The sequence below is a fragment of the Niveispirillum sp. SYP-B3756 genome (genome assembly GCF_009495745.1).
Classification (GTDB): domain Bacteria; phylum Pseudomonadota; class Alphaproteobacteria; order Azospirillales; family Azospirillaceae; genus Niveispirillum.
This window is the reverse complement of the sequence record NZ_WIDQ01000003.1, coordinates 169,159-396,796: the sequence shown is the minus strand read 5'-3', so window position 1 is coordinate 396,796 and position 227,638 is coordinate 169,159. Positions and strand designations below refer to the sequence as shown.

The following is a 227,638-nucleotide window of genomic DNA, read 5'->3' as shown; positions in this document are numbered from 1 at the left end:
TCTTCTGCTGTGGGCTGTCTGCCGTCGGGGCCATCATTTCTGCACCCATGTTGCATGTCCTGTTCCGACGGGGTTTATGGCACTATGCTGACATACTGTGCGATGCCCGTCGTGGCAAAGAAACAGTTAACCGTTGCTTAGGATTAAGCAGCGGCAAAGGTTAAACATCGGTTATCGGCCCGGCCCCCCTTGTCCCACGCTGATCCCCCTACCGGCCCCGCAGATGGGCTGTGCCGTGATTGCGGGCGACGCCAGACGCCGGCTCGCCGCTGTACCGCCTGCGGGTCGGTGCGGATGCTGGTCCATGCGGAGCTGCACGCGCTGTCCACCGCCCATATCGATTGCGATGCCTTTTATGCCAGTGTGGAAAAGCGCGACCGGCCGGAACTGGCCGATCAGCCGGTAATCGTTGGTGGTGGGCACCGGGGCGTGGTTTCCGCCTGCTGCTATGTTGCACGCCTGTATGGCGTGCGCTCCGCCATGCCGATGTTCAAGGCCCTGTCGCTCTGCCCGACGGCCACGGTGATCAAGCCCGACATGCGCCGATACGCCCAGGTGGGCCGGCAGGTGCGGCAATTGATGGAATCGGTCACCCCGCTGGTGGAGCCGATTTCCATCGATGAGGCCTTTCTGGACCTTTCCGGGACCGAGCTGCTGCATGGTGGCAGCCCGGCCCAAACCCTGGCCCGGCTGGTGCGGCGGATTGAGCAGGAGATTGGCATCACCGCCTCCATCGGCCTCAGTTACAATAAGTTTCTGGCCAAGGTGGCCAGCGATCTGGACAAGCCGCGCGGTTTTGCCGTCATCGGCCGCGCGGAGGCTTTGGATTTCCTGGCCCCCAAGCCGGTGGGCATGATCTGGGGGGTGGGCAAGGCCCTGGCCCAGAAGCTGGACCATGATGGTATCCGCAGCATCGGCCAGTTGCGGGAAATGGATCTGAAATATCTGGTCACCCGCTATGGCAGCATTGGCCAGCGGCTTTACCGGTTTTCCCGTGGGGAGGATGATCGCAGCATCACGCCCCACAGCCCGGCCAAGAGCATTTCCGCCGAAACCACCTTTGATCAGGATATCGCTGCCGGCGATGCGCTGGAAAAGATCATGTGGCCCCTGGCCGAAACCGTCTCCCGCCGGTTGAAGGCGGCCGGGCTGGCGGGCAATACCGTGACGCTGAAGCTGAAAACGCCGGATTTCCGCCTGATCAGCCGTAGCCAGCGCCTGCCCAGCCCGACCCGGATGGCTGACCGCATCTTCCGTACCGGCTGCACGCTGCTGGCGGGGGAGGCCGATGGCCGGCATTTCCGCCTGCTGGGCATCGGCTGTTCTGATCTGGTGGATGGGCGCGATGCCGATCCACCAGATCTGGCTGACCCCGGCCTGCAGCGCCGGGCCCAGGTGGAGCAGGCCATGGATGCGGTGCGGGCCAAACTGGGCAGTGGTGCCATCGTCAAGGGCAGGGGGCTGGGCGGCAAACCACCCCGCGAGCCGGTTTGAATGGGAGCTTAATACCAACCCGCCTAAAGGTTGACCTTTAGGCGGGTTGGAGGCCGGCGACTGCCGGCCCGCGCCCTCATGGGCGCGTAAGCCAAGCTGCCGGAGGCAGCGCCCGGCGCATGAGGGAACGCAAAGTCTCCCTGGATCGGTCACGATCAAGGGAGATTGGTATAAGCCTGCTTCAGCGACCGAAGGTGAAGCGGATACCGGCCAGTGCCGTCCAGCTTTCCGCTAAAGTATGGGGAGCGGCGGCATCGACGCCGGTAAAGGCAAAATCCCCCGGCCTTGTATAGCGCCCATCGGCGAAGAGGGAGAAGCTGCTGCTGACCGGGACGTTCACGCCGACAAATCCCTGATAGCCAAAGCTTTCCCCGCGAGCATCACCGGTGCCCAGACCAAAGGTGAGGCGATCAGCTTCCAGCCGGGTCATGCCGACGCCAATGCCGACATAGGGGGTCATCCAATCCGTCAGCTTCACATCGACCATGGCATTGGCCATCAGGCTGATGGTTCCGGCGGTGTTGGCATCGGGACCACCAGGGGGCAGCGCCAGGGCGTTGCGGCCACGGTAAGAATATTCCAGCTCCACCCGCAGGCTTTCCATGGGCTGCCAACCGGCAGCACTGGACGTGTTGGCGCCGGATACGCTGATGGCCCCGTAACTATCCATCGACAGGGGCACGCCTTGGCCGGAAAGTGTGGAGACCGACCCCGCGTCCGCCCCAGCTGAATCCGCGATCAGGTCCGCCGCATGGGCGGGACCAGCCAGGCAGGTCAGGCACAGGATAAGGGCCGCAAGGCGTTTGGACGTCATCATCCACTCCATATATGTCTAATTTAACGGAGCGGCGGTGAAGAGTCATGCAGGCAAACCGATTTGCCGCATTGTTTCCGTAAGGTAACGGCGTTGTGTGGCGCATTGGGCACGGAAAAAGCTGCCGGGTCAGCGGCGGATAATGCGTGTCCCCCTCATATCGGTTGTCCGGAGATGCAGTTCGCTCTGGCCGAAATCCACGGCGATACTCTCCGCGATGCCCAATACATCCATGCCCAGCACCAGGGCCGGTTCATCGGACAGCCCCAGCCGATCAAAGGCATGGGCCTCCACCAGAATGGCCGCAAGGTTGCGGATCGTCAGACTGCCCAGGCGAACCCGCGGCAGCAGATGCACCGGTCCCTTGATTTCCAGACCTGCCAGATTGACCAGATGTAGATAGCCCAAGGGTTCGGTATTGTTCGACGCCAGGATGCGGGTCAGTAAAGCCTTGTTGAACAATGATCGTTCCGCACCCGTATCAACCAATGCCGGTACGGTGATACCGGCGATCTGAACCGGAACGATCAGCAGATTGTCACCGTGCATACGCCCCTTTATTGTTTCGAAGCCGGAAGGGGGCTGGCGGCGTGAAGGTTCTATGCGGATACGGTCATGTTTGAAGTCCACCATCAGGCGGTGGCCGGCCAGACTGTTGGTGCCGATCACCCCATCGGCACCGGAACGGTCGGCGATCAACATGATGGGGGCAATCACGTTGCGGGTGCTGAAACGCCCCATGTCGAGCTCGCCCAGCCGCATGGCCGGCATCCGCACCGGCCCCAGCACATCATGCACGATCACGTTCAGGCCGCCCCCGGCCGGATCGGGATTAAACCCCATGGCCAGCGCCAGCTTTTCTCCGATCATGGTGCCATTGCAGCCGGTATCCACCAGAAACCGGAAAGGCCCGGCACCATCCACCAGAACCGGTGCCAGCAGGCGCCCCGCCCGATCAGGCCGTGTGGGAATGGCGTGAACCGGCTCAGGCTCCAGCCCGGGAACGGCCGGGGAGGAGGCGAGGGCCGGCGGAAAACCGGCCAGCAACAGGCAGAAAATCCCTGCCCAGCGACGGCATCGCCGCCTAAGAGAGGGCGGTTGCTGATCGGCGCTGCCGGCTGTTTTGTGCCGCATGGTGCCTCCCTCGCGGCACCGTCTTTTGCGGTGCCGTCAATTTCGCGGATTGCCGGCCTTGTTTCTGCCGGGGCGGCTGCCCAGACCTTCCATAATCATACGCCGGTAGGGTTGATTATGCTGTGGTCAAGCCGCATGGCAAAGGGCGCTGGCCCCGCAGCAGAGGCGGGTTTAGGGCCAATTCCCGCCAAACAGAAAGGGCCGGACGTTTCCGCCCGGCCCTTTCATGAAACAAGATCGCTTACCGATTACGGCTTGGCGGCCGGCGCCTGCGGCTGGCCCGGAACCTTCAGCGGCTCCTTGCCCTTTTCGCGGATCACCTTGGCAATCGCCTGCATCGCGCTGTCTGCCTGTGCCTTATCGGCATCGGCAGCTTCATGCGAATAGACGTTCAAAATCCGCAGGGCCTGTTCCTGGCCTGGCTGCTTGGGCAGCTCAATGAACTGCATCAGCACGGCGACATGGATCTTGTTGCCATTGCTGTCACACGACACCGTACCGGTGCGCAGCTTGTAAGCCGTCAGCGTCTCAATCGCGGCGAAGGCGGGCGTATAGGTGCCTTCGCAGCTCTTTTTCAGTTGTTCGGCATAGGTGTCGGAGACCTTAGCGAAGTCGCCGGCCGCTTCTCCCATCGGGAAGCTGCGCACGGAACCCAGCACCTTGTCGCCGATCTGCCAGGCATAGTCACCCGGACGCTGCTGCGGCGGGATCTTGTCCACCGGAATGGCACGGGCTGATTGCAGGCCGGCATCCACCAGCGTCTTGGCCAGGGCCGGATCGATCACCGGTTCACTGGGGGGCGGCAGCTTCAAGGTGCCGGCAACGCCCTGGTCGACGCAGCTGTTGAGGTCGCTGAACGCCTTGGTGGTGCCCTTCAGCTGGAAGCTGGCTGTATCGCCCGGCACCTCAATGGACAGGGTTTTGCCGGAGCTGATCGCCTTGATCAGATCGGCATCGTCGCCCAGACCAATGGCCAGAGCGTTGGGCTGACTGACGATAGCACCCAGTTCGCGCGTCACCTTGCCATCCACCGACAGCTTGACGCCGGTGCGCTGGCCCGGCGGCATCTGTGCGCCGGGAATACCCAGAATCATCTGGGTATGCTTGGTGGGATTGCGCAGGAACAGCAGGTGCAGATTATTGTCGAACTCCGCCCCCACAGCGCACATCTTGAAGGAGCCGTCGGTGAAGACCTGCGGCTGCACCTTCCAGTCGCCCTTCAGATTGCCGGTCTTGGACGGCTTGGGCGGGGTGGCCGGGCCACCCTGCGCCGGGACAGGCGCACCGGGCTTCGGTGCTGCACCCTGTGGCGCGGCCGCCGCGGGGCGCTGCGGCTGTGCCTGCGGTGCGCCAACCGTGCCAGCGGCCGGACCGCCACCGCCGATGGTACCGGCAGCCGGGCTGCCGCCCTGCTGCGGCGTCTGCACCGTACCCGGCAGGATCAGCCCGCCGGCCGGCGGCTGAGCCTGTTCATTGTTGGCGGATTGCGCGGCGGCAACGCCGGCAAAGGAAATGGCCGCGCCGGCAAGCAGCAGGCGGGCGATGGTGGACGACACGGAACGGACCACGGTTTAACAGACCCCTCTCCACAATGGGCGAGCGGACCCTAGGCCAGTGCCGCGGCCAAGGCAAGGGGCGATGAAATGGCCGGCTGCTTTGTCTTGCCGCAGGTCGGCAGCTGGTCAACCGCCGCCTGGTCTTAATAGTGATGGAAAACTGTCAAACAAATATAACCATTTTTGTTTATTTTCGGCTCGCCACTCAGGTGGCCTATATCGTATGAAATAGATAGAGCGGGCCGAGAGGTGCCACCAAGCCTGCGGGCTTTGGCAAATGGGGCAGGGGATGCAGTATGAAGAACCGCGTGTGATTCATCCCGCGCGTTTGCTGCCTGAATGGGCAAGTTCCAATTGCCGCAAGGCCTTGACGGCGCGTTACCTGAATATGCTGTTCAAGGATCATGCCTTCATCCGCATGGTCCATCGCAATTTCTATCCGCTGGGTGACCGGATGTACCGGTCCAGCCAGCCGACGCCGGGACAGGTGGCGGATCTGGCGGCGATGGGGATTCGCACCATCATCAATCTGCGTGGCCGGCGCGAGGGCTGCGGCTCCTATTTCTTTGAGGTGCGGGCCTGTGCCCGCTATGGCATTGATCTGATCGATTTCCGGGTGCGCTCGCGTGACGCACCCTATAAGGAAGATCTGTTTGCCGCGCGGGAGATGTGGAGCCGCATCCGCAGCCCCGCCGTCATGCATTGCAAGGCGGGGGCTGACCGCGTCGGCTTCATGAGCACGCTATATATGTTTGTGGTCGAAGGTCGCCCCCTGGCGGAGGCGCAGCAGCAGTTGAGCTGGCGCTTCGGCCATATCCGCCAAGCCAAGACCGGCATTCTGGATTATTTCTTCGACAGTTTCGCCCGCACCGGCGGGCGAACCGTGGATGAGTTTTATGAGTGGGTCGACAAGGAATATGACCGTGATCAGCTGAAGCGGGACTTCCTTTCCCGCCGCTGGGCCAATCTACTGACCGACGAACTGCTGCACCGGGAATGACCCTGGTGCAGCACTGAATCAGCCGGATGGCTGATGTTGCTGACGCTTGCGCGCGGCCCGGTCCAGCATCACGCAGAGGATGACCACCGGCACGCCGATCATGGCGGTGCCGGCGAAGAAGGCGGCGCTGCCCATGGCCCCGCCGAACTGCGCCTGCAACCCCTCCATCGCCTGACCGGAGAAGCCCTTCAGCACCTTGCCCAGCAGGGCGTAGAAAGAGGTCAGCAGGGCATATTGCGTGGCGGTATAACCGATGCTGGTCAAGCTGGCCATATAGGCGGTGAGCGCCACACCGGCAAAGCCGGTGGCAAAATTATCCACCAGGATGGCGACCCCGAAGACGGTGATATCCGGCCCGGCCAGCGCCATGGCGGAGAAGGCCAGATTGGAGAAGGGGCCCAGAATGGCCCCCAGGATCAAGGTGCGGTTGAACCCCAACCTGACCGAGCAGAGCCCGCCCACCGCGATCCCCAACAGTGAGGCCCAGAGCCCGATGGAGGCGCGCACCGACCCCACCACCTCTTTGGAAAGGCCAAGATCGACATAGAAGGGGTTGATCATCGGGCCGATCAGGAAATCCCCCAGCCGATAGAGCGAGACCACCAGCAGCATCAGCACCGATAATTCCCGGTGCGTACGCAGGAAGGCCAGAAACGGGCCGGCAATGGCATCGAACAGGCCTTTGCCGGTCCAGAGTGGGGCGGCGGCGGCATCGCCGGCCGGCAGGTGGCGTTGGGGTTCCGTGGCCATCAGGGTGGCCACCAGCCCCAACCCCATGGCCAGCCCCGCCACCCCGTAGGAGAGCTGCCAGCCAATCACCGCTGCCAGCAGCAGGATCAGGCTGTCGGTTGCCAGCATGGCGGCGCGATATCCCATCTGGAAGGTGGCGGCCAGCAGCCCCTGTTCATCCCCGTCGGCCGCACTTTCAATGCGCCAGCCATCCACGACAATATCCTGGGTAGCGGACGCAATGGCCGCCAGCAGAGCGAATCCCCCCAGCGCCCAAAGGCCCTGGCCGCCCGAAGGCCCAACGACCGCCATGCCCAGCAGCCCGGCCCCGACCAGCAGTTGCGACAGCACCATCCAGCCCCGCCGCCGGCCCAGCCGCCCCAGCAGCGGCACATCCAGCCGGTCCACCAGCGGGGCCCAGAACATTTTCAGCGAATAGACCACGCCGACCCAGGAGAGAAAGCCGATGACGGCGAGGTTACTGCCCCCCTCCCGCAGCCAGAAGCCCAGCGTATTGCCGGTCAACAGGAAGGGCAGGCCGGAGGAAAAGCCCAGCAGCAGCGCCACCACCACCTTTGGCCGGCGCAGCGACCGCGCCACATCCCGCCATCCTGGTTTGGTCTTTGCCCGCTCCGCCATCGCCATTCGCCTGTTCCGACACTGTTTTCAAGGTGATGGCGCAGTATAGGCGCCGGCCCCGCCGATCGCGCGGCCAATTTGCGCACGAACATTGCGCAGATCGCAGGTGTTTGGGACTGGAAAATACATCGCACTGTCGCTTAAAAAGATTAACCCACCGGTGGAATGCTGGCGATGGGTACCCATATGCGGACCCGCCGGCGAAGAGAGAGGCCAGGCGGTGCTGAATTGACAGGAAGGATGAGGTAGGATCATGCCGACGGATATGCAGAAGGTGGGGACCGCTGGGCGCTGGACGCCTGACAGCTGGCGCGCCAAGCCGATCCGGCAGGTTCCGTTTTATCCCGACGAAGCCAAGCTGAAATCCGTTGAGTCACGCCTGTCCAGTTATCCTCCGTTGGTTTTTGCAGGCGAAGCCCGCAGCCTGAAGGCCCATCTGGGGAAGGTGGCGCGCGGGGAGGCGTTCCTGCTGCAGGGCGGTGATTGCGCGGAAAGCTTCGCCGAATTCCATCCCAACAATATCCGCGACACGTTCCGTGTGCTGTTGCAGATGGCCGTGGTGCTGACCTTCGGTTCCGCCACCCCGGTGGTGAAGGTGGGCCGCTTGGCTGGTCAGTTCGCCAAACCGCGCTCGGCCGATACGGAAGTGATCGACGGGGTGGAGCTGCCCAGCTATCGCGGTGACATCATCAATGGCTTTGATTTCAATTCAGCAGCCCGCGTGCCGGACCCGGAACGCATGGTGCAGGCCTATAACCAGGCGGCGGCCACGCTGAACCTGCTGCGCGCCTTTGCCCAGGGCGGCTATGCCGACCTGCATAAGGTGCATCAGTGGAATCTGGGCTTTGTGGAGAAGAGCCCGCAGGGCGAGCGTTACCAGGATCTGGCCAACCGGCTGGACGAGGCGCTGTCCTTCATGGCCGCCTGCGGCATCACCGGCGCCACCACCCCGCAAATCCGCGAGACGGAGCTGTTCACCAGCCACGAGGCGCTGCTGCTGCCCTATGAACAGGCGCTGACCCGCATCGACAGCACCACGGGTGACTGGTACGACGTGTCCGCCCATATGCTGTGGATCGGCGACCGTACCCGCCAGTATGATGGCGCGCATGTGGAGTTCCTGCGCGGGGTGAAGAACCCGATCGGTCTGAAATGTGGCCCGACCATGGACCCGGATGACCTGATCCGCCTGATCGACATCCTGAATCCGGCTGATGAGGCCGGGCGCCTGACGCTGATCGTGCGCATGGGCTCTGACAAGGTGGATGACAAGCTGGCCCCGCTGGTGCGCCGCGTGCTGCGCGAAGGCCGCCAGGTTGTCTGGTCCAGCGACCCGATGCATGGCAATACGGTGAAATCCTCCAGCGGCTACAAGACCCGCCCGTTTGACCGGGTGCTGGCCGAGGTGCGGGGCTTCATGAATGTCTGCCGGGCCGAAGGTGCTTATCCGGGCGGTGTGCATTTCGAGATGACCGGTCAGGATGTGACGGAATGCACCGGCGGCGCGCAGGCCATTACCGACCATGCCTTGGCGGAGCGCTATCACACCGCCTGCGATCCGCGCCTGAATGCCAGCCAGTCGCTGGAACTGGCCTTCCTGGTGGCCGAAGGGCTGAAAGCGGCCCGCGACGGCCAGCCCAAGGCCCGCGTGGCGGCGGAATAAGGCTGGCTTTCACTCAACTGGTGCGCGCTTGATCTGTGAAAGGCCCCGACCCGGTTGGATCGGGGCCTTTTTCATACGCCCCGCGCCATGTCCAGAAAGGGCAGGAAGGCCTGCGGCTCCTGCGCGCCGGACAGGGCATAACGCCGCTCAAACACAAAACAGGGCACCGCCTGAACGCCCAGTTGCCGCGCCTGCTGATCCCCGGTGCGGATGGCGGCCATATCCGCTTCGCTGTTCAGATAGCTCGCTACTTCTTCTTCCGGCAGACCGGTCGCCATCGCCTGTTGCAGCAGAATCGATGTAGCACCGATATCCAGCCCCTGGGCGAAATAGGCTTCATAGAGGGTGGTTATCATCTCCGTCGACCGGCCGAACCGTTCGGCAAACCGGACCAGCCGATGGGCGTTGGTGGTATTGGGTATGCGGCGCGCCAGGTCCAGGCGCATGGGCAACCCCTCCTTGATGGCGGCCTGTTCCACCATGGCGGAAAGTTGCCGCGCCCGTTCAGCGCTGCCGAACTTGGCCACCAGATATGTCGCCCGGTCCATGCCCCCGGCCGGCAGCTCTGGATTCAACTGAAAGGGCATCCAGCGGATATCGACCGACAGGCCGGGACGCTGCTCCAAGGCCTGTTCCATCCGGCGTTTGCCGATGTAGCACCAGGGGCAGACAAGGTCGGCATAGATCTCGATAAACATGATCTTGGTTCCAGGCGGGTGGATAGAGCGGATCGCCAAAAGGTTAAATCACCTTTTGGCGTGAATCCGCTCGCAGGCAGACTCAGCCAGAGCCATCTGCGCTCGACTAAACACAGGTGGCTCTGGCTGCCAGCCTATGCGAAAGGTGACGTTGCCGCGACTCCCATTGCCGCACCGGGCGCAAGGCTCCATGATGTTACAGCAACATGTCCATAAGATGGATGGACCGGGCTGAGGAAGAGTGGAAGGTAAAGGTCATGGTGGAGGAACGCGCGGAAATACGACATATGGCGGCGGCTTTCGTCTCCCACGTCACCGTGCTGCTGGCCGTCAACCTGACCCACGAGCTGGACCCCGTATTGACCGGCCTGCTGCCGGAGTCGGTGCCGACGGCGGATGAATTGCTGGATGACCATGTGTTGATCGATCAGGTGATCCGCGCCCCATCGGATGAACCAAGACTGGAACGTGCGCTGCAATGGTTCGACCAGCACTGGTTCAGCAGCGATAAAGGTCGGCCGGCAGAATCCATCATCCAGCAGGAACTGAAAAGCTGGCGCGATATGCCGACGATCTTCGATCTGGATGAGGCGATGGATCGTTCGGCTGGATTGCTGGAACAATTGCTGCGCGAATCCACGGATCGGGACAATTCATCCGCCCAGGCCGTGTTAACGGCAGTGCGGGCTTGGCAGGCCGATCCAGCGCGCGATGCCCTGTTACAGGTCAGTACCCTCTGTGAACCTGCCCTGGCACAGGCGGTGGAAGGGCTGCCTTCCACGGAAGCCCTGCGCCAGATCCAGTTTTTTGCCCGCGAGGGTTCCCTGCGGGCGGCCGATTATCTGGCCCTGCATTTCGATACGGCCGCCCTGATGGAATGGCCGGTGGATGAATTGACCATCCTGTTACGCACCCGCTATCCGCTGTTGCGGCAGGAAGACGTCGTTCAATTACTGGCAGAACAGGCAGCGCGCCCCAGGGTCGTGCCGGACATGCAGTTTTCCTGACCGTTGTGGATTTTTGCCAGTGGTCAGGTGGATGCCAGCGGCAATGTCAGCGTTTTAGAGACGATCAGGGCGATATTGTCGCCCTGCACCTTGATGGCCTTGTCCGCCGTGCGGGGCAGCGGGATGCGCAGTTTACGGCAATAGAGGATCAGCATGGCCGCCACCTCGCTCTCCGCCATCTCCACCTCCCGATAGACGCGCGATCCCATGGCCTGGACCTTGACGCCCAGGGAGATCGGGTTGATGCCCCGAATCATCACCGTACCCAGCAGGCCTGGCGGCTGTTTCTGCGGAAACAATTCCCGGTAGGTCTTCACGGCGTCTTTCAACGCCTCAGCGGAAAACAGGATCTGGCGGCTGTCGACGATCATTGGGCTGAATGGAAGACCAAGGTAGGGGATGAAACCGCAGGTTCTATCAGGCTGATTCAGATCATGGCTGCTGCGGTGGCGAGGGCGTTGACTATGCCCAGCCGCGTGCTTTTTAGCGAGGCGAAAAGCGCCTTCGCCGGAAAAGCGACGATAACAAATAGGGGAGGAAAATCATGTCGGCCCAATATCAGGAGATGTATGCCCGGTCACTGGCAGACCCGGTGGGTTTCTGGGCCGATGCCGCCAAGGCCATTGACTGGCTGACCCCGCCCGCCACCATTCTGGATGACAGCGCCGCGCCGCTTTACCGCTGGTACACGGGCGGGATGCTGAATATGTGCTGGAACGCCGTGGACAGGCATGTCGCCGCCGGTCGCGGTGCACAGGCGGCCTTCATCCATGACAGCCCCGTCACCGATACCAAGCGCACCATCACCTATGCCGAGCTGCGCGATCTGGTGGCAGGCTTTGCCGGGGCCCTGGTGGGCGCCGGTGTGGTGAAGGGTGACCGCGTTATCATCTATATGCCGATGATCCCGGAAGCGGCCGTGGCCATGCTGGCCTGTGCCCGTATCGGTGCCATCCATTCGGTGGTCTTTGGCGGCTTTGCCCCGCACGAGCTGGCCACGCGCATCAATGATGCCAAGCCGAAGGTGATCGTTACCGCCAGTTGCGGCATCGAAGGCAGCAAGGTGCTGCCCTATAAGCCGATGCTGGATGCCGCCATTGCAGAGGCCAGCCACAAGCCGGATCATTGCTTCATCGTGCAGCGGCCGCAGGTGCAGGCCCAGCTGCTGCCCGGCCGCGACCTGGACTGGAATGCCGCACTGGCGGCGGCCACGCCCGCCGATTGCGTGCCCATGGAAGCGACCGATACGCTCTACGTGCTCTACACCTCCGGCACCACGGGCCAGCCCAAGGGGGTGGTGCGCGATACCGGCGGCTATGCCGTGGCCCTGCAATGGACCATGGAGCATTTTTACGGAGTCAAGCCGGGGGAAGTGTTCTGGGCCGCCAGCGACGTCGGCTGGGTGGTCGGCCATTCCTATATCGTTTATGGCCCGCTGCTGCAGGGCTGTACCAGCATCTTCTATGAAGGCAAGCCGGTGGGCACGCCGGATGCCGGCGCCTTCTGGCGGGTGATTGCCGATCATAAGGTTGTCGCCTTCTTCACCGCGCCCACCGCGTTTCGCGCCATCAAGCGGGAAGACCCGCAGGCGTTGCTGATCAAGGATTATGATATTTCCAGCCTGCGCACCTTGTTCCTGGCCGGCGAACGCTCCGATCCCGATACGCTGCAATGGGCGGAAGCAAACCTGAAGGTGCCGGTGATTGACCATTGGTGGCAGACGGAAACCGGCTGGCCGATCGCCGGCAATCCGGTGGGGCTGGGCTTGTTCCCGGTGAAATATGGTTCCACCACCAAGCCGCTGCCAGGCTGGGATATCCGCATCCTGGCACCGGACGGGCAGGAGGTGCGGCGGGGCGATATCGGGGCCATCGTCGCCAAGCTACCTCTGCCGCCGGGCACCCTGCCGACGCTGTGGAATGCGGATGACCGATTCCGCAAAAGCTATCTGGCGGATTTTGCCGGCTATTATCAGACTTCTGATGCCGGTTTCATCGACGCGGATGGCTATATCTATGTCATGGCCCGCACTGACGACATCATCAATGTCGCGGGCCATCGCCTGTCCACCGGCGCCATGGAAGAGGTGCTGTCCGGGCACCAGGATGTGGCTGAATGTGCGGTGATCGGGGTGGCCGATGAATTGAAGGGGCAGTTGCCGCTGGGGCTGGTGGTGCTGAAGAAGGGGGTGGATCGCCCTTATGCCGATATCCTGGCGGAACTGGTCAAAAAAGTGCGAGATGAGATCGGGCCGGTCGCCGCGTTCAAACAAGCGGTCATTGTCGATCGCCTGCCCAAAACCCGGTCAGGCAAGATTCTGCGCGGCACGATGCAGAAGATTGCAGACAGCGAGTCTTGGAAGATGCCGGCCACCATCGACGATCCAGCTATCCTGGAAGAGGTGGCGCAAGCCCTGCGCGACGTGGGCTATGCCCGCTAATTGTACGATTATTGCCCATTTGCCCCCTGAAAGTGAGATAAAATGGCAACAAGCATGACGGTTATTTGACAGTGGGCGGTAAAAGATGCGTCAGAATGATTGACCGATTTGCCTGAACTGCATACCTTGCGCATCGTTCGTTCCGGGTTGAACGGGCGGGGCTTCAGGGAAACGGGTATAAAAAAGAGGGCCGCTGCATCGCAGCGGCCCTCATCAATTTCAGGCCTTGGCCATAATACCAATTATACCAGGGGCGCGGTGGTAGTCGCTGCCGTACCGACGGTCAAAATTTTTGACCGTTGGAATTACGCGGCGACAGGGGCGGGAACCGCCTTCTGCGCGACATTGGCAATGATGGGAATAGTGCGGGGCTTCAGGGTTTCCGGCACTTCCCGAACCAAGCTGATATGCAGCAGGCCATTTTCCAGATTGGCCTCCGTCACCCGGATATGGTCCGCCAGCTGGAAACGCCGCTCGAAGGCGCGGCCGGCAATACCGCGATGCAGGAAGGTACCCCCCTCCTGTTCCTTGGCCTTGCCCTGCACGATCAGCAGGTTGGGATGGGCGGTGATGTCGATATCGTCGATGGCGAAGCCGGCCACCGCCATGCTGATGCGATAATTATCGTCACCCAGCTTTTCAATATTATAGGGCGGATAAGCGCTGCCATTATCCTCCCCGTTCATCGCAGCCTCCAGAAGGCGCGTCACGCGGTCAAAGCCGACGGTGGAACGGAACAGGGGCGACAGGTCATAGCTACGCATAGGTATCCTCCATGAGCGATACAGGTGACGGGAACCCCCGATCTCGGCCGGTTCCCAGGCTTTATGGTCCCGGACCCCCGCTTGGGCTGCCCGTCCATGCTATTGAGTTAAGCAGGCCCCGCCCCCGCTTCAAGAGGGGGGCAGGGTGAAAAAAAAACCCCAACCGGGCTGGTGGAAATCGCAAGCGGCCTGCACCATACGCTTTGGGATTGGTTGCCAGCCGGTGCTGTTAGACCTTAGACTGTCTGACAGCGAAACGGCACGGTGAGCGCCGTCAGAGGGGAGACCAGGGTGAGCGGACCGAGCCCCTTCATCGACAAGGCCTATGACGAAACCATGTCCCTGCTGGTGGAGGCGCGCAATTATGTCGCCTTCCAGGAAGGGGTTGATCAGCGCAGTCTGGCACCGAGCCAGCGCCTGCAGGTCTCCTACGAATCAATGCGCGTCACCAGCCGGTTGACCCAGGTCATGGCCTGGATGCTGGCGCAGAAGGCCGTCTATGCCGGGGAGATGACGCAGGCCCGCGCCGTGGGGGAGGAATTCGCCCTTTCCGGCGGGGATATCTGTTCCGACCCTTCCGGGCCGGATAATGCAGATTTGCCGACGGGGCTGCGTTCCCTGTTGGAACGCAGCCACAGCCTCTATATGCGGGTCAGCCGCCTGGAAGACATGGTCCGTCAGGCGGTGGCTTAAATTCCCGCCACCGTCATCCCCTCAATCCGCAGGGTCGGCGCGTCGATGCCATGGCGGCGCTCCAGATCGCTGGCCGGGGTCAGGTTGCGGAACATGTCCTTCAGATTGCCGGCCACGGTGATCTCGCTGACCGGATAGGCGATCTCTCCATTTTCGATCCAGAAGCCGGCGGCCCCGCGCGAATAATCGCCCGTCACCCCGTTGACGCCCTGCCCCATCAGGGAGGTGATGTAGAGGCCCTGGCGGATGTCTGCCATCAGCTCCTTTGGCGTCAGGCTGCCCGGCTGCATATAGACATTGGTGGGGCTGGGGGAGGGCGGGCCACCGGTCCCGCGCGACGCATGACCGGTGGTGCTCAGCCCCAACTGACGGGCTGAGCGCAGGTCCAGCAGCCAGGTGGTCAGCACGCCATCGGCAATCAGCTCCCGCCGCTGGTTGGCAATCCCCTCCGCATCGAACGGTTTGGAGCGCAGGCCGCGCCGCAGATGGGGGTCTTCCACAATGGTGATTCCGGGGGCGAACACCGCCTGTCCCAGCTTATCCTTCAGGAAGCTGGTGCCGCGCGCGATGGCCCCGCCGGAAATCGCCCCGCAGAGCGAGCCGATCATGCCGCCGGACAGGCGCGGATCGATGATCACCGGCACCGATTGGCTTTTCACCTTGCGGGGGTTCAGCTTGGCCACCACCTTTTCCCCAGCCCGGCGACCGATCAGCGCGGGGTCTTCCAGATCGCTGCCGTAAACGGTTGAATGGTAATCATAATCCCGCTCCATACCCGTATCCTGGCCGGCCAGCACAGAGACGGAGAGCGAGCGGCGGGAGACGCTGTAGCCGCCGACAAAGCCATTGCTGGCCGCCAGCACCACATGGCTGCGGCTCCAGCTGGCATCGGCCCCGTCGGAATTGGTGACGCCGGCCACGGCGCGGGCGGCATCCTCCGTCCGCTGTGCCGCCTCAATCAGTTCTTCGGCGGTGGGTTCCACCGGGTCGCACAGATCAAGATCCTGCCAGTCATGGGTGATGGCGTCCGGGGCGGCGATACCGCAATAGGGATCGGGCGGCACGGCGCGCGCCATGGCCACGGCGCGTTCCGCCAGTTCCGCCAGCATCGCCGGCGAACGGTCGGTGGAAGAGACCATGGCCATGCTTTGGCCGACAAAGACCCGCAGGCCCAGATCGCCCCCCTCCGACCGCTCGATTCCCTCCGGCTTACCCAGGCGGGTGGAAAGCGAGAGCGAGGCGCCATCCACCAGCAACGCATCGGCCGCATCGGCCCCGGCGGCACGGGCACGGCGGATCAAATCTTCCAGCAGGTTGGCGGAATCGGCGTCAAAGCGCGGCTTGGTCATCGGCACGGGTCCATCTTGGGCGCCCTCGTCCGGGGCTGTCCCTTTCATCTAGCACCGCCGCCCCAGGGGTAGAAGCCCCCAATCTGTGGCGATCATGTCACAGGGGGAGACTGTTACCAATCCGACAAGTTCGGAATGATCTCCGTCATCTTTTAGAGAGGGGGAAAGGGATATCGTGCGTATCAGACCAGGGGCACGAAATCATGACCGAAGGTCACGCTTTCGTGCCCCTCAATCGCCGGCGCCAGCATCCGCTGGCTTGGCTACGCGGCACAGGCCGCGCGGCGGCAGTCGCCGCCGTACCAACGGTCATGATTCATGACCGTTGGTACCACACCAGAAGGGCTTGCGTACTGCCAGGGAGGCCGATCATGCGGGGGATGAAACGATTAAATCACCGGACCACATTGGCCCTGCAGGCCCTGCTGCTGGCCGGTCTGGTGCTGGTGGTCGCCCTGTCGGCAACCGACAGGGCCGCGCAGAAAGATACTGCCAGCACGGTGGGTGCGTCCGCGGTCATCGCGGGCTGACGGCCTTTTCCGTGACGATACGGGTGGGGGAGTGGTAAGCTGCCACCATCCCGTTTGTTCGTTGCCTTAAAGGATGGACGTTCAGAGCCATGCCGTCTTTCGACATCGTTTCCAAGACCGAGATCGCCGAGGTCAATAATGCCGTTCAGGGTGTGTTGCGTGAGCTGCAGACCCGCTTCGACTTCAAAGGTTCCAAATCCACTATGGAACTGAAGGAGAAGGAAAACGAGATTGTCATCCAGACCGAGGATGACACCAAGCTGGAGCAGCTGCAGGAAATGCTGAAGGGCTATTTCGTGCGGCGTAAGCTTGATCCAGGTTGCCTGGACTGGTCCAAGGAAGAAAATGCCGCCGGTGGCACCAAGCGCCAGGTGGTGAAGGTGAAGCAGGGGATCGAGCAGGCTTTGGCCAAGCAGATCGTCAAGGCCCTGAAGGACAGCAAGATGAAGGTGCAGGCCGCCATCCAGGGCGATGAGCTGCGCATCTCTGGCAAGAAGATTGATGATCTGCAGGCCGCCATCGCGCTGGTGAAGGGGCTGAATATCGAACAGCCGCTGCAATATTTGAATTTCCGCGACTGATTGGTTTTTACCCCGCCGCCGGTGTGTCTTGCCGCTTGGGCGTCTTGCCCCGGCGGCAGGCATCGGAGCAGTATTTCACCAGCTCCCAGTCCCGCGCCCATTTGCGCCGCCAAGTGAAAGGGCGATCGCAATGGGCGCAAATCTTTTGCGGCAGATCGGCTTTGGCGACACCGCGTGGCATCTCAGCCCGCCCGTCTTGCGTTCAGCACAGCCCCCGCCATGGCCCCCAAACCCAGGGCCACCGCCAGCAGCAGGCCAATGGCACCGACATAGGGGATCAGCGACACCAGCGCCAGGGCCAGGGTGACCAGGGCGAAACGGCCCAGCACGCGGGCGGGCGGGCCGTCGCGGCCATTGCGCCCCTGCCGGCTCTCCGCCAGACCCAGGGCCGCCACGGCCAGCCCCAGCGGGAAGGCCAGCAGATAGAGCCCCCCCAGCAACAGCCCCAACGGCAAGCCGATCACGCTGAACATCAGCAAAATGGAAAGGGGTGGTACCGCCAGCAGCAGGCCCAGGCCCACCAGTACCCGGCCCAGCGGGTTGCGGCGGATAGCGCCACTGCTGCCCGCCACCAGCGCCGGGAACAACCACAGCACCGCCAGCCCCAGGATGAACAGGGCCGCCATGGTACCCAGCAGGGTCATCAGGCCGGGGCTATCAGTGTCCAGGGTTTCCTTGGCGCGAAATTCCACCGTGCCACCAACATCCACCCCATCGGGTACGGGAACGGAGCGGGGGCCGGTATGGCGGATGCTGCCCGTGATTCGTGCGCCGGGCAGCAGTTCCAGTTCCACCGCTGCCACGTCCAGATTGCCGGCGATGCTGCCGGCAATCACCACCTTTTCCGCCGCCAGTTGCGCATCACCGGCCACGTCGCCTTCCAGGGTGATTTCCCCGCCACTGGCGCTGAAATCACCGCTGATGGTTGCCCCGTGGCTCAGCCGCACCTCTGCCCCTGTCACCCGGGCATCGCCGCTGATGCTGCCTTTAATATCAAGATCGGCGGCGATCGCCAGCAGGTCGCCCGCTACCGGGGCTGCCACCCGCAGATCAAAGCCGGCCAGGATCGCATCACCACTGACCGGGGATTTCAGGTCCAGATTGAAGCCGGCAGCGATCACGTCCCCATCCACCGGTGCGGCGATGATGAGCTTGCTGCCAGCGGCAAACAGATTGTCGCTCACCGGGCTGGTGACACGCACATCCTCCCCATTGCGGAATTCGGCGGCCTGGCCGACCTGGCCGGTCAGGCACAGGCAGACGAGGGCCAGGAAGGCGATGAGGCGGTGCAGGATGGACAAGGGCGGAACCTTCCCTGGAGTGACGGCGGGTGAAACCATGATCTTCCTATAATGCTTTACCGCCAAGTCCCAGTATGCGGACGCTTTTTGGGGCCAGTGCGATACAAATCCGCAACATCTGCTTTTGTCATCTGGCTGTCGCTGTCCACACCTATTATGCTGCATTGCACCATGATAGTGCCCGAATGATGAAGTGAGGGAATGATATGGCTCTGTTTTCTTTGGCTGGTAAACGCGGTCTGGTGGTGGGTATCGCCAATGAGGGCAGCATCGCCCATGGCTGTGCCCATGCATTCCGCGCCATGGGCGCCGATCTGGCCATCACCTATCTGAACGCCAAGGCGGAACCGCATGTCCGCCCCCTGGCGGAGGCGCTGGGCTCCTCCCTGATCCTGCCTTGCGATGTGCGGGAGCCGGGCCAGCTGGAGGCTGTGTTCGAGCGGATTGAGGCCGAATGGGGCAAGCTGGATTTCCTGCTGCATTCCATCGCCTTCGCCCCGCGTGAAGATTTGCACGCGCGCGTCACCGACTGTTCGCGTGATGGCTTCCTGACCGCCATGGATGTGTCGGTGCATTCCTTCATCCGCATGGCGAAGCTGGCCGAACCGCTGATGAAGGATGGCGGCTGCCTGCAGACCGTCAGCTTCTATGGTTCGGAAAAGGTGGTGGATCATTATAATCTGATGGGACCGGTAAAGGCGGCTCTGGAGTCGGTGACCCGCTATCTGGCGGCCGAACTGGGGCCCAAGGATATCCGGGTGCATTGCCTGTCGCCCGGCCCGCTGAAGACCCGCGCCGCCAGCGGCATCGACCGGTTTGACGAACTGTTGGCCCGTGCGGCGGAAAAGGCCCCGCTGCGCCAGCAGGTCGGCGTGGCCGATGTTGGTGCCTATGCCGCCTTCCTGGCCAGCGACGATGCCCGCGCCATCACCGGATCGGTTCCCTATATCGATGGCGGGTACAACATCCTCGGCTGACGCTGAACGGCTGTTGATCGGCATCATTTGTTCGCCGCACGGTCCCGCCAGCCGCATGGCGGGGCCGTTGCGCGCAACAGGTGCCAAAGCCGGCCAAGATATGGTACATAGCCCCAGAATCAGCCCATATATCTGAACGATATCACTTACAGGCGTCTGGGGTCCCATGGCCGGTCATAGCCAATTCAAGAACATCATGCACCGTAAGGGCGCGCAGGACGCCAAGCGGTCGAAGATCTTCAACAAGCTGGCGCGCGAAATTACCGTGGCTGCCAAGTCGGGCCTGCCCGACCCGGCCATGAATCCGCGCCTGCGTGCCGCCATCCAGGCCGCCCGCGCGCAGAACCTGCCGAAGGACCGCATTGACCGGGCCATCAAGCAGGGCCAGCCCGGCGGCGGCGACGACACGAATTATGATGAAGTGCGGTACGAGGGCTATGGCCCCGGTGGCGTGGCGCTGATCGTGGAAGCGCTGACCGACAACCGCAACCGCACCGCGTCGGAAGTGCGCTCCGCCTTCACCAAGCATGGCGGTACCCTGGGCGAAACCAATTCGGTTTCGTTCATGTTCAACCGCGTCGGCCAGATCACCTATCCGGCCAGTGCGGCCGATGCCGACACCATGCTGGAAGCCGCCATTGAGGCGGGGGCGGAGGATGTGCAGTCGGATGAGGGCGGTCACGCCATCACCACCGGCACGGATTCGCTGGGCGAGGTGCGTGACGCGCTGGAAGCCAAGTTTGGTGCCCCGGAAAGCGCCAAGCTGACCTGGACGCCGATGAATCTGGTGCCGGTCCCGGCGGAAGATACGGCCCAGACGCTGCTGAAGCTGCTGGACGTGCTGGAAGACAATGACGATGTCCAGACCGTGCTGGGCAATTTCGACATTCCGGCCGAGATTCTGGAAAAGTTGAGCTGATTGATATTGTTGCAGGCCGGGGAGGGACGGGGATGGCGGGACAGGTGACGACCCGTATCCTGGGGCTCGACCCCGGCCTGCGGCATTTGGGCTGGGGCGTGATTGACGTCTGCGGCAACCGGTTGAGCCATGTGGCCAACGGTACGATCAATACCGACAGCGGCGATGATCTGGCCATCCGGCTGCTGGAATTGCATGACGGCATCGCCGATGTCATCGCCGCCTGGCAGCCCGACGAGGCGGCGGTGGAAGAAACCCTTTCCAACGTCAACCCATCCTCCACCCTGAAACTGGGCATGGCGCGTGGCGTCGCACTGCTGAGTGCCGCCAAGGCCGGGCTGCCGGTGGAACAATATCTGCCCATGGCGGTGAAGAAATCCGTCGTCGGCACCGGCCATGCCGACAAGGTGCAGGTGCAGCACATGGTCCGCATGTTGCTGCCCGGCATCCAGCGCACCAGCGCCGACAGCGCCGATGCGCTGGCCGTTGCCATCTGCCACGCCCATTACGCCCAGACCCGCCGCAAGGTGGATGATGCCATCCTGGGTGTGCGGCGCTAGAAAACACTGTGCCACGCCGTTGCTGTTTTGTTCATATGGTGTAGAATTCTTCCCCGTAGGGAAGAAAGGATGGCGACGCCATGGCCCTGAATATCAAATCCCCGGAGGCGGAACGCGATGTCCGCCGGTTGGCCGAACTGACGGGTGAGAGCCTGACGGAGGCCATGCATAAGGCCGTGCGGGAGCGGCTTGAGCGTGTTGGCCGACAAACGGAAGCGTTGAATGAAACGCGCTGGGCACGGGTGGAAGCGATTGTCGCCCGCGCCCAGGCCATTCCGCCGCTCAATGATCTCAGCGAAGACGAAATCCTGGGCTATGACCTGATTGAAGGGCTGCGGGCAGATGCCGATGATCGCCATTGATAGCTCAGCCGTCTACGCCATCCTGTGCGGGGAGGCAGACGCGGGCTTTCATCTGAAGGCGATCCGGCGCGCAACTGCGCTGATGATGTCGGCCATGACGGCATTTGAGTGCCGAACGGTGATGCTGCGTCGGTTTGGTATGTCCAAAGTCTGGGAACTGGATGCCTTCCTTGATGAGATATCGACGCAGATCATGCCATTTGATGAAGCCCAAGCTGGCATCGCCTTTACCGCCTATGGGCGTTACGGCCGAGGTTCTGGACATCCTGCCCAGTTGAATTACGGGGATTGTGCGGCCTATGCCCTTTCGCGGTCGGCTGACGCACCCTTGCTGTTCAAGGGCCAGGATTTCATCCATACCGACATTATCGCGGCGCTGCCTTTGCTGGTGCCGGAGGCGGGGATAAGCCAATGATCGCCAAACTTTCCGGCCTGCTCGATTCCACCGGTCTCGATTGGGCCATCATCGACGTGAATGGCGTCGGCTATCTGTTTTCCGCCTCATCGCGCACGCTGCGCCGGCTGGGCAGCCCCGGCGACCGGGCCTCGGTGCTGACCGACATGTGGGTGTCGGCGGATAAGATCGCGCTTTATGGCTTTGCCGATGCGGGGGAACGTGACTGGTTCCGCCTGTTGACCACGGTGCAAGGCGTGGGTGCCCGGGTGGCGCTGAACCTGCTCTCCGCGCTGGCGCCCGACCGGCTGACCAGTGCGATTGCCGCCCAGGACAAAACCAGCCTGTGTGAGGCGGACGGGGTAGGGCCGAAACTGGCTGCCCGAATTTTGAACGAATTGAAGGATAAGGTGGCCACATTGGCCGTTGCCCCGATGGCAGCGGCCACAGCGATAAAAGGCGGGCCGCAGCCAGCGGCCCCCAGCGGTGCGGTTGGAGATGCGGTGTCGGCCTTGGTCAATCTGGGATACAAGCGGATCGATGCCTTCACGGCGGTGAACAAGGCGGCCCAGGCATTGGGGGAGGGGGCTGATGTCTCCGCCCTGATCCGTGCCGGCCTGAAGGAACTGAGCCTGTGAGCCGCGCCCCCAAAGCCAAGCCGGAAGCGCCCAAGCCCGAACGCATGGTTGATCAGGACCGGATCGGTGGCGATGCATCGACGGAGAATTCCATCCGTCCGCTGTCGCTGGCGGAATTCACCGGCCAGCGGCAGGTGCGCGAAAATCTGGCCCTGTTCATCCAGGCCGCCCGTTCGCGCGGGGAGGCGTTGGACCATGTGCTGTTGTTCGGCCCCCCCGGCCTGGGCAAGACGACGCTGGCCCAGATCGTCGCCAAGGAGATGAATGTCGGCTTCCGCGCCACCTCCGGCCCGGTCATCGCCCGGGCCGGCGATCTGGCGGCCCTGCTGACCAATCTGCAGCCGCTTGATGTGCTGTTCATCGATGAAATCCACCGCCTGTCCCCGGCGGTGGAGGAAATCCTTTATCCGGCCATGGAGGATTTCCAGCTCGATCTGATCATCGGGGAGGGGCCGGCGGCGCGCAGCGTGCGCATCGACCTGCCGCCCTTCACCCTGGTGGGGGCGACCACCCGATCCGGCCTGATCACCCGGCCGTTGCGGGAACGGTTCGGCATTCCGCTGCGGATGCAGTTCTATGAACCGGAAGAGCTGCAATTGATCGTCAGCCGTGGGGCCCGCATCCTGGGCATGGAACTGACGGACGAAGGGGCGCTGGAAATTGCCCGCCGGTCGCGCGGCACCCCGCGCGTGGCCGGCCGGCTGCTGCGCCGGGTGCGGGATATCTCCGCCGTCACCGGGCTGCTGGTCACCGATGCGGAAGCCGCCGACCGGGCGCTGACAAGGCTGGAGGTGGACCGGCTGGGCTTTGACGCGATGGATCGGCGTTATCTCTCCTGCATTGCCGACCATTATGGCGGCGGCCCGGTGGGCGTGGAAACGCTGGGGGCAGCATTGGGCGAACAGCGCGACGTGCTGGAGGAAACCATCGAGCCCTATTTGATTCAACAGGGCCTGTTGCAGCGCACACCGCGTGGGCGCATGTTGACGGACACCGGATATCGCTATCTGGGATTGCCCGTGCCGGCAACACCAGCCCGCCAGTTGGATCTGTTGGGCAATGCGGTGCCGCTGGGGGCCGATCTGTTCGCTGGGGATGTCGATGCCTGATATGCATGTTCCGCCGGCCGGCTGGACGGAGGGCAAGAACCACGTCTTTCCTGTGCGTGTCTATTACGAGGACACGGACGCCGGCGGTATTGTCTATCACGCAAATTATTTACGTTTTTGTGAGCGCGCACGCAATGAAATGCTGCGTTTGGCCGGTTTTCCTCATGCGGAAATGGTTAACGCGCTGGGTACCGCCCTGACTGTGCGCCATTGCACGATGGATTTCCGGGGCCCGGCCAGGCTGGATCAGCCGCTGGAAGTGTGGAGCCGGGTGACGGCCATCGGGGCCGCCACCGTGGATATGGAACAGGAGGTCCGTCGCGCCGGCTTGCCGCCGCAGACGGGCTCGGATATTGAGCGGCTGCCGGGAGACATGCTGGTGCGTGTCTGCCTGCGTTTGGCGGCGATCAATCAGAACGGAAGGCCGGTCCGGCTGCCCGCAGCGTTGCGGGATGTGTTGGAACGGGTGCTGTCGTAAAGCTAGGTCAGGACTGAACCGAATGTATCCCACTCTGTTGCAGGCCGCCCCGCTGGGCGGTGCCGTTCCAGCCCATGAACTGACCGCCTGGGGCCTGTTCATGCAGGCCGATCCGGTTGTGAAACTGGTGATGCTGGGCCTGGTTTTCGCCTCGGTCTGGACCTGGGCCATTGTCTACGACAAGGTCAAGAAGCTGCGCCGCATCAAGGCGGCGGCGGCCGATTTCGAAGAGCAATTCTGGTCGGGCGGCTCCCTGGATCAGCTTTATGATCAGGTCTCTGCCACGCCCGCCGACCCGCTGTCGGCTGTGTTCGCCGCCGGGATGCGTGAATGGCGCCATGCCACCGAGCGCGGGTTGACCAGCACCGGTGCCATGCGCGCCAATCTGGCCCAACGGATCGAACGGGTAATGTCCGTTACCGTAAACCGGGAGATGGCGAATACCGAACGCTATCTGACCGTGCTGGCCTCCGTCGGTTCCGCCGGCCCCTTCGTCGGCCTGTTCGGTACGGTCTGGGGTATCATGGGGGCCTTCACCAACATCGCCGCCCAGCAGAATACCTCGCTGGCCGTGGTGGCCCCCGGTATCGCGGAAGCGCTGTTCGCCACCGCCATCGGTCTGGTGGCCGCCATTCCGGCCGTGCTGGCCTATAATTACTTCTCGTCGGAAATCGGCCGTTTTGGCGACCGGCTCGACTCATTTGTGACAGAATTCTCCGCGATCCTTCAGCGTCATCTTGAGGAGCGGGGCTGAAATGGGGGCAAGCCTTCCCGGTAAATCCTCCGGCCGCGGCCGCCGCCGCGGCCGGGGCGCCATGTCGGACATCAATGTCACGCCCCTGGTGGACGTGATGCTGGTGCTGCTCATCGTTTTCATGGTGGCGGCCCCGCTGCTGACCTCGGGTATTCCCGTCAATCTGCCCAAGGGGGCGGCCCAGGCACTGAAATCGGAAGAAGATCCGCTTTGGGTGACGGTGACGGCCGATGGCAAGGTCTCCTTCAAGGACAAGAAGGTCTTCGACAACGATATGTTCGCCATCGCTGAACTGGCACCGCGTCTGGCGGTGGTGGCGCAGGAAAATCCGGAACGCAAGGTACTGGTCCGGGGTGATCGGCAGGCGACCTATGCCAGCATCGTCGACGTGTTGAGCGAGGCGCGCCGCGCCGGGCTGTCGGAGGCCAAGCTCGTCATCGAATCCGACGGTCGCCGGTAAGGGGGAATGGGTCGAACCCGATCATGCGCACGCCCCTCATCCTTTCCGGCCTGCTGCATCTGGCGCTGATTCTGCTGGCATTGATTGGCCTGCCGCATCTGGTGCGCGAGCGGGAGGTGATCCAGCTGCAGGAAGTGCCGGTCGATATTGTGGAAATCGGCCCGGCCACCATTGCCAAGCTGCAGCAGCCGACCCCGCCGCGCCCCCAGCCGCCGCATCCCACCCCGCCCAAGCCGCAGCCGCCCACGCCGCCGGTGCAGGCCAAGGAAGAACCGCCGCCGCCGGACATCAAGACGCCGGAGCCGCCACCCCCGCAGGTGGCGCAGAAGCTGCCTGAACCGGAGCCGCCGAAGCCACAGCCCAAGCCAGAGCCGAAGCCGGAACCGCCCAAGCCACCGCCGCCGGAGCCCAAGCCCGAACCCAAGCCCGAACCCAAACCGGAGCCGAAGAAGGAAGAGCCGAAGCCGGAACCCCCAAAGAAGGAGGAACCGAAGCCCACGCCTGAGCCGAAACCGGAACCGAAAAAAGAAGAGAAGAAGCCTGAGCCCAAGAAAGAGGAGCCGAAGAAGGAAGAGCCGAAAAAGTCCTTCGACAGCGTTCTCAAGAGTGTGGCCAAGCTGAAGCCTGACAGTCCGCCGGCCAAGGAAACGGCAAAGCAGGAGAGTTCTCCCCCGCCGCAGCCGAGCAATGCCAAGACCGGTGATCATCTGACGATCAGCGAAGAGGATGCGCTGCGTCGCCAGATTGCCCAATGTTGGAATGCCCCGATCGGCGCAAAAGGGGTAGAGCAGATGATCGCGGAAATTCGCGTCAGTTACGATACCAATATGCGCGTCACGAATGTTCAGTACGTTGGTGGCAACGGTAACCCGAACAGCGATCCGCACTACCGTGCCTTCGTTGAATCGGCGCTTCGCGCACCGTTGTTGCCAGGGTGTAATACGCTCAACATTCCGCGGGAAAAATATGCGGACAAAGGGTCAATCCTGATGAAGTTCAGCCCGAAGGATATGTTCTGATGCCAGCCAAAGCCGATTTTTCCCTGGGGCGCCGGACCGTCATGCGGTCGCTGGCCATGATGGGTGTCGTGGCCGCCAGCGGTGCGGCCACCCTGCCGGCCCGTGCCGAGCTTGAGATTGACATCACCAAGGCCAACCCGCAGCCGATGCCGATCGCCGTGACGAATTTCGCCGGCGACAATCCACAGGCCCAGCAGACCGGGCAGAATATAGCGGCGGTCATTTCGGCCAATCTGGAACGGTCCGGCCTGTTCCGGCCCATTGATCCGGCCAAGTTCATCCAGACGCCGGAGCAGTTGCGCGCCGGCCCGCGCTATGCGGACTGGCGTCTGATCCAGGCGCAGGGTCTGGTGACCGGCACCGTGACTCAGGCCCCCGACGGGCGCACCCGCATTGAATTCCGTCTATGGGACGTGACAGCGGACCAGCAGCTTACGGGGCTGGCCTATACGGTGCAGTCCGATGGCTGGCGACGAGTCGCCCATATCATCTCCGACGCGATCTATAAGCGCATCACCGGGGAAGAGGGCTATTTCGATACCCGCGTCGTCTATATCGCCGAGTCAGGGCCTGCATTGCAGCGCGTCAAGCAATTGGCCATCATGGATCAGGATGGGCAGAACCATCGGTTCCTGACGGATGGCCGTGTACTGGTACTGACCCCGCGTTTTTCACCCAGCACCCAGGAAATTACATATCTGAGCTACTTCAACAACAAGCCTCGGGTCTATCTGTTCAATATCGATACCGGTCGCCAGGAAGTATTGGGCGATTTTCCGGGCATGACATTTGCGCCGCGTTTCTCGCCGGATGGCAACAAGGTGATCATGTCGCTGGCCCAAAACGGCAACACCGACATCTACGCGCTGGACCTGCGCACCCGCCGTCAAACCCAGCTGACCAATCATCCCGGCATTGATACGTCACCCTGCTATTCCCCGGATGGCAGCAAAATCGTGTTTGAAAGCGACCGGGGCGGTACGCAGCAGCTGTACACGATGAACGCCGATGGCGGCGACGTTAAGCGCATTACTTTCGGGTCCGGCCGTTATGCTACGCCCGTCTGGTCGCCGCGTGGGGATTTGATTGCCTTCACCCGTCTGGCCGACGGTAAGTTCTATATTGGTGTCATCCGGCCCGATGGTACTGGTGAGCGTATCCTGACCGAGGCGTTCCACGTCGAAGGGCCGACCTGGGCACCCAACGGCCGCGTTCTGATGTTCTTTAAGGAGCGTCCGGCCGGGGCGGGTGGCAAGCAGCGTCAGGCCAAGCTATACTCAATTGACCTGACAGGGTTCAATGAGAGGCAGGTCTTAACGCCCACGGACGCGTCTGACCCCGCTTGGTCGCCCTTGATTCCGTGACTGCGTCACACTACGTTCGCATCGCAAGAACAGTGCTCAAATCCTTCCAGTCACTAAGATCGTTAAATGCGGCGACTGGCTGCGATGGCACGGTTCGTGGGGCAAATGCGTTATCTCAACACTGAACTGAGTTCCACCTAGGGGGTCTCAAAATGAACTTCAAGATCGTCAGCCTCGTCGCGGTTGCCCTGCTGGCCACCGCCTGCAGCTCCAAGAAGGAGCCGACCGCTACCGCCACGACCGCTGGCACCGTTGCTCCGGCTGCTCCGGTCGCTGCCAAGCCGACTGGCCCCGTTCCGGGTTCGGCTGAAGACTTCGTCGTCAATGTCGGCGACCGCGTCTTCTTCGGCTTCGACAAGTCCGACCTGACTCCGGAAGCAACCGCTACGCTGGACCGTCAGGCCGCTTGGCTGAAGCAGTACCAGGGCGTCACCGTGACCGTTGAAGGTCATGCCGACGAGCGCGGTACGCGTGAGTACAACCTGGCCCTGGGCGAGCGTCGCGCCACCGCTGTCAAGAACTACCTGACCGCTCTGGGCGTTGACGGCGCCCGCGTTCAGACCATCTCCTACGGCAAGGAGCGTCCGGCTGTTGTTGGTTCCAACGAAGCCGCCTGGACGCAGAACCGTCGTGGCGTGACCGTGATCAACTGATCACTGTCTGACCGACGTTTCGGCCATGGCCGATGAGATCGGGCGCCGCTGGTTTTCCAGCGGCGCCCTTTTTCTTGGCGCTGATGGCCGACGGCGCGGCCACAATCCCGCCCCATCGCTGCTGCACCCTTCCACCCGTCCGCACGACGCGATAGGGTGCGGACCATCCTCCACCCTGTTACAGCCGGTCCCTAGATGATCAGCCCGCTCAGCACCCAACGCCTGTTTCTGTGCCGTCGCCTGGCGGTGGCCGCCATCGCGTTGACCGCCCTGTCCTTTACCGGCCCGGCCTTTGGTCAGAGTGACACGCGGGAGCTGATGAATCGGCTGCAGCGGCTGGAAAATGAGATGCAGACCATCAGCCGCGAGGTTTATCGCGGCAATGGTGGCACCCCGCCCGCCGCGTCGGCCTCGGCACCGACCGGTAATGTCGCTGCTGGATTCGAGGTGCGTTTGCAGCGTCTGGAGTCGGAGATGCAGACGCTGACCGGGCGCTATGAGGAAGCGGCGTTCCAGGTTGGTCAGCTGCGGGAGCAGCTGACCAAGATGCAGACGGACATGGATTTCCGCCTCAGCCGTCTGGAACAGCAGTCGGGTGGCGGTCTTGGGGCCGCGGCCCCGGCCGCTGCTCCCGCACCGGAAAAAGGTACCGCGGGCAAGGCGGACAAGGGAGCGGCGGCGAGCCCCGCCGCAGAGCCGGAGACGGGCGGTTCCCTGCCCAGCGGCTCTTCGCAGGAGCAATATAACGCGGCCTTCAACCTGTTGCGGCAGGGCGATTACGCGAATGCGGAGAAGGGCTTCGCGCAGTTCCTGAAGGTCCATCCCAGCGACACCCTGGCAGCCAATGCGCAATATTGGATGGGCGAATCGCTCTATGTCCGGAACAAGTTCAAGGAAGCGGCCGTCGCCTTTGCCGAGGGGTACCAGAAGTTCCCCAAGAGTGGCAAAGCGCCAGACTCGCTGCTGAAGCTATCCCTCTCGCTGTCCGCCATGAAGGCGAACGACGATGCCTGTGCGGCCCTGGGCGAATTGCTGGGCAAATACAAGGACGCGTCCGCCACCACCCGCCGCCGCGCCGAGCAGGAGAAGAACCGGCTGAAATGCAGCTGATGGAACCGGTTCGACCGGATCAGTTCGCGGCCTGTATGAAGGCTGCCGGTCCCTTCGAGCCTGAGCCCCATCTGGCGGTTGGTGTTTCCGGCGGTGGCGACAGCATGGCCCTGGCCTTGCTGCTGGCCGATTGGTGCCGCCAACGGGGCGGACGGCTGCTGGCGTTGACGGTTGATCACGGCCTGCGGCGGGAAAGCGGGCAGGAGGCGGCCCAGGTCGCCGCCTGGATGCGGAACCGAGGCATCGAGCACCAGACCTTGGCCTGGGAAGGGCGCAAGCCGACCACCGGTATCCAGGCGGGCGCCCGCACCGCTCGGCTGCGCCTTCTGGCAGAGGCCGCCGCCGCGCAGGGCATCCTGCATCTGGCCCTGGCCCACCATGCCGATGATCAGGCGGAAACCACCCTGTTGCGGCAGGCACGCGGTAGCGGCGGGGATGGGCTGGCCGGTATGCCGCTGATTCGGGAATTGGGGTCGGTGCGGCTGATCCGGCCGCTCTTGCCCGTTCCCAAGGCCCGGCTGCTGGCAACCTGCAGGGGGTTGGGCCAGACCTGGGTGGAAGATCCGTCCAACCGCGATTCTCGCTATGCCCGTGTGGCGCTGCGGCAGCAGGGGCCTGACACAGACTCGGCCTTTCAGGATGCGACCGCTGCCGGGCAGGATCGCGCCTCCCTCGATCAGACACTGGCCGGGCTGGCCGCCCGCCATGTCCGATTCCAGCCGGAAGGCTGGGCCATGCTGTCCGTTGGCATTGTGTCTGACGCCGCTGGTATGGGCCCGCGGCTGCTGACCAGCCTGCTGCGCGCCATTGGCGGTGCCGCTTATCCGCCGTCCCCGTCGGCTGTCGCCGCGCTCTGGCAGCGGATGGCGGCGGATGCGCGGACGGGGGCCACCCTGGCCGGCTGTCGTCTGGCCGCCACGGCTGGCGGCTGGCAGCTGATGCGGGAGGAACGCCATCTGGAAGGCCCCGTTGCGGTGCCGCCCGGGGGTGGCATCGTCACATGGGACGGCCGATTCCATCTGTCGATCCAAGGGACTATGGAAGGGCAGGTGCAGGCGCTGGACGATATGCTGTGGCAGCGGGCCACGGCCCTCGAACCGGCACTGAAACGCGCCCCGCTGGCCGCAGCCATCCGCCGCACCTGCCCGGTTTTGACCGAGCGTGACGAAATATGCGCCATTCCCCATTTGGGATTTAACAGGGCGGACCGGGCCACGCTAAGCTGCTATATCCTTCCGGAAGTAGCAGTTCCTGCATTTGGGCCACGCTTCGCTGTTGTCAGCGCCGCGAATGACATTATCTAATGGGATGTTCCCCCATCCGGGGTTACCCGCCTGTCAGCCGCCCTGTCGGCTGTTGGGCAGGGCGCCGGAAGGGATGCGGTGGATGAAAGGCTTGTGACGTGAATAATTTCGGCAAGAATCTGGCGCTTTGGCTGGTTATCGGGGTGCTCCTGATTGCCCTGTTCAACCTGTTCCAAAGCTCTTCCACCCGTTCGCCCCAGTCCGGGCTCGCCTATAGCGAGCTGCTGGCGGAGGTGGATCGCGGCATCGTCACATCCGTGATGATCAAGGGGGACCAGATCACCGGCACCACCAATGACGGCCGGACCTTCTCGACCATCGCGCCTCAGGGCAGCAATGTTGCCGACCGGCTGGTCGACAAGAATGTCCGCGTCTCTGTCGTGCCGGAAGATACCAATCCCTCCCTGCTCAGCATCCTGCTCAGCTGGTTCCCGATGCTGTTGCTGATCGGCGTGTGGATTTTCTTCATGCGCCAGATGCAGTCTGGCGGCGGCAAGGCCATGGGTTTTGGCAAGTCCCGCGCCCGCCTGCTGACGGAGAAAGTTGGCCGCGTCACCTTTGATGATGTGGCCGGCATCGATGAGGCCAAGCAGGAGCTGGAGGAGGTTGTCGACTTCCTGAAAGATCCGCAGAAGTTCCAGCGTCTGGGCGGCAAAATCCCCAAGGGTGTGTTGCTGGTTGGCCCGCCGGGTACGGGTAAGACCCTGACCGCCCGCGCCGTGGCCGGTGAAGCCAATGTGCCTTTCTTCACCATTTCCGGTTCCGACTTTGTGGAAATGTTCGTCGGCGTGGGTGCATCGCGTGTCCGCGACATGTTCGAACAGGGCAAGAAGAACGCGCCCTGCATCATCTTCATCGACGAAATCGACGCGGTCGGCCGCCATCGCGGCGCCGGCCTGGGCGGTGGCAATGATGAACGTGAGCAGACGCTGAACCAGTTGCTGGTGGAGATGGACGGGTTTGAGGCGAATGAGGGCGTGATCCTGATCGCCGCCACCAATCGTCCTGACGTGCTGGACCCCGCGCTGCTGCGCCCCGGCCGCTTCGACCGTCAGGTCGTGGTGCCGAACCCCGATGTGCTGGGGCGTGAGAAGATTGTGAAGGTCCATATGCGCAAGGTGCCGCTGGCGCCGGATGTGGACCCGAAGATCATCGCCCGTGGTACCCCCGGCTTCTCCGGTGCGGATCTGGCCAATCTGGTCAATGAAGCCGCCTTGCTGGCGGCCCGTTCCGGCAAGCGCGTCGTTGGCATGGCCGATTTCGAAGCCGCCAAGGACAAGGTGATGATGGGGGCGGAACGCCGCTCCATGGTAATGAGCGAGAAGGAACGGAAGCTGACCGCCTATCACGAGGCCGGCCATGCGCTCGTCTCCCTGATGGTGCCGGAATATGATCCGCTGCATAAGGTGACGATCATCCCGCGTGGCCGCGCCCTGGGCGTGACCATGAACCTGCCCGAACGCGACCGCACCAACTATACCAAGCGGGAGATGGAGTCGCGTCTGGCCGTGCTGTTTGGTGGTCGTGTGGCCGAAGAAATCATCTTCGGGCCGGAGAATGTGACCACCGGTGCGGCCAGCGATATCCAGCAAGCCACCCGCTGGGCCCGTGCCATGGTGGCGGAATATGGTATGAGCGATAAGCTGGGCCGTGTGCGCTATAACGCCAATGAGCAGGAGGTTTTCCTGGGTCATTCGGTGGCGCAGCAGCAGAATGTCTCTGAAGCGACCTCACAGTTGATCGACGAGGAGATCCGCCGTCTGATCGAGGAGGGCGAGGTGCAGGCGCGTACCATCCTGACGACGCATCTGGACAACCTGCACAAGGTTTCCGAAGCGCTGCTGGAATTCGAAACCCTGTCGGGTGACGAGGTTCGGGCCCTGTTGCGGGGCGAAGAGGTGGTGCGTACCGATCCGCCGGCCCCGCGTCCGCCGGCGGTGGAACCGCCCAAATCCACCGGCGGCCGCCGATCGTCCGTGCCCACCACGGGGAGCGGTGAGCCGGAGCCCCAGCCGGGCGTGTAAACCGGATGAGTTTAAGTTGAGCTGCAAACCCCCGGCATGGAAATGCCGGGGGTTTGTGCTTTGGTTCCCCCGTCAGACGAAGCTTTCCCCATGCATCATCGTCCGCTCGCCCTGCTTTCCGGCAGGTCTGCCCGTGCCGCTGTGGCCGCTGGTGCGGCCCAGCCGCTGGCGGGGGGGCCGTTGGCCTTTTCATTGGTTGAAACGGCCGATGGTATCCAGCCCGCAGTCGTGCTTACCGCCAGCCATCCGCTGATCAAACCCCGCCCGGACTGGGCTGGGTTCGACCTGTCGCGGCCCCTGATCATGGGTATCGTCAATGTCACGCCGGACAGTTTTTCCGATGGCGGCGACCATGCCAGTGTGGCAGCGGCCATCGGCCACGGTCGCCGGCTGCTGGCGGAGGGGGCTGATATCCTGGATATTGGCGGTGAGTCGACGCGGCCCGGTGCGGAACCGGTTCCGGTGGATGTGGAGATCGCCCGGGTGGTGCCCGTCATTGCGGCTCTGGCAGCGGAAGGGGCCGTGATCTCCATCGATACCCGCCATGCCGCCGTGATGCAGGCCGCTGCGGCGGCCGGTGCGCGGATCATCAATGATGTAACGGCCCTGACCGGTGACCCGGACAGCCTGTTAGTGGCGGCGGCCAGCGGCCTGCCCCTGGTGCTGATGCATATCCAGGGGGAGCCGCAGACCATGCAGCTGGCCCCCCGCTATGCGGATGTGACGGCGGAGGTTTTTGATTGGCTGGGCGTGCGGATCGAGGCGGCGATGGGGGCGGGCATCGCGCGGGAGAAGATTGCCATCGACCCCGGTATCGGGTTTGGCAAAGACCTGTCCCATAATGTCGATCTGCTGGCCCGCACCGCCAGCTTGCACGGGCTGGGCTGCCCCCTCCTGATCGGGGTCAGCCGCAAGCGTTTCATCGCCTCCCTGTCGAAAGGGGAAGCGCCGAAGGATCGGGTGGCGGGTTCCATCGCCGCCGCCTTGCACGCGCTGGGGCAGGGGGCGCAAATCCTGCGGGTGCATGATGTGGCGGCGACCGTGCAGGCGGTGGCCGTCTGGCGGGCGCTGCAATCGGCCTGATACAACATTTATCGTCATTGCCGCCGCTGCCGTCGGGCGTGCTATAAAGTGACATACAGCCCGGCGCTCACAGGGATTTTTGATCGATGTCGCGTAAATTATTCGGCACGGATGGCATTCGCGGTACCGCCAATACCGAGCCGATGACGGCGGAAACCGCCCTGAAAGCTGCCATGGCGGCGGCTTTGCAGTTCCGGCGCGGGGACCATCGCCATACGGTGGTGATCGCCAAGGATACGCGCCTGTCGGGCTATATGCTGGAACCGGCGCTGACGGCCGGCTTCATCTCCATGGGTATGGATGTGATCCTGGTCGGCCCGCTGCCCACGCCCGCCGTTGCCATGCTCACCCGCTCCATGCGGGCTGATCTGGGGGTGATGCTGTCGGCCAGCCATAATCCATATCATGATAATGGCATCAAGCTGTTCGGGCCGGATGGGTATAAGCTCTCCGATGAGATCGAACGGGGGATGGAGGAGCGGATGGCCCAGCCATTCGCCGTTGATCTGGTCAATCCGCGCGACCTGGGCCGCGCCCAGCGGATGGAGGATGCCTCCGGCCGCTATATTGAGGTGGTGAAAAGCAGCTTCCCACGGGGGCTGCGGCTGGACGGGATGAAAATCGTCCTCGATTGCGCCCATGGGGCCGCTTACAAGGTGGCGCCGCGTGTGCTGTACGAACTGGGGGCCGAGGTGGTTACCCTGTTCAACCAGCCCAATGGCTTCAATATCAATGATAAATGCGGTGCGACGGCACCGGCCGCCATGCGCGCCGCGGTGCTGGAACATCAGGCCGATATCGGGATCGCCCTGGATGGTGATGCTGACCGGCTGATCCTGGCCGATGAAAATGGCAGCCAGATTGATGGCGACCAGATCATGGCCCTGATCGGCGCCAGCTGGGCGGAAAGCGGCCGGCTGCGCGGTGGTGGCGTGGTGGCCACGGTCATGTCCAACATGGGCATGGAACTTTATCTGAAGGGGCTGGGCCTCAGCCTGGCCCGCACCGCCGTTGGTGACCGCTATGTGGTGGAACATATGCGGGAACACGGCTTCAATGTCGGCGGTGAACAGTCCGGCCATGTGGTGCTGTCGGATTTCGCCACCACCGGCGACGGGTTGTTGGCGGCGCTACAGGTGCTGGCCTGCGTCCGCAAGGCGGGGCGCCCGGCATCCGACGTGCTGCGCGTGTTCCAGCCGCTGCCGCAATTGCTGAAGAATGTCCGGTATGAGGCTGGTGGGGGCGTGCAGCCGCTGGAGGATGTGCAGGTGAAGGCTGCCATCGCCGAGGGGGAGGCAAGGCTGGCCGACCGTGGCCGTGTGCTGATCCGCAAATCTGGCACCGAACCGCTGATCCGTGTGATGGCGGAAGGGGAGGATGAGGGGCTGGTGAAGCACGTGGTGGATGATATCTGTGCCGCCGTACAATCGGCGGCGGCCAAGGTGGCGGCGGAGTAAGGGCAATGCAGGGACGGGTTCTGATCGTCGCCGGGTCGGACAGTGGCGGCGGCGCGGGCATTCAGGCCGATATCAAGGCCGTCACCGCCCTGGATGGCTATGCCATGACCGCCATTACCGCGCTGACGGCGCAGGATACCCATGGCGTCCATGGCATCCACACGGTGCCGGTACCGTTCCTGGTGCAGCAGATGGAACTGGTGCTGGCCGATCTGGGGGCCGATGCGGTGAAAACCGGGATGCTGGCCACGGCGGAGGTGATCCATGCCGTGGCCGACACGCTGGCGGCGCGCGCACCGGGTGTGAAGCTGGTGGCGGACCCGGTGATGGTGGCCAAGGGGGGGCACCGGCTGCTGGATATGGACGCCACGGATGCCGTGCTGACCCGCCTGCTGCCGCTGGCCAGCGTGCTGACCCCCAATGTGCCGGAGGCCGAGGCCCTGACCGGGCTGGACATCCGCACGATTGAGGATATGCGCCGCGCCGGGCGTGACCTGCTGGCGCGCGGGGCCAGGGCCGTGCTGATGAAGGGCGGCCATATGGAAGGCCCGGTGCTGACCGACCTGTTGCTGACGGCGGACGGGGAGCACGCTTTCCAGGGAGAGCGGTTGAATACCCGCCACACCCATGGCACCGGCTGTACCCTGGCCTCTGCCATCGCCACCGGACTGGCCCAGGGGCTGGATGTGGTGGCGGCCGTGGCGCGGGCGCGTCGCTATGTCGATATCGCCATCCGCACTGCGCCGGGTTACGGCCAGGGGCATGGCCCCTTGAATCACAGCCATACCGTGAGGGCCTTCGCATGAGCCGGATTGACGCTAAATTGCTGGATGCCTATCAGGCGACATCCTATGTCGTGCTGGAGGGCAAGCGCAGCGCCAGCGCCCGCGTGATGGCCCTGAATGGGGAGATCGACGCCCTGCTGGAAAAGCGCGGATCGGCGGAAATTGTCTTCGTCACCGCCTGGAACCCGAAATCCAAGCCCGCCAGTGCTGAGGCGAATGAGAAGGCGACCGCCAAGCTGCGGGATATTCTGGAAGACGAAGACCTGGATTATCTGCCGGCGGAGTTCCGACCGGCATCCAAGGACTGGCCGGTGGAAAAGGGCTTTGCCATTTTCGATCTGGCCCCGTTCGATGCGCTGCAACTGGCGGAAATGCTGGGGCAATATGCCATTGTCTGGCAGGGCCAGGGCCAGCCGGCCCATCTGATGTTCACCACGCTGGCAGTTTAAACCAGTGCCGCACTGCTGGCCACCGGGTGTTCAATCAGGGTGGAGAGAATATCCAGCCCCTTTTCCAGGGTGCTTTCCTGCTCCACCCCCAGCAGGCAGATGCGCACCGCATTGGCAATCTCCCCCCGGCCGGCGGCGAAGGCATCGGCCGGGGTGATCTTCACGCCGCGTTCCAAGGCCACCCGCACCAGATCTTCTCGCCGGATATGGTCGGGCAAAGGCAGCCAGAGATGGGTGACATCCGGGTCGGAATAAGCCAGCCGGTCGCCATCCAGGATGGCGCGGGCCAGATGCTGGCGGTCAGCCACCTGCTGGCGGCGGCGGGCGGCGATGCGGCTGGCTTCGCCGCTATCGATCAATTCCGCCGTCACCACCATGCCCAGATGGGCCGGCGTCAGCACGGTCGCCCGCAGCACCGTCGCCAGCCGGTCCAGCAGCGGGCGGGGGGCGACGACATAGCCGGTGCGCAGACCGGGAAACAGGCTTTTGGAGACGCTGGAGACATGCAGCGTCACATCCGGCCCCAGGCTGGCCAGAGTGGGCACTGAGGGGGATTTCAGGAAGCCATAAACATCATCTTCCACCAGCATCAGGCCGATGCGCCGGGCGACATCCACCAGGGCCCGGCGGCGTTCCAGCGGCATGGTAATGGTGGTCGGGTTCTGCAGGGTCGGCATACAATAGAGCACATGCGCCCCATGGTTGCGCGCCGCCTGTTCCACCGCATCGGGCAGCAGCCCGTCCCCATCCATCGCCACCGGGATCAGCCGCAGCCCCAGATGCAGGGCCAGGGAGCGGATGCCGGGATAGGTCAACTGTTCGACCAGCAGCGCGTCACCCGGGTGGGTGACCGCGGCCAGGGCGGCGTGCATCGCCCCCTGGCCGCCGGTGGCCAGCAGGATTTGATTATGGGAGCTTTCCAGCCCGGCACTTTCCGCCAGCCAGCTGGCGATACTGGCGCGCAGCCTTGGATGGCCCATGGGCGTCTGATAGGACATCAGGTCCAGCAGGTCCGGCTGCTGTGCCACCGCCATGGTGGCCGTGGTCAAGGCCACCCCATCATTCCACAGCGCCGACGCATTGACCGACAGATCGATCAGGCCCCCCAGCGCCAGCAACCCGCCCTGCTCTGAAACCGGTTCCAGCAGGCGGCGCGGGTCGCGCACAAAGGTGCCGCGCCCGACCTCCCCCCCGATCAGGCCCAGCCGCTCCGCCTCCTGATAGGCGCGGGTGATGGTGCCCACCGTCACCTTCAACTCCCAGGCCAGATCGCGGTGGGTGGGCAGGCGGGTGCCCGGCGCCAGCCGACCGGCGGCGATATCGTCGGACAGGGCGGTGGCAATGGCGCGGTAAAGCGGACCGGACCGGCCTTCCAAGGCGGGGCGCCAGGCGATTGTCGCGGGCTGGTTCATGATTTTCTGTCCGGTCTGGATAATTGTAACCAATACAATCTGTCGATTGCCTGATGATTGTCCCGATATTATGCCGGTGATCAGATGGCTTCAAGGGGCATGGATCTGCGTTGCAGGAATGTCGCAGCGCAATGCCGGTGGATGATGGAAGGATTGTATGGTGACAATCAGGGGGCTCAGATGAATGATCCTGTCACCGACGGCCTTATTGAACATATCTTGGCGCTGGCCGCCTATTGTATCGCCACATCCATCACGCCCGGACCGAACAATATGATTCTGGCGGCCAGCGGGGCTACCTTCGGCTTCCGTCGGACCTTGCCCAACATGGCGGGCATTGTCGTCGGTTTCATCGGGCTGGTCTTCCTGGCGGGGATCGGTGGCGAAAGTTTGATGCGCGCCGTGCCGCTGCTGGCCGTGGTGCTGAAATGGGCTGGCATGGCCTATCTGCTGTATCTGGCCTGGAAGATTGGCACTGCAGGTCGGGCAGAGGCGGGAACGCGGTCGCGCCCGCTCAGCTTCTGGCAGGCGACGGCCTTCCAGTTCATCAATCCCAAGGGGCTGGCCATGGCGATTTCCTCTCACGCCACCTTCCGCATTCCGGAACTGGGGGAATGGGGCAGCATCCTGACGGTGACGGGCATGTTCCTGTTTGTCGGAATGCCCTGCACCCTGGTCTGGGCCTTGTTCGGGCAAGGGGTGGGGCGCTGGCTGCGCGATGACAGGCGGTTGCGCCTGTTCAACGGTGCCCTGGGACTGGCCACCGCCGCCAGCGCCCTGTTGCTGCTGGTGTCGTGATGGAGGTTCAGAAGATGCAACCCAACATCCTCTATGCCGTTGAAACCCGCCTGCGCACGGCTGAATTCATTGATGTGCTGCGTCGCTCCGGTTTGGCCGAGCGGCGACCGGTGGATGATCCTGCCCGCATCGATGCCATGCTGCGCCATGCCAACCTGATCGTCACCGCCCGTGCCGAGGGGCTGCTGGTGGGGGTGGCGCGTGCCGTCACCGATTTTTCCTTCTGCTGCTATCTCTCTGACCTGGCGGTGGACAAAGCTTGGCAAGGCAGGGGCATCGGTCGGCGCCTGATGCGGGAAACCCGCGATGCCGCCAGCCGCGACATTGCCGATGATGGCGGGCGGCCACTGCGCTGCCTGCTGCTCTCTGCCCCCGCCGCCATGGGCTATTACCCCAAAGCGGGGTTGGCCCGGCTGGAGAATGCCTTCGATTTCACCAATCTCTGATCCTGTGAGGTCTCAAGATGCGCTTGCCCCTTTATCAGGTGGATGCTTTCACCGATCAGCTTTTTGCCGGCAACCCCGCCGCCGTGGTGCCCCTGTCGCAATGGCTGCCGGAAACGGTGATGCAGAAGATCGCGGCGGAGAATAATCTGGCCGAGACCGCCTTCATCCTGCCCGACGGGGATGATTGGGCCATCCGCTGGTTCACCCCGGAGGCGGAAATCGACCTGTGCGGCCATGCCACGCTGGCCAGTGCCTTTGTCATCTCGCATTTTCTGAAACCGGGGGCAGGGCTGATCCGCTTTTCCACCCAGGTGGCGGGGGAACTCCGCGTCACGCGTCAGGGGGAGCGCTTCAGCCTGGATTTCCCCGCCCGGCCGGGTGTAGCGGCAGAGGTGCCGGCGGATGTGCTGGCAGCCTTGGGGGCGGCACCGCCACCGGCCGCCTTTGCCGCCCGCGATCTGATGCTGGTTTATGACCGGGCGGAACAGGTGGCGGCGGTAAAGCCGGACTTTGCCACCCTGGCCCGCACGGGTCGGAAAATCATCATCACCGCCCCCGGCGACGATGTTGATTTCGTTTCCCGCTTCTTTGCCCCCAGCGTTGGTATTGCGGAAGATCCGGTGACCGGCTCGGCCCATTGCACCTTGATCCCCTATTGGGCCGATCGGCTGGGCAAACCTGAGCTGACCGCCCGGCAGATTTCCGCCCGTGGCGGTCAGCTCTGGTGCCGGATGGAGGGGCAGCGGGTGCAGATTGCCGGCCACGCCGTGCTGTATCTGGAAGGCAATATCCATGTTTGAAGGTCGCTTCCCGCCTGCCGATTGGCACTGCCGGCGTGACGATGGCTATGTCATTGCCAGCGACCGCGAAAGGCTGGATTTCGACTTTATCCACCGCTCCCTGGCGGCCAGCTATTGGTCGCCAGGGATCAGCCGACAAGCGGTGGAGATGGCGGCTGCCCACAGCATTCCTTTCGGACTTTATGCGCCCGATGGCCGTCAGGTCGGCTATTGCCGGGTGATCACAGATCAGGTGTCGCTCGCCTATCTGGCCGATGTCTGGATCGAGCCTGGCTTGCGCGGGTTGGGTTTGGGCAAGTTCCTGGTCGGCACCGTCACCGGCATTCCAGCCTGGCGGACGGTGCGGCGCTGGCTGTTATTCACCGCCGATGCCCATGACTTGTACCGGCAATTCGGCTTTTCCGGTCTGGTGGAGCCTGACCGGGTGATGGCACGGCTGCCCAGCTGCCCCTGACAAGAAATTAGCCCAGCCCTGAGCGGCTGGCCGAAATGCGTATTACCCTGTTTACCTCGTCTGAGGAATTGAGCAAAATGCTTTCGGTTTTCCGCTGACACTTCGCGCCCTTCGCGTAAAGCGGTTATGCGGTCCGATGGACGGTCATTTCTGGGCATTGTCTGTGGATAAAGACAAATTAATCGGAACCGTCCGTACGGTCTTCGAGCTGCATAGCTTTCACGGCGACACTTGGCTTGTCGTGCGGGAATCACCTGACCTGCGTCAGCTGGAACCGTCGGCAGCCATGCTGGTGCAGCGGGCGGAGGTGGATGGCATCCGTCTGGTGCGGCGCACTGACTATATCGACCATGAATTCACCACCACCGTTACCATGGTGAAGCGGCTGCGCGCCGGCGTGCAGGAGGCTGATCCGCTGGCGCGGGCCAATCCGGGCCGCGATGCCTCCTGGTGCGACCAGCCTGATGATGTGCTGGGTGATGTGCAGCGACAGGTGATGCGCGTCTTCTTCAGCAAATATCTGGATGAAAAGCGGCTGACCCCGCTGGAAGTGCTGACCTATGAGGTCCATGCCAAGGCGCTGGACGGGGCGGGCACAGTGGTGCAGGGCGCGCTTCAGCGCCTGGCCTCCATCCAGGTGCGCGGCACCAAGCAGACGGCCGTGTCGCGTATGAAGGAATTGATGGCGCTGGCCGATAATGGTTTGGCCCGGCTGCTGCGCAATGCCAAGGCCGGGCCGGCCCTGGCCATTGGGCCTGGTGGCCTGCCGGCCCTGTTCGATGCTTATAAGGGGCCGGCGGATCAGCTGGTGCCGGCCCTGTACCGCGCCTTGGCCGCCTATTTGGCGGATACCAAGAGTTGGGTGGAAAAGCTGGACCGGCTGTTCCAACTGGCCAATCCGGCGCTGAACAGCCACGAAATGCGGCTGCTGGATAGTCTGGCGGCGGAAATTCTGGCTTCCCCCTTCGCCTTGAAGGAGTTGGCGGGACAGGAGACGACGCGCCTGGATCTGGTCTTGAAAGCCATTGATCTTTATGTCGGCAATCTGGCCCGCGAAGGTGGGGTGCAGTTGCCCGGCGTGCGCGCCCTGTCCACCCTGCTGGCGGATGGCGCGCTGCCCCGCACCCTGGCGGAACTGCGGCTGGGCCTGTTGCGTCACCTGCACGCAAGATTGCCCCTGCGCAGTGATCGCGGCATCCGGGATGAGATGCAGGCCACGGTGGAGGTGTTGACCCATCTGCGGCGCAAGGCCCCGGCGCTGGCGCGGGATGAGGAGGTGCTGGAGGCTTTGTCCCAGCGCGCGGATCGCCTGATCCAGCCCGAAGCCATGTCGGAACTGATCGGGCCGATCCGCAGCACCCTGACCCGCGCCGAAACCGTGCTGAGCCTGGCCGAAAGTGCACCGGGTGATGCGCCCAAGGCCAAGATTGCGACATATCTGCGCCCGCTGATCGCCCCGGAGGATATTATCCGGGAAGAGGGCAGCCGGCTGGAGGCGATCAAGACGCTGGCAACCCTGGCCCGCCGGGTTGCCATGTCCGGGATGCCGGTGGGCTTGCGGCGGGAGATGCTGGATATTCTCGACACGGCGATTTTTGAGAATATCCGCACCGAAATCCTCAGCAGCCAGACGATGAACTATACCGACCGCATCCTGGCTATCATCCGCCTGTGTGGCGGTCTGCCGGAGGGGCGGGCGCGTCAACTGGCGGGTGATCAACTGACCCAGGCGCTGAAACGACCGGAATTCATCTTGAATTATCTGGAACGTTTCCCCGGTGCGCAGGAACGGCGCGACGCCTATTTCAAGCTTTGCAGTGCCATGGTGGAGTCTGGGCTGGTGGATAAATCACTGGTGCCGCAGGGCTGAACGCCCCGCGACGCCTTCTATACCAATGTCCCTCACGGCGCCGGGCTGGCGGTCGCCAGCCTCCTATCCGCCACGGATAGGTACTATTTGTCGGAAATGAATTTCCAGCCGGTTTCAGCGGCGGCCCGCGCCACCTCCCCATAGGCGAGCGCCCGCCGATCCGCCGCATTGCCCGCCAGCGCACGGGCATAGACGCCCTGGCAAATGGCGGTGATGCGGAAGAAGGCGAAGGCCATGAAATAGGGCCAGTCGGGAATGCCGGAACGCCCGGTGCGCCGGCAATAGGCGGCAACATAGTCCGCCTCTGTCGGGATACCCCGCGCCGCCAGATCGACGCCGACCAAACCGGGGAACTGTTTGATGCCGGCCGGCAGGTGATAGGCCATGCAATTATAGGCCAGATCGGACAGGGGATGGCCCAGCGTGGACAGTTCCCAATCCAGCACCGCCAGCACGCGCGGTTCGCTGGGGTGTAGCATCAGGTTGCCCAGGCGGAAATCGCCATGGGCGATGCTGGTTTCATCCCCTGCCGGCACATGGGCGGGCAGCCATGCCATCAGCCGGTCCATGGCGGGGATGTCACTATCCCCCCGTGCTGCAACGAACTGCTTGGACCAGCGGTCGACCTGCCGGGCGATATAGTTTTCCGGCTTGCCGAAATCGCCCAGGCCCGCCGCCTGCCAATCGACATTATGCAAGGCGGCCAGGGTGGCGTTCATCGCATCATAGGTGGCGGCGGCCTCAGCCGGGGGCAGCCCGTCCAGCGCCACATCCGACAGGACGCGCCCGTCAATATGATCCATCAGGTAAAAGGGCGTGCCGATCACCCCTTCATCATCACAGATCAACCGGGCATTGGGCACCGGCACGCCGGAGCCGGCGAGCGCCCGCATGATGCGATATTCCCGCTCTATCATGTGGGCGCTGGGCAGCAGCTTGCCGGGCGGCTTCTTGCGCAGCACCAGCTTTGTGCCATCGGTGGCGGTCAGCAGGAAGGTTGGGTTGGATTGCCCGCCCTGGAACTGGCCCACCTGCCAGGGGCCGGGTATTTCCGGCAGATGCCGGTCCAGGAAGGCGGCCAGGGCCGCCTCATCAAACCGGTGCTGGGGTAGAACCTCAATCACGCTGGCGCTGGTCTGGTGGGCATCCGTCATGGTGGTCACTCCCCTTCAGATGACTGTTGGGTCCGCTATTGTCGCCCCACCGTCGGCCACGATCAACTGTCCTGTGACGAAGCCCCCCGCCGGGCCGGCCAGCATCAGCGCCACGCCGGCAATCTCCTGCGGTTTGCCGAAGCGGCCCAGCGGTGCACGCTTGCGCACCGCACGGGCAATATCGGGATTGTCGGTCAGAGCCTTAGCGAAATCCGTCTCCACGATGCCGGGGGCGATGGCGTTGACGCGGATGTTGGACGGGCCGAATTCCACCGCCAGATTGCGCACCAGGGCCGCCTCTGCCGCCTTGGACACGCCATAGGCACCGATTACCGGATTGCCGCGCAGCCCGGCAATGGAGGAGAGCACGATCACCGATCCGTCGCGCCGTTCGGCCATGGCGGGCAGCACCATATTGCACAGCCACCAGGTGCTGCGCAGATTGCTGCCCATGATCTTGTCCCATGCCTCATCGCTGAGGCTGCCCAAGGGGCCATAGGCCGGGTTGATGGCGGCATTGGCGACCAGGATGTCAATGCGGCCCCATTGGGCGATGGTGGTATCCACCAGATTTTGCAGTTCCTCCTTGCGGCCGATATTGCAGGGGACGGCGATGGCCTCCCCCCCGTCAGCGATGATGGCATCGCGCACGGCCACACAGGCATCCAGCTTGCGGGAAGAGATGACGACCTTGGCCCCGGCGCGGGCAAATTCCTCCGCAATCGAACGGCCAATGCCGCGCGACGAACCGGTGATTACCGCTACCTTGCCGGACAGGTCGAACAATGGATGGGTCATGCCTTATGTCCCCTGATGATCAGCCCCCATTTCCGGGGGCTGATACGGCGGCGACTGCCGCCGCGCCGCCCATGCGGCGTAAAGCCAAGCCTGCGGAGGCAGGCGCCGGCGATTGAGGGTCATGGGGGGTGCAGCCCACCATGACGGCGAGAAATCAACGCGCTGTGGTGCCGCCATCGACGGCGAATTCGCCGCCGGTCAGGAAACTGCTTTCATCGGACAACAGGAACAGGATCATGTTGGCCGCATCTTCCGGCTCCCCCATCCGTTCCAGGGCGGCGGTGCGCTCCAGGCGGCGGCGCAGACGTTCCGGGTCGGGCGAGAGGTCCAGCATCTGCTGCACCATCGCCGTCTTCAGGAAACTGGGATGCACGGAATTGCAGCGGATATTGTACTTGTTCTGGGCGCACCACAGCGCCACCGACTTGGACAGCAGCCGCACCGCCCCCTTGGCAGAGCAATAGGCCGGCAGGTCCGGCGCGCCGCGCAGCCCGGCGACGGAGGAAACATTGACGATAGCCCCGCCGCCGGTGTGCTTCATGGCGCGAACGGCGTGCTTGCAGCCCAGGAAGACGGACTCGGTATTCACCGCATGGACCAGCCGCCAGCTTTCCAGCGTTTCTTCCTCAATATTGCGCAGCGAGCCGCAGCCGGCATTATTGACCAGCCCGTCCAGCTTGCCGAACCGTTCCCCGATTTCGGATATTACTTCTACCCAGCGGGCCTCGCTGGTGACATCCTGGGGCAGGAACAGGGCACCTTCGCCCAGTTCGGCGGCGGCAGCCTCCCCACCGGCGACATTACGGTCGGTGATGACCACCCGCGCCCCTTCGCGCAGCAGCACCCGCGCCGTTGCCAGCCCGATTCCCGAGGCACCACCGGTTACCAGGATGATTCGATCCTGCATTCTGCCAGCCATCTTTTCCTCCCCTGCCGCCGGGTGCAACGCCCCGGCGTGTCAAACGCTTGTTTGAGTGTAGACATGAAAAGCGGGGGAGGGCAACAGGGAAGGGGGCGTTACGCCCGATGGTACGGGTGCCCGGCGATGATCTGTTGGGCGCGGTAGAGCTGCTCGGCCAGCATTCCGCGCACCATCATGTGCGGCCATGTCATGGGGCTGAAGGCCAGCACCAGGGCGGCGCGCTGGCGGATGCTGGCATCCAGCCCGTCGGCACCGCCAATGACGAAAGCCAGATCGCTGATGCCGGTGTCGCGCCACTGGCCGACGCGGGCGGCGAAATCCTCCGACCCCATCATCCGGCCGCGTTCATCCAGCGCCACCAGCGTGGCGGACGGGGGCAATGCTGCCAGCAGCAATTCGGCCTCCGCCTTCTTCAACTCCTCCCCCTCCAGCCGCTTTTTCGTCTCCACCTCCCGCAGGGTGAAGGGCCAGGAGAGGCGGGATTTGTATTCTTCAAACAGATCGCGCGCCGGGCCGGGCTTGGCCCGCCCGACGGCGGCAAGCCACAGGCGCATAGGGAGAGTCCTTTAAAGGCACAGGCAGCGGCGGAACAGCAGCAATGCAAGGGGGAGGGCGGACAAGCCAAGGGCGCCCAGGCTGTTGCCCGGCGCCCTGTCGCAAACCAGCCCAGATAAATACTGCCGGTTACTCTGCCGGCAGCATGTCGTAACCGGGGGCCAGGCTGTTCAGCGAAGCCGGCAGTTCCATGCCCCACATCTTTTCGATGCTGTAGAAGGCGCGCACTTCCGGGCGGAACAGATGCACGATCACATCGCCGGCATCCACCAGCACCCAGTCGCACTGCGGATAACCTTCCGCATTGCCGGCATGGACACCGATATCGCGCAGCTTGGAAATAAGCTGTTCGGCCATGGCACCGACCTGTCGGGCCGAGTTACCGGTGGCGACCACCAGATAATCCGCCATCGTGGTCTTGCCGCGCAGGTCGATGGTGATGACGTCTTCTGCCTTGTTCTCATCCAGAACCGTCAGAACCAGATCGCGGGTGCGTTCCGGCATGTCGGCGGCGGCCAGGGGGCCGGTCTGGGTGGGGGTATTGGTCTCTGCGCTCGCTGTCGTATTCACCGAATAATCCGTCCTTGATGATCCACGCCGCCAGCACCACCCTGGCACCGTATCGCCGTGGCCGAAGCGGGATGCAGGGGTGCTTCCAGAAACACCCAGGCCGGGGCCTTTGCACCCGCAAGGTGCTTGGCCGCCGACATCTGCCATCGCGCTTTGGCGAAACGCCGGGCGGCCTTTCCGCCCAACGCGCCGACAGAATAAGGCTGACGCGGAAATATCGCAACGGGGACCATCCCGAATATCCGCGTCCACCCCCGCCAGCGCGGCATCTGGGCCAGATTGTCCGCCCCCATCAGCCAGACGAAATCCGTGCCTGGAAAATGCCGTTTCAGCCCCGCCAGCGTATCCACCGTATAGCGTGTACCCATACGGGTTTCGATATCGCTGACCCGGATGCGCGGGTGGTTGGCCACCCGCGCGGCACCGGCCATCCGCTGGGTCAGCGGTGCCATTCCATCCAATGATTTCAATGGGTTCTGGGGGCTGACCAGCCACCAGACCTCATCCAGCCCCAGCATCCGCAGGGCCATCAGCGACATGTGCCGGTGCCCCCCATGGGCGGGGTTGAACGACCCCCCAAAAAGCCCCACGCGCAGGCCCCGCCACAGCCCCCCCGCCAGGGGACGGGGGGGCGTGGGAAGGGCTGTGCCATGCGTGGCGGTCAGGTCGGTCGCGTGGGGCGTGCGTGCATCAGGGGCGGGTGTGCCCATCGCCCCGCACCACATATTTATAGCTGGTCAACTGTTCGGCCCCCACCGGCCCGCGCGCGTGCAGCTTGCCGGTGGAAATCCCGATCTCCGCCCCGAAGCCGAATTCACCGCCATCGGCAAACTGGGTGGAGGCATTGTGCAGCACAATGCCGCTATCCACCCGCGCCAGGAACCGCTCCGCCGCGTCGGCATTTTCGGTGATGATGCTGTCCGTATGGTGGCTGCTATGGCGGCCGATATGGGCGATGGCCGCATCCACATCCGCCACCAGCTTCACCGACAGGATGGCATCCAGATATTCGGTATCCCAATCCTCATCCGTGGCGGGCACGACGCGGGCATCCAGCGCCTGCACCCCGGCATCGCCCCGCACCTCACACCCAGCCTTGATCAGATCATCCAGGATGGCGGGCAGCAGGTTTGCCGCCACGTCCTGGTGCACCAGCAGGGTTTCCGCCGCCCCGCAGATGCCCGTGCGCCGCATCTTGGCGTTCAGCACCACGCGGCGGGCCTTTTCCGGGTCGGCATCCTTGTCCAGATAGACATGGCAGATGCCATCCAGGTGATAGATCACCGGCACCCGGCTTTCGGCAGCCACGCGCCCGGTCAGCGACTTGCCGCCGCGCGGGATCACCACATCCACCCAGCGCGTCATGGTCAGCAATTCGCCCACGGCGGCGCGGTCGGTGGTGGGGGGCATCTGGATGGCATCGCGCGGCAACCCCGCCGCATCCAGCCCCTGATGCAGACAGGCCAGGATGGCGCGGGCGGAACGGATACTCTCCGACCCGCCGCGCAGGATGGCGGCATTGCCGGATTTCAGGCACAGCGCGCCGGCATCCGCCGTCACATTGGGCCGGCTTTCAAAGATGATGGCGATCACGCCCAGCGGCACCCGCACCTTGGTAAAGCGCAGGCCGTTGGGGCGGGTCCATTCCTCCAACACAGCACCCAGCGGATCGGGCCGATCGGCGATTTCCTCCAGCCCCTTGGCGATGGAGTCCAGCCGTGCGGGGTTCAGTAGCAGCCGGTCCAGCAGGGCAGGTGACAGGCCCTTGGCTTCACCTGCCGCCATATCCTGGGCATTGGCGGCCAGGATGCTGTCGGCATTGGCGCGGATGGCCTGTGCCGCCGCGCGCAACGCCTGATCGCGCACCGGGCCTGGCGCCACGGCGATCTCCCCGGCGGCGGCGCGGGCGCGGCGGCCGAGATCATCCATAAGGCGCGCAATATCCTGGCTGTCGGTGCTGGTCATGGTTCCACCCGGTGAATTGTTACGCGGATGCTAACCGTTCATTCGTCATATTTCACCCCTGCCGCCCGGATGCCCGCCATGCTAGGATGTAAAGATGATCAGTGGCATCCCCAGCAGCAGCCCCGATGTCGCCCGCACCGCCGCCAGCGGTTTTGCGGATGCCCAGGCCGTGGTGCAGGCCGCAACAGAGGCGGTGGCCGGCGGCGACGCTGATCCGGCGGTCATTCTGGACCTGAAAGGGGCAGAGGTGAAGGCCGGGGTCAGCGCCGCCATCCTGAAGGCCGACCAGAAGAATTTTCAACGGTTGCTGGACGTGCTGGCCTGATTTTTCCGCATGTGCGGCAGGGCCGGGCGGGGCCTAATCTCTGCGCCCCTTTGCCCTTTTATCAAGGCCCTGTACCAAATGATTGTCCGCCCAAAGCCCGGTGCGCTTGACGTGCTGCTGGCTGTCCGTGGCTCCATCATGCCGCAGATATCTGTCCGCATCCTTATCATCGCTTTGATCGCTGCCGGGGCGGTGCTGGTGGGGGAATGGCAGCCCCAATCGCTGGCCCAGGTCAGCGCCATTCCGTTCACCCTGCTGGGCTTGTCGCTCTCCATCTTCATGGGGTTTCGCAACAATGCCTGTTACGACCGCTGGTGGGAGGGGCGAAAGCTCTGGGGCCAGATGGTGATCGACGTGCGGTCCTTCATCCGCCAGACCGCCGATCTGCCGCCGGGCCGCACGGAACCGCTGTTGCGTGGTTTGTCCGGCTTCATCCACGCGCTGGCGGCACGGCTGCGCGATGGTGATGAACAGGCGGCGATCGCCTGCTGGTTCAACCATCCGGTGTCGGCCGACAGTATCAATCCCACCGATGCGGCCCTGCGACAGGTGGGGCGGGATTGCCTTGCCCTGATGCGCGACGGGCTGATCAGCGACATCCACCATTCGCTGCTGGAAGCGCGGTTGGCCAGCTTCGCTGCCGTGCAAGGCGGGTGTGAGCGGATCAAGACCACGCCCGTGCCCTTTGCCTATTCGCTGCTGCTGCACCGCACGGCCTATCTGTTTTGCGTGCTGCTGCCGTTTGCGCTGGCCGATAATCTCGGCTGGTGGACCCTGCCGGTGGTGATTGTCGTCTCCTACACCTTCTTTGGGTTGGATGCGCTCGGGGACCAGTTGGAAGACCCGTTCGGTGCCGACAAGAATGACCTGCCGCTGGATGCGCTGACCCGGATGCTGGAGCGCGAACTGTTGGAAGCTGTGGGGGCCAAGGAACTGCCGCCGCCCTTGGTGCCAAAGAATTTCGTGTTGCATTGAGTCGAAATGAAAAAGGCCGGCCCCGCCAGAGACCGGCCTTTTTTACCAATCTCCCTTGATCGTGACCGATCCAGGGAGATTTTGCGTTCCCTCATGCGCCGGGCGGCGGCATCCGCCGCCTTGGCTTACGGCACCACGCGGTGCCGGGCTGGCGGTCGCCAGCCTCCAATCTGCCAAGGGTCAAGCCCTCGGCAGATTGGTATTAGATCATAAACTTACGTCTCTTACTTCAAGCTGCCGCAGAAACGCTGAATGCGCGTGCAGGCTTCCTCCAGCACTTCCGTGCTGGTGGCATAGGAGATGCGGAAGAACGGCGACAGGCCGAAAGCGGCGCCATGCACCACGGCCACGCCTTCGGCTTCCAGCAGTTCAGAGGCGAAATCCTCGTCCGTCTCGATCACCTTGCCGGTGGGGGCCGTCTTGCCGATGGTACCGGCGCAGGACGGATAGACGTAGAAGGCGCCTTCCGGGTTGGGGCAGTGCAGGCCGCTGGCCTGGTTCAGCATGGAAACGACCAGATCGCGGCGTTTCTGGAACACGCCCGCGCGTTCCTTGATAAAGTCCTGCGGGCCGTTCAGCGCTTCCACGGCGGCGGCCTGGGAAATGCTGGTCGGGTTGCTGGTTGACTGGCTCTGGATCACGCCGATGGCCTTGATCAGCGCCTTCGGCCCGGCGGCATAACCAATGCGCCAGCCAGTCATCGAATAGGACTTGGAAACGCCATTGACCGTCAGCGTGCGGTCATAGAGTTCCGGCACCACCTGGGCGATGGTGGTGAACTTGAAATCATCATAGACCAGATGTTCATACATATCGTCGGTCATGATGTGGACATGGGCGTGGCGAAGCAACACCGCGCCCAGGGCCTTCAACTCATCCGCCGTATAGGCCGCCCCCGTCGGGTTGGACGGGCTGTTCAAGATCAGCCATTTGGTCTTCGGGGTGATGGCGGCTTCCAGGTCGGCCGGCTGCAGCTTGAAGCCGTTTTCAGCCGGGCAGGCGACGGAAACCGGCGTGCCCTCGGCCAACTGGACCATATCCGGGTAGGACACCCAATAGGGGGCGGGGATGATTACTTCGTCCCCGGCATTCAGGGTAGCCATCAGGGCATTGTACAGCACCTGCTTGCCGCCCACGCCGACCGTCACCTGATCGGTGCTGTAGGTCAGACCGTTCTCCCGCGCGAACTTGGCGCAGATCGCCTTTTTCAGTTCGGGCGTGCCATCCACATCGGTGTAACGGGTCTGGCCGCCTTCGATGGCGCGGATACCGGCGGCACGGATATTTTCCGGCGTATCGAAATCGGGTTCGCCAGCACCCAGGCCGATCACATCACGCCCGGCGGCTTTCAGCGCGCGGGCCTTGCTGGTCACCGCAATGGTCGGCGACGGCTTGATGCGGGACAGGCGGTCGGCAAGGAACGACATCTATATTCCCCTGGTTGGGACGGTTTATGACCGGGCACGGACCTTAAAGCCCCCTGTCATTGCGCATCAAGCATCCGATTTGGATGGGACGGGCGCGTTTTGGGCAAGGGTGGGGTGACACTTGCCCCTGGCGACAGTTGGGGCGGTGGGTGACAAAACCGCCCGCATCGGCTATCCCCAATCCTATGCTGAGCGAACTTGCCTCCTGGATCGGGATTTCCATTGTGGACCTGATCACCATCGCCGTTATCACGGTGGTGGTGATTGTGCTGGTGGTCACCTTTGCCCTGTCGGTGAAACCGCGCAAATTCAAGCCTGTCAGCACGCGTCAATATAATGCCGAACTGTTCAAGCGCCGGATGGAGCTGGAGGAACTCTCCTATCCTTTGCTGAACGAGGTGAAGATCGGCGGTGGCAAGGCGGGGCCGACAAAGATCGATCAGGTGATGCGGCTACCGGCCAGCATCCTGCTGATTGTGTCTTCCCCGCCGGATGTGGTGGGTACCCCCCGGTGCAGCCAGAATGCCGGGCAATGGAAATATGTGAAGCCTGACCATTCAGTGGGCACCTTTCTCAACCCCGTGGTCCAGCTTCACCCACTGATCAGCGCCATCCGTTCCCGCTTTCCGTTGGTGCGGGTGCGGGTGCTGTGCGTCTTTCCGCGCACGGCGGAATTTGGCAGCCGCCCGCCGCGCGGCTGCTGCACGCCGGATAATATGACCAGCATCATCCGGGAAATGGCGGCAGAAGATGGCGTGCCCAACCAGGCCATGGACGCCGCCTGGGAGAGCATTTCCGCAGCCCTTGGTCAGAAGAGCAGCAGCCAGAGCAATGGCGGCCCCCCGGCGATAGAGAAGAAGCGGGGCAAGCGGGCGCGAACCTGATAGCACCCGTGAACAAAAACAGATCAAGGCCTCTTCCACATTGGATGCCATCGGCATAAATTAGCCGGCATGAGCAAGCCAGCCGCCCCCGCCGCCGCCCCTCCCGACGCTTCCAACCCGCTACCCTGGCGCGTGGCGCTGGAGGAGCGACCATTCCTGGAGCCGTTGACGGTTGTTTCTGAATATACGCCAGCCGGCGATCAGCCGCGCGCGATTGAGGAACTGACCGACGGCTTGAAGAATGGGGAGCGGGATCAGGTTCTGCTGGGCGTCACCGGCTCCGGCAAAACCTTCACCATGGCCCATGTCATCCAGCGGGTGCAGCGGCCCACGCTGATTCTGGCACCGAACAAGACACTGGCGGCCCAGCTTTATGGGGAGATGAAGAGCTTCTTCCCCAATAATGCCGTGGAGTATTTCGTCAGCTATTACGATTATTATCAGCCGGAAGCCTATGTTCCGCGCACCGACACCTATATCGAGAAGGAAAGCTCGATCAACGAGCAGATCGACCGGATGCGCCATGCGGCGACGCGGGCGTTGCTGGAGCGACGGGATGCCATCATCGTTGCTTCCGTCTCCTGTATCTACGGTATCGGCTCGGTCGAGACCTATACGGAAATGACGGTACCCTTGAAGGTGGGGCAGCGGCTGGACCGGCAGCCTTTCCTGCAAAGGCTGGTGGAACTGCAATATCGCCGCACGGATGTGGGTTTCGGGCGCGGATCATTCCGGGTGCGGGGCGATACGGTGGAACTGTTCCCCGCCCACCTGGAAGACCGCGCCTGGCGGCTCTCCCTGTTCGGGGATGAGTTGGAGGCGATTCACGAGATTGACCCGCTGACGGGCGAGAAACTCATCTCCATGAAAGAGGTGCGGATCTTCGCCAATAGCCATTATGTGACGCCCAAACCGACCCTGTTCCAGGCGGTGGAGCAGATCAAGCGTGATCTGAAAATCCGGCTTGAGGAGTTCATGGCCCAGGGCAAGCTGCTGGAAGCGCAGCGCCTGGAACAGCGCACCACCTTTGATATTGAAATGATGGTGGCCACCGGTGCCTGTGCCGGCATCGAAAATTACTCCCGCTATCTCTCCGGGCGTAATCCGGGGGAACCGCCGCCGACCCTGTTTGAATATCTGCCCCAGGAAGCGCTGCTGATTGTTGATGAAAGCCACGTGATGGTGCCGCAGGTCGGCGGCATGTATCGCGGCGACTTCATGCGCAAATCCACCCTGTCGGATTTCGGCTTCCGCCTGCCATCCTGCGCCGATAACCGCCCGCTGAAGTTTGAGGAATGGGACGCGATGCGGCCCCAAACCGTGTTCGTCTCTGCCACCCCCGGCAATTGGGAGATGGAGCGCACAGGCGGCGTGTTCGTGGAACAGGTGGTGCGCCCCACCGGCCTGGTTGACCCGCAGGTGATCATCCGCCCCACCGACACCCAGGTGGATGATGTGATGGCGGAGGTGCGGGAGGTGGTGGCACGCGGCCTGCGCGTGCTGGTCACCACCCTGACCAAGAAGATGGCGGAGGCGTTGACAGAGTACATGATGGAGGCGGGCATTAAGGTCCGTTACATCCATTCCGATGTCGAAACATTGGAACGCATTGAGATCATCCGCGACCTGCGCTTGGGCGTTTTCGACGTGTTGATCGGCATCAACCTGCTGCGCGAGGGTTTGGATATTCCCGAATGCGGGCTTGTCGCCATTCTGGATGCCGACAAGGAAGGCTATCTGCGGTCACGCACCAGCCTGATCCAGACCATCGGACGTGCTGCCCGTAATGTGGAAGGCCGCGCCATTCTTTATGCTGACCGGGAGACCGACAGCATGAAGGCAGCGCTGGAGGAGACCGCGCGCCGCCGGGCCAAGCAATTGGAATATAATGCCCAGCATGGCATCACCCCGGAATCGGTGAAGAAGAATATCGCCGATATCATGGGCAGCGTGTATGAGCGCGGCGACCGGGTGGAGGTGGATACCGGGGCAGCCGAAGGCATCGGCTTGGCCGGTAAGGACATCAAGACCATTATCGCCGAACTGGAAAAGAAAATGCGTGCGGCGGCAGCGGATCTGGAGTTCGAGGAGGCTGGCCGCATCCGCGATGAAATCCGCCGGCTGGAGGCCATCGATCTGGGGCTGGCCCCCGGTGCCTCCCCCATCCGCGCCTCGGCCCAGGGGGAGCGCCCGCGCAGCCCGGGCAAACCGGATCGTAAGGGCGGGGGCCGTACCAAGGGGGCGGCGAAAACCAAGGATGGCGGGTTGGAGGTAGGCGGCATCGAGTTCGGCGGCAAGAACACGAAGCGGCGGCGCTGATCCTCCGTCCTATGTGATTCCGTATGGGCCGACTGCCTCAGCCTCCCGTTCTTGTTTGGTTCGGTTCCAATATCAATCTGATACAATTCGTCGCGGCCTGAACAATTATCCGGTGGAGGAGGCGACATGGCACAGCGTATCAGTGGCGGTGCGGTTTTCATTGCCGACCGCGATTCATCCATGCCGATGATCCGGCAAATCACCGTGGCTGATCTTTTCCAGGCATTGGGGAAGGGGGTGGGGGATTTTCTGGCGGCCCCGACTCAACTTCTGTTTCTGGGCCTGATCTATCCGGTTGTCGGTGGGGCGGCCGCTGCCTTAGCCGCCCAGACCGACGTGATCCCCATGCTCTATCCCTTGATCGCCGGCATCACCCTGATGGGGCCATTGGCAGCCCTAGGGTTGTATGAGGTGAGCCGACAGCGGGAGATGGGGCGGCCGGTGACCTGGCGCAACGCCTTCGATGTACGCCATTCCCCGGCCCTGGGGTCTGTCGCCTGGCTGGGGGCCCTGTTGTTGACGCTGTTCGTCGGTTGGCTGGCGGTGGCGGAACGAATTTATGGCGCCACCATGGGGGGATTGGCCTCCGCCGATTCGATGGAATTTCTGCGCCAGTTGATCAGCACACGGGAAGGCTGGTCCATGATCATCATCGGCAATGCGGTAGGGTTCGTCTTTGCCCTTACCGTGCTCTGCCTTACGGTTGTCTCCTTTCCCTTCCTGCTGCATCGCAATGGCGGGGTATGGCGCGCCATTAAGGTGTCTGTGCTTGCGGTGCGTTGCAATCCCGCGCTGATGCTGCTCTGGGGCTTGATGGTTGCCGGCCTGCTTTTGCTGGGTTGTTTGCCGCTTTTCGTTGGTCTGGCGGTGGTAATGCCGATACTTGGCCACGCAACATGGCATCTTTACCGTGCAATTGTGGTTTAAATGCTACGCAGTTGGCATGATGATGCACAATTTAGTTGTTGAATATAATCTGCCCTTCCTTCTATGACTGATGACGCTGCGCTCAGCAGTGATGGAAGGAAGGGGGAAATTTTGTTCAAACGTATGATGATGTCGGCCTTCGTGCTGACGGCGCTGGTCGGCAACGCTTGGGCTGAAGGAAAGCAGAACTTCACGCTAAAGAACCGTACCGGCTACACCATTTCCGAAGTCTATGTCTCTCCTGCCAAATCGGATGATTGGGAAGAAGATATTCTGGGCCGTGATGTACTGTCCGAAGGGGAGAAGGTTGACATCACCTTTAGCCGCAAAGAAAAAAGCTGCATCTGGGACTTGAAGGTTGTTTACGACGATGGAACCCCTGCAGAATGGGAAGGGTTCAACCTTTGTGAAGTTTCGACTATTTCGATCTTCTATGATCGAAAAAAAGACCAAACCTGGGCTGAGTATAACTGATCTTTTTTTGACAAGCTGATACCAACCCGCCTAAAGGTTGACCTTTAGGCGGGTTGAAGGCCGGCGACCGCCGGCCCGCCGCGCGTGCGGTGCCAAGCCAAGGGCACGGAAGTGCCCGCCCGGCGCATGAGGGAACGCAAAATCTCCCTGGATCGGTCACGATCAAGGGAGATTGGTATGAGAATAAAAAAGAATGGGCCGCCGGATCGCTCCGGCGGCCTTTATGCTTTCCAGGAAAAGCCGCCGATCAGAACTGATCGACCGGCATTTCCATCATGCTCTTGCCGCCGGCCATCAGGCTCTTGAAGCGGAAATCCACTTCCGGCAGCATTTTTTCCACGAAGAAGCGGGCGGTCTTGATCTTGGCATCGTAGAAGGCTTCCTTGCCGTCCGTGCCCTCGGCCAGCTTCGCTTGCGCCACCTTCACCATCTTCAGCCACATCCAGCCGAGCGCCACCAGGCCGAAAATGCGCAGATAGTCGGTCGACGCCGCACCGGCCTCATCTGGCCGCGCCATGCCCTTCTGGGCGGTGATGGCGGTTGCCTGCTGCAACTTGCCAAACGCCTTGGCCAGCGGCACCACAAATTCCAGCAGCGTGGCGTCTTCCTGGCTCTGTTCCAGTTCGGCCTGCATCGGGTGGAAGAAGCGACGCAGCAGGCGTCCCATATTCTGCGGCATCTTGCGGCCCACCAGATCCAGGGCCTGGATGCCGTTGGTGCCTTCATAGATCATGGCGATGCGGGCATCGCGCACGAACTGTTCCATGCCCCATTCACGGATATAGCCGTGACCGCCATACATCTGCTGGCTGTTGGTGGCGACCTCATAGCCCATATCGGTGAAGTAGGCCTTCACCACCGGGGTCAGCAGGGCGACGAAATCCTCGGCCTCCTGCTTCACCGCCGGGTCGGGGTGCTTCTCATACATGTCGATCATCATGCCGACCCAGTAACCCAGCGCGCGGGCGCCTTCGGAGAAGGCCTTGCCCTGCATCAGGTTCTTGCGCACGTCGGGATGCACAATGATCGGATCGGCGGCCTTTTCCGGCGCCTTGGTGCCGGAGAGCGAGCGGCCCTGGATACGGTCCTTGGCATAGGCAACCGCGTTCTGATAGGCGACGGCGCCGATGCCCAGCCCCTGCATCCCCACGCCCAGACGGGCAGTGTTCATCATGGTGAACATGGCGCGCATTCCCTTGTGCGCTTCACCCACCAGCCAACCCTTGGCATCGTCGAAATTCATCACGCAGGTGGCGTTGGCCATGATGCCCATCTTATGCTCGATGGAACCGCACATCACGCCATTGCGCACGCCGGGTTCGTTATCCTCGGTCGGCAGGAATTTCGGCACCAGGAACAGGCTGATGCCCTTGATGCCCGGCGGGCCGTCCGGCAGCTTAGCCAGCACCAGATGGATGATATTGTTGGTCAGGTCATGCTCACCGGCGGAGATGAAAATCTTGGTGCCGGTGATGTTGTAGCTGCCATCCTCATTGGGGGTGGCGCGGGTCTTCAGCAGGCCCAGATCGGTGCCGCAATGCGGCTCCGTCAGGCACATGGTGCCAGACCATTCGCCGCTGACCATCTTGGGCAGATAGCGCTGCTTCAACTCATCATTCGCATGGGCGCGGATGGCGTTCATCGCGCCCTGGGTCAGGCCCGGATACATGGCAAAGGCCATGTTGGCGGAGCAGAGCAGTTCCTCCAGCACCACGCCCACCGTGTGGGGCAGGCCCTGGCCGCCGTAATCGGGATCAAACGCCATGCCCTGCCAGCCACCTTCGACATATTTGTCATAGGCTTCCTTGAAGCCCTTGGGCGTGCGGACGACGCCATTCTCGTAATGGCAGCCTTCCTCGTGGCCGGAAAGGTTGATCGGCTGCAGCTCGTTCTCACACAGCTTGGCGGCCTCTTCCACGATCGACTGGATCAGGTCGGGGGTCGCATCCTCGTAGCCCGGCAGGTTCGCCAGTTGGGCGGCGTTCAGCACGTCGTTGAGGACGAAATTGATGTCTTCCAGCGGGGCCTTGTAGATCGGCATCTGAATTCTCCGTGTGGACCGCTACCGCGGCAGACCCGCACCCCCTGACACGCCCGGTACCGATGGATGGATTATCGGTTTCAGACGGGAAAGAAGATGGGGCACCTCGGGGCGTCGATAGGGTGGACGGAAAGGGGGGAGTGGTAGGATGAAGCTATACTTTACCGTCACCCCGGCGAAGGCCGGGGTCCAGAGTCACAAGCGCTTTGCTCTACGAACTGGACCCCGGCCTTCGCCGGGGTGACGGTAAAAGGTCAGGCTTACTGTTGAGGAAAGGGGGCGGAGCGTGGCGCTCTCCCCCTCAACCTCAGTTCCGCAGCGGCTTGCCGGTTTCCAGCATATGTTCGATGCGGTTGATCGTGCCGTTGGTCTTGGTCAGTTCCAGGAAGGCTTCGCGTTCCATGTCCAGCAACTGATCCTCGTTCATCACAACCGTGATGTCCGTGTTGCCGCCGGACAGGATATGGCCGACCTTCTTGGAGACCACGACGTCATACGCGGTGGCCTTGCCTTGCTGGGCGAAGCCATCCACCGCCAGATCGAAGGCCGCCTTGGCCGTGGGGCCGGGCAGGCGGATTTCCGGGGCGGTCGGGGGCGTGTAATTGGCCGCCAGTTCCAGCGCCTTCGCCTTGGCGTCGGCCAGCAGCCGGTCCTTGTTGAAGGTGATGCCGTCGGTTGGCTTCAGGATCAGCATGTCCTTGGCCTCAAAGGCGGACTTGGCCACCTTGGCCGTGCTGATCGCCTCAAACGCGGCGGACAAGGCCGGCATCGGCCCGCCCGGACGCTTCTTGTTGGCCAGATGGCGCACCACCATTTCCTTGCAGCCGCCCCAGCCGGGGACAACACCGACACCCACTTCCACCAGACCGGTATAGGTTTCGGCATGGGCCTGCACGGCGGAGCTGTGCAGCAGGATCTCGCACCCGCCACCCAGCGCCATGCCCGACGGGGCCGAGACGGTGGGGAAGGGGGCGTATTTCAGCGCCTTATAGGTCTGCTGACCTTCCGCAATCATCGCCTCGATCTGGGGATAGAGGCCGATATTGATGGCGAACAGCGCCAGACCCAGATTGGCACCGACGGAGAAGTTCGGCGCCTCATTATGCACCACCAGCGCCTTGAAGGGCCCGGACTTGCCGTCACCGATAATGCCCATCGCCTTGCGGATCAGGGCCATGATGTCCGCGTCCAGCGCGTTCATCTTGCTGGTGAATTCCAGGCACAGCACGCCGTCGCCAATATCCCACAGGCTGGCGGAACCATTCTTGGCCACCGGCTTGGACCCACGCTTGATATCGGTCAGCAGCAGCACGCCGTCCGGGCGCTTCACCTCGGCATAATCGCCACTGGTGGTCAGAAACAGCAGCTTGGCGCCTTCCACCTTGTAGAAGGGCCGGCCCGCGGCGACTTCCACCATGTGGGGAACCTTTTTGCCTTCTGCCTTCAGCTTCTCGGCAAACCAGCCCGTGCCCAACTGGTCGATCATCTCGAACGGGCCGGCCTTCCAGTTATAGCCAAGCCGCATCGCCTCATCGACGGCGGTGATCTGTTCGGCGATCTGCGGCACCAGATCGGCAGCATAGGACAGCGCCTGCGACAGCACGCGCCAGGCATAGGCCCCGCCCTTGTCGCCCGTTTCCACCAGGGCCTTCAGCCCCTTGGCGGAAGCGGACACCAACGACGCTTTCTCCGAGGCGCGGTAGACGCCCGTCGTCAGGTCGATGGCTTCCTTGACGCGGCGGCCATCGGCGGCCTTGGCCTGACGGTAGAAGCCGCCCTTTCCCTTGCGACCGGTATAGCCCTCGCTGATCATCTTGGTGATCATCGGGCTGTCGCGGTGGATGCGGCGGTAATCATCATCGGCCGGCAGGGTGGCCAGCAGCGACTTGGAGATCAGCGGCATCAGGTCCAGGCCGACCAGATCGATCAGGCCGAAGGTGCCGGTCTTGGGAATGCCCATGGGCCGGCTGGTGATGGCATCAGCCTCTTCCACCGTCAGCCCGCCATCGATGGCCTCATTCACGGCGACGGCCATGAAATAGGTGCCGATGCGGTTGGCGATGAAGCCCGGCGTGTCCTTGCACTCCACCACGCCCTTGCCCAGCACCTTGTCACAGAAGGCGCTGACCGTATCAAAGGCATCCTGACGGGTCTTCGGACCCTTCACCACTTCCAGCAAGCGCATGTAACGCGGCGGGTTGAAGAAGTGGGTGATGCAGAAATCAGCGGCAAACCGTTCCGTCTGGCCCTGCAACAGAATGTTCAGCGGAATGGTGGAGGTGTTGGACGAGATGATGGACCCGTCCTTACGCACCTTTTCCAGCTTGGCATAGAGATCATGCTTGATGGCCGGGTTTTCCAGCACGGCCTCGACGATCCAATCGACATCGGCCAGCTTTTCCAGGTCATCCTCGATATTGCCGGGGGTGACGAGGCTGGCCGCCTTCCTGTGCATGAAGGGGGCGGGGTCGGTCTTCTGCATCTTCTCGATGGCGCCCTTGGCGATCACCGAGCGGTCGCCGCCGCTATCCTTGACGGATTGCGGTACGATATCCAGCAGATAGACCGGGATGCCGGCATTGGCGATATGGGCGGCGATACCGCTGCCCATCACGCCGGCGCCGATGACGGCGGCTTTCTTGATTGTCATGGTTGCTCCTCCCGTCCGGCCCGGATCAGACCGCTTCCAGAACGGTGGCGATGCCCTGGCCGCCGCCGATACACTGGGTAGACAGCGCCAGCGACTTGCCTTCGCGCACCAGCAGGCTGGCGGCCTTGCCGGTGATGCGGGCACCGGTGGCCCCCAGCGGATGGCCCAAGGCGATGCCGCCGCCGTCGATATTCACCTTGGCCGGGTCGAAGCCCAGTTCCTGGCAAACGGTCATGGCCTGCACGGCAAAAGCCTCGTTGCTTTCGATGATGTCCAGATCGGACACTTTCAGGCCGGCGCGGGCCAGCGCCTTGGTGGTGGCCGGCACCGGGCCATAGCCCATGATGGTCGGGTCACAGCCAGCAACGGCGATGGAGCGGATCTTGGCCAGCACCTTCAGCCCATGGGCCTTGGCGAAATCTTCCGAGCAGATCAGCGTGGCCGAGGCACCATCGGTGAGCGGCGAGGAGGTGCCGGCGGTCACCGTGCCGGCGGCATCAAAGGCGGGCTTCAGGGTGGAGAGCGATTCCACCGAGCTGTCACCACGGATACAGCCATCCTGGCTGATCACCTTGCCGGACGGGGTGGTGATGGGAACGATTTCCGCCTCCAACCGGCCTTCATCCTGGGCCTTGGCGGCCTTGCGATGGCTTTCCACGGCGAAGGCTTCCTGCTGGGCGCGGGTGAAGCCGAACTTCTTGGCCAGATTTTCCGCCGTGATGCCCATGGACATATAGGCACCGGGGTTGGCGGCGTGCAGCGCCGGGTTGGGCATCGGGTTGAAGCCCATCATCGGCACGCGGGTCATGCTTTCCACGCCGGCGGCGATGAAGCAGTCACCGGCACCCAGTGCGATGGCACCAGCGGCTTGATGGATGGCCTGCATGGAGGAGCCGCAGAAACGGTTGACCGTGGCACCGGCGACCGACGCCGGCAGGCCCGCGATCATGGCGATCAGCTTGGCGACGTTGAAGCCCTGCTCCCCCTCCGGGAAGGCACAGCCGACGATCAAATCTTCCACGGCGGCGCCGTCAACACCCGTGCGTTCCAGCAGGGCCTTGACGACGGTCGCGGCCAGATCATCCGGGCGCACCTTCGTCAACTCGCCCTTGTTGGCCAGATGGAAAGGCGACCTTGCATAACCGGCAATCACGACATTCTTCATAATCTTCCGCGCTCCTCGCCTGGTGTGGCTTCGGCCCCGGTTAAGCCCGGTGTGCCGATGGTGGGTTTGATTGGGGTAATGGCACCAATGGGCCAAGGGGGTTCAGTCCGATTGGACCGGAACCCCCTTGGCCAGCAGATGGGAGACGATGAGATCATCAATCTCCCGCAATTCCTTCAGCGTCTGCTGCACATCGCGCAGTTGCTGTTCCAGATGGACGATGCGGTTGCGGGCCCCTTTCAATAGAAAGGTCATCTGCTCCACCTGTGCTTCGTCCGTATCGTAAAGATCCAGGAAATCCTTGATCTCCCCGATGGAGAAGCCCAGCCGCTTGCCGCGGCAGATCAGTTTCAGCCGCGCCCGGTCACGATGAGTATACACCCGCGTCTGCCCGACACGGGCAGGGGAGATCAGCCCCTCATCCTCATAGAAACGCAAGGAGCGCAGCGTGAGCCCGAACTCCTCCGCCAACTGGCCGATGGAATAGGTCCGTTCCGTCTGGGGGGTGGACCGGGTCATTTCCGCGCTGTTCAGCATCCGACCGTTCCTGCTTAGCCAACAGGGCACTGTACCTTAACCCGGTGGGGTAAGAGTGCCTTACGTTTACGTAATAGTTAGATTAACCTTACGCGCGCGTCAAGTGGTTTTTGCATGGCCGCCATCCGAATGGCGGCAGAGAACAATATGGGAGTGGACAAGGGCCTATGCCAGCCGCAAATCTCCCCGCCCGACAGTTTCTTTCTTATAAGCCAGTGATTGGGTCATGATGATGAAGGGTGAGCAGGGTCGTTTCGTTCTGGTGGTGCGCTGCCCGGACCGGAAGGGCATCGTGGCGGCGGTATCAACCTATCTGGCGTCGCATGATGCCTCGATCACCGAATCCAACCATTTCAACGACGCCATCAATGACCGTTTCTTCATGCGCGTCGTCTTCCGGCCCGATGGGGCCGGCTTCCCCGATCTGGCGGCGTTGAAGGACGGGTTCGCCCCGGTGGCCGCCGCCTATGATATGGAATGGGAACTGCACGATCTGACGGTAAAGCCCAAGGTGGTGATCGCTGTTTCCAAGTTTGGGCACTGCCTCTATGACCTGCTGCACCGCCAGCGCTCCGGCATCCTGCGCATGGATATTCCGGCCATCGTGTCAAACCATGATGATATGCGCAGCTTCGTGGAATGGAGCGGTATCCCCTATCATCACCTGCCGGTGGCCAAGGACAATAAGGGCGCGCAGGAAGCGCAGTTCACCCGGATCATTCAGGAGAGCGGGGCCGATCTGGTGGTGCTGGCCCGATACATGCAAATTCTGTCACCGGAATTCTGCGGGGTGCTGGCCGGGCGCTGCATCAATATCCATCACAGCTTCCTGCCCAGCTTCAAGGGCGCCAAGCCCTATCACCAGGCGCATGATCGCGGCGTGAAGATCATCGGTGCCACGGCGCATTTCGTCACCAATGTGCTGGATGAAGGCCCGATCATCGAGCAGGACATCCAGCGCGTGGACCATAGCCACACGCCGGAAGATCTGGTGAATATGGGACGCGACGTGGAATGCGCCGTGCTGGCCCGCGCCGTGCGCTGGCAATTGGAACGCCGGATTATTATGGATGGCTCACGGACGGTGGTGTTCCGGTAATCGGCGCCATGGGGGATATGCGATGATCGATCAGAATGGCAAGCCGGTGACCAAACCGGCGCTGAAACAATATCTGGAAACCTATAATGCCGGTGTGCGCGGTTCCAAGGAATTTGGGGCTTTGCCGCGTGCTCTGATCACCATCTGTGACGGGCTGGTTTCCGGCAAAACCACCTATGTGAAATGCGTGGAAGGGCAGGTGCAGCTTTCCCGCCGCAAGGATGGCAAGGTTGCCGGCGGCGGCCTGTAACCGCCACCGGCACCCCCCGCCTCTTACAGCAGTTTCGCGGTCAGCTTCACCTCGGCATTCAGCACCTTGGAGACCGGGCAATTCGCCTTGGCATTATTGGCGATCTCGGCGAATTTCTCCGCACTGATGCCGGGGACGCTGGCCTGCAGCGACAGTTCCACGGTGGCGATCCTCCAGCCCGGCCCGTCGCTTTCCATGATCAGCACCGCACCGGTGTTGATCTCTGCCGCCGGCGTATTATTCCCCGCCAGCATGAAGGCCAACTGCATAGAAAAGCAGCCGGCATGGGCGGCGGCGATCAGTTCTTCCGGGTTGGTCCCCTTGCCATCGCCAAAGCGGGCCAGGAAGGAATAGGGAACATTGTTCAGCGTGGCGCTCTGGGTTGACAGGGTGCCGTCGCCATCCTTGCCGGTGCCATGCCAGACGGCCTTTGCGGTGCGCTTCAACTGGGCCATTACGGTTCTCCTTGTTCGCTCGCTGGGGGTGGGCACTATACCATCTTCGCGTGACGTCTGTGCTTGTTGATCGCCCATCGCGTCTCGTTGACGGCGTTCACCTTAATGGCAGGAAAGGCGATGCTGGCCTCACCCCTCCCGCCGGGGCAATTCCACCCGGATGATCAGCCCGCGCGGCCGTCCGGTCAGGGCGGTGATCCGGCCGCCATGCATCTGCACGGCACGCTGGGCGATGGACAACCCCAGGCCCAGGCCCGGCACATCGCCGGTGGTTTCCAGCCGCTTGAAGGGCTCAAAAATACTCTCCAGCATGTCGGGTGGCACACCGGGGCCATGGTCGCTGACGGTCAGGTGCAGATGCTCTCCGCTCACCCGCGCCTCAATCCGCACTTCCGTGCCGGGATCGGTGAATTTCACCGCGTTGCGCACGATATTTTCAAAGGCGCGGTAGAGCATTTCCCCGCTTACCCAGGAGACAAAGGCGGGATCGCTGGCAAGGCAGACCCGCGCGCCCTTGGCTGCTGCCTCGAACCCCGCATCCTCCGCAATCGCGCCCAGCAGTTCGATCAGATCGACCTTTTCGTAAGGTAAGTTCTGCTGGCCGGATTCCAGCCGGGCCAGGGTCAGCAATTCCTCGATCAACTCATCCAGCCGTTCGGATTCGCGTTCGATCCGGGCCAGCATGGCCTGCTGTTCATCGGGGGATTGGCGCAACAGGCCGATGGCGGCCTGCAGGCGGGTCAGCGGGGAGCGCAGCTCGTGCGAAATATCGTGCAACAGGCGGCGCTGGGCTTCCAGCGTCTGCTGCAACTGTTCCACCATCCGGTCGAATTCCCGCACCAGATCAACGATTTCGTCCCGCCGCCGGCCCATCAGCGGGCCGACACGGGTGGAAAGCTGGCCGGACGCCACGGCCCGCGCCGCCTCCCCCAGCCGGCGCAGGGGCCGCGACAGGTGCCAGGCCAGCAGGGCGCTGAACAGGATGCTGAACATGGTGCCGATGGCAAAGGGCAGCCGATGGTTCGGCTTTTGCCAGATGGGCAGCCGGCTTTGCAGCAGGAACAGCCGTCCATCGGGGCTTTTCAACAGCTTGCTTACCCCCTCCGCTGGCGGGGTGATCCGGGTGCCGGGCGTCAGTTCGGTGAAGCTGAACTGCTTATTCTCCCGGTTGGCATGGCGGATGATGGGCGGCACGGCATCCGGTCCCTGCGCCTCCACTATGCTGGAGATGGTCATGAACAGGGCCGTGCGCAGCCAGGAGCCGCTTTCCGGCCCGTTGCGCTCCTTATATTCAAAGATGGCGAACAGCACCGTGAAGGACAGGGTGGTGGCCAGCCAGAAGCACAGGAACAGTTTCCAAAAAAGACGCCCGGGTCTCATTCGCTGACCAACTGATAGCCCTGGCCGCGCACACTGACGATCCAGGATTGGTTATCCCCGCGCAGCCCCAGTTTCTGCCGGATGCTGCTGATATGCACATCGATCCGCCGGTCGAACCGGGTCAACGGCCGGCCCAGGGCATTCAGCGACAATTGCTGTTTGCTGACCAGCTGGCCCGCGTGGCGGGCCAACTCCTCCAGCAGCGAAAATTCCGTGCCGGTCAGTTCCAGCGCCTTGCCCTGCCAGTGGACGGTGCGGGTGCCGGGGTTGATTGCGAGAGCCCCGCAGACCAGGGTTTCGGTGGCCACATTCTCTGGCCGCTGCACGCCGGTGCGGCGCAGGATGGCGCGCAGCCGCGCCACCAGTTCACCGGGCGAGCTGGGCTTGGGCACATAATCATCGGCCCCCAGTTCCAGCCCGGCAATCCGATCCACATTATCACCCCGTGCGGTCAGCAGCAGCACGGGGATCTGGCTGCGCGCCCGGATGCGGCGCAAAACCTCAATCCCCGACAGGCGCGGCATCATCACATCCAGCACGACAATGTCATAGCGACCGGACAGGGCCTCTGTCTCTCCCTGCTGGCCATCATGCACGGCCCGCGCCTCGAACCCTTCACGGGTCAGATACTCGGCCAGCATCGCCGTCAGTTCACGATCATCATCAACAAGCAGCACATGCGTCATGGCCGGGCCATCATGATTGCAAAACCCGGCCGGGGCCGGCGGGGCAAGTGCCCCTTGTTGCGCCGGTCCTGGCCGGGTGTCACACCAACTTTACCCAACTTTACCCTTTCGATACCCCGATAAACATTCACCTGCGCTAAGCAATGGCTCGTGATGGCCCAAAGCGGCCGGCAGGGGAAAAATAAGAATGAGACGTTCCCTTTATCTTGTTCTGGGCGCGGGTCTGGCCCTGTCTGGCTGTACCATGGGGCCGGATTACCAATCGCCACCCGTGGCCAAACTGGCCCCCGCCTGGGCCGCCCCCCAGCCCCATGGCGGCCAGGGGGGCAGCCTGCTGGGCTGGTGGGGTCAGTTCAATGATCCGGTGTTGACCCGCCTGCAGCGGATGGCAGAGGCCGACAGCCCCACGCTTGACCGCGCGCTGGCCAGGATCGACAGCGCGCGCGCCACCCTGACCAGCAGCCGCAGCGCCCTGTTCCCGGCCGTCAACGCCACTGCCGGCGATACGCGCAGCCGGCAGGCCGTGGCCGGCAACGGGGTGGTCAGTGAGAACCGCAGCGGCCGGCTGGATGCCAGTTGGGAACTGGATCTGTTCGGCAAAATCCGCCGCACCGCAGAGGCGGCCGATGCCCGCATCCAGGCCCGCACCGATGAATGGCATGATGCCCGCGTCTCCCTGGCGGCGGAGGTGGCGGATTATTATGTGCAATATCGCGGCTGCACCCTGCTGGCCGCTGCCTATGATCAGCAGGCCCAGTCCCAGCAATCCACCATTGATCTGACCCGCATCAAGGAAGAGGCGGGCTTCACCGCCCCCGGTGATCGCGCCCTGGCTGATGCCAGCGCCGCGCAAAGCCGGTCACAGGCCGCCCAGCAGCGGGGCCTGTGCGAATTGCTGGTGAAAAGCCTCGTCTCCATCAGCGGTGGCGATGAACCGGCGGTTCGGCAGATGCTGGCAGAGGGGCAGGGGGCTTTGCCGCAGCCGGCCCAGCTTTCCATCACCCAGTTGCCCGCCGACCTGATCCGCCAGCGCCCCGATGTGGCGGCCCTGGAACGCGAAGTGGCGGCCAGCAATGCGGAGATCGGGGCGGCCATCGCCGACCGTCTGCCCAGCCTCAGCCTGACCGGCAGCATCGGCATCGCCGACAGCGGCAACGGCAGCGCCACCACCTGGTCCTATGGCCCCAGCCTGTCGCTGCCTTTGTTCGATGCCGGCCGCCGCGCCGCCGCCGTCACCCGGGCGGAGGCGGCCTATGCCCAGGCGGTGGCCAGCTACCGCGCCCAGGTGCGCAGCGCGGTGCTGGAGGTGGAGCAGACCCTGGTGAAGCTGGATACCAGCACCCGCCGGCAGGCCGATGCCGCCCGCGCAGCCAATGGTTATCAGCGCCATTTCCAGGCCGTTGATGCCAGTTGGCAGGCCGGCAATGCCAGCCTGCTGGACCGGGAACAGGCGCGGCGCAGCGCCCTGGATGCCGATATTGCCCTGATCAACCTGCGCCAGGAACAGGTGCGTTCCTGGATCGCGCTCTACAAGGCGGCCGGTGGCGGCTGGCATCAGGAGGGCGGCCAATAATGTCCCCGAAACCTCAATTTCTGAATGGGTGGAGCCTCCCCGTGCCGATAGTCCCGACCCGCCCCCGCCCGTTGCCCCTGCTGGGGTTGGCCGCCCTGCTGGCCCTGTCCGCCTGTGGCAAGCCACCGGAAAAGGCGGATGGTGCCACGGCCAAGCCGGCCCCGGTGGCCAGCAGCTTGGCCGTTACCGTGACGCCGCCGCAGGTACTGTCCTGGCCGATGCAACTGACGGCCAATGGCGCCATTGCCGCCTGGCAGGAAGTGATCATCGGGGCGGAGGTCGGCGGCCTGCGCATCGACAGCCTGAAGGCGGATGTTGGCGACTGGGTGAAGCGGGGCGATGTGCTGGCCCAGTTCGACGATGCTACCCTGCTGGCAGAGGAAAGCCGTCTGGTCGCGGCGTTGGCATCGGCCAAGGCGACGCTGGAACAGGCGACGGCCGATGCCGCGCGTGCCACCAAGGTGGGGCAGAGCGGGGCGCTTTCGGCCCAGCAACTGGACCAGTACCGCATCGCCAAGCTGACGGCACAGGCCAATGTCGCCTCGGCAGAGGCGCAATTGCAGACGGCGCGCATCAAGCTGCGCCAGTCCCGCATCGTGGCGGCCGATGATGGCTTCGTCTCCTCCCGTTCTGCCCTGCTGGGGCAGGTGCCCTCGGCGGGGACGGAACTGTTCCGGCTGGTCCGCCAGGGCCATATCGAATGGCGGGCGGAACTGGACAGCCGCCAGCTTGCCCAGGCCAAGCCGGGCCTGAAAGCGGTGCTGACCCTGCCGGATGGGCAGGTGGTGGAAGGGCTGGTGCGGCTGGTCTCCCCCACCCTGAACGCTGATACCAGCCGGGGCATCGTCTATGTCCGCCTGCCAAAGGAAAGCCCGGCGCGGGCCGGCATGTATGCCAGCGGACAGGTGGAGCTGACGCCCAGCAATGCCGTCACCGTGCCGGATACGGCCATCGTGCTGCGCGATGGCCGCTCCTACCTCTATCTGCTGCGGGATGACATGAAAGTACGCCAGCAGCAGGTCAGTCTGGGGCGCCGGCGTGACGGGCGGGTGGAGATCACCAGCCCGCTGGACCCGCAGGCCCGCATCGTCACCAGCGGCGGCGCCTTCCTCAGCGATGGGATGCCTGTGCGCATGGCCGATGATGGAAAGGCCGCGAAATGATGAATATTTCCGCGCTCTCCATCCGGCACCCGGTGCCGGCGGTCCTGCTGTTCATCCTGTTGACCGTGCTGGGCTTTCTGGGGTTTGAACGTCTGGGGGTGCAGAATTTCCCGGACATGGACATCCCCACCATCAATATCAGCGCCACCCTGGAAGGGGCTGCCCCGCAGCAATTGGAAACGGAGGTGGCGCGCAAGATCGAGGATCAGCTCACCTCCCTGCGGCTGCTGGACCATATCAGCACCACGATCAGCGACGGCAACGTCAATATCAGCGTCAGCTTCACCATCGACAAGGACACCAACGAGGCACTGGACGAGGTGCGCAACGCCGTAGACGGGGCCATGCCGGAACTGCCGGCGGCCCTGCGCACCCCCGTCGTCTCCAAAATCACCACCAGTTCCGCCTCTCTGCTGACCTATGAGGTGGCGTCCGACCGGATGGATGAGGAGGCGATCTCCTGGTTCATCGATAATGATGTGGCCAAGGCGCTGCAGGCGGTGAAGGGTGTCGCCAAGGTCAGCCGTGTCGGCGGTGTCCGCCGGGAAGTACAGGTCGATCTGTCTCCCACGCTGATGGCGGGTCTGGGCGTCTCGGCCGCCGATGTGGCCAGCGGCCTGAAGGCGATGCAGAAGGATAATTCCGGCGGCCTGGGTGAAATTGGCAGCCAGCGCCAGTCGCTGCGCACGCTGGCTGCCCTGGATGATCCGCAGGATCTGCGCCAGGTGGTCATCCCCCTGGCCGGCGGGCGCACGGTGCGGCTGGCCGATATCGCCACCATCAGCGACAGCTATGCCGAACGGTCCAGCCGCGCCTTCCGCGATGGCAAGCCGGTGATTGCGTTCCAGGTCAGCCGTTCGCTGGGTTTCTCCGACGTTGCGGTGGCGCAGGCGGCGCGGGCTTCGGTGGCGGCGTTTGCCGCCCAGCATCCGGGCGTGCAGATCAGTGAAATCACCAACGGTGTCAGCGCCATCATCAGCGATTATGAAGGCTCCCTGCATCTGCTCTATGAAGGGGCGGTGCTGGCCATTCTGGTGGTCTGGTGGTTTTTGCGCGACTGGCGGGCGACGCTGATTTCCGCCACCGCCCTGCCACTGTCGATTATCCCCACCTTTGCCTTGATGTATCTGCTGGGCTTCAGCCTCAACACCGTTTCCCTGCTGGCACTGGCGCTGGTGATCGGCATTCTGGTGGATGACGCGATTGTGGAGGTGGAGAATATTGCCCGCCATCTGCGCATGGGCAAAAGCCCCTATCAGGCGGCGATGGAGGCGGCGGACGAGATCGGGCTGGCGGTGATCGCCACCACCTTCACCCTGGTCGCCGTCTTTCTGCCCACCGCCTTCATGGGCGGCATTCCGGGCAAGATTTTCCGGGAATTCGGCCTCACCGCGGCGGTGGCGGTGCTGGTCTCCCTGTTGGTGGCGCGGTTGCTGACGCCGATGATGGCCGCCTATATGCTGAAACCGACCGATCATGAGGAACATGACGGGCCGGTGATGCGCCGCTACATGGCCTGGGTGCATCGTTGTCTGGGTGCCCGCAAGCGCACCGTGGCGGCGGCTTTGGCCTTCTTCATCGTGGCGGTGCTCTGCCTGCCGATGCTGCCATCGGGCTTTCTGCCGGCGCAGGATCGCGGGCAAACCCGGGTCAGCCTGGAACTGCCGCCCGGCACCACCCTGGCCCAGACCACGGAGATGACCCACCGCGCCGCCGAGCTGATCAAGCAGGTGCCGGAGGTGGTGGGGGTGTTCAGTTCCGTCGGCACGGCGGTCAGCGGTGGCGGTCTGATCTCCAGCAGCAGTGCCGATTTCGGCGCGGCCACGCTGACCGTCGATCTGCAGGCGCGCAGCGACCGCCATCGCAAGCAGAGCGCCATTGAAGCAGAGATGCGCCAGTTGCTGCGCGGTCTGCCGGGGGTGCGGGTCTCCATCGGCGGGGCCGGCAATGGGGAGAAGCTGGAACTGGTGCTGGCCGGTGATGACGGTGCCCTGCTGGAAAGCACGGCGGCGGCGGTGGAGGCGGAAATCCGCCGCACGATCAAGGGCATCGGCAATGTCACCTCCAGCGCTGCCCTGCAAAGGCCGGAGGTGCATTTCCGCCCAGATTATGCCCGCGCTGCTGCCCTGGGTGTATCCAGCCAGAATATTGCCGATATGCTGCGGGTGGCCACCTATGGCGAATATTCCGCAGCACTGGCCAAGATCAACCTGTCGCAGCGGCAGGTGGATATCCGTGTCCGTCTGGACCCGGCCGCCCGCACCGACCTGGACAGGATCGGCCAGTTGCGGGTGAAGGGGGCCAATGGACAGGTGGCCCTGGCCTCCTTGGGTGAACTCTCCATGGGCAGCGGCCCGTCACAGATCCGCCGGCTGGACCGGTCACGCAACATCACGCTGTCGGTGGAATTGAATGGCCGCACCATCGGTGAGGTGATGAAGGAAGTGCGTGCCCTGCCCACCATGGCCCATCTGCCCGGCGGCATCCGCATCGTGGAGCAAGGCGAGCTGCAGCGCATGGCGGAAATGATGAGCGGGTTCGGTCTGGCCATGGCCATCGGCATCTTCTGCATCTATGCCGTGCTGGTGCTGCTGTTCCATGATTTCTTACAGCCGGTCACCATCCTGTCGGCCCTGCCCTTGTCACTGGGGGGCGCCATCTTCGCCCTGCTGATCTGCAGCATGAGCCTGTCAATGCCGACGGTGATCGGTCTGCTGATGCTGATGGGCATCGTCACCAAGAATTCCATCCTGCTGGTGGAATATGCGGTGATGGCGCGGCGTGAACATGGGATGGGGCGGTTTGAGGCGCTGGTCGATGCCTGTCATAAACGCGCCCGGCCCATCCTGATGACGACCATTGCCATGGGGGCCGGCATGTTGCCCACCGCCATTGGCATGGGGGCCGATCCGGCCTTTCGCCAGCCGATGGCGGTGGTGGTCATTGGCGGCCTGATCACCTCCACCGGGCTCAGCCTGCTGGTGGTGCCGGTGATCTTCACCTATGTCGATGATTTCGTCCTCTGGCTGCGGCGGCTGTTCCACCGCCGCGTTGCCTGATACAAAAAGGGCCGCCGCTCCATACCAGAGCAGCGGCCCATTCTTTTTGGCAGGCTTACTGCAAGTTCACAAACGCACCGCCATCCACCAGGATGGCCGCACCGGTAACGTAGCGCGCCATGTCGGAGGCCAGGAACACCACGGCACCGCCAATATCCTCCGGCTGGCCCAGGCGGCCCAGCGGAATGCGGCCTTCCATATATTTGCGCTTGGCCTCATCAGCCAGATCATCCCGGTTGATGTCGGTGATGATGGTACCGGGCAGCACGGAATTGCAGCGGATGCCATAGGGTCCGAGCGCGATGGCGCAGCTCTGCATCAACGAATGCACACCCGCCTTGGTGGGGGTGTAATGGGTCTGCATCCCACCGCCGACCAGGGCAGAGATGGAGGAGATGGCGACAATCGCCCCGCCCTTGCCCTGGTCCTTCATCCGGTTGGCGGCTGCCTGGGTCATATAGAAGGCACCGTTCAGGTTCACCTTGATGGTGCGGTCCACCACCTCCGCCGGCATGTCCAGGAAGCTGTGGAAGGGGCAGATGCCGGCGTTGGAAACGAACACATCCACGCTGCCAAAGGCATCGACGGCCGCCTTGGCGAAAGCGGTCGCGGCGGCCGGATCAGCCACGTCGCCCTTCACGGCGATGGCACGGCGGCCCAAAGCCTCAATCTCGGCCACCACCGCATCGGCGGCATCCGGGCTGCTGGCATAATTGATCGCCACATTGGCGCCATGGCGGGCGCATTCCACCGCCACCGCCGCACCAATCCCGCGCGAAGCGCCCGTCACCAGCACCGTTTTGCCTTCAAGCAGCATCATTTCCTCCGATTATGAGTCTCATATTGCGGGCATAAATCTCATAAAGCAGAATGAACGGCAAGGGGCAGGTTCTGTCCGCCCCTTGCTGCCACCGGCCCCCTCTGCGACACCATTGACAGAGCAAGTCCCATTTTATAAAACACTATCCCATAAATGAGAACGGGCGATGATCGCCCCTCCAGGGAGTGGACAGCATCATGGGCTTTCCCCTTATCCGCGATGTTCGTGCCTATGTGGTGCGGGGTGGCGGTGCCGATTATCATGACCAGGGCGACGGCCATTGGATCGACGACCATATCGCCACGCCGATGAGCCGGTATCCGGAATATCGGCAGAGCCGGCAGAGCTTTGGCATCAATGTGCTGGGCACACTGGTGGTGGAGATTGAGGCGGCCGATGGCACGGTCGGTTTTGCCGTCACCACGGGGGGTGAGCCGGCCTGCTATCTGGTGGAAAAGCATTTCTCCCGCTTCCTGATCGGGCGTTCCCCGGTGGAGGTGGAGAAGATCTGGGACCAGATGTATTTCGGTTCCCAATATTATGGCCGCAAGGGTTTGGTGGTGAACGCCATTTCCGGCGTTGATCTGGCCTTGTGGGATCTGCTGGGCAAGCTGCGGCAGGAACCGGTCTATCACCTGCTGGGCGGTGCCGTGCGCGATGAGTTGACCTTCTACGCCACCGGTGCCCGGCCCGATCTGGCCAAGGAAATGGGCTTTATCGGTGGCAAGATGCCGCTGCATCACGGCCCGGCGGAGGGTGAAGAGGGCCTGCGCAAGAATATCGAGGAACTGGCCACCATGCGGGAGCGGGTGGGGCCGGATTTCTGGCTGATGTTCGATTGCTGGATGGCGCTGGACCTGAACTATGCCACCAAACTGGCCCACAAGGCGCAGGAATACGGCCTGAAATGGATTGAAGAGGCTCTGTCGCCCGACGATTACTGGGGCTATGCCGCGCTGAAGAAGGCAGCCCCGCCGGGCATGTTGGTGACCACGGGTGAGCATGAGGCCACCCGTTGGGGCTTCCGGATGCTGATGGAAATGGATTGCTGCGACATCATCCAGCCCGATGTCGGCTGGTGCGGTGGCGTGACGGAACTGACCAAGATCGCCAATCTGGCCGACAGCCGGGGCGTCATGGTCATTCCGCACGGGTCGTCGGTCTATTCCTATCACTTTGTCATCACCCGGCATAACAGCCCGTTCGCCGAATTCCTGATGATGGCGCCCAAGGCCGACAAGGTGGTGCCGATGTTCCACCCGCAATTGCTGGGCGAGCCGGTGCCGGTGAATGGCAAGCTGAAACTGTCCGACAAGCCCGGGTTCGGTGTGGAGCTGAACCGCGAGGTTGCCCTGCACCGGCCCTATGTGGGGGCGGGGAAGTAACAGACGCCTGGGGGGGCTGTGTCGACTACGTTTCCGTTTTTGACGCCGCTCCCACTTTCTCACCGTCACCCCGGCGCAGGCCGGGGTCCAGGGTCACAAGCGCTTTGCTCTACGAAACTGGACCCCGGCCTGCGCCGGGGTGACGGGAGAAGGGGAAGGACGGACGGTGCCTCACCGGATGTTCGACGCAGCGCCTGCCCCCCATCCATTTCCGATCACGAAAGAAAAAACCCATGAAACTGCTGCGTTACGGCCCCAAGGGGCAGGAAAAGCCCGGTCTGCTGGATGCATCCGGCACCATCCGCGACCTGTCCGGCCATATTGCCGATATCACGCCCGACATGCTGACGCCGGCCGGTCTGGCCCAGATCGCCGCCATCGACCCGGCCAGCCTGCCGGCCGTGGAAGGTTCCCCGCGTTACGGCATTCCCATCCATGGCGTGCGCAAATTCATCGCCGTAGGGCTGAATTTCGCTGACCATGCGGCGGAATCCAACCTGCCGGTGCCGGCCGAACCAGTGCTGTTCACCAAGGCCGTCTCCTGCCTGAACGGCCCCAACGACCCGGTGATGATCCCCAAGGATTCCCAGAAGACCGACTGGGAAGTGGAACTGGGCATCGTCATCGGCAGCCGCGCCCGCTATGTCAGCGAGGAAGCGGCGCTGGATCATGTGGCCGGTTACGTGCTGATCAACGACGTCTCCGAGCGCGCCTTCCAGATCGAGCGTGGCGGCACCTGGGACAAGGGCAAGGGCTGTGACACGTTCGGCCCGGTCGGCCCCTGGATGGTGACCTCGGACGAGGTGGGTGACCCGCAGGATCTGGATATGTGGCTGGAAGTGAATGGCCACCGCTATCAGAACGGCAACAGCCGGACGATGATTTTCACCTGCCGCCAGTTGGTCGCCTACATCAGCCAGTTCATCACCCTGGAACCGGGCGACCTGATCACCACCGGCACCCCGCCGGGCGTGGGTATGGGGTTGAAGCCGGAACCGACATATCTGAAGGCCGGTGACGTGATCCGCCTGGGCATCTCCAAGCTGGGTGAACAGTGCCAGGACGTTGTGGCCTGGACCCAGGAAGGTGTGGCATGAGCGGCATCATCTATGCCAACCGGTTTCAGGGGCAGGTTGCCGTCGTCACCGGCGGGGCCTCCGGCGTGGGGCGCGACGTGGCGGCCCGGCTGACGCAGGAAGGGGCCCAGGTGGTGATCTGGGACATGAACCCGGATGCGCTGGCCGCCGCCAAGGCTGCCACGGGTGCGGTGGACGCGGTTGAACTGGACGTGACGGACGCCGATGCCGTGCAGGCCGCTGCCGATGCCGTGGCGGCCAAGCTGGGCCGGCTGGATGTGCTGGTGGCCAGTGCGGGCATCACCGGGGCCACGGTCCCGGTGCAGGAATTCCCGCTGGATAGCTGGCGCCGGGTGATCGACATCAACCTGAACGGCCTGTTCTATTGCTGCCGCGCGGTGATCCCGCACATGCTGAGGAACGATTACGGCCGCATCGTCAATGTCTCCTCCGTCGCGGGCAAGGAAGGCAACCCCAACGCGTCCGCCTATTCGGCGTCGAAGGCAGGCGTGATCGGGTTCACCAAATCGCTGGGCAAGGAACTGGCCAAGACCGGCATCCGCGTCAATGCCCTGACCCCGGCGACGTTTAAGAGCCCGATCCTGGAACAGCTGCCGCAGAGCCAGATTGACTATATGCTCTCCAAAATCCCCGCCGGCAGGCTGGGGGAGGTGCATGAGGTGGCGGCCATGATCTGCTGGATGGCCAGTCAGGAGTGCAGCTTTACCACCGCGTCCACCTTCGACATTTCCGGCGGACGCACAACCTATTGAGACCATTAAGGGGGCGGTGCGAACAGCACCGCCCCCTTTGCATTCATGACAACCCGCCAAGAAGCAAGAGCCGCGACACACGCGGCCTGACGGGAGGATGGTACCAATGCCCAATCCCCTGATTGGTTTGCTTTTTCATTGGCTGGGCGGCCTGGCGTCCGCCAGCTTTTACGTTCCCTATAAAAAGATCAGTCGCTGGTCCTGGGAGATTTTCTGGATCGTTGGCGGCCTGTTCTCCTGGGCTTTCGCGCCCTGGATCGTTGCCGGCCTGCGCACCCATGACCTGTTCGGCGTCCTGGGGGCGACCCCGACCGATACCTTGTTCTGGTGCTGGTTCTGGGGCCTGCTCTGGGGCTTTGGCGGGCTGACCTTCGGCTTGACCATGCGCTATCTCGGCCTGTCGCTGGGCATGGCCGTGGTGCTGGGACTGACCACGGTGATCGGTACGCTGGGGCCACCGATTTTTGACGGTTCACTGCTGCATCTGGCCCAGACGGCGAGCGGCGGGGCCACCCTGTCCGGCATCCTGGTGACGCTGGTGGGCATTGTGCTGGTGGCCAAGGCCGGCAAATCCAAGGAGGCGGAAGGGGCTGGCGGGCAGGGCGGCGGCGTGGCCGAATTCGACCTGCGCAAGGGGCTGGCTGTTGCTGTCTTCTCCGGCGTCATGTCCAGTTGCTTCGCCTTTGGCCTTGCCGCCGGCCAGCCGATCCGTGACCTGACATTGGCGGCTGGCACCGATGTGCTCTGGCAGGGGCTGCCAGTGCTGTGTGTGGTGCTGGTGGGTGGCCTGACTACCAATGCTATCTGGTGCGGCTGGCTGATCTTCCGCAATGGCAGCCTGGGTGAGCTGGTGGGCCGCGTGCGCGATGGGGGGGAACGCCCGCCGCTGTTGCGCAACTATCTGCTTGCCGCCCTTGGCGGCACGCTGTGGTATCTGCAGTTCTTCTTCTACACCATGGGTGAAAGCCAGATGGGGGCCTATGGCTTCTCCTCCTGGACGCTGCATATGGCCAGCATCATTCTGTTCTCCACCCTGTGGGGCTTCGCGTTGAAGGAATGGGCCGGCACCTCCCGCCGGACCCGCAGCTTTGTCTGGGCGGGTATCGGCGCCCTGGTGGGTTCCACCATCATTATCGGCATCGGCAATGCCCTGGCCGGTGGGGCCGCGGCAGGGCATTGACCGCCCCAGGCCGGTGAAGTCTTGGGCTCAGGGGCCTGTCGTCTCCGGCAGGCCCCCAATCTCCTTCACCGCCTGCTCCAGAATGGCCTTTACCCTGGCCGTTTCCGTTGGGGTCCATTGGTCGGCGTGGAAGGCCAGGGCTGCCTTCAGCTTTTCCATGCTCTGCATCACCGGTTCTGGCACCGTGCGCTTGACCATAGCGCGGGCGGCGAACTGCATCCGCGACTGGGCCAGTTCTACCGCATCGGCATTATCCGCCAGCCATTGCAGCCCCTCTGGCGTGACTGCCAGCGGGCGGCGGGCGCCATCGCCCTCCACCGGGGTAATATGGCCCAACTCCTCCGCCATGGTCAGGATCGGATAGACTGAGCCGGGGCTGGGGCTGTAGGTGCCGTGGAAGATGGCTTCAATCGCCTTGATCAGCTCATAACCATGGCGCGGCTGCTCGGCCAGCAGGGCCAGCAGCACCAGCCGCAGGTCACCGGGACCGAAGACCCGGCCGCCGCCGCCGCGCCCATGCCGGCCGTGCCCCAGCCCGCTACCATCCGGGTGATGGTCCCCCCGTTCCCCATGGCGGCCATGGCCGCGCCCCCGCATTCCGTCTCGCATATTTCCAAATTCCAACGTTTCGTGACCGGATGGTCCGTCCTTGAATCGCTCTTGACGTAACAAACGATATATCGTTTGATCGTTACGTACATAAATTCAGGAAAGATCATATCATGGAAAATGCGAACGGGGATGAACGGACCCCGCGTCGTGTGCGCCACGAATTGCGCTTCCGCCAATTGCTGGTTTCCGCCGTCACCGACCTTACCCCCTCCATGCGGCGGATCACCCTCACCGGGCCGGCGTTGGAAGGGTTCGACAGCCCTGGCTTTGACGATCATGTGAAGCTGTTCTTCCCCCGGCCGGGTGAACAGGGGCCGGTGCGGCCGGTGGCGCCCGACGCGATGGCCGGGGAGGAAAAGCCGATCATGCGGGATTTCACCCCCCGCCATTACGATGCCGCCACCAATCAACTGACCATTGATTTTGCGCTGCATGAAAGTGGGCCCGCCGCTGATTGGGCGCGCACTGCGCAGCCAGGTGATCCGCTGGGCATCGGCGGGCCCCGCGGTTCGATGCTGATTCCGCTGGCCTTTGACTGGCATCTGCTGGTGGGCGATGAAACGGCGTTGCCGGCAGTTGCCCGGCGGCTGGAAGAACTGCCGGCCGGCAGCCGCGCCATCGTCGTGGCCGCCGTGGCGGGGCCGGACCATGAACTGCCGCTGACCAGTGCCGCCGATCTCAGCCTGCATTGGGTCCACCGCCCCTTGAGCAAGGGTGATGATGCCGACCCGTTCCTGACAGCTTTGGCTGGGCTGGATTTCCCGCCGGGCGCATGGTTCGGCTGGATTGCCGCCGAGGCCAGTGTCAGCCGTGCCGTGCGGGCCTGGCTGGAAACCGAACGCGCGGCCAATCCCGCCTGGCTCAAGGCATCAGGCTACTGGGTGAAATAAGGCTCGGCCGCCTTATACCAGCGCCACGAAATCATGACCGCTGGTCACGCTTTCGTGCCCCTCAATCGCCGGCGCCAGCATCCGCTGGCTTGGCTACGCCGCATGAGCGGCGCGGCGGCAGTCGCCGCCGTACTATCGGTCAAGATTCTTGACCGATAGTATTACTCACCAGTGCCTGTCCGCCGGCGCAGATTCCCCACCGTTTGCGGCGATACGCCCACACGTCGGGCGATTTCCCGATCCGACAGGCTGGCGGTTTCCGGGTCCGTCAACATCCGCACCACCTCTTCGCGCCGCTCCGACGCGGTGCGGAAATGGCTGGGCTTGCCCTTATCCTCATCATTCTGTTCCACGGCCCCTTCCAGCCGGGCCAGATGGCGCAAATCCTCCAGCAAGGCCGCTTCTACCCAGCTGCCACGGCCGGCACGGGCACGCCAATATTCGGCGCGCGCCAGGGCGTCCTGCGCCGTCTGGGCGCGCAAGCCATGTTCCACCAGCCGGCGAATAACAATGGCGCGGGCATGGGCAGGCAAGTCCAGATGGGTCTGGCTGGCCTCACCCGCCACCCGGTGCGGCACCAGGGCCGCCAGTTCCCGGTCCCGCCGCTCCCAATATTCCAGTTCCGCCATGGCTCCGGCAATGGTGGTGGGCAGGGAATAGGCGGTTTCCACCGCGCGGCGGATATCGGGTGGCATGTGACGGGGCAGGCTGGCTGTGGTCCAGCCATCCAGGCTGCGGGTCCAGCGGTCCAGCGGTGCTTCCTGCGGTCGGGACCAGCGTGCGACGGCTGCACGCAACAGTTTCTCCCGGCTGCAGGGGGCCAGGGCCGCCTCCCGGCTGCCATAACGGGCGATGACCTGCGCCGGCTCCAGCGCAGCATCCCCCTGTCGGGGCGGTGGTGGCGGAGGGGAAGCATGACGTGACGGCTGCGCCCACGCCGGGGCGGGTGGTGATGCCGGCGCTGCCGGGACGGGCGGTGCAGGAGCCAGACCGGAAACCAGATCAACCAGCCGTTTCCCCTCCCGGGCCAGCATTCGGCGCGCGGTTTCAATCGCGGTGGCCGCTTCCCCGGCATTGGCGCTGTCCGCCAATGCCAGAACCTTGGCCAGTTTCGCCACGTCCAACATCATGTCTCCGTCCATTTTGGACAAACATAGCGATTGGTAGCCAAATGTCCAGTTTGGACATTTTCACCGCTGCTGGGGGTGAAGAATGAAGCAAAAGATCAGGTTGGCTGTTCGGCAATTGCTGGTCTTGCCCCATTGGTGGTAGCAATAGGTGAGCGGGAGAGCCCGGCCGGACGGGAAAGGTGCACCCAATGTACCTGACTGTTCTGACCCTTATGAGGAAGAGCGCGAATCTTGAACGAAATGGGCATCATCCGGGGCTTGTCGGAAGAAGATTACACGGCCCTGTTCGACCGAATCGCTGCGTCCTCTCAGGGTGTTGCCTTCCTGCGTGAACATGCCCGGCGTGCGGGTGAGACGGGGCAGGCGCAGCTTGAAGTCGCCCTGCGCGAAATGCGCGCCCTCTATAGCCAGCAGGCCAGCCTTTATCAGACCGCCGGCCGTGCGGAGGCGCTGCGTGGTGAGTTGATGGAAATGGCGGCCTCCATCGAACAGGCCCGCCGGGAGATCGCGGCCCTGCGCCCGAAAGAGACGGGAAATAACCGACTCGACATCGCCACCAATGAGCTGGACGCCATCGTCTCCACCACGGAACGGGCTTCCATCGAAATCCTGCAATCGGCCGAGCGGCTGATGGAAGTGGCGGGCCGGTTGAAGCGTGGCGGGGCCGATCCCGACCTCTGCGCCGATATCGAAAATGAAGTCACCAATATTTTCACCGCCTGTTCCTTCCAGGATCTGACGGGCCAGCGCACCAGTAAGGTAGTCAATGCGCTGCGCTATGTGGAACAGCGCGTCAATGCCATGATTGCCATATGGAATATCGAAGGGGTGAAACCAACCACCCCGGAGGAGCCGGAGGATAAGCGGCCTGATGCCCATCTGCTGGGCGGGCCGCGGTCCGATGGGGTGGACCAAAATGAGGTGGATGCGCTGATGTCTGGTTTTGCCACACCGGCACCGGCAGCAAAGCCGTCCACGTCGCCAGCACCCGCAAGCGCTGTTGACGAACCGCCCAATCCGTTGGACCAATCTGAAATCGACAATCTGTTCGACTGAATCACGGAGACTTTCGATGGATTACGCCGTCCAGACCGCTGCCGACGGGTTACGCGTCACCCTCGCGGGCCGCATGACGCTGGTGGATCATGAGAAGTTCCGCGCTGTGGTGGAATCAATCGAGCGGATGCAGGGTGAACGCTGCGTATTCGACCTCAGCGGGTTGGAGTTCGTGGATAGTTCCGGCCTTGGCATGTTCCTGATCGCCCGTGACGTGGCCCTGCCGAAGAATGTGGAGATTGAGCTGTTCGGGGCACAGGAATCGGTGCGCCGTATTTTGCAGATCGCCAAATTCCAGACGCTTTTCCGCGTCACGCCTTGATCGGACGGGGAGCCGCCAGCCGTGACCGCGCTGCCGCCAACCCCACCATCAGGCCCTGGCCGGCCGCCAGAAAGCGCCATCAATATTGGTGGTGATCTGGCGCCGGCACTGTTGCGGCGTATCGCGGTACTGCATGGATTCGGCATTGCCCCGCCGGGCACGCCCTGTACCATCATGATGACGTTGCGCGCCACGGATCGGGAGCTGCAGGCGTGCCTTGCTGAGGGCGCGCGGGGGTATGTGGAGGTGGAGAGCGATCTGGGCTTGCCTGCCCCCGCCCTGCGCGGCCTGACGGCATCGGATCGTCTGCATGTTTCCGTGACGACGGCCAGTTGTTTCAGCATGGCGATGCCCCCCATCCTGGGGGCGGAGATGATTGCGCGCGGCTGGCTGCTTCCGGATCGGGTGCATGATCTGGAACTGTGCCTGCACGAAGCGGTCAGCAACGCCGTGGTGCATGGCAATCTGGGTATCCGCAACGGGCCCGGTGGCGACCGGGAGGCGTTTGATCGCTTCCATCGTGAAATTCATAGCCGGATGACCGTGCGGGACTATGCCCGCCGCCGTGTCTCCATTGATATCAGCAACGAGGCTGATCGGGCACTGGTTGCCGTCAGTGATGAGGGGGAGGGGTATCAGGCGGCAAGTCCGGATGTGGCACCGGACGCCAAATCGGGCCGGGGCTTGCGCATTCTGCGGGAGTTGGCCGACGCGGTGGATGTCACCGCCGGTGGTTCCCGCATCAGCATGATGTTCAAACGATGAGTGGCGGTGCGGACAGCGAGAAGGGCGCCTTCCCCGGCGCGCCGCGTCGGATTGCCTTTGGCGATTTCCGTGTGCTGATTGTCGATGACAGCCGGTTCAACCGGGAAATCCTCTCGCGCTTCATGCATTGGGTGGGGATCGGCGGCATTGATTTCGCCACCAATGGCCAGGAAGGGCTGCAGCAGCTGGCAGCCCGTCATTATGATCTGGTGCTGCTGGACATCGACATGCCGGTGATGGATGGGTTGGCCATGTGCCGGCAGGTTCGCACCAACCCGGCCTGGGCCGATCTGCCGGTGCTGATGCAAACCTCCTCCCGCTCCGACCCGGCGGGGGTGAAGTGCTTTGAGGCCGGGGCATCGGATATTCTGGCCAAGCCGATCAATCCCGGTGAATGCATGGCCCGGGTGCGGCTGCATCTGGAAAAGCAGTTCTTCTTCCGCAACCTGTCTGATTTCCATCGCCGGCTGCAAAGCGACCTGAAGCTGGCCCGCAACATGCAGCTGTCGCTGATCCCGGATCAGCGGGCGATCACGGCGGCCGGGCTGCGCCACGGCCTGTCCATCGAGGGGCGGTTTGAGCCGTCGGACGAATTGGGCGGTGATTTCTGGACCATGTTTGATCTGGATGAAAACCGGCTGGGCATTCTAGCCGCCGATTTCTCCGGCCATGGCATTTCGGCCGCCATCAACACATTCCGTTTTCACACCCTGATTGAACGTATTCCCCCGCACGGGTACGAACCGGCGGCCTGGCTGACCATGCTGAACCGGCCGCTGAAGGATCTGCTGCCGGTGGGGCAGTTTGCCACCTGCTTCTATGGCATTATCGACCGGGCCGCCGGCACGCTGCGTTACGCGGCGGCCGGCGCGCCCAGCCCGCTGCTTTACTGCGCGGGCAAGAGCACCCTGCTGGATGCCAGCGGCCTGATGCTGGGCGTTTCCAACAATCCGCTGCTGACGGCGGATGAGGTGGCGTTTCCCCAGGGGACCAGCCTGCTGGTCTATTCCGACGCGGTGACGGAAGCGGAGGATCGCAACGGCCATTTGCTGGGGGAAGAGGGGCTGTTGCGGCTGGTCGATCAAACCTTCGGGACCGATGAAAAGCGGCTTGCACCTTTTCTTGCCGCCTTTGACACTGTGGTGCAGCGGCCCTTGGCCGATGATTTGACCGCCATCTGCATCAGCAGGCTGTAAGCCATGCCGGGAACTGGATTTTTCAGCGCCATTGCCGCCCTGGTGAAGCCGAACCGCCGTCGCTATGACCGGCGGTCGGTTTCCGCACCCGTCCATCTGCTTGTCGGATCGGATCGGTTCGAATGCCGCATCAGCGATGTTTCCGCCTCTGGCGCCTTGTTGGCAGGCGCCCCTTCCTTGCCGATCGGCACGCTGCTGGTGCTGGAGGTGCCGGCGGTGGGTGTGCAGGCTGATGCCCGTGTGGTTCGCCAATCCGCTCAGGGGATGGGGGTGGCCTTCACCAGGGAAGGGGTGGGGGCGATCATTGCTGGCTGGCTACGGGGACAAAGCCCGGCAGAGCCCGCCTGACGGGGCGGGGAATGGCGGCCCTGCGCCGGGTCTTCTTGCCGGGTGCCCATCGTCTGACAATATGCTACCTCTTCGCAGCCGGTGACGGGCATTGCCGTTGCCTGGATATGTGTCCGCTGATGGAAATTGCCTGCCTTGGCCACCCCGCCCCTGTCCAAAAATATAGCGGCTGTGCCCGCCGACAATAAGCGCAACCAGCCCACCTTCACGCTGGTGCGTCGCCTGATGCGCACCTATCTGGGGCCGTACAAGCTGCGGCTGGCCCTGGCTCTGGTGCTGATGGTGGCAGAGGCGGCCGGCACGGGTACCATCGCCCAGGGGCTGCAACCGCTTTTGGATACGGTGTTCCAGCCAGATAATCATGGCTATCTGCTGCCCTTCGCCGGGTTGATCTTTCTGGCCTTTGTCGTGCGCGGTGGCGCCTCCTATGGCCATTCGGTCATGGTCAACCATGTCGGCCAGCGGGTGGTGGCCCGCATCCAGGGGCAGGTTTACAGCCATCTGATCCGGTCCGATCTGGCCTATCTGCATGGTCGCGCCTCAGGCGAGTTGATTTCGCATCTGGTCAATGATGTGAACCAGATGCGCATGGCCGTGTCGGAATGCCTGACCGGCATCGTCAATAATGCGCTGACCCTGGTCGTGCTGATCGCGGTGATGTTCGAGAAGGACTGGCTGCTGGGCCTGATCGCCTTCACCGTCTTTCCCTTTTCCGGCTGGTTCCTGTCGCGCCTTGGCAAGCGGCTGCGCCGCATCGCCGCCCGCCAGCAGGCGGAGCTGGGCAATTTCTCTGCCGTGTTGAGCCAGACCTTCCAGGGCGCCCGCCATGTGAAGGCCTATGGCATGGAGGCATATGAGGAAAAGCGGGTCGGCGTGACCATCGACCGGTTGCGCAAGCTGACGGCCAAAAGCTATCGCACCGCCGCGTCGACCATGCCGATCAACGAGGTTTTCAGCGGTGTGGCCGTGGTCGGCATCATCCTTTATGGCGGTTATACGATCGGCACGGGTGACAGCACGGCGGGCCAGTTGGTGGCCTTTATCGGTGCCTTCATGCTGGCCTTCCAGCCGATGAAGGCGCTGACCAAGCTGAATGCCCAGTTGCAGATGGGGCTGGCGGCGGCAGAGCGGGTGCTGGCGGTGCTGGATGCCAAGCCCGCCATCCTGGATCGGCCCGATGCCAAAACGCTGCCGGTTTCCATGCATGGTATCCGGCTGGATCAGGTGCGCTTTGGCTATGGTGAGGATACCGTTGCCCTGAATGGTATTGATATTGATATCCCGCCCGGCCGCACCGTGGCCCTGGTGGGTGCCTCCGGTTCTGGCAAGACCACGGTGTTGAACCTGATTCCACGTTTTTACGATGTGGATGCGGGGCGGGTGCTGGTGGGCGGACAGGATATACGCGATGTCACGCTGGCCAGCCTGCGGGCCAATATCGCCCTGGTCAGCCAGGAAACGGCCCTGTTCGATGATACGATCCGCGCCAACATCGCCTATGGCCGCCCTGGCGCGTCAGAGGCAGAGGTGGAACAGGCCGCCCGCGATGCGGCGGCCCATGATTTTATCATCCAACTGCCCCAGGGCTATGACACGGTGGTGGGCGAACAGGGGCTGAAACTGTCCGGCGGCCAGCGCCAGCGCATTGCCATTGCCCGCGCCATGCTGAAGAACGCCCCCATCCTGCTGCTGGATGAGGCGACATCGGCCCTGGACAGCGAGTCCGAACGGGCCATCCAGGATGCGCTGCGCCGGTTGCAGGCCGGGCGCACCACCATGGTCATTGCCCACCGGCTGTCCACCATCATTGATGCCGACCGTATCTATGTGATGGACAGGGGCAAGGTGGTGGAACAGGGCACGCATGAGGAGCTGCTGGCGACCGGCGGTGCCTATGCCCGCTATTACGCCCTGCAGGCGGGGCTGGAGGGCTGATGGGCTGGTTGCTGGCGATCCTGGCGCTGTTGTATATCGCCTTTCTCGCCATGCTGACCCTACAGCAGGAAAAGCTGATCTTCCGGCCGCACCGGGGCCGTGTGAGCCCATCCGATTGGGGACTGGCTGATTTCCGGGTGGTACAGGCCGGCACGGCCGATGGCTTGGCGCTGGATTGCTGGTATCGCCCGGCCGATGGGCTGACCAAGCCTACCATCGCCTTGTTTCCCGGCAATGCCGGCCATCCCGGCTTGCGGGCGGACAAGGCGCTGGCGCTGGCCGATGCCGGCTATGGCGTGCTGATCGCCGGATATCGCGGCTATGCCGGCAATGAGGGGGAACCGTCGGAGAAGGGGTTGCTGGCTGACGGGCGGGCCGCCCTGGATTTCCTGGTCGGGCAGGGTGTGTCGGGCCGAAAGCTGGTGATCTGGGGCGAAAGCCTGGGAACGGGCATCGCCGTGCCGCTGGCCGTCGAACGCGGGCTGGCCGCCCTGATCCTGGAGGCACCTTTCACCAGCCTGTCGGATGTCGCGGCCCAGCGATACCCATTCATACCCGTGCGCGCCCTGCTGCGTCACCGTTTCAACAGTGCGGCTTTCATGGCGGAGGTGCACGCCCCGGTGCTGATCCTGCATGGCCGCGCCGACCGCACCATCCCGGTGGCGTTGGGGGAGGCGCTGGAGGCACTGGCGACCACCCCCGTCACCGCCTGGCGCCCGGCAGCGGGCGCCCATACCGACCTGATGGCCCATGGCGCCATGGCGCAGGTGCTGGCCTTCCTGGGTGGCGAGGCGGGAAAGCCCTCACCGGTGGAGATGGAACAGGTTCGCAGCGGTGGCCGGTCGCTTATCGTTCGCCCGTGAGCGCGATCAGGTCGGCCAGCGCTTCGGGCGTATCCGCATCGCGCAGCACGCCGTCGCGATCCATCGGCACGTCGCAGATGGCGGTGGCGTGGCGCAGCAACAGGTCACGGGCGCCCCTGTCGCCGCTCAAGCCCTGCATTTCCGGCAGATAGGTGCTGTTCCACAGAATGGGGTTGCCGCGCTGCCCGCCATGGCTGGGCACGCAGATGCCGCGCCCATCGGCGGGGGAGAAGGCGGCGATCAGCCGATCAATATCCGCCGCTGTCACCAGGGGCATGTCCCCCAGCAGCACCATCACCCCATCCAGGTCGGCGGGCAGGCTGGCCAGCCCGACTTTCAGGCTGGCGCTCATCCCCGCCGCATGATCGGCGGCATGGGTGATGTGGAGCGGTTGGCCGTTCAGCATCGCCCTTACCGCCGCATCATCATGGCCCGTCACCAGCGTCAGCCCGGATAGCTGAGACGCGACCGCCGCATCCACCACATGGCGCAGCAGGGGCTTGCCCTGCAAAGGCAGCAACAATTTATTTTTCTGGCCCATGCGCCGGCTGCTGCCGGCGGCCAGGATCAGCCCATGGATGCGCGGCTGCCGGGCACCCACGGCGCGGGGTACCGGGCGTTCCGCCACCTCTGCCAGCAGGCCGCCAACACCCATCGCCATGATATCATCCGGCGCCACATCCAATCCCGCACCGAACCGCCAGAGCAGCCAATCCACCCCATTCAGTTTGGGGGAGCGGGCACAGCCGGGCAGGCCCAATACCGGCTTGCCCTGCCGTTCCCCCAACATCAACAGATTGCCGGGATCAACCGGCATCCCCAGATGGCGCACCGTGCCACCCGCCTGTTCCAGCGCCAGCGGGATGACATCGCGCCGATCGGTAATGGCCGAGGCCCCAACGATCAACAGCAGATCGGCCCTGTTCGCCGCCAGCACAGCGGCCAGGGCCGTTTCCTCATGCGCCACCCGCTGTTCCCAGGCCAAGCTGGCGCCAATCCCCGCCAGCCGCTGCGCCAGCACGGCCCTTGTCTTGTCCAGCACGCCGGGCTTGGTGCCGGGCAGCAGCGTCTGCACCAGCCCCACCGACAGGCCAGCCCAGGGGGAAAGCCAGATCGACGGTTCCCCCAGAACCTGTTCCACCTGCGAAATGATGCTTTCAGGAACAGCGAAGGGAATGATCTTCACCGTCGCCACCATCTGCCCCGCCACCACCGGCGTGAAGGGGGGCAGGGTGGCGATGGTCACCCCTTCATCAATCCGGTTTGCCCGGTCAATCACCGCCCGGTCCAGCACCAGCAGGCCGTCGCTGGCCGCGAACAGGTTGACCCGGCCGGTAAAGGCCGCCCCTCGCGTCAGTCCGGGCCCGGCCAGCGGCTGGCCAACGCGGGTGGCGGCCCGGTCTTCCGCCACATCATCGGCGTCCAGTTGGGCGACAATGATCGTTTCGATACCGGATGCAATGATCCTGTCCGTATCTGTCACCGTCAATACATGGCCCTTGCGCAGGCGCAGATCGGGCAGTGACAGGGCATGGGCCAGGATATGCCCAGCCGCCATAAGGGTTGGTACGGAACCGAAACGCATCCGCCTTATTCCTTTGGCGCTTTTTGTTTGGGCCCCCGCAGGTGCAGCACCATGTCGGCCAGGATGGAGAGGGCGATTTCCTGCGGGCTGACGGCCCCGATATCCAGCCCGACCGGCCCCCGGATGCGGGCGAAATCCGCCGCGGTCACCCCATCGGCCAACAGCCGTTCGCGGCGGCTGGCATGGCTTTTCCGGCTGCCCAGGGCACCGATATAGAAGGCGGGCGTGGCAAGGGCGGCCTTCAGGGCCGGATCGTCGAATTTGGGATCATGGCTGAGCGTCACGATGGCGCTGCGTGCATCGGGCTGCAAGGCCGCCAGCGCCTCATCCGGCCATTCCGGCACCAGGGCGATGTCGGGGAACCGCTCCGGCGTGGCAAAGGCCGCACGCGGGTCGATCACCACCACCTGATATCCGGCCAGCCGCGCCGCCGGGGCCAATGCCTGGGCCAGATGCACCGCACCGATGATGAACAGCCGCAAAGGCGGGGCGAAGATATTGATGAAGAAACGGCCATCATAGAATTCCACCATGCCGCTGCGATCATGGCGGATGGCATCCAGCACCTGGGGCAGGAATTCATCCTCCAGCCCGACATCGCCCTGCTGCCGCCCATCGCCGCCCACCAGGGTCTGGAAGCCGGTGCCCATATCGGTGACCAGGGCGACCGCCTGGCCGGCCTGCTGGGCCCGACGCAGGGCTTCGAACACACGGCGTTTCATGTTACCGGCTCCAGATAGATCTCCAGCTTGCCGCCACAGGCCAGGCCCACTTCCCAGGCCATGTCATTGCTGATGCCGAAGGAGAGCAGGCGCGGCTCCCCCTCCTGCATCACCTTTTCCGCCTGCAGCGCCACCGCCCCTTCGATACAGCCGCCGGAAACCGATCCGGCCATGGCACCGTCCCCGGCAATGGCCATCAGGCTGCCGACGGGGCGGGGGGCGGAACCCCAGGTGCCGATGACGGTGGCCAGTACCACCGGTTTGCCCGCCGCCAGCCAGTCGGCGGCCTGCTGCAAGATCAGGGCGTTATCCGCCGCCAGCGTACTCATGATGCAGCCTCCGGCCCTTCGGGGGAAATGTGGGTGCCACAGATGGGGATTTTATCGGAAAGGCCCAGCGGCTCAACCCAGGCGCCGGCCCTGGCTCCCCGCCAGCTCCTGGATCAATTGCCATGCCACGCGGCCCGACCGGTTGCCGCGTGTGACCGACCATTCCACGGCGGCGGCGTGCAATTCCTCCACCGGGATACTCAGGCCATAGGCGGCGGCATAGCCCTCGATCATGGCGAAGAACGTATCCTGGTCGCAGGAATGGAAGCCCAGCCACAGGCCGAACCGGTCGGACAGGCTGATCTTCTCCTCCACCGCCTCCGCCGGGTTGATGGCCGTCGAGCGTTCATTCTCGATCATGTCGCGCGGCATCAGATGGCGGCGGTTGGAGGTGGCATAGAGCAGCACATTTTCCGGCCGTCCCTCGATCCCGCCTTCCAGCATGGCCTTCAGGGATTTGTACTGGCCGTCATCGGTGCCGAACGAGAGGTCATCACAGAACAGCAGGAAGCGGCGGTCGCTGACGCGCAGCACATCCAGCAGCTTGGGCAGGGTGGGGATATCCTCCCGGTGGATTTCCACCAGCACCAGAAGACCCGGCGCATCACGGTTGATGCGGGCATGGATGGATTTCACCAGGGAGCTTTTGCCCATGCCCCGGGCACCCCACAGCAGGGCATTGTTGGCCGGCAGGCCACGGGCGAAGCGCTGGGTATTTTCCAGCAATTGCTGGCGCTGCCGGTTGATGCCCTGCAACAGTTCCAGCTCCACGAAGGACACCTTTTCCACCGGCACCAGGGCCAGTTCCGCCGCGCGCCAGACAAAGGCGTCGGCCGCCGCCAGATCGGCGCGCGGCGTGGCGGGCGGGGCCAGCCGGTCCAGCGCGTCGGCAATGCGGGACAGGATCGGCAGCAACGGATGGGAAGTGTCGGTCATGGTCATGCGTCTGTCGCGGTTTTCGGGCAAGATGGGGGCTTGCGGGCGGCAAGCGCCCACCCCAATTGTGCGGGGCCGGAACGGTAGCATGTGGAAGCGGCCATCAAACCCGGTTCAGCCGCATGGCTGGGGTGAGTTTCGGTTGCAACCCGCCCGTCCCCTTGTATAGTCCCCGCGTCTGGCGTTTCGCCTGAAAAGATCCGTCCTTTGAGGAGCAGTTGATGTTCATTTCCACGGCCTATGCCCAGGCTGCCGCAGCCCCGACCGATGGGGGCGGGATGCAACAGTTGATGTCGCTGGCGCCGCTGGTGCTGATTTTCGTCGTCTTCTATTTCCTGCTGATCCGTCCGCAGCAGAAGAAGATGAAGGAACATAAGTCGATGCTGGACGCCCTGCGCCGGGGCGACAAGGTCGTCACCGGCGGCGGCATTGTCGGCACCGTCATCAAGGTGGGTACCGATGATGATGTGACGGTGGAAATCGCCGAGGGCGTGCGCGTCCGCGTCATGCGCGGCACCATCACCAGCGTGCTGAGCAAGACCGAGCCGGTGAAGGGCGACGATAAGTAATATCATCGCTTGTTGTGCCTGAAAGGCCCGCGCAGCCCTTGGGAACAGGGGTAACGCGGGCCTTGTTATATCGGACATACACAGCCGAGGTATCCGATGGATGTGACCCCGATCATCCCCGCCGACCGTCAGGTGATCGACACCTATGGCCCCGGCATATTCCGCGTTTCCAACCGGCTGTATCAGGGTGCGGTGATCGTGCAGCCGGACGTCACCCACCCCTGGGATGTCAGCGGATTCGCCGGGTTGGTACTGGAAAGCTTCGCCCTGATCACCCAGGCCGACCCGAAGGTGGAGGTGCTGCTGCTGGGCTGTGGGGCGAAGATGCAGTTGCTGCCGTCCGCCCTGCGCAAGGCGCTGCGGGAGGCCGGCGTGGTGGTGGATGTGATGGACAGCCCCGCCGCCTGCCGCACCTATAATGTACTGCTGGCCGAAGGGCGGCGCGTGGCGGCCGCCCTGCTGCCGGTTTAAGTCTGTACCAGCCGGGCGGCGCGCTGGCCCGACAGCACCGCCCCTTCAATGGTGGCGGGCAGGCCGGTATCGGTCCAGTCCCCCGCCAGCAGCATATTATCCAACCCAGGTACCCGCGCACCGGGCCGCTGCGCTGCGTTGGCCGGCGTAGCGGCGAAACCGGCCCGCCGCTCCTTGATGATGCGGCAAGGCGGGCAGGGGGCTGTCGGCGTCCCCAACAGGCGGGCGATATCCGCCCATAAAAGTGTCGCCAGGGCCTCTGATGGCTGCTCCATCCAGCGGTCAGCAGCGCTGACCGTGACCGACAGCACATCGCCCCGCCGGAACAGCCATTCTGCCACCCCGCCGACCAGCCCGATGAAGGGCGGGAGTGACGGTACCGGTACAGGCAGACGGAAATGGGCGTTCAGGATGGCGCCATGGTCCAGCGGCACCGTCAGACCCGGCAGCAGCTCCGCCGTAACAGGTGCCGGCAGGGCCAGCACCACGCGATCCTGCGGCCCCAGACCAACCGGCCCATCGTTGAAATCCAGTGCCACCACCCGCCCGGCCTGGATGGTCAGGCCGCGCAGGCGATGCCCAACATGCAGGGGCACATCCCTGGCCCGCAGCCAGGCCAAAGCCGGATCGATAAAGGCCCCCGACAGACCGGCAGCACCAGCGAAATAGGGCCGGCAGGCCGCCGGCCCCTTCAGCAGGGTGCGGCGGAAAACAGACCAGAGCAGAGCGGCGGATGCCGCCGCCGGGGCCGTGTTGAGGATGGCGATGGTCAGCGGCTGCCAGAGACGCTGGCCGATGGGGCTGTCCATTGCCAGCACATCGACCACCCGCGCCTGCCGCCCGTGGAGCGGCAGGGCCAGCGGGCGCAGATAGTCCCACCAGCGTGTGCCGGGCACCCTGCGAGCGGGATCGAATATCCAGCCGGGACCATGGCCGGGGCGCAGCACCCAGCCTTCCCCGCTGGCCAGATCATGGAAGGGCAGTTCCACCCTCTCCGAGCTTTCCAGCGCCGCCCGTCCGCCGATCCGGTCTAGATAGGCCAGGGCATGATGATTGGCCCCCAGCAGCAGATGGTTGCCATTATCGATCACACGATCCAGCAGCGGGTCATGGAAGGACCGACAGCGCCCGCCAGCCTGCAGGGCGGCTTCATGCAGCATGACCGCCCGCCCGGCCGCCGCCAATTCCACGGCGCAGGCCAAGCCGGCCAGACCGGCGCCGACAATATGGGTGACGGGCTGGGACAAGCTGGCGATCAGGGGCGCGGCGGCCGGCCGATAATGCTGCCCGCCGCGATGCGGATTTTCTCCAGCTTGCTGAGCTTCGGCCGGCGCAGCAGGGCCGCCGGGTTCCATCCCCGTTGCCGCAGCCGGCGCAGGATGCGGTAATAAAGCCGGATCATGGCGATGGCCGGGCGCAGGGGCCGCACATCCCCCTTCAACAGGGTGGCGGCACGGCGGAACGCATCCTCCGTCCGCAAGGCCAGCGCCTCACAGGCGGCGGGAAAGGCGGGGTGGCCCAGCACCGCCTGCGGGTCGCGTCTGGCCATGGCCGGATCGATCCCCACCTGCAGCAGAATGTCCGCCGGCATGTAGCAGCGACCGATGGCGGCATCTTCCGCCAGATCGCGCAGGATATTGGTCAGTTGCAGACTATGGCCCACGGCGACGGCAAAGGCATCCGCCTCCGCATCGCTGCGCCCGAACACCCGTACGCAGAGCAGACCGACGGCACCGGCCACGCGGCGGCAATAAAGTTCCAGCACGGCCGGTTCGGGCGCCCGTACCGGCCCGTCAATATCCATCATCATGCCGTCAACGACGGCCTGCAGCTCCGCCTGGGGTAGCTTGTAGCGGTCGATGGCGGCGGCCAGATCGCGCAACGGCCCGTTGCGCTCCGTCTCCGCCGTGGCAGGGCTGTAGAGCGCATCGACGCGGCGGCGCCATTCCGCCACCGCCACACGCTTGGCCTCAGCCGTGCCGGGGCCATCGGCAATATCGTCCACGGCACGGCAGAAACCATAAATGGCAAACATGGCCTGCCGCTTGTCCGGGGCCAGGAAGCGCAGCGGCCAATAGAAGGTGGAGTTCTCCCCCGCCTGTTTGGACAAGGACGGGCAGGGGCCGCGCCGGGCCGGGCGGTGGGCGATGCCGCGCGCTACCCCCTTGACCACCGCCCCCAGGCGGGCAAAGCTGCCCAACTGCACCCGCGCCGCCAACGGATCATGCTGGCGCAGCCGACGCGACAGGCTTTGCGCCAGGGAGACGATCACCGCCGCCTCCAGCCGCAGGCCGGTATTGATGATGTGGCAGGGCAGCGTTTCCGCCCGGACCAGCAATTCATCTACCCGGTCAAGCACCCGGTTGATTACCTGCCGCACGGCGGGTGTGGCCTGCCGTTCCACCAAATGTTCAGCACTGCCCCCTGCCTCATCAAACCAGTTCAGTGGCATATAGCAGCGGCCAATATCCACCCAGTCAGACCGGCAGTCTTGAACATGGTTCAATATCTGCAGGGCCGTGCAGAGCGCATCAGCCGCCGGGGCGGCGGCCATGCTTTCGCCATGCAGTTCCAGCAGGAAGCGGCCCACCGGATTGGCGGAATAACGGCAGTAAAGCAGCAGATCATCCCATTGCCGGCAATGGCTGCCCAGGGCATCGCGCCGGAAGGCCTGCAGCAATTGGCGGGCGTGCAGGCCGGATACGCCGGTCGCCGCCTGGCTGGCCTTCAATTGCAGGGCAGGGGCCAGCCAGGGCTGATTGCCCACCCCGCTGACCAGGGCGCGTTCCAGCGCGTCCAACTGCGCAATGCGCATGTCCGGTTCGGCCAAGGGATCATCGGCAATATCATCGGCCAGCCGGGCAAAGGCGTAGAAGGCCATGACATGCGGCCGCAGCGGGGCCGGAATCAAGCGGGAGGCAACGGGGAAATTTTCCTCCGCCGCTGATTTGCGCAGGCTCGGGCCACCGGAGGGTATCCCCGGTTGGGCGGCAGGATGGGCGGTGCGGAAATCAGCCATGGGTGCTGCTCGCGGAGGACGGTCGGCACTACTTTGCCAGATCATGTGCCGGGGGAGAAGCCACCTCAGCGCCTTAAGTTCCCCTGTGGCGAAAAGCCATAAAAAAACCCCGACCGGTTAACACGGTCGGGGCCTTGCTCAACCTTTTAGGTTAAGACTTTAAGGATGACCTTATACCAACCCGTCGAAAGCTTGAGCTTTCGGCGGGTTGGAGGCCGGCGACCGCCGGCCCGCGGGCACGTGCCCGCGTAAGCCAAGGGCGCGGATGCGCCTGCCCGGCGCCTGAGGGAACGCAAAATCTCCCTGGATCGGTCACGATCAAGGGAGATTGATGTTAGATCACCGAGCCGGCCTTGATCTTGGCCAGACGGGCATTGACGGCATCCCAGTTCACCACGTTCCACCAGGCGGCCAGATAGTCCGCGCGGCGGTTCTGGTACTTCAGGTAATAGGCGTGTTCCCACACGTCGTTACCGAACAGCACCGGGGTGCGGTTGAACAGCGGGGTGTCCTGGTTCGGCTGGGCAACGATGGCCAGCTTGCCGGCGGTGTCGGCGGTAACGAACACCCAACCAGAGCCAAACTGCTTGGTGCCGGCTTCGTTGAACTTCTTCTTGAAGTCCTCAAACGAACCGAAATCGCGGACGATGGCGGAACCAACCTCGCCGGTCGCCTCGCCACCACCATTCGGGCCCATGATGGACCAGAACATGGAATGGTTGGCGTGACCGCCGCCATTGTTGCGGACAACGGTGCGGATGCTTTCCGGCAGCTCGCCCAGGCGGGCCAGCAGGTCTTCCAGCGACAGGCCATGCAGCTGGCTGTGGTCAGCCAGGGCATTGTTCAGGTTAGTGATATAGGTCTGGTGGTGCTTGCCATGATGCAGACCCATGGTCTGGGCATCGATGTGCGGCTCCAGCGCTGCGGTGTCGTAGCTGAGTTCCGGCAGGGTGAACGCCATGATGGACGGCTCCTGTGGCTGAATGTTGCACCGCCCCAATTGTTGGAACGGCCTGACACGGGGTTGAGAGATACGACCGTGTAGCCCTATGGTCAACCCGCTGCGGTGGCAAAGGTTCAATCATCTCCACAGGATGAACGGACCCTAGGAAAGGGGCGTACCAGCGCCTATAAGCCATGCTTCCAATCCCGTTCCGCCGCCGCCAGAGACCCCCGATATGGCCGAACCGATCCTGAGCGCGTGCGCCGACTCCGTGCGCCGCTACGACCATGACCGGTACCTGACCGCCCTGTTCGCCCCCGCCGACCGGCGCGAAGATTTGTTCGCGCTCTATGCCTTCAATCTGGAAGTCGCCAAGACGCGGGAGGTGGTGAGCGAGCCCATGCTGGGCCAGATCCGCCTGCAATGGTGGCGGGAAAGCATCGAGGGGGCCTATGCAGGCCAGCCCCGCCGGCATGAGGTGGTGGAGCCGCTGGCCGCTGCCATCGCCCGCCATAGGCTGGACAGCGCCCTGTTCGACCGGCTGATCGACGGGCGCGAAGCCGACATGGATGACGAGGCGCCGGCCGATCTGGAATGCCTGATCAACTATGCCCAGGTCACCGGCGCCCCGGTGATGCAACTGGCGGCCCAGATACTGGGGGCGAACGATCCGGCCAGCCAGGAGGCGGCACGGTTGGTTGGCACCGGCTGGGCCCTGACCGGCATCATCCGCGCCGTGCCCTTTCTGGCGCGCGGCCACCGTTCCCGCCTGCCGGCCAATCTGATGATCCAGCATGGCGTGACCGAACCGGCACTGTATGAGATGAAGCCGGAAGCGGGACTGGCCAAAGTGGTGCAGGCGGTGGCCGACAGTGCTGCCGACCATCTGCAACGCGCCCGCGCCCTGCGCGGTCAAGTCGCCAAGGCGGCCCTGCCGGCCTTGCTGCCAGCCAGGCTGGGCGACCATTATCTGGGGCGGATCGCCAAGCTGGGCTATGACCCGCTCCACCGCGACCTGCTGCGCCCGCAGGTTGGGAGACAGATCAGTCTGGCCTGGGCGGGGTTGTGGGGGCGGTATTAGAGCCGGGTGCGTTTAACCGGAAACGCACCCGGCTCCAAGCCCTTGTTCAGCGAGCGGATTCACGCTCCAAAGCGATTCCGCTTTTCCGCGATCCGCTCTAATCCCCCAACCGCCAGTCCGCCGGGGCTGGTCGGCGGTCGCCAGCCATGAAGCGGCCGCCATAGGGGGCAAGGCAGAGATCCACCAGAGCCAGCACCTCCGACGGATCCTGATTGGCAAACAACTCCCCAAAGGCATGTTCGAAGGTGGCGGCCAGCATCGGGTCAAGCCGCATCAGTGCCTTGGCCAGCCCCTTGCCGGTGCCTGTCCAGGCACCGGCGGCGCGCACGGTGAAATCCGCCAGATCAATATAAAGCCGCGCCCCGATGGCCAGTTGCTCAGCCGGACTGCGCGGCTGGGCCAGATCGGCGGCAAGGTCGGAGATGGCATAGCGGCGGGACCGGTTCTCCTCCTCCGGCAATTCGGGCGGGCCGCCATCCAGCACGGCCTGAGCCTGCCGTTTCAATTCCTCAATCAGGCCGGGATCGCCCGCCACCGGCAATCCATTGGCCACCATGCGGGCCAGTGAGGGCTTGCCTATCTGGCGATCCGCCTCCCAGAAATAGGCGAGCGTATCGGGATCGTGCAGGAACAGTTCCACCGTGATGCCCAGCCGTTCATGCGTCTCCCGCACAGCACTGGGCAGGTGATGATAGACCAGCACGGCATCAATATCCGATCCCGGCCCGGCGTTGCCCTTGGCGACGGAACCGGCCAGAAAGGCGGCGATCACATCGGGCTGATCGGTCCATTCCCGCAGGACGGTGTCGGCAATCTCGATGGTGGGCGTGATGTTCATGCCGCGTTCCCTTGGGTGACGGTCAGCGCCAGGGTGAGGGCGCGTTCAACGGTGGCAAGGCGAACCGCGGTGCGGTCGCCAGGGAAGACATGGCGTTCCACCAGCACCTCACCGCCCCGCCGGGCACGGGCGATATAGACCAGCCCCACCGGTTTTTCAGCCGAACCGCCCCCCGGCCCGGCAATGCCGGTGACGGCCAGCGTAACGTCAGCCCGCGAATGGGCCAGTGCGCCCAGCGCCATGGCACAGGCGACCGGCTCGCTGACGGCGCCATGATCGGCGATCAGCACCGCCGGCACGCCCAGCATCGCCGTCTTGGCTTCGTTGGTGTAGGTGACAAAGCCCCGGTCCACCACGGCGGACGATCCGGCCACGGCGGTCAGGCAGCCGGCGATCAGCCCGCCGGTACAGCTTTCCGCCGTGGCGATCCACAGGCCCGCCGTCTGATAGGCATCGCGGATATCATCGGCCAGCTTGGTCAGGTGTTCCGGGAACATCGGCCATCCCCCTGTCAGGTGATCAATCCAGCACCAACGGCAGGCGCACCGTAGCAGCGGCCTGGGCGGCAATGCCTTCCCGGCGACCGGTGAAGCCCAGCCCTTCCGTCGTCGTCGCTTTCACACTGACGCGCGCGGGATCGATGGCCAGGATTTCGGCGATCCGCGCCACCATGGCGGCCCGGTGCGGCCCGACCTTGGGCCGCTCACAGATCAGCGTGACATCAACATGGGCGATCACGCCCGCCTTTTCCGCCACCAGATCGGCGGCATGGCGCAGGAACCGGGCGCTGTCCGCCCCCTTCCAGCGCGGATCGGTGGGCGGGAAATGCTGACCGATATCGCCGGCGCAGATGGCGCCCAGCAGGGCATCGGTCAGGGCATGAAGGCCGACATCAGCATCGGAATGTCCCTCCAGCCCCTGATCATGCGGGATTTTCAGACCGCAGAGCCAGACATGATCCCCATCATGGAACTTGTGCACATCAAAACCGGTACCGGTGCGCACATCGCCCAGGCCCGCCAGATAGAGCCGCTCGGCGCGGGCCAGATCGTCCTTGGTGGTCACTTTCAGATTATCCGGATTGCTGGGGACAAGGGTGACGCTCAGCCCGGCCTGTTCGGCCACGGCGGCATCGTCGGTCAGGTTCATGCCGGCGGCGCGGCGATGGGCGATCAGGATATCGGGGAAGCGGAAGCCCTGCGGCGTCAGCGCCCGCCACAGGGCGGTACGGTCCACCGTGCCGGCGCTGGCGACTTTCCCGTTCCCCACCGCCGCCCCGCGTTTCAGCGTGTCGGCCAGCGGGGTGGCGGCAATCGCCCCCGGTGCCTGTTCCAGGGTGGCGATCACCCCGGCGATGGCGGCCCCATCCACCAGCGGGCGGGCGGCATCATGGATCAGCACCAGATCGGGCGCATGGCCGGCCAGGGCCTCCAGCCCGTTCAGCACACTGTCCTGCCGGGTCGGCCCGCCGGTGATGGGCGGTGGCAGGTCCAGCCCCGCCACCGCCTGTTCATAAAGGTCGCTGAAGGCCGGATCGATGACGACGCGGACGGCGGTAATCTCCGGTCGGCGCAAAAACGCCTCCACCGTGCGGCGCAGCACCGGCTTGCCCGCCAGTGGCAGATATTGCTTGGGCAGATCGGCCCCGAAACGGGTGCCGCGTCCGGCGGCGACGATCAGGGCAACACAACTGGGCATTGGGCGACCATGGCGATGGATGGAGAGCCGGAACCTAGCGCGCTTCGTCGGCTTCGCCAACCCGTGCTGAACAGGCCGGTTTGCGTCACCGCAGCAGCGGACATGCGGCTGCGCAATATTGCAATTTTCAAACGATATGTTAGCGTCTCGCCTAATTTTGATGCATCCGCGAAATATGCCTGTTTTTTAGGCGATTTTGCACCCATATCGGGGCAGTGCATCAAATCGGTGCAAAGGTATCAGCGATATGGCGAAGCGTCTCAACCCCATCCAGATTGGCCCCGTGCGCATTGAGGATCCGGTGATCCTGGCGCCGCTTTCCGGCGTCACCGACATGCCCTATCGCCGGCTGGTGAAACGCACCGGCGCCGGGCTGGTGGTGTCGGAGATGATTGCCAGCCAGGCGATGATCCGTGCCACCCGCGAAAGCCTGCTGAAAACGGAATGGAGCCTGGATGAGGCGCCGATCTCCATGCAGTTGGCCGGGTGTGAACCGGATGTGATGGCCGAAGCTGCCAAGCTGAATGAGGATCGCGGCGCCCATATCATCGATATCAATTTCGGCTGCCCGGTGAAGAAGGTGGTCAATGGCTATGCCGGTTCCGCCCTGATGAAGGATGAGCCGCTGGCCGGCAAGATCATGGAGGCGACCGTGAAGGCCGTCACCGTGCCGGTGACGATGAAGATGCGCAAGGGCTGGGACGCCAATAATCTGAATGCCCCGCGTCTGGCGAAAATCGCCGAAGAATGCGGCATTCAGATGCTGACCGTGCATGGCCGCACCCGTTGCCAGATGTATAACGGCACCGCTGACTGGAAATTCATCCGCGAGGTGAAGGAGGCGGTGAAGATCCCCGTAATCGCCAATGGCGATATCAACAGCTTTGACGATGCCGTGCGCTGCCTGGAGGAATCCGGGGCCGACGGCATCATGATCGGGCGCGGCACCTATGGCCGGCCCTGGTTCATCGCCCAGGTGATGCATTACCTGCGCACGGGCGAGAATCTGCCGGAACCGTCGCTGGCCGAGCAGATGCAGATCGTGCTGGAACATTATGAGGCGATCCTGGCCCATTACGGCATCGATGCCGGCCTGAAGATCGCCCGTAAACATGTCGCCTGGTATTCCAAGGGCCTGCCCGGTTCCGCCGATTACCGCAACGCCATCATGACGACGGAGAGCCCGGACGTGATGAAGCAGCATATTGCCGGTTTCTATAAGGCCAGCATGGACCGGGGCGTCATCGTGCGGGTGGCCGCCTGATGGCGCGCAGCCCGGTCTATCCCCGCCGCAATGGCGGCGATATTGATCCGACGGCCATTCTGGCTGCCCTGCCGGACCCGGTGATGGTGGTGGATGGCGATGGGCTGATCCGCTTCATCAATCTGGAAGCCCAGGAATTCTTTGATGTCAGCGCCACCCGCGTCATGGGTACACCGCTGAGCGAGCTGATCCCGGAGGACAGCCCCGTCTTCAACCTGCTGGATCAGGCCCGCCTGACCCATTCCACGGTCTGCAAATACGGGATCAGTGTGGAGACCCAGCGCATCGGTCCGCACAGCGTGACCATGCAGGCGGCCCCCCTGGGCGATCCGCCCGATCAGGTGGTGCTGACCATCCATGAACGCTCCATTGCCCGGCGGATCGACAGCCAGTTGAACCATCGCGGGGCCGCCCGCTCCGTCGTTGCCATGGCGGCAATGCTGGCGCATGAGGTGAAGAACCCGCTGTCCGGCATCCGGGGGGCAGCCCAGTTGCTGGAAGAAAATGCCAACGAAGATGACCAGATACTGACCCGCCTGATCTGCGACGAGGCTGACCGCATCGTCGCGCTGGTGGACCGGATGGAGGTGTTTACCGATGGGCGCCCGCTGGAGCGCCAGGCGGTGAACATCCATGCCGTGCTGGAACATGTGCGCCGCATCGCCCAGACCGGCTTTGCCCGCCATATCCGCTTTATTGAGAAATATGATCCTTCCCTGCCGCCGGTGCTGGGCAACCGCGACCAGTTGGTCCAGGTCTTCCTTAATCTGGTGAAGAACGCGGCCGAGGCCTGCCCGGAACAGGGAGGGGAGATCATGCTCTCCACCGCCTATCAGCATGGGGTGCGGCTGGCCGTGGCGGGATCGGACAGCCGGATGCATCTGCCCCTGCTGGTCTGCGTGGCCGATAACGGCCCTGGCATCCCTGACGACCTGCGCGTCAACCTGTTCGATCCCTTCGTCACCACCAAGATGAACGGAACCGGCCTGGGTCTTGCATTAGTCGCCAAGATCATTGGTGACCATGGGGGGGTGATCGACTTTGAAAGCGTGCCGAAACGCACGATCTTCAAGGTTTCCCTCCCGGTCACCGGTGCTGGGGTTAACGGAGAGGGTGCCTAAAAAATGGGCGCAACCATTCTCGTTGCGGATGATGACCGGGCGATCCGGACCGTGCTGACACAGGCGCTGACCCGCCTGGGGCACGAAGTGAGAACGACAGGCAATGCCGCCACCTTGTGGCGGTGGGTGCAGGAAGGGGAAGGTGACCTGGTCATCACTGATGTGGTGATGCCAGATGAGAATGGGCTTGATCTGGTCCCGCGCATCAAGAAGCTGCGGCCGGAATTGCGCATCATTGTGATGAGCGCGCAGAACACGCTGTTGACCGCGGTCAAGGCGGCGGAGCGTGGTGCCTTTGAATATCTACCCAAGCCCTTCGATCTGAAGGACTTGATGGCGATTGTGCAGAAGGCGCTGTCGGCCCCGTTACCGGCCAGCCAGCCAACGCCCGCACCGCAGCCGGAAGAGGAGGAGGAGAACCTTCCCCTGATTGGCCGGTCGCCGGCCATGCAGGAAATCTATCGTGTCCTGGCCCGGTTGATGGGCACGGACCTGACAGTGATGATCACGGGGGAATCCGGTACCGGCAAGGAACTGGTGGCGCGTGCGCTGCACGATTACGGCAAACGGCGTGGCGGCCCTTTCGTCGCCATCAATATGGCGGCGATCCCGCGCGAGTTGATTGAATCCGAACTGTTCGGGCATGAGAAGGGGGCGTTTACCGGCGCCACCATGCGGTCCACTGGCCGGTTCGAACAGGCCCAGGGCGGCACCCTGTTCCTGGATGAAATCGGCGATATGCCGCTGGAGGCGCAGACCCGGCTGCTACGCGTGCTGCAGGAAGGTGAATATACCACCGTCGGCGGGCGCACCCCGATCAAGACCGATGTACGCATCGTGGCGGCCACCCACCGCGACCTGCGCACCCTGATCCGCCAGGGCCTGTTCCGGGAGGATTTGTTCTATCGCCTGAATGTCGTGCCAATCCGCCTGCCGCCTCTGCGCGAACGCACAGAGGATGTGCCGGCCCTGGTGCGGCATTTCCTGAACCAGGCCGCACAGCAGGGCTTGCCGCATAAAAGCGTCGATAACGCCGCCATGGACCGGCTGAAACGCTATCGCTGGCCGGGCAATGTGCGTGAGCTGGAAAATATGGTGCAGCGGCTGGCGGCACTCTATTCCCAGGAAATCATCAGCCTGGATGTCATCGATACCGAACTGGCGGAGACCAACCCGGCCGCCGCCCCCACGCAGGAGCCGGTGAATGAGGGCTTGAGTGCCGCTGTTGAGCGGCATTTGCGGGAATATTTCGCCGCCCATAAGGACGGTATCCCGGCGGCAGGCCTCTATGACCGCATCCTGCGGGAGGTGGAGCGGCCGTTGCTGTCCCTGTCGCTGACCGCGACCAGGGGCAATCAGATCAAGGCCGCCCATATGTTGGGGCTGAACCGCAATACCTTGCGCAAGAAGATCCGTGACCTGGATATCCAGGTGGTGCGCGGGTTGAAGTAAAAGCCGGACTGCCGGCGTACAGGGAACGTCCTGTGCGCCGGCAGTTTGGAGGGGGATCAGGGCTTGCCGATCAATGCAATCGACAGCCGCCTGATTGCCGACAATTCATCAGGGGTGACCCGGCCTTTGAACGCAGCTTGCCGCGCCTGCCAATCAACGCTTTTCACCTGATCAGACAAGACCGCACTATCGCCCGCAACGCCGACCCTGACTTCAAACGGGTATCCCTTGATCTGGGTTGTCATCGGGCAACATAGCATCAGACCGGTGCGGCGGTTATAGGCCAGCGGGCTCAGGACAACAGCCGGGCGATGGCCGGCCTGTTCATGCCCGGCCTGCGGGGTGAATTGCAGCCAGACAACGTCACCCGCCTCCGGCACATAGGTCATTCAGAGACTCTCCCGCCCCATGGTCGGCCCCAAGGACAGTTCCCCATGCAGATTGTCAGGGGTGATGGCGTCAATCAGGGTGGTGAGGTCGGGCTCCGTACTTTGTACCGGTTCGATGACGATCCGCCCAGCTTCCTCCCGCACCTCAACAATGGCGTTCATCGGCAGCTTCGCCGCCTGCATTACGGCGGCCGGAATATGGATGGCGGCGCTGTCGCCCGACTTTTTCATCGTCACCCGCATCACCATTCTCCAGGCTCCCCTTGAACACAGGCCTAACATTAGCACGAAGGCAAGGCCGTGCCATTGTCGTTCAGACCCGTCCTGTCCAACCACACCTTGTTGCAGCTTTATCACGTTGCGGGCTGGCGCATAGTGTAGCTTTCTGGTAACAGTTCTGCTTCGCGCAGGTTCCGTCCAGCCAAGGCAGACGCTTTGCTCCCTACCGGATTGTTTGACGCCATTACCCTTCCTTCGGTGCCCCATGACTGATGTGGCACCCGACCTGACGCCCCCGTCGCAAGGGCTGTGGCGGCGCATTTTCGGCTGGTCACGCGGGCGGCACCTGTCGGCCATTGCGGCCGTGGCGCTGACCATTGCCGCGATTGCCGCCGGTGCCGCCACCTATGCGGCGCTGACCGAGACCTTGCCTGTCGGCAATGATCAGAACACCGTCACCCTGCTGTTGACCCTGGATGGCGTGCTGCTGCTGCTGCTGGGGGCGGTGGTGGCAAGGCGCATCGTGGCGCTGTGGGTGGAACGACGGCGCGGCATGGCGGGGTCGCGCCTGCATATGCGGCTGGTGGCCGTTTTCTCCATCCTGGCGGTGCTGCCGGCCATCATCATGGCCATCTTCTCCGCCCTGTTCTTCTATGTCGGCCTGCAAAGCTGGTTCAGCGACCGGGTGCGGCTGGTGGTGAATGAATCCCTGGCCGTGGCCGAGGGATATCTGAAGGAACACCAGCAGACCCTGTCGCGCGATGCGGAGGTGATGCGCAACGACATTGCCCGCCTGCCGCCCTCGATCTATTGGGATCCGCCCCGCTTCCGCCAGTTCTTCCAGATGCAGGCGCTGCAGCGCTCCGTGACGGAAGCGGTGATCTTTGACGGCACCGGCCGGGTGGACGCCGTGTTCGGCCTGGGGTTCGCCTTCGATTTCACCACGGTGAACACCAACGATCTGGAGCGCGCCCGCAAGGGCGAGGTGGTGCTGATTGTCAGCGAAAGCGGCAACCGGGTGAATGCCATCATCCTGCTGGATGCCGATTTCGACCGGTTCCTGTTCGTGGGCCGCCCGGTGGAAAGCCGGGTGCTGGAACATATGGACACGACGCAGAGCGCCGTTCAGGAATATCGCCAGATGGAGGGCCAGCGCTTTGCGCTGCAGGCCCGGATGACGGTGATCTTTGTCGGCATTGCCGTGCTGCTGCTGCTCTCCGCCATCTGGATGGGGTTGAACTTTGCGACTTATCTGGTGGCCCCCATCGGTGCCCTGATCGCCGCCGCCGACCGTATCCGTGCCGGCGATCTGACGGCGCGCGTGCCCGATACCGGGCTGGAGCCAGAGGATGAACTGGCCACCCTCTCCCGCGCCTTCAACCGCATGACCAGCCAGTTGGAAAGCCAGCGCGGCGAGTTGGTGGAGGCAAACAAGCAACTGGACCTGCGCCGCCGCTTCACCGAGGCCGTGCTGGCTGGTGTCTCGGCGGGTGTGCTGGGGCTGGACCATCAGGGCCGCATCAACCTGCCCAACCTGTCGGCGGCGCAATTGCTGGGTGTCGGTGATCCGGCCAGCCTGATCGACCATGACCTGCTGGAAGTGGTGCCGGAAATGGCGGAGCTGATGGCCAGCATCCGCCGCCGCGCCGGCCGGCAGGTGGAAGGGCAGGTACAGATCCGCCGCAATGGCCAGATGCGCACCCTGCTGGTGCGGCTGGCAGCGGAGATCGTGGCCGGGGAGGTGAAGGGCTATGTCGTCACCTTTGACGATGTGTCCGAACTGTTGTCGGCCCAGCGCAAGGCGGCCTGGGCCGATGTGGCCCGCCGCATTGCGCATGAGATCAAGAACCCGCTGACGCCCATTCAGCTTTCGGCAGAGCGGCTGCGCCGGAAATATCTGAAGGAAATCACCAGCGATCCCGATACGTTCCGCACCATGACGGACACCATCGTCCGCCATGTCGATGATATTGGCCGCATGGTGGATGAATTCTCTGCCTTCGCCCGGATGCCGCAGCCGGTGATGAAGCCGACCGCGATGCAGGATCTTTGTCGGCAAGCGGTGGTGCTGCAGGGCTCCGCCTATCCGGCGATCCGCTTCCAGGCGGCCTTGCCGGAGGCGCCGCTGCTGCTGACCTGTGACAGCCGGCAGATTGGTCAGGCCCTGACCAATCTGTTGAAGAATGCCGGTGAATCTATCGAAGGCCGGATCGAGGAAACACCCGCCGGCACCGATGCACTACCGGGTGAAATCACCCTGCGCCTGACGGTAGAGGATGAACGGGTGTTGCTGGCGGTGGAAGATAATGGCAAGGGCCTGCCGGTCACGGAGGAACGTGACCGGCTGACCGAGCCCTATGTGACCACGCGGGCCAAGGGCACCGGCCTTGGCTTGGCGATTGTGAAGAAGATCATGGAAGATCACGGCGGTGCGCTGCTGCTGGAGGATCGGCCGGGCGGTGGCGCTCGGGTGACCCTGGTGGTGCCACGTACCATCGAAGCGACGGGCGCGCCCGTTCTCGATGCTGCCGCCGACCGTGACGCGATGACCGCCGCCGGGCGGAGGGGTTGAGGAAAAATGCACGACATTCTCATCGTCGATGACGAAGCCGATATTCGTATGCTGATTGCCGGCATCCTGGAGGATGAAGGCATGGGCACCCGCGAAGCGGCGGATGCCGATCAGGCCCTGGCCGCCGTGGCACAGCGCCGCCCCAGTCTGGTGATCCTGGATATCTGGCTGCAGGGCAGCCGGCTGGATGGGCTGCAGATCTTGGCGGAACTGAAACGTGACCATCCGGATGTGCCGGTGGTGATGATTTCCGGCCATGGCAATATCGAAACGGCGGTCTCGGCCATCAAATCCGGCGCCTATGATTTCATCGAAAAGCCGTTCAAGGCCGACCGGCTGTTGCTGCTGGTGGAACGTGCCATCGAGGCGGCCCGGCTGAAGCGGGAAAATCGGGAATTGCGCCTGCGCACGGGCGTGGAACTGGACCTGATCGGCCGGTCGCTGCCGATCAACCAGATGCGCCATTCCATTGAAAAGGTGGCCCCCACCGGCAGCCGGGTGCTGGTTTCCGGCCCGCCCGGCAGCGGCAAGGAAGTGGCAGCAAGGATGCTGCACGCCCGGTCGCGCAGGGCCGACGGGCCGTTCGTGGCGCTGAACTGCGCCACCATGCGGCCTGACCGGCTGGAGGTGGAGCTGTTCGGCACCGAACATGCCAGCGAGGGTGGCGGCCGCAAGGTGGGCACCTTCGAACAGGCCCACGGCGGCACGCTCTATCTGGATGAAGTGGCCGACATGCCGCTGGAAACCCAGGGCAAGATCGTGCGGGTGCTGCAGGAACAGACCTTCGAACGGGTGGGCGGCACCTCCCGGGTGGAGGTGGATGTCCGCGTCATCGCCAGCAGCAACCGCGACCTGACGGCGGAAATTGAACAGGGTCGGTTCCGGCAGGATCTGTTCTACCGTCTTTCCGTCGTGCCGCTGAAAATGCCGGCCCTGCGGGAACGGCGGGAGGATATCCCGCTGCTGGCCCGCCATTTCATGCAGCGCACATCGGAATCCGCCGGCCTGCCTATCCGCGTCTTTGGCGAGGATGCCATGGCAGCACTTCAGGCCTATGACTGGCCGGGTAATGTGCGCCAGTTGCGCAATACGGTGGAATGGCTGCTGATCATGGCGTCCGGCGATGCGTCGGAACCGATCCGCGCCGATATGCTGCCGCCGGAAATCGGCGCCATCACGCCGACGGTGCTGAAATGGGAAAAGGGCGGGGAGATTATGGGCCTGCCGCTGCGGGAGGCGCGTGAAGTCTTTGAGCGCGAGTATCTGTTGGCCCAGGTGACACGTTTCGGTGGTAACATCTCCCGCACGGCCAGCTTTGTCGGCATGGAACGGTCGGCCCTGCACCGTAAGCTGAAATCGCTGGGTGTCCATGGTTCCAAACTGATCGTGGAGTGAGCCCATGAAGGTCATCGTCTGCGGCGCCGGTCAGGTTGGCTCCAACATTGCCCGCTATCTGGCATCAGAAGGCAACCATGTCACCGTCATCGACCAGTCGCAGGAACTGATCCAGAAGATCAGCGACCAGTTGGAAGTGCAGGCGATGGTGGGCTTCGCCTCCCACCCCAATGTGCTTGAGGCGGCAGGGGCGGCGGATGCCGACATGATCATCGCCGTCACCCTGGCGGATGAGGTGAATATGGTGGCTTGCCAGGTGGCGGCCAGCCTGTTCAATGTGCCGACCAAGATTGCCCGCGTCCGCCACCAATCCTATCTGCAACCGATCTGGGCCGACTTGTTTTCGCGTGAGCATCTGCCCATCGACGTCATCATCTCGCCGGAGATTGAGGTGGCGCGGGCCGTGTCCCGCCGCCTGCAGGTGCCCGGCGCCTTCGACATGATCCCGCTGGCCGATGGGCTGGTGCGGGTGATTGGGGTTGTCTGTTCGCAGAATTGCCCGATCATCAACACGCCGTTGCGCCAGTTGACCGGTCTGTTCCCCGACCTGTCCATCGAGGTGGTGGCGATTATCCGGGGCGACCGGCAATTCATCCCCGGCGGCAATGACCAGATGCTGACCGGCGACGAGGTCTATTTCGTCGCCGACACCAGGCATGTGTCCCGCGCCATGGCCGCCTTCGGCCATGAGGAGCGGGAGGCGCGACGGGTGGTGATTGTCGGCGGTGGCAATATCGGCCTCTGTCTGGCGGAAGAAATTGAGGAGAAGCATCCCGGTGTTTCCGCCCGCATCATTGAAATCGACCGCCGCCGCGCCACCCAGGTGGCCCAAAAACTGGGCCGCACCATGGTGCTGCATGGCGACGGGCTGGACCCGGCCATTCTGGAAGAGGCCAATATCGCGGCGTCGGAAACCATCGTTGCGGTTTCCAACAGCGATGAAGGCAATATCCTGGCCAGCCTGCTGGCCAAGCGCCATGGCTGCCAGCGCGCGATTACCCTGATCAACAAAACCACCTTCCAGCCACTGGTGCAGCCGCTGGGCATTGACGCGGTGGTCAGCCCGCGCTCCATCACCGTTTCGTCAATTCTTCAGCATGTGCGGCGCGGGCGTATCAAGGCCGTCCACGCCTTGCGCGAGAATTTCGCCGAGGTGATCGAGGCGGAGGCGCTGGAAACCTCCACCCTGATCAATATGCCGCTGAAGGATATCAAGATTCCAGCCGGTATTATTGTCGGCGCCATCGTGCGCGGGCAGGAGGTGATCATTCCGCGCCCCTCCACCGTCATCAAACCGAACGACCGGGTGATTATCCTGGCGGAGGTCGGACAGGTGAAGAAGGTTGAGAAGATGTTCGCCGTAAGGCTTGAGTTCTTTTAATCTTCTGGCAATCCCAAGAAATCACTTTAACGGGAAATCATGCCCCGCTTCGCTTATGTCAATGGCCGCTACCTCCCGCATGATCAGGCTCATGTTCATGTGGAGGATCGCGGCTTTCAGTTCGCCGACGGCGTCTATGAGGTTATCACCATCATCGGCGGCAAATTCGCCGATGAGGAAGGCCATATGCTGCGGCTTGAGCGCTCGCTGCGGGAATTATCCATTCCCTGGCCGGTGAAGCCGGCCAGCCTGTGCTTCATCATGCGGGAGTTGGTGCGGCGCAATAAGCTGCGCAATGCCACACTCTATATTCAGATCACGCGCGGACCGGCCCCGCGCGATTTCAAGTTCCCCAAGGAGCCGGTGCCGACGCTGGTGCTGACCTGCCGTCGCGCCGGTTTCCAGCCGCCGGCGGCGCTGGAACGGGGTGTTGCCGTCATCACCCTGCTGGATATCCGCTGGCAGCGCCGGGATATCAAATCCGTTTCCCTGCTGCCCCAGGCCCTGGGCAAGCAAAAGGCGTTCGAAGCCGGCGCCTATGAGGGCTGGCAGGTGGATGAGCAGGGTTTCGTCACCGAGGGCTGTTCATCCAACGCCTGGATCGTCACGCAAGAAGGCGTGTTGGTGACACGTCCGCCGAGCAACGCCATCTTGAACGGCATTACCCGTTTGTCGATTCTGGAATGTGCCTGTGCCCAGGGGATCGCTTTCGAAGAACGGCCCTTTACCGTGACCGAGGCGCTGGCGGCCAACGAGGCTTTCATGTCCAGCGCCGGCACCTTCGCCTTGCCAGTGGTGCGGATTGACGGTCAGCCGGTTGGCGATGGTACGCCCGGCCCGCTGACCCTGCGCATTCGCCAAGCCTATCTGGATCATGTGGGGGCGGCCGACCCGCTGCGGAAGGGGCAATGATGAGCCATAATGTCACCTCGCCGCCGGCCCCGACCCGGTTGCCGCGCGCCGTTCTGTTCGATTGGGACAATACATTGGTCACCAATTGGCGCTGTATTCATGCCTCCATCAATGCGGCCCTGGCTGATTTTGGCCTGCCGCTCTGGACGCTGGAGGAAAGCTATGAACGGGTGCGGCACAGCCTGCGTGACAGCTTCCCTTTGATCTTCGGGGAAGAATGGACGCGCGCGCGCGACATTTTCTATGCCCATTTCGAACAGCACCATCTGGATTATCTGGATGTGCTGCCGGGTGCGGCGGAATTGCTGGGCCTGCTGCGACAGCGGGGCGTGGTGCTGGGGGTGGTCAGCAACAAGACCGGCCGTTTCCTGCGGCGGGAGGCGGAAATGCTGGGCTGGACCCCGCATTTCACCACCCTGGTGGGGGCCAATGATGCCGCCACCGACAAGCCCGATCCAGCCCCGGTGACCATGGCACTGGCCGGCACCGGGATCGAACCGGGGCCGGATGTCTGGTTTATCGGTGACGCGGATGTGGATATGGAATGCGCCCACCGCACCGGCTGCATCCCCATTCTGGTCGGCCATACGCCGGCGGGGGGGGAGGGGTTGCGGCATTTTCCCCCTGCGTTAAGGCTTGATAGCTGTGCGGCTATTTCATCCTTGGTTATTACATTTGATGATACCATATCTGCCGATGCTGGGATGGACCGGTAAACTGCCGGACACTGGCATCGTGTCGATGTAGTCGGGCCCCCACCAGGGTGCCCCAATAAACTGAGCATAAGCGAGGCTGCTCCAATGTCTGAAAAATCCCAAAACGTTCAGGACGTCTTTCTCAACCATGTCCGCAAAAGCAAGACCCCGGTGACCGTGTTCCTGGTCAACGGTGTGAAGCTGCAGGGCATCATCACCTGGTTCGACAATTTCTCGGTCCTGTTGCGGCGTGACGCGCATTCCCAGCTGGTTTACAAGCACGCCATCTCGACCGTGATGCCGGCGCATCCGATTCAACTGTTCGACCCGCCGGCGAAGGAGAATGACCACGACTGAGTTGGGTAACCTCGAAGCGCGCGGGTCTTCCACCCGCGCCTTCGTTCTGCACCCGGTCCTGCCAGAGGACCGCAATGGTGCCCGTGAACCTGAATCCTGCCTGGAAGAGGCCGTGGGCCTCGCCGCCGCCATTGAGGTGGAGGTTGCTGCGTCGCGCATTGTGCGCACTATGCGCCCGCGACCAGCCACCCTGTTTGGCAGCGGTGCGGTGGAAGAGGTGGGGGCGGCGATTGAGGCGGAGGAGATCGGCCTTGTCATCGTCAACCATGCCCTGACACCCATTCAGCAGCGCAATCTGGAACGGGACTGGAAGGCCAAGGTCATCGACCGTACCGGCCTGATTCTGGAAATTTTCGGCAAACGCGCCCGCACCCGTGAAGGCCAGCTTCAGGTGGAACTGGCAGCGCTGACCTATCAGCGGTCCCGCCTTGTCCGTTCCTGGACCCACTTGGAACGCCAGCGTGGCGGTTTCGGCTTCCTGGGTGGCCCCGGTGAAAGCCAGATCGAAATGGACCGCCGGCTGATCAGCGACCGCATTGTCAAGCTGAAGGCGGAACTGGACGAGGTACGCCGCACCCGTGGCCTGCATCGCAAGGCGCGCGAAAAGGTGCCTTATCCGGTGGTGGCGCTGGTCGGTTATACCAATGCCGGCAAAAGCACCCTGTTCAACCGCATGGCCGGGGCAGATGTATTCGCCAAGGATCTGCTGTTCGCCACGCTGGACCCGACCATGCGGTCGATCACCCTGCCATCGAACCGCAAGATCATCCTGTCCGACACGGTGGGCTTCATCTCCGACCTGCCGCATGGTCTGGTGGAGGCATTCCGCGCCACCCTGGAAGAGGTGATGGCGGCTGACATCATCCTGCATGTCCGCGATGTTTCGCATCCCGATACGGGGGCGCAGAAGGCCGATGTGGAAGCGGTGCTGCGCGATATGGGGATTGAGGCGGAGAGCGACGAGCGGGTGATGGAAGTGCTGAACAAGCTGGACCGGCTGGGGGAGGAGGATCAATCCACCCTGTTGCGGCAGGCCCGGCGTACTGGCGGCATCGCCATTTCAGCCCTGACCGGCGATGGCATCGACACGCTGTTCAACGCCATCGACCGCCGCATGGTCGCCGGTCGGGAGGTGGTGGATTTTGTTCTGCCGCCAGACGATGGTGCCGCCATGGCCTGGCTCTATGAAAAGGGCGAGGTGCTGGAACGTGACGATCAGGAGGAGCATATCCGCCTGCGCGTCGGGCTGGAACCGGCCGATCTGGCCCGGTTTGAGGGGCGCTTCCCCTATAAGGCGCAGCTTGGCCCCGGTCAGGTCTCTGCACGGGATGCCAGACAAGAGGGGCCACGCCCATGGCTTCCCTGACGGCCCATGCCCGCGTCGATATGGATGCCGTGGCCGCCATCCTGCGGGATGTCGCGGCCACGGAAATCATGCCGCGTTTCCGCAACCTGCAATTCAGCGACATCCGGGAAAAGAACCCTGGCGATCTGGTGACGGTGGCGGATGAGGCATCCGAAAGGGTGCTGACGGCACGGTTGCGCGACCTGCTGCCCGGTTCCATTGTGGTAGGGGAGGAGGCGTGCGCCGCCGACCCCGCCCTGGTGCGGCATCTGGCCCATGCCGCAGAGCCGGCCTGGATCATCGATCCGGTGGATGGCACCCATAATTTCGCCCATGGCAAGCCGGTCTTCGGCCTGTTGCTGGCCCTGTCCCAAGGCGGACAGGCGACGGCTGGCTGGATTTACGATCCGGTGGGCGACCGGATGGCGATGGTGGAGGCGGGTGAGGGTGCCTGGATGGCGGGTCAGCGTTTGACGGCCAAGCCGGCAGCACCGATCCCGCAGATGCAGGGCTCGCTTTCCACCAAGTTCTTTCCGCCGGAGGAGCGCCAGCGGCTGGATAAGCTGCGCCCGCATTTCGCCGATACCTATCGGCTGTTCTGTGCGGCGCATGATTATCTGAACCTGCTGACCGGTATCGGCCAGTTCGCCATGTATAACCGCATCATGCCATGGGACCATGCCGCCGGCACCCTGGCCTATGCGGAAGCGGGCGGCCATGTCGCCAAATTCGACGGCACACCCTATCGCGCCGCCGATGTGGATGGCGGGTTGCTGATGGCACCCGATCCTGCCACCTGGGCCGACCTGCGCGATTTCATTTTTCCTGAAACTTAAATTCAGCGCGGGCGATCAGGCCCGCGCTGTTCTTTCATCAGGTTCAAGACTTTGGCGTGCGATGCACACCCATCCCCCCTGGCCCCTGGGTGGTGGGCATGATTTCCAGTCGGTTGACATTGAAGTGGGCCGGCAAGGTTGCCGCCCAATAGACCGATTCAGCGACATCTTCAGCCGTCAGCGGCACCGTGTCGGCATAGACCTTGGCGGCCCGTTCCGTATCACCCTTGAAGCGCACCAGGCTGAAGCTGGTTTCCACCATGCCGGGTTCGATGCAGGTGACGCGCACGCCCGTGCCGATCAGATCGGCCTTCAGGGCCAGACTGAATTGCGTGACGAACGCCTTTGACGCGCAATAGACATGGCCGCCGGGATAAGGGTAGCTGCCAGCGACCGAGCTGATATTGATGACATGGCCGCGCCCGCGTTCCACCATGCCGGGCAGGACCAGCCCGGTGATGATGGCCAGCGCCTTGTCGTTGGTATCGATCATCACTTCCCAATCATCCAGATTGGCCTTATGCGCGGGCTCGGCACCCAGGGCCAGCCCGGCATTATTGATCAGCAGATCGATATCCTTGAATTCGGCGGGCAGGGCGGCCAACGCCGCTTCAACCGTCTTGCGGTCCCGCACATCCAGTTCCAGCACATGCACCGGCACATCCAGCGTATCCAGCAGGGGACGCAGCTTTTCCGGCTTGCGGGCGGTCAGGATCAGTTTGGAGCCGATGGCGGCGAAACGCCGGGCAAAGGCGGCACCAAACTCACCGGTGGCACCGGTAATCAGTACGATATTGGGCCGGTGGGCGGGGGCAGGGTGGCTCATGGCGTTTCCTCGTTCCTTCAAGCGTTCAGGCGTTATCCGGGCGTTCACGGCGCTTGGCCTCCACCCACAGGGCTTCCATCTCTTCCAGATTGGCCCCTTCCGGGCTGCGGCCCTGGGCGGCAAGGCCGGCTTCCACCTGTCGGAAGCGACGGTCAAACTTGGCATTGGTGCCGCGCAGGGCGGTTTCCGGGTCGATATCCAGGCGGCGGGCCAGATTGACCAGGGCGAACAGCAGATCGCCCAACTCATCCTGCATCCGTTCCTTGGTCGGGGTAGCGGCTGTGATCTCCACCCGTAATTCGCCGATTTCCTCCTCGATCTTGTCCAGGATTTCATTGGCGCGGGTCCAGTCGAACCCAACACGGGCGGCACGCTTTTGCAGCTTTATCGCCCGGGTCAGTGCGGGCAGCCCGGCAATCACCCCGTCCAGCGCTGAGGGTGGCTTGCCGCTGGCGGCGGCCTTCTCGGCGCGTTCCCGCGCCTTCAGTTCCTCCCAATGGCGGACCTGATCATCCGCCGTCGTCACACTCACCTCACCGAAAACATGGGGGTGGCGGCGGATCATCTTGTCGGCGATATGGCCGGCAATGGCGTCAAAATCGAACAGGCCGCGTTCCTTGCCCATCTGGGCATAAAAAACGCTCTGAAACAGCAGGTCGCCCAGTTCGTCCTTCACCGCCATCATGTCGCCGGACTGGATGGCGTCTGCCACCTCATAGGCTTCTTCAATCGTGTGAGGGGCGATGGTGGCGAAATCCTGCTCCAAATCCCAAGGGCACCCACCATCGGGATCACGCAATTTCGCCATGATATCCAGCAGGCGGGAAAGATTATCGGACATGGATCAGGTTCCGGTCGTTGACGGCGGTTTGGACCTTAGCCCGTTGCTGGCGGTCATTCCAGCAGCAGGAAATAGGAAAAAATACTTAATGTGAGAAAATATCCTTAATACGCGATAAGGAAGATTATGGAAACTATGTGCAATATCCCGGCGCAAGGCCCGGTCAACGCAGATGAATTTCACGCTTCTGGTCGGACGCTTGCTGACCCATCTCAATGAGTTCCATCACCTGAATGGCTTCTTCAGGCGTGACCGGGTTATGGGTTCCACTCAGGATGGCGTCCCGTAGCTCCGCGAAATAGCGCAGATAATCCCCGGCCACGGCATCGCTGATCACCCGCGTCGACAAGCTGCCATCCTCGGCAACGCTGGTCATGGATGGCGGCTGACAGGCCGCGCCCCAGCCATCACCGCCCGGCTGCTGGCCGGCTTTCAGCGCATCTTCCTGACTGTCCAGCCCATGGCTGATGAAGCTGGCCTTGTCGCCATGGACGGCAAAGCGCAGGCCGCTGGCCGGTGTCAGCATGGAACCATGCAGGATGACCCGCAGACCAGCGGCATAGCGCAGCAGCGCATGGAAATAATCCGGTGCCCCGTCGCCGGCCCGCTGGGTGCCGATATCGGCGTAAATGGATTGCGGCCGCCCGAACAGGCAGAGCGCCTGATCAATGACATGCGGCCCCAGATCGTACCAGAGGCCGGCACCGGACCCCGGCTTTTCCCGCCAGCGATCGCGCACCGTCGGGCGGAACCGATCGAAATGGCTTTCAAACTGGGTGACGCGCCCCAGTTCCCCGGCATTGATCAACCGTTTCAGGGTGAGGAAGTCACCATCCCAGCGACGATTATGGAAAATAGATAAAATCCGGCCACAGTGCTTTGCCTGCGCGGCCAGCCGTTTGGCATCGGCCAGATCCACGGTGAACGGCTTATCCACCACCACATGCTTGCCGGCAGCCAGCGCCCGGCCGGCAAGATCGGCATGGGTATCGTTGGGTGTAGCAATGACGATCAGGTCAATGTCGGCGGCGACAAAGGCCCCCTCCGGGGTCGGCAACACCGTCACATCCGGCCAATGCCCCCTCACCTTCTCCGCATTGCTGGAGACAATGGACGCCAGTTTAAGGCCGGGCGTCGCCGCGATCAAAGGAGCATGAAAGGTCTGTCCCGCATAGCCGTAGCCGATAAGAGCGACGTTTAACATTGCAGGATATCCCTTTGTTTTAACGCTCAGATAACCTCAACCACCATGCCATCATAGGCGGGTTCCACACCATCCGGCAACAGGCCGCACAGCGTGTCGTAATCCATCATATGGTTCATATGGGTCAGGATGGCGCGTTTGGGCCGCAACCGCTCGATCCAGCCGCGCGTAATGTCCCAATGGGCGTGAACCGGGTGTGGCGGCTCCAGCCGCACACAATCGACGATCCAGGTATCCACCCCTTCCAGAATTTCGAACGCCTCCTCGCTCAAGCGCACCACATCGGTGGAATAGGCGATGCGACCGAAGCGAAAACCAAGGCTATTGGAATGGCCATGGTCCTGCACAAAGGGAATTATATCAATAGAACCAATGCGAAAGGGTTCATTGATGATGTGTGGTGTGAGCACCGGCCGGGCGTAGATATTGCCACCCGGTGGCAATGGCTTGAAACAGTAATCGAACCGCTGGCTCAAGATGGCCAGCGTGTCGGCATCGGCATGAACATCCAGGGCTTTGCCGGTCAGCCAGTTGATGGCGCGCAGATCGTCAATGCCATGGGCATGGTCGGCATGGGCATGGGTATAAAGCACGCCATCCAGATGCTGCACCCCGGCATCCACCAACTGTTCCCGCAAATCCGGTCCGGTATCGACCAGAATGGCGGTGGACGCATTCTCCACCAGGATGGAGGGGCGGCGGCGGCGGTTGCGCGGGTTGGCCGGATCGGCCTTGCCCCAGACATTGCCGATCAACGGCACCCCAGAGGAGCCACCGCAGCCCAGAATGGTGACACGCATGGCCGCCCCTTTTTCCCCCGCCGTCACGCCGCCAGCGACAGGGCGGCGGCGGGCACCTTGGTGAACAGGCGCTGGAAATTCGCCGTCGTCACCCGTGCCAGTTCGGCCTCAGCAACGCCCTTCACCTCTGCGACATGGCGGGCGGTATGGGCAACGAAGGCCGGCTCGTTCCGCTTGCCACGCATCGGCACCGGGGCCAGATAGGGCGCATCGGTTTCCACCAGAATGCGATCCAGCGGCACATCGGCGGCAATGGCGCGCAAATCTTCCGACTTTTTGAAGGTCACGATGCCAGACAGGGAGATATAGAAGCCCAATTCCAGAGCTTCTTCAGCTAGTTGCCGGCCGGAGCTGAAGCAATGCAGCAACCCGCGCAGCCGCCCCTGCCCCTCTTCCCGCAGGATGCGGATCGTGTCCTCATCGGCATCGCGGGTATGGACGATGATCGGCAGGTCGGTTTCCAGGCACACCCGGATATGGCGGCGGAACGCTTCCTGCTGAATGTCGCGCGGGCTCTTGTCGTAGAAATAATCCAGGCCGGTTTCACCGATGCCGACAACCTTGGGATTTGCCCTGGCCAGTTCGATTAGTTTTTCAACATCGCAAAGGGCAAATTCCTCCGCCGCCTGATGCGGATGGATGCCCAAGGTGCAATAAACATCGGGATAGGATTGAGCAATATCAAGCACTTGCCCGAATTTGCTCACATGGGTGCAGATGGAAAGCATCAAGCCCACGCCCGCATCGCGGGCGCGCTGCACCACGGCATCGCGCTCCGGCGCGAAATCCGGGAAATCCAGATGGCAATGGCTGTCGACCAGCATCACTTGGTCTCCTCCGCCTCCGGCGCCACATAGCGCGGGAAGGCCGGCTGCGGGGCGGGCAGCGGCGTACCGGGCACCAGCTTGGCGGTCAGCAGATCGCCGAAGCCACGCTGATCGGCCGGGATCACCAATTGGTCCAGGATACGGGCGCTGCTGTCGGGCATGAAGGGCTGGGTCATGATCGCCAACTGGCGGATCACATCCGCCAGATTATAGAGCACGGTGCCCAGGCGGACCTGATCGGTCTTGCGCAGCGTCCAGGGGGCCATTTCATCGACATAACGGTTGGCATCGCCGACCACGCGCCAGATGGCATCCAGCGCCTTGTTGAAGGCCTGGTTGTTCAGTTCCGCCCGCACGCTATCCAGCATACCGGCGGCGGCACCCAGCAGGGTATTGTCGGCATCCGTCAGCGCGTCTGGCTGCGGCACCTTGCCTTCATGATATTTCTGGATCATGGAGAGCACGCGCTGGCAGAGATTGCCGTAATCATTGGCCAACTCGCCATTGATCCGCTGCATCATGGCGCGCTTGGAGAAATCACCATCATTGCCGAAGGGGATTTCGCGCAGCAGGAAATAGCGGGTCTGGTCCAGGCCATAGGTATCCAGCAGTTCCTGCGGCTTCACCACATTGCCCAGCGACTTGGACATTTTCTCGCCTTCCACGGTCCACCAGCCATGGGCGAACACGCGGCGCGGCAGCGGCAGGCCGGCCGCCATCAGGAAGGCCGGCCAATAGACGGTGTGGAAACGCAGAATATCCTTACCCACCATATGCAGGTCGGCCGGCCAATATCGGGCGAAATCCGTGCCCTCGCCCGTTTCCGGATAGCCGATGGCGGTGATGTAATTCACCAGCGCATCCAGCCAGACATACATCACATGCTTTTCATCGCCCGGCACCTTCACCCCCCAGTCGAAGGTGGTGCGGCTGACCGAGAGGTCACGCAGGCCGGTCTTGACGAAGCTGATCACTTCCGATCGCTTGCCGGACGGCATGATGAAATCCGGCTGTTCCTCATAGAGTTTCAGCAGCTTTTCACCATAAGACGCCAGCTTGAAGAAATAGCTCGGCTCCTCCACCCATTCCACCGGGGCGCCGGTGGGGGCGAAGCGCTGGCCATTGCGCTCCGTCAGCTCATCCTCACCGTAATAGGCCTCGTCACGGACAGAGTACCAGCCCTTGTAGCTGCCCAGATAGATGTCGCCATTATCCAGCAGCTTCTGCCAGACGGCCTGCACGGCCTTGATGTGGCGCGGTTCGGTGGTGCGGATGAAATCGGTGTTGCTGATATTCAGCAGGGCCGCCAGATCGCGGAAATTCTGGGAATTCTTGTCGGCCAGCGCCTGCGGCGTGGTGCCGAAATTCTCCGCCGATTTCTGCACCTTCTGCCCATGTTCGTCAGTGCCGGTGAGGAATTTCACGTCGAAACCGTCCAGCCGCTTGAAGCGGGCCAGCACGTCGCAGGCGATCGTCGTGTAAGCGTGGCCGACATGCGGGGCGTCGTTCACGTAATAGATCGGCGTCGTGATGTAGTAAGGCGCGCGCCCGGACATGGTGCTTCTCCGCAAAAAACGGCAAATCGGAAACGTTTTTTCAGGCAGACGCCGCTTCGATCTGCATCAAAACACCCATCAGGGTCTGACGCCGATCCAGGCTGGCATGATCCGCCTTGCTGAACAGATGGTTGGTGTTCTCCCACACCTCCACCCAGCGATCAAGGCGCCCGGCCCGAAGGCTCCCCTGCATCAGGCGGTGGACAAGGGCGGCTTCCCCCGGCACCACCTCCGGCGGGATGGTGCCGCGCGCGGCGGCCCGCGCGATACGGCCCAGCCACCAGCCGATCAGTTCGGAAATGGCGGCCCAGCTTGCCTCATCATTGCCGCGCAGCACGGCATCAATGAAGGCATAGGCGCCCAGAATATCCAGCCGGGGCAGCGTGTCGAACACGCCCAGCATGGCCTTGTAGAGATCCATGCCGCCGGCATGATGCAGCTCCAGCGCCTTGCCCACCGAGCCTTCGCCCAAGCGGGCAAGGGCCGTGCGGTCACCATCGGCCATGTCAGGCTGATAGCGGAACAGCAGGCTTTTCACCTGCGCCTCGCTCAGCGGGTCCAGCATCAGCTTGCGGGTGCGCGACCGGATGGTAGGCAGCATGGCGCCGACATTATCCGCCACCAGCAGGATCAAAGTCTTGGGCGGCGGTTCTTCCAGGATTTTCAGGATGGCGTTCTGGCCGCTGGTGTTTAACTGGTCAGCGCCATCCACGATCACCACGCGCCAGCCCCCCTCGGCGGAGGTCAGGTGCAGGAAGGGGGCGATCTTGCGCACCTCATCCACCGGCAGGTCGCGCTTGTAGCGTTTGCGCTTTTCGTCCCAAGTCCGCTGGATGGTCAGCAGATCGGCATGGCCGGCGGCGGCGATGCGGCGGCAGGCCGGGTGCTCCGGATCGACATTCAGGCTGGTCGGTGTCGGCGGCGGGCCGAACAGGCCGCCATCCGCCTCCCCCGGCAAACCCTTGACCAGGACAAAGCGGGCCATGCGATAGGCCAGCGTCGCCTTGCCGACACCCGGCGGCCCACCGATCAGCCAGGCATGATGCATCCGGCCGGAATTCCAGCTTTCCAGCAACAGGGCCTGGGCGGTCGCATGACCCTCCAGATGGGTGTTGCGACGCGGATGATAGGTCTCCGCGTCGAACGGGGTTTCCGCGCTCACCGCAGGCCCCCCAGCCGGTCCCGCACGGTCTGGCGGATGGCGGCCTGGATAGCATCAATGCCTTGGGCAGCGTCGATGATGGCGCAACGTTCCGGCTCGGCCGCTGCGATGGCGAGATATCCCGCGCGCAGACGGTGATGGAAATCCAGCTTCATCTGCTCGTACCGGTCCTCCCCGCCATTGCGGGCGGCGGCACGGGCAAGACCGATGGCGGGATCAATATCCAGAATCAGGGTCAGGTCGGGTTGGGTTGAACCAACCGCAATCGCCCGCAACTGTGCCAGCAACGCCTTGTCCAGCCCGTGCCCATCGCCCTGATAGGCACTGGTGCTGTCGGCGAAGCGGTCGCACAGCACCCATTGCCCCTGCGCCAACGCCGGCAGGATGGTCCGCTGCACATGGTCATAGCGGGCGGCAGACAGCAGCAAAGCTTCGCTGACCGGCAACCAGCGACCGACATCGCCATTGACCAGCAGGTTGCGAATGGCCTCCGCCCCCGGTGAACCACCCGGTTCCCGCGTTATCACCACCTGCCGGCCATCGGCGCGCAACGCCTCGGCCAGCAGGCGGATCTGGGTGGATTTGCCTGCCCCTTCGCCGCCTTCCAGGGTGATGAAGCGGCCGCGTTCAGCCATGTTACGGGGCCTTTGCCGGTTCCGCCGCCGGCGCGGCGGCAGGCTTGGACGGCCCGAACAGCATATGCGAGGCGGCAGCGGCCACGCGGCCGAACAGGCCCAGCCGTTCCACATCAGCCGCCGCCACCAGCGGCACCTCCAGCGTCGGGAAATCCGGTGCCATCACCTTCAGGGTGGCCAGCTTGGTGCCCTTGGCCACCGGTGCCGCCACGGGCGCATTGGCCACCAGCGTCACTTTCATCAGGCGGCGCTGTTCATGGGTCAGGGTGATTTTCATCTGGTTCTGCACGGTCAGCGGCACGGTTTCCGCCTGACCCAGCCAGACGGGCAGGTTGTCCACCACCTCCCCCGCCTTGAACAGGGTGTAATTATCAAATTCGCGCCAGCCCCACTCCAGCAGACGGGCGCTTTCATCGGCACGGGCCTGCATATTGGGCAGGCCATTCACCACCAGGACAAGCCGGCGCTCATTACGCTTGCCGGTGGCGATCAGGCCATAGCCGGCAATATCGGTATGGCCGGTCTTCATGCCGTCCACCCCCATATTGCGATAGAGCAGCGGATTGCGGTTGCCCTGCTTGATGTTGTGATAGGTGAATTCCTGCTCCGAATAATAATGGAAATATTCGGGGAAATCCCGGATCAACCGGACGGCCAGGGTGGAAAGGTCACGCGCGGTGGAATGATGGTCCGGGTCCGGCCAACCCGATGCGTTCATCAGGTTGGTATTGTTCATCCCCAGTTCCTTCATCCGCTTATTCATGGCGGTGGCAAAGGCCTGCTCCGTCCCGGACAGACCCTCGGCCAGCACCACGCAGGCATCATTGCCGGACTGGATGATCATGCCGCGGATCAGGTCTTCGACCTTGATATTATTGCCCAGCTCCACAAACATCTTGGAGCCTTGGACTTTCCAGGCCCGTTCCGACACCGGCAGCGTATCGTCCAGCTTCAGCCGGCCTTCCTTCAGCCGTTCGAATACCATGTAGGCCGTGGCGACCTTGGACATGGAGGAGGTCGGCATCTGCTCGTCGGCATTTTTCTCAAACAGGACCGTGCCTGTATCCGCGTCCAGCAGAATCGCTTCCCGGGCGATTGTGTCCAGGCTGGCCGCCATTGCCGGCGTGGCTGCGGCGGTGAACAGGAAGGCCACCGCCACTCGGCGGACAGCGCCCTTCATCCGACGTGCGAACCGAAATTCCATGGTATTCCGCTAACCCTTTGTCTGCGTAAAGCGACACCGGGGGTGCTTCATGCGCCCGGTACCGGCATAATGACGGCACAACCCGGTGAATGCCACCCCTAGAACGCCGCAGGGGTGGATACAAGCGTCGCGCCCGCCAGTAATGGTGTTACCCCTTAATCGACGATGATGCGCGCACCATTGGTGCCGGTCTGCAGCACCTGGGCCAGCACCTGGTCAGCCCGGTCTACATTCTCGAACGGGCCGACGCGGACGCGGAAAAACTGCGTATCCCCGACCATCGCTGGGGAGATGTTGGTCGGCGAGATGGAGTTCAACCGCGCACGCAGCTTGTTGGCATTATCATAGATGGTGAAGGAACCGGCCTGAACATAGATGCGCTGCGGGCCGGGCGGCACCGGCTTTTGCACCACCACCGGGGCTGGCATGAAGCGACCATCATCCGTGGTCGTGCCAGCCACCGTTACCGGCGGGGCAATATTGCGCGATGGTACGGGTTTGGGCGCCGGCAGGGGCGCACCCTCCACCGTCACCTTGGGACGAGGGGCCGCCTTCGGCACCGGGCCGCCATCAGGGGAGCCAGCCACCTGGGTGCCACCGGCATTCATCGCCGCCGCCGCAATGGCGCGGCTTTCTTCGGCCAGAATCTCCACCCGCACCTTGGCGGTACCCTTCTGGTCAAAGCCCAGCAACTGGGCGCCACGGCGCGACATATCGATGATACGGCCGGGCACAAACGGTCCGCGATCATTGATGCGCACCACGATGGACCGGCCATTTTCCAGATTGGTCACGCGAACCAGGCTGGGCATGGGCAGCGTCTGGTGGGCGGCCGTCAGCTCATTCTCATTATAGTCTTCACCATTGGCGGTGGCCTTGGTGTGGAAGCCCGGACCATACCAGCTTGCGATGCCGGTCTGGTTATAGCTGTAATCCACCTGCGGGTAATACCAAACCCCGTCAATCTGATAGGGGGTGCCGACCTTATAGGTGCCGCCCGGCGTCGGGCTGGCGGCTGATGCGGGGGCGCCTGCCTGCTGGGGTGCGGTGGGCGGCGGCTTGGAGGCGCAGGCCGAAAGGCCGGCCATCGTCACACCGAACAACACCCATTTTACCACATTTGCCCGCGACATGCCGCTTTGTCCCCAACCGATTGTGGCGGCACACTACATCAACTCAAACGCCCGCGCCAATATGGTCGGCGAGAATTCCCACCGCTGTTGCGAAATAAGTCGAGCGGTTCCAGTCCATGATGGTGCGATAATTCTCATAGACCAGATAGGCCTTGCCGCCGGGGCCATCGGGCATCACCAAGGCGGCGGAAAGTGTCGCTGCCGGCAGCGGCTTCCCGTTCATCTGGCGCACACCACGCTTGGCCCAGACGGTCAGGGGCTGGGCCTTGTCGAATCCGGTCCAGCCGGCAGCGGCATTGCCTTTCGGCAATTTCACCTCCCTGCCCCAGGTCTGATCCATGCGCCAGCCGACCTTGGAGAGATAATTGGCGGCCGAGGCGAAGACATCGGCCGGCGTGCCCCAGATGTCGCGCCGACCATCGCCGTTGAAATCCTGGGCATAGCGCAGAAAGCTGCTGGGCATGAACTGGCTCTGCCCCATGGCGCCGGCCCAGGAACCCAGCATCCGGTCGGCACTGATATGCCCTTCATCGATGATCTGCAGCGCCTCCAGCAATTCCTTGCGGAAATAGGCGCTGCGCCTGCCATCATAGGCCAGGGTGGCCAGGGCATCGACCACCTTGAAGCCGCCCATATTGCGGCCGAAATCCGTTTCCATCGCCCACAGCGCCACAATGAAGCGGGGCTGCACGCCGTATTGCCGCCCCACCTTTTCCAGCAGGCTATGATGGGTGCGGTGGAGTTCGCGGGCCTTGGCGATCCGCTGCTTTGTCACCGTGCGGGACAGATAGGTGTCAAAACTGATCGTCCGTTCCGGCTGTTTGGCATCCAGTTCCAGGATACGGGGAATCGGCGCAATCCCCGTCAGGGCTGCATCCAGCGTGGGGGCAGAGATGCCCTTGGTCGCTGCCTCCTGTCGAAGCGTTTCCAGCCATTGCGGGAAGTCCACCGCCGGCGTCGCCTTGCCGGGCATAGGCAGCAGCGAAAGGCCGAGCGCGAACAGCCATGCGGCAGCCTGTCCGGTACGGCGCGTGGATGTGCGGTCGGTCAAGGCGCTGGCTCCCATTCTGCCCTTAGCACCATTGTTTTGGCACGCGGTCAACAGCAAAAGCAACCGGGGTGCGGCGGACCAAGAGGGGGTAATATCAACGGTCAGGAATGATGACCGTTGATACGGCGGCGACTGCCGCCGCGCCGTACGTGCGGCGTAGCCAAGCCAGCGGATGCTGGCGCCGGCGATTGAGGGGCATGAAATCTTGACCATCGGTCAGGATTTCATGCCGCTAGTATAAGACGGTCAGGGGGCCGGGAACAGAGCCGAGGTACGACCGGACAGCCAATAGACGATCAGCCCCCGATATTCATAGGCGGCCCGCTCCAGCAGCGACAGATTATCGGCAAGGTTCAGACCGAAACGCCACTGTTCCAACCGGTTGGCGCCATAGCTGACCGGGTAAGGCACGACATCAATCCCCACCTTGCGGAAAATGCCGACGGAGCGCGGCATATGGGCTGCCGAAGTGACCAGCAGTACCCGGCCACCCGGTGGCAGCAGGGGCTTGCTGTTGACGGCATTTTCCCAGGTGTTGCGGGAGGTGCTTTCCAGCCGCAGCCGCCCCATATCCACCCCCAGATCCGTCAGCAGGGCGGCGGCCACCGGGGCTTCACGCGCGTCGGGCTCACGCGGATCGCCACTGCCGCCACTGAAGATCACCGGGATATCCGGATAATGCCGCATCAGCCCCGGCACCACGGTCAGCCGCTCCGCCTCCTGGTTCAGCTGCGGAGCGCCATGCTCCATCGACCCGATTGGGCTGACGGAACCCCCCAGTACGATGATGGCATCGATGCCCGCCGGCAGGGTGACAGGGGCCGGGAAGCGCTGTTCCAGGGGCAACAGCGCCCAGGTGGATACGGGCGTGACCATGATCAGGGTCAGTAACAACGCCGTCAGTGCCAGAAACCACCGTCCCAACGCCCGTCCCGCTACCATCAGCAGAAGACCGGCCAAGGCCAGCAAGCCGATGATATTGCCCGGTGCCGTCAATGCCGCCAGCAGCTTTCCCAGCTCAAACCCCATCGCCAATGCCCTTCCCTGCTTTCAGATGAACCGCGCCCGTACTGGACCGCTGCCAAAGAATTGAAGCAATTGTCCCTAATCTTGGTTCCAAATCGACGGCAATTGTGAAAATATGCTGTGGATAACCTGATGAGATTCAGGGGTATGGGGTTGCCATGTGTTTCCCAATGGGTACGGGGGAAGCGTTCGGTATGTTCAGCAGATTTTGGAACATATTCGTCACGGGCGCTGAACCGGAAACATTGATATGCTGGTCTAGTATGGAGATATGTTTCCCTTGCTGCCCCGTCAGTACCCTTGCCCGTTTTTCGGAACATTGACGTCGTGACATTGCCCAACATCATGACGCCGGGGGAAGCTCCGGCCGTGAAATCCTCCGCCCGTGATGCGGTTACGGGCCTGTGGGAGATGCGGCCCTTCATTTCCCAAGTTGATCAAATCCTTCATGATCATCAGGGACGGCTGATCGCTGGCCTGCTGGTCATTGAAATTGAACGGATGCACCAGCTTTTCCAGGTGCATGGCCAAGGCGCGCTGGATTATGCGATGGCCTTGCTTGTGGAACGGTTGTTGCCGGCCTGTGGCCCCCATGACCTGATCTGCCGTTTTGCCCAGACCCAGTTCGCCATTTTCCTGCCTGGGCTGGATCATGCCGGCAAGGCCTTGTTCGCGGCATCGGCCATTGCCAACAATATGGCTGACCCGATCATCATCGAAGGCCGGCAATTGCATGTCTCGGCCAAGATGGGGGTCGCGGTTTCCCCCAATGATGCCACCGACGGCGCCAGCTTGATCCGGAATGCCTGCGTTGCCCTGCGGCAGGCGGTGGCAACGGGCACGACCAGCTATCTGCATTTCACACGCGCCATGCAGGATGATCTGCGTGACAAGCTGGATCTGGAGGATGCCTTGCGGGTGGCCATGCAGGAAGGCCAGCTGAGTGTGCATTACCAGCCCAAGGTCGCTATCGCCGGTGGTCATGCCATCGGTGGGGAGGCGCTGCTGCGCTGGCGTCATCCGGTGCGGGGCATGATCCCGCCTGGTATCTTCATCCCCACGGCGGAGGAAACCGGCCTGATCGTCCCCATCGGCGAATGGGTGTTGCGCCAGGCGATCAACCAGATCAAGGCGTGGCTGGACCAGGGGCTGCCACCCATCCAGATTGCCGTCAATGTGTCGGAACGCCAGTTCCGCTGGGGGCATCTACCGGCCCTGGTTGATGTGCTGCTGGCGGAAAGCGGTATCCCGCCGCATCTGCTGCAACTGGAAATCACCGAAACCATCCTGCCGGCCGACCTTGATGGTGCCTTGCAGCAGATGCGCTGGATCGCGGATCGCGGGGTGGCCCTGGCGCTGGATGATTTCGGCACCGGCTATTCCTCCCTCTCCTATCTGCGGGAATTGCCGCTGGACTGCCTGAAGGTGGATCGGCAGTTCGTTATGGATATGGAGCATGACCAATCTACCCGCCATATTGTGGAAGCCATTGTCGCTATGGCCCAGGCGATGGATCTGAAGGTGGTGGCGGAGGGGATTGAGACACTGGCGCAGTGGGAAATCCTGCAGCGCCTGGGGGTGGAAGAAGGCCAGGGCTATCTGTTCGCCCGCCCCATGCCGGCCGAGGATTTCGCCGCCTATATCCGCAATGGCGGGCCACCGACTAAAAATTAAAGCAGCATCAGCGTTGCCAGTCCTAGGAACGCCAGGAACCCCACCACATCGGTAACGGTGGTGAGGAAGACGCCGGATGCGACAGCCGGGTCAACGCGCATCCGGTCCAGGACAAAGGGGATCAGGGCGCCGAACAGGCCGGCGCAGAACAGGTTGACCACCATGGCGCAGGCAATCACCACGCCGAGCAGCGGTTGGCCGAACCAGAGATAGGCGATGACGCCGATAATGCCGGCCAGGGCACAGCCATTCAGCAGGCCCACCGCCACTTCCTTGCCGATCACACGGGTGGCATTGGCCGGCGTCAGTTCCTTGGTGGCCAAAGCGCGAACCGCCACCGTCAGCGTTTGGGTACCGGCATTGCCGCCCATGCTGGCGACAATGGGCATCAACACGGCCAGCGCCACCAGATGCGAAATGGTGACGGAGAATAGATTGATCACCATGGCCGCCAGCAGGGCCGTCACCACATTGACGGCCAGCCAGCGGAAGCGTGACCGCGCGGTGGCCAGCACGGCGCGGTAGAAATCATCCTCCCCGACGCCGCCCATGGCCAGCATGTCGGCCTCCGCCTCCTCCTCGATCACGTCCACCACGTCATCGACGGTGATGACACCCAGCAGACGGCCGCCCTTATCCACCACGGGGGCGGACACCAGCCCGTAATTGCGGAACAGGCGGGCGACCTCCTCCTGATCCATGGTGGCGGGGATGCGGTGGATATCCTCGTGCAGGATTTCGTTCAGCTTCACCCCGCGCCGGGCCCGCAGCACGCGTGAGAGGGGCACTGTGCCCACCACCCGATGCATCGGGTCGACGATGAAAATATCGTAGAATTGCTCGGGTACATGGCTGTCATCGGCGGTGGCAGCGGCGCGCAGGTAATCCAGCAAACCACCGACCGTCCAGAATTCCGGCACGGAAACAAATTCCCGCCCCATCAGGCGACCGGCGGAAAATTCCGGATAGGTCAGCCCTTCCTCGACTAGTGCCCTGGCCTCGGGCGGCAGGTTGGCCAGGATTTCGGCCTGCGCCTCCTCATCCAGATCCTGGATAACGTCGACGGCGTCGTCGGTATCCAGTTCGGCAACGGCGGCAGCCAGGGCCTTCGGCTCCAACTGCTCCACCACCTCTTCACGCAGATCGACGGAGAGATAGGCCAGGATTTCGGCGTCGAAGCTGGGGCGCAGCAGCGCCACCAGCTCGTCACGCCGTTCGGCGTCGGCCTGCTCCAGCAGGTCGGCGACGTCGGACGGGTGCAGGTCTGCCAGCAATGTGGCAGCGCCCTGCATATCACCAGCCTCCATCAACGCGATGACGGCCAGCCGTTCACTTTCCCCGGCATCGCCATCATCAGTGATGACGTGCCGGGGGTCACCATGCGGCCGATCTGAAGGTGGGCGATCGGCCGGAGACATCATGCGGCACCTGCGGGGTTATGAACCTGCGCATCAATGACGGCCAGGGCCGACATATTGACGATGCCGCGCACCGTCACCGACGGGGTGAGGATATGGGCCGGCTTGGCTGTCCCCAACAGTACCGGCCCCACGACCAGACCATCGCCCAGCACCTTCAACAGGTTGAAGGAAACGTTGGCGCTGTCACGGTCGGGCATGACCATCAAGTTTGCACTGCCCTGCAGGCGGCTGTTGGGGAAAATGCGGCTGCGGATTTCCGGGCTGATCGCCGCATCCGCGTGCATTTCGCCTTCCACCTCCAGATCGCCACAACGGGCACGGATGGCCTGCAGTGCTTCGCGCATCTTCAAGGCCGCCGTATCATTATGGCTGCCAAAGCTGGAATGCGACAGCAGGGCCACCTTTGGCGTCAGACCGAAACGCCGGACCTCTTCGGCTGCCAGCTCTGTGATTTCCGCCAGATCGGCTGCCGTCGGGTTGGCATTCACATAGGTATCGGTGAGGAAGAAGGTACCGCGATTGAGGATCAGCACCGACAGGGCCGCCATGACGCGAGCCCCCTGGCGCTTGCCGATCACGTCATTCACATGCTTCATGTGCCAGTCATACAGGCCGACCGTGCCGCAGACCAGGGCGTCTGCCTCCCCCTTCTCCACCATCAGCGCACCGATCACGGTGGTATTGGTGCGCACCACCTGGCGGGCGCGGTCGGGGGAAACGCCGTTACGTTCCATCTTGCGATGGTAGGTCTGCCAATAGTCGTTATAGGCCGGGTCGTTCTGCGGATCGATCAGGCGCACATTCTCGCCCAGGCGCAGACGCAGCCCCAGCTTTTCGATGCGGCGGGTCACCACGTCGCGGCGGCCGATCAGGATCGGCTGGGCGATACCATCTTCCAGCACCTGCTGGGCGGCGCGCAACACGCGTTCCTCTTCACCCTCGGCATAGGCGATGCGGCGCGGATCGGCCTTGGCCTTGGCGAAGACCGGCTTCATCAGCAGGCCGGAGCGGAAGACGAACTGACCCAACTGTTCGCGGTAGGCGTCGAAATCCTGGATCGGGCGGGTGGCGACACCGCTATCCATGGCCGCCTGGGCCACAGCCGGGGCGATTTCCAGGATCAGGCGCGGGTCGAACGGGCGCGGGATCAGATATTCCGGGCCAAAGCTCGGCGGGGCCTCGCCATAGGCCATGGCCACCACATCATGCACCTCTGCCTGGGCGAGATTGGCGATGGCCTTCACGGCGGCGATCTTCATCGCCTCGTTGATGGTGGTGGCGCCCACATCCAAGGCACCCCGGAAGATGAAGGGGAAGCAGAGGACGTTATTGACCTGATTGGGGAAATCCGACCGGCCGGTGCCGACGATGGCATCGGGCCGCACGGCCTTCACCTCATCCGGCATGATTTCCGGGGTTGGGTTGGCCAGCGCCATGACGATGGGGTGCGCCCCCATCTTCTTCACCATATCCTGCGTCAGCACGCGCGGGGCGGACAGGCCGAGGAAGACGTCGGCATCGCCAATGATATCGTCCAGGGTACGCGCATTGGTCGGCTTGGCGTAACGGGCCTTGCGCGGGTCCATCAGCTCGGTGCGGCCTTCATAGACCACGCCCTTGATGTCGTTGACCCAGACATTTTCCACCGGCAGGCCCATATCGACCAGCAGGTCCAGACAGGCCAGGGCCGCCGCACCGGCACCGGAGCAGACCAGCTTGACGGTGGAGAAATCCCGCCCCGTCAGCTTCAGCGCGTTGGTGATGGCGGCGGCAACGATGATGGCGGTGCCATGCTGATCATCATGGAAGACCGGAATCTTCATGCGGTCGCGGAGCTGCTTCTCCACATAGAAGCATTCCGGCGCCTTGATATCTTCCAGATTGATGCCGCCGAAGGTCGGCTCCAGGGCGGCGATGACCTCAACCAGCTTCTCGGGATCTTTCTCATTGATCTCGATATCAAAGACGTCGATACCGGCGAACTTCTTGAACAGAACGCCTTTGCCTTCCATGACCGGCTTGGAGGCCAGCGGCCCGATATCGCCCAGGCCCAGCACGGCTGTGCCGTTGGTGATCACGGCCACCAGATTGCCACGGCTGGTATATTTCGCGGCGTTGGCCTCGTCCTCGACGATGGCCTCGCAGGCATGGGCAACGCCGGGCGAATAGGCCAGCGCCAGATCGCGCTGGGTGGCCAGCGGCTTGGTCGGGGTAACGGCAATCTTACCGGGCGTCGGCAACCGGTGATAATCAAGGGCCGCATCACGAAAGGCGTCGGTCATTTCCTAACTTGCTCCCAGCAACCATAACGGAGGGTCTTTGCGGATTGTTTTTCTTTGGTCGCTAGTTAGGCTGTTCCGGGTGCGGCTGTCCAGTCTGTGGCGCTTGCGGCGGGCGTGGACCTGCCCCCCGCCCGCCGCGCCGATGCCGCGTTACTCATGCGCTGGTATTCACCTGCATCGCTGCCCAGCGCTGTTCCTGGGTCAAGCCGCCATAGCCATAGGCATGTCCATCGACAGCATGGACCAGCACATAGCTTTCCGGATGCAGCGGCCCCAGCAATTCCGCCATGCCGGCAAAGGCCGCCCGCACGAAGCGCGCGGTTTCCGCCTTGAGATTGGTGCCGGCGGTTATCTTGATATCCAGCCAGAAGGCGGCAAGGCCGGCATCTGTCGGTCGCTGGCCGGCAATGTACCAGCCGGCGGGATCCGCCGGCTCCACCAGAACAGCGGTAACGCCCTTATCCTTGCCCAGATGGTCGGCGGCCCAACCGGCCGCAGCCCCGGCAATGGCGGCCCGATGATCGGGGCCCCCGGTTACCGGTTCGACATAACGAATGGTGATCATTGGCATCGCTTGCTCCCATTTCTCCTTGGTGATGGCGAGATTATGGGGCGACACCCATCATACTGGAATGATATGATTTATGATAATCAAGATCGCAAATTTTAATGGTTATCCGATGCTCGACCTTGAATCGGTGCAGCTCTTCGTGTTGACGGTGGATCTGGGTGGCTTGACGCGCGCGGCTGAGGCGGTGGGAACCGTGCAGCCGGTGGTCAGTCAACGGCTGAAGGCATTGGAGGCGCAGTTGGGAACCCAATTGCTGGAGCGTTCGCCCCGCTTCGTGCGGCCCACAGCGGATGGGGTGGTCTTCCTGGAACGGGCGCGGGCCCTGCTGGCCGCCCATGATGCGACGCTGCGTTTCAAGGACGGTCCGGCCCTGCATCTGCGCCTGGGCATCAGCGACCATGTGATGGGGGCCGCGTCCGGCCCGCTGCTGCGACGGTTGCGGGCAGTCCTGCCGGCAGATATTCGGCTGGAACTGCGGGTATCATTGTCCCAGTCCCTGCGAACGGCCTTCGAACAGGGGGAGTTGAACACCATCATCATCCGCCGTGAGGCTGGCGGCAATGATGGGGAGGTGTTGGGCAGCGAGCCCTTGATCTGGTGCGGCGATCCCACGCTGCTTGCCGGCACCTTACCCTTGCCCATCGCGTCATTGGGGGAGCCTTGCGGCGTGCGCGCCCTGGCGATACGGGCCTTGGGCAAGGCCGGTATCCCCTGGTACGAAAGCTTCGTGGCCGGCAGCAGCAGTGCCTTGCTGGCTGGGCTTTCGGCAGGATTTGGAATTGCGCCCATGGGGCGGTTTGGGGCCGCCAGCCAGGATGTCGGGCCATTGCTGGGTCTTCCCCGGCTTCCTGCGTCCGATATCATCCTTCTGGGCCGCGCCACGGGCCAGGCACGGACCAGGGCGATCAATGCCATTGCCGCCAGTGTCCGCGCCGCCCTTGCCACCCCCGGCGTGACCGGGGGGCACTAAACCCGTGGATCAGAACCGGGCGGACAGGCCCGCGATGAAACGGCGGGGTGCGCCGGGTGACAGAAAACGCGGATCATCAAAGCCCAGTTCCCCAGCATCCCCATAAATCCCAAAGGTGGCATAGCGATGGTCGAACACATTATCGATCCGGCCATTCAGGGTGACACCCTCGACCAGTTGATAACGGGCCGACAGGTTGAACAGGGCGAAACCGCCCAGCGGTCGCGTCAGGTTCGCCTCATCCCCACGCAGAAAACGGCTGGAGGAATAATGCATCTCCGCCCCCAGCACCAAGGCCCTGCCCAACGCCAGATCGGCGCCGATTTTCAGGCTGTGCTGGGGAATGCCGGGGATGCGGTCGCCGGGGCTGACGGCGATGTCGCCATCGGCCTCCGCCTGCGGATTATGCGGGGCCTGGATCGACAGCGGGCTGCGGAAGCTGGCCTTGACCAGGGCATAATCGATGAACCAGGAAACCGGCCCCTGGCTGCCCGATAATCCGGCTTCCAGCCCCTGGCGCCGGGTGCGACCGACATTGTCGAAATAGCCGGTACCGATGACGGGACCGGCGGAAATGAAGATGATGTCGTCCCGGTTATCGGTGCGAAAGGCCGCCAGCGACCATTCCACCTGTCCATCCGCCCATTGCCCCCTGGCCCCCGCCTCCCAGGTGCGGGATCGCACATCATCCAGTGGCGGATCGGCCAGAAAGGCATTCGGGAAGCGGCAGGGGCGTTTCGGGTCGGCACAGGACAGTTCAGCCGGCGTGGGGATGCGGTTATTCTCATTGACGCTGGCATAGAGCACTGTCCCCGGCTGGGGATTCCAGGCCAATCCCAGGCCGGGATTAAGCGCGGTATAGGTATGGTCGCCATCCAGATCCGAGCCCAACTGGTCACGCAAGCGCAGATCGGCATGGGTCAGACGCAACGCCCCGGTCAGATGCAGATCGGGCGTCAGCGACAGCGTGTCGGACAGGCTGGCCCCCAGCATCCAGGACCGGGTTTTCAGCCCGACATTGAATTCATCATTCCCGATGGCAATCCCCAGGCTTTCCACCCCGCGCGTGGCATCCAGTTGCCCAAGCTCGGTGCCGCTGCCATAGCGGGTGCTGGCATGGTCCAGCGTTGCCCCCAGGATCAGGATATTCTCCAGACCGCCCGGCGCGCCCGCGTGCCGGGCCTGCAGGCTGAGCCCCTGGCTGTCGGTGCGGGTCCGGGTGCGGTTGAAGACGGCATCGGGCTCCTCGGTCAACCCGCCAACCGGCCGGCCATCAGCGCCGATAACCGGTTCCAGATCGTCACCCTCCTCCACACAAAGGCCGCTGCTGCACAGCTCGAAACTGCCCTGGTCGCCATTGGCCGTCCGGCGTTTCAGATGGCGCCAATGCGCGGCTGCCCGCAGGGTCCAGCCCTGCCCGGCCATCATCTCCCCCCGCAGGGAAAGCGCCAGCAGGTCGCTATCCGTGCGGTCGGGATGGGTGAAGACGGCCCGGCGATCCTGCGTCAGCAGATCGCCGGGTGCAGCACCATTGCCCGTCAGTTCCGATGTCGCGGCGGTGATGGAAAGGCCCAGTTCGCCACCGCCATCCGGCCGGTACAGCACATCGCCATAGGCCCGGGTCAGCCGGCTGGGGGAGAAATAGCGCCACCCATCATCCCGTCCATGCGACAGGCCCAGGTAATAGCCCGTCTTCCCCTCCCTCCCGCCCGTCTGGGCGGTCAGGGAGAGGAAACCATCCGATCCGGCAGCAACCTCAGCTTCCGTGCCCTGAAAACTGAACCCATCCTTCATGGACAGCAGCACCGATCCGCCCAGCCCGTTGGGGCCAAAGGTGGGGTTGGAACCGGCGATCACCTGGGCATGGTTGATGGCGAAGGCCGGCAGCAAATCCCACTGCACCACATCGCCAAAGGCCTCGTTGACGCGCATCCCGTCCTGATAGACGGCCACCCCCTGCGGTTCACCCAAGGCTGGGGCGGCGGTGAAACCGCGCAGGGCCACGCCCTGCTGCCAGACATTGCCCAGACTGTCGATGCTGCTGACCGATCCCAGCCGGCGCTGCAGCCCCTCCGTTGCCGTCACGGTGCCCGGCCGGTTCATCGTGGCGCTGTCCAGGCGGTGGCCGCTGGCCGGCAACCGGTCCAGCGGCACCCCTTCCTGGCCACCGGCAATGCCGATGACAATCACCTCCTCGGCCTTGTCCAGCGGCTGGGCCAGGGCGGCAGGGGTCAGCAGGCTGCTGGTCAGCAGCCAGAATAGCGGTGGGCGGCGCATGGGGTTTTTCCCTGGAACGGTCTTTGTTGGCCCCATTGGGCAGCGTCAGGGTCGATCCGGACAATTGTACCATCGGGTCAGTCATTTATCCCGGAATTGACGGGATATTTATCCTGATACCTTCGCCCTATGGCCGGGGTGGCCCAGCTCGGTCTAAGCTGAACCTTCACGCCCGTTGGACGGGAAGGGGGACGGCTTGTCGCTGCGGTGGCGGATCATTCTGCTGGTGATGCTGGCGGCGGTCCTGTCGGCCCTGGCCGGGCTGGCGGTGACCGTGGCGGGTGCCCGCGTTTCCGTGCGGATGGAGACGGAAGCCGCCCTGGAACTGGCGCGGGCCGAGCCCCCCCGGGCGGCATTGCCCGCCCATGTCCGCCATGTCACCCGCCAGTTCGTGCCGCAGGGCAACCCCCTGCCCCCGGTGGAACGGCACCATCCGGGGGTGCCGGGCTGGTTTGCCGCCCTGGTCTGGAACGGGGCGGACGATATTTTGCTGCCAGTGGAGGGTGGTGTCTGGCTGCTGCGCGCCGATCCGGCGGATGAGGTGGCGGAGGTCTGGTCGGACACCGTGGCGCTGGCGGTGACGGCCGCCACCATGCTGCTGTTGATGCTGCTGGCCCTGTCGGTTCTGGTGGGGCGGGCGCTGGCACCGCTGAATGGCTTTGCCCTGGCGCTGGACCGTTTGGCCCAGGGGCAGCAGGCGGGGCCGGAAACTGCCATTGCCATCCCGGAACTGGCAGCCATCGGCCAGCGGATTGCCCGGCTGGATCGGGAACTGGTGGCGGCACGGGTGGAGAATGCCGCCCTGTCACACAGCCTGATTGCCCTGCAGGATCAGGAACGGGCCCAACTGGCCCGCGATCTGCACGATGAGTTGGGACCGCTATTATTTGGTATCCGCGTGGATGCCCATGCCATCGGCCGCGCCGCCGCCACCGGCCCGGTACCGCCGGGGGATGCGGCGGGCCGGGCTGGCGCCATCGCTGATGCTGCCGCCGGCATCCGCGACCTGTCCCGCCGCATTCTCAACCGGTTGCGCCCGATGGGGTTGGATCATCTGCACGCAGCCGACATCTTGCGCGATCTGACGGCGGGGTTGGCGCGGCAGCATCCGCAGACAAGCTTCAGCGTTGATCTGGACATGTCGGCCTTCGCCCGCAGCGAGGCCGCCGACCTGACGCTGTACCGCATCGCGCATGAGGCAATCCTGAACGCCCTGCGCCATGGCCAGCCCAGCCGGATCGGCCTGCGGGTGCAGGGCCAGGCCGACAGCATTACCCTGCAGGTCAGCGATGATGGCGGCGGCATGAAGCCGGACGCGCTGCCGGGGCACGGCATTACCGGGATGCGGGAACGCGTCCGCGCCCTGGGTGGCCGGTTCAGCATCACCAGCGGGGCGGATGGGCAGACCCTGGTGGAAGCCCATATTCCCGTCCCCGCCGCAACAGCAGAAGGATTGCACCGCCATGGCTGAAACCGCCCCCCTGATCCTGGTGGTTGATGACCATGCCATTGTGCGCGGCGGCTGCCGCCAGTTGCTGGAGCCGCCGCTGTCCCGCTTCCGCGTGGTGGAAGCGGCCGACGGGCAGGCCGCGCGCACCCAGGTGGAGCGCCATGATCCCGATCTGGTGATTACCGACCTGAACCTGCCGGGCACACCCAACGGGCTGGACCTTGTTCGGGAACTGACAGAGGCGGGGCGGCGCGTCGTTGTTCTGTCCATGCATGAAACGCCGGGCATTGCCAGCCGCTGTATTGAACTGGGTGCTGCCGCCTATGTCACCAAGTCCGACGCGCCGGAAGCCCTGGTGGAAGCAACAGAGGCGGCATTGCGGGGCGCGCGCTGGCTGTCGGCCGATATTGCCCGCGCCCTGGCCCTGCCCAACCGCGAAACCGACCTGACGGAGCGGGAGGCGGAAATACTGGACCTGCTGGCCGATACGGCCGACCTGGATGATGTCGGCCGCCGGCTGGGCATCAGTTACAAGACGGTGGCCAATACCCTGGTCCGCCTGCGCAACCGGTTCGGCGTGCGCCGCACGGCCGATCTGGTGCGCGTGGCGGTGCAGCGCCGGGTGGGTGGATAGGGATTACACCCGCCACCCTGCCACAATCGCCTGCCCGCCCCCGGCGGCCAGCAGGGATTGGGCGCGGATCGGATCGCTGGCGGCAATGGCGGTGGACAGGGCATCGGCCAGGGTGGCCGTGGATGCGGCGACGCTGACCTGCCGCCAGCGATCGGCCGGCAGCCCGGTTGCCGGGTCCAGGATATGGCCATAACGGCCGGCCGCATCGATCAGGCTGCCGCGCGGGGCGGAGGTGGCGACGGCCCGGCCGGAAACGGGAAAGCGGGTGGCGATCCGCGCGGCAACGGCCGGATCGGCCACCCCCAACTGCCATTCCTGCCCGTCATCACGCCGGCCGATGCCGCGCGGTTCCCCCATATCCACCAGCATATGCCCGATACCGTGGGCCAGCAGCAGATCGGTTACCCGGTCAGTGATATAGCCCTGGGCAATCCCGTTCAGGGTCAGCGCCATGCCCGGTGGCAGCCGTACCCGGTCGCGCCGAACCTCCACCCGCTGCCAGCCGACCGCCTGCCGTACCACCCCAAAATCAGCCGCCCCATCCCGGTAGAATTGCCAGAGCGGCTGGACCGTGGGATCAAAGGCGCCAGCGGTGGCAGCCGACAGGGCCAGGGCCTGGCGCAGCAGATCGGTGAAGGCGGCGGGCGGATCACCCAATTCCCCTTCCCGGTTCAGGCGTGACAGCAGACTGTCCGGCCGATGCAGGCTGAACAGCCCCTCCAGGGTGCTGATCAGCCGGACTACCCGGCCGACCAGCGCCCGGGCCGTCCCTTCTTCCACCCCATGCAGGGTCAGGCTGGCGGGGCCGCCCATGGCCTGGCCCTGCCAGGTGACCGGCGGCGGCCGGCGGGACCAGAGGGCGAGCGCACCCCCCGCCAGGGCCAGGGCGGACAGGCGCAGCACCCGCCGGCGGCTGGGCAGCGGCATGGTTTCAGGCGGCATGGTGACCGCTCCCCTTTCTGGGCTGGATGCGGGCTGCGGCCCCTTCCCCATGACGGGCCGCCACCACCAGCGGCACGCAGCGTCCCTTGTCGGCATAAATGCCGACGCAATCCAGGCACTGGAAACATTCATCATAGCGGATGGAGCCATCCCGCCGGATGGCCTTGTACCGGCAGCGGCTGGTACAAAGTTGGCAGGGGCTGCCGCAGGCCGGCCGCCTGGGTATCCAGTCCAGCAGGCGCAACCGGCCCGCCAGTGCCAGAAAGGCCCCCAGCGGGCAGAGATAGCGGCAGAAGGGCTTGAACATCACCAGCCCCAGCAGCAGCCAGAACCCGGCATAGAGCACGAAGGGGAGATCGCGGACGAACCCCAGCGTGATGGCGGTTTTGAACGGTTCCACCTCCGCCGCTTTCTCCGCCTCCCCTGGCAGAACCAGGGCCGTGGCCAGCAGCAGCGCCAGCATGGCATATTTCACCAGCACCAGCCGCTGATCCAGCCAGCCCGGCACCCGGATACGCCGCAGCCGCAGCAGCCGGCCCAGCGCATCGGCAAATTCCTGCAGCGCGCCGAAGGGGCAGAGCCAGCCGCAGAACGTGCCCCGCCCCCAGATGATGGCGGTGACCGCGACATAGGCCCAGAGCAGCAGTGACACCGGATCATAGAGCAGGAAGCTGAAATCCATGCCGTTTACCGCCCCCTTCACCACGCCTTGCACGGTGACGATGGAGAGCTGGCCCTGGGCCTGGATGCCGATAAAGCCCAGCGTCGCCGCCAGAAAGCCCATGCGCGTCCAATAGAACAGCCGTTCGCGCCGGGAAATGCCTGTCTGCGCGATCAATCCCGCCGTCAGCCCCAGCAGCAACAGCCCCAGAATGGCCAGTTCCGGCAGACGGCTGCCCCAGGCCAGCAGCCATTCCGGCGGGGTTTCCACCATCACCGGGGCGGTGAACAGGCTGGCCGGCAGCGCATAATTCAGTGTGAAATCGCGCATCTGCCGGTCGGGCAGGATCAGGCCCTTTTCCCGCACCGTGCGCAGTGACAGGGTCCAGGGGCTGGCCGGATCGAAGGCGGCGGACCCGTCGATGCGGAACAACCGCACCTCATCCACCGCCGGCAGGCCGGCAGGCAGCACATAATCATGCACCATGTCGCGGATATTGACCGGGAAGCCGGCCTGGCTGACCGCCAGCCGGTCCGGCACGGTGGCCGGCACGAAATCCGGCCCGGTATAGGAATAACGCCCGCTGGACAGCACCAGCAGCACCTCTTCCCCCGGCTGCAGCCGGTCCATCACCTGGGCATATTGCGCCTCCCCCAGCAGGGAGCGGCCGATGGTGGGCACGTTCAGATAGGCGACCCAGAGGTCGATGAAAATCCCCTGCGGATCGGCCAGCCCCGCCGCATCCAGGCCAGCAAAGGGGGTGCCCTGGAATGCCTGTTCCACCATGGCATTGGTCAAGGTAAGACGGCGGACATAATTGCTGGCGACCAGGGTATCCCAGCCCATGATCTGGTCCATCTCCGGACGCGGGATGGATTTCGGCTTGGGCGCCAGGGCCGCCATCTTGGCCTGCGCCACCTTGGTGGCGGCCCCCAGAATGGTCAGGTTGGCAATGCGCAGGCTGGCGGTCGCCTTGGCCACCCCATCCAGGGTGACCGAACTGCTGCTTGCTCGGTCGGAGGCACCATATTGGCTGCCGATCTTGATATTCTGCCGGATGGTCAGGCCGCGATATTGCGTCAGGAAATCCGCGAAGGGCTGCGGCCCCAACCCGTCGACAAAGACCGGTTCATGCTGGGAGAGGATCTGCACATCCAGGAAGCGGCCGGCATCATCCATCGCCACCAGCAGGTTCATCGGCGTGCCGGAAAAGCCGGGGATGGACGTCAGCGATCCCGTTTCAAAAATATATCCCGCCACCATGCCGGCCTTGATCAGCGGCCAGGCCGGCATGGTCTTTTCCTTTTCCCCCAGGCTATAACCATCGGGCAGCAGACGGGCCAGCTCCTCCTCCGTCAGCGCGGCGGCGGGGGCCGGGGCGGCGAACAGCACAAGCATCAGGAACAGCACCAGCCGCAACAGCATCATACCCCCTCCGGTTGCTGAAAAGGCTAGGATGCATAAGGGCCGGCGGGTATTGGACTTTGGTTTCACCAGCGGTCGCAAGTTCGGCTCAGACGCCGGCGCTGCATCCGCAGCTTGGCTTTACGCGGCACGTGCCGCGCGGCGGCGGTCGCCGCCGGCGCGGTTTCTGGTGAACCGCAACCCGCGCTATCGTCTCTTACAGCCGCTATCCCCCTCATCATCGCCCAGGCTATCCAGCGGGGTGCGCTGGTGCAGGAAGCCTTCCTGTGGGGAAACGGCCACCAGCAGCCGGGGAGACGTGATCAGCACAGGCTGGCGCAATTGCCCGTCCCAGGACCGGAAGCTGAGCGCCTGACCCTTGAAGGCGGCTAGGGTAAAGCCGGGATCATTCAGCGCTGCCACGATGGCGGCGTCATCCCCCGGCTTCACCTTGGACGCCGCCTCCGTCACCGCGCGCACCGCCGTCCAGGCGGCATAATCGCGTTCCGTCATCACCCGGCCGGCCAGGGCCTGGAACCGGTTCTGCAACTGGGTGCCGCCCCATTGTTCGAACACCCGTGACCAGGCCGTCGGCACCAGTTCTGCCGTCCCCGCCACCGGACGGGGGCGGGCGGTGCGGTAGCTGAGATAATCGCCGAACGTCCCTTCCTCATCCGCCACGATCAGCACATCATGGTCAGCCCCCCGGGTGAAGGTGGCCACGACATCGCGTTCATTGCTGAACCCATCATCGGTGCGGGCATGGCCGACATCGAATGTCCAATCCTTCTCCGCCACGATCCGCGCGCCCAGCCGTTTGGCGGCGCGGCGGATGGCGTCGGCATAGGGCTTGTCGCCCGGCCCGCTGCCGGTGACCAGGAACCAGTTCGTCCAGCGCCGCAGCACCAGATATTGGCCCAGCGCATCGGCCAACATGCGGCGGCTGGGGATGGTGTGCAGCAGGTTGGGCCGGCACTGGCCATTGCGCAGATCATCATCGCGGGCCCGCACATTCAGCACCAGGGCACCGGCTGCCCCTGCCCTGTCCGCCACCCGCAGCAGCGCATCGGCCGGCAGATCGGCAATGATGAAACGCACCCCCTGGCCCAGCAGGCCGGGCAAATCGGCCTCCTGCCCCTCCACCAGGCGATAGGCGCGTTTCAGGAAGCGGCCACTGATATTGCCATCCTGCACGCCCAGCCGCGCGCCCTGCAGGGCGCCATCGCGGATCACCGGGTCCAGGAAGGAAAGCGGCGTTGCCGGTGGCTCCGCCACCCCGATGAAGCCGATGGGAAGCATGTCGGCGGCGGGGGCAGCAGCGGGCGGTGGGTCGGCGGCCAGCACCGGCATCGCCGACAACAGGGCCAGGGCAAGCATCAAGGGGCGCAGCATCGCTCCATCTCCCGCGTCATGGATGCGGACAGGCATCACACCGGATAGACCGAACGTCTGTCGCGTGACATTGCACTATCGTCTAAGTGATTGGTGAAAGCCGGCATCTTGGCAGCCCGCCCTGCTGGCCTTACCATTCGGGTAACCATGCCCCGGTCCCCCGGCCGGGGCGATGCCGAGCCGAAATTGAGGGGCGCATGTCGCCACAGCCAAGCCTGTCGCTGGTCCGGGCCTGCAGCCATCAGGCGGACCCGGCGGCGGCCATTGATGAGCTTTCCCCATCGCTGCTGGCGGCCGACCCGGTGCTGGTGGTGCTGTTCTGCTCGTCCCATTATGATCTGCCGGCCGTGGCCGCACAGGTGCGCGCCCGTCTGCCGGGCGTTCCCGTCATCGGTTGCACCACAGCCGGGGAATTGACGCCGTTCGGCTACATGGATGGGTCGATCAGCGCCGTCGCCTTCCCCAAGGGCGATTTCGCCGCCACCATTGGCCGCTTCGATCATGTCAGCCGGTTTGAAATCGGCGATGCCCGCCCCCGCGTGCGGGAATTGTTGGCGGAAGCAGAGGATGCGGCCATCGGCATGGGCCCCGATGCCCGCAATGTCGCCCTGTTCCTGGTTGACGGGCTGTGTGTGAAAGAGGAACTGATCATCAGCGCCCTGCATGATGCGCTGGGCGGCCTGCCGCTGATCGGCGGGTCGGCCGGCGATGACATGCGGTTTGAACAGACCCATGTGCTGCATGACGGGGAATTCCATGTCGATGCCGGGGTATTGCTGATCCTGACCACGATCCGGCCCTTCAAGGTGTTCCGCAACCAGCATTTCGTGCATTCCGACGAAAAGATGGTGGTCACCCAGGCCGACCCCACCCGCCGCATCGTCACCGAAATCAATGCCGAGCCGGCGGCGCGCGAATATGCCCGCATGGTCGGGCTGGAGGGGGAGCCGCTGACCCCGATGATCTTCGCCTCCTACCCCGTGGTGGTGCGGGTGGGCGGGGAATATTATGTCCGCTCCATCCAGAAGGTGAATGAGGATGAAAGCCTCACCTTCTTCTGCGCCATCGATGAAGGCATCGTGCTGACGGTGGCGACCGGCGTGGATATTGTGCGCAACCTGGAAGAACTGTTCGAAGGCCTGACGGCGGAAATCGGCAAGCCGGAGCTGATCCTGGCGTTCGACTGTGTGTTCCGTTCGCTGGAACTGGAACAGAAACAGTTGAAACATGCCGCCTCCAAGGTGCTGGCCAGCCAGAATGTCGTCGGCTTCTGCACCTATGGCGAACAGTTCAACGCCATGCATGTGAACCAGACCTTCACCGGTCTGGCGATAGGTCGCCGATGACAGCCCTGCTTGACCCCGCCAACGACCTGCCCAGCCCGGAACAGGAGCGCATCGCCATCCTGGAGCGGGAAAACTGGAAGCTGCGGCGCATCAACAAGGCGCTGATGGACCGGGTGGAACGGTCCATGGATTATCACGGCAATGCCTTCTCCCTGTTCCAGACAGCCATCGTGCTGGAAAGCCGGGTGCGCGAACGCACCCAGCAACTGGAGGAGACCTTGCGCAAGCTGGAAGCCTCCAACAGTGAATTGGCCAGTGCCAAGGAACTGGCGGAGACGGCCCAGACAAGGCTGGCCGAAGCCATTGAAAGCGTCAATGAGGGCTTTGCCCTGTTCGATGATGATGACCGGCTGGTGATGTGCAACCGCACCTATCTCAGCCTCTGGCCCGCCATCGCGGAGATGATCCGCCCCGGCATCAGCTTTGGGGAGATCGCCCGGCTGGCGGCGGCCCGTGGCTCTGTGCTGTCGGACAGCAGCGGCCCGGACCGCTGGGTGCGCGACCGGGTGGCCCAACATACCGGGGCTGACGGTACCCATGTCCACGCCCTGGCCGATGGCCGCTGGATTCAGATCAATGAACGGCGGACCCGCGATGGCGGCATTGTCGGCATCTATACCGACATCACCGATGTGAAGGAGCGGGATGCCCGCGACGGGCAGGAACGCATCCGTCTGATCACCGATGCCATGCCGGCCTTGATCGCCTATGTCGATGCGGATGAAACCTATCGTTTCGTCAATCGCCGCTATGGCGAAGTGTTCCGCCGGCCCCGGCATGAGATTGTCGGCTCCACCATGCGGGAATTGCTGGGGGAGCCGGCCTATCTGCTGCGCAGCCCGCACATCGCCACGGTGATGGCAGGCTTTGAGACCCAGTTCGACCTGGATTTCGATACAAGGTCCGGCAAACGCTATTCACAGGCAACCTATGTGCCGCATTTCGCCCCTGACGGGGCGGTGCTGGGCTTCTTTTCCCTGATCCAGGATGTCACCGAACGGCGCAGCGTGGCTGAGGCCTTGCGGGAAGCCAATGAGGGGCTGGAACGGCGGGTGGCGGAGCGCACCGCCGCCCTGCAGCAGGAAATTGCCGAACGCCAGCAGATCGAGGCCAAGCTGCGGGAGGCCAAGACGGCAGCCGAGCAGGCCAACCTCTCCAAAACCAAATTCCTGGCCGCCGCCAGCCATGACCTGCTGCAGCCGCTGAACGCCGCCCGCCTGTTCGTTTCCGCCCTGACCGAGACGGAACAGGAAGCCGGCGCGCGGGTATTGGTGGAAAAGACCGACGCCGCCCTGCTGTCGGTGGAAGATCTGCTGGAAGCGCTGCTGGATATTTCCAAGCTGGATGCCGGGGTGGTGCAGCCGCAACAGGATGATTTCCCGCTGGCCATGCTGCTTTCCTCCATGCAGGCGGAATATGCGCCGGTGGCCAAGGAGCGCGGGCTGGACCTGCGGGTGCTGCCCAGCCGGGCGATTGTGCATACCGATATGCGGCTGTTGCGCCGCATCTTGCAGAATTTCGTCTCCAACGCGCTGCGCTACACCCGTACCGGGCGGGTGCTGGTCGGCTGCCGCCGGCTGACCGATGCGGTGCGGATCGAGGTGCTGGATACCGGTCCCGGCATCCCGCCCGACAAGCTGGAAGCCGTGTTTGAGGAATTCCGCCGCCTGGAAGGTGACCGGCCGGCTGGGCGCGACCGGGGCATGGGCTTGGGGCTTGCCATTGTGCAGCGGGCCGGGCGCATGTTGGACACGCCCATTGGCCTGCGCTCCCATCTGGGGCGCGGGTCGGCCTTCACGGTGACGGTGCCGCTGGGCAGCAAGCAGCGCCCGCCGCAGGTCAGCACCGTCCGCATGTCCCCGCCGGCCAGCCCGCTGACCGGTGCGCGCATTCTGGTGATCGATAATGAACAGGCGATCCTGGAAGGGATGGGCGCGCTGTTGCGGGGCTGGGGCTGTCAGGTGCAGGTGGCCACCTGCGCCACCAGCGCCATGGGCGTTCTGTCGGCGCTGGGCGGCTGGCCTGATGTGATCATCGCCGACTATCATCTGGAGGATGGCGAACTGGGCGTGGATGCCATCGCGCAGGTGATCCAGGCCCGTGGCCGTGACATCCCGGCTATCGTCATCACCGCCAACCGCACCACCGACGTGCATGAACGGGTGCAAAATGACGGCTATGCCCTGTTGACCAAACCGGTCAAGCCGGCCCAGTTGCGGGCACTGGTGACGCAGTTGATCGGGTAGCGTTGTCCGCATCCGCTTGCAGCGCGGCTTTCAGCTTGTGCCCAACCTCAACGATTGCATCCAACGCCGGTATCAACTCCAGCCCCAACGGCGTCAGCGCATATTCGACCGACGGGGGCGAGGTCGGTTGCAGGGTGCGGGTCAAGACCCCCCTGCCCTCAAGCTCCCGCAGACGCTGCGACAGAACCTTGGCTGAGACCGGTGGAATGTCCAGTCGCAGTTCATTGAACCGGCGCGGCCCGGCGCGCAGATGCCAGATCACATTCGGGGCCCAGGCTCCGGCAATGATGGTCATACACTCGGTCAGCGCACAGGGCTCGGGCGGAGGCGCGCTGCGGTTTTTGCGAAGCTTGAGGCTCATGCCGGAACTCGGTTACTGCGGGGAAACCTGAGAATCCAGTAACTGTCAGAAACTTGGTTGGCAAGGGAAACCGGGCTGCCTAACCTTCCGTTATCAGCAGCAAGGAACCTCGTCATGAAACTTTACGTCAAGCCCGGCGCCTATCTCGACCGTCTCTCGCAGCGTCCCTGCGTGCAACAGGCGATGCAGCAAGAGGGTCTGATCGCGGAGAAAGCGGCATGACACAGGCCTTCACCGACATTACCGCCGTCTTGCAGGATTATTTCGATGCGCTTTACTTCTGCGATACCGAGATTCTGCAGCGTGTCTTTCATCCAAAGGCGATCTACGCCACGGCCGACGAAACACCCATGCTTTATCGCACAATGGCGGAATATGTCCCGGTGGTGGCGGCCCGCCAGTCCCCGGCATCGCGGGGGGAGGCGCGCCGCGACCATATTGACGCCATTGATCTGGCGGGGGAAAACACGGCAGTCGCCCGCCTGCGCTGTTCCATCGGGCAACGGGATTTCGTGGATTTTCTTACGCTTATCCGCATTGGGGGGCAGTGGCGCATCATCGCCAAGGTCTTCCAGATTATCGAACGCCAGCCGTAAGGAGGAGCGAACATGCCCTATGTAAACATCAAGATTACCCGTGACCGTAAATCACGGTCTGCCACGGCGGACTGCTGAAACGCGAGGGTAAGAGTTTAAACCTGATCCCCCCGCAGCGGCGGCCCTGCCGACAGCAGCGTTGCTGACTCCGCATCGGTGAAAACGCGGGAGCGGGTGAGGAAGCGCAAGCCCTCCGGACCTTCCAGGGAGAAACCCGCCCCGCGTCCCGGCACGGCATCAATGATCAGTTGGGTATGTTCCCAATATTCGAACTGGGCGGCACCGATGAAGAAGCGGGCGCCGTGAATGTCGCCCAGATAGATATCCCGGCTGCCGACCTTGAATTCCCCCGCCTGATAGCACATCGGCGCCGAACCATCGCAGCAACCGCCGGACTGGTGGAACATCACCGGCCCATGCATGGCGCGCAGCCGGTCGATCAGGGCATCGGCGGCGGCGGTGGAAAGAACGCGCGGCACCATGGGTTCGCTCCATCACGTGGCAGAGGGAAGGCCAAAAAGGAAGGGCGGATGGCGCCTCGGGACGCCATCCGCCTTCACACCCATCACACAACAGGACCGGCTTAGAAGAAGCCCAGCGCCTTCGGGCTATAGCTGACCAGCAGGTTCTTGGTTTGCTGATAATGGTCCAGCATCATCTTGTGCGTCTCACGCCCGATGCCCGACTGCTTGTAGCCACCAAAGGCCGCGTGGGCCGGATAGAGATGGTAGCAGTTGGTCCAGACACGGCCGGCCTGGATATTGCGGCCAAAGCGATAGGCACGGTTGCCATCGCGGCTCCACACCCCGGCACCCAGGCCATAGAGCGTATCATTGGCAATTGCCAGCGCCTCTTCCTCGCCCCGGAACTTGGTGACGGCCAGCACGGGGCCAAAAATCTCCTCCTGGAAGACGCGCATCTTGTTATGGCCTTCCAGCACCGTCGGGGTGACGTAGTAACCATTGGTCAGATCCCCGCCCAGATCGGCGCGGCCACCGCCGGTCAATACCTTGGCCCCTTCGTCGCGGCCGATATTGATGTAGGAGAGGATCTTCTCCAACTGGTCGTTGGAGGCCTGGGCCCCGATCATGGTAGAGGGATCGAGCGGGCTGCCCTGCTTGATCTTCTGCACGCGGGCGATGGCCTTTTCCATGAAGCGGTCATAAATCCGCTCATCCACCAGGGCGCGCGACGGGCAGGTGCAGACTTCGCCCTGATTCAGGCCGAACATGGCGAAGCCTTCCAGCGCCTTGTCCAGGAAATCATCATCTTCCGCCATCACGTCGGCAAAGAAGATGTTGGGCGACTTGCCGCCCAGTTCCAGTGTCACCGGGATCAGGTTTTCCGAGGCATATTGCATGATCAGCCGGCCGGTGGAGGTCTCCCCGGTGAAGGCGATCTTGGAGATGCGCTTGTTGGTGGCCAGCGGCTTGCCGGCCTCAATGCCGAAACCGTTGACGACATTCAGCACGCCGGGCGGCAGCAGGTCACCGATGACATCCATCAGCACCATGATGCCCATCGGCGTCTGCTCGGCCGGCTTCAGCACCACGCAATTGCCGGCGGCCAGCGCCGGGGCCAGCTTCCAGGCGGCCATCAGGATGGGGAAGTTCCAGGGGATGATCTGGCCGACCACGCCCAGCGGCTCATGGAAATGATAGGCAACCGTATCATGGTCGATTTCCGCCAGGCTGCCTTCCTGGGAGCGCACGCAGGCGGCGAAATAGCGGAAATGGTCAATGGCCAGCGGGATATCGGCGGCCGTCGTTTCCCGGATCGGCTTGCCATTATCGATGGTTTCCGCGAGCGCCAGCAATTCCAACTGCGATTCCATCCGGTCGGCGATGCGGTTCAGCACGCCGGCGCGATCAGCAACGGAGGTACGGCCCCATTTTTCGCGGACCTTATGGGCGGCGTCCAGCGCCAGTTCGATATCCTCTGCGGTGGAGCGGGCCACCTTGCAGACCACCCCGCCGGTGATGGGGGAGATATTATCGAAATACTGGCCCCGGACGGGGGCAACCCATTCACCACCGATGAAATTATCATAGCTGGAACGGATGGTGACGCTGGATTTCAGCTTTTCGATGGCCTGGTGCAGCATGGGGGCGTCTCCCTGGAAGAGGTTTGGGACCCCGATGCCGTGGGGTCCAGGATCAGACCGAAGACTGCGCCCCACCGACCCACCCGTAAATTAGACTTTGTGAGAAGAAACACGTCCCGGATGCGCCCTTGCACCACCATGGTGCAATTGCGAAACGGCCAGGACGCGGGATTCTGATGGGGAAATTCACCGGCAAAACAAAGGGGTTTCCCAATGACGATGCGCCCGTTTCTTCTGGCTGCCATGGCGGCCCAGTTCCTGATCGCCGGCACGGCCGATGCCGCCACGCATGAGGTGACGATGCGCAACCAGGGAAGCACGGGCACTATGGTGTTCGAACCGGCGATGCTGACCATCGCGCCCGGTGATACGGTGCGCTTCATCCCCACCGACAAAAGCCACAATGCCGAAGCGATCAAGGGCATGTTGCCCGAGGGCGTGGAACCCTTTGTCGGCAAGATGAATGAAGAGATCAGCGTCACCTTTGATCAGCCCGGCCTCTATGGTTTCAAATGCAAGCCGCATTACGCCATGGGCATGGTGGGTGTGGTGGTGGTGGGCGAACCGATCAATGCCGATGCCGCCGCCCAGGTGAGCCATCCGGGCAAGGCCAAGGAAATGTTGAATAAATTGCTGGCCAAGCTGCGGGGATAAACCCGCCCTCTGCAACGCCCGGCCTTGATGCCCCGGCGCGCCCATGGCCCACCGGAGCATCACATTATGGCGTTGCCGCCGCCCTGGCCGAGGCCTGGGCCGTGCCGGGGGACGGGGCGAAATTCACCTTGTTGGCCAGGATCACCGCCTGCGTGCGGCTGAAAACCCGCATCTTCTGCAAGATGGCGGAGACATGGGCCTTCACCGTCGTCTCCGTCACATCCAGCTCATAGGCGATTTCCTTGTTCAGCCGGCCGGCCACCACCAGTTCCAGCACCTTGCGCTGCTGCGGGGTCAGGGTGTCGATGCGGCGCAGGATTTCCTGATCCTCCCCCGATTGCGTGGGGGGCGGTGCATCCGTCAGGTCGGATGGGATATAGATATCCCCTTCCAGCACCTGGCGCAGCGCCTGGGCGATCTGCCCGCGCGGCAGCGATTTGGGCACAAACCCCGCCGCCCCATGGCGCAGCGCTTCATGCACCAATTGCCGGTCGCTGGTGGCCGAGACCATCACCACCGGCAGCGATGGATAGCGTGCCCGCAGCGTGGACAGCCCGGCAAATCCGTTATTGCCGGGCATGTTCAGGTCCAGCAGGATCAGATCGAAATCCCCTTCCCGATCGATGATCCGGATCACCTCATCCAGATCGGACGCCTCGAACAGTTCGCAGCGATCCAGCGCTACGGCCAGCACCGTGCGCAGCCCGTCGCGTACCAGCGGATGGTCATCCGCGATCAGCACCTTGCCCATGCCTATCCTCCCGTCGCCCTGTCGGGCCTGCCGACGCTTGATTTTTTTGTGGGCGGTTTCAAAGCTACACGTAGGAAGAAGGTCGGACAATCACCGGCCCGACCGGGAACACCCTTCTTTAGTATAAGCCCCAGCGTGCCCAGACGGAACCACGCGATGCCATGGTTTAAGCCCCGAAACGGGATATTTTTCTCGACATGACCGGGATAAAAATCCCGATCAATAAGGATGTTTCTCACGGGAAAAATTCAGGAAAATCCCACGCCACCTCAAGTCAAACGCACCTGTCATCACAAAGCATCATTTTCCTTATTCGCTGCCGGTGCCAGTGTTTTCTCATAAGCAGCGGGTAATGGCGCCGCTTACTTACGGGCCTATACCCCGATAATCCTGATAATTGACGAATAGGGAGAGAATGATGCTGAGAAATCCATCGGCCCGCACTTGGCGTGCCCTGCTGTCCGGGGTCAGCCTGGTTGTCATGGCGTCGATCACTTCCAGCGGCGCCATGGCCGATGCGCCGCGCCCTGTTACCTGGGAAGACATCGCCAATGATGCCAAGACCACCGGCGATGTGCTGATGTATGGCATGGGCCTGGATGCCAAGCGGCACAGCACGCTGGCCCAGGTGAATGACAAGAATGTCGGCAATCTGGTGCCTGCCTGGTCCTTCTCTTTCGGGGATGAGAAGCAGCGCGGGCAGGAAACCCAGGCCATCGTGCATGATGGCATCATCTATATCACCGCCTCCTACAGCCGGATGTTTGCGCTGGATGCGCGCACCGGCAAGCGGCTCTGGTCCTATACCCATCGGCTGCCCGACGATATCCGCCCCTGCTGCGACGTCATCAACCGCGGGGCCGCCATCTATGGCGACAAGGTCTTCTTCGGCACGCTGGATGCCAGCGTGGTGGCGCTGGACCGGCATACGGGCAAGCTGGTCTGGAAGAAGAAATTCGGCGAGCATGAAGCCGGCTATACGATGACCGGCGCCCCCACCATCGTGAAGGACCAGAAGACCGGCAAGGTGTTGCTGATCCATGGCTCGTCGGGGGATGAGTTCGGCGTGGTCGGCCGCCTGTTCGCCCGTGATCCTGACACGGGCGAAGAAATCTGGATGCGGCCGTTCGTGGAAGGCCATATGGGCCGGCTGAACGGCAAGGACAGCACCATCACCGGCAATCCCAAGGCGCCAAGCTGGCCGCGCGACAAGGATGGCAAGCTGGTGGAAGCCTGGAACCATGGCGGCGGCGCACCCTGGCAGAGCGCCACCTTCGACCCGGAAACCAATTCCATCGTGGTCGGTGCCGGCAATCCGGGGCCGTGGAACGGCTGGGCCCGCTGGCCGGGTGACAGCCTGTTCACCTCCGGTCAGGCCTATGTCGACCCAACCACCGGTGAACTGAAGGGCTTCTACCAGCACACGCCCAACGACACCTGGGATTTTTCCGGCAATAACGAGATCATCCTGTTCGACCTGAAGAAGGACGGCAAGACCATCAAGGCCGCCGCCCATGCCGACCGCAACGGCTTCTTCTTCATTACCGACCGCACCAAGCTGGCGGCGGCTGGTGGGGAAATCAACCGACCCAAGGCGCTGATCGCAGCCTATCCGTTTGTGGACAATATCACCTGGGCCAAGGGCTTCGATCTGAAGACCGGTCGGCCGATCGAGGCGGAAGGCCAACGTCCGCCCTTGCCGGAAAAGGGCGAGTTGAAGGGCAAGGCGGTGGAAGTCTCCCCCCCGTTCCTGGGCGGCAAGAACTGGAACCCCATGTCCTATAGCGAGGAGACGGGTCTGTTCTATATCCCCGCCAACCATTGGAAGGAGGATTACTGGACGGAGAATATTTCCTACCAGAAGGGCAGCGCCTATCTGGGTATGGGCTTCCGCATCAAGAAAATGTTCGAGGACCATGTCGGCATCCTGCGCGCCATGGACCCGGTGACCGGTAAGATCGTCTGGGAACATAAGGAAAGGCTGCCGCTCTGGGCCGGGACGATGACGACATCGGGCAACCTTGTCTTCACCGGCACCAGCGACGGTTATCTCAAGGCGTTTGATGCCAAGAATGGCAAGGAACTCTGGTCGTTCCAGACTGGGTCCGGCATCGTCTCCTCCCCCATCACCTGGGAGATGGACGGGGTGCAATATATCGGCATCGCCTCGGGCTATGGCGGGGCGGTGCCGCTCTGGGGCGGTGATATGGGGCCGTTGACCAGCAATGTGCCGCAGGGCGGTTCCTTCTGGGTCTTCCGCCTGCACCAGGACCGCAGCACCACGGCGGCAGCACCGTAAAAAGCCACGCCCCCTCCCGTCCGTCTGGCGGGAGGGGGCGCTGATCCGGCCATCCGCCTTCCCATGGAGCCTTTTCCGATGCGCCTGCTCTTCTGCTTTCTGCTGGCCAGCCTTCTCGCCTTCCCTGCCGTGGCGCAGGAGGAGGCGGCCGACAGCCCCCGCAAGGTGGGCGATTGCCTGCTGGTGAAAGGGGCAAAATGTCCGGGTGTCGATCTACGCCACCAGAATCTGCGCGGGCTGAACCTGTCAGGGGCCGACCTGACAGGGGCAAAGCTGGCCCGCGCGGATCTGCGGGATACCGATCTGCGCGGCGCCATCCTCGATAACGCGGATCTGGAGGCGGCCGATCTGCGCAAAGCCTTCCTGCAGGGGGCCAAGCTGCGCGGCGCCAGCCTGCGCGGGGCAAACCTGGAATTTGCCCGTGCCGCCAAGGCGGATTTCAGCCGCGCCGATCTGACCGCCGCCAATCTGGAAGCCGCCTGGTTTTCCGGCGCGCAGTTCCATCAGGCCAAACTGGTGAATGCCGGCCTGCAGGAGGCGAAATTCTACGAGGCCAACCTGATCGGCGCCGACCTGACCGGGGCCCATTTTCCCTATGCCATCTTCCAGAACACCTACATGCAGGATTGCACCGCCTGCCCGGTGAACTGGTGACGTGAAAAGGGCCGCCCCGACAATGGGGCGGCCCGAACGCTTCAACCCAGGTGCATTACGCCTTGGGCAGTTTGAACACCCAGAGAGAGCCACCCTGATTGATATGCTGGATGGACTTCGCCACCTCGCCACCCCACAGGGGGACGGCACCGCCCCAACCGGAGACGACGGCGACAAACTGTTCGCCATCCTGTTCCCAGGTGATGGGGCTGCCGACGATGCCGGAGCCGGTATTGAACTTCCAGACCTCCTGGCCGGTCCTGGCATCAAACGCCTTCAGGTAGCCTTCCGGCGTGCCGGTGAAGACAAGATTGCCGGCAGTGGTCAGCACGCCACCCCAGAGCGGGGCCTTGTTCTTATATTCCCACTTGATCTCACCAGTGGCGGGATCGATGGCGCGCAGCACACCGATATGGTCCTCATAGAGCGGCTTGATGGTGAAGCCTGCCCCCAGATAGGCCGCCCCCTTCTTGTAGTTGATCGCCTCGTTCCAGATATCCATGCCCCATTCATTGGCGGGCACATAGAACAGGCCGGTATCCTGGCTATAGGCCATGGGCATCCAGTTCTTACCGCCCAGGAAGGATGGGGCGGAGAAGACGGATTTGCCTTTGGTGTCGCCCTGTGCCGCCTCCATCGGGTTGCCCGGACGGTTGGCCGGGTCATAGATCGGGCGACCCTTCTTGTCGAAGCCCTTGGCCCAGGTGATCTTCGACACAAACGGCGTGGCGCTGAGGAATTTGCCGTTGGTGCGGTCCAGCACGAAGAAGAAGCCGTTGCGATCAGCTTTGGCCCCGGCCTTGACGACCTTGCCATCCTTCTTCAGGTCGAAGGGGATGAATTCATTCACCCCGTCGAAATCCCAGCCATCATGCGGCGTGGTCTGGAAATGCCATTTGATCTCCCCTGTCGCGGGGTCGATGGCCAGGGTGGAAGAGGTATAGAGGTTGTCGCCCGGCCGCAGATGGCTGTTCCACGGTGCCGGATTGCCGGTGCCCATATAGATCAGCTTGGTTTCCGGGTCATAGGTACCGCCCAGCCAGGTGGCCCCGCCCCCCTGCTTCCACATGTCACCCTGCCAGGAAGCGTTCAGCTTGCCGGTCATGGTGCTGTCCTTGCCATTCAACTGGCCGATATGGCCTTCGATGGTGGGGCGCGACCAGATCAGCTCGCCGGTATTGGCGTCCCGCGCCTCCACCTTGCCGACAATGCCGAACTCACCACCGGAATTGCCGGTGATGATCTTGCCATCCACGATCATGGGTGCGGCGGTGAAGCTGTATCCAGCCTCATAATCGGCCATCTTCTTCGACCAGATGACCTTGCCGGTCTCCTTGTTCAGCGCGATCAGCTTGGCATCCAGCGTGCCGAAATAAACCTTGTCGCCATAGATGGCGGCACCGCGATTGATGACATCGCAGCAGGGCATGATGCCGTCCGGCAGGCGGGCATCATATTGCCACTTCTCCTCACCCGTGCGGGAATCCACCGCCCAGATGCGGCTGTAGGAACCGGTCACATAGATGGTGCCATCATGGACGATGGGCTGGGATTCCTGCCCGCGCTGCTTTTCCCCCCCAAAGGAGAAGGAGAAGGCGGGCACCAGCTTGGCGACATTTTCCGTGTTCAGCGTCTTCAGCGGGCTGTAACGCTGCGCCTGCGGCCCCATGCCATAGGTCAGCACGTCGCCGGTGCTGGCGGCATCGTTCATCAGATCGGCGTCGGTGGGACCGGCGGCAAAGGCAGGCGTGGCGGCGGCCAGCCCCAACATGGCGCAGGTGGCCAGCAGAATGCGCTTCATGGCGTCTTGTCTCCCTGTTCGGGGCCAGGGCTGCAACGGAATGTCTGGCCTGGCCATCAGCATCTTCCACCCGCAAGCCACCGGCCGCTGCGAACGGCAAGGCGCCCGCACGGGTCCGGCATTTCAAAGGCTTGGAGGCGGAATGGTTTCAGTGACGGTGCCAAGGTAACCCCACCCGGCAACGGGCAAAATTGAACCTTGGTATCAGCGCCAGCGGGGGATCAGGCCCCCGGTGGCATGTGGCTGATGCCATGGTCGGCAAAGATGCCGGCGATGCGGCCATCGGCCAGCAGGCCGGCCATGACATCTTCCAGCCGATAGCCAAGATCGCGGCTGTCGGTCTTCACCGCCAGGCCGATATCCCAGCCCTGTTTCAACAAGCCCGGGAACGGCCCCCGCCGGATGACCAAGCCTTTGGCCTTGCCGGCCAATCCCCGTTCCACCTGCGCCAGCGTCGCCATCGCCGCACCCGCTGTGCCTTCCGTCAGATCGACCAAGGCAGCGGCGGGTGTCAGGTGGTGAACCACATCCCCCCGCAGCCGACCGCCGAACGCCCCGGTCAGATAGAAATCCGGTACGCTGTCGGTCTCCACGGCAATGGCGCTGCCCGCCATATCCACCAAAGTACCACGGCAATCGGTGCGCGCGGGATCGCAGGCCAGCGCGAAACTCTCCCGGTGATAGGGGGCGGTCAGCACCGCCATGTCGTTGCGCAGGCCGAATTCCCGATCATGGGGGACATGCATCATCACATCCGCCACCGGTTCCCCGAGAATGGAGCCTTTCCAGACCGCGTTGCGCAGATCATCATCCATATTCTCGTCAGCGGTCAGTTCCATGAATTCCGGCTTCACGCCCAGCTTTTCCGCCAGGGCCCGGCCGATATCCACGTCAATGCCGATCAGCTTGCCCTCTGCCCGCCAGGACCAGGGGGGATTGTCCCGATAGACAGCGATGCGCAGCACGCCCTTGGCCATCACCTTATCCAGCGGGGCGGCCGGGCTGAAACGCGAAGACCCTGCCGCAAGCGGCAGGGTCACGATGAGGGCCAGCAGATGGCGCCTGTTCATTGCGGGACCGTTTCCAGCCAAGCACGAATGGCCCAGCCGGCCTCCTGTCCCAGCACCTCCCCAAAGGCGGGCATATAGACCTTGCCATCGCGCGATGCGCCTTTGCGGAACCGTTCGGAGAACCATTCATCGCCGGTATCGCCTGCCTCCAGAAAACGCAGGTCGGGGGCGATGCCGCCGGAAATGGCGCCCAGCCCATGGCAGCGCGCGCAATTCTGATTGTAGGCCGATGCCCCGATCTCAATGGCCCGCTTGTTCCCGCGATAGGGGTTGCTGGGCCGCCAGTCGTGGCCCAGCTTCTCCAACCCGTCGGTGTTCACCGGTTGCGGGGTGACATCCCCATGCGCCAACACGGGCAGGGAGAAACTGGCGGACAGCAGGGCAGCGGCGATCAGGCCGGCGGCAAGGCGGGCGGGCGACGGCATGGGTGATTTCCTCAGGGAAGAATGGTCGGTGACGGGCTGGCGACGCAGCCTTGCAATGGTTGGAAGCGTAACCTTTTCCCCCTCCGCACCTAATTGGACTTTGGTGCCAAAACGCTTTGCATTGGCTTTCGGCGACATGCTGCCATGGTCTAATGGCCCCACGCATGGCGGCCCGATAGGCTTGCCATTCAAGGGCTGGAAAAGCCTGTCGAGGGGAGAGGCATGATGCGGCGATGGGGATTGCCAGCTTTGTTGGGCTTGGCCATGACGCTGCCGGCACAGGCCGGCACGCTTTATGTTTCCAATGAACGGGATAACAGCCTGACCCTGATCGACACATCCAGCTTGACGGTGACCGGCACCATCAAGGTGGGCGCGCGGCCGCGCGGCATCACGCTTTCCGCCGATGGCAAGCAGCTTTACATCTGTGCCAGCGATGATGACACGGTGCAGGTGCTGGATATTGCCACCGGCAAGCTGCTGTACGACCTGCCATCGGGTGACGATCCCGAACAATTCGCCCTTGCCCCCGACGGCACCCATCTTTTCATCGCCAATGAAGACAATAATGTCGTCACCGTGGTGGATGTGCCCAGCCGCGCCGTCGCCTATCAGATTGATGTCGGGGTGGAGCCGGAGGGGATGGCCGTCAGCCCCGACGGCAAATGGGCGGTCAATACGTCAGAGACTACCAACATGGTCCATTGGATCGACACCGCCACCCGGCAATTAGTGGATAATACCCAGGTGGATGCCCGACCCCGCCATGCCGAATTTTCCGCCGATGGCAAACAGCTTTGGGTATCGGCGGAAATTGGCGGCACGGTGAAGGTGATTGATGTCGCCAGCCGGCAGGTGCGCCAGACCATCGGCTTTGCCATCAAGGGCGTACAGGCGGACAAGCTGCAGCCGGTCGGTATCAAGCTGTCTCGGGATGGAAGGCTGGCCTTTGTGGCGCTGGGGCCGGCCAACCATGTGGCGGTTGTGGATACGGCCAGCTTTCAGGTGAAGGATTATCTGCTGGTGGGCCGCCGGGTCTGGCACATGGCGCTTTCGCCGGATGGCAAGACGCTGTTCACCACCAATGGCGTCTCCAACGATGTTTCCGTCATTGATGTGGAGGCGTTGAAGGTGGTGAAATCCATCCCCGTCGGGCGCTATCCCTGGGGCGCGGTGGTGGTGCCGTGACGGCCGCCCTTTCCGTCACCGGCCTGCGTTTTGCCTATGGCAAGGGCGGGTTCGCCCTGCGGGATGTTGATTTTACCGTGGCGCCCGGCCGCTTCACCGCCCTGCTGGGGGCCAATGGGGCGGGCAAATCCACCCTGATGGGGCTGCTGACACGGCTTTTCACCCCCGATCAGGGGGATATCCAGATTTGCGGGCATGATCTGCGGCGCAACCCGCGTGCCGGGCTGGGCGCCATGGGCGTGGTGTTCCAGCAACCGACCCTGGATCTGGATTTGACCGTGCGCCAGAACCTGACCTATGCGGCGGGCCTGCGCGGCCTCGGCGGACGAGAAACGGCCTCCCGCATCGCCGTGCTGCTGGAACGTTTCGCCCTGTCCGCGCGGGCCGGCGACAAGGTGCGGCTGTTGAATGGCGGCCATCGGCGGCGGGTGGAACTGGCCCGCGCCCTGCTGCACCGGCCGCCCCTGCTGATCCTGGATGAACCCACCGTCGGGCTGGATGCCCCTTCCCGCCGCGATCTGGTGGCGCATGTGCATCGGCTCTGTGTGGAAGAGGGTGTCAGCGTGCTCTGGGCCACGCATCTGTTTGATGAGGTGGCGCCAGGTGATGATGTGGTGCTGCTGCACCGGGGTGCCGTGCAGGCACGCGGCCCCGCTGCCGACCTGCTGGCCGCCAGCGGGACGGACAATCTGGCCGGTGCCTTCCAGGTACTGACAGCAGAGGGGGCGACGGCATGATGGCCTATCTGCGCGCCTTGCGCGCCATCATCTGGCGGGAAATGCTGCGCTTTCTGCATCAACGGGAACGGTTCGTGTCCGCCCTGGTGCGGCCGCTGGTCTGGCTGTTCATCTTCGCCGCCGGTTTCCGGGCGGCCCTGGGCATTTCGGTGCAGCCACCCTATGACACCTATATCACCTATGAAACCTATGTGCTGCCGGGGCTGGCGGCCATGGTGCTGCTGTTCAACGGGATGCAAAGCAGTCTCTCCATGGTCTATGACCGGGAGATGGGCAGTATGCGGCTGCTGCTGACTTCCCCCCTGCCCCGGGAATTCCTGTTGTTGGCCAAGCTGCTGGCCGGCGCGGTGGTGGGGCTGGCGCAGGTGGCCGCCTTTCTGGCCATTGCCGCCCTGGCGGGACTGACCGCCCCTGCCCCCGGATATCTGACCGTCATCCCCGCCCTGTTGCTGGCGGGCCTGATGCTGGGTTCTGTCGGCATGTTGCTCTCCAGCACCATCCGGCAATTGGAGAATTTTGCCGGGGTGATGAATTTCGTCATCTTCCCGGCCTTCTTCCTGTCCTCGGCCCTCTATCCGCTGTGGAAGATGCGGGAGGGCAGCGAATGGCTCTATCAGCTTGCACGCTGCAACCCCTTCACCCATGCGGTGGAACTGATCCGCTTCGCGCTTTATGGCCGGTTGGAACTGACGGCGGCAGCCTGGGTCGCCGGGGCGACACTGGTTTTCCTGCTGCTCTCCTTCTGGGCCTATAACCCGGCACGCGGCCTGATGCCGCGCCATACAAAGTCGCAATGATCATGGATCATGATCATTGCCCTCAATCGCCGGCGCTGCCATCCGGCAGCTTGGCTTGCGCACCCATGGAGGCGCGGGCGCTCAACGCGCCAACCAAGTGGGGATGAGCGCTGCTCATCCCCACTTGGTACAAGGCCGGCGCTGGCGAAGGCTGACAAAAAAAGACCGCCCGGTGTGCTGCCGGGCGGTCGCAGTGTCGCGTGGGAAGCGGCGGATCACCCGCCGCCCCCACCCGGGAGGATCAGAAGAACAGGATCGCGCCGATGGCGATGGTGTCGGATTTGGCCTTGTTGCCGCCATGGGCCTCGGCCTTGGTGTTGATATATTCGCCCACCAGCGTCACCCAATCGGTCAGGGCATAATGGGTGGCGGCCACCCAGGATTTGTTGACCGACAACAGGGTCGGGTTCACCTCCCCCTTGGCCAGATCGAGATGGCTCTCGCCGTAAGAGGCGGCCAGCGTCACCTTGTCGATCTTGTAGGTACCCTGGACATAGAAACCGTCGCTGTCGCGCCGGTTGCCCTTGGCATCGGCGGAAAGCACAAAAAGCCCCGTCGTGCCAACACCCTTGCCGGTATAGTAATAGCCCAGCAACCCGGCATCGCCGATGCCCAGCTTGGCGCCGGCATCAAAGGCCGTTCCCTTGTAATCCGGCCCGCCGGCAACCGTCGGGTCATGATCCTGGCTCAGCACCCCGGCCCAGAGCCGGCCGCTGACCTTGCCGCTTTTGATGTCATAGGTCGCCTTGGCCTGGAAGCCGGGCGTATCGTTCAACTCGCTCTCCCCGGCGGTGGCGAGCGGCTGGAAGATGCCAGCCGACAGCTTGAACCCGGCGAAATCGGGCGTCGTATAGGTGATCTGGGGCTGGAAATCCGTATAGATATAGCCAAGCCCGATGCGCCCCAGCGAGGTGTTGGACGGTGCGGCATTGCCGGCCGCCGTGCCTACCCCCAGCAGGGTAATATCGGACAGGATGGCATCGGAGCCGAACAGGCCAATATCGCGCCCCACCTTCACCTCACCAAAGCCAGCATGGGCGAAGGTCAGATAGGTCTGGCGAAAATCAATGCCGGAGGTGGTGAGCGCTGTCGGCTGGCCGGCTGAGTTTGCGCCCCCACCCCAATTGACACTGTTGATGCCGGGATAGATGCCGAAATGTGCCCCCACATCCCAACCACCCTGCCGGGTGGTGACATCGAATTTCAGGAAGCCCGGCAACAGACCATTGCGGATGGCGCTGGTATCATTGCCGCCCACGCTGGCCAGCCCGCCCACCACATTCTTGCCCGGACCGGGGCTGTCGGCATTGTCCTTTACATAGAAACCGTTGACGGACCCGGAAATCTGCACATTCACCGCACCGACCTTGAAACCGACGCCGCTGTCACTGGCCTGCAGCAGGCGGCTGGGGTCGGTCGGGGTGGCGGATGCGGCAACCGGGGCCGGCTTTGCCTTTTCCTCCTCCGCACGGCGGGCGGACAGGGCCTGATATTCCTGCTCGCTGAGAATACCTTTGGCCTTCAACTGTTTCAGCAACTCCTCCGTCGTGTCGGCCATAGCTGGGTTGGCCAGCCCGAACCCCAAAGCCAGGCCGCACGCCCCCCACCGCAGAACCTTGCGCAGATGCATTTTTACCTCCCCTTTTGATGATTGGCCCGTCTTGCGGGCAAGTTATCCCCTTACCCGCTGTGAATATTCACGGCGGGTTCAAGAAAAACTGTGAGATGGCGAAGATTTCACCGCCACACGTTAGGCGACATTGGCGCCTCTTGATATTGGACGTTGGTTTATTGAACTTTGGGGGAAGGTCATTTCATCAAGGCGGCCCATAACCAGCCCGTTTTCCCGCTGAAAGCCGCCATATTGCTTGCCGCTATGCGGGGCCTGAACAACACATCCTTCCTTGGTCTAATATGGCCGGGCTGATCGGGGCCGTAGCATGGGGGCAATGATAAGCACTTCCGGGGAGGAAGCGAGATGGTGCCCACCGTCAGCCGCCGGGCCTTCATGGCTGGGGCCGCCGCCCTTGCCGCCTTACCCGCCCAGGGGGATGCGGCACCGTTGCGGCTGGGCCTGCTGCCCTTTGGTACGGTGCAATGGGAAATGGCCACCGCACAGGCGCATGGACTGGATCGGGCTGCGGGCCTTGGCTTGTCCGTTCAGGAACTGGCCGGCACCCAGGCGGCACAGGTGGCGCTGCTGGGCGGTGCGGTGGACATGATCGCCGCGGACTGGCTCTGGGTGGCCCGGCAAAGGGCGGCCGGCATCGGCATGTCCTTCATCCCCTATTCCTGCTCTGTCGGTTCCATCATCGTTCCGGCCGACAGCCCCATCCGCAATACGGCCGATCTGGCCGGGCGTCGCCTTGGCATTGCCGGCGGGCCGGTGGATAAGGGCTGGCTGCTGTTGCGCGCGCAGGCGGCCCAGCGTTATGGCGTCGATCTGGCGGCCCGCGTCACGTCCCTGTTTGCTGCCCCGCCCTTGCTGTCCCATGAGATCCAGGCCGGGCGGCTGGATGCGGTGCTGACCTATTGGCATTATGCCGCAAGGCTGGAAGCAGCCGGGCTGCGCCAATTGGCCGGCGTGGCAGAGCTTGCCCGCGATCTGGGCCTGCACCGGGCGGTGCCGGCGCTGGGCTATGTTTTCCGCGATGACTGGGCGGATCGCAACAGAGAGCCCTTGGCGGCCTTTGCCCGTCTGTCCCGGCAGGCAAAGGCGATCCTGGCGGAGGAGGATGCCGCCTGGACGACACTGCGTCCCCTGCTGGCCGCCGATGACGATGCCACCGCCCGCTTGTTGCGCGACCGCTTCCGCCAGGGCATCCCCCAGCGCTGGACAGAGGCGGAGCGGGCGGATGCCGCCCGCCTGTTCGCCCTGTTGGCGGAATTGGGTGGGCGGGAACTGGTGGGCGATGCGGCCACCATCCCGGATGGCACCTTCTGGCCGATCTCCTGGGGTTGAGCCCGTGTTGCGAACGGCACTCTCCACCCTGTTAATCCTGATCGTCTGGCAGGTGGCAGCCTGGGCGGTGGCCGGCCCCACCCTGCCCGGTCCTGTCCTGGTGGGCGGGGTGTTGCTGCGGGAGGCGGCGGCCGGTCAGCTCTGGCTGCATCTGGGCATCACCCTGGCACGGGTGGCCGCCGCCTTCATCCTGGCGCTCTCCATCGGTACCGCCATCGGCATTGCCATGGGTCGGTCATCCCTGCTGGATAATGTCATGGGGCCTTGGCTGACCCTGGCGTTGAATGTGCCGGCGTTGGTGGTGATCGTGCTGGCCTATCTCTGGTTCGGCTTGACGGAGGCGGCGGCCATCGGGGCCGTGGCCGTGAACAAGATCCCCAATGTGGTGGTGCAGGTGCGCGCCGGCGCGCGGGCCCTGGACCCCGCCCTGGCCCGTATGGCCAAGGCCTATCGCTTCAGCCGGTGGGACCGGCTGCGCCATCTGTTGCTGCCGCACCTGCAGCCCTATCTGTTTGCCGCCGCCCGCAATGGCCTGTCATTGGTATGGAAAATCGTGCTGGTGGTGGAATTGCTGGGACGGGGTAATGGTGTCGGCTTCAAAATCCATCTGGCGTTCCAACTGTTCGACGTGGCCAGCCTGCTGGCCTATGCGCTGGCCTTTGTCATCGTGGCACAAATGATTGAAATGGCCGTGATGGCGCCGCTGGAACGGCGGGCCTGCCGCTGGCGGGGGGATCATGGCTGACGGCACCCCCCTGCTGCACCTGCTGATCAAGGAAAAGCGCTTTGCCGGCGTGCCGGTGCTGGCCGGGCTGGTGCTGAGCGTGGCTGCGGGCGAACTGGTGGCCCTGGTCGGGCCCAGCGGCTGCGGCAAAAGCACGGTGCTGATGCTGGCGGCCGGGCTGGATGGTGATTTCACCGGCGAACGGCATCTGGCCCCCCATGTGCATCCGGCTGTGCATTTCCAGGAACCCAGCCTGCTGCCCTGGCGCAGTCTGGCGGCCAATGTCGATATGGCCTTGCCCGCCCCCCAGCGGAACAAGGGCCATGCTGGGCGTTGGCTGGGGCGGGTTGAACTGCCGGTGCAAAGCCATGGCCAGTTCCCGACACAGGTCAGCCTGGGGATGCAGCGCCGCGCAGCACTGGCCCGGACCCTCGCCATGGGCAGCGATCTGCTCTTGCTGGATGAACCGCTGGTTTCGCTGGATGCCGCACTGGCCGAACGGCTGCGGGCCCTGTTGTTGCAACAGATGCAGGAACGACCAGGCCTGGGCATTCTGCTGGTGACCCATGATCTGGCAGAGGCAGCACAATTGGCCGACCGTATCCTGGTGCTTGGAAACCGCCCAGCCGGTGTGATTAATGAACTGCGTCCGGCCGGCAAGCGGGGTGAACGATCCCCCCAGCAGATCAGCATGGCTGTCCGGCAGCTCAACACCGCAGAGCCACTGCAATCATCCATTATAGATCAATCCAATACTGAAAAACGGCCAGAGCCGGAGATACCCTGGAAATGAAACAGCACCCGCCCACCCGCCTGCCCCGCCGCCGGTTTCTGTCCATCGCAGGCTTTGCCCTGACCGCCCTGGCACCCCCGGCCCTGGCCGCCGATGCCACCCAGGTGGCGGAGATTGTCGTCACCGGGCGGCGGGAGGGCGTGCCGGCCTATGAGCGGGCCTATGGGCCAAGCGTGATGGATGCGGCCACCCTGGCCACCGCGCCGCAGCGCCGGCTGGACGAGGCCTTGCGGGCGGTGCCGGGATTCAGCCTGTTCCGGCGGTCCGGTTCACGCACCGCCAACCCGACGGCACAGGGCGTCAGCCTGCGCGGCATCGGGCCCAACGGCGCCGGCCGTACGCTGGTGCTGGTTGATGGCGTGCCGGCGAACGATCCGTTCGGCGGCTGGGTCTATTGGTCACGCCTGCCCACCGCCGCTGTGGACAATGTGGTGCTGACCCGTGGCGGGGGTGCCGGCCCCTGGGGCAACGCCGCCCTGGCCGGCACCATCCGGATTGAAACAAAGCAGCGTGACGGGTTGGATCTGGAACTGGCCGGTGGCAGCAACGGCACCTGGATGGGGCAATCGTCGGTCGGGGGCTCGGCCGACGGCTGGCATCTCGGCCTGTCCGGCAGCGCCTTTCGCACCGATGGCGTCAAGCTGGTGGAACCGTCACGGCGCGGCCCCATCGATATCAAGGCCGACAGCGATGCCTATGCCGTGGATGGCACCCTGTCCACCCAACTGGGCAGTGTCACGGCCACAGCGAAACTATCCGGTTTCAAGGAAAGCCGGGGCAATGGCACGCCCTATACCAACAATTCAACCGACGCGACAGAGGCCAGCCTGCGGCTGGTCGGCACGGGGGAAAAGATCGATTGGGAAGCGGTGGCCTATTGGCGGGACTGGTCCTTCGCCAGCACTTTTTCCGGGGTGAATGCGGCCCGCACGGCGGAAACCCCTTCGCTGCATCAGTATGACGTCCCCGCCACGGCCAAGGGCGGCATTCTGCAGGTCGCCTTTTCCCCGGCGGACGGACACCAGACGGACATCGGCGCCGATATCCGGGAAACAGAGGGCAAGACCCGCGAACTGATGACCTATAGCGCCGGCCGCTACACCAGAATGCGGGATGCTGGCGGCAGCCAGTCCGTTGCCGGCCTGTTTTTCGAACATGCCTGGACCGGCATTCAGGGGCTGACCGTTTCCGCCGGCGGCCGGCTGGATGCCTGGCGCAACAGCGATGGCCGCCGGATTGAAAGCGACATTGCCAGCGGTACCTTGTTGCGCAATGACCGCTATGCCAAGCGCGACGGCACCGTCGCCAATGGCCGCGCCGGCATCGACTGGCAGGCCAGCGACCTGCTGGGCCTGCGGGTGGCCGCCTATACCGGCTTCCGCCTGCCCACCCTGAACGAGCTTTATCGTCCGTTCCGGGTCGGCAATGATATAACCGAGGCCAATCCCGGTTTGCAGCCGGAACGAATGCGCGGAGTGGAGGCCGGGCTTCGTCTAAGCCCTGGTGCCGGGATCACGGCCAACGCCACCCTGTTTCATGTGCGGCTGAAGAATGCCGTGGATAATGTGGTTATCCAGACCAGCCCCGGCACCAACGCCGAACTGGGGATCTTCGTGCCGGCGGGCGGCAGCCTGGCCCAGCGCCGGGGCCTGCCCCGCGTTGAGGTGCAGGGGCTGGAGGCGGAAATCGCCTGGCAGGCCGCACCGAGCTTACGTTTTGGCGCTGCCTATCTCTTCAGCGACAGCGAGATCACCGATCCCGGCACGATGGCGGCGTTGCGGGGCAATCGACTGGGCCAGGCACCCCGGCATTCCGGCACGGTTGACGTGACATGGACCCCGCGCCCGGAACTGACCCTGCGCGCCCAGGTCCGGGCTGCGGGCAAACAGTTCGAGGATAGCCGCAATCTCGGCACCCTGGACGGCTTCATTGTTGGTGATCTTTATGCCGCATGGCGGGTGGATCAACAGTTGGAATTCTACGCCACGGCGGAGAATGTCACCGGCGAACGGGTTGAAACCGGCCGCCGCAGCGACGGTCTGACCAATATCGGCCCGGAGCGCCAATGGCTGGCCGGCGTGCGCGTCCGGTTGTGATGGTGACAAACGAAAAGGCCCGGAACAACGTCCGGGCCTTTTCGTAACCTATTGATTTTACTTTGAGAATGGTGATTCCGGTGGGATTCGAACCCACGACCCCATGATTAAAAGTCACGTGCTCTACCAACTGAGCTACGGAATCGCTCCTCGAAAGTGGGGCGGACCATAAGCAGATGAAGGCGGTTCGTCAACCATCACAATCATCTGCAAAGCACCTTTGCATGATCCGCCGGGCAGGTCAGCCGACCTTGCCCTGCTGACGCTCCTCCTCGAACTTGGCCTTCAGGCTGGCAGCAATCCGGGGGCTGACGAAATGGTTGATGTCACCACCCAGCCGGCCAATCTCCTTCACAAAGCGCGAAGAGATGAACTGGTGGCGGTCGGATGCCATCAGGAACACCGTATCCACGGACGGATTCAGGCGCGCATTCATGCCGGCCATCTGGAATTCATATTCGAAATCCGAAACAGCGCGCAGCCCCCGGATGATCACCGAAGCGCCGCAATCGACAGCGAAATGCATCAACAGCTTGTCGAAGGGCCGGACCTCAACGCTGATTCCCTGCTTGGTCAACTGTTCCAGCTCGCCAGCCACCAGTTCCACCCGCTCCTGCGTGGTGTAAAGCGGGCCTTTGCCGGCATTGCTGGCGACACCGATGATCAGATGATCCACCGTCCGCGCAGCGCGCTGGATGATGTCAAAATGACCATTGGTGATCGGGTCGAAGGTTCCCGGATACACACCGATCCGACGCTTGCCCGTCATCTCAACTCCCCTCCCCGCTACGGTGACGCCAAGACAAGGGCCAGCCCCCAGGGGGACTGGCCTGTCACCTGCAATATTGTTACGGTTGATCAGTTGCCGCCACGGGGGCGGCATCGTCGCCACCCTCCGTACCGGCATCGCCGCCATCATCTTCCAGACGGGCGACAGAGACGACGCGTTCATCCCCCGCCAAGCGGAACAGGGTGACACCCTTGCTCTTGCGGCCGGTCAGGCGGATATCGTGCACCGGCATCCGGATCACCTGGCCCGAATCGCTGACCATCATCAACTGGTCGGTGTCGTTGATCGGGAACACGGCGGCGATGGCCTTGTTGCGATCACCCATATCCATGTTCCAGATGCCCTGGCCACCACGGCCCGTCAGCCGGTATTCATAGGCCGAGGTCCGCTTGCCATAACCCTGCTCGGAAACGGTCAGGATCATCTGTTCGCGCGCCTGCATCTCAGCGAACTGTTCGGGTGACAGTTCCGCCGCGCCTTCCACGGGTTCGGCCTCGACATCCACCGCATCATCGGTCTCCTCACCCTCGGCCCGGCGCAGCTCACGCGCCTGCTTCAGATAGGCGGCGCGTTCATCGGCGCTGTAATCCGTGTGGTGCAGGATCGACATGCCGATCACCTCATCACCGTCGGCCAGCTTGATGCCACGCACGCCGGTGGAGGTACGGCCGCTGAACACGCGCACATCCGACACATCAAAGCGGATGCAGCGGCCGAGGCGTGTGGCCAGCAGCACATCATCGCTTTCGCCACAGGTGCGCACAGCGATCAGGTTTTCGCCCTCTTCCTCCAGCTTCATGGCGATCAGGCCATTGGCTCGGATATTCTGGAAGTCCGACAGCTTGTTACGGCGGATGCCGCCCTTGCTGGTGGCAAACACGATCTGCAGCGCGCCCCAGGTGCCCTCATCCTCCGGCATCGGCATGACGGTGGAGATGGTTTCCCCCTCCTCCAACGGCAGCAGATTGACCAGGGCCTTGCCGCGGGTCTGCGGCGTGCCCTGGGGCAAGCGCCAGACCTTCAGCTTATGCACGATGCCACGGCTGGTGAAGAACAGCATCGGCGTGTGGGTATTGGCAACGAACAGGTCGGAGACATTATCCTCCGCCTTCAGGTTCATGCCGGAACGGCCCTTGCCGCCTCTAGCCTGCGCCCGGTATGTCGAAACCGGCACGCGCTTGATATAGCCGCCCTGGGTGACGATGACGACCATATCCTCCCGCTGGATCAGGTCTTCAATGTCGCTCTCGAACTCCGATTCCTCGATCATCGTCCGCCGCGGGGTGGCGAAGCGTTCCTTCATCTCCCCCAGTTCGGTGCGGATGATATCCAGCAGCATGGCGCGGTCGGACAGCACGGCCAGGAAATATTTGATCTGATCGGTAACGCCGGTCAGTTCCTCGCCGATCTTGTCGCGCTCCAGCCCGGTCAGCCGATGCAGGCGCAGGTCCAGAATGGCGCGGGCCTGCACTTCCGACAGCTTGTAGGTGCCAGCCTCCGACAGGGTGCGGCCCGGCTCGTCGATCAGGGCGATCAGCGGGGCCACATCACGCGCCGGCCAGTCACGCGCCATCATCTGTTCGCGCGCCGTCGCCGGGTCGGGCGCTGAGCGGATCAGGGCGATCATGTCATCCAGGTTGGCCACGGCCACGGCCAGACCAACCAAGGTGTGGGCGCGTTCGCGCGCCTTGCCCAGCTCGAACTCGATCCGGCGGGTGACAACCTGTTCGCGGAAGCGGACGAAGGCGGCGATAATCGCCTTCAGGTCCAGCAATTCCGGCCGGCCGCCATTCAGCGCCAGCATATTGACGCCGAAGCTGGTCTGCAGCGCGGTGTGGCGGAAAAGCTGGGCCAGCACCACATCCGGCACGGCATCACGCTTCAGTTCCACCACAACGCGCACACCGTCGCGGTCGGATTCGTCACGAACGTCGCTGATGCCTTCCACCAGCTTTTCATTCACGCATTCGGCAATGCGTTCCAGCAGCTTGGACTTGTTGACCTGATAGGGGATTTCAGTGGCAACGATGGCCCAGCGATCCTTGCGGATCTCCTCCACCTCCGTCTTGGCGCGCATGATCACGCTGCCACGACCGGTATGGAAAGCCGAACGGATGCCAGAACGGCCGAGAATCAGGGCACCGGTGGGAAAATCCGGGCCAGGAACGATATCGATCAGCTCATCAATCGAGATATCCGGATTCTCGATATAGGCGAGACAGGCCTCAATCACCTCCCCCAGATTATGGGGGGGGATGTTGGTGGCCATGCCGACGGCAATACCGCCGGCACCATTGACCAGCAGATTGGGGAACTTGGCCGGCAGAACCGTCGGCTCTTCCAGCGATTCGTCATAGTTGGCCTGAAAATCGACAGTTTCCTTGTCGATATCATCCAGCATGAATTCCGACACCTTGGCCAGCCGGGCCTCGGTGTAACGCATGGCCGCCGCAGCGTCGCCATCCATGGAGCCGTAATTGCCCTGACCATCGATCAGGGGCAGGCGCATCGAGAAATCCTGCGCCATGCGGACCATGGCATCATAAATCGCGCTGTCGCCGTGCGGATGGTATTTACCCATAACGTCACCGACGATACGCGCCGATTTCTTATATGGCTTGGTGCTGTCGTAACCGCCTTCCTTCATGGCGTAGAGGATGCGGCGATGCACGGGTTTTAACCCGTCGCGCACATCCGGCAACGCGCGACTGACGATTACGCTCATGGCGTAATCGAGATACGAACGCCGCATCTCATCTTCGATGGTGATGGGCGAGATATCGGACGGCAGAGCGGGCGTGGAAGTCACCGAGCGGAACTCGTCATTACGTGTCGGAAAATGAAGCCGCTGGTTGGCCAGCGGCTTTCACGTTCTATGTAGCACCATTCGCGGATGCGAACAATGAAAGCACCCACCAACCTTCACACGCGGCGTGACAGCCACCAGAACCGGGCTGCCAGCACGGAAACGGAGAAGACGCTGGCGATGAAAATCCCCTCAAACAGGCCCAAGACCCCGCGCCCCAGCGGGAAGGCCAGCAGCCAGCCCAGCGGCATCATCACCGCGTAATAGCTGACAAAATGCGAGGCGGTGGGCACCCAGGTATCGTTGCGCCCGCGCAAAGCCTGCGCCATCACCACCTGCCCGCCATCGGCCACCAGCAGCCAGGATGAGAAGGCGATCAAGGGGGCCGTCAGCACCAGCAGGGTCGCATCATGGGTGAACTGGCCGGCGATCCAGGCCGGGGCGGCAAAGAAAAGTAGCCCGACAAGGGAGAGGATGAAGCTGGTCACGCCCAGCCCGGTCCAGCCGGCCACCACCATATCGGCCTGATCACGCGCGCCATAGGCATTGCCCACCCGCACCGCCGTAGCGGACGCCAGCCCCAGCGCGCACATGAAAGGCAGGGCGATCAGGTTCAGGCCGATTGTATAGGCCCCCACCGCCGCCGCCCCCAGCCAGCCGGCAAACAGTCCCAGCCCGGCAAAGGCCGAACCTTCCAGGGCGTTGGACAGGCCGGCGGCATAGCCGACCCGGCGCTGGGTGACAGAATCACGCCACCAGCCCCGGAAATCGCCGCGCACCCCCCAGGCATCGCGCAGCGGATGCCACCAGACATAGGCAATCATGCCAAAGGCACCCAACCAGCGCAGGCTGGTGGTGGACCAGGCGGCCCCCACGGCGCCTAAGGCTGGCAGGCCGAAATGACCACCCACCAGCAACCAGACCAGCCCGGCATTCAAAACGTTGCCGATCAACATGGCGATCATGCCGGGAATCGGCCGCTTCAACCCTTCCAGATACATGCTGGTGGCCAGATGCAAGGCGGCGGCCGGCATCCCCAAGGCCATCACCGCCATCACATGCCCGGCCCCCTGGGCAAGGTCTGGCTCCTGGCCTGTCAGCAGCAGGAATTCCTCCCCGAACAGGCTGGTGGCGGCGATGATGGTGCCGATCAGCATGGCATAGGGCAAGGAACGACGCCAGATCACGCCGGTGCCAGACAAGTTACCCTTGCCCATTGTCTGAGCGGTGGCCACCACCACGCCCAGCAACAGCCCCACCTGCACCGCCAACAGCACGGCAATGGGCGAATGCCCCATGCCCAGATAGGCAAGTTCCTGCGCACTGTAGCGGCCGACAATCAACGTATCCGTCAGCGCCATGACAATGATGCCCGCCCGCGCAATGATCACCGGGATGGCCAAGCGGACCAGATCGCCAACATGGCGGCGGATGCGATCGGGCATGGGTTCGACGGTGGAAGCGAGGGACGACATGGGAAATGCTCACGGATCAGGCAGATTAACTAAATCATCCTGTATCGGAACTATTCCGTCATCTCAAGCTGCATCCATGCATGGCGGGAACGCATGGGCACCCCTGGTGTTGGAGTAACAGGCCCACCCTAGATTTTAAGGAGTTTGCCTGATGGGCATCATACCGCCCCTGCCCGGTGCACCGACGCCCGGCAATACGGAAATCCCCCCGCCGGGCGAGCAGCCGATTCCCGGGCACGATCCCGGTCGCCTGCCGCCCGACACGCCCGAACCGGATGTGCCGCTGCCGCAGCGGGAACCGGAGCCGCCGGCGCCGCAAAGGCTATAGAGGGAGCATCAAAGGGAGGGGGCCACTCTTGTTCTCTGGCTCGTGCGCCCGGCCCATGCATGGGCCGGGGCTTGACGATGGCGGGGCCGCGCGCCAAACCCTTATCCCATGACACAGCACAGCCCCATCCATGTGATCGGCGGCGGTATGGCGGGCAGCGAAGCAGCCTGGCAGATCGCACAAGCCGGTATCCCCGTCGTTCTGCACGAGATGCGCCCGGTGGTGAAAACCGACGCGCATCAGACGGAGCATTTTGCGGAGTTGGTCTGCTCCAACTCCTTCCGCTCCGACGATGCGGAATATAATGCCGTTGGCCTGCTGCATGAGGAAATGCGCCGCGCCAAATCGCTGATCCTGGCGGCGGCGGATGAACATAAGGTGCCGGCCGGCGGGGCGCTGGCGGTGGACCGCGACCATTTCGCCGAAAAGGTCACCGCAACCCTGACCAACCATCCGCTGGTGACGGTGGAGCGGGGCGAAGTGGCCGGTATCCCGCCGGAAGCATGGGACAATGTGGTGATCGCCACCGGCCCGCTGACCAGCATGAAGCTGGCCGAGGCGATCCGGGCCTTCACCGGCGAAGAGCAGTTGAGCTTCTTCGACGCCATCGCCCCCATCGTGCATACAGACAGCATCGACCTGTCCAAGGCCTGGTTCCAGTCGCGCTATGACAAGGTCGGCCCCGGCGGGACGGGCAAGGATTACATCAACTGCGCCATGGATAAGGAGCAGTATGAGGCCTTCATCCGCGCCCTGATCGAGGGGGAGAAGGGCGATTTCAAGGAATGGGAAAAGAACACGCCCTATTTCGAGGGCTGCCTTCCCATTGAAGTGATGGCCGAACGCGGCGTGGATACGCTGCGCTATGGCCCGATGAAGCCGGTGGGGCTGACCAACCCGCATACGGGCAAGCGCTCCTATGCCGTGGTGCAGTTGCGCCAGGATAACGCGCTGGGCACGCTCTATAATCTGGTCGGCTTTCAGACCAAGCTGAAATATGCCGAGCAGGTGCGGGTGTTCCGCATGATCCCCGGTCTGGAAAATGCGGAATTTGCCCGGCTGGGCGGGCTGCACCGCAATACCTTCATCAATTCCCCGCGCCTGCTGGATGGGGCCTTGCGCCTGAAATCCATGCCGCGCCTGCGCTTTGCCGGCCAGATCACCGGCTGCGAAGGCTATGTGGAAAGTGCGGCCGTCGGTCTGCTGGCCGGCCGCTTCGCCGTGGCTGACCGGCTGGGCAATGACCCCGCCCTGCCGCCGCGCACCACGGCGCTGGGCGCGCTGCTGGCCCATATTACCGGCGGGGCGGAGGCGGAGACCTTCCAGCCGATGAATGTCAATTTCGGCCTGTTTCCGCCGGTGACCGAACGCCAGCCCAATGGCAAGGAACTGCACGGCAAGGATCGCAAGCTGGCCTATAGCCGGCGGGCCCTGGCCGATCTGGCAAGCTGGCTGGGCTGATTAAGGAAGGGGGCGCGGCGCAGAAAGCCACGCCCCCTTTTTCTGTCAGGACCGGCTGCCGCCATAGGTGACATAGCGCAGCAGATATTCCACCGGGCCATTGCGGAAGCGCGACAGCCAGAGCTGGCTCAGCACCAGTTGCAGGGCGAAGATGCCCATTGCAAGGACCACGACCAGCGGCGGCGACACCTGCCCCATCAGCCGCAAACCATAGGCATGGAACAGCAGGGCACAGAGCAGCGACTGAAACAGATAATTAGACAGGGCCATACGCCCGGCCGTCGCCAGCATCGCCACCCAGCCCCGATCGGCCGCCGCATTTAGCACCAGGGCCATACCGGCAATATAGGCCGCCGCCAGGAATGGTGCCGTCGCCAGATCAACCACGACCCCGACGAGATTAAGAACCGGGTCATAGGGTTGAATGGCGGTCCAGCCATAGAATATCCCGCCCGGCAACCCGACCAGCACGCCGATCAGGATGATACGCCGCAAAAGCGGCTGTAAGGCCGCAATATCGGCCAGCGCCTGCCGCCGCCCCGCCATCAGCCCCAGCAGGAACATGGCCAGCGCGCAAGGCCCCTGCATGAAGCCCAGGACAATCCAGAGGTTGGAGAGTTCCGAGAGGCGTTGATTCAACAGGCTGGAAACACTGCCGGTAAAGGCTGCCTGCGCCTGACGCACATGTTGCAGGACCATTGCTTCCGGTACCTGCGGCAGCAGATAGATCTGGGCCAGCAGTATCAAGAACCAGATCAGCGTAACAAAGAAGATCAGGCCGGCGGCGATGCGCAGCAGGCTTTTATCGTTGCGATGCCGTAACGCATAAAGCGCCAACCCCAGCACCGCATAGGTGGTGAGGATGTCACCATGAAACAGCACCAGCGCATGGAACACGCCGAGGCAGAACAACATGGCTTGGCGGCGCAGGAAGCGCGGCCGGAATGGCTGGCCATCCCGTTCCGCCACCGTCATCTGCAAGGTCAGGCTATAGCCAAACAAGAAGGAGAAGATCAGGTAGAATTTGGTTTCAAACAACGCCGTCACCAGCCACGACGTCCCCTGGGCCACCGGGCCCGCGAAATCCGGGTTGGGCAGCCCCATGGCATAGAACGGATTGGCGAAAACCTCGATATTCACCAGCAGGATACCGAACAGCGCAAAGCCGCGCAGCGCATCGACGGTCTGTATACGACCGGCCTTGGCCGATCCCGTCATGACATCACCCGGCCGCCAGTCAGCACCATGTCCAGGAGTTGCCGCATCAACGGCAGTTGATCCATCGGCTTGAAAGCTAGATCGACAGAAACGCGGGAAAACACGCCGTCGATCCAACTCATCAACCATTGGGCGACAAGGGCCGCATCCACCGTGTTGCTTACCTGTCCCCGCGCGATCCCTGCGCGGATCAGCCCCTCCAAACCTTCACGCAACACGGTGTCATTATCAGCTGCAAGGGCACGAACATCCGGGTCGCGGCGGGATTCAGCGGCAATCTCAATGGCCAGCGCGTTGGCATCCCCATCTGCTGCCAGTTCGGCAATCAATTGCAGAAGCAGGTTCAAGGCATCCCGGCAGTCGGCGATTTCTGCCAACTGGCTCAGACACAGCGCTACCTGCTCCCCCTCCGACGCCACGATGGCCAGCACCAGGGCCTGCTTGTTGGGGAAATAATGGAACAAGGTGCCGCTGCTGATGCCGGCCACGGTTCTGATGTCCGCGATGCTGGACTGGTGGAAGCCATTTCGGGCGAAGCATTTACGGGCCGCCACCATGATCGCCGCCCGGCGGCTGGCGTGAAGTGCCGGATTGACAGTGCGCATTTGCATGGACCCAATAATAAACCGATTGATCGATCTATAAATAGACGCACAGAAATGGGCAACAAAAAAGGGGGCCGACGCCCCCTCTCTGCAATGTCTTCTTATACCAACCCGCCTAAAGGTTGACCTTTAGGCGGGTTGGAGGCCGGCGACCGCCGGCCCGCGCCGCGTGGCGCGCGCCGGCCTCAGCCCTCCCCCTCTACCGACAGCCCCGGGATGCGGGGCATTGGGGCGGAACGGTCCAGCAGACCGGCCGCGCGCAGATCGTCCACCCCCGGCAGGTCACGCAGGGAGCCCAGACCGAAATGGTCGAGAAAATCTGACGTGGTCACCCAGGTCAGCGGCCGCCCCGGCGTCTCCCGCCGGCGACCGGGCATCACCCAGCCCGCTTCCATCAGAATATCCAGCGTGCCTTTGGAGGTGGCAACACCGCGAATCGCCTCAATCTCCGCCCGGGTCACCGGCTGGTGATAGGCGATGATCGCCAACGTTTCCACCGCCGCGCGGGATAGCTTGGCCGTCACCTCAATCTCGGTGCGCAGCCTGTCCCCCAGATCGGCAGCCGTGCGGAAGGCCCAACGGCCGCCACTGGCCACCAGATTGATGCCGCGATGGCGGTAGAGATTTTCCAACTGCGCCAACAGCGGGCGCACCGGCACCGCCCCCACCCGTTCCTGCAGCACCGATTCGGCCACCGGTTCAGCGGAGGAAAAAAGAATCGCTTCCAGCAAGCGGATGAGCTGGAAGTCGCTGTCGAAAAGATCACTCATGCCTGCTCCCGTCGCGCCCGGACCTGAATGGGCGCGAATGCAGTTTCCTGCCGTAATTCCAGATGGCCGCCCTTGGCCAGTTCCAGGGCGGCCACAAAGCTGCTGGCCAGCAGGGAACGCGCCTTCACCCCCTGGCCCCGCCAGCCGGCTGGCAGCAAAGCTTCCAACTGTGCCCAGTCCGGCAGCCGGCCCAGCATGGCCTCCAGCCGCGCCACGGCTTCCTCAATCGAATAAAGCTCGGTCACCGGGATGGTGAAGGGGCTGATCCGGGCTTGGCGGGAACCGACGGCGCCATAGGCCTTCAGCAGATCGTAAAGCCCCAGATCATGGCGGGAGCGGGCGAAGATGGGCAAATCCTCCGGCGCGCCACGGGCAAAGCGGTCACGCCCCAGGCGGGGCCGCGCCAGCAGCCGGGCGGCCGCACCCTGCATCGCCTCCAACCGCTGCAACTGGAAGGTCAGAGCCGCCGCCAGCACCTCCGCCGAGGGTTCGTCCGGCTGCGGATCGGGCAGCAGCAGACGGGATTTCAGATAGGCAAGCCAGGCCGCCATCACCAGATAATCCGCCGCCAGTTCCAGCCGCAGGCGCCGCGCCTCCGTTACGAAGGCCAGATATTGTTCAGCCAGTTGCAGGATGGAAATGCGGGTCAGGTCCACCTTCTGGTCGCGGGCCAGCGACAGCAGCAGGTCGATCGGCCCTTCATAGCCATCAATATCCAGCAGCAGCGCCTCTTCCGGCGCTGCGTCGCCGGTGCCCGCCCCATCTTCCATGAAAGCCATCGTGCGTATTACAGCCCGTAGAACGGGATTGGGCGGATCATCCCATGATCCCCGTCAACCGGACGATCCAGTCCACCACCATATCCACCACCGGCAACAGCACCATCCCCAAGGGGCTGAAATCATAGCCCAGCTTCCCGGCGATGAAGGGGATCAGGAAAACGACGCCGATCAGGATGAACATGCCATAACGTTCCAGCCGCGCCAGCGGAAAGGCCAATGCGTCCGGCAGCAGCCCCACCGCCACCCGGCCCCCATCCAGCGGCGGCAGCGGGATCATGTTGAAACAGGCCAGCAACACATTGAACTGCAGGGAAATTGCCAGATTGCGCACGAACCATTGCGCCATGAAATCCGGCACCAGATTGGCGGTGTGCAGCAACAGGGCGGAAACCACCGCCAGCACGATATTCACCGCCGGCCCCGCCGCCGCCACCCAGACCATATCCCGGCGCGGATTGCGCAGATTGCGGAAATCCACCGGCACCGGCTTGGCCCAGCCAAACATGAAGCCCGTGGTGGCGAACATCACCAGCGGCAGGATAACGGTGCCCAGCGGATCAATATGGCGCAGCGGGTTGAGGCTCAGGCGCCCCTGCCGCTTGGCTGTATCATCCCCGAAATGCAGGGCGGCATAGCCGTGTGCCGCCTCGTGCAAGGTGATGGCCAGCAGCGCCGGCAAAGCCATGACGGAAATCTGCAGCAGGATGTTTTCAATATCGAGCATCGGCTCTCAAGCCATCCTTCCCGTCAACATGTCCGCCAAGGCCGCCCGCAAGGCTGTCGCCTCTTCCGCCGGGGGGATTGGCCGGCGCTCACCCTGTGCGCGGGCCCAACGCCTGTCCGCCACAGCGGTCAGCGGGGCCGCATGGGCCACGGCGTCGCGCATTTCGTCCATCTTGCCATTGCAGTGCAAGGCAATGTCGCAGCCGGCCGCCAGCACGGCGGCCGTGCGGTCACCGACGCTGCCGCTCAGCGCCTGCATGGAGAGATCATCGCTGAACAGCAGACCATCAAAACCAATGGCATCGCGCACGATCCGCCCGATCACCTGCGGCGACACGCTGGCCGGCCGATCGGGATCAATGGCCGTATAAACGACGTGCGCCACCATGGCCAGCGGCAGCCCGGCCAATGCCTTGAAGGGGGTAAAGTCCCAGGCATCCAGCTCCGCTAGTGGCGTGGTGACCACCGGCAGTTCCAGATGGCTGTCCGCAAAGGCCCGGCCATGGCCGGGCACATGCTTCACCACCGGCAACACACCGCCATCCAGCAAACCTTTCGCCTGTGCGGCCGCCAGTAAGGCCACCCGTGCCGGATCGCCGGCAAAGGCGCGGTCGCCGATCACATCATGTGCGCCCGGCACCGGCACATCGGCCACCGGCGCGCAATCCACATCAATCCCCAGATCGGACAGCATGGCGGCCAGCAGGCGACCATGCAGCCAGGCGGCGTGCGGGGCATCGTCCCCCAGCGCACCGATCCGGGCAGCGGCCGGCAATTCCGGCCAGTGCGGCGGGCGCAGCCGGGCCACCCGGCCGCCTTCCTGATCGATCAGCACCGGGGCATGGCGCCCCACGCTGTCGCGCAGGTCCGCCACCAGGGCCCGCACCTGTTCCGGCGTTTCGACATTGCGCCGGAACAGGATGAAGCCGAACGGGTCGGCATCGCGGAAGAACGCCTTCTCTTCCGGCAACAGCCGGGGACCGGCACAGCCCAGCACAAGGGCAAGCGGACGCTTAGCGGACAAGGACACACCCCGCCCCCTGGGCAGCCAGCGCCGTGCAAATCTGCTTGGCCCGCGCTTCATCCACCGGTCCACCCTGGATACGGTAGAAAATGCCCTTCGGTCCCAGATCCACCCGCACGGTGCGCATGGAAAGCCCACCCAGCTCACCGGGGAACTTGCGCTGCAGGCGCGACCATTCGGCAGCGGCCTTGCCCTCGCTATCCACGGCGGCCACCTGCAGACGTACAGAGCCGGTAGCGGCGGCTGTGGGCGCAGGAGCCGGTGCCGTGGTCGGCTTGGGCGCCGGCGGTGCGGCAACCGGCGCCTGTGCCACCTGCGGGGCCGGCTTGGGCGGCGTCGCCGATGCCGGGGGCACCAATTGTTGCGGCCGTGCCGTGGCTGTCGTCGCCGGTACACCAGCCGTATGGGCGGGCGGCACGGCACTCTGCTGCACCGGGGCCTGCGTCGGCTGGCTGGCCGGGGCCGTGGGCTTGTAACTGGGCTGCTGCGTCACCGGCTGTTGCGGTGGCGGCAACATGGGCTCTGGGGCTGCCGCATGGCGACCGCCGGCCAATTCCCCTTCGCCTTCTTCTGCCATCGGCATCATCGGCTCTTCTGCCGATGGCTCGGCCCCAGCGCGCGGGCGTTCCATCGGGGTTTCTGGTGGGGGCAGCAGCCGCTCCACCTCCCCCTCATCGCCATTGGCTGAGGGGTTCAGCCGGTCATAGACCAGCCGGTCCTGATGCGGTACTTCCAGCCCGCCCGGCTGTTCCGGCTTGACCTTGGTGGGGGAGGCATCGGCCCGCAGGATCGGGGCGACGCTCTCCGTACCCGCCCGCATCCCCTGATTATAGGCATAGAAGATGATGCCACCAAACACGACCAGACCACCGGCGACGATGGCCGCGTTAATGATGCCGCGCCGCTTTGCTGGCGGTTCGGCATAGGCCTGCTGATCATCATATTGGCCGTCATCATAGCCGTCATCGGCATAGACGGGGGGCTGCGGCTGCACGCGCGGCTGATAGGGATCGGGTGCCGGCGCGCGATATCCCGCTGTGGACGGCCCGCGTGCCGGCTCCACATAATCCGCCTCATACCCGGCATTCGGGTCATGGCTGGGCGGCGGCGGTGCCGGGGATGAATAATCGGCGCTTAGCGACGGTTCGGGCGGGCGCGGTGCGCCCCCCCGCCCGTGCCACGCCGGATCGGCCCGGAAATCAGCCCGCAAGCCCGATTGCGGACGCGGACGGCCCTGCCCCGCCGGATCGGCGGGATTGTGCAGACCGCCTTCTTCCTCATCGTCCTGGTAAGACATGGCTTCTTCGCCTCAGCGCATTTCCTTGACGGGCTCGACGCCCAGAATGTGCAGCCCGGCTGCAATGACCTGGGCGACAGCGGTGATCAGCGCCAAACGGGCGCGGGTCAGTTCCGCATCGCCTTCGATCAGGAAGCGCATGGATGCATCATCCTTGCCCTTGTTCCACAGCCCATGGAAGGCCGAGGCCAGATCATAGAGGTAGAAGGCAATCCGGTGCGGTTCATGCGCTTCCGCCGCCGCTTCCACCGTACGGGGGAAGGACTGCATCAGCTTGACCAGCGCCACTTCCTCATCCGCATCCAAACGCGACAGCGGGGCAGCGGCCAGCCCGGCGGCATCCAGCGCATAGCCCGCCTCTTCGGCGTGGCGCAGCACGGAATGGCAGCGTGCATGGGCATACTGCACATAGAAAACCGGATTTTCCTTGGACTTTTCCGTGACCTTGACCAGATCGAAATCCAGCGTCTGGTCATTGCGGCGGGTCAGCATGATGAAGCGGACGACACCCGCCCCCACTTCCTCGACAATGTCGCGCAGCGTGACGAAGCGACCGGCGCGCTTGGACATTTTCACCGGCTGGCCATCATCCAGCAGGTTGACCAGCTGGCAGATCTTCACATCCAGCGCGCCCTTGCCACCGGTGATGGCCGTGACAGCGGCCTGCATCCGCTTGACATAGCCACCGTGGTCAGCACCCAGCACGTCGATCAGCAGCTCGCCAGAGCGGCGGAACTTGTCATAGTGATAGGCGATGTCGTTGGCGAAATAGGTCCAGGAACCGTCCGACTTCTTCAGCGGCCGGTCCACATCGTCACCAAACTGGGTGGCGCGGAACAGGGTCTGCGGGCGCGGCTCCCAATCCTCGGGCTTCTTGCCCTTGGGCGGCTCCAGCACGCCGGTATAGATCAGGCCCTGATCTTCCAGCGCCTTCAGCGCCGTATCCACCGCACCGGCATCCACCACCGCCTTCTCGGACGAGAAGACGTCATGTTCGACGCCCAGCAGAACCAGATCCTGCTTGATCATCACCATCATGCGGGCAACGGTGAAGCTGCGGAAATAGGGCAGCCATTCGCCCTCCTCCGCCTGCAGCCAACGGTCGCCATCCTGATCCTTCAGGGCCTGACCGACCGGCTTCAGATAGTCACCGGGATACAGTCCTTCCGGGATCGTCACCGTCTCACCCAGCGCCTCGCGGTAGCGCAGATAGGCGGAACGGGCCAGCACATCCACCTGGGCGCCGGCATCATTGATGTAATATTCGCGCGTGACGTCATAGCCGACCTTGGCCAGCAGACGCGCCAGCACGTCGCCCACCACCGCGCCACGGGTGTGACCCACATGCATGGGGCCGGTGGGGTTGGCGGAAACGAATTCCACATTCACCCGGCGGCCGGCACCCAGCTTGCTTTCGCCATAGGCGTCCCCTGCCGTCAGGATGTCCGCCATGCGGGTCAGCCACCAGCCGGTATCAATGCGCAGATTGACGAAGCCGGGGCCGGCCACGCTGGCCTCCGTCACGGCATCCATGCCCTTCAGGCGGGCCACCAGTGCCTCGGCAATGGCGCGCGGCGGCTTGCCCGCCGGCTTGGCCAGCACCATCGCGGCATTGGTGGAGACATCGCCATGGCTGGCATCGCGCGGCGGCTCCACGGTGATTCGGGCGAAATCAAGCCCGGCCGGCAGTTCCCCCGCCGCCACCATCTGTTCCAGCGCCGTAACGATCTTGGCTTCGAAATCTTTGAAGACGTTCATTTTTCCAGGCTTGACTCAAGGTCCGGGCAGATTGCCCACGGCCCGGCGCCAAGGCACCGGTACGGGGTCATCATGGCACCCTACACCGATCATCCCGCAACGCACAGTGTGCAGATATGAAGGGCGGGAATGTGGCAGAAGTGGTTAGGCAGGGCTGAGGCGATCAGGGGCAGAAACCTACCCCGCAATCAATTGCGCCTGCCGGATGGCGAAACGGTCGGTCATGCCGGCAATGTAATCCAGCAGCGCCCGCACCCAGCCGGCCCGATCATAGGGGATGCGGCGGATGCCCGGCACCGTTTCCAGCAGGGAGGCGAAGCGGCGCGGCAATTCCCCGTTGGGTCCAATCGCTTCGCGCGCCAGCATCGCCTCCCCATAGGCTTCCAGCAGGATGGTGATGGTGCGGGCGGCGACAATATCGGTCTCGCAACGCTGCTGGCCGCGATAGATGCGGGTATAGCTGACCTCCGAAATCTCCTTCAGGGCGTCCTTGCGCTCAATCATGTTCAGCAGCGGGCCGACCGGCTTACCCTGCATGATGTCGGCCAGCTTTTCCTGAAAGGCCAGCCCGGCATCATGCACCAGCCGGTCAATGGCGCGGGCGCGCAGATAGATCAGACGCCGGTCCTCATCATCAATGGCATTATATTCCTGCCGGTCCCATTCGATCAGCGGTTCCAGCAACTCCTCCGCATCGGCGAAGGACAGCATCCGCATCTTCACCGCATCTTCGATATCCACGACGGAGTAACAGGCATCGTCCGCCGCCTCCACCAGATAGGCCAGCGGGTGGCGGCACCAGGCGTCGCGCCCGATGGGGATCAGGCCCAGTTCACTGGCCACATCGGCCATGAAGCCGGTCTCGCTGCCGAAGAAACCATATTTACGCTTATGCGGCCGCACCTCATCGGCACTTGCCGGCGCACTCCACGGATATTTGCCATAGGCCCCCAACGTGGCGGCGGTCAGCTGCAGCCCGCCACTGGCGCGCCAGCCCTGCAGGCGCGTCAGAACCCGGAAGCCCTGGGCATTGCCCTCAAAATTGCGCAGCTCGCTGCATTGCTGGCCATCCAGCCCATCCTGGATGCGCTGGCCCAGGGGGGCGCTGCGGAACCAGTCGGAGATGATATCTTCGCCCGTATGGGCAAAGCAGGGCGTGCCCAGATCATGCGCCAGGGCAGCGGCAGCCACCACATTGCCAATATCGAAGGCGGTGGCCGGCACGGCATCCTGGCCATAGCGCCCGATGATTTCCGCCCCCGCCCAACTTCCCAGCGACCGGCCCACCCGGGCCGCCTCCATCGAATGGGTCAGGCGGGATCGCACATAGTCCGAGCCGCCAATGCCATGCACCTGCTGCTTGTCGGACAGGCGGCGGAAGCTGGTGGAAAAGGTGATGCGGTCGATATCAATCTCAAAGGCGCTGCGGTAAGGCAGTTCCGGGGCAAGCCCTTCCTTGGCCAGACGCTGGCGGGAAAGAAGCTGGTTCCAGCGCATCATTCTGGGCGCCCTCCGTGTTATGATGCCGACCGCTTTGACGGATGGCTGTTCGGCGCTTACATAGGGTGCAAGCGTTTGTCCAGACGTTAACGGATCAAGGATCGCCTGCCATGTCGATTTTGTCGGAAAACCAGTCCGATACCCCTGCCGGCCGGGTGATGAGCCTGACGGCCAGCGCCGCCGCCCGCATCGCCAAGCTGGCCACACTGGAGGGTAACCCCGACCAGATGTTGCGCCTGACCGTCTCCGGCGGCGGCTGTTCGGGCTTCCAATATGGTTTCAGCTTCGACACCGCCGTGAATGAGGATGACCACCTGTTCGCCCGCGACAATGCCAAGATGGTGGTGGATGACACCTCGCTCGACCTCCTGGCCGGGGCGGAAATAGATTATGTCGAAGACCTGATGGGCAGCTATTTCAAGGTCAACAACCCCAATGCCGCCTCCTCCTGCGGCTGCGGCGCCTCATTCTCTGTTTGATTTTCTGGCCGAAAGACCTACCCCGTGAAGATCGCCACCTGGAACGTCAATTCCGTCAAGGCCCGTCTGCCGAACGTCACCGACTGGCTGGCCGCTACCAGCCCGGATGTGGTGCTGTTCCAGGAAATCAAATGCGAGACGCCGAACTTCCCCGCCGCCGCGTTTCAGGAACTGGGCTACCACGTCCAGGCGGTGGGGCAGAAAAGCTATAATGGCGTCGCCCTGCTCTCCAGACAGCAGGCGGAGGACATTATCACCCGGCTGCCGGGGGAGCCGGAGGATGAGCAGGCCCGCTATGTGGAGGCCACCATCGCCGGGGTGCGCATCGCCAGCCTGTATCTGCCCAACGGCAACCCGGTGGATACGGAGAAGTACCCCTACAAGCTGCGCTGGATGGAGCGGCTGCGGCTTCATGCGCGCGACCTGCTGGCCCGCGAAATACCGGTGGTGCTGGGCGGTGATTATAATGTCATCCCGGCGGCCATGGATGTCTATGACCCCATCGGCTGGGCCGATGATGCCCTGTTCCGCCAGGACACACGGCTGAAATTCCAGGAAATCCTGGCTTTGGGCTATACGGAGGCGTTCCGCGCCCTGCATCCGGGCTTAGCCCGCGCCTATAGCTTCTGGGATTATCAGGCCGGCGCCTGGCCGCGCGACAAGGGCCTGCGCATTGACCATTTCCTGCTCTCCCCCCAGGCCGCTGACCGGCTGGTGGCGTGTGAGATCGACCGGGAACCGCGCGGGCGGGAGAAGGCGTCCGACCATACGCCGGTGATCCTGGAATTGCGGGACTGAGCCCAAGGAACAGACCCATGCCCCATCCCCGCTCCGCCCCCTTCCTGCTGGCCCTGTCCCTGCTGGCCGGTGGCTGCACCACCCCGGCGCCCCCAGCCGCCCCCAAGCCCGGCTGGGCCCTGGCTGTGCACGGCGGGGCCGGGGTGATGGATCGGGAAACCATGTCGGCAGAGACGGAGGCAACCTATCGCGCCGCCCTTCAGGCGGCCCTGAATCGGGGTACCGCCGTGCTGGACAAGGGTGGTTCCGCCCTGGATGCGGTGGAAGCCGTGGTACGCGGGCTGGAGGATGATCCGCTGTTCAATGCCGGGCGCGGTGCCGTCTTCACCGCCGACGGCCGGAACGAGCTGGATGCCGCCATCATGGATGGCGGCACGCTGAAGGCCGGGGCAGTAGCCGGCATTACCGGCATCCGCAACCCGATCACGCTGGCCCGCGCGGTGATGGAACAATCACCCCATGTGATGATGATCGGCCAGGGGGCGGAGCGGTTTGGCGCGGAAAAAAGCGTGGAGAAGGCCGATCCTTCCTGGTTCTTCACCGAGAAACGCTGGCAATCGCTGAAAAAGACGCTGACGGAACGCGGGCTGCCCATTCCCCCGCGCCCACCGGGTGTGGGGCCGGAGCCGGTGCCGCTGGCCCAAGGGGACGGGTTGCCGGAAGACCGCAAGTTCGGCACGGTCGGGGTGGTGGCCCGCGACCGGGCCGGCCATGTCGCCGCCGGCACCTCCACCGGTGGCACCACGGCCAAGCTGTGGGGTCGGGTGGGCGACAGCCCGATCATCGGGGCCGGCACCTATGCCGATGATAAATCCTGTGCGGTGTCCGGTACCGGCACGGGGGAATATTTCATCCGCCTCGGCGTGGCGCGGGAGGTGTGCAATCTGGTCGGGTACGGTGGCAAAAGCCTGCAGCAGGCCGCCGATGCGGTGATCCAGAAACAACTGACGGCCCTGGGCGGGGATGGCGGGGTGATTGCCGTTGCCGCCGATGGTACCCTGGCCTGGAGCTTCAATACATCCGGCATGTACCGGGCCATGGCGGCAGAGGGGCAGAAACCCGTGGTTGCCATTTTCAAGGGCGAACCGTGAAACAAAAAACCCGGCACCATGGATCGGTGCCGGGTTTTTTATTTGAGCAAGCGCCCGGTGGCGGTCACTGAATCCAGTGGAACAGCCGGTCGAACCAGCCGCCGCCAGGGCAGACAAGGCCCGGTTCCTCGTTGCAGCCGCGCCGGGCGAAGGCAACCATGGAGACACGGCCCAGCACACGCTCAATCGGCACATAGCCGACCTGATTCAGGTAACGGCTATCCTGGGAATTGTCGCGGTTGTCACCCATCAGGAAGACATGGCCCGCCGGCACGACATAGACCTGCGTATTGTCATCGCGGCCATTATCGCTCTGCTCCAGGATCAGATGTTCGCGGCCACCCGGCAGCGTCTCCTTATATTCGGTGACGGAGACGACGAAGCCGCTATTGTCGCGGTAGGAATAGTCGCGCAGCTTTTCGCGCGGCACCATCTCCCCGTTAATGTGCAGGCGGCCGCCGATCACCTGAATACGGTCGCCCGGCAGGCCGATGACCCGCTTCACATAATCTTCCTCGATCCGCGGGATGCGGGCGACGACCACGTCGCCGCGTTCCGGCATCAGGTCGGGAAAGCGCCCTTCGCCGAACGGCAGCGGCACGAAGGAGGTGGAGAAGCGGCTATAGCCATAGGCATATTTGGCCGCATAGAACTGGTCCCCCACCTTCAAGGTCGGCAACATGCTTTCCGAAGGAACATGGAAACCGGCGAAGAGAAAAGTGTTGGTGGTGAAATAGAAGATGGCGACAAAGCCGATCAGCCCCGCCCATTCACGGATCAACGCGCGCAACGCGGATACTCCCTTCGCTTTGAAAAGCGTCGTCACCATGCCTGTCGGCCCCTGCCCGGTCAATCACCGGAAGGGCCGACAAGGATTTCAAAATTTTAATCTTGGGTTTCCGCTTCTACCGGTTCGGCGGCGGCTTCGTCCGCCGTCTCCGCCACATCGGCGCGGCGTTCCAGCACGGCGGCGAAGAAGCCGTCCGTATCATGCTGGGCCGGGGTCAGGCGCAGCATCGGCGTGGTGACCGGCGGCTTGCCCCAGGCTTCGGGCCAGGCATCGGCCACCGGCACCAGGGTGAAATCAGGATGGCTGGCCAGAAACGCCTCCACCTGATGTTCATTTTCCTCCGGCAGCAGGGAACAGGTGGCATAGATCACCCGCCCGCCGGGCCGGGCCAGCCGGGCGGCGCTGTCCAGAATGCTGGCTTGCAGCGGCATCAGCTCCGTCAGCCCCGGCCCCAGTGGGCGCCAGCGGGCATCCGGGTTGCGCCGCCAGGTGCCGGTGCCGGAACAGGGGGCGTCGATCACCACCCGGTCGAACTTGCCCTTATGGCGCTTCACCCAGGGGTCGCGCTCATTCTTAAGCGCGCGGGTTTCGATATTATGCAGCCCGGCGCGGCGGAACCGCTCCTTGGCGCGTTCCAGCCGGCCGGCCAGCACGTCGCTGGCGATCACCCGGCCCTTATTTTCCATCATGGCGGCGATGGCCAGCGTCTTGCCACCGGCCCCGGCGCAGAAATCCACCACCTGCATTCCGGGCTTGGCATCGGCCAGGAAGGCAACCAGCTGGGAGCCTTCATCCTGGATTTCGATCAGGCCGTTCTTATAGATATCCATCGCCATCACCGGGGCGCGGGTGGCCAGCCGCACACCCACGGGCGACAGCGGCGTTTCCACCGCCTTGTAACCGGCATCCACCAGCGCCTTCAGCGCGTCGGCGCGGGTACCCTTCACCGGGTTGGTGCGCAGGTCCAGCGGGGCTTCCCCCAGCATGGCCACCATTTCCGCCAGGAAGCGCTCGCCAAAGGCGGCGCGCATCGGGCCGGCGGCCCAATCCGGCACCTCCCCCTGCACTTCCTCCGTCTGGGACGGGTGGTCCAGCGTATGGGTGTCCAGCGCGCGGATCAGCTTGCGTTCCCGATCCGACAGCGGGGCGGGTGCGAATTTGGCACCGTTGAACAGGCCGGCCACGGCATCGGCGGTGCGCCCGCCGGCCAGGATGCAATCGGCCAGCACCAGGGCGCGGGGATCGGGCATATGGTTCACCCGTTCCAGCCACCAATGCAGCCGCGCCCAGCGCCGCATCACGCCATAGACCGTCTGTGCGATGTCCGCCCTGTCCTTGGCACCAATATAGCGACGGGCACGGAAAAAGGCGCTGGTGACGGCATCGGCGGGGCGCGGCGTGTCCATCACCTCGGCAAGCAGATCGACGGCGGTGGCCAGACGGGCGGCGGGTGTCATGGGGGCAGTATTCCTGGCAACAGGCCCTGGGGGCCAAAGCGCGGGACTATAAGGGTGGCAGCCATACCGCCACAAGTGCCGGCCCGCGATGGCTGCCCCGATCAAGTTCGCAAAAGAGAGTTCCATTTTTCAGGATGATATTCCATATTGCAAGAAACCAATAGATCGGGGATGTGAAACGTGATGAAGGCCAAGAAATTTGCTGCCCTGGCGCTGGGCTCCCTGCTGCTGACCGGCCCGGCGCTGGCGGAAGGCAAGATCTTCATCGCCGGCGACAGCACAGCGGCCAGCTACAAGCCCGACCGCTTCCCGCAGATGGGCTGGGGCATGGTGCTGAAATGCAGCCTGGACGCCAGCCAGAACGTGGTAAATCGCGCCATGGGCGGGCGTTCCACCAAGACCTTTATCGGGGAAGGACGGTTCGACGCCATCGCCAAGGATATTTCCACCGGCGATACGCTGTTGATCCAGTTCGGCCATAATGACGCCAATGACAAGAAGCCGGAACGCTATACGCCCATCCCGGAATTCAAGACCAATCTGCTGCGCTTCATCGCCATGGCGCGGGAAAAGGGGGCGACACCGGTATTGATCACCCCGGTCGCCATTCGCCGCTTTGATGAGAAGGGCGCCATCGGCGAAAGCCTGACGCCCTATGCCAATGCCACGCGGGAGGTGGCGTACGCCACCGCCACCCCATTGGTCGACCTGAATTATGACAGCCGCGTCTATATGCAGAAACGGGGCGTTGAGCCGTCAAAAGCCTATTATCTGCACTATCCCAAGGAGGCCGGTTACAAACAATGGCCCGACGGGGTGAGCGATGACGTGCATTTCAGCGAAAAGGGCGCCCGCGCCGTCGCCGCACTGGTGGCGGGCCGGCTGAAAGCTTTGGGCCTGCCGGTGTCAACCCATGTGACACCGTTGAGCCCCGATGATCCGGCGGTGTTGGGCAATGATGCCTGTGCAGCATCTTGAAGCTTTAAGAAGCTACCCAGAGAATCTTTACGCTTTTCCAATCCCTTAACCGTCATTCCCGCGAAGGCGGGAATCCATACGACAGTGCGGATTTTGGATTCCCGCCTTCGCGGGAATGACGGTGGTGAGAGGACGAAACTTCAAAAATACGACCTTTCGGGACAGATACTTACCGGCGGGTATCGGGGAATACCGGCTCCACCCCCGCCGGTGCCGGGCGATAGGTCATCTTGTGGCCGGGCTTCCACTGCCCGCCATCCAGATATTCCGACGAGACATTCATGCTGCCCCCCGCGTCCAGCACAGAGACGGAGCGGACGCGGGTAATGGTGGGATGGCCGCTCACCGCCTCTTCCGCCACCAGCCGGCCCGGCGCTTCCGCCACCATGGTGCCCTGGGTGTGGAAGCCGGCGGTGGTGAAATAATGATAGATCAGGCTGTTGCTGGCCTTGTCCCAGAAGATCATCGTCTCCCCGCCATAGGGGGCACTGGTCAAAGCATGGGTGGTGCGGATCGCCTTGCCACCCAAGGCCCAGTCCCAGCGGGTGACATCCACCATTGGCTTGCCATCCGGCCCTGATCCTTCCCCCCGCCAGACCTTACCGACGAACGGTGCCAGGGCCGCATAGGGGTCGGGTTCCGCGGCACGGATAGCGGTGATTGCCGTCAATCCGACGGCAATGGTGACAAGCAATGCCCTGATATGAATCCGCATGGCGCTTCCCCTCCCCCGATGTCCAGATCGGGAAAGGGTCGCGCCATGGGGGGACGGCGTCAAGCCGTTGGCATAAAGCAATCAGCCGAAGAAGCCGATCCGCTGGATCATCGCGTTGCCGGTACGGCGGATCAACTCATACAGGGAGGCTATGGGTTTGAAGATGTGCTGGTTTTCCTGGCTGTAATCCTGGCTCTCATCGCTGACATAGGTGGCGACCTCGCCAAACCCTTCATCGACGGTCGTGTCCGCCCGGGCCGGGAAGATGCGGGCCAGTTGTTCCAGCGCCCATGGCACATCCAGATGCAGCAGGCGCGTCACAAGAACCTGGTTGGTGATGTTATGCTGGCTGGAGAATTCCGGGATATGGATGGCGTGCTTGTAAATCTGGTGCGTCAGCGCCAAGCGGACGCCATGCAGCAGGCTGAGATGGCGGTCCAGATCGGGGTTAGGCGCCGGGGCCGCCCCTGCCCGTTCCAGATTCTGCAACAGCACGCCATAATCCCGGTACAGCTTGCGGAAGATGCGGATCAGGCGCTGATGCGTCGGCGTATCTTCCAGCACGGCGGCGATGCGGCGCATTTCCTCCGCTTCGGCCACATTCTCCGTCCGCGCGGCGCGGGTCAGCCAATGGCCAGGGTCCAGCGTGTCGACATAGGCCTTCAGCGCATCGGCGTTGGAGACACCGACGCCATAGACCACCATGCCAATCAGTTCCCGGAACCGGGGTGAGGTGGCATAGAGGCGGCGGAACTGGTCGGGGTTGCGGTCAATCGCCTCCCCCACGCCGGACAGCACATTGGCCGCCAGCCCCAGCTGCAACAGGATGGCATTGTGCGGGATGGCGCGGAACTGGCCGGCCATGGTCTGGGCGGAAGCATCGGGGGCGCTGTCGTGCTGGCGCTTGATGGCGCGGCTGCCGCTGGGGAACAGCAGGTTGGTGCCAAAGGCGGCCAGCAGCTCACCATAATTCGGGTCTTCCACCAGACTGACCTGGAAGGCCTTCACCGTGGTGAAGAATTCGCGGATATAATCCCCCTCGGCATAGAACACATCATGTTCCAGGTCCGGCTTGGCCGTGCCGATCATATATTCCAGGATACGGGTGACCACGGCCAGGGCACCGGCCGGCGTGACGAAATAAAGATAACCGTCACCACCCTGGAAGCTGACCTCCTGCTTGAACTCCACCCCATGCTTGGCGGCAAAGGCCAGCGTCGCCGGCGGGCTGACATAGGCCAGCCGGTTGGTCAGGCTGGCCGGGTGGCCGCCGCGACCGATGCTTTCGCCATGGGTGTCGAAGATCACCAGTTGCACGCCCGACAGGGCATGGCGGTTGAACAGGCGCATGATGCGCAGGCGCAGGCGTTCAATACTGGCGGCGGCCGGTGTCTGGCCCAGATAACGGCCGGCATCGGAATAGCCCATCTGCACGCACAACCGGCCGCGCTTCTTCACATAATCGCGGTAATGCGGGTTTTCCAGCAACTGTTCGATGACGCGGCTGCCCACCTCCAGCGCCTTTTCCGTCTCGAACAGGGGGGAGATATCCACCCGGTCATCCACGCCGAACAGGCGGGCAAAGTACAGTGCCGACAGCACGGTGAAGGCGCTTTCCGATTCCGCGATCAGGAAGCGGATCGGCACGCGGGCATCGGAATATTTCAACATCTGCGCCACCACCATGAACAGGCGCTTGGCGCTGGTACGTTCGGCGATGATGCTGCCGAAATTGATCGATACCGGCTGCACCTTGTCCAGCAGCTCGGTCAGGGAATTCAGATAGGACTGACGGTAGCGCGGATCATCCGCCGCCGTTTCCAGCCCCACCGCCTTACGGATGGCGTTATGCACCTGGGTGCTGTTCAGGCGGACATGGGTATGGGCCATGCCCAGACCAAAGGCGGACAGTTCAGCCCGCAATACGGCCAGATCCTCCACCACCGGGATGGCATCATCCCCCTCCACCGACGCGGCAAGCCGGATGGCGCGATCAACGAAACCGATAGCCTCCCCCGCATCGACCAGCCGCAGCGGCAGCCCTTCATGCATCCGCTTGGCGATGCGGCGCAGATGTTCCACATCCTGGGCTTCCGACCCGCCAAAGGCGGCGATCTCATCCGTCACCTGATTCAAGGCCAGGGCCAGCCGGCTTTCGATCAGAGCGAGCGTATGGCGCAAATCCTCCAGCGCCGGGACGCGGCCGCGAATATCCCGCAGCATCACCAGATAATGGTTCAACTGGCGCTGCTGCACCACCAGCCGCTTATGCAGCGTGTCGGACCAGCGGATATCGGAACGGCCATCCAGGTCATAGCCAACCCAGCTCGCCACGGTCAGCAGGCGCGGGGTCAGTTCCGTCCAGCGGTCCGGATAGGTGCGGCGGCCGACGCGCAGCACGGCGCGATAGAGCGTGCGGATGGCCGTCTGGATATTGGCAATGGCATCCAGCGACAGCTCATGCTCCCGCGTCAGGCTCATATCCTCCGGCGCATGGTCGGAGGCGGCGACGCGGCGGATCAGCGCGTCGCGCGCCTCCGCCGTCAGCTTGCGGCCGGTGGCATCGTAGCCGGTGGCCAGACAGGTCAGCGCCGTCATCATGGCGCCGGACAGGTTGAAGGTCGGGTGCGCGGTGATGACGATGCCAAACACCTCCCTCTGCACCAGCTTCTGGAATTCCTCAAACGACAAAGCCGGGCCGCCATTGCCGGCGGCGACCGTTTCCAGCAATCCTTCCAGCCGGGAGGCATTGGTATCCAGCCCCGCCTCACCCAGATAATTGGAAAGGCGAGCGGCGCGGGCCAGGAACCCTTCGCTGGAGAGGTAATGGATCAACTGCTCCAGGGCACCGGGCGACAATTCACCGGCCTGCAGGCGACGGGAGATATCCAGCGCCAGCAGCATGACCGGGTTAGCGAACGGGTCATGCCCGGCCTCGGCCGAAAAACGGTCGAACTGGGCCAGCAGATCGGCGGCCAACGCCCTTGCATCCAGCCCCTTGGGGGGGGTGTAACGTGCCTGTTTGGTGGACAGCAACGGCCCTTTGCCAGTGGTGGTCGCCAGGGTTTCCAGATCGGAGGGGGCGGCAGCTTTGGGCATCGTCGGGTCCAGCGGCATCGGAGCGTTTCCGTTATCGGTGAGGGCGCCATCTTACTGCGGCGCAGCGTCACAGGGTGAGGTAACGGCGTTACCTCTGTCAACGCCAGATTAGGTAACGCCGACATATTCGATCCGCAATGCAAGCTTATTTGATACGATGCGTTGTTTGTAACACAGCACCCTTACATAATTGGTCGCCCAAGGGGTTCGCGGATGCACAAAGCTGATCGGCCGGCACCAGCAGCAATGGCGGATAGGGCGCGTGATCAGGCACGCGCGCTGGATTTGCTTGCCCGGAATGAAACCCACGGCCTGCCGCCGGATGGGCGGGTGGACCGGATCGACACCCATGCGGCCGCCGTCTTTCTGGCCGGGGATCGGGCCTATAAGCTGAAACGCGCCGTCACCTTCCCCTTCTTCGATTACAGCAGTTTGTCACAGCGTTTATCGGCCTGCGAGGCGGAAGTGGCGCTTAATCGCCGCACCGCACCAACGCTGTATCTGGGGGTCGGCGGGCTGGTGGCGGACGGGGCCGGCGGCTTCCGGCTGGTGGCGGATGCGCCGGTGGCAGCCGATGGCGGGCCGGCAGATGGCGTGCTGGATTATGTCATCACCATGCGCCGCTTTCCGCAGGAAATGCTGCTGGACCGCATGGCCGCCGAAGGCCGCCTGACACCCGCCATCATGCGGCGGCTGGCGGAGGGCATTGCCCAGTTCCATGAGGCCGCCGAACCCCGCCCCAGCGCACCCGGGGCGGAGGAAATGACCGATCTGGTGGAAACCAATGCGCGGGAGATGCTCCGCCACGGCCTGTTTGAGCGAGGACGGGTGGAAGCACTGCTGCACCAGTCGCTGGCGGTGCTGGGCACCCAGGCGGAATTGATCAACCGGCGGCGGGATGCCGGCTATATCCGCCACTGCCATGGCGATCTGCACCTGCGCAACATCGTGCTGCTGGATGGGGAGCCGGTGCCGTTCGATTGTGTGGAATTTGGTGACCGCATCGCCGTCACCGACACGCTCTATGATCTGGCTTTCCTGCTGATGGATCTGGAACATCGGCGGCTGCGCGCCCTCGCCAATATCCTGTTCAACCGCTATCTGGAGTTGACGGGCGATCTGGCCGGACTGTCGCTGCTACCTTTGTTCATGTCGGTGCGGGCGGCCATCCGGGCGCATTTGACCGCGGCGGCCGTGGCGGGACAGGCCGATGCGGTAAAGGCCCAGGGTCTGCGCGCAGAAGCGCAGAGCTATCTGGAACTGGCCTCCCGCCTGCTGTCCCCGCCAGCGGCGCAACTGGTCGCCATTGGCGGCCTGTCCGGTACGGGGAAAAGCACGCTGGCCCGCGCGCTGGCCCCCGGCATCGGCCCGGCACCGGGGGCGGTGATCCTGCGGTCTGACGTGCTGCGCAAGAAGCTGGCCGGCTGTGGAGAGCTGCAGCCGCTGCCCAAGGAATTTTATGGGCCCGCTCATACCGACCGCACCTATGCCGAACTGGCCGGTCAGGCCGGGCTGGTGCTGGATGGGCGCCATGCGGTGATCTGCGATGCCGTCTATGCCAAAACGGAGCAGCGCCATGCACTGGAATCGGTGGCCAGGGCGGCCGGAGCGCCCTTTACCGGCCTGTGGCTGGTGGCCGATCAGGCCATCCAGGTGGACCGGGTCAGGCGGCGGCGCGACGATGCCTCTGATGCTGACGCCGATATCGTACGCCGGCAGGCTGCCTATGATTTGGGCGACATGCGCTGGGAGGTGATCCCCGCCAATGGCAGCGAGGCCGATACCGCTGCCATCGCCCGGCGTCATGTCGAAAGCGCGCGGCGCTGACCTGTTTCCATGAAGGGGACGCGGAGCGCCCCCTTCCCCGTCGATGTTATGATGAACAGCAAGCGTGAAGGGGCTGATCCAGGTCAATGCCGGCGGTTGCAATCCGTCCTATGCCCATAACCATGGTATCGCCCAACAATGCGAAAGGGAAACCCGCCATGGCCTACCGCAAGATCCTCAGCGTGCTGACCGGCGCCGACAATGACGCCGCCGCCCTGGCGACGGCTTTCAGTCTGGTCGCCGCCGCCAAGGGCAATGTCAGTGCCCTGTTCCTGCGTCACGATCCGCGCGACGCCATGCCGATGATCGGCGAAGGCATGACCGGCTCCATGATCCAGGACGTGATGAAGTCGCTGGAAGAAGAAAACGCCGTCCGGGGTGATCAGGCCTATCAGCATTTCAAGACCGCCAGCAACGCTGCCGGTGCTGCGGAATGCGCTCGCGCGCCGGGGCCGGACAAGGTCAGTGCCTGCTGGCGGGAAGTGGATGGCGTGACGGAGGATGTGCTAACCGGAGCCACCCGCATTTCCGACGCCGCCGTCTTCCCGCCGCTCAGCAAGGAACTGCGCACCGCCGTACTGGCGGGGATGGAAGCGGTACTGCTGGAAGGCGGGCGGCCGGTGATTGTCTCCACCGCCAACCCGCCTGCCACCCTGGGCCGCAAGGTTGCCATCGCCTGGAATGGCCGGGTGCAGGCGTCGCGCGCCGTGGCGCTGGCCATGCCGGTGCTGCAAACGGCGGAGGAAGTGCATATCCTCACCGTCGGCACGCCCAAGACGGATGCGGAGGGCGGGCATCAGCTGCAGGAATATCTGGCTTGGCACGGCATCCCCTCGGCGCATCACCGGCTGACGGCCAAGGGCACCACGGTGGCCGGCTGCATCCTGGCGCAATGCCGGGACGTGGGTGCCGACATGCTGGTGATGGGCGGCTATGGCCATTCCCGTCTGCGCGAACTGATCCTGGGGGGTGTCACCAAGGACATGCTGGATCAGAATGAACTGACGCTGCTGATGGCGCATTGAGGTTTTAGCCGTTCACCCCTTTGGCCGGTCAGTGAAACGGGCGGCCAAGGGGGTGAAGGCGGCCCACAAGGCGGGCACCGGGGCCAGGGCGGCATGGCCCTGGCGGCGCATGGCATCACCGGCTGCCCCATAGCCCAGCTTGTCCAGCATGGCGGCACCGGCCGCGGCCCCCGCTGCGGCCTTCAACGGCACCAGCAGCGCATCCACCATATCCAGCAGCGGCCGCACCCGGCCCGCCGGCCAGACGGCACGGCAATAATCCAGGGCATAACGCAGATATTTCATCCGCCGCGCCAGTCTGGCCGCCTGTTCCAGGCTGGGCACCTGGCGCGGGTCCTGCATGCTGCCGACTCGCAGCGCCTTTTCAATCCGCTTGGCCAGCAGCGGCCCGGCCATCTCATCCATCATGGTGCCGAAGGGGCAGCCATGGGGCTGGCGGGTCCATTCCCCCTCCTCCAGCCATTGCGCAAAATCCAATTGCCACGCCGTCCATTCCGGTGCGTTCAACAAGTGGCGCACCCGGCCCAGCGCCTTGGCGCGGGCCTGCGATACCGCCCCCAAAGCCGGCCGGCGCTGATCAGGTTCCAGATTCGCCAATGCCAGGGCCAGCCGCTGCCATGCGCGGGCCTTTTCCAACAGCTTGGCATGGCTGCGCAATTCCCGGCGCAGCGCGTCGCCGCGATCGGTATGAATCAGCCGGCGGAACAGCCCATAGCCGGCATCCAGCCGTCGTGTCGCCGCCGCCAGTTCCCGCAAGGCCAGCGCGTCGCCGGTGCCATCCTCTGTCACCAGCGCTTCCTGATTATCCAGCAGATGCGCCAGACCATTGCGCATGACATGGCGGAACGCCTCCGTCACCGTGGTGATCGGCGTGATGGCCAGGGGCCGGGCTGGCGCCGGGCCGGGCCGGGCCCCTGTCACCAGCGCAAGGCCGATATCGGCCTTGCTGCGGGTGGACAGGCGCAGCGGCACCCTGCCATGCAGCGCGGCGGCCAGCCGGAACAGGTCGGCAATGCTGCCGCGCTTCAGCTCCAGTTCCACCTCGCTGATGATGCGGTGGGCTTGCCCGCCGGCCGCTGCCCCCGTATCGCGGGACAGGGCCAGCGCCTGCCCCAGGTCCAGCGCCATTTCCACCTCCACCCCATTCCCCAAATGCAGCGGAATCAGGGTGCGCTGGATATCGGTGCTGAAAATGCCGGCCAGCCGTTCTGTGACAGCAGGCGGAATCATCTCTTCCAGACCGTTGCCGCGCAACAGGGTGAAATCCGGCTGGTCGCCGGGTACCGGCCATTCCCATTCCCGGCGGACGGCGACACCGGCGCCGTCCGCCGTGCCGCGCAGCCCCAGGGTCTTCACCGCCTGGGTGCGCAGGCTGCCCCGGCGGCGCACCCTTAACGCCAGCCCGCGCCGGGCAAGGCCGAGGTCTGGCGTATCATAATATGTCGTATAGTCGCGCCCGCGCTGCACCTCCCCCTTCAACATGGCGCGCACCAGCGCCAGATCGGCGATCCGTCCCAGGTCGGCCGGGGCCGCCAGCAGCTTGATCTCGATCTCCTGCCCGCCACCGGGCCGGGCTCGCGGCACCGACTGGTTGGCAGGGGGTGGGATGGGGGCTTTGCTCAGGCCATTCACGCGCCGGCAGTTCCTATGAGAAAAAAGGAAGTTAGAGCTTCCAGATAGCGCAGGCCGCGCCCGAGGTTAAGCCCCCACTTTGGGCGCAATGTCGCGCGGGCACACAAATTCAACCAGCCGGCCGCAGCCCCAGCGCAAATCCGCCCAGCCCCGTTCCGGCGGCAGATCGATCGCCACGAAGGAACCGGTGGGCAGCTTGGCCGTCAGGTCGGCCATCAGGGCCGCTGCGTCGGGCGCTTCCTGACGGCCGCAGAGGTCGCGGGCCAAGAGCTGCAGGTCGGGATTATGCGCCACCAGCAGGACGGAACCCACCCCATCCGGCAGCGCCTTCAACCGGTCCAGCAGCAGTTCCTCCCCGCAGAGATAAAGCCCTTCCTCATAATCCACCGGCGGCGGGGCCGGCCATGCCGCCATCACCCGCAGCAGGGTTTCCCGCGCCCGCAGCGCGGTGGAGCATAAAACAAGATCCGGTTGCGGCGGGCCACCCTTGCGCGTGGCCCAATAATTCGCCATCGTCTGCGCCGCCCGCTCACCACGCGGGTTGAGGGGCCGGTCATGATCCGCCAGTTTCGGATCGGTCCAATCCGATTTGGCGTGTCGCAACAGGTAGAGCTTCTTCATGACGACTTCCCGGACACCCAGAACCCCCGCAGGCGGTTCAACCCCACGCCGCCGCCGTGCGACGACAACAACGGTGCCAGCCGAACCGAAAAACGTCACAGAAGCAACATATACTTTGCCGGACAGCCCGGAACCAAAGGAAGCGCCGACCGTGACCGCCCCCCCTGACTTTGCCCCGTCCGTGACCAGCAGCGGCGGTTCTGCCGCACCCGCCGTCAATGCCGACAAGATCGACATGCAGAGCCCGGAACGGTTCATCAACCGGGAGCTCTCCTGGCTGGCCTTTAACCAGCGCGTGCTGGAGGAAGCCTATAATCCCGACCATCCGCTGTTGGAACGGCTGCGCTTCCTCTCCATCTCGGCCAGCAATCTGGACGAGTTCTATATGGTGCGCGTCGCCGGGCTGAAGGCCCAGGTCGCCGCCAAGGTGACGACCCCGTCGGATGATAATCTGACACCGGCCCAGCAGCTGGCCGCCATCAATCACCGCGTCACCGAGGTGATGCGCGATCAGCAGAGCTGCTGGCTGATGCTGCGCGGCCTGCTGCGCGAATCCGGCATCGCCGTGGTGGAGATCGACGAGCTGTCGCCATCCGAATATGACTGGCTGGAAGCCCGCTTCATCGACGATATTTTCCCGGTGCTGACGCCGATTGCGGTCGACCCGGCCCATCCTTTCCCCTTCCTTCCCACCGGCGGCTTTGCGCTCGCCCTGCAGCTGTTCGACCCGCATCGCGGCGGGGATGTCGATGCGCTGGTGATGCTGCCGCAGCAGCTGGACCGTTTCGTGCGCCTGCCGGGCAGCGACACGCGGTATGTGCTGCTGGAACAGGTGGTGCTGACCTTCATCGAGAAGCTGTTCCCCCCCTTCATCCTGAAGGGCCATGGCGTTTTCCGCGTGCTGCGCGACAGCGAGATGGAAATTGAGGAAGAGGCGGAAGATCTGGTCCGCACCTTCGAAAGCGCGCTGAAGCGCCGCAAGCGCGGCAGCGTCATCCGGCTGGCTGTCAATACCGGCATGTCGAGGGAATTGCGGGACTTCCTGACAGACGAACTGCATGTGTCATCCGACGACGTGTTCGTGCTGGACGGGCTGATCGGCCTGTCCGATACCAAGCAGATCATCACCGACGACCGGCCGGACCTGCTGTTCCCGCCCTATAATGCCCGCTTCCCGGAACGAATCCGCGATTTCGGCGGCGACTGTTTCGCCGCCATCCGCCAGAAGGATATCGTCGTCCACCACCCGTTCGAAAGCTTCGACGTGGTGGTGCAGTTCCTGCGGCAGGCGGCAGCCGACCCCAATGTGCTGGCTATCAAACAGACGCTCTATCGTACCTCCAAAAACAGCCCCATCGTCGCCGCCCTGATTGAGGCGGCTGAACAGGGTAAGAGCGTCACCGCGCTGGTGGAATTGAAGGCCCGCTTTGACGAGGAAGCCAATATCCGCTGGGCGCGTGACATGGAACGCGCCGGCGTGCAGGTGGTCTATGGTTTCGTAGACCTGAAGACCCACGCCAAGGTGTCACTGGTGGTGCGGCGGGAAAGCCAGGGCCTGCGCACCTATGTGCATTTCGGCACCGGCAATTACCATCCGATCACCGCCAAGGTTTACACCGACCTGTCGTTTTTCACCTGCGATCCGGCATTGGGCCATGATGCGGCCCACATGTTCAATTACATGACCGGCTATGCCACGCCGAAATCGCTGGAGAAGATCGCCATCGCCCCCACCACCCTGCGTCAGCGGCTGGTGGACAAGATCGATGCCGAAATCGCCCATGCCCAGGCCGGTCGTCCGGCCCAGATCTGGGTGAAGCTGAACAGTCTTGTCGATGCCGAGTTGATCGACAAGCTGTATGAGGCGTCGCAGCAGGGCGTAAAGATCGAACTGGTCATCCGTGGCATCTGCTGCCTGCGTCCCGGCGTGCCGGGCCTGTCGGAAAATATCCACGTCAAATCCATCGTCGGCCGTTTCCTGGAACATGGCCGTGTCGTCTGCTTCGGCAATGGCCATGGCCTGCCCTCGCCACAGGCGCGAATCTTCATTTCCTCAGCCGACTGGATGCCGCGCAACCTGGACCGCCGCATTGAAACTCTGGTGCCGATCGAGAACCCGACCGTGCATCAGCAGGTACTGGACCAGATCATGGTCGCCAATCTGAAAGACAATACGCAAAGCTGGGTTTTGCAGCCCGACGCCACCTATCACCGTATGGAGCCTTGCGCAGAAGCCTTCAATGCCCATACCTATTTCATGACCAACCCCAGCCTCTCCGGTCGGGGCAGTGCGATGAGCGCTGCCCGTCTGCCGCCGAAGCTGGTGTTGAGCAATTTCCCGTAAAACGGCGCCAATCCTCTCGATGATATCCTTGAAAGCGGACCACTCAGCCTTGGATCAAATCCACGCGGATGATCGCCTTGCGGTGATCGATGTCGGGTCGAATTCCATGCGCTGCGTGGTCTATGAGCGACTGACCCGTTCCCCCGTTGCCCTGTTCAATGAACGGGTTCTGCCCAGCCTCGGCCGAACGGTGGAGAAAACTGGCCGGCTGAACCCCGACGGGGTTCGGCTGGCGCTGGACAACCTGACCCGCTTCCGTCGCCTGCTGGAAGCGATGCAGGTACGGCGGGTGGATGTGCTGGCCACGGCGGCGGTGCGTGACGCCGCCGATGGCGCCGACTTCGTGGCGGAGATCACCCGCCGGACCGGCTTCACCGTGGCGGTGCTGTCGGGCGAGGAAGAAGCGCGGCTGGCGGCCTTAGGCGTGCTTTCCGGCGCGCCCGATGCCGACGGTCTGGCAGGCGACCTGGGCGGCGGCAGCCTGGAACTGGTGCTGCTGGAGAAAGGGCAGATCGGTTCCCAGGTGACCACCCCGCTGGGACCGCTGCGCCTGCTGGAGGCAACGGACGGCAAGGCCGGCAGTGCCGCCAAGCTGATCGATCAGCATCTGGGCAAGCTGGACTGGCTCTCCAAGGGCAAGGGGCGGTCCTTCTATCCGGTTGGCGGTGCCTGGCGCGCGCTGGCCAAGATGCATCTGGAACAGACCAATCATCCGCTGCACATCATCCACCAATATTCGGTGGATGGGACCGTGATGGCGGAATTTGCCGGTCAGGTGGCCCGCGCGTCGCGCGGGGCGCTGGAAAAGATGCAAGGTGTCTCCAAACGGCGGCTGGATACGCTGCCGCTCGCCGCCCTGGTGATGGAGCGGGTGTTGAAGGCGGTGCAGCCTTCCCGCGTCACCTTCTCCGCCTATGGGCTGCGTGAAGGTCATCTCTATGATTTGCTGCAGGCCGACGAACAGCAGATGCACCCGTTGCTGACCGGCTGCGGCGATGTGGCAGCCCGGATCGGCCGGTTCGGCCATGCGGAAATTCTGTCAGCCTGGACGGGCCCGCTGTTTGCCGGGGAAGACCCGGCGGCGCGGCGGTTGCGGCAGGCGGCTTGCCTGCTGTCAGATCTGGGCTGGATCGAACATCCCGATTACCGCGCCGAACATGCCTTCCTGCGTATCCTGCGGATGCCGTTCGCCGGGGTGGACCATGCGGAGCGGGCCTTCCTGGCCGCGTGTGTCTATGTCCGCTATGCCGGCACGCTGGAAGGGTCCGTGCTGGCCCCGGCGCGCGGGCTGTTGAAGGAAAATGTGCTGGCCCGCGCCACCATGCTGGGGCTGGCCCTGCGGCTGGCTCACACATTGACGGGCGGTGCCGCCACCTTGCTGCAGCGCACCACCCTGCAACTGGGCGAGTCGACCCTGACCCTGGTGCTGCCGGAAGATGCCGCCATGTTGACCGGCGAGGCGGTACAGCGCCGGCTGGATGCCCTGGCCAAGGCGTTGAACCGCGTGGGTGACATACGCATCCAGCCGGGTGCCTGAAGCGTATCGGCACAGCGCCGTTTGCACCAAGGGCGGGCGCGCAAGCGGCCCGCCCTTCTGCTATGATACCAGCATCAATTTTCTTCGGCCGGGTACCACTATGATCGACATCACCGCGCTTGTGATTTTTGCCGGCATCTATGCTGTGGCCGTGGCCTCGCCCGGACCCGGCGTGGCGGCGGTGGTGGCCCGTGCCCTGGCAACGGATACGCGCCGTACCCTGCCCTTCATTGCCGGCATTGTGCTGGGTGATCTCACCTGGTTCGGGCTGGTGACGGGCGGGTTGAGCGTGCTGGCGCAGAGTTTTCAGCTGGTCTTCACTATCATCAAATATGCCGGTGCCACTTATCTGCTCTACATGGCCTGGAAAATGTGGCGGGCCCCCGCCACCCCGCCCAGTGAATTGCCGGCAGTGAAGGGGGATGGGCTGCGGCAGACCATGGGCGGGCTTGCCCTGACGCTGGGCAACCCCAAGACCATGATCTTCTTTCTGGCCATCCTGCCGCAGGTGATCAGCCTGCAGGAGATGACGCCCCTGGCCGTGCTGGAACTGTGCGTCCTGATGGCTTGTGTGCTGACCAGTGTGATGACGGCCTATGCGATGGTGGCGGCCAGCGCCCGGCGCTTCATCGCCAAACCATCCCATATGCGCGTCATCAACCGCGCCACCGGCGGGCTGATGGCGGGCGTGGCCGTCGCGGTCGCCACGCGCTGACCCTATTGCCCCTGTTGCCGTTTACTCCGTTAATCGCTATAATTCCCTTTACGTAAACGTTAATTCCAGAGAGGGAGTTAGGGATGAACATCGACCAGATCGAAGCGCAGATGCGGGCACGGGCGCTGAATTTCACCGGCCTGGGCGCCCTGGTTAAGTTCGATTTCGGTAGCGGCGACGCCGTGTTCATCAATGGCCGCAGCACACCGCCGGCGGTCAGCCGCACGGGCGACGCGCCGGACACCACCCTGACCATCTCCCCGGAGAATCTGCTGAAACTGGCAGAGGGCAAGCTGGCCCCCACGCTGGCCTTCATGACGGGCAAGCTGAAAGTATCGGGCAATATGGGCGTGGCCATGAAGCTGGCCAATATGCTGGAAGATTAAGCGGGAGAGAGGCGGGCGGCGGACAGGTGCCGCCGCCCGCCGCCCTTAGCCCACCGCGTCACCGGCCATGGGCAGCACAACGGTGACGCGCAGGCCCCCCTCCGGCCGGTTGGCCAACCCGATCTCCCCGCCATGGGCGCGGATAATATCATTGGCCACCGACAGGCCCAGCCCCGTGCCGCCCGTATCGCGCGACCGGGAGCCTTCAAGCCGGAAGAACGGCCGGAACACGTTATCGAATTCAGTTTCCGGAATGCCCGGTCCGTCATCATCGATGGTGACGGTGACATTCTCCCCCGTGACGGCGATGGCGATGTCGGCCCGCTGACCATATTTCACGGCATTTTCCAGCAGGTTGGCAATCGCCCGGCGCAAGGCCATCCGCCGGCCCATGATCGGCACCGGGAAGGGTGAATGCGTCATGCTGGCCGGCTTGCCACCGTCACGCATATCCTCCACCAGCCGTTCCAGCATGGCGTTCAGTTCCAGCGGCTGGATATCTTCCTGCGCTGCCTCGTCACGGGCAAAGGCCAGGGTGGAACCGATCATCGCCTCCATCTCCCCCAGATCGTCCAGCATCTTTTCGCGCACCGAATCATCATCAATGAACTCAGCGCGCAGACGCATCCGGGTCAAAGGCGTGCGCAGATCGTGGCTGACGGCAGCCAGCATCCGCGTGCGATCTTCCACAAAGGCGCGCAGGCGGCGTTGCATCTTGTTAAAGGCGGCGGCGGCCAGCCGCACCTCCCGCGGACCGGCCTCGTCCAGTGAGGGGGCATTCATATCCACGCCCAGCCGGTTAGCGGCGGCGGCAAAGCGGCGCAAGGGCCTGGTGGTGAAGCCCAGCACCCAGGCTGACAACAGGATGGCTACCGCCGCACTGCCGGCCAGTGAGGCCAGGAAACCCGGTTCGCGCAGCGCATCGGTGGCCGTCACCGGGGCATGGAACCGCATCCAGGTGCCGTCCTTCAATTGCCGCGACACCTCGATCACCGAGGGTTCAGGCGGCGGTGGCACCGGCATCCCGAAGGGCGGGATGGAGATGGCGGGCGATTTCTCCGGCTGGCCCTCCTTCTTCGGCTCCTTCTCATAGACATCCAGCATGACATTATGGCCGGCGCTGGTGCGCACGGTCAGCTCGCGTTCCTTCAGCCCGCGCAGCACGGCCAGCCGCACATCGGTCGGCTGTTCCTCAATGGCGCGGGCGAATCCGTCCAGGCAGTTGGCCAACTGCCCCCCCTCGGCATCGGCCACCGCCTCTGCCCGGTCGGACCGGTAAAGCCCCAGCGCGATGGCCTGGGACAGAAGGATACCCCCGACCAGCACGGCGAAAATGGAATAGGACATGCGGTCGGTCAGCGCCCTCATGACGGCTGCACCTCCGGGGAGAAGATATAGCCACCGGAACGCACGGTCTTGATGATCGTGGGCTCTGCCGGGTCTTGTTCGATCTTGCGGCGCAGGCGGCTGATCTGCACATCGATGGAACGGTCAAACGGGCCGGCAGAGCGACCACGGGTGATTTCCAGCAGATCATCGCGGGACAGCACCCGGCGCGGCCGCGTGGCCAGGGCCACCAGCAGCTCATATTCACCGGCGGTCAGGGTGATCTCTTCGCCCTTCTGGTCGGTCAGGCGGCGTTGCGCCTGATCCAGCAGAAATCCGGCGAACTGGATGCTGCCGCTGGCAATGGGGGCGCCGTTGCCGCCGGTCTGGGCCCGGCGCAGCACCGCCTTGATGCGGGCCACCAGTTCGCGCGGGTTGAAGGGCTTGGGCAGATAATCATCCGCCCCGATCTCCAGCCCCAGGATACGGTCCGCATCCTCCCCCATGGCGGAGAGCATGACGACGGGCGGCCCGCCTTCGGCCCGCACGGCGCGGCAGAGCGACAAGCCATCTTCGCCCGGCATCATCAGATCCAGCACGATCAGGTCAATATTGCGATCAGCCAGGAACCGCCGCATCTCCACCCCATCCTTGGCCGCCGTGACGCGGTAGCCATGGCGGGTGAGATAGCGCGTCAGCAGATCGCGGATTTCGCGGTCGTCATCAACGACCAGAAGGTGGGTGCTTGTATCGGTCATGACGGCAATTCTATCGCTGCGGGCCGGTATCTGCCGATGCCCATGTTGTTAACGCAAGGTAACGTTTTGATCGACGGAAACACAGTGTTTCACAAGCCCCCCATCTTCGTCATGGTAGAGAAAAATGAGGGTGTTTTCTTAGAGACTGTCCACGGACGAGAGCCGGGATGGACCGAGAGACGACCTGTGAGGAACCACCCATGCGTACCCTGATCGCCATCGCCGCCGCCGCCTTTATCGGTATTTCCGCCGCCGGTGCTGCCGAGCCGGCACAGGTTGCCGCCAAGGACAGCACCGCCCCCGTCGCCCGCACCGAACCGCTGACCAGCCGCGAAGCCCGCGACATCGCCCGTGCCTATCTGAAGGACAGCAAGGTCCGGCAGGCCCGGGTGGGCGATATTACCCAGCGGAATGGGGAATATAAGGTCGTGCTGAAATCGGCCGACGGCATTCCCTTCAAGACCCTGACCATCGACGCCGCCACCGGTGAAATCAAGGGCTGATAAAGGCCCCCCACAAACCGCTGTCGGCCATCCCCGTTGCCGGCAGCGGAAGGGGCGGCGCTCCCGGTTGTCCACCAGCCGCCCCTTCGACCGGGCCGGTGGGTACGGGCCGGCCCCATCCCGGCCCGCACCCACCGGTACCAAGACCATGAGAAGCGCGCTGAACCCAAAGCCTGCCTGTTGAACGGAAGGAGGTCTGACCCATGAAGCCGACCCAAGGCCCCCTGCTGTCCCTGTTCGACAATGCCGATGGCACCCCCTTGCAACAGCGCCTGTTCGACCGGCTGCGCGCCGCCATTCTGGATGGCGCCATCCGCCCCGGTGAACGCCTGCCTTCCACCCGCACGCTGGCGGCCGATCTGGGTGTTTCGCGCAACACCGTGGTGGCCGCTATCGACCGGCTGATTTCAGAGGGCTATCTGGAGGCCCGCATCGGTTCCGGCACCTTTGTCAGCCGCAGCCTGCCCGATGATGCCATGGCCCCTGCCTTGCGGCTGGCCACACCCCGGCCACCGAAGCAGAACCTGCCCGTGATGGCCGCCGGAGCCGAAATCCTGCCGTTTCGGCCCTGTGTGCCGGCCTATGATGAGTTTGATGTGGAGAATTGGCGCCGGCTGCTGGCCAAGCGCTGGCGCGATACCGGCGGCCTGTTGCTGGGCCACGATACCGCCGCCGGCTGGGCATCACTGCGCCGCGTGCTGGCCGGGCATCTGCAGACCAGCCGAGGCATCAGTTGCGACCCGGAACAGATATTGATTCTGCCGGACCGCCGTACCGCGCTGGAGTTTACCGCCACGCTGTTGCTGGGGGCGGGTGATACCGTGTGGCTGGAAGATCCCGGCTGCAACCTGCAACATCTGGTCTTCGGCAACCGGGGTCTGCACGCCGTCCCCGCCCCCATGGACAGCGACGGGCTTGATGTGGACCGCGCCCAGCGGCTGGCGCCGGATGCAAGGTTGGCCCTGGTCAGCCCGGGCTGGCAGTTTCCGCTGGGGGGCACCATGCCGCTGCGCCGCCGCATGGCCATGCTGGCCTGGGCGCGCCGCACCGGTGCCTGGTTGCTGGAGGATGATCGGGATGGCGGCTACCGCTATACCGGCCGGCCGCTGCCGTCCCTGATGGGGCTGGATGACAGTGAACGGGTGTTGCATTTGGGCAGCCTGGACCAGACCCTGGTACCCTCCCTGCGGCTGGCCTGGCTGGTGGTACCGCCAGCCTTGCTGGGTGCCGCAAGATCATTACGGAACCGGATGGACATTACCGTTCCGCTACCGGAACAAATGGCGGTGCATGATTTCCTGGCCGAGGGGCATTTCTGCTCCCATCTGCGACGGACCAGGCGGCTTTACGCGGAACGCCAGCAGGCGCTGCTGTTCGCCGCTGAACGCTATTGGCAGGGAATGCTGAGTTTGGAGGCGGCCGGAGCCGGGCTGCATCTGCTGGCACGGCTGGCACCCGGGCTGGGCATGGGTGACACCAGCCTGTCGGCCCAGGCGCAAGCAGCCCGGCTGGATGTGCCAGCTCTGTCGCATTATCGGCATGGGCCAGCATCGGCGGGCGATCCTGGCGCCCTGTTGTTGGGCTACGCTGCCTTCACGCCGGAAAAGATCAGCCGGGCCGCTGAACGGTTAGCGCAGGTGCTGGAACGGGCGCAGGCCCAGGGCGAGACCCGCTTCGGCGCCGCTCGGCGGCTTGTTCCGGCTACGTAACCTCTGCCACCAAGCCGCCGACCAGCCGCGCCAGGGCATCGGGCGCGATGGGAAAGACGGTATTGGGCGTACCCGCTGCGGCCCAGATCACCGGATAGGCCAGCAGGTCACGGTCGAACAGGGTGATGGGCGGCACATTATGGCCAACCGGCGGCACCCCGCCGATGACATAACCGGTCTTCTGCCGCACGAAATCAGCATCGGCCTTGGCCAGACGTTCCCCGGCCAGGGCCGATGCCAGATGCCGCGCCACCGTCGCCTCATTCACCCGGTTGCTGCCCGAGGCCACCACCAGGATCGGCCGGGCGGTATCACGCGTGCGGAACATGATGGATTTGGCGATTTGCGCCACCTCGCAGCCAATCGCGGCCGCCGCCTCCGCCGAGGTGCGGGTGGAGGCGGCGAATTCCAGCACATGGATCGGGTGCCCATGATCATTCAGCAGATTCTGGATTTTCTGCGCACTGGGGCTGAGCGAGATGGCCATGGGCGATCAACCCGCCAGTTCACGCGAACGCTGGGTCGCGGCGGCAATGGCCCGGCGCATCAGCGCCGCCATCCCTTGCGGCCCCTCCTCCATCAACACATCCAGCGCCGCCTGGGTGGTGCCCTTGGGGCTAGTGACATTGCGGCGCAGCTGTTCGGCTGATTCATGGCTCTGGCGCAGCAGCTCGCCCGAGCCCACGATGGTGGCGCGCGCCAGCTGCATCGCCAGATCGGGCGGCAGCCCGGCCGACTCGCCAGCCCGCGCCAGCGTTTCCACCAGCAAAAACACATAGGCCGGGCCGCTGCCGGAAACAGCGGTGACGGCGTCCAGCTGGCTCTCCTCCGCCACCCAGGTCACCTCCCCCACGGCCGACAGCAGGCGCTGGGCCAGGGCGCGGCCGGCGGTATCCACATTGGCATTGGCCACCAGGGCGCTGATGCCCCGGCCGACGGCGGCCGGCGTGTTGGGCATGGCGCGCACGATGCGCGCCCCGTCACCCAGGAATTGCTGAAAGTAACCCAGCGTCTTGCCGGCAGCGATGGAGAGGAACAGCGCGCGGTCGGCATAGCGGGCATAGGCCGGCAGCACCTGATCCATCATCTGTGGCTTGACCGCCAGCACAATGGCATCGGGCTGGAAATCCGCCGGAATGTCGGCGGCATCGGTCACCACCTGCACATCGTCGGGCAGGCCCTTGGGCGGGCCGAACGGCTCCACCACCACCATGCGGGTGGCGGGGTCGGCCTGTTTCCACCCGGCCAGCATGGCGCCGCCCATCTTGCCGCAACCGACCAGAAGCAATTTCGCGCTCATCACATTCCTCCCCGGAAAAGCGTTGGCCCGGCCCCTTCCCCAAAACGGGGTTCAGGATCGGCCGGTTCTCAAGCCTCCCCAACCGTATCCAGAATGGCAGCGGCCACCGCTTCCTGCGCCGTTTTGCCGCCCCAGATGACGAACTGGAAGGCCGGGTAGAAACGCTCGCACTCTGCCAGCGCAATGTCCACCAGGTCTTCCAACTGTTCCGAGCTGGCACCGCGTGCGCCGCGCAGCAAGGTTGTCTGGCGGAACATCGGGGTCGCCTGCTCCGGGCAGACATCGAAATGGCCCAGCCAGAGCTTGGGATTGACCTCCCCCAGCAGTTCCAACACGGCGGCGCGGCGCGGGGCCGGCACCTTCATGTCGAACTGGCAGGAGAACTGCATCGCGCTCACCTCTGACTGCCACATGAAGAACAGGCGATAATCGCACCAGCGGCCGGTGATCTCCACCACCATCTCTTCTTCATTGACGCGGTCGAAGGCCCATTCATTGGCAGCAACGATCTCTTCCAGCATATCCAGCGGATTATGGGTGGATGCCGCATGTTCCACGGAAACGGCCGTCATACTCTCTCTCCTCAGTCCCCCACCGATCCGCAAGACCGGCCCGCCACCCTGGTTTGATCCAGATATTGTGGCGTATGGTTGATGAGCCACCACGGATACGGTGCCAGCGCCTATTCGCGTGTGCAACCTGAATCCAATGCCGGCCCACCCCCTTTGTCACATGTTCTACTGACGGCCTTCACGACCATGGCAAAACCCCACCGCAAGGCGGCGGGGCGCCGGTAATCCGTAAAACCGATAGAGCGTCATTCAGCCCTGGCGGGCTGCCTGCAATTCCGCCACCAGGGCTTCCAGCTTGGCCACGCGTTCCTCCAACGGAGCAGCAGCGGCCAGCTTCTCCTCCAGTTCTTCCTGGCGGGCGCGGGCCTCCGCCGCCATGGTCTTGGCGGCCTCGAATTCCTCGCGGGAGACGACATCCATCTGCGACAGGATGCGTTCGAACTGCTGGCGGAACTGCGCCTCCACCTCGGCGCGGATGCCTGACAGGGCCCCGACGGCGCCGCTGGCCACGCGGGCCAGGTCATCCAACAGCTTGTTCTCGATCTGCATGGGTTGATACCCCTTTCAAAAGCGGGCGGCATTATGGTGACGACATTGGGCTCTGTCCATGGCGTTGGCCGCAGGCGCGCCCCGCTTGCCCCGCCTGTCAAGACACACCTATATAGGGCGCGACAGTGGACACGCCGCAACGGCGCGCCTACCCCTTCATCTGGTGATCGGCTGACCTGCCGACCAGATGCCAACCGCGACGACGGTGCCGATGATGCTTGCCATCCCCTTTCCCGCCTTCGATCCCGTGGCGTTGTCCTTGGGGCCCATTTCGATAAAATGGTATGGGCTGGCCTATGCCGTCGGCATTGCCTTCGCGCTCTGGTACACGATGCGACTGGCCCGCAATACAGGCCTGCGGCCGACTCCGGATGATTTGTCCGATTTTCTGCTCTGGGCGGCGGGCGGTATCCTGATCGGTGGCCGGCTGGGCAGTGTCATCTTTTACAATCTGGATGCCTATCTGGCCGATCCGCTGGAAATTCTCCGTGTGTGGCATGGCGGCATGTCCTTCCATGGCGGTCTCAGCGGGGTGATCGTCGCCATGCTGATCTTCTCCTGGCGGCGTGGCTTCTCCCCCTTTGCGCTGGGTGATCTGGTGGCTTGCGCCGCCCCGGTGGGGCTGCTGCTGGGCCGGCTGGCCAATTTCGTCAATGGCGAATTGTGGGGCCGGCCGGCGGATGTGCCCTGGGCAATGATCTTCCCCACCGGCGGCGACATTCCGCGCCATCCCAGCCAGCTTTATCAGGCCGGGCTGGAAGGCATCCTGCTGTTCATCGTGATGTTTTTTTTGGTGCGGAACCAGGCCCTGCGCGCCCGCACCGGCACCCTGTCCGGCTGTTTCCTGATCGGTTATGCCCTGGCCCGCATCGTCGGTGAATTCTTCCGCCAGCCCGATGCCCAGGTCGGGTTCCTGGCGTTCGGCACCACCATGGGGCAGATCCTTTCCGTGCCGATGCTGCTGGCCGGCCTGTGGATGGTGCTGCGGGCCCCGTTCGGCACGCCCGTGCCGGCCCCGGTGGTGCAGGAAAAGGCACCGTGACCAGCGCGCTGCTGCCCCTGCTGACCCGGCGCATCGCGCTGGGCGGGCCCATCAGCGTCGCCAGCTTCATGGGCGAGGCGCTGGGCCATCCCGCGCATGGCTATTACATCACCCGCGACCCGCTGGGCCGTGCGGGGGATTTCACCACTGCCCCGGAAATCAGCCAGATGTTCGGGGAGATGGTGGGCGTATGGCTGGCCGATTGCTGGCTGCGGCTGGGCAGCCCCAACCCGGTGACCCTGGTTGAACTGGGGCCGGGGCGCGGCACCCTGATGGCCGATGCCTTGCGGGCCACCCGCCGGGTGCCCGGCCTCCATGCCGCCCTGCGGCTGGCCCTGGTGGAAACCAGCCCCACCCTGCGCGCCCGGCAGGCGGCCAATCTGGGGGATTATTCCCCACAATGGTATGACAGTCTGGCCGATGTACCGGCCGGGCCGATGCTGCTGGTCGCCAATGAATTTTTCGACGCCCTGCCCATCCGTCAGTTCGTGCGCAGCCCGCGTGGCTGGGCCGAACGCAAGGTGGGGCTGGATGAAAGCGGCGACCTTTGTTTCATGCTGGAACCAGCACCGGTGGCCGCCGCCCTGCACCCGGTTTTCGCCGATCCGCGTATTCCAGCCGGGGCGGTGGCGGAACTCTGCCCGGCCGGGATCGCCGTGGCGCGGGAGATCGGCCAGCGGCTGGCCGAAGCACCCGGTGCTGCCCTGCTGCTCGACTATGGCTATGCCGGCCCTGCCATCGGCGATACGCTGCAGGCCCTGCGGGCCCATCGCATGGTACCGGTGCTGGATGATCCGGGCATGGCGGACCTGACGGCGCACGTGGATTTCACCGCCCTGGCCCAGGCGGCCCAGCAGATGGGGGCGGAGGCACATCCCGGCCCCGGCCGCACCATCGATCAGGGGGACTTGCTGCGGGCCCTGGGGATTGAGGCGCGCGCCACCGCCCTTTCCCGCCAGGCCAGCCCCCAACAGGCAGCCGACATTGCCAACGCGCTTGCCCGCCTGACGGAGCCGGGGCAGATGGGGCGGCTGTTCAAGACTATCGCCCTGACCAACCCCGGCTTCGGCCCCCCGGCCGGCTTTGCCCCCCATCCCTGACCGGGAAGGAGAAAGACATGATCACCCTGCCCCTGCTGGCCACCTTGCCCGGCATCCGCCATGGTTTCATGACCCGGGAAGGCGGTGTCTCCACTGGCATCTATGCCGGGCTGAATTGCGGCCTGGGTTCCAATGATCATCCCGAGCATGTGCGGGAGAACCGGACGCGGGCGGTGCAGGCGCTGGGCATGCCGCCCGACGCGCTGGTCACCGTGCATCAGGTGCACAGCCCCGACGTGGCCCGCGTCACCGCCCCCTGGTCCCCGGCCGACGCACCACGCGCCGATGCCATGGTGACCGACCGCCCCGGCATCGCGCTGGGCATTCTGACGGCGGATTGCGTGCCGGTGCTGTTCTGCGACGCGCAAGCCGGTGTCATCGGCGCTGCCCATGCCGGCTGGAAGGGGGCGGTGGGTGGCGTGCTGTCGGCAACCGTGGCCGCCATGACCGCCCTGGGGGCCGATCCCACCCGCATCCGCGCCGCCGTCGGCCCGCATATCGCCTGGGACAGTTATGAGGTGGGGCCGGAATTCCGCGGCCGCTTCCTGGCCATGGCAGCCAATAATGCAAAGCTGTTCAAGCCCAGCAAGCGCGAAAGCCACTGGATGTTCGATCTGGCCGGCTATGTCGATGACAGGCTGCGCGATGCCGGCATCGGCCATATCGCCCATGCCGGGCAGGATACGGTGACCCAGGAAGACCGTTTCTTCTCCTATCGGCGCACCACGCTGCGTGGGGAGCCGGATTATGGGCGGGGCATTTCCCTGATCGCGCTGGGCTGAGTGGTCGTTGCAATTTGCAACGACGAATGCAGAGTCAGTACAAATTCGATGTTTATCGTACCAAAAATGCCACAACTAAAAAAAATCAGGCAAAATTTGCCCACTTGATTAACCCGACATTCACAGGTGTCGTGCGATCCTGCTCGAAATTACAGCTAATCCCTTGTAGAGTCTGGCCTACGATCCTTGCCTGACAGGAGCGCGGTTCCCGTGGAGTCGTTTCTGCAAACATTGCGGGGTCTCGGCCCTGCGCGTCTGGCCGGGATCGGCGCTGCCGTTCTGTTGACGATCGGCGCTATCATCTATTTTGCCGGCTCCTGGTCCAGCCCGACCATGTCGCTGCTTTACAGCGATCTGTCGCCGTCGGATGGTGGCGCGATCATCCAGCAGCTCGAAACACAGAAAATCCCCTACAAGGCCAGCGCGGACGGCACCCGGATTGAGGTGCCGGTCGATGAGGTCGGCCGGCTGCGTATGACTTTGGCCCAGCAGGGCCTGCCCAGCGGCGGCAATGTCGGGAATGAGATTTTCAACCAGCCCGAAGGGCTGGGCACAACCGCCTTCATGCAGAATATGCAGCAGCTGCGCGCCAAGGAAGGGGAGCTGGTCCGCTCCATCCAGACCTTGCAGCCGGTCATGAATGCGCGCGTGCATCTGGTGCTGCCCAAGCGGGAACTGTTCGCCCGGCAGGCACAGACGCCCACCGCAGGCGTGGTGCTGAAACTGCGCCCCGGTACCCAGCTTTCCAAGGATCAGGTGCTGGCCATCCAGACCCTGGTGGCGGCGGCCGTGCCGCAGATGGACCCGTCGAACGTGTCCATCATTGATGACAAGGGCAAGCTGCTGTCGCGCAGCGCCAAGGCGAATTCGCCCGAAGCCATGGCCGCCTCGGCAGAGGAACGCCGGTTGGCGCGTGAACAGGAACTGACCGCCACCATTGAGGAACTGTTGGGCCGGTCCGTCGGGCATGGCAAGGTGCAGGCCCGCGTCTCGGTGGAGATGGATTTCGACCGCATCACCACCAACAGCGAGATTTATGACCCCGATGGGCAGGTGGTGCGCGGCACCCAATCTGTGACAGAGAATTCTGAAAGCCAGAACAAGGATGGTGTCGATCCGGTGACGGTGGCCGCCAACCTGCCCAATGGTGATACCGCCAGCAATGCCGCCGGTGGTTCTTCGGAAAAGAAGAACCGCACGGAAGAAACCACCAATTACGAAATCAGCAAGACCACGAAGATCCATGAGCGGGAGACGGGTCTGGTACGCCGCCTCTCCGTCGCCGTGCTGGTGGATGGCAATTACACCACCGCAGAGGATGGGACCAAGACCTATCAGCCGCGCAGCGAGGCGGAACTGGCGCAGTTGCAGCGGCTGGTCCAGTCGGCCGTGGGCGTCGATCCGGCCCGCGGCGATGTGGTGGAAGTGGTGAACATGCAGTTCGCCCGGCCTGATGATGAACTGGCGGGCATGAACGAGACCATTCTGGGCATCCCGAAGGAAGATGTGCTCCGCATCGCCGAGATGCTGATCATGGCCATCGTTGCCATCCTGGTGATCCTGCTGGTGATCAAGCCGATGATCACCCGCGTGCTGGACCGTACGCCGCAGCTGGAGGAAGAGCCTGACCTGCTGTCGGATGGCAGCGGCGTGCCGCAACTGGCCGGCCCCGGTGGCGGGGCATTGGCCCGCGAACTGGCGATGGAGGCCGCCCAGGCCAACGAGGAACTGGAGCAGATGATCGACATCAACCGCGTCGATGGCCGGGTGCGCGCCTCTTCCCTGCGCAAGGTGGGGGAGATCGTGGAAAAGCATCCGGAAGAGGCGGTGTCGATCATCCGCAACTGGCTCTACCAGGAAAGCTGAGGCAGATAGAGTCAGCCCATGGCAACAATCAAAAAATTCGTCTTCGACCAGGATTTCGACGATGGTGCGCCGCCCGCTCTGGCCGCACCCGAGCCGGAGCCCGAGCCGGAACTGCCGCCGGCACCCCCACCCCCGCCGCCGCCGCCCACCTTCTCCGTGGAGGAGCTGCAGGCGCAGGTGCGGATGGCGCGGGAGCAGGCGCGGGCGGCCGCCCTGCAGGAAGGCCGCGTCCAGGGGATGCAGGAGGCGGAAACCGCCGCCCAGCAGGAATTATCGGCGGCCTTGCGCGCGGTGGAAGCCGCCCTTGGTCAGCTGCTGGCGGTGCAGAACCAGGAAACGGCGCTGCGGCGCCAGAATACCAGCCGGCTGGTGCTGGCCATCATCCGCAAGCTCTGGCCCGGTCTGGTGGCGCGCGACGGGTTGGTCGAGATTGAAACAGTCATCGCCAGCTTTCTGGAAGAGCTGGCGGAAGAGCCGAAACTGGTCTTCCGCGTCCATGAACGCTGGTTTGAGGAACTGCGGGGCAAGATCGGTGATATGGCCCTGCGGCATGGTTTTGCCGGGCAGGTCACTGTGCTGGCCGACCCGAAACTGCATGAGATGGATGTGAAGGCCGACTGGACTGCCGGCGGGGCGGAGCGGGATGTAAACGGCCTTTGGGCAGAAATCGAGCGGATCGCCGGGGATGGGTTGCTGCAGATGCCGGGCGGTCCGGCCCAGGCGGCCTGAGCGGGTAGAGAGAAACGTTACCGGTAATGCCGGAACAAATTGGGATCAAGATGGCGGCAAAAGACGATATGAGCCTGAACGAGTTCGATGGCAATCGCGGCAATGGCGGCGGCGAACTGGAGGCATTGCCCGTCGTCAAGGATCTGGAATCCGTCTACGACATCCCGGTGCAGATTTCCGCCGTGCTGGGCAAAACCAACATGCAGGTCAGCACCCTGATGCGGCTGAACAAGGGGGCCGTGGTGGAGTTGGACCGCAAGGTTGGTGAAGCCATTGATATTTATGTGAACAACCGGCTGGTTGCCCGTGGCGAGGTGGTGGTGGTGGAAGACCGGCTGGGCGTCACCATGACCGAAATCATCAAGACGGACCGGTCATGAGCGACCGCAGCGCCGCCCAACCACGCGCCGGGGCACCGGCCCCCGCCAGCAGCCCACCGGCTGGGGATGCCGGTGCGCGGCCAACCCGGCCGCCGCCCCTGCCGCGCCTGCGCCGGCGGCTGGATCTGGCCACCATACTGGGTCTGGGCGCGGCTCTGCTGCTGATTATCGGTGCGCTCGCCCTTGGGGGCGGTGCCGGTGCCTTTTTCGATCTGACCTCTGTGCTGATTGTGCTGGGGGGAACGACGGCGGTCACCACCATCTCCTTCTCCGTGCCCGACATACGGGCGGCGGCACAGGCCATTGGCCGCACCATGGTGGCCAGCACGCCCGATGTGGCCTCAGCCGCCCGCACGGCCCTGTCGCTGGCCGATCATGCGCGGCGTAACGGTCCCCTGTCGCTGCACCCGCTGGCGGCGGCGACAAAGGGCTGGCCGGTGCTGCACCGGGCGGTGGAACTGATCGTCGACGGGTTGCCGGCCGATGATGCCGAACGCATCCTGCGCACGGAGATTGAGGCCAACATGGTCCGCGCCCGCATGGCTGCAGCCGTGCTGCGCCGAGCGGCAGAGGTGGCGCCGGCCATGGGGCTGATCGGCACGCTGGTGGGGCTGGTGCAGATGCTGGGCAACCTGTCCGACCCATCATCGGTGGGGCCGGCCATGGCGGTGGCGCTGATCACCACCTTCTATGGTGCCATTTTGGGCAGCATGGTGCTATCCCCGCTGGCGGCCAAGATCGACCGCAATGCAGAACGCGAAGCCCTGGTGGATGGGCTCTATCTGCTGGCGGCGGGATCGGTGGCGCGGCAGGAAAATCCGCGCCGCCTGGAAATGCTGATCAATACGATGCTGCCCCCCGATCTTCGGATCAGCAGCTTCGACTGAGTTTGATGTGTGACTGTTCGATTAGGCCGAACCGACCGGCAAGAGGGTAAGGACGATGCGTCTACTGATCGTTGGAACGCTGGAAGGCTATATCAGTGCTGCCGGGAAGATCGCGCTGCAGAAGGGCGCGAAGGTGGCGCATACCGACAGCATCGACGGCGCCATGAATGCGCTGCGGGGTGGTCAGGGTGCCGATCTGGTGATGATCGACGTCAAGCTTGACGTCGGTATGCTGGTCGATCAGTTGAAGAATGAACGGTTCGCCGTGCCGGTGGTAGCCTGTGGTGTGGGCACCGACGCCCAGGCCGCCGTGCGCGCCATCCGCGCCGGCGCCAAGGAATATATCCCCCTGCCTCCGGATGCCAACCTGATCGCCGCCGTGCTGGAGGCGGTGGCGGAGGAAAGCCACGCCATTGTCAGCCGCGACCCCGCCATGGCTGCCGCCCTGGCCATGGCCGACCAGATCGCCCCGTCGGACGCCTCGGTGCTGATCACCGGGGAAAGCGGTACGGGTAAGGAGCTGATGGCGCGCTACCTGCATCGCAAGAGCCGGCGGGCAAATGCACCCTTCGTCTCCGTCAATTGCGCGGCCATCCCGGAAAACCTGCTGGAATCCGAACTGTTCGGGCATGAAAAGGGCGCCTTCACTGGTGCCGTCGCCCGCCGCATCGGCAAGTTCGAGGAGGCCAATGGTGGCACCCTGCTGCTGGATGAAATCAGCGAGATGGATTTGCGCCTGCAGGCCAAGCTGCTGCGCGCCATTCAGGAACGGGTGATCGACCGGGTGGGCGGCAACCAGCCGGTGAAGGTGGATATCCGCATCCTGGCCACCTCCAACCGCGACATGCTGTCGGAGGCCAAAGCCGGCCGGTTCCGCGAGGATCTTTATTTCCGCCTGAACGTTGTCAGCCTGAACCTGCCGCCCCTGCGCGAACGGCCGGCCGACGTCGCCCTGCTGGCCCAGCATTTCGCCGCCAAATATTCCGAAGCCAACGGGCTGCCCCAGCGCAATGTCGGGGCCCAGGCCATGACCATGTTGCAGGGCCATCATTGGCGCGGCAATGTGCGGGAGCTGGAAAATACCATGCACCGCGCCGTTCTGCTGTCGCGGGGGACGGAGATCGGGCCGGAAGCCATCCTGCTGACCGGCGCGGAACCCAGCTATACTGCCCCGGCCGCCGCCGCCCCACCAGTGGCCCCGGCTGCGGCCCGTGCGGCCGCCAGCTATGGCAATGCCGGCGGCTATACACCGCCGCCGGCCTATCAGCCCAACCCCTATCAACCGCAACCCACCTATCAGCCGCCCCAGCCCCAGCCCGCCCCGGTGATCCCTACCGGGGAGAGTGCCACCCGCCCGCTGGTGGGCCGCACAGTGGCAGATGTGGAACGTGACCTAATCATCGACACCTTGAAACATACCCTGGGCAACCGCACCCACGCGGCCAATATCCTGGGCATCTCCATCCGCACCCTGCGCAACAAGCTGAAGGAATATAGCGAAGGCGGTATCGCCGTACCGCCGCCGGCCAGTGGCGTGGAATCAGAAGCCCTTGGTTGAACCCTCGTTGATGGAATTGAGTAAACAATTGCCAAGCAGAATGATCGAACCGGCATGACCGACCAGCCGCAACAGCAATCCCCCTTGGGCTCTACCAAGGATGCCCTGCGCCTTACCGTTGAAGCGGTGAAGCGCGGCGAGGTGGGATTCGCGCTGGGCATTCTGACCATCGTGGTCGTGCTGATCATTCCGCTGCCCACCTTCCTGCTGGACGTGGGCCTTACCATCTCTTTCGGTTTTTCCATCCTGATCCTGATGGTGGTGCTGTCGATTCAGAAGCCGTTGGAATTCAGCAGCTTCCCCACCATCCTGCTCGTCTCCACCATGCTGCGCCTGTCGCTTAACCTGGCATCGACCCGGTTGATCCTGGGCGAGGGGCATAATGGGGCGGCGGCTGCCGGTCACGTCATCCAGACGTTCGGCAGATTCATCATGGGTGGCAATTTCATCATCGGCGTCACGGTGTTCGGTATCCTGATGCTGGTGAATTTCAGCGTTATCACCAAGGGTTCCGGCCGTATCGCCGAAGTGGCGGCCCGTTTCACCCTGGATGCCATGCCCGGCAAGCAGATGGCCATCGATGCCGACCTGTCAGCCGGCCTGATCGATGAGGGGGAGGCGCGGCGGCGACGTAAGGAACTGGAGGATGAAAGCCAGTTCTTCGGCGCCATGGACGGTGCCTCCAAATTCGTGCGCGGTGACGCGGTGGCCGGTCTGGTCATTACCTTCCTCAATATCATTGTCGGTATGATCATCGGTATTGCCCAGAAGGGCATGACCTTCACCCAGGCCGGTGCCAGCTATACGCTGCTGACCGTGGGCGATGGTCTGGTCTCGCAGATCCCGGCGCTGCTGGTGTCGCTGGCCGCCGGTCTGATGGTGTCGAAATCCGGTTCAACCGGTTCCACCGACAAGGCGGTGGTCGGGCAGTTGACCTTCTATCCCACCGCCCTGGGCCTGACGGCAGCGGTGGTGCTGGCCGTCGGCATGTTGCCGGGGATGCCGAAAATCTCCTTCGGGCTGCTGGCCATCGGTTTGGCGGCGGGGGCCTATTTCCTGCCGCGTTCCCGCCTGATGAAGCAGGCGCTGGAGGCTAAGCAGGAAGCGCAGGCCGCCGCCCCCGCCCCGCCAGCAGAAGAACCGATTGCCACCGCGCTGGCCATCGATCTGGTACGGCTGGAGCTGGGCTATGGTCTGCTGTCGCTGATCAATACGGAAGCCGGCCATCGGCTGACCGACCAGATCAAGGGGCTGCGCCGGCAATTGGCCGGCGAAATCGGCATCATCATGCCGGCCGTGCGTATCCAGGATAATCTGCAACTGCCGCCCAACACCTATCTGATCCGCATCAAGGAGATTGAAGCGGGCCGGGGCGATATCCGGCCGAACATGTTGCTCTGCATGGACCCGCGCGGCGACCGCATCTCCCTGCCCGGTGAGGCAACGACGGAGCCGACCTTCGGCCTGCCGGCCATGTGGATCGACATGGCCTATCGGGAAGAGGCCCTGTTCAAGGGCTATACGGTGGTCGACCCGCCCACCGTGCTGACCACCCATCTGACCGAGGTGATCAAGGATAATATGGCCGACCTGCTCTCCTATGCGGAGATGCAGAAGCTGCTGGACGAAATGGGTAAGGAACACCAGAAGCTGGTGGCCGATGTCGTGCCGGGCCATATCAATATTGGCGGGCTGCAGCGGGTGATGCAGAATCTGCTGGGCGAACGCGTCTCCGTGCGTGACTTGCCGACCATCCTGGAAGGGGTGGCGGAGGCCACGGCCTATACCCGCAACATGACCCAGATTACCGAACATGTGCGGGCACGGCTGGCGCGGCAAATCTCCGACTCCAACACCAATGATCTGGGCTATATCCCGCTGGTGACCCTGTCGCCGGAATGGGAACAGGCCTTTGCTGAAAGCATCGTCCAGGAAGGCGATGACCGGCAATTGGCCATGGCGCCGTCGCGGTTGCAGCAATTCATCACCGCCGTGCGCCAGACCTTCGAGAAATTCGCCATGCAGGGCGAAGCACCGGTATTGTTGACATCACCGGCGATCCGGCCCTTCGTCCGCTCCATCATTGAGCGGTTCCGGCCGGCCACGGTGGTGATGTCGCAAAATGAGATTCATCCCAAGGCGAAGATCAAGACTCTGGGCCAAATATGATGGGGCCGCGTATAATGATCGGATTGGGTGACCGGACAGGGCCTTATGGCCGTAACCGGGCAGCCCGGAAAGCAGGGGTAGTATGCGGCTGAAATCGTTCCACGCGCCGACAATGCAGGACGCCATGCGCCTGGTCCGCGAGGTGCTGGGCGATGACGCCATCATCGTGGCCACGCGGGAAGAGGAAGGTGTGGGCGTCCGCGTCACCGCGGCGATTGAGGAGGATGAGGGCATTCTGGCCCCCCACCCCGCCATTCAGGCATCACAAAGCCCACTGCGTTTCGCTGAACCGACGGCTCCCGACCCGGTTGATATCGTTTCTGAGGCCCTGCTGCGCCATGGGGTGCCGGCGGAGTTGAACCAGCGGATGATGGATACATTGTCCGACACGGATGCCCGCGATCCTTTGTCGGCCCTGGCGGCCGCGTTGGACAGTGTGTTCCATTTCCAGCCCTTGCCTGATGGCCGGGCCACCCGGCCCATCATGCTGGTGGGGCCGCCGGGCGGTGGTAAGACCCTGACAGTGGCCAAGCTCTGCGCCCGTTGTGCCCTGCAGAAACGTCCCGTTGGGGTGATTTCGACCGATACGATCCGTGCCGGGGGCATTGAGCAGTTGCAAGCCTTCACCCGGGTGTTGAAGCTGCGTCTGATAACGGTGGAAGACCCCACCGCACTGGCCGATGCGCTGGACGTGTCGCGCGGCATGGAACAGGTGCTGGTCGACAGTGCCGGGCGCAACCCCTATAATGCCAATGACATGAAGGATTTGCGCGACTTCCTGGTCGCCGCCGACATGGAACCGGTACTGGTGATGCCGGCCGGGCTGGACCCGGTGGAGGCGGTGGATATGGCGCTGGCCTTCCGCCAGATCGGTGCCAAGCGCCTGCTCTCCACCAGATTGGACATGGCCCGCCGTTACGGCAGCCTGCTGGCCGCTGCCCATGGGGCTGGCCTGGCTTTTGCAGATGTCAGCGCGACGACGAAAGTAGCCGATGGGCTGATCCCCCTGACGCCAACCATTTTAGCCAAGATGATGATGCCGGAACTGCAGGCCGACGAACGGCGCACCAAACAAACGGGGACGCACGCATGAGCGACTTCACCAGCATGGCCGTTCCCGCCAATGTCACGCCCTTGCGACAGCGGAACATTTTTGCCGTTGCCAGCGGCAAGGGCGGGGTCGGCAAGACCTTCTTTTCCATCACCCTTTCGCACGCGCTGACCAAGCTGGGCCGCAAGACCCTGCTGTTCGACGGCGATCTGGGCCTGGCCAACGTGGATATCCAGTTGGGCCTGATGCCCAAGCGCGATCTGGGACAGGTGATTGACGGGGTGGTGACGCTGGCCGGGTCCACCACCCGTTACCCGGAAGGCGGGTTCGACATTATTGCCGGCCGCTCCGGTTCCGGCAGCCTGGCAAATCTTCCCCCGGCAAAATTGTCCCAATTGCGCAATGATCTGACCGACATGGCGCGCAGCTATGACAATGTGGTGATCGATCTGGGCGCCGGCGTGGACCGCAATGTCCGCACCTTCTCCGGCCCGGCCGGCGTCTCCCTGGTGGTGACGACGGATGAGCCGACCAGCATCACCGATGCCTATGCCTTCCTGAAGCTCTCCTATCAGGCCAACCCGCTGGCCGATCTGCGCGTTGTGGTAAACATGGCGCAGACCCGCAATGAGGGGAACAAGACCTACGAGACGCTGCTGGCCGCCTGCCGCAAGTTCCTGGGCAAAAGCCCGCAACTGGCCGGGGTGATCCGCCGCGACATGAAGGTACGGGAAAGCATCAAGACACAGACACCGCTGCTGGTGCGTTCCCCTACCTCTGATGCCGCCCAGGATATCATGGCGCTGGCTCAGCGCCTGACTGTCGGCTGACCCAAAGGGGGGGGGCACCATGACGGGGCCATCCCTGCCTTCCCTTGGCAATGCTGCCGGGAGTGCCGCCGGTGGCAGCGGCCCCAATCTGGCGCCCCTGGCGGAGGTCACCCTGGCCCGTGTGCCGGAACGGCTGGCGCGGTTGGACCGCGCCGTTGTGCTTTCCGGCATGGTGGTGGATCAGCAGGATGGCGAAGCCACCCTGCGCACGGCCGCCGGGGATGTGCGGCTGGAAACCCCGGTGCGCCTGCCTACCGACCGGCCGGTGACCTTGCAAATTCCGGTGAGTGTGCCGGGCAGTGCCCCCCGCGCCACCGCCCTGGCCCCGCCACCGCCAGCCACCGGGGCCGCCCCGCAGCCGGTGACAACAGCACCCCTGCCGGTTCCAGCACCCGCCGTCACACCACAGCCTCCCCTGCCCTTGATCATCCAGGGCGCGGTGCTGCCGGCGGTGGTGGTGCTGCCGCCCCCGACGCGCGCAACCGGCGCTCAAGCCCCACCGCCGGACCGGGATGCGGAGACGCTGGCCACGCTGTTGGGCCTGTCAAAGAGCGGCGGCAGCCCGTCGCAACCGGCCGCCACAGCGCCAACACCCTTGCCGACAACGCCATCACCAGCAGCGGCAACAGGGCCTCAGCCGCCGGCGGCACAGGGCACCGCCACCCTACCGGCCCCGCTCCTGCCGGAACCGGCACCGATGCCGGCCCCAGCAGGGAACCCCTTGCCAGGACCGCTGATCCCCGCAGCCCCGGCACCGGGTCCCGCCGCGCCGACAGTGCCAGTCGTCACGCCGCCGGCCACCGGCACACCAGCGGCCCAGCCGCTTCCCATGCCTGAAGCAGCACTGCCGACGGCGGGATCAAATCCGCTTCCCCCGCCACCGGCAGCCACCATGCCGACGCCGGGACTGATGCGCCCACCGGTATCGGGACAACCGGCACCGGAACCGCCTTTGCCGTCGGAGGGTGTAACAAGCGGCGACGCTGCCCCTGTCGTTAAAGACAAGCCGGTGACGGCGGCCCCCTTGCCGTCGCCCCGACCCAGCCGTCTGGCCTTGCCGCAGCCCCCGGCCAGCGGGATGCTGACCTTTGCCGATTTCGATGCGGCACCGCCGTCCCAACCGGTTCCGCGCCCGGCCAATCCCGTGGCAGCCATCCGGACATATGTCGGTGAGAATGCTCAGGCAACGACAGCGCCCGCCAACACCGCCGCACCGCCGCCCTTGCTGCGCGGGGAGCCACAGCGCCCGGCCGCGCCCAGCCTTTTCGGACAGATCAGCCCATCGCCGCGTGCGACTGCGGAGGTTATTCCCCCGCCCGCAACATCCCAACCCTCTCAGCCCGTCTCTCCCGCACCGCCAGCGGGAGAAACCGTTGCCGATGCGCCGCTAGAGACAGGTAGCGGACGACCAGCCGCTGCCCCGCCGGCGCCATCCATCGGTGCGGCACCGCGCCCGACACTGCCAAACCCACCAGCAGGGCCAGCTCCCGGTCCGCCACAACAAACTCATTCGGTTTTGCCGGACGGTAGCGCCGCACCGGTGATTGAAGCCCGCCTGCGTGCCACGCAGCCGCCCGCACCACCAACCACGCCGCCCATCAGCCCGATACCGCGCCCGACGCTGCCAGTTTCACCGGCAGGGCCGGTGCCGACCGTACCACAGCAACCCGCTCAGGCTCTCCCGGAGGGCAATGCCGAACCGGCGATGGAAGCCCGCCTGCGCGGGGCGCAGCCGCCCGCCCCCCCAACCGCACCACCAATCGCCCCGATACCGCGCCCGACGCTGCCAAATCCACCGCCGGTGCCGACCGCACCACAGCAACCCGCTCGTGCTCTCCCAGACGGGAACGCCGAACCGGTATTGGAAGCCCGCCTGCGCGGGGCGCAGCCGCCAGCACCACCGACCGCGCCACCCATCGGCCCAACACCGCGCCCGACGCTGCCAAATCCACCGCCGGGGCCGCTGCCAGCCACCCCACAGCAACCCGCTCAGGCTCTCCCAGACGGGAACGCCGCACCGGTGATGGAAGCCCGCTTGCGGGGTGCGCAGCCGCCCGCCCCCCCAACCGCACCACCCATCGGCCCGACACCGCGCCCGACGCTGCCAAATCCTCCAGCAGGGCCGGTGCCGACCGTACCACAGCAACCCGCTCAGGCTCTCCCGGAGGGCAATGCCGAACCGGTATTGGAAGCCCGCCTGCGCGGGGCGCAGCCGCCAGCACCACCGACCGCGCCACCCATCGGCCCAACACCGCGCCCGACGCTGCCAAATCCACCGCCGGGGCCGCTGCCAGCCACCCCACAGCAACCCGCTCGTGCTCTCCCAGACGGGAACGCCGAACCGGTGATGGAAGCCCGCTTGCGGGGTGCGCAGCCGACCGCACCACCGACCGCGCCACCCATCGGCCCGACACCGCGCCCGACGCTGCCAAATCCTCCAGCAGGACCGGTGCCGACCGCACCACAGCAACCCGCTCAGGCTCTCCCAGACGGGAACGCCGAACCGGTGATGGAAGCCCGCCTGCGCGGGGCGCAGCCGCCCGCACCACCGACCGCGCCACCCATCGGCCCGACACTGCGCCCGACGCTGCCAAATCCTCCAGCAGGACCGGTGCCAGCCACCCCGCAGCAACCCGCTCGTGCTCTCCCGGAGGGCAATGCCGCACCGGTGATGGAAGCCCGCCTGCGCGGGGCGCAGCCGCCCGCCCCCCCAACCGCACCACCCATCGGCCCGACACCGCGCCCGACGCTGCCAAATCCTCCAGCAGGACCGGTGCCGACCGCACCACAGCAACCCGCTCGTGCTCTCCCAGACGGGAGCGCCGAACCGGTATTGGAAGCCCGCCTGCGCGGAGCGCAGCCGCCAGCACCACCGACCGCGCCGCCCATCGGCCCGACACCGCGCCCGACGCTGCCAAATCCACCAGCAGGACCGCCGCCAGCCACCCCACATCAACCCGCTCGTGCTCTCCCGGACGGGAACGCCGAACCGGTATTGGAAGCCCGTCTGCGCGGGGCGTCGCCGCCGGGTCCGCCGACTGCTCCGCCCATCAGTCCGGTACCCTCCCCATCCCCGCCACCCGTTCCCCTACGGCACGGACAGAACCTGTCCGTGCGGATTCTGGCGGTGGCTGAGCCGATTCTGGAGAAACTGCCACCAAACGCCCTGCCTGCCACCCTGATGGGCAGCACCAGCCAGGGGCAGCCGGTATTATCCACCCCACAGGGAATGCTGGTGCTGAAGGGGCAGACGGACCTGCCGCCGGGCACTGCGCTGACGGTGGTACTGGATGTCCCGTCGCCCGTAGAAGCGGGGCCGACCATGCTGCCGCCACTGGACCCGCGCCAGGGCCAGGACTGGCCGGCGATGAAGGAGGTGATGGCCATGCTGGCGGCAACCGATCCGGTGCTGGCCCGCCATCTGGCGCAAACCATCCTGCCGCAGCCGAACAAACGGCTGACCACAAACCTGACCTTCTTTCTGGCGGCGTTGCGCGGTGGCGATGCGGCCGGCTGGCTGGGCGGCGATGCGGTGGATAGTCTGGAACGGCGGGGTGGCGGCCGGCTGCTGGCCCAGTTGCGGGAGGATTTCCAGGCCGTGGCTCGTCAGGCGGCGGAACCAACGCCGGAGGGCTGGCGCAACATGGCTATCCCCTTCGGTCCGCCCGAACAGGTTGGCCGGATGCAGCTTGCCGTGCGCAATGCCCTGGATGGTGAGGAAAAGACCGGGGATGGTGGGGAGGAGAAGGGCAAGGCACAGCGCTTCCTGCTGGATCTCAGCTTCTCCCGCCTGGGGCCGATGCAGCTTGACGGGCTGGTCCGGCCCGGTCGTCTGGACCTGATGATCCGCACCCTGGATCTGCTACCGGCCGGCCTGCGCCAGGGCATTGGCGAGCTGTTCCGCGACAACCTGGAAACCGTGGGCTTTGCCGGCACCATCGGATTCCAGACGGGTGCCCATCGCTGGGCAAAGGTGCAGACAGGCCGTCAGGGCCCATCCCGCCGGGTATAGCCCCCCTCAGATACCCTCGCCCTGCTCCACATAATCATAAAGTCGGGTGCGAATTTCAGCGACCGTGTGGCGGGCGGCTTCATCATCGCGCTGGCGCGGGCGGACCGAATTGATCCGGTCAGCGGAACGTACCCCGGCCGGGCTGCCCGCCAGCAGCACCACCCGGTCGGCCAGATAAACCGCCTCTTCAATATCATGGGTGACGAACAGGATGGTCTTCCCTGTCCGCTGCCAGAGATCGATCAGTTCATCCTGCAGCGACTGCCGGGTGATGGCGTCCAGCGCGCCGAACGGTTCATCCATCATCAGCAGATCGGGATCAACGGCCAGGGCGCGGGCAATGGCCACCCGCTGGCGCTGGCCACCGGAAAGCTGGTGCGGCCAGCGGTCCGCCTTGTCGGCCAGCCCGACCAGGGCCAAAGCCTCCATGGCGCGGCGGCGTTTCTCCTCAGCCGTCAGGCCCAGCCCTTCCAGGCCGAATTCGACATTCTTCACCACCCGCCGCCAGGGCAGCAGGCGGGCATCCTGAAACACCATGGCATAGGGCCGGCGACCCGGCCTTTCGGGATTATCCCGCTTCACCGTGCCGGATGTCGGCCGCACCAGCCCTGCCACCACCCGCAGCAGTGTGGATTTACCCACGCCCGAAGCACCGACAATAGCAATGAACTCCCCATCGGCAATATCCAGATGGAAATCCTTCAGCACGATGGTGCGGCCGCGATCACTGTCGAAGGACAGGGTCAGATCGGAAATGGTGATCATGCTTTCCACGCCAGCAAACGGTCACGCACAAGAACGAAACTGGTATCGACGATGCCATAGAGCACGGCCATGGTGATCATGTAGACCACCACCACATCGGTCGCCAGCAGGGAGGAGGCCTGCATCATCCGCTGGCCCAGCCCCGCCACGCCGAACAGTTCCGCCGCCACCACGGCCATCCAGGCCTGTCCCAGCCCGGTGCGCAAGCCCGACATGATGGGCTGGATGGAGGCCGGCAGCACCACCTTGAACAGGCGGGCGATGGGGGAGCGGTGGCCAAAGGCGTTGGCCAGTTCGATCAGATCGCGGTCAACCGCCTGCACCGCCCCCAGGGCAGCGAAGTAATTGATCCAGAACACACCGATGATGATGATGAAATTGGCCGCCGCCGGGCTGACCCCGAACCAGATGATGGCAAACGGCACCCAGGCCAGACCGGGGATCGGGCGCAGCAGCCGGACCACCCAGTTGGTCATATCCTCCAGCACGCGCGACATGCCGGTCAGCACGCCCAGCGCCACCCCCAGAAAGGAGCCCAGCACCAGCCCGGTGACATAATGTTTCAGGCTTTCCTGCACGGCGGAAAGCCACGCACCCGACTGTACCTCCCGCCAGAAAGTGGCCGGAATCTCGCTGGGCGGCGGCAACAGCATGGGTTTCACGAAGCCATAGCGTGGCAGTGCCTCCCAAAGGCCGAGGAACAGCACCACACCGGTGATCGCCAGCAGCAGGCGTTCTGCCTTGTTCGCTTGTTTCATCTCATCGAACCATAATGGCCGGGCACCCGTTATCCACGGCTACCCGGCCCCATGAAAATAATCGGAATGGAAACCAGGCCCCCAAAGACAGTTACTTACCCGCAACCACCTTCTGGTAGTAGCTGAGATTGAAGATATCTGCCACCGGTTGGGCTTCCTTCACCGTGCCCAGCTTCACCTGATAATCCTGCACCGTGGCGGTCTGCGCGACGATGGCGTTCGGGTCGGTGGAGAACTGCACCGCCTTGGATGACAGGGCCTTGTCCAGAACGGCGCGGTCGATCAGGCCCTTGCCGATGGCGCCTTCCACCGCCTCGATGGCGATCTTGCGGTCAGATTTCAGCACCTCGGTGGCCTTGGCGGTCAGTTCCACCAGCTTCTGGGCAATCTCCGGGTGCTTGGCGGCAAACTCATCCGTCAGCGCAACCACATTGCCCGGCTGGTTCTTCAGAATATCGCCGCCATAGGCCAGCACCTTCACATCGGGATTGCGCCCGGTGATGATGGTCAGGGCCGGTTCGCGGATGATGGCGCCATCGACAGCACCGGCCAGCAAGGCCTGCTGGGTGGCATCAATGCCCTGCGGCACCAGTTCCACATGGGCCTTGTCCACCTTGGCCACTTCCCACAGCCAATATTGCAGCATGGTGTTGGGCACCGAACCGGCCGGCTGGGTCGCCAGCTTCAGCGGACGGCCCAGCTTCTTGGACAGGGCGGCGATGGCATCTGCCGGGTTGCCCGGCGTTTTGGCCAGGTCGGGACCGGCGGCCACCACCAGTTCTTCCACCGCCGTGGCGGCCACCACCTTGACGCCAATGCCCTTGCCGCGCGCCACAATCACCGGGGCGATCCCGGCGACATACACATCCAGCGTGCCCGAGGCCAGCGCCTGGATCATGTTCGGCCCGCTGTCAAACTGCTTCAGCTGCAGGTCAAAGCCGTTCTGCTTGTCCCAGCCTTGGCTGTCGATGACGAAGGCCTGGGCGGCACCCAGCACCGGGATATAGCCCGCACGCACCACCACCGGATCGGCCGCCTGTGCGGCCCCGACGGAAGCGAGCGAGAGGAAGGCAGCGGTCGCGGTGGCGGACAGGCGGCGGACAAAGGACATGGGGTTGATCCCTTATATGAATGGCGGAGCGGTTGCCCTGCACAGAAGGTTGGCCATCCGTCGGATTTCGTCAATCTGATTTGTTGTTTTCGTAAATTCACACCAACCATGCGTGATTAGAAGACCCAACACCGGCGCCAATTTACAGAAAATAAAAAACAGGGTTGACAGTGACCCCGGCAACACCAAATTATGTATGCAAAGGCAGCAATGCCCCATTTTATCCAGCCACCCGCTGCGGGCCCGTCAGGGGTTCATTCGAAGGGCGGATGGATACGCGGGAATTTGACGAACAGCAGCTTGCGCCGCGTCAACAAACGCTAAAGCGCCACGAAGTCCCTTCGTGGTTTGTCCGCAAACCTTGTTAAAGGAAGGGCTTGGGTCCATGAAGACCAGCATATCCAGCCGAAAACCGGCTTTCTTCCCTGAAAAACACACGGGATGCTGTTGACGCGTCGATAGACACCATCAGCAGCCAACCGTTCATTTTTCCTATTTTACATCTGGATGATGTTGTTCATCCGGACAAGGGGAAAGCCATGTCCATCGCCTATAGCATCGAAACCCGCCAGCGCAGCGCCGGCATCGCCGTTTATGATGAGGGGGCTTATCGCTTCTTCGCCGCCGACACCCATTTCAGCAGCATGGAATCGCGCCGTTATCCCAGTGTGGCCGCCGTTGAACGCGCGGCCCGCACCCTTGAACAGACGGCCAGCCAGCGGCCCGGCAAACGTCGCCAGGACAGCCGGGGGGAAATATTCCGCTCCTGGGGACGGGCAGCCCCGGCGCAGGAAATGGCCTGATACCAAGCCGCCTAAAGGTTGACCTTTAGGCGGCTTGGAGGCCGGCGACCGCCGGCTCAGCACCTCGTGGCGCGCAAGCCAAGGGAGCGGATGCGCCCGCCCGGCGACTGAGGGAACAAAAAATCTCCCTGGATCGGTTATGATCAAGGGAGATTGGTACGACTCTTTGGGCAGATCAGCCTGGATCAGGGGGGGGAACGATCAGTCCCGCCCTTGAAAATACTGATCCTCGAAATCGGCGATCAGTTCCTTGGCATCGGCAATCAAGGCGCGGATGACCCGCCGGTCGGGCTCCGTACACAGGGTTTCATTCACCGCCTTACCCAATTGGGCGGATGCCTGGGCCAGCAGCTTCACGGCCAAACGGTCTTCCAGCTTCATCACCGCCTCACTCAGGAAAACATCGACAGATAGTCGGGTTTAGCCGATCAAGGGCCCCCGTTGCGAGGGTGAAGAAAATTTTCGACAGCTTTGTCGTTTTGGCCGACGCTTCTTCGTCAGTGGGAGAGAGGGGACATTCCAGCCCCCTCCCCTGACCAGAGGAGCCGCACCCATGCCCACCTTCATCATGATGCTGCATGAAGACCCCGCCACCTTTGCCGCCATGTCACCTGACGAGATGCAGGCAACCATTGGGCAATACATGGCCTGGGGGCAGAAGATGGAGGCTTCCGGCCGGCTGCGCGGCGGGCAGAAGCTGAAGGATGAGGGTGGACGCCGGCTGACGGCCAGGGACGGCAAGCTGCTGGTGACCGACGGGCCCTTTGCGGAAGCCAAGGATGTCATCGGCGGATTCTTCATGATTGAAGCCGCCAGTTATGAAGAGGCCGAAGCCCTGATCGCCGACTGCCCGCATCTACGCTATGGCGAGATTGAGTTGCGTGAAACGGATGATTGCGGTGCCTGAGCCTGCCGAATTATCGCGCTGCAGCCGGGCGTCACCACGCCCGGCCCCCCTTTCCGCCTATCGGCGGCAAAAGGGGTAGTGAACGCATTGATGGCAATGCCAACGATTAGGCTTGCGTGTGCGCCGCAACATCGCGTTCCCTATATCGGCCCGATGCGTCGATGCGCGGGCCACCAGCCCAGCCGGGGAGGAGATCAGCGATGCATGTTTCCGTGATCCTGAAAACCAAAGGCTCTACCATCATTACCAGCAAACCATCCGACACGATTGGTGCCATCGTCCATATCCTGCATGTCAACCGCATTGGCGCTGTCATGATTGTGGATGAGGCAGGGGGAATCGCCGGCATTCTTTCTGAACGCGATGTGGTCCGCGCTCTGGCCGTTCACGGGCCCGCTGCCCTGGAAAAGCCAGCCTCAGCGGTGATGACCACCAAGGTCATCAGTTGCGACCCGCGTGACACGGTCGCATCGGTGATGACACGGATGACGGAAGGTCGTTTCCGTCACATGCCCGTGGTGGATGAGGGCCGGCTGACCGGGGTGATTTCCATCGGCGACGTGGTGAAATCCCGTCTGGCCGAATATACGCATGAGGTGGAAAGCCTGCGCGACTACGTCGCCGGCCGTGTTTAACACAGGCATCTGAGCCTGGTACCATGATGACAGCCGCCAGAGCTTTATCCCCAG

The 227,638-nt window shown here is 63.8% G+C and carries 212 protein-coding genes, 1 tRNA gene and 1 pseudogene (1 of these 214 cut by a window edge); 116 read left to right on the top strand and 98 right to left on the bottom strand.

Going from position 1 to position 227,638, the window contains the following annotated elements:
- A protein-coding gene (locus tag GE253_RS08875; protein ID WP_153203953.1) for a response regulator crosses the window boundary here: on the bottom strand, positions 1-34 show its start. Its footprint begins 365 nt before the window's first position; the window shows 34 of its 399 coding nt (coding positions 1-34); its start codon is at positions 32-34; its stop codon lies beyond the left edge, outside the window.
- A gap of 155 nt (positions 35-189) precedes the next feature.
- On the opposite strand from GE253_RS08875, the gene GE253_RS08870 reads away from it, so the two are divergent.
- A complete protein-coding gene (locus tag GE253_RS08870) occupies positions 190-1,494 on the top strand; it encodes a DNA polymerase IV (RefSeq protein WP_153203764.1) in 1,305 nt (434 codons plus the stop codon).
- A 181-nt stretch (positions 1,495-1,675) separates the two neighbouring features.
- Here GE253_RS08870 and GE253_RS08865 read toward each other — a convergent pair whose 3' ends face one another.
- The 3 genes from GE253_RS08865 to GE253_RS08855 all read right to left on the bottom strand — a co-directional run bounded on the left by GE253_RS08865 (position 1,676) and on the right by GE253_RS08855 (position 5,010).
- The gene (locus GE253_RS08865) at positions 1,676-2,311 is read right to left on the bottom strand and encodes a P44/Msp2 family outer membrane protein (protein ID WP_173012565.1); all 636 of its coding nucleotides are present in this window, start codon (positions 2,309-2,311) and stop codon (positions 1,676-1,678) included.
- Positions 2,312-2,437: 126 nt separating this feature from the next.
- A complete protein-coding gene (locus GE253_RS08860) occupies positions 2,438-3,442 on the bottom strand; it encodes a retropepsin-like aspartic protease (protein ID WP_153203762.1) in 1,005 nt (334 codons plus the stop codon).
- A 248-nt stretch (positions 3,443-3,690) separates the two neighbouring features.
- The gene (locus GE253_RS08855) at positions 3,691-5,010 is read right to left on the bottom strand and encodes a hypothetical protein (protein WP_153203761.1); all 1,320 of its coding nucleotides are present in this window, start codon (positions 5,008-5,010) and stop codon (positions 3,691-3,693) included.
- 277 nt (positions 5,011-5,287) lie between these two features.
- On the opposite strand from GE253_RS08855, the gene GE253_RS08850 reads away from it, so the two are divergent.
- Positions 5,288-5,998 carry a tyrosine-protein phosphatase gene (locus GE253_RS08850; RefSeq protein ID WP_173012564.1) on the top strand — a complete coding sequence of 237 codons (711 nt, stop codon included), beginning with the start codon at positions 5,288-5,290 and terminating at the stop codon, positions 5,996-5,998.
- Positions 5,999-6,016: 18 nt separating this feature from the next.
- On the opposite strand, the gene GE253_RS08845 is transcribed toward GE253_RS08850, so the two are convergent.
- The gene (locus GE253_RS08845) at positions 6,017-7,372 is read right to left on the bottom strand and encodes an MFS transporter (RefSeq protein ID WP_211101399.1); all 1,356 of its coding nucleotides are present in this window, start codon (positions 7,370-7,372) and stop codon (positions 6,017-6,019) included.
- A gap of 247 nt (positions 7,373-7,619) precedes the next feature.
- On the opposite strand from GE253_RS08845, the gene GE253_RS08840 reads away from it, so the two are divergent.
- Complete coding sequence (locus tag GE253_RS08840) at positions 7,620-9,029, top strand: 3-deoxy-7-phosphoheptulonate synthase class II (RefSeq protein WP_173012563.1); 1,410 nt, start codon at positions 7,620-7,622, stop codon at positions 9,027-9,029.
- A 71-nt stretch (positions 9,030-9,100) separates the two neighbouring features.
- On the opposite strand, the gene GE253_RS08835 is transcribed toward GE253_RS08840, so the two are convergent.
- Positions 9,101-9,727 (bottom strand): DsbA family oxidoreductase, encoded by a 627-nt coding sequence (locus GE253_RS08835; protein ID WP_153203759.1) that lies wholly within the window; start codon positions 9,725-9,727, stop codon positions 9,101-9,103.
- Positions 9,728-9,984: 257 nt separating this feature from the next.
- Here GE253_RS08835 and GE253_RS08830 point away from each other — a divergent pair, with 257 nt between their 5' ends.
- Positions 9,985-10,734: a hypothetical protein gene (locus GE253_RS08830; protein ID WP_211101398.1), complete on the top strand. Its 750-nt coding sequence runs from the start codon at positions 9,985-9,987 to the stop codon at positions 10,732-10,734.
- Positions 10,735-10,757: 23 nt separating this feature from the next.
- Here the strand turns inward: GE253_RS08830 and GE253_RS08825 are convergent, their stop codons facing one another.
- A complete protein-coding gene (locus GE253_RS08825) occupies positions 10,758-11,105 on the bottom strand; it encodes a hypothetical protein (RefSeq protein WP_153203757.1) in 348 nt (115 codons plus the stop codon).
- Positions 11,106-11,278: 173 nt separating this feature from the next.
- On the opposite strand from GE253_RS08825, the gene GE253_RS08820 reads away from it, so the two are divergent.
- Entirely contained in the window at positions 11,279-13,174 is a 1,896-nt protein-coding gene (locus GE253_RS08820) for a propionyl-CoA synthetase (RefSeq protein WP_153203756.1), read from the top strand.
- Positions 13,175-13,479: 305 nt separating this feature from the next.
- Here GE253_RS08820 and GE253_RS08815 read toward each other — a convergent pair whose 3' ends face one another.
- Positions 13,480-13,938 carry an Hsp20 family protein gene (locus GE253_RS08815; protein WP_089286724.1) on the bottom strand — a complete coding sequence of 153 codons (459 nt, stop codon included), beginning with the start codon at positions 13,936-13,938 and terminating at the stop codon, positions 13,480-13,482.
- Between the two features lie 291 nt (positions 13,939-14,229).
- Here GE253_RS08815 and GE253_RS08810 point away from each other — a divergent pair, with 291 nt between their 5' ends.
- A complete protein-coding gene (locus GE253_RS08810) occupies positions 14,230-14,631 on the top strand; it encodes a DUF1465 family protein (RefSeq protein WP_348770800.1) in 402 nt (133 codons plus the stop codon).
- On the opposite strand, the gene GE253_RS08805 is transcribed toward GE253_RS08810, so the two are convergent.
- Positions 14,628-15,980 carry a TldD/PmbA family protein gene (locus GE253_RS08805; RefSeq protein ID WP_153203755.1) on the bottom strand — a complete coding sequence of 451 codons (1,353 nt, stop codon included), beginning with the start codon at positions 15,978-15,980 and terminating at the stop codon, positions 14,628-14,630. The genes GE253_RS08810 and GE253_RS08805 overlap by 4 nt on opposite strands.
- Positions 15,981-16,351: 371 nt before the next feature.
- Here GE253_RS08805 and GE253_RS08800 point away from each other — a divergent pair, with 371 nt between their 5' ends.
- On the top strand, positions 16,352-16,510 hold the full coding sequence (locus tag GE253_RS08800) for a hypothetical protein (protein ID WP_153203754.1): 159 nt from the start codon (positions 16,352-16,354) through the stop codon (positions 16,508-16,510).
- A gap of 89 nt (positions 16,511-16,599) precedes the next feature.
- Complete coding sequence (locus tag GE253_RS08795; protein ID WP_153203753.1) at positions 16,600-17,091, top strand: YajQ family cyclic di-GMP-binding protein; 492 nt, start codon at positions 16,600-16,602, stop codon at positions 17,089-17,091.
- Between the two features lie 7 nt (positions 17,092-17,098).
- On the opposite strand, the gene GE253_RS08790 is transcribed toward GE253_RS08795, so the two are convergent.
- Positions 17,099-17,272, bottom strand: a complete 174-nt coding sequence (locus tag GE253_RS08790) for a DUF2256 domain-containing protein (protein ID WP_153203752.1) — start codon at positions 17,270-17,272, stop codon at positions 17,099-17,101.
- A gap of 1 nt (position 17,273) precedes the next feature.
- Positions 17,274-18,392 (bottom strand): polymer-forming cytoskeletal protein, encoded by a 1,119-nt coding sequence (locus tag GE253_RS08785; protein WP_153203751.1) that lies wholly within the window; start codon positions 18,390-18,392, stop codon positions 17,274-17,276.
- A 206-nt stretch (positions 18,393-18,598) separates the two neighbouring features.
- On the opposite strand from GE253_RS08785, the gene fabI reads away from it, so the two are divergent.
- The 20 genes from fabI (at position 18,599) to GE253_RS08685 (ending at position 36,291) form a co-directional block, all read left to right on the top strand.
- Entirely contained in the window at positions 18,599-19,369 is a 771-nt protein-coding gene (gene fabI / locus GE253_RS08780; RefSeq protein WP_153203750.1) for an enoyl-ACP reductase FabI, read from the top strand.
- A 166-nt stretch (positions 19,370-19,535) separates the two neighbouring features.
- Positions 19,536-20,288 carry a YebC/PmpR family DNA-binding transcriptional regulator gene (locus tag GE253_RS08775; protein ID WP_153203749.1) on the top strand — a complete coding sequence of 251 codons (753 nt, stop codon included), beginning with the start codon at positions 19,536-19,538 and terminating at the stop codon, positions 20,286-20,288.
- Positions 20,289-20,320: 32 nt separating this feature from the next.
- Entirely contained in the window at positions 20,321-20,848 is a 528-nt protein-coding gene (ruvC, locus tag GE253_RS08770; RefSeq protein ID WP_153203748.1) for a crossover junction endodeoxyribonuclease RuvC, read from the top strand.
- 80 nt (positions 20,849-20,928) lie between these two features.
- Positions 20,929-21,210 (top strand): type II toxin-antitoxin system VapB family antitoxin, encoded by a 282-nt coding sequence (locus GE253_RS08765; RefSeq protein WP_153203747.1) that lies wholly within the window; start codon positions 20,929-20,931, stop codon positions 21,208-21,210.
- A complete protein-coding gene (locus GE253_RS08760) occupies positions 21,191-21,625 on the top strand; it encodes a type II toxin-antitoxin system VapC family toxin (RefSeq protein ID WP_211101397.1) in 435 nt (144 codons plus the stop codon). Before GE253_RS08765 ends, GE253_RS08760 begins: the two co-directional genes overlap by 20 nt.
- On the top strand, positions 21,622-22,242 hold the full coding sequence (ruvA, locus tag GE253_RS08755; RefSeq protein WP_153203746.1) for a Holliday junction branch migration protein RuvA: 621 nt from the start codon (positions 21,622-21,624) through the stop codon (positions 22,240-22,242). The genes GE253_RS08760 and ruvA overlap by 4 nt, the downstream gene beginning before the upstream one ends.
- Before the next feature lie 44 nt (positions 22,243-22,286).
- Positions 22,287-23,351 (top strand): Holliday junction branch migration DNA helicase RuvB, encoded by a 1,065-nt coding sequence (gene ruvB / locus GE253_RS08750; RefSeq protein WP_153203948.1) that lies wholly within the window; start codon positions 22,287-22,289, stop codon positions 23,349-23,351.
- A complete protein-coding gene (locus tag GE253_RS08745; RefSeq protein ID WP_247878563.1) occupies positions 23,344-23,829 on the top strand; it encodes a YbgC/FadM family acyl-CoA thioesterase in 486 nt (161 codons plus the stop codon). Before ruvB ends, GE253_RS08745 begins: the two co-directional genes overlap by 8 nt.
- Before the next feature lie 22 nt (positions 23,830-23,851).
- Positions 23,852-24,583: a protein TolQ gene (gene tolQ / locus GE253_RS08740; protein WP_153203745.1), complete on the top strand. Its 732-nt coding sequence runs from the start codon at positions 23,852-23,854 to the stop codon at positions 24,581-24,583.
- Between the two features lie 61 nt (positions 24,584-24,644).
- On the top strand, positions 24,645-25,043 hold the full coding sequence (locus GE253_RS08735; RefSeq protein ID WP_247878562.1) for an ExbD/TolR family protein: 399 nt from the start codon (positions 24,645-24,647) through the stop codon (positions 25,041-25,043).
- Between the two features lie 80 nt (positions 25,044-25,123).
- Positions 25,124-26,062, top strand: a complete 939-nt coding sequence (locus GE253_RS08730; RefSeq protein WP_153203743.1) for an energy transducer TonB — start codon at positions 25,124-25,126, stop codon at positions 26,060-26,062.
- Positions 26,063-26,103: 41 nt separating this feature from the next.
- Positions 26,104-27,426, top strand: coding sequence for a Tol-Pal system beta propeller repeat protein TolB (gene tolB / locus GE253_RS08725; protein WP_153203946.1), 1,323 nt, complete (start codon positions 26,104-26,106; stop codon positions 27,424-27,426).
- Positions 27,427-27,578: 152 nt separating this feature from the next.
- On the top strand, positions 27,579-28,079 hold the full coding sequence (gene pal, locus GE253_RS08720) for a peptidoglycan-associated lipoprotein Pal (RefSeq protein ID WP_153203742.1): 501 nt from the start codon (positions 27,579-27,581) through the stop codon (positions 28,077-28,079).
- 195 nt (positions 28,080-28,274) lie between these two features.
- Positions 28,275-29,189 carry a tol-pal system protein YbgF gene (gene ybgF / locus GE253_RS08715; RefSeq protein WP_153203741.1) on the top strand — a complete coding sequence of 305 codons (915 nt, stop codon included), beginning with the start codon at positions 28,275-28,277 and terminating at the stop codon, positions 29,187-29,189.
- Positions 29,180-30,493, top strand: coding sequence for a tRNA lysidine(34) synthetase TilS (gene tilS / locus GE253_RS08710; protein ID WP_153203740.1), 1,314 nt, complete (start codon positions 29,180-29,182; stop codon positions 30,491-30,493). The genes ybgF and tilS overlap by 10 nt, the downstream gene beginning before the upstream one ends.
- Positions 30,494-30,591: 98 nt before the next feature.
- Positions 30,592-32,517, top strand: a complete 1,926-nt coding sequence (gene ftsH / locus GE253_RS08705) for an ATP-dependent zinc metalloprotease FtsH (RefSeq protein ID WP_348770799.1) — start codon at positions 30,592-30,594, stop codon at positions 32,515-32,517.
- A 90-nt stretch (positions 32,518-32,607) separates the two neighbouring features.
- Positions 32,608-33,600 carry a dihydropteroate synthase gene (gene folP / locus GE253_RS08700; RefSeq protein ID WP_247878561.1) on the top strand — a complete coding sequence of 331 codons (993 nt, stop codon included), beginning with the start codon at positions 32,608-32,610 and terminating at the stop codon, positions 33,598-33,600.
- Positions 33,601-33,686: 86 nt separating this feature from the next.
- On the top strand, positions 33,687-35,057 hold the full coding sequence (gene glmM, locus GE253_RS08695; protein WP_153203738.1) for a phosphoglucosamine mutase: 1,371 nt from the start codon (positions 33,687-33,689) through the stop codon (positions 35,055-35,057).
- A gap of 5 nt (positions 35,058-35,062) precedes the next feature.
- On the top strand, positions 35,063-35,863 hold the full coding sequence (gene thiD / locus GE253_RS08690; protein ID WP_153203737.1) for a bifunctional hydroxymethylpyrimidine kinase/phosphomethylpyrimidine kinase: 801 nt from the start codon (positions 35,063-35,065) through the stop codon (positions 35,861-35,863).
- Positions 35,860-36,291 (top strand): DUF3293 domain-containing protein, encoded by a 432-nt coding sequence (locus tag GE253_RS08685; protein ID WP_153203736.1) that lies wholly within the window; start codon positions 35,860-35,862, stop codon positions 36,289-36,291. Before thiD ends, GE253_RS08685 begins: the two co-directional genes overlap by 4 nt.
- Here the strand turns inward: GE253_RS08685 and GE253_RS08680 are convergent.
- Entirely contained in the window at positions 36,288-37,703 is a 1,416-nt protein-coding gene (locus GE253_RS08680; RefSeq protein ID WP_153203735.1) for a PLP-dependent aminotransferase family protein, read from the bottom strand. The two genes, GE253_RS08685 and GE253_RS08680, sit on opposite strands and share 4 nt — an antisense overlap.
- A 180-nt stretch (positions 37,704-37,883) precedes the next feature.
- Here GE253_RS08680 and GE253_RS08675 point away from each other — a divergent pair, with 180 nt between their 5' ends.
- From GE253_RS08675 to GE253_RS08655, 5 genes are all read left to right on the top strand, one after another.
- Positions 37,884-38,501 (top strand): LysE family transporter, encoded by a 618-nt coding sequence (locus tag GE253_RS08675; protein ID WP_153203734.1) that lies wholly within the window; start codon positions 37,884-37,886, stop codon positions 38,499-38,501.
- A gap of 14 nt (positions 38,502-38,515) precedes the next feature.
- On the top strand, positions 38,516-38,947 hold the full coding sequence (locus GE253_RS08670) for a GNAT family N-acetyltransferase (protein WP_153203733.1): 432 nt from the start codon (positions 38,516-38,518) through the stop codon (positions 38,945-38,947).
- Between the two features lie 17 nt (positions 38,948-38,964).
- A complete protein-coding gene (locus tag GE253_RS08665) occupies positions 38,965-39,747 on the top strand; it encodes a PhzF family phenazine biosynthesis protein (RefSeq protein WP_153203732.1) in 783 nt (260 codons plus the stop codon).
- Positions 39,740-40,201: a GNAT family N-acetyltransferase gene (locus GE253_RS08660; protein ID WP_153203731.1), complete on the top strand. Its 462-nt coding sequence runs from the start codon at positions 39,740-39,742 to the stop codon at positions 40,199-40,201. Before GE253_RS08665 ends, GE253_RS08660 begins: the two co-directional genes overlap by 8 nt.
- 241 nt (positions 40,202-40,442) lie before the next feature.
- Entirely contained in the window at positions 40,443-42,071 is a 1,629-nt protein-coding gene (locus GE253_RS08655) for a hypothetical protein (protein WP_348770798.1), read from the top strand.
- Positions 42,072-42,154: 83 nt separating this feature from the next.
- On the opposite strand, the gene GE253_RS08650 is transcribed toward GE253_RS08655, so the two are convergent.
- The 7 genes and pseudogenes from GE253_RS08650 to GE253_RS08620 all read right to left on the bottom strand — a co-directional run.
- A complete protein-coding gene (locus GE253_RS08650; RefSeq protein ID WP_153203729.1) occupies positions 42,155-43,225 on the bottom strand; it encodes a phosphotransferase in 1,071 nt (356 codons plus the stop codon).
- A 15-nt stretch (positions 43,226-43,240) separates the two neighbouring features.
- Complete coding sequence (locus GE253_RS08645) at positions 43,241-44,023, bottom strand: SDR family oxidoreductase (protein ID WP_153203728.1); 783 nt, start codon at positions 44,021-44,023, stop codon at positions 43,241-43,243.
- A 154-nt stretch (positions 44,024-44,177) separates the two neighbouring features.
- Complete coding sequence (locus GE253_RS08640; RefSeq protein ID WP_153203727.1) at positions 44,178-44,942, bottom strand: glucose 1-dehydrogenase; 765 nt, start codon at positions 44,940-44,942, stop codon at positions 44,178-44,180.
- 98 nt (positions 44,943-45,040) lie between these two features.
- Positions 45,041-45,499, bottom strand: a complete 459-nt coding sequence (gene rlmH / locus GE253_RS08635) for a 23S rRNA (pseudouridine(1915)-N(3))-methyltransferase RlmH (RefSeq protein ID WP_089286757.1) — start codon at positions 45,497-45,499, stop codon at positions 45,041-45,043.
- A 130-nt stretch (positions 45,500-45,629) separates the two neighbouring features.
- Positions 45,630-46,004, bottom strand: coding sequence for a ribosome silencing factor (gene rsfS / locus GE253_RS08630; protein WP_153203944.1), 375 nt, complete (start codon positions 46,002-46,004; stop codon positions 45,630-45,632).
- 62 nt (positions 46,005-46,066) lie between these two features.
- Positions 46,067-46,780: a nicotinate-nucleotide adenylyltransferase gene (locus GE253_RS08625; protein ID WP_153203726.1), complete on the bottom strand. Its 714-nt coding sequence runs from the start codon at positions 46,778-46,780 to the stop codon at positions 46,067-46,069.
- A pseudogene (locus GE253_RS08620) lies at positions 46,761-48,050 on the bottom strand (glutamate-5-semialdehyde dehydrogenase); the annotation flags it as partial. The pseudogene GE253_RS08620 and the gene GE253_RS08625, both read right to left, overlap by 20 nt.
- Before the next feature lie 79 nt (positions 48,051-48,129).
- Here GE253_RS08620 and GE253_RS08615 point away from each other — a divergent pair.
- A complete protein-coding gene (locus tag GE253_RS08615) occupies positions 48,130-48,360 on the top strand; it encodes a hypothetical protein (protein WP_153203722.1) in 231 nt (76 codons plus the stop codon).
- A 78-nt stretch (positions 48,361-48,438) separates the two neighbouring features.
- Positions 48,439-49,335, top strand: coding sequence for a bestrophin family protein (locus GE253_RS08610; protein WP_153203720.1), 897 nt, complete (start codon positions 48,439-48,441; stop codon positions 49,333-49,335).
- Positions 49,336-49,559: 224 nt separating this feature from the next.
- Here GE253_RS08610 and GE253_RS08605 read toward each other — a convergent pair whose 3' ends face one another.
- The gene (locus GE253_RS08605) at positions 49,560-50,762 is read right to left on the bottom strand and encodes a pyridoxal phosphate-dependent aminotransferase (RefSeq protein ID WP_153203719.1); all 1,203 of its coding nucleotides are present in this window, start codon (positions 50,760-50,762) and stop codon (positions 49,560-49,562) included.
- A gap of 185 nt (positions 50,763-50,947) precedes the next feature.
- On the opposite strand from GE253_RS08605, the gene GE253_RS08600 reads away from it, so the two are divergent.
- From GE253_RS08600 to GE253_RS08585, 4 genes are all read left to right on the top strand, one after another.
- The gene (locus GE253_RS08600; protein WP_153203717.1) at positions 50,948-51,646 is read left to right on the top strand and encodes a hypothetical protein; all 699 of its coding nucleotides are present in this window, start codon (positions 50,948-50,950) and stop codon (positions 51,644-51,646) included.
- Positions 51,647-51,715: 69 nt separating this feature from the next.
- A complete protein-coding gene (uvrB, locus tag GE253_RS08595; RefSeq protein WP_153203715.1) occupies positions 51,716-53,965 on the top strand; it encodes an excinuclease ABC subunit UvrB in 2,250 nt (749 codons plus the stop codon).
- A gap of 126 nt (positions 53,966-54,091) precedes the next feature.
- Positions 54,092-54,892, top strand: a complete 801-nt coding sequence (locus GE253_RS08590; protein WP_153203713.1) for a DUF2189 domain-containing protein — start codon at positions 54,092-54,094, stop codon at positions 54,890-54,892.
- 111 nt (positions 54,893-55,003) lie between these two features.
- Positions 55,004-55,366, top strand: a complete 363-nt coding sequence (locus GE253_RS08585) for an argininosuccinate lyase (protein ID WP_247878560.1) — start codon at positions 55,004-55,006, stop codon at positions 55,364-55,366.
- Positions 55,367-55,613: 247 nt separating this feature from the next.
- Here the strand turns inward: GE253_RS08585 and GE253_RS08580 are convergent, their stop codons facing one another.
- The 4 genes from GE253_RS08580 to GE253_RS08565 form a co-directional block, all read right to left on the bottom strand.
- Entirely contained in the window at positions 55,614-57,407 is a 1,794-nt protein-coding gene (locus GE253_RS08580; protein WP_153203711.1) for an acyl-CoA dehydrogenase C-terminal domain-containing protein, read from the bottom strand.
- 307 nt (positions 57,408-57,714) lie between these two features.
- A complete protein-coding gene (locus tag GE253_RS08575; RefSeq protein WP_153203710.1) occupies positions 57,715-60,057 on the bottom strand; it encodes a 3-hydroxyacyl-CoA dehydrogenase/enoyl-CoA hydratase family protein in 2,343 nt (780 codons plus the stop codon).
- Positions 60,058-60,082: 25 nt separating this feature from the next.
- Entirely contained in the window at positions 60,083-61,222 is a 1,140-nt protein-coding gene (locus GE253_RS08570) for a thiolase family protein (RefSeq protein WP_153203708.1), read from the bottom strand.
- A 102-nt stretch (positions 61,223-61,324) separates the two neighbouring features.
- Complete coding sequence (locus tag GE253_RS08565) at positions 61,325-61,759, bottom strand: MerR family DNA-binding transcriptional regulator (RefSeq protein WP_247878559.1); 435 nt, start codon at positions 61,757-61,759, stop codon at positions 61,325-61,327.
- Positions 61,760-61,985: 226 nt separating this feature from the next.
- Between GE253_RS08565 and purU the strand changes: the two genes are divergently transcribed.
- Together purU and GE253_RS08555 are read left to right on the top strand one after the other, a co-directional pair.
- A complete protein-coding gene (purU, locus tag GE253_RS08560) occupies positions 61,986-62,858 on the top strand; it encodes a formyltetrahydrofolate deformylase (protein WP_153203707.1) in 873 nt (290 codons plus the stop codon).
- Positions 62,859-62,880: 22 nt separating this feature from the next.
- Positions 62,881-63,108 (top strand): hypothetical protein, encoded by a 228-nt coding sequence (locus tag GE253_RS08555; RefSeq protein ID WP_153203705.1) that lies wholly within the window; start codon positions 62,881-62,883, stop codon positions 63,106-63,108.
- Positions 63,109-63,131: 23 nt separating this feature from the next.
- Here GE253_RS08555 and GE253_RS08550 read toward each other — a convergent pair whose 3' ends face one another.
- The 3 genes from GE253_RS08550 to GE253_RS08540 all read right to left on the bottom strand — a co-directional run bounded on the left by GE253_RS08550 (position 63,132) and on the right by GE253_RS08540 (position 65,629).
- Positions 63,132-63,563: an OsmC family protein gene (locus GE253_RS08550; protein ID WP_211101394.1), complete on the bottom strand. Its 432-nt coding sequence runs from the start codon at positions 63,561-63,563 to the stop codon at positions 63,132-63,134.
- Positions 63,564-63,692: 129 nt separating this feature from the next.
- The gene (locus tag GE253_RS08545) at positions 63,693-64,943 is read right to left on the bottom strand and encodes a HAMP domain-containing sensor histidine kinase (protein ID WP_153203704.1); all 1,251 of its coding nucleotides are present in this window, start codon (positions 64,941-64,943) and stop codon (positions 63,693-63,695) included.
- The gene (locus GE253_RS08540; protein ID WP_153203703.1) at positions 64,940-65,629 is read right to left on the bottom strand and encodes a response regulator transcription factor; all 690 of its coding nucleotides are present in this window, start codon (positions 65,627-65,629) and stop codon (positions 64,940-64,942) included. Before GE253_RS08540 ends, GE253_RS08545 begins: the two co-directional genes overlap by 4 nt.
- Before the next feature lie 187 nt (positions 65,630-65,816).
- On the opposite strand from GE253_RS08540, the gene GE253_RS08535 reads away from it, so the two are divergent.
- From GE253_RS08535 to GE253_RS08525, 3 genes are read left to right on the top strand one after another with little or no spacing between them, the layout of a single operon-like run.
- Positions 65,817-67,202, top strand: coding sequence for an efflux transporter outer membrane subunit (locus tag GE253_RS08535; protein WP_153203702.1), 1,386 nt, complete (start codon positions 65,817-65,819; stop codon positions 67,200-67,202).
- Between the two features lie 41 nt (positions 67,203-67,243).
- Entirely contained in the window at positions 67,244-68,365 is a 1,122-nt protein-coding gene (locus tag GE253_RS08530) for an efflux RND transporter periplasmic adaptor subunit (RefSeq protein ID WP_211101393.1), read from the top strand.
- Positions 68,362-71,424 carry an efflux RND transporter permease subunit gene (locus tag GE253_RS08525; protein WP_211101392.1) on the top strand — a complete coding sequence of 1,021 codons (3,063 nt, stop codon included), beginning with the start codon at positions 68,362-68,364 and terminating at the stop codon, positions 71,422-71,424. The genes GE253_RS08530 and GE253_RS08525 overlap by 4 nt, the downstream gene beginning before the upstream one ends.
- A gap of 55 nt (positions 71,425-71,479) precedes the next feature.
- Here the strand turns inward: GE253_RS08525 and GE253_RS08520 are convergent, their stop codons facing one another.
- A complete protein-coding gene (locus tag GE253_RS08520; RefSeq protein ID WP_282183196.1) occupies positions 71,480-72,244 on the bottom strand; it encodes an SDR family NAD(P)-dependent oxidoreductase in 765 nt (254 codons plus the stop codon).
- A gap of 197 nt (positions 72,245-72,441) precedes the next feature.
- On the opposite strand from GE253_RS08520, the gene rhmD reads away from it, so the two are divergent.
- The 4 genes from rhmD to rhaT all read left to right on the top strand — a co-directional run bounded on the left by rhmD (position 72,442) and on the right by rhaT (position 76,658).
- Positions 72,442-73,629: an L-rhamnonate dehydratase gene (rhmD, locus tag GE253_RS08515; protein WP_153203700.1), complete on the top strand. Its 1,188-nt coding sequence runs from the start codon at positions 72,442-72,444 to the stop codon at positions 73,627-73,629.
- Positions 73,630-73,862: 233 nt separating this feature from the next.
- Positions 73,863-74,726, top strand: a complete 864-nt coding sequence (locus tag GE253_RS08510) for a fumarylacetoacetate hydrolase family protein (protein ID WP_153203699.1) — start codon at positions 73,863-73,865, stop codon at positions 74,724-74,726.
- On the top strand, positions 74,723-75,478 hold the full coding sequence (locus tag GE253_RS08505) for an SDR family NAD(P)-dependent oxidoreductase (RefSeq protein ID WP_153203698.1): 756 nt from the start codon (positions 74,723-74,725) through the stop codon (positions 75,476-75,478). Before GE253_RS08510 ends, GE253_RS08505 begins: the two co-directional genes overlap by 4 nt.
- 106 nt (positions 75,479-75,584) lie before the next feature.
- On the top strand, positions 75,585-76,658 hold the full coding sequence (rhaT, locus tag GE253_RS08500; protein WP_153203696.1) for an L-rhamnose/proton symporter RhaT: 1,074 nt from the start codon (positions 75,585-75,587) through the stop codon (positions 76,656-76,658).
- Between the two features lie 27 nt (positions 76,659-76,685).
- Here the strand turns inward: rhaT and GE253_RS08495 are convergent, their stop codons facing one another.
- Positions 76,686-77,267 carry a PadR family transcriptional regulator gene (locus tag GE253_RS08495; RefSeq protein WP_153203694.1) on the bottom strand — a complete coding sequence of 194 codons (582 nt, stop codon included), beginning with the start codon at positions 77,265-77,267 and terminating at the stop codon, positions 76,686-76,688.
- Positions 77,268-77,380: 113 nt separating this feature from the next.
- Between GE253_RS08495 and GE253_RS08490 the strand changes: the two genes are divergently transcribed.
- Entirely contained in the window at positions 77,381-78,160 is a 780-nt protein-coding gene (locus GE253_RS08490; protein WP_153203692.1) for a siderophore-interacting protein, read from the top strand.
- Positions 78,161-78,321: 161 nt separating this feature from the next.
- On the opposite strand, the gene GE253_RS08485 is transcribed toward GE253_RS08490, so the two are convergent.
- Positions 78,322-79,290 carry a response regulator transcription factor gene (locus GE253_RS08485; RefSeq protein ID WP_153203690.1) on the bottom strand — a complete coding sequence of 323 codons (969 nt, stop codon included), beginning with the start codon at positions 79,288-79,290 and terminating at the stop codon, positions 78,322-78,324.
- A gap of 231 nt (positions 79,291-79,521) precedes the next feature.
- Between GE253_RS08485 and GE253_RS08480 the strand changes: the two genes are divergently transcribed.
- The 7 genes from GE253_RS08480 to GE253_RS08450 all read left to right on the top strand — a co-directional run bounded on the left by GE253_RS08480 (position 79,522) and on the right by GE253_RS08450 (position 85,775).
- Positions 79,522-80,346 carry a hypothetical protein gene (locus GE253_RS08480; RefSeq protein WP_173012562.1) on the top strand — a complete coding sequence of 275 codons (825 nt, stop codon included), beginning with the start codon at positions 79,522-79,524 and terminating at the stop codon, positions 80,344-80,346.
- Positions 80,347-80,362: 16 nt separating this feature from the next.
- A complete protein-coding gene (locus GE253_RS08475) occupies positions 80,363-80,668 on the top strand; it encodes an STAS domain-containing protein (RefSeq protein ID WP_089289606.1) in 306 nt (101 codons plus the stop codon).
- Positions 80,669-80,689: 21 nt separating this feature from the next.
- The gene (locus tag GE253_RS08470; RefSeq protein WP_153203688.1) at positions 80,690-81,433 is read left to right on the top strand and encodes an ATP-binding protein; all 744 of its coding nucleotides are present in this window, start codon (positions 80,690-80,692) and stop codon (positions 81,431-81,433) included.
- Positions 81,430-82,629, top strand: coding sequence for a fused response regulator/phosphatase (locus GE253_RS08465; protein ID WP_153203686.1), 1,200 nt, complete (start codon positions 81,430-81,432; stop codon positions 82,627-82,629). The genes GE253_RS08470 and GE253_RS08465 overlap by 4 nt, the downstream gene beginning before the upstream one ends.
- A 3-nt stretch (positions 82,630-82,632) precedes the next feature.
- Entirely contained in the window at positions 82,633-82,977 is a 345-nt protein-coding gene (locus tag GE253_RS08460; protein WP_153203685.1) for a PilZ domain-containing protein, read from the top strand.
- A 135-nt stretch (positions 82,978-83,112) separates the two neighbouring features.
- Positions 83,113-84,912: an ABC transporter ATP-binding protein gene (locus GE253_RS08455; RefSeq protein ID WP_247878558.1), complete on the top strand. Its 1,800-nt coding sequence runs from the start codon at positions 83,113-83,115 to the stop codon at positions 84,910-84,912.
- Positions 84,912-85,775 (top strand): alpha/beta hydrolase, encoded by an 864-nt coding sequence (locus GE253_RS08450; RefSeq protein ID WP_153203683.1) that lies wholly within the window; start codon positions 84,912-84,914, stop codon positions 85,773-85,775. Before GE253_RS08455 ends, GE253_RS08450 begins: the two co-directional genes overlap by 1 nt.
- On the opposite strand, the gene GE253_RS08445 is transcribed toward GE253_RS08450, so the two are convergent.
- From GE253_RS08445 to GE253_RS08430, 4 genes are all read right to left on the bottom strand, one after another.
- Entirely contained in the window at positions 85,759-87,360 is a 1,602-nt protein-coding gene (locus GE253_RS08445; RefSeq protein WP_153203681.1) for a molybdopterin-binding/glycosyltransferase family 2 protein, read from the bottom strand. The genes GE253_RS08450 and GE253_RS08445 overlap by 17 nt on opposite strands.
- A gap of 5 nt (positions 87,361-87,365) precedes the next feature.
- Positions 87,366-88,082 (bottom strand): XdhC family protein, encoded by a 717-nt coding sequence (locus tag GE253_RS08440; RefSeq protein ID WP_153203680.1) that lies wholly within the window; start codon positions 88,080-88,082, stop codon positions 87,366-87,368.
- Positions 88,079-88,411, bottom strand: a complete 333-nt coding sequence (locus GE253_RS08435; RefSeq protein ID WP_153203679.1) for an XdhC family protein — start codon at positions 88,409-88,411, stop codon at positions 88,079-88,081. Before GE253_RS08435 ends, GE253_RS08440 begins: the two co-directional genes overlap by 4 nt.
- Before the next feature lie 72 nt (positions 88,412-88,483).
- Positions 88,484-89,347 carry an ATP-binding protein gene (locus GE253_RS08430; RefSeq protein ID WP_153203678.1) on the bottom strand — a complete coding sequence of 288 codons (864 nt, stop codon included), beginning with the start codon at positions 89,345-89,347 and terminating at the stop codon, positions 88,484-88,486.
- A 221-nt stretch (positions 89,348-89,568) separates the two neighbouring features.
- Here GE253_RS08430 and yajC point away from each other — a divergent pair, with 221 nt between their 5' ends.
- Positions 89,569-89,916 carry a preprotein translocase subunit YajC gene (gene yajC / locus GE253_RS08425; RefSeq protein WP_089289598.1) on the top strand — a complete coding sequence of 116 codons (348 nt, stop codon included), beginning with the start codon at positions 89,569-89,571 and terminating at the stop codon, positions 89,914-89,916.
- A 96-nt stretch (positions 89,917-90,012) separates the two neighbouring features.
- Positions 90,013-90,387, top strand: a complete 375-nt coding sequence (locus GE253_RS08420; RefSeq protein ID WP_153203677.1) for an Mth938-like domain-containing protein — start codon at positions 90,013-90,015, stop codon at positions 90,385-90,387.
- Here GE253_RS08420 and hpnE read toward each other — a convergent pair.
- From hpnE to GE253_RS08405, 3 genes are all read right to left on the bottom strand, one after another.
- Entirely contained in the window at positions 90,384-91,634 is a 1,251-nt protein-coding gene (gene hpnE / locus GE253_RS08415) for a hydroxysqualene dehydroxylase HpnE (RefSeq protein WP_247878557.1), read from the bottom strand. The two genes, GE253_RS08420 and hpnE, sit on opposite strands and share 4 nt — an antisense overlap.
- Positions 91,635-91,642: 8 nt before the next feature.
- A complete protein-coding gene (locus tag GE253_RS25805; RefSeq protein ID WP_173012561.1) occupies positions 91,643-93,406 on the bottom strand; it encodes a squalene/phytoene synthase family protein in 1,764 nt (587 codons plus the stop codon).
- Between the two features lie 334 nt (positions 93,407-93,740).
- Positions 93,741-94,367: a superoxide dismutase gene (locus GE253_RS08405; RefSeq protein ID WP_153203675.1), complete on the bottom strand. Its 627-nt coding sequence runs from the start codon at positions 94,365-94,367 to the stop codon at positions 93,741-93,743.
- A gap of 217 nt (positions 94,368-94,584) precedes the next feature.
- Between GE253_RS08405 and GE253_RS08400 the strand changes: the two genes are divergently transcribed.
- Complete coding sequence (locus GE253_RS08400; RefSeq protein WP_153203674.1) at positions 94,585-95,430, top strand: phytoene/squalene synthase family protein; 846 nt, start codon at positions 94,585-94,587, stop codon at positions 95,428-95,430.
- Positions 95,431-95,527: 97 nt separating this feature from the next.
- On the opposite strand, the gene GE253_RS08395 is transcribed toward GE253_RS08400, so the two are convergent.
- The 3 genes from GE253_RS08395 to GE253_RS08385 are packed head-to-tail and all read right to left on the bottom strand — an operon-like array spanning position 95,528 to position 97,966.
- Positions 95,528-96,268, bottom strand: a complete 741-nt coding sequence (locus tag GE253_RS08395; RefSeq protein ID WP_153203673.1) for a nucleotidyltransferase domain-containing protein — start codon at positions 96,266-96,268, stop codon at positions 95,528-95,530.
- Positions 96,265-96,765 (bottom strand): CinA family protein, encoded by a 501-nt coding sequence (locus GE253_RS08390; RefSeq protein ID WP_153203672.1) that lies wholly within the window; start codon positions 96,763-96,765, stop codon positions 96,265-96,267. Before GE253_RS08390 ends, GE253_RS08395 begins: the two co-directional genes overlap by 4 nt.
- Before the next feature lie 22 nt (positions 96,766-96,787).
- Entirely contained in the window at positions 96,788-97,966 is a 1,179-nt protein-coding gene (locus GE253_RS08385) for a bifunctional 2-C-methyl-D-erythritol 4-phosphate cytidylyltransferase/2-C-methyl-D-erythritol 2,4-cyclodiphosphate synthase (RefSeq protein ID WP_153203671.1), read from the bottom strand.
- A gap of 247 nt (positions 97,967-98,213) precedes the next feature.
- Here GE253_RS08385 and dusB point away from each other — a divergent pair, with 247 nt between their 5' ends.
- From dusB to ntrC, 3 genes are read left to right on the top strand one after another with little or no spacing between them, the layout of a single operon-like run.
- On the top strand, positions 98,214-99,230 hold the full coding sequence (gene dusB / locus GE253_RS08380) for a tRNA dihydrouridine synthase DusB (RefSeq protein ID WP_153203670.1): 1,017 nt from the start codon (positions 98,214-98,216) through the stop codon (positions 99,228-99,230).
- Positions 99,230-100,351 (top strand): ATP-binding protein, encoded by a 1,122-nt coding sequence (locus GE253_RS08375; RefSeq protein ID WP_153203669.1) that lies wholly within the window; start codon positions 99,230-99,232, stop codon positions 100,349-100,351. The genes dusB and GE253_RS08375 overlap by 1 nt, the downstream gene beginning before the upstream one ends.
- 3 nt (positions 100,352-100,354) lie before the next feature.
- Positions 100,355-101,803: a nitrogen regulation protein NR(I) gene (gene ntrC, locus GE253_RS08370; RefSeq protein WP_153203668.1), complete on the top strand. Its 1,449-nt coding sequence runs from the start codon at positions 100,355-100,357 to the stop codon at positions 101,801-101,803.
- A 56-nt stretch (positions 101,804-101,859) separates the two neighbouring features.
- Here the strand turns inward: ntrC and mazF are convergent, their stop codons facing one another.
- Positions 101,860-102,192 carry an endoribonuclease MazF gene (gene mazF, locus GE253_RS08365; RefSeq protein ID WP_153203667.1) on the bottom strand — a complete coding sequence of 111 codons (333 nt, stop codon included), beginning with the start codon at positions 102,190-102,192 and terminating at the stop codon, positions 101,860-101,862.
- Positions 102,193-102,441: a PbsX family transcriptional regulator gene (locus GE253_RS08360; protein ID WP_247878556.1), complete on the bottom strand. Its 249-nt coding sequence runs from the start codon at positions 102,439-102,441 to the stop codon at positions 102,193-102,195. It abuts the gene before it with no gap.
- A gap of 235 nt (positions 102,442-102,676) precedes the next feature.
- On the opposite strand from GE253_RS08360, the gene GE253_RS08355 reads away from it, so the two are divergent.
- The 8 genes from GE253_RS08355 to GE253_RS08320 all read left to right on the top strand — a co-directional run bounded on the left by GE253_RS08355 (position 102,677) and on the right by GE253_RS08320 (position 111,904).
- Positions 102,677-104,983, top strand: coding sequence for a PAS domain-containing sensor histidine kinase (locus GE253_RS08355; RefSeq protein ID WP_153203665.1), 2,307 nt, complete (start codon positions 102,677-102,679; stop codon positions 104,981-104,983).
- A 6-nt stretch (positions 104,984-104,989) separates the two neighbouring features.
- Positions 104,990-106,378, top strand: coding sequence for a sigma-54 dependent transcriptional regulator (locus GE253_RS08350; protein WP_153203664.1), 1,389 nt, complete (start codon positions 104,990-104,992; stop codon positions 106,376-106,378).
- A 4-nt stretch (positions 106,379-106,382) separates the two neighbouring features.
- On the top strand, positions 106,383-107,759 hold the full coding sequence (trkA, locus tag GE253_RS08345; RefSeq protein ID WP_153203663.1) for a Trk system potassium transporter TrkA: 1,377 nt from the start codon (positions 106,383-106,385) through the stop codon (positions 107,757-107,759).
- A gap of 39 nt (positions 107,760-107,798) precedes the next feature.
- Positions 107,799-108,671, top strand: a complete 873-nt coding sequence (locus GE253_RS08340; protein ID WP_153203662.1) for a D-amino-acid transaminase — start codon at positions 107,799-107,801, stop codon at positions 108,669-108,671.
- Positions 108,668-109,387 carry an HAD family hydrolase gene (locus GE253_RS08335; RefSeq protein ID WP_247878555.1) on the top strand — a complete coding sequence of 240 codons (720 nt, stop codon included), beginning with the start codon at positions 108,668-108,670 and terminating at the stop codon, positions 109,385-109,387. The genes GE253_RS08340 and GE253_RS08335 overlap by 4 nt, the downstream gene beginning before the upstream one ends.
- Before the next feature lie 84 nt (positions 109,388-109,471).
- Positions 109,472-109,723 (top strand): RNA chaperone Hfq, encoded by a 252-nt coding sequence (hfq, locus tag GE253_RS08330; protein ID WP_029014379.1) that lies wholly within the window; start codon positions 109,472-109,474, stop codon positions 109,721-109,723.
- Positions 109,710-111,089 carry a GTPase HflX gene (hflX, locus tag GE253_RS08325; RefSeq protein WP_153203661.1) on the top strand — a complete coding sequence of 460 codons (1,380 nt, stop codon included), beginning with the start codon at positions 109,710-109,712 and terminating at the stop codon, positions 111,087-111,089. The genes hfq and hflX overlap by 14 nt, the downstream gene beginning before the upstream one ends.
- Positions 111,077-111,904 (top strand): inositol monophosphatase family protein, encoded by an 828-nt coding sequence (locus GE253_RS08320; RefSeq protein WP_153203660.1) that lies wholly within the window; start codon positions 111,077-111,079, stop codon positions 111,902-111,904. Before hflX ends, GE253_RS08320 begins: the two co-directional genes overlap by 13 nt.
- 43 nt (positions 111,905-111,947) lie before the next feature.
- Here GE253_RS08320 and GE253_RS08315 read toward each other — a convergent pair whose 3' ends face one another.
- From GE253_RS08315 to GE253_RS08260, 12 genes are all read right to left on the bottom strand, one after another.
- Positions 111,948-112,730 carry an SDR family NAD(P)-dependent oxidoreductase gene (locus tag GE253_RS08315; RefSeq protein ID WP_153203659.1) on the bottom strand — a complete coding sequence of 261 codons (783 nt, stop codon included), beginning with the start codon at positions 112,728-112,730 and terminating at the stop codon, positions 111,948-111,950.
- Positions 112,731-112,755: 25 nt separating this feature from the next.
- Positions 112,756-113,571: a nucleoside triphosphate pyrophosphohydrolase gene (gene mazG / locus GE253_RS08310; protein WP_153203658.1), complete on the bottom strand. Its 816-nt coding sequence runs from the start codon at positions 113,569-113,571 to the stop codon at positions 112,756-112,758.
- 163 nt (positions 113,572-113,734) lie between these two features.
- Complete coding sequence (locus GE253_RS08305) at positions 113,735-114,775, bottom strand: oxidoreductase (protein WP_153203657.1); 1,041 nt, start codon at positions 114,773-114,775, stop codon at positions 113,735-113,737.
- A gap of 26 nt (positions 114,776-114,801) precedes the next feature.
- Entirely contained in the window at positions 114,802-115,575 is a 774-nt protein-coding gene (locus GE253_RS08300) for an MBL fold metallo-hydrolase (RefSeq protein WP_153203656.1), read from the bottom strand.
- A 23-nt stretch (positions 115,576-115,598) separates the two neighbouring features.
- Positions 115,599-116,399, bottom strand: coding sequence for a TatD family hydrolase (locus GE253_RS08295; RefSeq protein WP_153203655.1), 801 nt, complete (start codon positions 116,397-116,399; stop codon positions 115,599-115,601).
- On the bottom strand, positions 116,399-117,958 hold the full coding sequence (gene metG / locus GE253_RS08290) for a methionine--tRNA ligase (RefSeq protein WP_153203654.1): 1,560 nt from the start codon (positions 117,956-117,958) through the stop codon (positions 116,399-116,401). Before metG ends, GE253_RS08295 begins: the two co-directional genes overlap by 1 nt.
- 40 nt (positions 117,959-117,998) lie before the next feature.
- A complete protein-coding gene (locus GE253_RS08285) occupies positions 117,999-119,120 on the bottom strand; it encodes a DNA polymerase III subunit delta' (RefSeq protein WP_348770797.1) in 1,122 nt (373 codons plus the stop codon).
- Complete coding sequence (gene tmk / locus GE253_RS08280; RefSeq protein ID WP_153203653.1) at positions 119,117-119,755, bottom strand: dTMP kinase; 639 nt, start codon at positions 119,753-119,755, stop codon at positions 119,117-119,119. The genes GE253_RS08285 and tmk overlap by 4 nt, the downstream gene beginning before the upstream one ends.
- Before the next feature lies 1 nt (position 119,756).
- Positions 119,757-120,935 carry a D-alanyl-D-alanine carboxypeptidase family protein gene (locus GE253_RS08275; RefSeq protein ID WP_247878554.1) on the bottom strand — a complete coding sequence of 393 codons (1,179 nt, stop codon included), beginning with the start codon at positions 120,933-120,935 and terminating at the stop codon, positions 119,757-119,759.
- 179 nt (positions 120,936-121,114) lie between these two features.
- On the bottom strand, positions 121,115-122,092 hold the full coding sequence (locus GE253_RS08270; RefSeq protein WP_153203651.1) for a septal ring lytic transglycosylase RlpA family protein: 978 nt from the start codon (positions 122,090-122,092) through the stop codon (positions 121,115-121,117).
- Between the two features lie 43 nt (positions 122,093-122,135).
- The gene (locus tag GE253_RS08265) at positions 122,136-123,143 is read right to left on the bottom strand and encodes a lytic murein transglycosylase (RefSeq protein ID WP_247878553.1); all 1,008 of its coding nucleotides are present in this window, start codon (positions 123,141-123,143) and stop codon (positions 122,136-122,138) included.
- 246 nt (positions 123,144-123,389) lie between these two features.
- Complete coding sequence (locus GE253_RS08260; protein ID WP_211101391.1) at positions 123,390-124,172, bottom strand: YdcF family protein; 783 nt, start codon at positions 124,170-124,172, stop codon at positions 123,390-123,392.
- Positions 124,173-124,496: 324 nt separating this feature from the next.
- Between GE253_RS08260 and GE253_RS08255 the strand changes: the two genes are divergently transcribed.
- Positions 124,497-125,843 carry a bifunctional diguanylate cyclase/phosphodiesterase gene (locus GE253_RS08255; RefSeq protein WP_153203649.1) on the top strand — a complete coding sequence of 449 codons (1,347 nt, stop codon included), beginning with the start codon at positions 124,497-124,499 and terminating at the stop codon, positions 125,841-125,843.
- Here GE253_RS08255 and mgtE read toward each other — a convergent pair.
- The 3 genes from mgtE to GE253_RS08240 form a co-directional block, all read right to left on the bottom strand.
- Complete coding sequence (mgtE, locus tag GE253_RS08250) at positions 125,840-127,264, bottom strand: magnesium transporter (RefSeq protein WP_153203648.1); 1,425 nt, start codon at positions 127,262-127,264, stop codon at positions 125,840-125,842. The genes GE253_RS08255 and mgtE overlap by 4 nt on opposite strands.
- Complete coding sequence (locus GE253_RS08245; protein ID WP_153203647.1) at positions 127,261-129,546, bottom strand: NADP-dependent malic enzyme; 2,286 nt, start codon at positions 129,544-129,546, stop codon at positions 127,261-127,263. Before GE253_RS08245 ends, mgtE begins: the two co-directional genes overlap by 4 nt.
- Before the next feature lie 154 nt (positions 129,547-129,700).
- Positions 129,701-130,117, bottom strand: coding sequence for a tautomerase family protein (locus tag GE253_RS08240; protein ID WP_153203646.1), 417 nt, complete (start codon positions 130,115-130,117; stop codon positions 129,701-129,703).
- 109 nt (positions 130,118-130,226) lie between these two features.
- Here GE253_RS08240 and GE253_RS08235 point away from each other — a divergent pair, with 109 nt between their 5' ends.
- Positions 130,227-131,087 (top strand): LysR family transcriptional regulator, encoded by an 861-nt coding sequence (locus GE253_RS08235; protein ID WP_153203645.1) that lies wholly within the window; start codon positions 130,227-130,229, stop codon positions 131,085-131,087.
- Between the two features lie 9 nt (positions 131,088-131,096).
- On the opposite strand, the gene GE253_RS08230 is transcribed toward GE253_RS08235, so the two are convergent.
- A complete protein-coding gene (locus GE253_RS08230) occupies positions 131,097-133,364 on the bottom strand; it encodes a TonB-dependent receptor (protein WP_173012559.1) in 2,268 nt (755 codons plus the stop codon).
- 196 nt (positions 133,365-133,560) lie between these two features.
- Here GE253_RS08230 and GE253_RS08225 point away from each other — a divergent pair, with 196 nt between their 5' ends.
- Together GE253_RS08225 and GE253_RS08220 are read left to right on the top strand one after the other, a co-directional pair.
- Positions 133,561-134,835, top strand: coding sequence for a histidine kinase (locus GE253_RS08225; RefSeq protein ID WP_153203643.1), 1,275 nt, complete (start codon positions 133,561-133,563; stop codon positions 134,833-134,835).
- Positions 134,828-135,448, top strand: coding sequence for a response regulator transcription factor (locus tag GE253_RS08220; protein ID WP_160105571.1), 621 nt, complete (start codon positions 134,828-134,830; stop codon positions 135,446-135,448). Before GE253_RS08225 ends, GE253_RS08220 begins: the two co-directional genes overlap by 8 nt.
- A gap of 3 nt (positions 135,449-135,451) precedes the next feature.
- Here GE253_RS08220 and GE253_RS08215 read toward each other — a convergent pair whose 3' ends face one another.
- The 3 genes from GE253_RS08215 to GE253_RS08205 form a co-directional block, all read right to left on the bottom strand.
- Complete coding sequence (locus GE253_RS08215) at positions 135,452-136,390, bottom strand: FAD:protein FMN transferase (protein ID WP_173012558.1); 939 nt, start codon at positions 136,388-136,390, stop codon at positions 135,452-135,454.
- Complete coding sequence (locus tag GE253_RS08210) at positions 136,380-138,479, bottom strand: 4Fe-4S binding protein (RefSeq protein WP_153203641.1); 2,100 nt, start codon at positions 138,477-138,479, stop codon at positions 136,380-136,382. Before GE253_RS08210 ends, GE253_RS08215 begins: the two co-directional genes overlap by 11 nt.
- Before the next feature lie 183 nt (positions 138,480-138,662).
- Positions 138,663-139,847 (bottom strand): ABC transporter substrate-binding protein, encoded by a 1,185-nt coding sequence (locus GE253_RS08205; RefSeq protein ID WP_211101390.1) that lies wholly within the window; start codon positions 139,845-139,847, stop codon positions 138,663-138,665.
- Positions 139,848-140,044: 197 nt separating this feature from the next.
- Here GE253_RS08205 and nosP point away from each other — a divergent pair, with 197 nt between their 5' ends.
- Complete coding sequence (nosP, locus tag GE253_RS08200; RefSeq protein WP_153203639.1) at positions 140,045-141,193, top strand: nitric oxide-sensing protein NosP; 1,149 nt, start codon at positions 140,045-140,047, stop codon at positions 141,191-141,193.
- Positions 141,190-143,439 (top strand): NahK/ErcS family hybrid sensor histidine kinase/response regulator, encoded by a 2,250-nt coding sequence (locus tag GE253_RS08195; RefSeq protein ID WP_153203638.1) that lies wholly within the window; start codon positions 141,190-141,192, stop codon positions 143,437-143,439. The genes nosP and GE253_RS08195 overlap by 4 nt, the downstream gene beginning before the upstream one ends.
- Here the strand turns inward: GE253_RS08195 and GE253_RS08190 are convergent.
- The gene (locus tag GE253_RS08190) at positions 143,393-143,800 is read right to left on the bottom strand and encodes a helix-turn-helix domain-containing protein (RefSeq protein ID WP_153203637.1); all 408 of its coding nucleotides are present in this window, start codon (positions 143,798-143,800) and stop codon (positions 143,393-143,395) included. The two genes, GE253_RS08195 and GE253_RS08190, sit on opposite strands and share 47 nt — an antisense overlap.
- Before the next feature lie 218 nt (positions 143,801-144,018).
- On the opposite strand from GE253_RS08190, the gene GE253_RS08185 reads away from it, so the two are divergent.
- Positions 144,019-144,396 carry a nuclear transport factor 2 family protein gene (locus tag GE253_RS08185; protein ID WP_153203636.1) on the top strand — a complete coding sequence of 126 codons (378 nt, stop codon included), beginning with the start codon at positions 144,019-144,021 and terminating at the stop codon, positions 144,394-144,396.
- A 95-nt stretch (positions 144,397-144,491) separates the two neighbouring features.
- Here GE253_RS08185 and GE253_RS08180 read toward each other — a convergent pair whose 3' ends face one another.
- Positions 144,492-144,878 (bottom strand): DUF779 domain-containing protein, encoded by a 387-nt coding sequence (locus tag GE253_RS08180; RefSeq protein ID WP_153203635.1) that lies wholly within the window; start codon positions 144,876-144,878, stop codon positions 144,492-144,494.
- A 101-nt stretch (positions 144,879-144,979) separates the two neighbouring features.
- Positions 144,980-146,500, bottom strand: coding sequence for an aldehyde dehydrogenase (adh, locus tag GE253_RS08175; RefSeq protein ID WP_153203634.1), 1,521 nt, complete (start codon positions 146,498-146,500; stop codon positions 144,980-144,982).
- Between the two features lie 213 nt (positions 146,501-146,713).
- Here adh and GE253_RS08170 point away from each other — a divergent pair, with 213 nt between their 5' ends.
- Positions 146,714-147,154 carry a pseudoazurin gene (locus GE253_RS08170; protein WP_247878552.1) on the top strand — a complete coding sequence of 147 codons (441 nt, stop codon included), beginning with the start codon at positions 146,714-146,716 and terminating at the stop codon, positions 147,152-147,154.
- Between the two features lie 64 nt (positions 147,155-147,218).
- Here the strand turns inward: GE253_RS08170 and GE253_RS08165 are convergent, their stop codons facing one another.
- Positions 147,219-147,905 carry a response regulator transcription factor gene (locus tag GE253_RS08165; RefSeq protein ID WP_153203633.1) on the bottom strand — a complete coding sequence of 229 codons (687 nt, stop codon included), beginning with the start codon at positions 147,903-147,905 and terminating at the stop codon, positions 147,219-147,221.
- 481 nt (positions 147,906-148,386) lie between these two features.
- On the opposite strand from GE253_RS08165, the gene GE253_RS08160 reads away from it, so the two are divergent.
- On the top strand, positions 148,387-150,204 hold the full coding sequence (locus GE253_RS08160) for a methanol/ethanol family PQQ-dependent dehydrogenase (protein ID WP_348770816.1): 1,818 nt from the start codon (positions 148,387-148,389) through the stop codon (positions 150,202-150,204).
- Positions 150,205-150,282: 78 nt separating this feature from the next.
- Complete coding sequence (locus GE253_RS08155; protein ID WP_153203631.1) at positions 150,283-150,858, top strand: pentapeptide repeat-containing protein; 576 nt, start codon at positions 150,283-150,285, stop codon at positions 150,856-150,858.
- 55 nt (positions 150,859-150,913) lie between these two features.
- On the opposite strand, the gene GE253_RS08150 is transcribed toward GE253_RS08155, so the two are convergent.
- From GE253_RS08150 to pedF, 3 genes are all read right to left on the bottom strand, one after another.
- Positions 150,914-152,659: a methanol/ethanol family PQQ-dependent dehydrogenase gene (locus GE253_RS08150; RefSeq protein WP_153203630.1), complete on the bottom strand. Its 1,746-nt coding sequence runs from the start codon at positions 152,657-152,659 to the stop codon at positions 150,914-150,916.
- Positions 152,660-152,880: 221 nt separating this feature from the next.
- The gene (locus GE253_RS08145) at positions 152,881-153,729 is read right to left on the bottom strand and encodes a transporter substrate-binding domain-containing protein (RefSeq protein WP_153203629.1); all 849 of its coding nucleotides are present in this window, start codon (positions 153,727-153,729) and stop codon (positions 152,881-152,883) included.
- Positions 153,726-154,154, bottom strand: a complete 429-nt coding sequence (gene pedF / locus GE253_RS08140) for a cytochrome c-550 PedF (protein ID WP_153203628.1) — start codon at positions 154,152-154,154, stop codon at positions 153,726-153,728. Before pedF ends, GE253_RS08145 begins: the two co-directional genes overlap by 4 nt.
- A 222-nt stretch (positions 154,155-154,376) precedes the next feature.
- Between pedF and GE253_RS08135 the strand changes: the two genes are divergently transcribed.
- Genes GE253_RS08135 through GE253_RS08125 form a run of 3 tightly spaced genes read left to right on the top strand, consistent with a single transcriptional unit; the run spans position 154,377 to position 156,876 of the window.
- On the top strand, positions 154,377-155,342 hold the full coding sequence (locus GE253_RS08135) for a YVTN family beta-propeller repeat protein (protein WP_153203627.1): 966 nt from the start codon (positions 154,377-154,379) through the stop codon (positions 155,340-155,342).
- Positions 155,339-156,079, top strand: coding sequence for an ABC transporter ATP-binding protein (locus GE253_RS08130; RefSeq protein ID WP_348770796.1), 741 nt, complete (start codon positions 155,339-155,341; stop codon positions 156,077-156,079). Before GE253_RS08135 ends, GE253_RS08130 begins: the two co-directional genes overlap by 4 nt.
- A complete protein-coding gene (locus tag GE253_RS08125; protein WP_153203625.1) occupies positions 156,076-156,876 on the top strand; it encodes an ABC transporter permease in 801 nt (266 codons plus the stop codon). Before GE253_RS08130 ends, GE253_RS08125 begins: the two co-directional genes overlap by 4 nt.
- Before the next feature lie 241 nt (positions 156,877-157,117).
- Here GE253_RS08125 and GE253_RS08120 read toward each other — a convergent pair whose 3' ends face one another.
- Positions 157,118-158,506, bottom strand: coding sequence for a porin (locus GE253_RS08120; RefSeq protein ID WP_153203624.1), 1,389 nt, complete (start codon positions 158,504-158,506; stop codon positions 157,118-157,120).
- 348 nt (positions 158,507-158,854) lie between these two features.
- Here GE253_RS08120 and GE253_RS08115 point away from each other — a divergent pair, with 348 nt between their 5' ends.
- Genes GE253_RS08115 through GE253_RS08100 form a run of 4 tightly spaced genes read left to right on the top strand, consistent with a single transcriptional unit; the run spans position 158,855 to position 163,451 of the window.
- Positions 158,855-159,838 carry an ABC transporter substrate-binding protein gene (locus GE253_RS08115; protein WP_153203623.1) on the top strand — a complete coding sequence of 328 codons (984 nt, stop codon included), beginning with the start codon at positions 158,855-158,857 and terminating at the stop codon, positions 159,836-159,838.
- A 4-nt stretch (positions 159,839-159,842) separates the two neighbouring features.
- Entirely contained in the window at positions 159,843-160,583 is a 741-nt protein-coding gene (locus tag GE253_RS08110) for an ABC transporter permease subunit (RefSeq protein WP_348770795.1), read from the top strand.
- The gene (locus GE253_RS08105) at positions 160,576-161,355 is read left to right on the top strand and encodes an ATP-binding cassette domain-containing protein (protein ID WP_153203622.1); all 780 of its coding nucleotides are present in this window, start codon (positions 160,576-160,578) and stop codon (positions 161,353-161,355) included. The genes GE253_RS08110 and GE253_RS08105 overlap by 8 nt, the downstream gene beginning before the upstream one ends.
- A complete protein-coding gene (locus GE253_RS08100) occupies positions 161,352-163,451 on the top strand; it encodes a TonB-dependent receptor (protein ID WP_153203621.1) in 2,100 nt (699 codons plus the stop codon). Before GE253_RS08105 ends, GE253_RS08100 begins: the two co-directional genes overlap by 4 nt.
- A gap of 69 nt (positions 163,452-163,520) precedes the next feature.
- Here the strand turns inward: GE253_RS08100 and GE253_RS08095 are convergent.
- The 4 genes from GE253_RS08095 to GE253_RS08080 all read right to left on the bottom strand — a co-directional run bounded on the left by GE253_RS08095 (position 163,521) and on the right by GE253_RS08080 (position 168,522).
- Positions 163,521-163,596, bottom strand: a tRNA-Lys gene (locus tag GE253_RS08095).
- 96 nt (positions 163,597-163,692) lie between these two features.
- On the bottom strand, positions 163,693-164,220 hold the full coding sequence (gene coaD, locus GE253_RS08090; RefSeq protein WP_153203620.1) for a pantetheine-phosphate adenylyltransferase: 528 nt from the start codon (positions 164,218-164,220) through the stop codon (positions 163,693-163,695).
- A 79-nt stretch (positions 164,221-164,299) separates the two neighbouring features.
- Positions 164,300-167,050: a DNA gyrase subunit A gene (gene gyrA, locus GE253_RS08085; protein WP_348770794.1), complete on the bottom strand. Its 2,751-nt coding sequence runs from the start codon at positions 167,048-167,050 to the stop codon at positions 164,300-164,302.
- A 113-nt stretch (positions 167,051-167,163) separates the two neighbouring features.
- On the bottom strand, positions 167,164-168,522 hold the full coding sequence (locus GE253_RS08080; protein WP_153203619.1) for an MATE family efflux transporter: 1,359 nt from the start codon (positions 168,520-168,522) through the stop codon (positions 167,164-167,166).
- Positions 168,523-168,673: 151 nt separating this feature from the next.
- Between GE253_RS08080 and GE253_RS25800 the strand changes: the two genes are divergently transcribed.
- Both GE253_RS25800 and trmFO read left to right on the top strand, forming a co-directional pair.
- The gene (locus GE253_RS25800; protein ID WP_173012557.1) at positions 168,674-168,850 is read left to right on the top strand and encodes a hypothetical protein; all 177 of its coding nucleotides are present in this window, start codon (positions 168,674-168,676) and stop codon (positions 168,848-168,850) included.
- 108 nt (positions 168,851-168,958) lie between these two features.
- Complete coding sequence (trmFO, locus tag GE253_RS08075) at positions 168,959-170,311, top strand: methylenetetrahydrofolate--tRNA-(uracil(54)-C(5))-methyltransferase (FADH(2)-oxidizing) TrmFO (RefSeq protein ID WP_153203618.1); 1,353 nt, start codon at positions 168,959-168,961, stop codon at positions 170,309-170,311.
- Between the two features lie 45 nt (positions 170,312-170,356).
- Here trmFO and GE253_RS08070 read toward each other — a convergent pair whose 3' ends face one another.
- The 9 genes from GE253_RS08070 to dgt form a co-directional block, all read right to left on the bottom strand.
- The gene (locus GE253_RS08070) at positions 170,357-171,529 is read right to left on the bottom strand and encodes a DUF418 domain-containing protein (protein WP_153203617.1); all 1,173 of its coding nucleotides are present in this window, start codon (positions 171,527-171,529) and stop codon (positions 170,357-170,359) included.
- Complete coding sequence (locus GE253_RS08065) at positions 171,526-172,134, bottom strand: TetR/AcrR family transcriptional regulator (RefSeq protein WP_173012556.1); 609 nt, start codon at positions 172,132-172,134, stop codon at positions 171,526-171,528. Before GE253_RS08065 ends, GE253_RS08070 begins: the two co-directional genes overlap by 4 nt.
- A gap of 185 nt (positions 172,135-172,319) precedes the next feature.
- Entirely contained in the window at positions 172,320-172,904 is a 585-nt protein-coding gene (scpB, locus tag GE253_RS08060; RefSeq protein WP_153203615.1) for an SMC-Scp complex subunit ScpB, read from the bottom strand.
- Positions 172,901-173,683 carry a ScpA family protein gene (locus tag GE253_RS08055; RefSeq protein WP_153203614.1) on the bottom strand — a complete coding sequence of 261 codons (783 nt, stop codon included), beginning with the start codon at positions 173,681-173,683 and terminating at the stop codon, positions 172,901-172,903. Before GE253_RS08055 ends, scpB begins: the two co-directional genes overlap by 4 nt.
- 37 nt (positions 173,684-173,720) lie before the next feature.
- Positions 173,721-174,410: a site-2 protease family protein gene (locus tag GE253_RS08050; protein ID WP_153203613.1), complete on the bottom strand. Its 690-nt coding sequence runs from the start codon at positions 174,408-174,410 to the stop codon at positions 173,721-173,723.
- Between the two features lie 6 nt (positions 174,411-174,416).
- Entirely contained in the window at positions 174,417-175,433 is a 1,017-nt protein-coding gene (nagZ, locus tag GE253_RS08045; protein WP_247878551.1) for a beta-N-acetylhexosaminidase, read from the bottom strand.
- Complete coding sequence (locus GE253_RS08040) at positions 175,423-176,730, bottom strand: SPOR domain-containing protein (protein ID WP_153203611.1); 1,308 nt, start codon at positions 176,728-176,730, stop codon at positions 175,423-175,425. The genes nagZ and GE253_RS08040 overlap by 11 nt, the downstream gene beginning before the upstream one ends.
- Positions 176,731-176,742: 12 nt before the next feature.
- Complete coding sequence (argS, locus tag GE253_RS08035; protein WP_089289661.1) at positions 176,743-178,488, bottom strand: arginine--tRNA ligase; 1,746 nt, start codon at positions 178,486-178,488, stop codon at positions 176,743-176,745.
- Positions 178,489-178,665: 177 nt separating this feature from the next.
- Complete coding sequence (gene dgt, locus GE253_RS08030) at positions 178,666-179,988, bottom strand: dGTP triphosphohydrolase (protein WP_153203610.1); 1,323 nt, start codon at positions 179,986-179,988, stop codon at positions 178,666-178,668.
- 110 nt (positions 179,989-180,098) lie between these two features.
- Between dgt and erpA the strand changes: the two genes are divergently transcribed.
- From erpA to GE253_RS08015, 3 genes are read left to right on the top strand one after another with little or no spacing between them, the layout of a single operon-like run.
- Positions 180,099-180,467, top strand: coding sequence for an iron-sulfur cluster insertion protein ErpA (gene erpA / locus GE253_RS08025; RefSeq protein ID WP_153203609.1), 369 nt, complete (start codon positions 180,099-180,101; stop codon positions 180,465-180,467).
- Positions 180,468-180,491: 24 nt separating this feature from the next.
- Positions 180,492-181,265, top strand: a complete 774-nt coding sequence (gene xth, locus GE253_RS08020; RefSeq protein ID WP_348770793.1) for an exodeoxyribonuclease III — start codon at positions 180,492-180,494, stop codon at positions 181,263-181,265.
- Positions 181,266-181,282: 17 nt separating this feature from the next.
- Positions 181,283-182,356 (top strand): isoaspartyl peptidase/L-asparaginase, encoded by a 1,074-nt coding sequence (locus GE253_RS08015; RefSeq protein WP_153203608.1) that lies wholly within the window; start codon positions 181,283-181,285, stop codon positions 182,354-182,356.
- Positions 182,357-182,420: 64 nt separating this feature from the next.
- Here GE253_RS08015 and lepB read toward each other — a convergent pair whose 3' ends face one another.
- Together lepB and GE253_RS08005 are read right to left on the bottom strand one after the other, a co-directional pair.
- Positions 182,421-183,146 carry a signal peptidase I gene (gene lepB / locus GE253_RS08010; protein ID WP_211101388.1) on the bottom strand — a complete coding sequence of 242 codons (726 nt, stop codon included), beginning with the start codon at positions 183,144-183,146 and terminating at the stop codon, positions 182,421-182,423.
- 95 nt (positions 183,147-183,241) lie between these two features.
- Positions 183,242-184,603 (bottom strand): RsmB/NOP family class I SAM-dependent RNA methyltransferase, encoded by a 1,362-nt coding sequence (locus GE253_RS08005; protein ID WP_153203606.1) that lies wholly within the window; start codon positions 184,601-184,603, stop codon positions 183,242-183,244.
- Positions 184,604-184,786: 183 nt separating this feature from the next.
- Between GE253_RS08005 and GE253_RS08000 the strand changes: the two genes are divergently transcribed.
- On the top strand, positions 184,787-185,581 hold the full coding sequence (locus tag GE253_RS08000; RefSeq protein ID WP_153203605.1) for a rhamnogalacturonan acetylesterase: 795 nt from the start codon (positions 184,787-184,789) through the stop codon (positions 185,579-185,581).
- Between the two features lie 169 nt (positions 185,582-185,750).
- Here GE253_RS08000 and GE253_RS07995 read toward each other — a convergent pair whose 3' ends face one another.
- Positions 185,751-186,296 carry a hypothetical protein gene (locus GE253_RS07995; RefSeq protein ID WP_153203604.1) on the bottom strand — a complete coding sequence of 182 codons (546 nt, stop codon included), beginning with the start codon at positions 186,294-186,296 and terminating at the stop codon, positions 185,751-185,753.
- 81 nt (positions 186,297-186,377) lie between these two features.
- Positions 186,378-189,413, bottom strand: a complete 3,036-nt coding sequence (locus tag GE253_RS07990) for a phosphoenolpyruvate carboxylase (protein ID WP_153203603.1) — start codon at positions 189,411-189,413, stop codon at positions 186,378-186,380.
- Between the two features lie 195 nt (positions 189,414-189,608).
- On the opposite strand from GE253_RS07990, the gene GE253_RS07985 reads away from it, so the two are divergent.
- Together GE253_RS07985 and GE253_RS07980 are read left to right on the top strand one after the other, a co-directional pair.
- Positions 189,609-191,222, top strand: coding sequence for an AAA family ATPase (locus GE253_RS07985; protein ID WP_247878550.1), 1,614 nt, complete (start codon positions 189,609-189,611; stop codon positions 191,220-191,222).
- Between the two features lie 158 nt (positions 191,223-191,380).
- Positions 191,381-192,247 (top strand): universal stress protein, encoded by an 867-nt coding sequence (locus tag GE253_RS07980; protein ID WP_153203602.1) that lies wholly within the window; start codon positions 191,381-191,383, stop codon positions 192,245-192,247.
- 12 nt (positions 192,248-192,259) lie between these two features.
- On the opposite strand, the gene GE253_RS07975 is transcribed toward GE253_RS07980, so the two are convergent.
- Positions 192,260-193,879 carry a CYTH and CHAD domain-containing protein gene (locus GE253_RS07975; RefSeq protein WP_153203601.1) on the bottom strand — a complete coding sequence of 540 codons (1,620 nt, stop codon included), beginning with the start codon at positions 193,877-193,879 and terminating at the stop codon, positions 192,260-192,262.
- A 66-nt stretch (positions 193,880-193,945) separates the two neighbouring features.
- Positions 193,946-194,500, bottom strand: coding sequence for a histidine phosphatase family protein (locus GE253_RS07970; RefSeq protein ID WP_153203600.1), 555 nt, complete (start codon positions 194,498-194,500; stop codon positions 193,946-193,948).
- 151 nt (positions 194,501-194,651) lie between these two features.
- On the opposite strand from GE253_RS07970, the gene GE253_RS07965 reads away from it, so the two are divergent.
- From GE253_RS07965 to GE253_RS07950, 4 genes are all read left to right on the top strand, one after another.
- Complete coding sequence (locus tag GE253_RS07965; RefSeq protein WP_348770792.1) at positions 194,652-196,844, top strand: RNA degradosome polyphosphate kinase; 2,193 nt, start codon at positions 194,652-194,654, stop codon at positions 196,842-196,844.
- Between the two features lie 49 nt (positions 196,845-196,893).
- A complete protein-coding gene (locus tag GE253_RS07960; protein ID WP_247878549.1) occupies positions 196,894-198,381 on the top strand; it encodes a Ppx/GppA family phosphatase in 1,488 nt (495 codons plus the stop codon).
- A 100-nt stretch (positions 198,382-198,481) separates the two neighbouring features.
- Entirely contained in the window at positions 198,482-199,096 is a 615-nt protein-coding gene (locus GE253_RS07955) for a LysE family translocator (RefSeq protein WP_153203597.1), read from the top strand.
- Positions 199,097-199,179: 83 nt separating this feature from the next.
- The gene (locus GE253_RS07950) at positions 199,180-199,482 is read left to right on the top strand and encodes an SCP2 sterol-binding domain-containing protein (protein WP_153203596.1); all 303 of its coding nucleotides are present in this window, start codon (positions 199,180-199,182) and stop codon (positions 199,480-199,482) included.
- A 45-nt stretch (positions 199,483-199,527) separates the two neighbouring features.
- Here GE253_RS07950 and GE253_RS07945 read toward each other — a convergent pair whose 3' ends face one another.
- Together GE253_RS07945 and GE253_RS07940 are read right to left on the bottom strand one after the other, a co-directional pair.
- Entirely contained in the window at positions 199,528-200,850 is a 1,323-nt protein-coding gene (locus GE253_RS07945) for an ATP-binding protein (protein WP_247878548.1), read from the bottom strand.
- Positions 200,847-201,566, bottom strand: coding sequence for a response regulator (locus GE253_RS07940; protein ID WP_153203595.1), 720 nt, complete (start codon positions 201,564-201,566; stop codon positions 200,847-200,849). The genes GE253_RS07945 and GE253_RS07940 overlap by 4 nt, the downstream gene beginning before the upstream one ends.
- Before the next feature lie 200 nt (positions 201,567-201,766).
- Here GE253_RS07940 and GE253_RS07935 point away from each other — a divergent pair, with 200 nt between their 5' ends.
- Positions 201,767-202,069 carry a hypothetical protein gene (locus GE253_RS07935; RefSeq protein WP_153203594.1) on the top strand — a complete coding sequence of 101 codons (303 nt, stop codon included), beginning with the start codon at positions 201,767-201,769 and terminating at the stop codon, positions 202,067-202,069.
- A gap of 203 nt (positions 202,070-202,272) precedes the next feature.
- The gene (locus GE253_RS07930) at positions 202,273-203,778 is read left to right on the top strand and encodes a PLP-dependent aminotransferase family protein (RefSeq protein WP_153203593.1); all 1,506 of its coding nucleotides are present in this window, start codon (positions 202,273-202,275) and stop codon (positions 203,776-203,778) included.
- On the opposite strand, the gene GE253_RS07925 is transcribed toward GE253_RS07930, so the two are convergent.
- The 4 genes from GE253_RS07925 to GE253_RS07910 all read right to left on the bottom strand — a co-directional run bounded on the left by GE253_RS07925 (position 203,771) and on the right by GE253_RS07910 (position 206,199).
- Positions 203,771-204,265, bottom strand: coding sequence for a YbaK/EbsC family protein (locus GE253_RS07925; RefSeq protein WP_153203592.1), 495 nt, complete (start codon positions 204,263-204,265; stop codon positions 203,771-203,773). The genes GE253_RS07930 and GE253_RS07925 overlap by 8 nt on opposite strands.
- Before the next feature lie 6 nt (positions 204,266-204,271).
- Positions 204,272-205,078, bottom strand: a complete 807-nt coding sequence (gene proC / locus GE253_RS07920; RefSeq protein WP_153203591.1) for a pyrroline-5-carboxylate reductase — start codon at positions 205,076-205,078, stop codon at positions 204,272-204,274.
- Between the two features lie 68 nt (positions 205,079-205,146).
- Positions 205,147-205,650, bottom strand: coding sequence for a YbjN domain-containing protein (locus tag GE253_RS07915; RefSeq protein WP_153203590.1), 504 nt, complete (start codon positions 205,648-205,650; stop codon positions 205,147-205,149).
- 249 nt (positions 205,651-205,899) lie between these two features.
- Positions 205,900-206,199 carry an accessory factor UbiK family protein gene (locus GE253_RS07910; protein WP_089289686.1) on the bottom strand — a complete coding sequence of 100 codons (300 nt, stop codon included), beginning with the start codon at positions 206,197-206,199 and terminating at the stop codon, positions 205,900-205,902.
- A 211-nt stretch (positions 206,200-206,410) separates the two neighbouring features.
- Between GE253_RS07910 and lgt the strand changes: the two genes are divergently transcribed.
- The 12 genes from lgt (at position 206,411) to GE253_RS07850 (ending at position 222,605) form a co-directional block, all read left to right on the top strand.
- Positions 206,411-207,241: a prolipoprotein diacylglyceryl transferase gene (gene lgt / locus GE253_RS07905; protein WP_173012574.1), complete on the top strand. Its 831-nt coding sequence runs from the start codon at positions 206,411-206,413 to the stop codon at positions 207,239-207,241.
- Positions 207,238-208,341, top strand: coding sequence for an SAM-dependent methyltransferase (locus GE253_RS07900; RefSeq protein WP_348770791.1), 1,104 nt, complete (start codon positions 207,238-207,240; stop codon positions 208,339-208,341). Before lgt ends, GE253_RS07900 begins: the two co-directional genes overlap by 4 nt.
- 17 nt (positions 208,342-208,358) lie before the next feature.
- Positions 208,359-209,123, top strand: coding sequence for a peptidoglycan editing factor PgeF (gene pgeF, locus GE253_RS07895; RefSeq protein ID WP_153203589.1), 765 nt, complete (start codon positions 208,359-208,361; stop codon positions 209,121-209,123).
- A 210-nt stretch (positions 209,124-209,333) separates the two neighbouring features.
- Positions 209,334-210,989, top strand: a complete 1,656-nt coding sequence (gene fliF / locus GE253_RS07890; RefSeq protein WP_348770790.1) for a flagellar basal-body MS-ring/collar protein FliF — start codon at positions 209,334-209,336, stop codon at positions 210,987-210,989.
- 18 nt (positions 210,990-211,007) lie between these two features.
- Complete coding sequence (locus GE253_RS07885) at positions 211,008-211,718, top strand: FliH/SctL family protein (protein ID WP_153203587.1); 711 nt, start codon at positions 211,008-211,010, stop codon at positions 211,716-211,718.
- 50 nt (positions 211,719-211,768) lie between these two features.
- The gene (gene fliN / locus GE253_RS07880) at positions 211,769-212,098 is read left to right on the top strand and encodes a flagellar motor switch protein FliN (protein WP_153203586.1); all 330 of its coding nucleotides are present in this window, start codon (positions 211,769-211,771) and stop codon (positions 212,096-212,098) included.
- Complete coding sequence (locus GE253_RS07875; RefSeq protein WP_153203585.1) at positions 212,095-212,985, top strand: MotA/TolQ/ExbB proton channel family protein; 891 nt, start codon at positions 212,095-212,097, stop codon at positions 212,983-212,985. The genes fliN and GE253_RS07875 overlap by 4 nt, the downstream gene beginning before the upstream one ends.
- 55 nt (positions 212,986-213,040) lie before the next feature.
- Positions 213,041-214,543 carry a sigma-54 dependent transcriptional regulator gene (locus tag GE253_RS07870; RefSeq protein WP_153203584.1) on the top strand — a complete coding sequence of 501 codons (1,503 nt, stop codon included), beginning with the start codon at positions 213,041-213,043 and terminating at the stop codon, positions 214,541-214,543.
- 54 nt (positions 214,544-214,597) lie between these two features.
- Positions 214,598-216,712, top strand: a complete 2,115-nt coding sequence (flhA, locus tag GE253_RS07865; RefSeq protein WP_153203583.1) for a flagellar biosynthesis protein FlhA — start codon at positions 214,598-214,600, stop codon at positions 216,710-216,712.
- A gap of 82 nt (positions 216,713-216,794) precedes the next feature.
- Positions 216,795-217,805, top strand: a complete 1,011-nt coding sequence (locus tag GE253_RS07860; protein ID WP_153203582.1) for a GTPase — start codon at positions 216,795-216,797, stop codon at positions 217,803-217,805.
- Positions 217,802-218,593 (top strand): MinD/ParA family protein, encoded by a 792-nt coding sequence (locus GE253_RS07855; RefSeq protein WP_089289695.1) that lies wholly within the window; start codon positions 217,802-217,804, stop codon positions 218,591-218,593. Before GE253_RS07860 ends, GE253_RS07855 begins: the two co-directional genes overlap by 4 nt.
- 19 nt (positions 218,594-218,612) lie before the next feature.
- A complete protein-coding gene (locus tag GE253_RS07850; RefSeq protein WP_153203581.1) occupies positions 218,613-222,605 on the top strand; it encodes a hypothetical protein in 3,993 nt (1,330 codons plus the stop codon).
- Between the two features lie 6 nt (positions 222,606-222,611).
- Here GE253_RS07850 and GE253_RS07845 read toward each other — a convergent pair whose 3' ends face one another.
- From GE253_RS07845 to GE253_RS07835, 3 genes are all read right to left on the bottom strand, one after another.
- Positions 222,612-223,370 (bottom strand): ABC transporter ATP-binding protein, encoded by a 759-nt coding sequence (locus tag GE253_RS07845; RefSeq protein WP_153203580.1) that lies wholly within the window; start codon positions 223,368-223,370, stop codon positions 222,612-222,614.
- Positions 223,367-224,128, bottom strand: a complete 762-nt coding sequence (locus GE253_RS07840) for an ABC transporter permease (protein WP_153203579.1) — start codon at positions 224,126-224,128, stop codon at positions 223,367-223,369. Before GE253_RS07840 ends, GE253_RS07845 begins: the two co-directional genes overlap by 4 nt.
- 91 nt (positions 224,129-224,219) lie before the next feature.
- Complete coding sequence (locus tag GE253_RS07835) at positions 224,220-225,239, bottom strand: ABC transporter substrate-binding protein (RefSeq protein ID WP_153203578.1); 1,020 nt, start codon at positions 225,237-225,239, stop codon at positions 224,220-224,222.
- A 539-nt stretch (positions 225,240-225,778) separates the two neighbouring features.
- Here GE253_RS07835 and GE253_RS07830 point away from each other — a divergent pair.
- On the top strand, positions 225,779-226,042 hold the full coding sequence (locus GE253_RS07830) for a hypothetical protein (protein WP_153203577.1): 264 nt from the start codon (positions 225,779-225,781) through the stop codon (positions 226,040-226,042).
- A 201-nt stretch (positions 226,043-226,243) separates the two neighbouring features.
- Here the strand turns inward: GE253_RS07830 and GE253_RS07825 are convergent, their stop codons facing one another.
- A complete protein-coding gene (locus tag GE253_RS07825) occupies positions 226,244-226,423 on the bottom strand; it encodes a hypothetical protein (RefSeq protein ID WP_089289701.1) in 180 nt (59 codons plus the stop codon).
- A 172-nt stretch (positions 226,424-226,595) separates the two neighbouring features.
- Between GE253_RS07825 and GE253_RS07820 the strand changes: the two genes are divergently transcribed.
- Both GE253_RS07820 and GE253_RS07815 read left to right on the top strand, forming a co-directional pair.
- Positions 226,596-226,949: a YciI family protein gene (locus GE253_RS07820; protein ID WP_153203576.1), complete on the top strand. Its 354-nt coding sequence runs from the start codon at positions 226,596-226,598 to the stop codon at positions 226,947-226,949.
- A gap of 200 nt (positions 226,950-227,149) precedes the next feature.
- On the top strand, positions 227,150-227,584 hold the full coding sequence (locus GE253_RS07815; protein ID WP_089289703.1) for a CBS domain-containing protein: 435 nt from the start codon (positions 227,150-227,152) through the stop codon (positions 227,582-227,584).
- Positions 227,585-227,638: the final 54 nt, after the last annotated feature.

What these genes read in the sequence shown, in the direction of transcription:
- scpB (WP_153203615.1), bottom strand. Translation starts at nt 172,904, where the DNA reads ATGAGTGATCTTTTCGACAGCGACTTCCAGCTCATCCGCTTGCTGGAA.
- GE253_RS08805 (WP_153203755.1), bottom strand. Translation starts at nt 15,980, where the DNA reads ATGACCAAGCCGCGCTTTGACGCCGATTCCGCCAACCTGCTGGAAGAT.
- GE253_RS07945 (WP_247878548.1), bottom strand. Translation starts at nt 200,850, where the DNA reads ATGAGGGCGCTGACCGACCGCATGTCCTATTCCATTTTCGCCGTGCTG.
- GE253_RS08435 (WP_153203679.1), bottom strand. Translation starts at nt 88,411, where the DNA reads ATGAGTACGCTGGCGGCGGATAACGCCCTGATCTTGCAGCAGGCCGCC.
- GE253_RS08650 (WP_153203729.1), bottom strand. Translation starts at nt 43,225, where the DNA reads ATGACGGATGCCCACCAGACCAGCGCCAGCGTGATTGAGGTTCTACCC.
- GE253_RS07855 (WP_089289695.1), top strand. Translation starts at nt 217,802, where the DNA reads ATGAGCGACTTCACCAGCATGGCCGTTCCCGCCAATGTCACGCCCTTG.
- GE253_RS07915 (WP_153203590.1), bottom strand. Translation starts at nt 205,650, where the DNA reads ATGACGGCCGTTTCCGTGGAACATGCGGCATCCACCCATAATCCGCTG.
- nosP (WP_153203639.1), top strand. Translation starts at nt 140,045, where the DNA reads ATGTCGCCACAGCCAAGCCTGTCGCTGGTCCGGGCCTGCAGCCATCAG.
- GE253_RS08510 (WP_153203699.1), top strand. Translation starts at nt 73,863, where the DNA reads ATGAAACTGCTGCGTTACGGCCCCAAGGGGCAGGAAAAGCCCGGTCTG.
- GE253_RS08665 (WP_153203732.1), top strand. Translation starts at nt 38,965, where the DNA reads ATGCGCTTGCCCCTTTATCAGGTGGATGCTTTCACCGATCAGCTTTTT.
- ntrC (WP_153203668.1), top strand. Translation starts at nt 100,355, where the DNA reads ATGGGCGCAACCATTCTCGTTGCGGATGATGACCGGGCGATCCGGACC.
- GE253_RS08505 (WP_153203698.1), top strand. Translation starts at nt 74,723, where the DNA reads ATGAGCGGCATCATCTATGCCAACCGGTTTCAGGGGCAGGTTGCCGTC.
- GE253_RS08445 (WP_153203681.1), bottom strand. Translation starts at nt 87,360, where the DNA reads ATGCGTTTCGGTTCCGTACCAACCCTTATGGCGGCTGGGCATATCCTG.
- GE253_RS08055 (WP_153203614.1), bottom strand. Translation starts at nt 173,683, where the DNA reads ATGGCTTTCATGGAAGATGGGGCGGGCACCGGCGACGCAGCGCCGGAA.
- GE253_RS07980 (WP_153203602.1), top strand. Translation starts at nt 191,381, where the DNA reads ATGGCCTACCGCAAGATCCTCAGCGTGCTGACCGGCGCCGACAATGAC.
- tolQ (WP_153203745.1), top strand. Translation starts at nt 23,852, where the DNA reads ATGTATCCCACTCTGTTGCAGGCCGCCCCGCTGGGCGGTGCCGTTCCA.
- GE253_RS07820 (WP_153203576.1), top strand. Translation starts at nt 226,596, where the DNA reads ATGCCCACCTTCATCATGATGCTGCATGAAGACCCCGCCACCTTTGCC.
- pgeF (WP_153203589.1), top strand. Translation starts at nt 208,359, where the DNA reads ATGATCACCCTGCCCCTGCTGGCCACCTTGCCCGGCATCCGCCATGGT.
- metG (WP_153203654.1), bottom strand. Translation starts at nt 117,958, where the DNA reads ATGTCCGGGCGCGCGCCTTACTACATCACGACGCCGATCTATTACGTG.
- argS (WP_089289661.1), bottom strand. Translation starts at nt 178,488, where the DNA reads ATGAACGTCTTCAAAGATTTCGAAGCCAAGATCGTTACGGCGCTGGAA.
- GE253_RS08180 (WP_153203635.1), bottom strand. Translation starts at nt 144,878, where the DNA reads ATGGTGCCGCGCGTTCTTTCCACCGCCGCCGCCGATGCCCTGATCGAC.
- GE253_RS08235 (WP_153203645.1), top strand. Translation starts at nt 130,227, where the DNA reads ATGCTCGACCTTGAATCGGTGCAGCTCTTCGTGTTGACGGTGGATCTG.
- rhaT (WP_153203696.1), top strand. Translation starts at nt 75,585, where the DNA reads ATGCCCAATCCCCTGATTGGTTTGCTTTTTCATTGGCTGGGCGGCCTG.
- GE253_RS08600 (WP_153203717.1), top strand. Translation starts at nt 50,948, where the DNA reads ATGCTGAGCGAACTTGCCTCCTGGATCGGGATTTCCATTGTGGACCTG.
- GE253_RS07990 (WP_153203603.1), bottom strand. Translation starts at nt 189,413, where the DNA reads ATGCCGCTGGACCCGACGATGCCCAAAGCTGCCGCCCCCTCCGATCTG.
- GE253_RS08420 (WP_153203677.1), top strand. Translation starts at nt 90,013, where the DNA reads ATGGATGTGACCCCGATCATCCCCGCCGACCGTCAGGTGATCGACACC.
- trmFO (WP_153203618.1), top strand. Translation starts at nt 168,959, where the DNA reads ATGACACAGCACAGCCCCATCCATGTGATCGGCGGCGGTATGGCGGGC.
- ruvB (WP_153203948.1), top strand. Translation starts at nt 22,287, where the DNA reads ATGGTTGATCAGGACCGGATCGGTGGCGATGCATCGACGGAGAATTCC.
- GE253_RS08230 (WP_173012559.1), bottom strand. Translation starts at nt 133,364, where the DNA reads ATGCGCCGCCCACCGCTATTCTGGCTGCTGACCAGCAGCCTGCTGACC.
- GE253_RS08070 (WP_153203617.1), bottom strand. Translation starts at nt 171,529, where the DNA reads ATGACGGGATCGGCCAAGGCCGGTCGTATACAGACCGTCGATGCGCTG.
- GE253_RS08670 (WP_153203733.1), top strand. Translation starts at nt 38,516, where the DNA reads ATGCAACCCAACATCCTCTATGCCGTTGAAACCCGCCTGCGCACGGCT.
- GE253_RS08860 (WP_153203762.1), bottom strand. Translation starts at nt 3,442, where the DNA reads ATGCGGCACAAAACAGCCGGCAGCGCCGATCAGCAACCGCCCTCTCTT.
- uvrB (WP_153203715.1), top strand. Translation starts at nt 51,716, where the DNA reads ATGAGCAAGCCAGCCGCCCCCGCCGCCGCCCCTCCCGACGCTTCCAAC.
- GE253_RS08300 (WP_153203656.1), bottom strand. Translation starts at nt 115,575, where the DNA reads ATGCGTGTCACCATTCTGGGCTGCGGTGGCTCCTCTGGGGTGCCGTTG.
- hflX (WP_153203661.1), top strand. Translation starts at nt 109,710, where the DNA reads ATGACCACGACTGAGTTGGGTAACCTCGAAGCGCGCGGGTCTTCCACC.
- tmk (WP_153203653.1), bottom strand. Translation starts at nt 119,755, where the DNA reads ATGGCTGAACGCGGCCGCTTCATCACCCTGGAAGGCGGCGAAGGGGCA.
- pedF (WP_153203628.1), bottom strand. Translation starts at nt 154,154, where the DNA reads ATGCCGTCGCCCGCCCGCCTTGCCGCCGGCCTGATCGCCGCTGCCCTG.
- GE253_RS07925 (WP_153203592.1), bottom strand. Translation starts at nt 204,265, where the DNA reads ATGGCCATCTCGCTCAGCCCCAGTGCGCAGAAAATCCAGAATCTGCTG.
- GE253_RS07845 (WP_153203580.1), bottom strand. Translation starts at nt 223,370, where the DNA reads ATGATCACCATTTCCGATCTGACCCTGTCCTTCGACAGTGATCGCGGC.
- GE253_RS07850 (WP_153203581.1), top strand. Translation starts at nt 218,613, where the DNA reads ATGACGGGGCCATCCCTGCCTTCCCTTGGCAATGCTGCCGGGAGTGCC.
- GE253_RS08465 (WP_153203686.1), top strand. Translation starts at nt 81,430, where the DNA reads ATGAGTGGCGGTGCGGACAGCGAGAAGGGCGCCTTCCCCGGCGCGCCG.
- GE253_RS08865 (WP_173012565.1), bottom strand. Translation starts at nt 2,311, where the DNA reads ATGATGACGTCCAAACGCCTTGCGGCCCTTATCCTGTGCCTGACCTGC.
- GE253_RS08105 (WP_153203622.1), top strand. Translation starts at nt 160,576, where the DNA reads ATGGCTGACGGCACCCCCCTGCTGCACCTGCTGATCAAGGAAAAGCGC.
- GE253_RS08080 (WP_153203619.1), bottom strand. Translation starts at nt 168,522, where the DNA reads ATGTCGTCCCTCGCTTCCACCGTCGAACCCATGCCCGATCGCATCCGC.
- GE253_RS08580 (WP_153203711.1), bottom strand. Translation starts at nt 57,407, where the DNA reads ATGCCGATCTACAAGGCCCCGCTGGAAGACATCAATTTCGTCCTCAAC.
- GE253_RS08385 (WP_153203671.1), bottom strand. Translation starts at nt 97,966, where the DNA reads ATGCCCAGTTGTGTTGCCCTGATCGTCGCCGCCGGACGCGGCACCCGT.
- GE253_RS08660 (WP_153203731.1), top strand. Translation starts at nt 39,740, where the DNA reads ATGTTTGAAGGTCGCTTCCCGCCTGCCGATTGGCACTGCCGGCGTGAC.
- GE253_RS08545 (WP_153203704.1), bottom strand. Translation starts at nt 64,943, where the DNA reads ATGAGACCCGGGCGTCTTTTTTGGAAACTGTTCCTGTGCTTCTGGCTG.
- thiD (WP_153203737.1), top strand. Translation starts at nt 35,063, where the DNA reads ATGCAGGGACGGGTTCTGATCGTCGCCGGGTCGGACAGTGGCGGCGGC.
- GE253_RS08315 (WP_153203659.1), bottom strand. Translation starts at nt 112,730, where the DNA reads ATGAGCCACCCTGCCCCCGCCCACCGGCCCAATATCGTACTGATTACC.
- GE253_RS08360 (WP_247878556.1), bottom strand. Translation starts at nt 102,441, where the DNA reads ATGGTGATGCGGGTGACGATGAAAAAGTCGGGCGACAGCGCCGCCATC.
- GE253_RS08520 (WP_282183196.1), bottom strand. Translation starts at nt 72,244, where the DNA reads ATGATGCTGCTTGAAGGCAAAACGGTGCTGGTGACGGGCGCTTCGCGC.
- ybgF (WP_153203741.1), top strand. Translation starts at nt 28,275, where the DNA reads ATGATCAGCCCGCTCAGCACCCAACGCCTGTTTCTGTGCCGTCGCCTG.
- GE253_RS08570 (WP_153203708.1), bottom strand. Translation starts at nt 61,222, where the DNA reads ATGAAGAATGTCGTGATTGCCGGTTATGCAAGGTCGCCTTTCCATCTG.
- GE253_RS08405 (WP_153203675.1), bottom strand. Translation starts at nt 94,367, where the DNA reads ATGGCGTTCACCCTGCCGGAACTCAGCTACGACACCGCAGCGCTGGAG.
- GE253_RS07935 (WP_153203594.1), top strand. Translation starts at nt 201,767, where the DNA reads ATGCGTACCCTGATCGCCATCGCCGCCGCCGCCTTTATCGGTATTTCC.
- rsfS (WP_153203944.1), bottom strand. Translation starts at nt 46,004, where the DNA reads ATGCCGGAACGCACCCGCGATCTGGTTCTGACGGTTCTGGATGAGAAC.
- mgtE (WP_153203648.1), bottom strand. Translation starts at nt 127,264, where the DNA reads ATGATGTCTCCGGCCGATCGCCCACCTTCAGATCGGCCGCATGGTGAC.
- GE253_RS08485 (WP_153203690.1), bottom strand. Translation starts at nt 79,290, where the DNA reads ATGATGTTGGACGTGGCGAAACTGGCCAAGGTTCTGGCATTGGCGGAC.
- GE253_RS07860 (WP_153203582.1), top strand. Translation starts at nt 216,795, where the DNA reads ATGCGGCTGAAATCGTTCCACGCGCCGACAATGCAGGACGCCATGCGC.
- GE253_RS08845 (WP_211101399.1), bottom strand. Translation starts at nt 7,372, where the DNA reads ATGGCGATGGCGGAGCGGGCAAAGACCAAACCAGGATGGCGGGATGTG.
- GE253_RS08305 (WP_153203657.1), bottom strand. Translation starts at nt 114,775, where the DNA reads ATGTTAAACGTCGCTCTTATCGGCTACGGCTATGCGGGACAGACCTTT.
- GE253_RS08790 (WP_153203752.1), bottom strand. Translation starts at nt 17,272, where the DNA reads ATGCCACGCGGTGTCGCCAAAGCCGATCTGCCGCAAAAGATTTGCGCC.
- GE253_RS08275 (WP_247878554.1), bottom strand. Translation starts at nt 120,935, where the DNA reads ATGAAGGGCGCTGTCCGCCGAGTGGCGGTGGCCTTCCTGTTCACCGCC.
- GE253_RS08540 (WP_153203703.1), bottom strand. Translation starts at nt 65,629, where the DNA reads ATGACGCATGTGCTGCTTGTTGATGATGATCGTGAACTGACGGCGATG.
- GE253_RS08675 (WP_153203734.1), top strand. Translation starts at nt 37,884, where the DNA reads ATGAATGATCCTGTCACCGACGGCCTTATTGAACATATCTTGGCGCTG.
- GE253_RS08555 (WP_153203705.1), top strand. Translation starts at nt 62,881, where the DNA reads ATGATCGATCAGAATGGCAAGCCGGTGACCAAACCGGCGCTGAAACAA.
- GE253_RS08605 (WP_153203719.1), bottom strand. Translation starts at nt 50,762, where the DNA reads ATGTCGTTCCTTGCCGACCGCCTGTCCCGCATCAAGCCGTCGCCGACC.
- GE253_RS08800 (WP_153203754.1), top strand. Translation starts at nt 16,352, where the DNA reads ATGCGGGGGATGAAACGATTAAATCACCGGACCACATTGGCCCTGCAG.
- purU (WP_153203707.1), top strand. Translation starts at nt 61,986, where the DNA reads ATGATGATGAAGGGTGAGCAGGGTCGTTTCGTTCTGGTGGTGCGCTGC.
- GE253_RS07930 (WP_153203593.1), top strand. Translation starts at nt 202,273, where the DNA reads ATGAAGCCGACCCAAGGCCCCCTGCTGTCCCTGTTCGACAATGCCGAT.
- proC (WP_153203591.1), bottom strand. Translation starts at nt 205,078, where the DNA reads ATGAGCGCGAAATTGCTTCTGGTCGGTTGCGGCAAGATGGGCGGCGCC.
- ruvC (WP_153203748.1), top strand. Translation starts at nt 20,321, where the DNA reads ATGGCGGGACAGGTGACGACCCGTATCCTGGGGCTCGACCCCGGCCTG.
- GE253_RS07970 (WP_153203600.1), bottom strand. Translation starts at nt 194,500, where the DNA reads ATGAAGAAGCTCTACCTGTTGCGACACGCCAAATCGGATTGGACCGAT.
- GE253_RS08825 (WP_153203757.1), bottom strand. Translation starts at nt 11,105, where the DNA reads ATGATCGTCGACAGCCGCCAGATCCTGTTTTCCGCTGAGGCGTTGAAA.
- GE253_RS07885 (WP_153203587.1), top strand. Translation starts at nt 211,008, where the DNA reads ATGGCAACAATCAAAAAATTCGTCTTCGACCAGGATTTCGACGATGGT.
- GE253_RS07870 (WP_153203584.1), top strand. Translation starts at nt 213,041, where the DNA reads ATGCGTCTACTGATCGTTGGAACGCTGGAAGGCTATATCAGTGCTGCC.
- GE253_RS08135 (WP_153203627.1), top strand. Translation starts at nt 154,377, where the DNA reads ATGATGCGGCGATGGGGATTGCCAGCTTTGTTGGGCTTGGCCATGACG.
- GE253_RS08430 (WP_153203678.1), bottom strand. Translation starts at nt 89,347, where the DNA reads ATGACCGACACTTCCCATCCGTTGCTGCCGATCCTGTCCCGCATTGCC.
- GE253_RS08440 (WP_153203680.1), bottom strand. Translation starts at nt 88,082, where the DNA reads ATGAAACGCCGTGTGTTCGAAGCCCTGCGTCGGGCCCAGCAGGCCGGC.
- mazG (WP_153203658.1), bottom strand. Translation starts at nt 113,571, where the DNA reads ATGTCCGATAATCTTTCCCGCCTGCTGGATATCATGGCGAAATTGCGT.
- GE253_RS08120 (WP_153203624.1), bottom strand. Translation starts at nt 158,506, where the DNA reads ATGCATCTGCGCAAGGTTCTGCGGTGGGGGGCGTGCGGCCTGGCTTTG.
- GE253_RS08760 (WP_211101397.1), top strand. Translation starts at nt 21,191, where the DNA reads ATGCCGATGATCGCCATTGATAGCTCAGCCGTCTACGCCATCCTGTGC.
- tolB (WP_153203946.1), top strand. Translation starts at nt 26,104, where the DNA reads ATGCGGTCGCTGGCCATGATGGGTGTCGTGGCCGCCAGCGGTGCGGCC.
- GE253_RS08005 (WP_153203606.1), bottom strand. Translation starts at nt 184,603, where the DNA reads ATGACACCCGCCGCCCGTCTGGCCACCGCCGTCGATCTGCTTGCCGAG.
- fliN (WP_153203586.1), top strand. Translation starts at nt 211,769, where the DNA reads ATGGCGGCAAAAGACGATATGAGCCTGAACGAGTTCGATGGCAATCGC.
- GE253_RS08220 (WP_160105571.1), top strand. Translation starts at nt 134,828, where the DNA reads ATGGCTGAAACCGCCCCCCTGATCCTGGTGGTTGATGACCATGCCATT.
- GE253_RS08495 (WP_153203694.1), bottom strand. Translation starts at nt 77,267, where the DNA reads ATGCGAGACGGAATGCGGGGGCGCGGCCATGGCCGCCATGGGGAACGG.
- GE253_RS08460 (WP_153203685.1), top strand. Translation starts at nt 82,633, where the DNA reads ATGCCGGGAACTGGATTTTTCAGCGCCATTGCCGCCCTGGTGAAGCCG.
- GE253_RS08195 (WP_153203638.1), top strand. Translation starts at nt 141,190, where the DNA reads ATGACAGCCCTGCTTGACCCCGCCAACGACCTGCCCAGCCCGGAACAG.
- GE253_RS08795 (WP_153203753.1), top strand. Translation starts at nt 16,600, where the DNA reads ATGCCGTCTTTCGACATCGTTTCCAAGACCGAGATCGCCGAGGTCAAT.
- GE253_RS07815 (WP_089289703.1), top strand. Translation starts at nt 227,150, where the DNA reads ATGCATGTTTCCGTGATCCTGAAAACCAAAGGCTCTACCATCATTACC.
- GE253_RS08355 (WP_153203665.1), top strand. Translation starts at nt 102,677, where the DNA reads ATGACTGATGTGGCACCCGACCTGACGCCCCCGTCGCAAGGGCTGTGG.
- GE253_RS08840 (WP_173012563.1), top strand. Translation starts at nt 7,620, where the DNA reads ATGCCGACGGATATGCAGAAGGTGGGGACCGCTGGGCGCTGGACGCCT.
- pal (WP_153203742.1), top strand. Translation starts at nt 27,579, where the DNA reads ATGAACTTCAAGATCGTCAGCCTCGTCGCGGTTGCCCTGCTGGCCACC.
- GE253_RS08615 (WP_153203722.1), top strand. Translation starts at nt 48,130, where the DNA reads ATGATCAGTGGCATCCCCAGCAGCAGCCCCGATGTCGCCCGCACCGCC.
- GE253_RS08685 (WP_153203736.1), top strand. Translation starts at nt 35,860, where the DNA reads ATGAGCCGGATTGACGCTAAATTGCTGGATGCCTATCAGGCGACATCC.
- GE253_RS08610 (WP_153203720.1), top strand. Translation starts at nt 48,439, where the DNA reads ATGATTGTCCGCCCAAAGCCCGGTGCGCTTGACGTGCTGCTGGCTGTC.
- GE253_RS08550 (WP_211101394.1), bottom strand. Translation starts at nt 63,563, where the DNA reads ATGGCCCAGTTGAAGCGCACCGCAAAGGCCGTCTGGCATGGCACCGGC.
- GE253_RS08350 (WP_153203664.1), top strand. Translation starts at nt 104,990, where the DNA reads ATGCACGACATTCTCATCGTCGATGACGAAGCCGATATTCGTATGCTG.
- ruvA (WP_153203746.1), top strand. Translation starts at nt 21,622, where the DNA reads ATGATCGCCAAACTTTCCGGCCTGCTCGATTCCACCGGTCTCGATTGG.
- GE253_RS08015 (WP_153203608.1), top strand. Translation starts at nt 181,283, where the DNA reads ATGCCCCATCCCCGCTCCGCCCCCTTCCTGCTGGCCCTGTCCCTGCTG.
- GE253_RS08535 (WP_153203702.1), top strand. Translation starts at nt 65,817, where the DNA reads ATGAGACGTTCCCTTTATCTTGTTCTGGGCGCGGGTCTGGCCCTGTCT.
- GE253_RS08590 (WP_153203713.1), top strand. Translation starts at nt 54,092, where the DNA reads ATGGCACAGCGTATCAGTGGCGGTGCGGTTTTCATTGCCGACCGCGAT.
- GE253_RS08040 (WP_153203611.1), bottom strand. Translation starts at nt 176,730, where the DNA reads ATGTCTTACCAGGACGATGAGGAAGAAGGCGGTCTGCACAATCCCGCC.
- GE253_RS08575 (WP_153203710.1), bottom strand. Translation starts at nt 60,057, where the DNA reads ATGACAATCAAGAAAGCCGCCGTCATCGGCGCCGGCGTGATGGGCAGC.
- trkA (WP_153203663.1), top strand. Translation starts at nt 106,383, where the DNA reads ATGAAGGTCATCGTCTGCGGCGCCGGTCAGGTTGGCTCCAACATTGCC.
- GE253_RS07910 (WP_089289686.1), bottom strand. Translation starts at nt 206,199, where the DNA reads ATGCAGATCGAGAACAAGCTGTTGGATGACCTGGCCCGCGTGGCCAGC.
- GE253_RS07825 (WP_089289701.1), bottom strand. Translation starts at nt 226,423, where the DNA reads ATGAAGCTGGAAGACCGTTTGGCCGTGAAGCTGCTGGCCCAGGCATCC.
- GE253_RS08155 (WP_153203631.1), top strand. Translation starts at nt 150,283, where the DNA reads ATGCGCCTGCTCTTCTGCTTTCTGCTGGCCAGCCTTCTCGCCTTCCCT.
- folP (WP_247878561.1), top strand. Translation starts at nt 32,608, where the DNA reads ATGCATCATCGTCCGCTCGCCCTGCTTTCCGGCAGGTCTGCCCGTGCC.
- GE253_RS07875 (WP_153203585.1), top strand. Translation starts at nt 212,095, where the DNA reads ATGAGCGACCGCAGCGCCGCCCAACCACGCGCCGGGGCACCGGCCCCC.
- GE253_RS07830 (WP_153203577.1), top strand. Translation starts at nt 225,779, where the DNA reads ATGTCCATCGCCTATAGCATCGAAACCCGCCAGCGCAGCGCCGGCATC.
- GE253_RS08640 (WP_153203727.1), bottom strand. Translation starts at nt 44,942, where the DNA reads ATGGCTGGCAGAATGCAGGATCGAATCATCCTGGTAACCGGTGGTGCC.
- GE253_RS08270 (WP_153203651.1), bottom strand. Translation starts at nt 122,092, where the DNA reads ATGTCGCGGGCAAATGTGGTAAAATGGGTGTTGTTCGGTGTGACGATG.
- GE253_RS07995 (WP_153203604.1), bottom strand. Translation starts at nt 186,296, where the DNA reads ATGCGGATTCATATCAGGGCATTGCTTGTCACCATTGCCGTCGGATTG.
- GE253_RS08390 (WP_153203672.1), bottom strand. Translation starts at nt 96,765, where the DNA reads ATGTTCCCGGAACACCTGACCAAGCTGGCCGATGATATCCGCGATGCC.
- GE253_RS08320 (WP_153203660.1), top strand. Translation starts at nt 111,077, where the DNA reads ATGGCTTCCCTGACGGCCCATGCCCGCGTCGATATGGATGCCGTGGCC.
- GE253_RS08295 (WP_153203655.1), bottom strand. Translation starts at nt 116,399, where the DNA reads ATGCTGGTCGACAGCCATTGCCATCTGGATTTCCCGGATTTCGCGCCG.
- GE253_RS08375 (WP_153203669.1), top strand. Translation starts at nt 99,230, where the DNA reads ATGGCGCGCAGCCCGGTCTATCCCCGCCGCAATGGCGGCGATATTGAT.
- GE253_RS08490 (WP_153203692.1), top strand. Translation starts at nt 77,381, where the DNA reads ATGGAAAATGCGAACGGGGATGAACGGACCCCGCGTCGTGTGCGCCAC.
- GE253_RS08765 (WP_153203747.1), top strand. Translation starts at nt 20,929, where the DNA reads ATGGCCCTGAATATCAAATCCCCGGAGGCGGAACGCGATGTCCGCCGG.
- GE253_RS08815 (WP_089286724.1), bottom strand. Translation starts at nt 13,938, where the DNA reads ATGCGTAGCTATGACCTGTCGCCCCTGTTCCGTTCCACCGTCGGCTTT.
- GE253_RS08625 (WP_153203726.1), bottom strand. Translation starts at nt 46,780, where the DNA reads ATGGGCACACCCGCCCCTGATGCACGCACGCCCCACGCGACCGACCTG.
- GE253_RS25805 (WP_173012561.1), bottom strand. Translation starts at nt 93,406, where the DNA reads ATGGCTGATTTCCGCACCGCCCATCCTGCCGCCCAACCGGGGATACCC.
- coaD (WP_153203620.1), bottom strand. Translation starts at nt 164,220, where the DNA reads ATGACGGGCAAGCGTCGGATCGGTGTGTATCCGGGAACCTTCGACCCG.
- GE253_RS08335 (WP_247878555.1), top strand. Translation starts at nt 108,668, where the DNA reads ATGATGAGCCATAATGTCACCTCGCCGCCGGCCCCGACCCGGTTGCCG.
- yajC (WP_089289598.1), top strand. Translation starts at nt 89,569, where the DNA reads ATGTTCATTTCCACGGCCTATGCCCAGGCTGCCGCAGCCCCGACCGAT.
- GE253_RS08830 (WP_211101398.1), top strand. Translation starts at nt 9,985, where the DNA reads ATGGTGGAGGAACGCGCGGAAATACGACATATGGCGGCGGCTTTCGTC.
- GE253_RS08820 (WP_153203756.1), top strand. Translation starts at nt 11,279, where the DNA reads ATGTCGGCCCAATATCAGGAGATGTATGCCCGGTCACTGGCAGACCCG.
- GE253_RS08050 (WP_153203613.1), bottom strand. Translation starts at nt 174,410, where the DNA reads ATGCTCGATATTGAAAACATCCTGCTGCAGATTTCCGTCATGGCTTTG.
- GE253_RS08125 (WP_153203625.1), top strand. Translation starts at nt 156,076, where the DNA reads ATGATGGCCTATCTGCGCGCCTTGCGCGCCATCATCTGGCGGGAAATG.
- dusB (WP_153203670.1), top strand. Translation starts at nt 98,214, where the DNA reads ATGGCGAAGCGTCTCAACCCCATCCAGATTGGCCCCGTGCGCATTGAG.
- GE253_RS08745 (WP_247878563.1), top strand. Translation starts at nt 23,344, where the DNA reads ATGCCTGATATGCATGTTCCGCCGGCCGGCTGGACGGAGGGCAAGAAC.
- GE253_RS08525 (WP_211101392.1), top strand. Translation starts at nt 68,362, where the DNA reads ATGATGAATATTTCCGCGCTCTCCATCCGGCACCCGGTGCCGGCGGTC.
- fabI (WP_153203750.1), top strand. Translation starts at nt 18,599, where the DNA reads ATGGCTCTGTTTTCTTTGGCTGGTAAACGCGGTCTGGTGGTGGGTATC.
- GE253_RS08150 (WP_153203630.1), bottom strand. Translation starts at nt 152,659, where the DNA reads ATGAAGCGCATTCTGCTGGCCACCTGCGCCATGTTGGGGCTGGCCGCC.
- dgt (WP_153203610.1), bottom strand. Translation starts at nt 179,988, where the DNA reads ATGATGCGCTGGAACCAGCTTCTTTCCCGCCAGCGTCTGGCCAAGGAA.
- GE253_RS08735 (WP_247878562.1), top strand. Translation starts at nt 24,645, where the DNA reads ATGTCGGACATCAATGTCACGCCCCTGGTGGACGTGATGCTGGTGCTG.
- GE253_RS08565 (WP_247878559.1), bottom strand. Translation starts at nt 61,759, where the DNA reads ATGCTGAACAGCGCGGAAATGACCCGGTCCACCCCCCAGACGGAACGG.
- GE253_RS08775 (WP_153203749.1), top strand. Translation starts at nt 19,536, where the DNA reads ATGGCCGGTCATAGCCAATTCAAGAACATCATGCACCGTAAGGGCGCG.
- GE253_RS08835 (WP_153203759.1), bottom strand. Translation starts at nt 9,727, where the DNA reads ATGTTTATCGAGATCTATGCCGACCTTGTCTGCCCCTGGTGCTACATC.
- GE253_RS07955 (WP_153203597.1), top strand. Translation starts at nt 198,482, where the DNA reads ATGATCGACATCACCGCGCTTGTGATTTTTGCCGGCATCTATGCTGTG.
- GE253_RS07840 (WP_153203579.1), bottom strand. Translation starts at nt 224,128, where the DNA reads ATGAAACAAGCGAACAAGGCAGAACGCCTGCTGCTGGCGATCACCGGT.
- GE253_RS25800 (WP_173012557.1), top strand. Translation starts at nt 168,674, where the DNA reads ATGGGCATCATACCGCCCCTGCCCGGTGCACCGACGCCCGGCAATACG.
- GE253_RS08160 (WP_348770816.1), top strand. Translation starts at nt 148,387, where the DNA reads ATGGCGTCGATCACTTCCAGCGGCGCCATGGCCGATGCGCCGCGCCCT.
- GE253_RS08100 (WP_153203621.1), top strand. Translation starts at nt 161,352, where the DNA reads ATGAAACAGCACCCGCCCACCCGCCTGCCCCGCCGCCGGTTTCTGTCC.
- GE253_RS08475 (WP_089289606.1), top strand. Translation starts at nt 80,363, where the DNA reads ATGGATTACGCCGTCCAGACCGCTGCCGACGGGTTACGCGTCACCCTC.
- GE253_RS08340 (WP_153203662.1), top strand. Translation starts at nt 107,799, where the DNA reads ATGCCCCGCTTCGCTTATGTCAATGGCCGCTACCTCCCGCATGATCAG.
- glmM (WP_153203738.1), top strand. Translation starts at nt 33,687, where the DNA reads ATGTCGCGTAAATTATTCGGCACGGATGGCATTCGCGGTACCGCCAAT.
- GE253_RS08165 (WP_153203633.1), bottom strand. Translation starts at nt 147,905, where the DNA reads ATGGGCAAGGTGCTGATCGCGGATGACCATCCGCTGGTACGCGACGGG.
- GE253_RS08240 (WP_153203646.1), bottom strand. Translation starts at nt 130,117, where the DNA reads ATGCCAATGATCACCATTCGTTATGTCGAACCGGTAACCGGGGGCCCC.
- GE253_RS07940 (WP_153203595.1), bottom strand. Translation starts at nt 201,566, where the DNA reads ATGACCGATACAAGCACCCACCTTCTGGTCGTTGATGACGACCGCGAA.
- rhmD (WP_153203700.1), top strand. Translation starts at nt 72,442, where the DNA reads ATGGGCTTTCCCCTTATCCGCGATGTTCGTGCCTATGTGGTGCGGGGT.
- GE253_RS08260 (WP_211101391.1), bottom strand. Translation starts at nt 124,172, where the DNA reads ATGGGGTTTGAGCTGGGAAAGCTGCTGGCGGCATTGACGGCACCGGGC.
- GE253_RS08450 (WP_153203683.1), top strand. Translation starts at nt 84,912, where the DNA reads ATGGGCTGGTTGCTGGCGATCCTGGCGCTGTTGTATATCGCCTTTCTC.
- GE253_RS08395 (WP_153203673.1), bottom strand. Translation starts at nt 96,268, where the DNA reads ATGAACATCACGCCCACCATCGAGATTGCCGACACCGTCCTGCGGGAA.
- GE253_RS08245 (WP_153203647.1), bottom strand. Translation starts at nt 129,546, where the DNA reads ATGACCGACGCCTTTCGTGATGCGGCCCTTGATTATCACCGGTTGCCG.
- GE253_RS08210 (WP_153203641.1), bottom strand. Translation starts at nt 138,479, where the DNA reads ATGATGCTGTTGCGGCTGGTGCTGTTCCTGATGCTTGTGCTGTTCGCC.
- GE253_RS07985 (WP_247878550.1), top strand. Translation starts at nt 189,609, where the DNA reads ATGCACAAAGCTGATCGGCCGGCACCAGCAGCAATGGCGGATAGGGCG.
- GE253_RS08115 (WP_153203623.1), top strand. Translation starts at nt 158,855, where the DNA reads ATGGTGCCCACCGTCAGCCGCCGGGCCTTCATGGCTGGGGCCGCCGCC.
- GE253_RS08680 (WP_153203735.1), bottom strand. Translation starts at nt 37,703, where the DNA reads ATGAACCAGCCCGCGACAATCGCCTGGCGCCCCGCCTTGGAAGGCCGG.
- GE253_RS08185 (WP_153203636.1), top strand. Translation starts at nt 144,019, where the DNA reads ATGACACAGGCCTTCACCGACATTACCGCCGTCTTGCAGGATTATTTC.
- GE253_RS08645 (WP_153203728.1), bottom strand. Translation starts at nt 44,023, where the DNA reads ATGACCCATCCATTGTTCGACCTGTCCGGCAAGGTAGCGGTAATCACC.
- flhA (WP_153203583.1), top strand. Translation starts at nt 214,598, where the DNA reads ATGACCGACCAGCCGCAACAGCAATCCCCCTTGGGCTCTACCAAGGAT.
- GE253_RS08065 (WP_173012556.1), bottom strand. Translation starts at nt 172,134, where the DNA reads ATGCGCACTGTCAATCCGGCACTTCACGCCAGCCGCCGGGCGGCGATC.
- GE253_RS08400 (WP_153203674.1), top strand. Translation starts at nt 94,585, where the DNA reads ATGGCCGAACCGATCCTGAGCGCGTGCGCCGACTCCGTGCGCCGCTAC.
- GE253_RS07835 (WP_153203578.1), bottom strand. Translation starts at nt 225,239, where the DNA reads ATGTCCTTTGTCCGCCGCCTGTCCGCCACCGCGACCGCTGCCTTCCTC.
- GE253_RS08850 (WP_173012564.1), top strand. Translation starts at nt 5,288, where the DNA reads ATGCAGTATGAAGAACCGCGTGTGATTCATCCCGCGCGTTTGCTGCCT.
- tilS (WP_153203740.1), top strand. Translation starts at nt 29,180, where the DNA reads ATGCAGCTGATGGAACCGGTTCGACCGGATCAGTTCGCGGCCTGTATG.
- GE253_RS08170 (WP_247878552.1), top strand. Translation starts at nt 146,714, where the DNA reads ATGACGATGCGCCCGTTTCTTCTGGCTGCCATGGCGGCCCAGTTCCTG.
- mazF (WP_153203667.1), bottom strand. Translation starts at nt 102,192, where the DNA reads ATGACCTATGTGCCGGAGGCGGGTGACGTTGTCTGGCTGCAATTCACC.
- rlmH (WP_089286757.1), bottom strand. Translation starts at nt 45,499, where the DNA reads ATGCGCCTGTGGCTTGCCGCCGTCGGGCGGGCCAAGCCCGGCCCGGCG.
- GE253_RS08190 (WP_153203637.1), bottom strand. Translation starts at nt 143,800, where the DNA reads ATGAGCCTCAAGCTTCGCAAAAACCGCAGCGCGCCTCCGCCCGAGCCC.
- GE253_RS08215 (WP_173012558.1), bottom strand. Translation starts at nt 136,390, where the DNA reads ATGCCGCCTGAAACCATGCCGCTGCCCAGCCGCCGGCGGGTGCTGCGC.
- GE253_RS08145 (WP_153203629.1), bottom strand. Translation starts at nt 153,729, where the DNA reads ATGAACAGGCGCCATCTGCTGGCCCTCATCGTGACCCTGCCGCTTGCG.
- hfq (WP_029014379.1), top strand. Translation starts at nt 109,472, where the DNA reads ATGTCTGAAAAATCCCAAAACGTTCAGGACGTCTTTCTCAACCATGTC.
- GE253_RS08000 (WP_153203605.1), top strand. Translation starts at nt 184,787, where the DNA reads ATGAAGGCCAAGAAATTTGCTGCCCTGGCGCTGGGCTCCCTGCTGCTG.
- lgt (WP_173012574.1), top strand. Translation starts at nt 206,411, where the DNA reads ATGATGCTTGCCATCCCCTTTCCCGCCTTCGATCCCGTGGCGTTGTCC.
- erpA (WP_153203609.1), top strand. Translation starts at nt 180,099, where the DNA reads ATGTCGATTTTGTCGGAAAACCAGTCCGATACCCCTGCCGGCCGGGTG.
- GE253_RS08205 (WP_211101390.1), bottom strand. Translation starts at nt 139,847, where the DNA reads ATGCTGCGCCCCTTGATGCTTGCCCTGGCCCTGTTGTCGGCGATGCCG.
- adh (WP_153203634.1), bottom strand. Translation starts at nt 146,500, where the DNA reads ATGCTGCACCAGGCCATCGAAAAGCTGAAATCCAGCGTCACCATCCGT.
- GE253_RS07950 (WP_153203596.1), top strand. Translation starts at nt 199,180, where the DNA reads ATGAACATCGACCAGATCGAAGCGCAGATGCGGGCACGGGCGCTGAAT.